Consider the following 191,869-nt stretch of genomic DNA (forward strand, 5'->3'; position numbering starts at 1 on the left):
TTCGAGTCCTTGGGTCTTTTTTATTTACTATTTCTTGAATGATTTAAGTAAAATGGCTGTTAGCCTACTGAGCCTTTTTGACTATTGTCGCTAAGCTTATTCCCTTATTTTATTCACGCACACTTAGCTTATAAAATGTCATTCTTTTTTTAGAGAGTCTATCCCCTAAAACATATGATAAAATTAAATAAATGAATATTATTTAAAAATAAAAAAATGAGGATTGTCATCATCTTTAGCAGAGGAGTTATTAAATTGAAAAGGGTTTCACTGATATTCATAGGCACACTTATGATAGGAGTTTTTGTAGGATGTTCTACAACACAAAAAGCAAGTAATAACAATGAACCTCAAGTTGTGGAGGAGACAAAAAAGGAAAGTTCAACAACTAATAAAGAGCAAATTACAGAAATGACACAACCAAATAAACCAACAACAGATATGGAATTCATCGATATATCTGGAACTTTTTATACTACGTCAGGTGATACCGCAAACGTAAAATTATTAAGCAGAAATAGGTGGGCAGTATCTTATTCAACTTTAGAAGGTGATGTTAATGCTACTTTTGAAACGAACTGGGAAAATTCCGGTCAGGAAAAACAATCAAAAACACCAATGAAAAAATCTGATGAATATTCTGGATTTCATGTGCTCGTAAGGTATGTAAATGCAGCAGATATTGAAATCATTATGGAAGATGATGACCCTACTCATAAAATGGTCTTTACTAGACAAAAACCAAATGAAAATGAAAACTATGAAGTGGTTCTACAGGGAGACCTCTCTCCCTTTGCTGGTCAATTTTCAAGTGACTATTTCAACAAGAAAATTGTAGACTCTGGATTTACTTTAGGTGGCTATGCCCCAGATGATTATTACAATAATAGAACTACTGTATTCCCTACACTATCTAAAAATGGCTATTGGAATGGAATTACTTCCCACGGAAATTATGAAATAAAAGCATCTGATATGCCGCAAAAAACAAATGGCTATTTTGAAGTACGGGTACACGGAACTAATCCAGTAACTAATTATGGAGAGCTAACCTTCTTCTTAGTTCCACCAAATGTAAATGGTCCTGATGGAACCTTGAGTAATGATAGACGAGTTTTCCAAGTACTTTTTGATGGCAAGTTACGTTTACTTGAGTATCAAAAAGAAGATTGGTGGAAAGAATATCAATCACAATAAAAATTTTAATTAGGGCTCCTAATTTCTCTCCTAGAGTGATTCTATTTTAAGATTTTTCAGGAGATAATTGATAAAATCGAATGTAAACAAAAAGCCAAGAATGCTATAGTAGCAGCATTCTTGGCTTTTTTTGTTTGGCCATTTATCCCACAGACCCTTCCATCTCATAACTGATCAAACGATTGAGTTCAACCGCATATTCCATTGGAAGTTCTTTAGTGAATGGCTCAACAAAGCCCATCACAATCATTTCCGTTGCTTCTGATTCAGTCAAGCCACGGCTCATCAGATAGTAAAGCTGCTCTTCAGAAATTTTTGAGACTTTCGCTTCGTGTTCCAAAGAAACTTGGCTGTTGTGGATTTCATTAAATGGAATCGTATCTGATTTTGATAGTTCATCCATGATAATCGTGTCACATTCAATATGGGAAATAGAACCTGCACTATCTTTAGCAAAGGTTACTTGTCCACGATAATTGACTTCGCCACCGTCTTTTGAAATTGATTTTGAGACGATAGAGCTTGAAGTGTTTGGTGCATTGTGAATCATTTTAGCACCGGTATCTTGGATTTGGTTTGCACCAGCAAAAGCGATTGATAGCATTGTGCCTCGAGCACCTTTTCCGTCTAAGTAAACACTTGGATATTTCATTGTTGTTTTCGCACCAAGGTTTCCATCAATCCATTCAACTGTTGCGCCTTCGTAAGCTTTTGCCCGTTTTGTTACTAAGTTATAGACATTGTCAGACCAGTTTTGGATAGTTGTATAGCGACAATAAGCATCTTTTCTGGTATAAATTTCAACAATCGCCGCATGTAAACTATTACTTGAATAAGTTGGTGCCGTACAGCCTTCCACATAGTGAACACTAGCGCCTTCATCAACAATAATTAATGTTCGTTCAAATTGTCCGGTATTTTCTGCATTGATTCGGAAGTAAGTTTGTAAAGGAACATCTACTCGAACACCTTTTGGTACATAAATGAATGTACCACCTGACCAAACAGCAGAGTTCAGTGCAGCCAATTTGTTGTCAGTTGGTGGAACTAATTTAGCAAAATACTCCTTGAATAATTCTGGATATTCTTTCAACGCCGAGTCTGTGTCAGTAAAAATAATCCCTAATTTTTCGAATTCCTCTTTCATGTTGTGGTAAACCACTTCTGATTCGTATTGAGCTGAGGCTCCCGCTAGATAAGCACGTTCGGCTTCAGGAATACCGATTTTTTCAAAGGTTTCTTTGATTTTTTCGGGCACATCTTCCCAATCACGAGCGGGTTTATCACTTGGTTTTTGATAATATTTGATGGCTTCAAAGTCAATATCAGACAAGTCAGGTCCCCAAGTTTGCATTGGCATTTTGTTAAACGTTTCTAATGACTTCAAACGAAAATCGAGCATCCATTCTGGTTCTTCTTTAATTCGTGACATTTCACGAATAACTTCTTCGGTTAAACCTTCTCCGGTACTGAAAACAGGTTGCACATCATCGTGAAACCCAAATTTATATTCTTCTAATTCTGGTACGCCCATATTCTCACTCCTCTTCTTTATGGTAATGGTGGGCTGTCGCCGTGCCATTTTCGGTCACTGCTTGACTTAACGCTTTCCAAGCAAGTGTGGCACACTTGATTCTGGCTGGAAACTTCGCAACACCACTTAACATGGCTGCATCACCTAATTTTTCTTCATCGGTGACTTCATTTCCTTGAACGAGTTGTAAAAATTCAACTGTTAAGTGTTGTGCTTCAGCAACGGTTTTACCAATTACGGCATCCGTCATCATGGAAGCACTGGCTGTACTGATTGAGCAGCCACTCCCATCAAATGCGATATTTTCAATCACGCCATTTTTCACATCTACTTGTAATTCGATCACATCACCACAAGTTGGATTGTTTAGTTCAATTTTATTCGTTGACTCGGTCAAACTTCCACGATGATGTGGATGGGAAGAATGATCTAGAATCACTTGACGATAAAGATTGTCTAATTTAGATAGTCCCATGTTGGAAAAACTCCTTTGTTGCGAGAATTGCTTCAACTAATCGATCGGCGTCTTGCTTAGTATTGTAGAAATAAAAACTTGCGCGAGCTGTTGCGGGTACCTGCAAATACTTCAATAATGGTTGCGCACAATGATGTCCTGCTCGCACTGCTACACCTTCCATGTCAAGAGCTGTTGCCACATCATGAGGATGCAAGTTTTCTAAATTGAACGCAATCACTCCGGTGCGTTTTTCTGGCTCTTGCGGTCCATAAATCGTCAATCCTTCAATTGCTTGAAGTTTAGGCAACACATAGGCTACAATTTCTTCTTCATAACGATGGATTTCTGCTAATCCAATCGTTTCCAAATAATCAATCGCATGTCCCAGTGCAATGGCGCCAGCAATGTTTGGTGTTCCGGCTTCAAATTTCCAAGGCAGTTCTTTCCATGTGCTATCGTAAAGTTCAACGAAGTCAATCATTTCGCCACCGAACTCAACGGGTTCCATTTGTTCGAGCCAAGTTCTTTTGCCATATAAAACACCAATTCCAGTTGGTCCACACATTTTATGACCACTAAAAGCATAAAAATCACAATCAAGTTCTTGAACATTGATTGGCATATGTGGTGCAGCTTGCGCCCCGTCAACCACGATTACGCCACCTTTTTCATGAACGATTTCTGCTAATTCTTTTACTGGATTTTTGACACCTAAAACATTGGAAACATGGGCGATTGCAAGAATCTTTGTTTTTGCTGTAATTTTTTCTTTGGCATCAACCATATCAAGTAATCCTTCTGGTGTTAACTCGATATACTTTAAGGTTGCGCCTTTTCGTTTAGCTAATTGTTGCCAAGGAATGATATTGGAGTGATGTTCCATATAAGAAAGAACGATTTCGTCTCCTTCATGAATGAACTCTCCAAAACTCCGTGCAACCCAATTTAAACTTGTCGTCGTCCCACGTGTGAAGAGAACCTCTGCTGTTTCATTTGCATGGATAAACCGACGAACTTTTTCTCGAGCAGCTTCGTATTCATGCGTGGCACGTTCTGCTAAAGTATGCACGCCACGATGTACATTCGCATTATCTTTCTCATAATAATTGGTTAGTGCATCTAACACTTGCTTCGGTTTTTGGGTCGTTGCAGCATTATCCAAATATACCAAGGCTTCATCATTTACTTCTTGAAATAAGATAGGAAAATCAGCGCGTAATTTTTCTGCATGAATCATGCATTCAACTTCCCTTCAATAACTTCAATCAATTCTTTTTGCACTTCTTCAACAGGAATAGCCGTTAATACCGAACCAAGGAATCCACGAATAACTAAGCGTTCAGCTTCTTCCTTATGCAAACCACGGCTCATCAAATAATACATTTCCTCTGGATCTACGCGACCAACACTAGCAGCATGGCCAGCAGTTACTTCATTTTCGTCAATCAAAAGAATTGGATTGGCATCACCACGTGCTTTATCTGAAAGCATCAAGACACGACTTTCTTGCTGTGCATCTGCACCTTTTGCGCCTTTTAAGATGTGCCCAATTCCGTTGAATGTTAACACACCTCGTTCACGAATCACGCCATGTTGTAAAATGTGACCAATCGTATGTGGTGCTTTATTCGTCACACGTGTATCAATTCCTTGCGTTTGTTTGCCGCCACTAATGGCAACGATTTTCACTTCAGAATGACCACCTTCGCCAACTAAATCAGAATCAAAGTCAGCAACAATATTCCCATCATTCATCACACCAATTGCCCAATCTACAGAAGCATCGCGTAAAATATGACCACGGCGATTCATATAAGCTGTCACATTTTCACCTAACTGATCAACTGCGGAAAACTTCACTTTTGCTCCAGCTTTCGCAATGACTTCTACCACGATATTTCCGGAAACTTTTGCTAGTTGCTCACCCGTTGTTTGGAAACGTTCAAGGTAAGAAAATTCACTGTGTTCATCCGCAACAATCAAGACATGTTTAAAGAAATGTTGATCAATTGCACCATCTTGAATAAATAAAGATTCAATTGGTTCTTCAATCACGATATTTTTTGGTACATAAAGGAATAACCCACTATTCATAAATGCTGCGTGCAAGGCAGTTAACTGATCTTCATCCATATTGACAGCTTTTGTCATATAGTATTCTTGTACTAATTCAGGATACTCTTGCATTGCAGTAAAGATGTCAGTGAAAATCACACCTTGTTCTGCTAATTCTGTCGATAATTGTTCAAAAACAGTCCAAGTTCCCTGTTGTACCAGCACTGGATTGTCTTTCATTGTATCAAATGCAGCAACATTCCCAGCGTCTGTCACAACATCTGCCAGTTCTTTGACCTCAAATAATGGCCAACGAGCAAATTTTACTCGTTCAATTTTTGGTAAAGCCAACTCATTCGCTTTTGCTAATGCTTGTTGACGAAGCTCTGTCATCCAAGCAGGCTCTCCTTTACTCAAAGAAAAGTCGTTGACCGCGTCAAGATGGTCGAGCCAGTTTTTCTCTTTCATTCCTGCTCCTCCTTACGCTTCTTCTTCTTTGTAGTCGATTCCTAATTCTTTACTAATTCCAGCATAGCCCTCTGCTTCCAAACGTTTTGCTAAATCAGCATTTCCAGTCATTACAACGCGACCTTCCATCATGATATGAACCACGTCAGGAGTAATATAGTTCAACAAACGTTGATAGTGAGTGATGATTAATGCTCCAAAGTTTTCACCGCGCATTTCATTTACACCTTTTGCTACTACTTTCAACGCATCAATGTCTAAACCTGAATCGATTTCATCTAAAATAGCGAATGTTGGTTCAAGCATCAGCAATTGTAAAATTTCATTACGTTTCTTTTCACCACCAGAAAAGCCTTCGTTCAGATAACGCTCAGCCATTTCTTCAGGCATGTTTAATAAATCCATTTTTGCATCTAATTTTTTCAAGAAAGTCATAACAGACATCTTGTCATCTTCATCACGTTTTGCATTGATAGCTGCACGCATAAATTCTGCATTAGTGATTCCTGGAATCTCACTTGGATATTGCATTGCTAAAAATAACCCTAGTCGTGCACGTTCATCCACTTCTAAGTCTAAAATATTTTTCCCATCGAATAAAACTTCGCCTTCGGTTACTTCATAGTTAGGGTTCCCCATGATAGCAGCAGATAAAGTTGATTTACCTGTTCCATTTGGTCCCATGATTGCGTGGATTTCGCCCGTTTTCATTACTAAATTAACGCCTTTAAGGATTTCTTTATCCTCGATAGATACATGTAAATTTTTTACTTCTAAGACAGACATGCCAAATTCCCTCCAAATTCTCTTTCGTTCTCACCCATTTTAGACTAATTGAGAATGAAGCGCAATGTTCTAACCAGCCGAAATTAGAATAACTTTCACTTATTCTAAAAAAAGTTTTATTTTTACATTGTAATTTGTATAAAAAGAAAGAGTCAGCGAACAAGTTCTTGTTTGCTGACTCTTTTATGAAATATCTATAGTTGTGTGTAGTGAAGTTTGTCGTGGACTTTATTCTGGTTTTCTTCAAAATAATCCCAAGTTTTCCAAAAATATGAGTAGCTATGTGGGTAAAGCTTATCGCTTGGCGCCTCAACCTTTATCCACGGTGCTCCCAAAACAACTCCTCCACATAGCTTACATTCACTCCAAAATATGAAAAGCTATTTTGCGTGCCTGCTCGCTATCTTTTCGGAGCTAAACGTTTTGCGCCACAACCTTTTTTCACAATTTTTTATTTTGCATCTGCTGAAACTGGCTTCACAGAACCGCCCCATTTTTCAGTAATCCATTTTTGAACATCATCACGGTGTAACACTTCGATCAAAGCTTTAATTTTCTTGCTATCTTTATCTTTTGAACGTGTCGCAATAATATTTACATAAGGTGAGTTGTCTTTTTCTAATAGCACGGCATCTTCTAATGGATTCAAACCTGCACCATAAGCAAAGTTCGCATTGATTGCAACTAAGTCACCTTCACCATTTTGGTAAGTTGACGCAAGTAAAGAAGGATCGATTGTATGGTTGAATTTTAAGTTTTTAGGGTTTTCTGCAATGTCATCAAATGTCGCTGTTTCAAGGTCCACACCGTCTTTGACCTTCACTAAATCAGCATCTTGTAAGATTGTGATGATCCGTCCCCAGTCAGATTCTGAGTTTGAAGTAATGATTGTCGCACCATCTTTTAATTCAGAGATATCCTTGATGGATTGAGAGTACAAGCCCATTGGTTCAATGTGGATCGCACCTGCATTCGCAAAGTCATATCCTTTTTCTTTGATTTCTTTGTTTAAATAAGGAATATGTTGGAAATAGTTTGCATCAATGTCGCCTTCTTCAAGCGCTTGGTTTGGTAACACATAGTCATCAAACTTAACGATTTCAAGGTTGATGCCTTCTTCTTTCAATAATGGTTGTACGTGCTCAAGAATTTCTGCATGTGGTGTTGGCGATGCACCAACTTTTAATGTTGTTTCATCCGAGCTATCTTTTGCACTGTCATCTCCGCTATTCCCGCAAGCTGCCAAACCTACTGTTAATAAAAGTGCTGCTGCTAATCCAAAAATTTTCTTTTTCATCCTAATATCCCCCTATTATTTATTCTTATCTTCTATCTGTTTTCTTCGTTAAGAAATCTCCAATTCCTTGAACAACGAATACAATAGCTAAAATAATCAATGTTGCAACAAATGTCACTGTCAAATTACCACGTTGGTAGCCCTCTTGCCAAGCCAAACCACCTAGTCCGCCAGCACCAATCGCCCCTGCCATTGCGGTGAAACCAATCATTGAGATCGTCGTTACCGTTAATCCTGAAATCAAAGCAGGCACACTTTCAGGAATCAACACTTTCCAAATGACTTCCCAATAACTTGCGCCCATTGCATCTGCGGCTTCAAGAACACCTGGACTTACTTCACGAAAAGCAATTTCAACTAATCGTGCATAAAATGGCGCTGCAGATAAGACCAATGCTGGAATTGCTGCTTGTGCGCCAAGCATCGTGCCAACGATTGCTTTTGTAAATGGAATAATCAATACCATCAAGATCATGAATGGTGTAGAACGGAAAATATTACTGATAATTGAAACAATGCCATATACGATACGCGCATAAGGTTTCTTTTTTCTACCAATCGAATAAAGGACTAAACCTAAAACCAATCCAATAACTGTAACTAAAACCATCGAAATCAATGTCATGTATAAAGTATCAACAATTGCTTGCTTCATTGTATCTGCATTGATTTGGCTAAAATCTAAATATGTTTCTGAAAAGCTTTTATCCATGGTGAATCACCTCTACTTCTACGCCTTGTTCGGTAAAGAATACTTCTGCTTGATCTAATTCTTTTTCTACACCTGTCATCAAAATCGTTAAGGAACCAAACGAACCTTCCTTTGCTTGTTTGATTTTGCCATAAACAACATTGATATCCACGTTGTAACGACGAACTGCCTGAGATATTACTGGTTCATTCGCATTATTTTCGTCAAACGTTAGCGTAACTAGGCGGCCATTTGGATTTTCCTTGATCAATTCAGCTAATAACTCAGTAGAGTCAGCTTCTGGTTCAATATCTTGTTGAACAAAACGTTTGGTTACTTCTTGTTTTGGATGACGGAAGACACTGAGAACCTCGCCTTCTTCAACTACTTTCCCAAGTTCCATTACAGCAACCTTGTTACAAATCTTACGAATAACATTCATTTCATGTGTAATCAAAACAATTGTTAAGTTTAGTTTTTTGTTGATTGCCAATAATAGGTCTAACACTTCTTCCGTTGTTTGTGGATCGAGTGCACTAGTAGCTTCATCACATAATAAAATTTCTGGATCATTCGCCAATGCACGCGCGATCCCAACTCTTTGCTTTTGACCACCAGATAATTGTGCAGGATACGCATCTCCTCTACCTTCCAACCCAACAAGTCCCAATAATTCTTCCGCTCGTTGTCGACGTTGCGCTTTTGGTATGCCTGCAAGTTCGAGCGGCAACTGGATATTTTCTAATACTGTACGTGACCATAACAGATTGAAATGTTGGAAAATCATTCCGATTTTTTTACGAAAAGTACGTAACTCTTTATTTTTTAATTTTGTGATATCTTGATTATTTACAATTACCTCGCCACTGCTAGGTAGCTCAAGTCCATTCAATAAGCGGACTAATGTACTTTTTCCGGCGCCCGAGTACCCAACGATCCCATAAATATCTCCCTTTTCGATACTTAAAGACACATCGTTGACAGCATGAATTGCTCCGTTTTTCCCACCAAAAGTCTTTTCGACATTGGTCAATTGGATTAGTGCCATATTTTTCCCATCTTTCTTCTCAAAATTTTCTTAGATAAACAAAAAAGCTTCCGCCCATTTGCTCCGTTAAGCAAAAGGACGAAAGCATAAACTTCCGTGTTACCACCTTGATTCGTTAATGCTTTGCAGCAATAACCTCTTTACAGTACTTGAATAATCAATCGCATACTGCCGTGCTATAACGGGCACTCCCGTAGTAAGTTCGCTTGTGCTCACTCACTCTGCTCTAAGACCATCTTCCATCTCATGTTCGTTACCCATTTTCAGCGAACAGGGCTCTCTTCAAACGTCTGTGAAATGTACTCTTCTTTTCAAAGCTTTCATGTAATTGCCTTTGATTATAGCAAGTAGAAATTCCAGTGTCAACAATTTTTAAAACGAACTAACTGAAATGAACTGTGATTACAAACGATCAAAGTCTTGAGAATCAACATCTTTAAAACTTAAGATCCAAGCATTCATCTCATCTTCATCATTTAAAATATTGATGTCAGCATCGATTTTTTCATTTACAGAAGAAATCGTTCCTGTAATTGGGCTGGCAATTTCACTAACCGCTTTTTCCGCTTCAACTTCAAGCAACGGTTCCCCTTTTTGATACGTCTTGCCAACTTTTGGTAAGTTGATAAAAGTCACTTGTCCCAATTCTTCTTGTGCCTCATTCGTTAATCCGATGCAGTATTCTTTTCCGTTAAATAAAACCCAAAGATTTTCAGTTTTCTTCAAATGTTTGCCTGCCATGTTAAACTAACGCTCCTTCATAAGTTTTTTCATTATAACCAACTGTTACTACTTGATCTTCTTTTACTAAGAGTGGACGTTTGATCAACATTCCATCAGTTGCAAGTAGCTTGCTTGCTTCTTCGATCGAAAAACCATCGATTTGTGATTTCAAACCTAATTCGCGATATTTCATCCCGCTCGTATTGAATAAACGACGCATCGGTAAATCAGTATTTGTGAGCCAAGTCTCAATCGTTTGAGCTGTGGGTGTTTCCTGAACCATATCTACTGCTTGATAAGCGATTTGATGTGTATCTAACCACGCTTTTGCTTTTTTACAAGTCGAACATTTTGGATACCAATAAAATGTGTACAACCTTTTACCTCCTAGATGTTTTGTCAGGTGTCTCATTTTGGAAACGCATAGATAGAATCAAACCAATCCCAATCATATTTCCTAAAATAGACGAACCACCTTGACTAATAAATGGTAGGGGAATCCCCGTTAATGGTAATAAACCAATATTTGCGCCAATGTTTTCAAAAACATGGAACAACAACATCATGATTAAGCCACTAGCGATATACGCATAAAATTCATTATTTGTATCAAAACAAACGCGAATCATTCGATAAATCAAAATAAAATATAAAAAGATTACGAACGCGCCGCCAATAAAGCCAAAGTTCTCACCAATCACCGTGAAAATCATATCTGATTCACGAACAGGCACATATACATCACTGGTATTGAATCCTTTACCTAGTAAGCCACCAGAACCAATAGCTAGTAACCCTTGAGCTGGTTGGTAACTCATCCCCGACGTATCATGGAAAGGATCTAGCCAAGAATCGATCCGCGCAAATTGGTAAGATTTAAAACCAACCTTGTATAATAAATCTCTTCCGCCTTCTGTTGTAACTAAGTAGATCAGTCCTGCCCCAACAACTAAAGCGATCACTACGACAGGTATAACAATTTTCCAAGAAATCCCCGACATCAAGAAAATCCCACCGAAGATAGCCAAGAAAACTAACATCGTTCCAAAATCATCTTGAGCCATGACTAAAGCTAAAACAGGTAATGTTACAAGCAGCATTTTAGCAATCAGCCATAAATCGTTTTGAGTCGTTCGTTCTTTCAACTGGCTATTATGCTTGGTCACAATCAACGCCATCATCAAAATATACGCAATTTTCATCAATTCCGCTGGTTGAAAAGTGAAAGAACCAAAACTAAACCAGTTTTTTGATCCAGTTACCAATGCGAGCTGTTTATCATAAAATTTGAGTAACAACCCCATAACAACTAACCCCAGACCATATAAATAGGGTGTTAACTTCCAAATCCACTTGGAATTCAGGTGCATAATAACAATAATTGCTACAGCTCCAACCATGTACCACACGGTCTGCATCACTACTCCCCGAAGAACAGATGGATTATTCGGATCATGACTAAGTGCTACGTATAAAGAAAGTAATCCAATTAAACATAAAAGGAACACTGGTAAAATGACACCATAGTCAATCCGATTATCGTTTGACGCTCTTTTTTTCTTTTCCATGTTTCATCCCTTTTCCTAAAAACCATACTGCTATTTATTATAGCGGTCTGATTCTATAATTGAAAGTCTCAGCAAATGAGATTTGGGAAAAAATTAACTTTCCATTTTTCCCCTGAAAAAATTACTAACCGAAAAAACTTTGTCTAACTATTTTCATACTGTTCATTATAGATCAAAATCGCTTTTGCAATGTCCAATAAGCGCTCCGAAACTAAATTTGTTCGCTGAACTAGATAAAACTTACGTTGATAATCTAATAACGTTGAAGGCACATTTTCTGGTACCGCACGTTTTGAAAGAATCGAGCGACCAATACCTTCTTTTAATAATGCAGCAATCACTTCATTACTCTTTACTAACATTCTTCTCCCATGAATATTTTTTTCTTCAAAATACCGTTGTGTATAATGGAACACTCCCGAAGTTGATTCTCTGACTAACCAGAGGTCACTCTCTGGATTCCCCGCCACAACTAATTCATCTGACATGAGTGAATTTCTTTGGACACCAGAAGTTTCGAGTGGTTTTTCGATAAAGCCAAAATCCGCTTCATGCTTTGCTACTTGATTCAAGGCATCATGTGAATTAGCAAATGCGATCACAAAGTTCACCTTGGGAAATTTTGGAATCAAATATTTCATCACTTTTGGCAATAAATAAACAGAAAAAGTATGTGAAGCAACAATTCGACAAATCTCTTCTTCATTTTGTTCGTCTAATAATTGTTGTCTTGTTTCATCCCACTCTTCTAATAAAACCAATGTACGCTCATAGAGAATATCTGCTTGTTTCGTTGGCATCATTTCTTTGCGCCCATTTCGTTGAAATAATGTCACTCCGAGATCTCTCTCTAATTGTTTGACCTGACTTGAAACAGCTGGTTGTGACAAAAATAAAAGTTCTGCTGTTCGAGAAAAGTTTCGAGTTTCGTACGCAACCCGAAATGTAGCTAATAATTTAAACATACGCTCACTCCTATAATTTTTCATTATAATAACTATAAAAACTATTTGATTTAAATATACAAGAAAATCACTATAATAGGAAATGTAAAAACTTCAACATTTTTTACAGTAAACGTTCTTCTCAAAAAGGAAACACTTGATAACAACTTTCTATTCAACACGTAAAGGAACATAAGGCATCTCTTTCTAACCCAGTTTTATAAAAGAGTACCATCCAACTCTTTACTTTATGTAGAATTCTTTTTTGAGAAGCCTTAGTTGATTTTTGATCAATAAACGATAAATACAATAAAAGGAGAGTATAAATGAAGAATTTTTTAAAAATCATTCCTGTCCCTATTTGTGGATTGATTCTTGGTTTAGCTTCTTTAGGTAACTTATTCAAAGAGTATCATTTGGTCCCTATAGGCAACTTACTAGGTATCATTAGCATGGCCTTGATGTTACTAATTTTAGGAAAGCTATTTCTATTATTTGATCACACAAAGCAAAGTTTACATGATCCAATCATCGGTTCTGTTTCACCAACATTCACGATGGCACTTCTAGTTTTGTGTACATACTTTGTTTCTTTTCAAAGTATTGCACCCATCGTCAAATTGATTTGGTTGGCTGCTGTGATTTTTCAAGTTGTACTGGTCTTATATTTCACCTATCGCCATGTAGTGAAAGCTGATCTTTCCATTGAAGTGATTTACCCAAGCTGGTTCATTATTTATGTCGGTTTTGGCGTAATCACTGTTACAGCTGGAAACTTTTTCCCTCTTGTTGGAAAAATATTCTTCTGGTTATCGCTTGCCTGCTATGTATTCTTATTACCAATCATCCTTCGAAGAGTCTTTTTCGTAAAGAATATGGCACAACCGACATTACCATTGATCACTATTGTTGCAGCACCAGGCTCTCTATGCTTGACTGGCTATTTGAAAAATTTTGAGCATCCAAATCTTTACTTGGTGCTTACATTATTCTTAGTATCACAGATTTTGTATTTCATTGTGCTTTCTATGTTGCCACGCTTATTGAAACTCCATTTCTATCCAAGCTACGCAGCTTTCACTTTCCCATTAGTAATTTCAGCAACAGCTTTGTTTTCTACCGTACATTATTTTGAACTACACGGCTTTTCCGTTGGTCTTTTAAATGTTTTAAAAGTGGTAGAATGTGCAATTGCAACAAGTATGGTCTTATATGTACTTGGCCATTATTTGCTTTTCTTACTAAAAGAACATAGAAAACAGAAACAATTCACTGTAAACGAATGGGTCTAATGTTTTTCATTTCTAGCTTTTTAACTTTTAACTTTTGTCTTTTTCAACTTTTGTTTTTCAATTGTTGATTAAGGCAGAAGTATTTTTGCGTTTTTGTCAGGAAATCCAATTAATGCTACGATAATCAAGGTGTTTTTTATCCGAGGATTATTTTATTTTATTTATGAAAGGAAACACAGACTCATGAAATCTCAGCTCTTTTATTTAAAAATGATGAAAAAATTAGGAGGACGCAAGATTCTTCCAGGATTGTTACTGGCGGTCTCAGTAGCCGCTGTTAGCAAGATTCTTGCTATATTCTTACCTCAACTTGGTGCAGCAACTTTAGCCATATTATTAGGTATTTTACTAGGTAATACTTTTTTCAAGCAACCTAGTCTTGCAATAGGAACAAGATTTGCTGAAAGCAAATTGCTAGAATGTTCTGTTTTCCTACTTGGTGCAACTGTTACTGCTCAAACAATTGCGCACATCGGAACGAAAGGTGTGTTGTTTGTCTTATTGCAAATGAGCGTTACAATCATTGGTGCTTACCTGATTGGAAGAAAGCTTCAGTTTAGTGAGACTTCCTCACTTATGATGGCTGGCGGGAACGCCGTCTGTGGATCATCTGCAATTGCTTCTATCGCACCAGTGATCTACGCGGATGAAGAAGAAAAAGGACAGATCATCACGCTGGTTAATCTTTTAGGAACTGTTATGATGTTAACACTTCCGTTTCTGGGTTTACATTTATTTGGTGACAACCTGATTGAAAAAAGTGCTCTTTTAGGTGGCACACTTCAATCTGTTGGACAAGTTGTTGCAGGTGCGAGTTTATTAGATGCTTCAGTAGTTCAATTTGCTATGCTATTTAAAATTTTACGTATCATGATGCTAGTCGTTGTTGTGTTTTTATTTGAAAAATTTATGCAGAAAAAGAATCCTGAAATCATAGCAGATCAAAAAAGAACAGGTACAAAACGAAAATTACCTTTGCCATGGTACGTCTTGGGCTTCGTCCTCTTTTGTATCGTCAATAGCTTATTCAAACTTCCGGCAATTATTGGTCAATCCGCACACTTTATCAGTAATTGGTTCGAAATCACTGCTTTAGCAGCAATTGGATTACGTTTGGATTTTGCAAAATTCATGAAAGAAGGTACAAGATTTCTTTCTTACGGATTAGCTGTTGGTATCCTTCAAACCATCATGGCCTTGTTCTTTATCTGGCTGATCCAACTTTAAGATAAACAACACCGTAAACAACTTAAAAAACTTGAAATCATCCAGTAATTTGTCAATGGATGGTCTCAAGCTTTTCTTTGTTTATAGGGTATTTCTACTGATTTTTGTGTTTTACTTTTACACCTTCAAGTTCCAGTAAATTTTTTTTGATTTGCAATGCTTCCTCTTTTTTCCCCATATACCCCGTTAACTGACCATTTTGTCCAATCACTCGGTGACAAGGGACAATAATTGGTAGCGGATTCACACGATTCGCTTGTCCAATTGCTCGGACAGCTTTAGGATTACCAATTGCTTGAGCGATTTCTTTGTAACTGCGGCTTTCCCCATAAGGAATATCAATTAATGCTTGCCAAACATCTTGCTGGAAGGCTGTACCTGTTTTAATCGATAATGGAACTGTAAACTCTTCTCGCTTCTCTGCAAAATACTCTGTGAATTGTTCTTTTGCTAAATGCAAGATTTCCTGATTAGCATTTTCACTCTCTTCAATCGGAGTAAAACTAACTTTTGTTACTCCTTTTTCATCCGCGTCAAACCAAAGATTTCCAACAATTGTGTTCATCTTCATTATTTTCTTTGTGCCTACTCAACAGATTTATGGTAGGCTTTCCTCCTTCGAATTCTATGTAAAATTCATGTTTTAAACTATTTCAAAAGTTTGTTTCATCATCTACTATCTCAAGAAAAATTGCAACTCGTATTAGTTTTCTTCCTAATTTTTAGCAATTTCTTTAAAGAAAAATTTTTTAAATTTTAAATGAAATGCTACACTAGACCTATCAATAATAAAAAGCTCTACTACTCAAATTATCAACTAACCAAGTACTAGTTGTTGAGCAACAGAAAGGAACAAACGAATGAAAGTCTCTATCGTCGTCCCCTGCTTTAATGAAGAAGCAGCAATTCCACTTTTTTTCCAAGAAGTTGAAAAATATCGTGGCACTTATACTTTTGAATACTTGTTTATTGATGACGGGTCCAAAGATCAGACCTTATCTGTCATCAAAGAATTAGCCGCTGCACATGATTCCGTGCGCTTCGTCTCATTTTCCAGAAATTTTGGAAAAGAAGCAGCATTATACGCCGGCTTGCAAGCTACAACGGGTGATTTAGTCACCGTCATGGATGTTGATTTACAAGATCCACCTGAATTGTTACCTGAAATGATTGAACGAATCTTGACCTCTGATGTTGACTGCATCGGAACAAGACGATCTACTCGGGAAGGCGAACCCGTGATCCGGAGCTTTTTTGCCAAAAAATTCTATCAATTGATCAACCGAATCAGCGACACGGAAATGGTGGATGGCGCCCGTGATTTTCGTTTGATGACGCGTCAAATGGTCAATGCTGTTTTAGAATTAACGGAATACAATCGCTTTTCTAAAGGTTTATTTAGCTGGGTTGGTTTTAAAACAGAATATCTTTCTTATGAAAATCGTGAACGTGTAGCTGGAGAAACTTCATGGTCTTTTTGGAAATTGTTAAGTTATTCGATTGATGGCATCATCAATTTTTCTGATGCCCCTCTAACATTAGCTGCATTAATTGGTGCACTTTCTTGTATTGGTTCCGGAATTGCGATCTTATTCATCATTGTTCGTGCTCTTTTATTCGGGGACCCCACATCCGGCTGGCCTTCGATGGTTTCTATCACCTTATTTATTGGTGGAATCCAGTTGTTGTGTCTTGGAATTATTGGAAAATATATTGGAAAAATTTTCCATGAAACCAAACGCCGCCCTATTTACATCGTTCGAGAAACTGAAAAGATGAAGCCTCATCAAATTGATTCTCACTAAAAGATACGTCAATCAATGCACATTTTTTTAACGAGACTAAGACTAAAATAAGTCCTAGTCTCTTTTGTATTTTATAAAAAGACATAGAAAAAACCATCTCACTGATACGAGATGGTTCAGAACTAAATTTTTTGTAATTGTTTGTAGTTAATGATAACTACGCCTTTGCTTTGGGTCATCAGGTTGGCATTTTCAGCAGTTTCATCAATCTCAACCACTGCAGAATTCTTAAGCTGCTTTGAAATCGTGCCAGTTTGTGGCTTTCCATGTACTGTAAAAGTGACGTGAGTGTCAATTGTAAATTTTTCACCCAATTCTGACGGGACGACATGTGTATCAAATTTTCCAAAAGTTGCCATTTCATAAAACCTGCCTTTCATTACAATTATAGCACATTTTATGAAAAAAATCATGAAATTGAGAAAATCTATGAATATCTCTTTACATTAATTAAATTTGGGTTTATAATTTCTTTGGCTTTCGCCAGCTTAGCTCAGTAGGTAGAGCAACGCACTCGTAACGCGTAGGTCACAGGTTCGATCCCTGCAGCTGGCATAAAAAGGTCGTGGCACAAAACGTTCAGCTCCGACAAAATAACGAGCAGATACTCAAAATAGCTTTCCATATTTTGAAGTGGCTGTAAGCTATTTCGAGGAGTTGTTTTGGGAACACCGTGAATAGAGGTCGTGAAAGAAGTGTCCAGCTCCAACAAATAAGAATACATTTTCGGAAATTGCTTCCCAAATTTTCGTGAAATTTAGGGTTATTAGAAGGAGTTACTTCTTGAGCACCGTGGATAAGGTTGTGGCGCAAAGCCGTTAACTTCAAGTAATAAAAAAATTTTCTAGAAATAAAAAGTAGCCGGCATAAAGCGCTTGGCTCCTAATCAAACAACTGTATGAGTCTTGGACATTCTCTTGTCCTAGGCTCCTTTTTGTAGCAAAAATCACTTATTTATTTCATATTCAATAATCCTTCATAGTAAAAGGAAGTTTACCCATGATGAAAAATTATCAGTTTGAATCAAAAATTTATTCTTCTGAAGTTGGTAAAGGTGGTGCCTATGCCATTTTCCCTTACGATGTCCGAGAAGAATTTAATCAAGGACGCGTAAAAGTCCATGCTACTTTTGATGGTGAAGAGTATCAGGGAAGTATTGTAAACATGGGCGTGAAAAATGAAGACGGCAGTATTTGCTATATTCTTGGCATCAAAAAAGAAATTCGCAAGAAAATCAAAAAAGAGATTGGCCAGTTGGTTACAGTAACAATCTCCCCACTTTTATAAAATAAATTCCTCATTTAAAACCTGTAATTAAAAACACCTAGCTTCTGATATCAGAAGCTAGGTGTTTTATTGATTAAACAACTATAAGCTGTTTAATTATTTTGTTCCAAACAATCGGTCACCCGCATCCCCTAAGCCAGGAACGATGTAACCTTGTTCATTTAATTTTTCATCAAGAGCGGCTGTGTAGATATCAATATCTGGGTGTGCTTCTTGTAAAGCTTTCACGCCCTCTGGTGCAGCAACAAGACAAACAAATTTAATGTTTGATGCGCCACGTGCTTTCAAAGCGTCAATAGCCATGATTGCTGAACCACCAGTTGCTAACATTGGATCAACTACAAATAATTGACGTACGTCGATATCTTCAGGTAATTTAACGAAATATTCGTGTGGTTCTAATGTTTCTTCATCACGATATAAACCAATATGGCCAACTTTAGCAGCAGGAATCAATTCTAAGATTCCATCAACCATTCCAATCCCTGCACGCAAGATTGGTACAATTGCTACTTTTTTACCTGACAATGTTTTTTGTGTTGATTCTGTAATTGGTGTTTCAATGACGATATCTTCTAGCGGCATATCACGTGATACTTCATACGCCATTAACATAGCGATTTCATCGACAACTTCACGAAAAACCTTTGTTCCGCAGTTTTTGTCTCGAATAATAGTCAGTTTGTGTTGAATTAATGGATGGTCGATCACTTGAAATTTGCCCATTTTTAGCTCTCCTTTGTTCTGTCGTTTCTTTTTTATTTTAAAACAAAATTCTCAGTTTAGCTAGTCCGAGTTGCCTTTTTCCTGAAGAAAATCATGGCGTAGTTCAATTTGTTTAAAACGAATCAGTTACATTTTTGAGGAAATCACTCCACTCTTATCAAAATCTTCGTTCTTCTTCATTTACTTGTTTTGCTCTATGCTAATCCACTGCTCAACTTTCACTTGGTCAGGAAACACATGAGAAACAGTGTTCAACAAAAAAAGAGGTAGGACAAAATTTTGTCCTACCTCTTTTTCCGAATGAACAGTATTCCAAGACAGCTTCTCACTATAATTTACAACAAGCTAAGAATATAAAAACTATTTATTTAGAATACAGCGGATATTTTTGAGTCAACTCACGAACACCTTGTTTCACTTCGTCTAATTGCGCATCGTCACCTTTAGATTGCAAAGCTTTCACAACAAGTTCAGCTACTTGAGCTGCATCTTCTTCTTTAAAGCCACGTGTAGTGATTGCGGGTGTCCCAATTCGGATACCACTTGTTTTGAAGGGACTCAACGTTTCAAATGGAATGGAGTTTTTATTTACTGTGATATTCACACTATCTAAAATCGCTTCTGCTTCTTTCCCATTAAGACCCATCTCGCGAACATCAATCAACATCAAATGGTTGTCAGTGGCACCAGAAATAACACGTGTACCTGTTGCTTGGTTGAACACTTTAACCATCGCTTTCGCATTAGCAACAACTTGCTCGCTATATTCTTTGAACTCTGGTGTTAAAGCTTCTTTAAAGGCAGCCGCTTTTCCGGCAATCACATGCTCCAAGGGACCGCCTTGGATTCCTGGGAAGACAGCACTATTGATTTTTTTCGCTAATTCTTCACTGTTTGTTAAAATCATTCCACCACGTGGACCACGAAGTGTTTTATGTGTCGTTGTTGTTGTAATATCCGCATACGGTACTGGGCTCGGATGAACACCAGCAGCTACTAAACCAGCAATATGCGCCATATCAACCATTAATTTTGCACCAACTTCATCAGCAATTTCTCTGAATTTCGCAAAATCAATTTCTCTTCCATAAGCACTAGCACCTGCAACAATTAATTTTGGATGGTGTTTTCGTGCTAAGATTCGTACAACATTGTAGTCAATGACTTCTGTTGTTGGATCAACGCCGTAAGCCACAAAATGATACGTTTTCCCACTGAAATTCACTGGTGATCCATGCGTTAAATGTCCACCTGCAGAAAGATCCATACCTAAAATCGTATCACCAGGTTCTACCAAGGCAAGGTATGCCGCAGTATTTGCTTGTGAACCAGAATGTGGTTGAACATTTGCAAATTTGGCACCAAATAATTCTTTGGCACGGTCAATTGCTAAGTTTTCCACGATATCGACAAATTCACAGCCACCATAGTAACGATGTCCAGGATATCCCTCAGCGTATTTGTTTGTTAAAATACTTCCTTGTGCTGCCATCACCGCTTCAGAAACAACATTCTCAGAAGCAATCAGCTCCAAATTATTTTCTTGTCGCTCTTCCTCACGTGCAATTGCATTCCATAGATCAGGGTCAAACGTTTTGTAGTCTACCACAAACAACAGCTCCTTTTAACTAGTATACTGCATTGTATCATACTAAAAATTCATCGTAAAAAGTATTAGACTATTTTTCAAAATAATTTTGAGCCGCCGCTTTTTTCAAACGATTCATGTAAGCGACACCTAGCCCTTCGTTAGGGAAAACTTGAACAAAAATCAAGTCCAATCCAAGCATTGGTTCATCTAAACCACGTAGACCTGCAAATAAACCTTTTGCCGCAGCTTCAACAGAATCATCATGAAACATGTACACAGCTGCTGTATTAAATCGTGATTCTTCTGCAACTTTTGGGCCAGCAATCACACCCACTCTGAGACCTTTAGTTTTTGCCCATTTGATAGCATCTGCCCAATCTTCCGTATGAACCATCAAAACTTTTGTGTCAGGTGAATAATGTTTATATTTCATTCCTGGTGATTTTGGTGTCTCAGATTCTTTCACCAGATGTTGATCCACAGAAACCTCTCCTACAACTTCTTCTAGCTGTTCCTTTGTCACCGCTCCTGGACGTAAAATCATTGGTGCTGTATTAGGGTTACTTAAATCAATCACGGTTGATTCTACACCAATTCGAGTTGCTCCATCCTCAATGATCCCAGTGATTTTCCCATGTAAATCGTGGTACACATGGTCGGCTGTCGTCGGACTTGGCTTACCTGACGTGTTTGCACTAGGACCAACTAGAGGTACACCCGCTTGGCGAATAACCTCAAGTGTTTTTTTGTTATCTGGCATCCGAAAAGCAGCTGTGGATAAGCCACCAGTTACGATACTTGGTAACTTGTCCTTTTTGATTTCAAAAATCATCGTCAAGGGTCCGGGCCAGAAATTTTCAACAATTTTAGCCGTTGCAGGATGAAAGTTATCCACATATTCTTTTACTTGGTCAAATGAAGCAACATGGATGATCAACGGATTATCTTGTGGTCGTCCTTTTACCGCAAATACCTTCGCAACTGAATCGGCTAAAAGTGCATTAGCACCTAATCCGTAGACCGTTTCTGTTGGAAAAGCTACCAGTGATCCTTCGCGTAATGCTTGGGCCGCTTCTTTCAGTTCTGATTCATTATATCGTTTTGTTTCCACAGTCTATCCACATCCTTTTTTTTGAAAATCCTTGATTTTTAACGATTTATCCTCAGGTTATCCCCATATTGTTGATAAGTTATTTGTCAATAGTGGATAAGTATGTTGATAAGTTTTAAAATCGCTTTTTTAACTGTTATATCAGTGTTCTTTTATTATAAAAAAACATTAAAAAATTTTTTCATCCACAGACCTGTTAATAAACTTGGATCATTCGTTCATTTCCAGATAAATCTTTTTTTACTCTGACTGTTTTATGTGGAAATGCCTCTTGAAAGATTTTTTGAACCGCCTTTCCTTGACGAAAACCGATCTCAAGAAAAATCTTTCCTTCTTTAGTCAAAGCAGCGGGTGCTTCTTTTGCTATTTTTCGATAAATTGCTAAACCATCATCCTCTGCAAACAACGCCATTTTCGGTTCAAACGTCCGAACACTTTCATCCATCAATTGCCATTCTTTGCGACTGATATACGGTGGGTTAGAAACAATCACATCGAAGCGTTGACCTAAGACTGGTTCCAACGTATCCCCTAGATAAAAATCGATTTCTATTTGTTCTTTTTCAGCATTTTCTTTTGCGACATCAAGTGCAGACACAGATAAATCTACTGCCGAAACTTGCCAATCTGGTCTTTCAGCTTTTAAGCTAATGGCAATTGCACCTGTACCCGTTCCAATGTCAATAACCGCTTGTTCAGAATTCGTTACTTCCCCTAAGCACCAGTCCACCAATTCTTCTGTTTCTGGTCGCGGAATAAGAGTTGCCTCCGTTACTTTTAGTCGATGACCATAAAAATCTGCATAGCCCAATAAATATTGGGGGGGGTGATTTTCTAGTAGTAATTTCATATCCGTTTGGATTAAGTGCTGATCCGCTTCTGAAATCGCCTCATTCATATGCAGTAACCAATCTAATTTTTGCCATTTTTTTCTTTCCAGAAATAAGAATTGGATACTATAACCTTCTTTGCCTTGTGCCTCTAAAAAAGAAGAAGCCCCTAACAAGGCTTCTCGATATGTCTTCTTATCCATTTTGCATAGCTTCCAGTTTAGAAGTTTGATCATACATAATCAAGGCGTCTACGATTTCATCTAATTTTCCAGCTAAAATTTGATCTAATTTTTGAATCGTTAACCCGATTCGGTGATCAGTTACTCGGTTTTGCGGGAAGTTATACGTACGGATACGCTCTGAACGATCACCTGTCCCAACCGCTGATTTTCTAGTTGCATCGTACTCGCTTTGTGCTTCTTGTTGGATTTTGTCATACACACGCGCACGTAGAATCTTCATTGCTTTTTCTCGGTTCTTCAACTGTGAACGTTCATCTTGCATTGCTACCACGATTCCTGTTGGTAAGTGAGTCAAACGAACAGCAGATGCCGTTTTATTGACGTGCTGTCCACCGGCACCAGATGCGTGATAAATATCTGTACGAATGTCTTTGTCTTCAATATCGATTTCAACTTCTTCTGCTTCTGGCATAACAACAACTGTAGCTGTTGATGTATGGATGCGCCCTTGTGATTCAGTTGATGGTACACGTTGTACACGATGTGCGCCACTTTCATATTTTAATTTTGAATACACATTTTCACCAGTAATCATCATGATCACTTCTTTGTATCCGCCAATACCAGTGATATTTGCTTCCATCACTTCAGTTTTCCAACCTTGTGCTTCTGCATATTTTTGGTACATATTGAATAAATCTCCTGCGAACAAGGCTGCTTCGTCTCCGCCAGCAGCGCCACGGATTTCCATAATAATATTCTTATCATCATTGGGATCTTTCGGTAAAAGTAAGATTTTGATGCGATCTTCTAAAACTTCTTTTTCTTTTTTTAGATCCGCTAACTCTTCTTTTGCCATTTCAGCCATTTCATCATCGAGCTTTTCACCTAAAAGTTCTTCCGTATCAGAAATTCCTTGGACAACTTCTTTATAACGACGATAAACTTCAACTGTTTCACGCGTATTTGCTTCTTCTTTTGATAATTCCATAAAGCGTTTTGTATCCGTAATCACTTCTGGGTCACTCAGTAACTCACCCAGTTCTTCATAACGGTCTTCAATTGATTGTAATTGATCGTACATGCTTATTCTCCTTCTTTGATAACTGGTGGATGAAAATAATGATGTCTACATACTGGATAGTATGCTTCATTTCCACCAATTTGGACTTGATCTCCTTCATAGACAGGCTGATCGTCGATATAATGTAAATTCATGATTGCTTTTTTGTGACAGAACCAACAGATTGTTTTCATTTCTTCAATCTTGTCTGCATAAAGCAATAAGTATTTTGATCCTTCAAATAACTCATTTCGAAAATCATTTTTCAAACCAAATGCCATAACTGGAATATTTAGTTCGTCAACAATTCTTGTGAACGCAATGACATGTTTTTTCTTCAAAAATTGCGCTTCATCAATCAAGACACAATAAGGTCTTTTTTCATCAATCATTTGGCTAATCAATTCAAATACATCTGTTTCTTCAAAAACCGGTATGGCTTCTCGTTTCAATCCAATTCGACTTGAAACTACACCAATCCCATCACGTGTATCAACACCACTGGTCATTAATACAATATTTTTCCCTTGTTCTTCGTAGTTATGTGCTACTTTTAGAATCTCAATTGTTTTACCGCTATTCATTGCGCCATATTTAAAAAAAAGTTGTGCCATTTATTCGTTCACCTTCCAGTTTGTTCCTAAGGTATTATACTTGATTTTCATCATTTTTTACAGTGACAATTTTTAACCAGGCTGAAATAAGTTTGAAAAGTCATTTTTAGTTGTCTCAAATCCCCCTCAGCAAAGAGGAGACTCGTCTTGTTTTTTTCTTTGAACCAACATAATAAACTTTGTTTCAACTGACATGAAAATTTATGGTACAATCAGTTTCTCATCAATGAGAGCAAAGGAGATTTTCTATGTCTGAAAATGTTTTTAACCAGATGGCGAATCATTACGACACACCTGACAGATTAGCGCTCGCAGAAATTATTCGTGCAGAAATTCGTCAAAATTTACCCAAAGAAACAAACCAAAAAGTTTTTATTGACTATGGTGGCGGTACTGGACTTGTTAGTTTACCCTTGGCAAACTTATTCAAGGAGACTTGGATCATGGACGCTTCTGAAGCAATGTTAACTGTTACTGATCAAAAAATAACTCATGGTCACTTACGTGATGTGTATACTCAGTTAGCCGACCTAACGAATGATTTACCTAACCAAAAAGCAGATTTTCTATTGGTATCTTTAGTACTTTTACATATTCCCGATACTAAATTGATTCTTAAAAAGCTGGCAGATCTATTAAATCCTGGTGGTCAGTTATTCATTATCGACTTTAATAAAAACGAGGCAGTCAATCATCCAAAAGTCCATAATGGATTTGAGCATGAAGAGTTGAAACAATCATTGGCAGAAGCTGGACTAACACCACTCAAACTAGAAACTTTCCATGAAGGAGAAAATCTTTTTATGAAGCAACCAGCTTCTTTATTTTTAGCCATTAGCCAGAAATAAAAAAACCAAGAAACAATCTTCAAAGATTGTTTCTTGGTTTTTTCGTTAGTTGCATTTTGTATTTAGTGCGTTTTGTATTTAGTGCGTTTCTTTTCTACAATCAGTCGTCTAAGTATTTCTCCATGAAATGAACAGCTACTTTTGAAAAAAATTTCTTATTGCCTGAAGCTAACCGCTTGGAGTCATAACCTTATACACAGTGTTCAAGAAGTAACTCCAATAAATAAGCCTAAATTTCACAACCTTATCCACGGTGTTCCTAAAGCAACTTCTCGAAATAACTTTCAACTATTCAAAAATATGAAATGCTATTTTTGTCAGTTGCTCTTTATTTTTTCGAAGCTGATCGCTTTACGCCGCAACCTTAACTAATCAACGAAATTTCTGTTAACGGCCAATAACGGAAAACTACTTTTCCCTGAACCAATTTCTCATCAACTAACCCAAAAATTCGGCTATCTTTTGAAATCAAACGATTATCGCCTAACACCAAATAATTTCCTTCTGGCACTGTGTACTCAAAATCACTAGTAAAAGTTGTCGAATTTTCCGCTTGAATTTGGAATGATTCATTATAGGAATACTCGTTTTGCAATTTGTCATTCGCAAACTTTTCTTTGTACTCATCCAAATAAGATTCATCATATTCTTTCCCATTGATTGTCAGTTGATCGTTGACCATCTTCACCGTGTCACCAGGCATCCCAATGATTCGTTTCACGATCATTCGCTCTTCTTCTTCTGGTTCTTTCGTGGTAATAATATCAAAACGCTCATATTTTGAAATTTTAGATGAAATCAATCGCTGCCCATCACTTAATGTTGGATCCATCGAATGACCATTGACAGTGACTGGTGTAAAGACAAAGACTCTAGCTAGCAAAATAGCTGCTAAAACGAGAATCAATACGCCCCAGTTTTTCAAAAAATTTTTCACACTATCCCTCCTTTTGTCTTCTGTATTCGTTTTTTATTCTCTTTATTCGTTTAAAAATAAAAGTTGATAACATAAGATTATGCTTACCTTTTATTCTACATTTTTTACAGAATAAAGAAAAGAAAAAGTGTCATTTTTAGTAACCTCTGTCTTTCAAATTTTGGCATAAAAAAGAAAAACTTGCCTCTTTTCCAAAAGAAACGATCTGTTTTCTTTTAGAAATGTTTACAAGCAAGTCTCACTTTTTTTATGAGTGTTTTCGACGCTGGCTTCGACTGTACACAATTGGTTCTTCAGTAACAGTTTGAGCTTGTTCTTTTTTCGCAATCAATTTTAGACGATAAGGCTCATGATACCGTAAGCCATCTTTCACAAAATCACCGCCAATAATAAAAAGTCCTACTGGATTGATTGTTTCTTGGCTAGCTTTTGTATAGATTTTACCAACCTCAACTAGTTCCGAATAGTTTTTCCCAATCTTCAACACATATTCATGTTCACTGACTTTTTTGACATAATAATATGGATATAACGTATTGCGATCAACTAAAAAACCATCCATTCGACCAAGATCATTGACTTTGATTTGTCCATTTTCAATCAAGTAACTCATATTTTCAGCCAATTGCAGCTGATAATCCTCATTGTAGTCAACAGTCACTTCTTCTGTGTCAACTGATTGAAGTGTATTTCCTGTTTGAATGCCGCTTTCTGTTTGGATATTGAAGGCTTCATCTGGCAAATACTTAACAAATACTTGCGTGACATCTGCTTTCGAATTTTTATCAAAAAAGTAATAAAAAACGTTTAAAACGATAAAATAAACTAAAACTAAAAAAACAATTCCATAAAGGAAAAATTGTAAATAGTTCTGATTTTGCCATAAACCAAAAATGATTCGCAATAAATACATCGTTGGAATCACACTTAAAATCGTGTATCCGCGATTCAAATATTTTGGACTAATATCCAAATAACCTAAAAATTTATGCACACCATTGATCAAATCTAATAGAAAGGTCATTGATTATCACCTACTTGCTGATTACTCATTTGTGTTCCTGCTTTTTGTGTTGTAGCAGCATCTTGCGAGTTCACTGTCTCTGCTTCTGGTGTTGCATCATTTTCAGTCGCCTCACTAGTCGTAGTGGAATCATCTTCAGTTCCAGATGAACTTGTGGTTGGTGCTTGATTATTCGTATCGTTATTCACTGATCCAGAATCCACTACACCAAAACTATCTTTTGAACTACTTGTAGGTGTTTCATAAGTTGTTGAATCTGTTGTTTCAACTCCTGCTTCTGTTGATTGAGTGTTTGGTAAAGAAGAACTGGTCGGTGTTGTTTCTTCTGTCGTTGGCGGCGTGGAGTTTGAGCTAGGAGCCCGATAACTTGAGCTATTGACTACGCCGGTTGCAGTTGCCACGATTGTTGAAATGGTCAACACTGCGATTGGTTTTAAAATCGGTGCTACTTTTCGCATCATATCTCTTCCTTTTCTACTATCATCTGATCTTTCTATGATACTTGATATTTATCATAATTCTTTTATTTTTTTCTTACGTTTTTATGAAGTTTTTATTGATTCGCTAAATATTCCTTTGCTTCACGATTCACTTTTTTCAAATCAATCCCTTGTTGTTTAGCAGAAAATACACAGCCGCAATAACATTGGCGATAGATATCGTATTCCTTACACATCTGAATCGAACGTTCATAGCCCTTATTTTTCTTAAAGTCACTTGGCAAATAATGAGTTCCATATATTTTTTGGACATCCATTCCAATTTGATTGATTAATGCCGCATTTTTTTTGGGCGAGATCGTTAGGGCACTCCCAAAATAATCATAGCCTAAGTCTTGTGCTTTTTGTGCCACTAGATCCAAGCGCATATTAAAGCAAGCTGTGCAACGTGCGCCACCTTCTTTTTCATTTTCTAACTGATTTTCCAAAACCATTTTGTTAAAGACGCTAGGACGATACTCATCAACGATTAATTTTACTTGATGACTCGTATTTCTATTAAATTCATCAACAAATCGTTGTTGCTCTGCTAGTCGACGTAAATACTCACTTTTAGGATGAATATTCGAGTTCGAGAAGAATAAAGTAACTTCTGCATGTTCTGACATAAATTCTAATGTGTGCGTGCTGCAAGGAGCACAACAAGTGTGGATTAAAATGGTTGGCTTTTTCTGTGCCTGTTCCCATTGTTTGATCATTTTTTTTAGAACAGAATCATAATTTATTTTTTGATTCTTCATTTTTTCAACTATTTCTGTGGCATCAACTACTTCCGTCACGCCAGTTCACCTCTTTTTAAAATGTTGCTTCATTATATGCTATTTTTTCATAAACAAAAAGACGAATCTCACACTTATTTTAGCGATTTTTTTGAGCTTTTGCATTTGCACCTGTTATACTGTTAGCAACCACTCAAAGAAGGAGGCTTGCTTTTTTTGAAAATTGAGCTTTTTTTGCGTAAAACGCAACGGCACACACAACGATTTATTACGAATCACTTTACTTCGATTCAAATCATTGTGTCTTATTATATTTTGATGACTATCCTTTCATTAGGATTGTTTTACTTACCTGTTTTCCGAGAAAAAGGTAGCCACGTGCCATTTGTCGATATGCTATTTATGGCAATCAGCACAGTTAGTGTGACTGGTCTTTCTACATTTGATATCAATTCGGTATTCAATGATTCTGGCATTATTTTGTTGGAGGTTCTGTTTCAAATCGGCGGGCTAGGAATCATGATGATTTCAACAGCTTTTATTATTTTATCCAAAAGGCGCATTACGTTGCGTCAACGACAACTGATTATGACAGATATGAACCAGCCACGACTCTCGGGAATTGTGCGCTTGATTCGGACAACTTTTTCTATTCTAATTTGGTTTCAAGTGATTTTTGGTACATTATTTTCAATTTATTTCTATTATCAAGGATACTTTGAGCGCTGGCGCGATGCTATCTTTTATGGTTTTTATCAAGCGATATCAGCCGTGACCAATTCTGGCTTTGACGTGACTGGTGACTCTATCAAGCCTTTTGCTCATGACTATCCATTTTTGATTGCTATCATGTTTTTGATTTTCATTGGCGGGATTGGTTTTCCAGTTTTAATGGAAGTTCGTGAATGGTTTTTGTATCGAAAACGAAAAGAGCGTTTGCCTTTTCGCTTCTCTTTATTTACCAAATTAGCCGTTTTGGCTTTTATCATTTTATTTGTTAGTGGTACATTGTTGATTTATTTATTGGAAAAAGATCACCTCTTCCATTCTTCCAGTCAAGGTGTCCAATGGATTAATTCCATGTTTTATTCAATGACTACACGGAATGCGGGACTTCAAATTCATGATTTAGGTAATTTTCAAATCACCACATTAATTGTTTTTTCGTTACTGATGTTTATCGGATGTAGTCCAAGCTCTGTCGGTGGCGGTATTCGAACAACAACCGTTGCAATCATTGGTCTTTATCTCTACTCTTTCTTGAAAAGCGAAGATAACATCAATATTTTTGGGCGAAGAATCGATGATGATGATGTTCGTAAATCCGTTGTGGTATTTATGTTGTCCCTTGGCATGTGCTTCTTCTGTATCCTGTTTCTATCAGCAACAGAAGAGCAATCTCTAATAGCGATTATCGTAGAGGTCACCTCTGCTTTTGGGACAACTGGTCTTTCATTAGGTATCACTCCTGATCTTTCTGTCATTGGGAAGATCACGATTGCCGGGCTGATGTTTATCGGACGAATTGGGATGCTTTACACATTGATGTTGTTCGTGCCAAAAGAAACACGAGATTTAGGCTATGAATATCCGTCAGAAAAAATTATTATTGGGTAATACATCTTATTGAAAAAGTCCCTCCTGATCTTATCAATCATGAGGAACTTTTTCTTTTTTCGATTAAATTTCTCTGTAAAATCCCCCATTTCTTAAGAAAAAGAAAAGCAATTTAACCTTTTTTTCAACATGTGGTATGATAAGTTGAATTTACTCGTCAACACGACGTTTTTTGGAGGTTACATAATGGGAATACGCAGTCAATTTGCGATTGCAGTTGGAAAATCATCACAATGGGCATTGAAAACATTTTTTAAAGGTGGTTCAAGCTTACCCGGTAAGCTTGCTCTTAAAATAGATCCGCATATTTTAGATAGTTTAGCCAAAGACTATGAAGTAGTTGTCGTAACTGGAACGAATGGTAAAACATTGACTACTGCTTTAACTGTTAATATTTTACGTCAACAATTTGATGAAGTTTTGACAAATCCAACTGGTGCAAATATGGTTCAAGGAATCGTTTCAACGTTTTTACAAGCCAAACCAAAAAAAGGACAGAAAAAATTTGCTGTTCTCGAAATTGACGAAGCCAGTTTGAGTAAAGTTACTGAATATATGAAACCTGAATTATTTTTATTCACAAATATTTTCCGAGATCAAATGGATCGATACGGAGAAATTTATACAACATACAAAATGATTGTTGACGGTGCTGCAAAAGCGCCAAATGCAACGATTATTTCAAATGGTGACTCACCAATTTTCAATTCGGTACAAACAGTCAATCCAAACAAATATTATGGTTTTGATCACGAAGAAGATCACGAACAAATGGCCCACTACAACACAGATGGAGTCTTATGTCCAAAATGTCATCATATCTTGCATTACAAAATGATCACTTATGCTAACTTAGGGAAATATTATTGTCCAAATTGCGATTTTAAACGTCCTGAGCTTGATTATCGTTTAACTGAAATGATTCGTATGGACAATGTTTCTGCTGATTTTGTCATTGATGAACATGAGTATGGTATCGAAGTTGGTGGAATGTATAACGTTTATAATGCCTTAGCTGCTACAGCTGTGGCTGAATATTATGGCGTAGCACCAGAAAAAATCAAACAAGGTCTAGGCTATGATGAAAAAGTTTTTGGACGTCAAGAAACGATAACAATCAATGACAAGAAATGTACATTGATCCTTGTTAAAAATCCAGTTGGAATCAATCAAGTAATTGATATGATCGGTCTTGCACCCTATCCATTTTCATTAGTTTCATTATTAAATGCGAATTATGCTGATGGAATTGATGTCAGTTGGATTTGGGATGGCAACTATGAGAACTTCGCAACAATGGCTATTCCAGCAGTTATCTCTGGTGGAGATCGTCACACAGACATGACTTTGCGTTTAAAAGTTGCGGGAATACCAGAAGAAAAATTAACGGAAACAAAAGAAATTCCAGAAGTAATTGAAAAAATCAAAACACTTCCAACCGAGCATGTTTATATTCTAGCTACTTATACCGCTGTTTTGCAGTTGCGTAAAGAATTAGCGAGTCAAGGATATATTAAAGGAGGCATGAATAATGGCTAATTATGAATTAACTATTGCGCACCTGTATGGTAACTTAATGAATACTTACGGGGATAACGGAAATTTATTGATGCTCAAATATGTTGCAGAAAAAATGGGTGTGACCTTCAATTCTGAAATTGTCAGCATCCATGAAACTTTTGATGAAAAAAAATATGATTTAGTCTTTTTCGGTGGCGGACAAGACTTTGAACAGCTAATCATTTCAAAAGATATTCAGGACAAAAAGGAATCTTTGACAAACTATATTGAAAATGATGGTGTTATGCTTGCGATTTGTGGTGGCTACCAATTACTTGGTCATTATTACATGGGCGCTAATGGGGAAAAAATCCAAGGAATTAGTGCTTTAGATCACTATACGCTTAGTCAAGACAATAATCGCTTTATCGGAGATATCGTTATTCACAACGAAGAATTCAACGAAACTTATTATGGTTTTGAAAATCACAACGGGCGAACTTTCTTAGGCGAAGGCGAGCGTCCTCTTGGAAAAGTTGTTCAAGGGGAAGGAAACAATGGCGAAGATCAGTCTGAAGGAGTTATTTACCGGAATGTTTATGGTTCTTACTTCCATGGTCCTATCTTGGCACGTAACGAACACTTGGCAGAACGTTTGATTCGTTTAGCTTTAGAAAAGCGTTATGGCAAAGAGTTGGATTTACCAACTGTAACGACACAAAATGTCGTACCTAGTATTTAATATAAGAAACGCAAACAAAAAGAATGAACCAAAACGAAATTCGCTTTGGCTCATTCTTTTTTGCATTTTTTCAATCAATTATTTCTTTTCACCTGGAACAGAAGCAATGATTGCTAACTCGCCTTGAACCGTCCATTCTTTGACGCCGTCAGGAATAATACAGCTAGTTCCTTTTTCCAATGAATAAGTTTTGCCGTCAACTACTAACTCGCCAGCGCCATCAATTACTGTCATCAACGTATAAGGTGCATGTTTTTTGAATGACATGATTCCTTTAACATCCCATTCATAAACGTTAAAGAATTCTGTTTCTAGGTACGTAACTACGGAAGAATTTCCTTCGCGGATTTCTTTTACGTGTAATTCTGGTGTTTTTGCTGGAACAGTTGTCACATCAATTGATTGTTGGATGTGTAATTCACGGGTATTTCCTTGGTCATCTTTGCGATCGTAATCATACACACGGTAAGTCGTATCTGAACTTTGTTGTGTTTCTAAAATCATGATTCCTTTACCAATTGCGTGGATCGTTCCACTTGGTACATAGAAGAAATCACCTTTTTTCACAGGAACACGTTTCAATAAATCATCCCAACGACCTTCTTCAATCATTTTTGCAAGTTCTTCACGTGTTTTTGCGTGATGACCATAAATGATTTCTGCACCTGGCTCTGCATCAATGATATACCAACATTCTGTTTTACCTAGTTCACCTTCATGTTCCATTCCATATGTATCATCTGGATGGACTTGAACAGATAATTCGTCTTCTGCATCTAAAATTTTAATTAACAAAGGGAAAACTGGTTCTGTGGGATGCCCAAACAACTCTTTATGATTTGCCCAAAGATCATCTAATTTTTGACCTTTAAATTCACCGTTCTCAACAATACTTACACCATGAGGATGCGCACTAATTGCCCAATCCTCTCCAATTTTGTCACTAGGAATGTCAAATCCAAATACAGAACGTAGGCGACTTCCTCCCCAAATTTTTTCTTGGAAAACTGGTTTTAAAAACATAGGTTCTTGCATAATTCAAACTCCTCTCAACTTTCATAGCTATTATAGCACTATTTCTGTAAGAACGCTTTCTCTTTCAGATAAGTTTCAACAATTTCATCACGACATTCAAGATATGTTTCGCGCGCATCATTTGGATGAATTCGGTTTGATAAAAAGATAAAGCTTTCTTGACTAATAATATCAATTAATAGGAATGTTCCTGTATATCCTGTGTGGAAGAGTATTGGATGTTGATCCTTTCGATCCAATTTTAAATCCCAACCTAGTGATCGTTGCCCATTTTTTTCAGGCGTATGATCTTGCAGTAAGGACTCAATCGTTTGTGTCGTCAAAAATTGTCCCCCATTGACTTTTCCCCTAGCCAAATACATTTGAACAAAAGAAATACTATCTTCTACATCCAGAAATAAGCCAGCATTCCCCGCATGCTCAGCTAAAACTCTTGCTTTTGGATCATGAGTGATTCCTCTCAAGACTTCTCCAGATGGTAGTTGTTCAGTAGGAACGATTTTTTTAGATGGAAAAGGTAAAAATAAACTATTCATCATTCCTAAAGGTTCAAGAACTTGTTCTTGAAATAATTCAACCGCTGGCTCTTGATAGATTTCTTCCAACATCAAACCAAGTAAAATCGTCCCTGCATCAGTATATTTGACCGTTTTACCTAACTCCGCTCCGGGCTGCAATGTTAAATATGCACCAATCAATTCTTCTTGGGTCAATGAATCTCGGTCAGGAATCCAAGTTTGAATATCTGAAGTGTGCGTCAATAGATGACGAATGGTGATCGTCTGGTTTTCAAACGCTGGTAAATAGTGATGCAATGGTTGATCTAGTTCAATTTTTCCGTCTTCCCACAATCGTAAAACAAGTGTTGTAGTAGCAATGACTTTTGTTAACGATGCTACATCGAAAAGTAAGTCTTCTGACATCGGTTGTGATTCAGGGACAATTTGAGCTTGCCCTGCTGCAAATGATTCGACTTCTCCTTGCTTGATAAAAGCAGCCACGACACCGGGATAAAAACCTTCCGCGAGTTTGGCCAAAACCATTTGTTTGGTTTCTGGATACATATTCTTTCCTCATTTCTACTTAAAAACTCTCTTAAACGATTTGCTTATGCGTACAGCACAAGCATATATTTTTCTGGAGAGTGAAGCAAGTTGTTTCAGCTAATTTGTTTTGATTAATTTGTTTCACAAAAAATAAGAGCAGCTATTCAGCTACTCTTATCTTTTATCAAAATGATCGAAGCCAACACTATCGTTAAGAAATCATGTTTTTGGCTAACTCCAATCAATTTAGCTATTTTTTAGGATTGCTGACAAACCACCATTCGATACCAATCGCATCATACACAGTGATAACTGATTTTTTCTTATCTAAGAAGAAATCAAGGTTTTCGGCTTGTAAATGTTCAATCAATATTTCCATGTTTTCTGGTGTCACAACAAATTTCAAGAAGTCTAGTCCTAACACTTCATCTGTTGGTAAGTCGATTGTTCCACCTGTCGCTTGGTTCAAGCCAACATGAAAATCGCCTTCGTTCAATACGTGTAGACCATTTTCTTCGTTATGTACTTTTAGTCCGAGTACATGACTCAAAAATTGACGTTCTTTCGCTAGGTCGCTAACATTCAAATGAATTTTTTCAAAATAGGCGCCTGATGTTAACTTCGTGAATTTTTCTTCAGATTTTCGCAGTAAAGCTTCTTGATCCATTTCGTCAGGTTCTGCTTTTTCAGCATCTTTTTCTTCGTAATAAATTTCAAGTTCGTTACCTTCTGGATCAACTAGTAAAATCCCCATACGTGCTTGATCTTCCATTGCATCTTTAATTGGATAATTTGTTTTACGAATACGGCATAAAATATCTGCCATTTCTTCTACACTTGGAATGATCAAAGAAAAGCGACTCAACTTTTTGATTTCACCCATATGATCATTGGCACGTGGGCTTTCTTCTAACAAAAGCATTTCGCTATCACTTTCTTGTGTACCAAAAATAGCCAACTCATTTTCTTCACGTTTTAAATCAAAACCAACCGTATCTTTATAAAAAGCAATCATTTTATCACGATCTTTGACTCGGATAGCCACACTTTTTAAATAGGTAGTAGCCCCCAATTTAAAATCCTTCATTTATTCTACTCCCCTTCTGCGTCAAATTATATTTTAACGATGGATGCCACTTCTTTCAAGCAATAACTAAGATTTTGTGAAATTTATTTAATCAAGGAGTAATGCCCATCTTCTTTTTCTTCAAGAAAGTCAAGAAATTGATGGCATCTACTAAATAGTATTCCATGAATACAGTTTTTTAATTGTTTTTCGTTACCAATCAGCCAGTTATTTCAAATATGAAAAGGGGATGTGACAATACTTATGCCACATCCCCTTTTTCAGAAGTAACGGTGTTCCCAAAGCAACTCCTCCATATAACTTGCACTCACTTCAAACATGGAAAGCTATTTTGAGTGCTCGCTCGTTATCTGTTCGGAGCTAAACGCTTTGTGCCACAACCTTATTTACGGTGTTCCCAAAGCAACTCCTCCACATAACTTGCACTCACTTCAAACATGGAAAGCTATTTTGAGTGCTCGCTCGTTATCTGTTCGGAGCTAAACGCTTTGTGCCACAACCTCATATTAAGCAACTTCTTCAGAAAATTGGCTATTATAAAGGTCTGCATAGAAACCATCTTTCACCATTAATTCTTCATGATTGCCTGTTTCTACAATTGATCCATGATTCATCACAATAATATTATCCGCATCGCGAATCGTTGACAAGCGATGCGCAACCACAAAACTTGTCCGATTTTCTAATAGACGGTTCATTGCTCGTTGAATCAAAATTTCTGTTCGAGTATCGACACTTGAAGTTGCTTCATCCAGGATCAAGACGTCGGGATTAGCTAGGAATGCACGAGCAATCGTAATCAATTGACGTTGACCTTGGGAGATGTTACTTGCATCTTCATTCAAAACTGTGTCATATCCTTCTGGCAATTTGCGAACAAAATCATCGACGTGAGCAGCTTTTGCAGCGGCAATTACTTGTTCTTTTGTCGCTTGTTCATTGCCATAATGGATGTTGTCATAAATTGTTCCTGTAAATAACCACGTATCTTGTAAGACCATCGAGAATTTAGCCCGTAATTCATCACGTGACAAGTCTCGAGTATCGACACCTTCATAGCGAATGCTTCCACCAGACACATCATAAAAGCGTTCCAACAGATTGATTAGTGTCGTTTTACCAGCACCAGTTGGCCCAACGATTGCGACCATTTCTCCCGGTTTGACATCTAAATTAAAATCAGTCATCAATAAATTATCCTCAGTATAACCAAACTGCACATTTTCAAAACGAACTTTGTATGGAGAGTCTACTTCTACAGGAAGTCCTGAAGTTTCATCTGTCATTTCGGCTTCGTCTAGGACTTCAAAAACACGTTCTGCAGAAGCCACGGTTGATTGGATCGTATTCATTAAGCTAGCGATTTGGGTAATTGGTTGTGAGAATTGGCTCGTATATTGCAAGAATGCTTGAACGTCCCCTAAAGAGATATTCCCATTTGCTACTTTGATCCCACCAAGGACAGCGACAAACACATAGCCTAAATTCTTAACGAAGTTCATCAATGGCATGATGATTGCCGAAATAAATTGTGCTTTCCAACCAGACGCATAAAGTTTTTCATTTTCAATTTCAAAAACTTCTTGATCTTTTCCAGTATGATTAAAAGTTTTAACAATCGTGTGCCCAGCATAAGTTTCTTCTACTTGGTTATTCAACAAGCCTAGGCTCTTTTGTTGATCTGAAAAGTATACTTGTGACTTAGGTGCGACGATCATCACAACGATCAAGCTTAGCGGAATCATAAGTAAAGCAACTAATGTCAACTGCCAACTAATCGATAGCATCATCACGATAACTCCAACTAGTGTCACTATACTTGTTACAAATTGTGTCAGATTTTGTTGAAGAGTACTTGCAATGTTGTCCATATCATTGATTGCCCGAGACATAATGTCACCATTCGTATGTGTATCATAATAAGAAATGGGTACTCGATTCATTTTAGCTTCTAAATCCTTACGTAAATCATAGACTGTTCGTTGTGAGACACGTGTCATAATAAACTGTTGTAAGAAACTAAAAACAGCAGCAATAACATACATGATAATAACGGTCGCAATAATTTGACCGATTTTGTCAAAATTAATTGGAAACTCAGTTACTTTTTGACCTTGTTGCATCTGTTCTGCACCAATCATGACGCCTTTAAAAATTTCGGTTGTTGCACGACCTAAAACTTTTGGCGTTTGGATTTGGAAAATGATTGCTGCGATTGCCAAAACAAATACTAAAACAATCGCAACTAGTCGTTTTGACATATAACTGAAGAGCCGATGAACTGTCCCCCAGAAATTTTTTGCTTTTTCTCCTTTTGCACCAATGTTGCGCCCAGGTCCATGACCGCCTCCGCCACGCATTGATCCATGAGAGGATTGTGTATTCTCTTTACTCATGCTAAGTCCTCCTCTCTTAATTGTGAACGAACGATTTCTGCATACGTTTCATTTGTTTCTAACAGTTCCTTGTGTGTTCCCTTGCCAACTAATTTGCCTTCATCTAAAACTAAAATCGTATCTGCATCCATGACCGTACTTACGCGTTGCGCCACTAAGACAGTGATACTGTCGGTCATGTTTTGTTTCAATGCTTGACGAAGTTTCGCATCTGTTTTGAAATCAAGCGCAGAAAATGAATCGTCAAAAACATAGACATCCGCTGGTTTGACTAATGCACGAGCAATCGCCAACCGTTGTCTTTGTCCACCAGAAAAATTCCCTCCGCCTTGTTCAACATGACTATCAAGTCCGTCTTCCAACTCAGAAACAAAGTCTTTTGCTTGAGCAATCTCTAATGCTTTCCAGATCATCTCATCCGTCGCATTCGGTGATCCGTATCGCATGTTTTCTCGAATTGTACCAGAAAATAAAATCGCCTTTTGTGGAACAAAACCAATCAGCTCACGCAAATTTTCTTGAGTCATTTCACGAATATCCGTTTGATTTAAACGAATCTCACCTGATTCAATCTCATAAAGTCGAGGAATTAAATTCACTAACGTTGTTTTACCAGATCCCGTTCCACCGATAATTGCAACGATTTCTCCCGATTTCGCACGAAAATCGATATCTTCTAGCGCCAATTTTTCCGCACCACGATAACGATAATCCACATGGTCAAAATCCAGTGTTGCAGACTTTCTAGCAAGGGTTACTTCTTTTGGACTTTTTGGATCCGTAATATCGATATCTTCATCTAATACTTCGTTGATCCGATCAGCAGAAGCTTGTGCACGAGGAACCATGATAAAAATCATTGATAGCATCATGAAACTAATTAGGATTTGCATCGCATAAGTCATAAAAGCAATTAAATTCCCAACTTCTAAATTCATTTCAGCTATGTAGTGTCCACCAAACCAAGTGATTGCTACGTTTGTTCCACTCATGATCAATGTCATCAATGGCATCATCAATGCGACAATCGAATTCACTCGAATCGCTGTATTTGTGTAATCTTTATTTGCTAAATCAAAACGGTTTTCTTCAAACTTTGTTTTGTCAAACGCCCGAATCACGCGGACACCAGTTAGCCCTTCACGGAAAACTAAGTTCAAACGGTCTGTTTTCTTTTGCATACTCTTGAACAATGGCACTGCAAAATACATAATACCGCCAACTAAAACTAGCATGATTGGGATAACTACCAAGAAGATTTTTGTTAACTCTTGATCCTTTTGGTAAGCAAGAAAACTTGCACCAATCAATGTAATAGGTGCATTGATCATCATTCGTAAAAACATCTGAACAACCATTTGGATTTGAGTCACGTCATTCGTTGTTCTTGTGATCAATGATGCTGTTCCAAATTTGTCAAAGCCATCGTTTGTTAAGCTTTCTGCTTTTTGATAAACATCTGAGCGTAACTTTTTACCTAATTTTTGTGACTCACGTGTCGCAAAAAAAGTATTCCCAATAGCAGCTAAAATACTAATCAATGAAAATCCGATCATGACAATTCCGGTTTGCCAAATATAATCAATATCTCCTTTGGCTACCCCTTTATCAATAATATTGGATGTCAATGTTGGTAAGTACAAGTCTGCTAAAACTTGAACAACCATAAAACCAACTGCAGCAATTGCAGAAGTAATGGAAATTCGTTTAATAATTTTCAGCATCTATTCCCCTTCTTTCTACTTATATGCTCCCTCTTTCAACCAAGAAAGCTTTAACTTAAATTCTTCAATTGCTTGTTCAACTGAGTAGTCCTGAATCACTGAAAGCGACTTATATGAATGTGCAATCGTTGAAAACACAATATTCATCAGTAGTGAAATCAATAGTTCTAATTCATGTGAATCTTTTACTTTTAACTTCGTTTGATCAATTACTTCAATCAATGCTTGTGTATCTTGCTTATGCCTTTTATGTGGCATTTTCTTTGCTTTTTCTTCTTCAGAAAGATGAGGAGTCACTTTACGTGAAGCACGATAATCCATGTGCATGAATAAATGTCGGTAAAATGCAGAATTTTCCCCCGCTAAAATTTCCCGAATCATCTTTTCAAAATAAAGCTCAAATCCTTCAAAAAGATCTCCGTGAACTTCTTTCATCAAGTTCCTCATGTCTCGTGAACTATCACGTCGTAGTGTTTCAAAATAATAGAAGTAAAGATCTTCTTTATTTTCAAAGTATTGGTAAAAACTACCTCGTGGTATCTCAGCTAACTTCACGATATTAGCAATTGACGCATCCTTCAACGGTACTCGTGAAAATTCCGCACTCGCAGCAGCAAGTAATCGTTGTTGCTTTTCTTTTGGTAAATGAAAAAATGTTTGTGTTGGCATAGTCCTCCTCCTTTCGTTTTTTCTCTCGAATGACACGTTGTCATATGACGCTATGTCATTATAACACCAATAGACTGTTTTGCAAGTTTTTTACATTACTTTTTTCATTTAGTTTCTCCGTATAATGAGATAAGTATTTTTAGCGTGTTTCTGTTCAGACTTTTCTTATTCTTGACAATATTTCGAATATGAAATGGAGGGCTAGCATGCCGATAATCGTATAGCTCTAAACAAATCTCTTGCTTTTTATAGTTTAGGACTATACTATAATCGTATCATTATAAAATGAGGTGATTTATTTGAATTCAAATATACAATTTAACGAACTAATAGAAGAATTTATTAAAGTCAATAATTTAATGACACAAATTCAAAAACGACCAATAAATATCACTGAGGATCTAAAGCTTAGCACTAGTATGATCCATCTGATTGAGATGATTGGGAACTACCCCGATTCGACGATTACAGATTTAGCTGAGCGTTTGGGTGTTACTAAGGGAGCTATCTCTCAACAAATTCCAACGCTAAGAAAAATGAATCTGATCACTGTGACTCAAACAAAAGTGAATAAAAAGAACAAACTGATCTCCCTCACAGATCAAGGTAAACAAGTCTACAACTCGCATAACTCTTTGCATAAAGAATTATATGATTCGATTCAAGAGGCAATGGCTACCTTCTCTGCAGAACAATTAATAACAATCATGGAAATCCTAAAAAAAGTTTCCTTTAATATCAAGGAATACCAAGCAAAATTATCTGGGAAGGATTGATCAAAATGAAAAAAATGATTATTGAAATCAATGGACAAGTTTTACCTAAGGAAAAAATTGATGAGTGGGAATTGGTTCGTTTGAAAAAAGAATATAAGTTTTTAACGAAGAATGGATTTAAATTTAATGACCAATTTCTAGTGGATGTTCAAAATAAGGACGTTGATAAAGCAAGAATAGAGTTAGCAAAGTTAAAAGCTTCTTATGATCCTGAAACCTTTAGAACTTTATTGAAAAGAAAATATACTTTAGGCAATTTGGCCTCGAAAGTAGCCGTTCCTCTTTCTAGAAGAAGAAAATATAGTATGACTGAATTTGTGATTCCAAATTCCGACAAGTCACCGGAAGAAGTGATGACGGCAATCGAAACTATCATGTTAGAAAATACTTCCGAGCATTTATATCTAAACTTAGCTACGAATCCCGATCATTTTGTCTTGATCAGTACTGCTGAAAATATCCAAGAAGTAGTGGAAATTACGGGTGGTTCGCCCTTCCCTAACCGTTTCTTTGCCCACTATGGTGATGAAACAGGTCTGACTTCAAAACTGGGAGACGGGTTCACAATCCAGGCTGCCGGTGCTGCTAAGTTAGAAGACGGTACTATTATTGGCGGTGTACGTCATCAGATCAAACGTGAAGGAAATGGATTACGTTTTAGAGCATTAGTCGAGTTTCCCTCCATATTGCCAAATTATATGATCCAAAAGCATCAGTATCATTTAGCCTGTGAATTTAGACAATGGCTTTCCTACGTTATCTAATTTGACCACGTCAAATATATTTACAAGTTTATTCTTAAAATTAGATGGAAGTGTTTATTATTAAAAAGGAACAAACAACTTTATTAATTATCGTCGTATTTTTTTGGTTTGCACAATATGTATATATTCCATTTCAAACACCCTTTCTTGCGTCTATGAATGTTGCCACAAGTTTTATCGGTATTATCGTAGGAGCTTACGGTATCTCACAAATGGTCTTGCGTATTCCAGTAGGTGTGATTGCCGATTTAAGACCCAATCATAAACGATTGATTGAAATCGGAACTCTTTTAGCGGGTGTAGCTTCACTATTTCGATTTTTCCTACCCAATGCAATTGGATTTCTGATTGGAAATGTGTTGTCCGGTTTTGCCAGTGCCACTTGGATTTCTTTCATGGTGTACTTCATGAGTCTACATGATGGTTTCAATCAAGGTTCAGCCACTGCCAAAATCATTATGGCCAATAACATGGGGATTTTATTAGGGTTTCTTACTAGTAGTTTATTCTATAATCACCTTGGTATGCGTTACATTTGTCTGTTAAGTATTATTGCCGGCTTGATTGGCTTCGCTATTTCTACAAGATTAGAAAACAGTCAGCCTGTTTCTGAACAACATACAGTTGGAGAATTATTAAGAGTTGGTTTAAATGGCAAGTTGCTTTTGTTTGCTTGTCTAGCTTTGATTCAACAAGGAATCCAAATGGCTGCAACAATGTCTTTCACTAATCAAGTAATTGCAAGTATGGGTGCCAGCGGTCTTGAAGTTGGTCTCTCATCTATTATTTATATGTTGTCCGCCGTTACTTTTTCCAAACTGGCTTCCATGTCTAATTTCAATCAAAAAAAGACTGCAGCGACAGTGATTCTATCTTTCGCTTTATTAGCAGCCTACTGTTTTTTCATTCCTTTAGCGCCAAGTATTTTATTGATTTTCTTATTACAGGTTATTCCAGGAGTCGGAACAGGCATCTTATTTTCTTTACTAACATCAGAAGCTATGGCTAGCATACCTGACTCAAAAAAATCGAGCGCAATGGGAATTTTCCAAGCGATTTATGCAATTGGCATGACTTTGTTACCCATTTTAGTAGGCATTTTAAGTAACAGCTACAATATGAAGATTTCATTTTGGGTGATGTCCTTACTTGCCATTACGGGAGTAATCGTATCAATAGTTTATTATTTAATGTCGACTAACAAAAAATAGAAGGAGGTGGTGTATCTTGAGGAAAAGTTCTAATTTCAACAAATTACCAAATGGTCGAGCGTCAACCTCCATTACCAAAGGGTGCTTAGTAATTGAAGGTGGCGCTTTTCGAGGAATCTATGCTCAGGGAGTAGCCGACTTCTTAATGGAGCAAGAACTAAACTTTGAATGTACGGTTGGTTGTTCTGCTGGCGCTTTAACTGGCATGAACTATGTATCTGGGCAAATAGGTCGATCAATCAATATTAATCTAACCTATCGACATGACAGTCGCTACGTTGGCTTTAAAGCAATGGTGCACAACAAAGGTTTAATTGGATTTGATTTTGTACTAAATAGAGTCAATCAATTTTACCCATTTGATAAGCAACGCTTTTTATCAAAAGATCGTCGATTTATCGCAACAACTACTGACATCAAAACAGGAAGACCCTGCTATTTTGATAAAGATACGAGTCTTGACTATGCCTTAACTATCAAGGCTTCGGCTAGTATGCCGTTTATTTCAAAACCAGTTATTATTGGGGACTCACTCTATTTAGATGGTGGGATTGTCGATTCGATTCCTTACAGATGGGCAATAGACCAAGGATACAAGAAAATAATCGTTATTCGAACTCGTGAAACATCATATAGAAAGAACGTTAAGAAAAATAATAAGCTATTAAGTCACTCAAACCTTCTAAAACAATATCCTGCACTTAAACAAGCAATGAAAAACAGACCTGCTATGTACAATAAACAATGTGATGACCTCACCCAACTTGTGGAAGATAGGAAAGTATTTTGTATAAGCCCTTCCGTACCAGTGAATGTTGGGCGTTTAGAAGGAAATATAGCCAAGCTAGAAAACCTGTATTGGTTGGGCTATCAAGACGCTCAGCATTTCTTTCCAGATTTAAATGACTACTTATATAAAAGCTAAAGATACAATAAAAATAATTCTGTCCTATACGTTTCGTTGCTTCAACTTATACAAAAAAAAGAAACAGCACATTCGTTAAACGAATGCACTGTTTCTTTTAAAAATAAGTGAGTAAGGGTTTCCCACCTTTTCTGTCTTAGTTAGTTCATTGTTCTCATAGAAAAAGAAAACCCGTTTGCCAGCCAGACGAACTTAGAATATGAGAAGTCACTTCGGCTATCTTTCTTGTAAAAACAATGAACTAACAGCAACTCTAATGAAAGAGTGATGATTTGCTACAAGTATGTAAGAAAAAAATCAACTCTCCCACTTGTGGGGTTATTTGAGATATGCATCCCAAATCAACATGGTGGAATAACTAAATTATAGCCAAGCAAATCAGACATTTCCAATATACTTTTACCGATGTCGAGGTAAAACAGTATAAACAAGTTATTCTTTACTCTAGATTCAAGTATGATTTAGTTTGAAAGAAAAAACACTAAAATAAATATTCTTTGTTTTTAAACCTTGATAGCCTTTTCTTTTTCGAGTAAACTAGCCTTGTTAGTCTTGAACATAACAAGTATGTTTACAAAAAAGGAGATTGAATCATTATGTCATCAGTATTAATTGTCAAAGGCCATCCTTTAACTGCTGAAGAATCACGCTCAGTTAAAGCTCTTTCTACATTTTTAACTAGCTATAAAGAAAATCATCCAGAAGATGAAATCACTATTCTTGATCTTTATCGTGATGATATTCCTGAAATTGATGAAGAATTGTTATCCGGTTGGGAAGTTCTTCGTACTGGAGCAGACTTCTCAGAATTAACTGAGAATCAACAACATAAAATTGCGCGCTTTAATGAGTTAACTGAACAATTTTTAGCTGCTGATAAAATCGTCATTGCTAACGCACTTTGGAACCTAAATATCCCAACACGTTTAAAAGCTTGGTTTGACACAGTCAATGTGGCTGGTAAAACATTCAAATACACAGAAAATGGTCCTCAAGGATTAGTTCAAGGGAAGAAAGCTTTACACATCCAATCAAATGGTGGTATTTATCAAGGGCAAGATTTTGCTTCACAATATGTTAAAGGAATCTTGAACTTTATTGGAATCGACGAAATCAATCAATTATTTATTGAAGGAATCGACTACACACCTGATCGTGCAGAAGAATTAATGCAAGAAGCATTAGACAAAGCTGCTCAATTAGGAAAAGAATTCTAAACCACGCATTTCCCTTTTCATCAAAAGAAAAAACAGCGGACAGTGATCTAGCCTTAGATCCTTGTCTGCTGTTTTTAGTTGTGTGTCTTTTTGATTTTTTAGATAACTGTCTACTCTTTCTTCGGTGCTTCAATTGGATCATCTTCATACAATGAAGAAATCGTTGTGTACCATTCAAAAATATGTGTAATGATTACTTTGGCCGCCGCATAAACGGGTATTCCTAGGATTACTCCTACAATTCCAAACAGTTTTCCAGAAGTTAACAAGACTAATAAAATCGTTACGGGATGAATTGCTAATTGATTACCTAAAACTAACGGTGAAATCAATCGTCCTTCAATCGTTTGCTCAGCAATAAAAACGATAATTACTTTTACCAACATCAACGGTCCTGCTACAATCCCAAGAAAGATCGCAGGAATCATAGCTAAAAATGAGCCCAAATATGGAATTAGATTTAAAAATCCTGCAACAATACCTAACGTCACTGAATACTCCAATCCAATAATCGAAAAACCAATAATAAACATGATTGCAACAGCAAAAGCTACTGTCAATTGTCCTCTAATATAAGAAGATACTTGATCATTCATTTCACCTAATACTTTCAAAGTTGGTTTTCTCATGCGTGTTGGTAAAAATTTAACAAAATAAGGTGCTAATTGTCGTCCATCTTTTAATAAATAAAACAAAATAAATGGCATCGTCATAATTGCAACAATAACTGTTGCTACCGCACCTACGATACTTCCAACACTTTGAACGGTCGTTTTTGAAAGGTTCTTAATCAAATCGCCAGCAGAATTAATAATTTTATCCCCTGCAGTCTCAAGTTGTTCACGAAATTGATTGAACAAAGGATCACGTAAGATTTCTGTTAATTTATCATCTATCGTGTCGACATATTGTGGAAAATTACTAGCAAAGCTAACAGATTGCTCTTGGATTTTTGGTACAATCACTACGATTCCCCAAACAATCAATGCCACTACAACGACAAACAAGCCAATAATACTGTAAATTCTAGGAACTTTTTTCTTTTCCAAATAGTCCACTACAGGATTCATCAAATAATATAAAATTCCTGCTAAAATAATTGGTAAACCGACGATGGCTAAAAACTGCCACACAGGTTCAAACAAGTATGACACTTTCGTAAAAAGAAAAACGATTACTAATAAAAGTAGAACAACTAATAATGCCGTTACTACTTGGTTATTTAAAAACCATTTCCAGAACCAGGAAATCGGTTTTCCTTTTTTATTTTTTTCCTCCATATGCCCCTCCTACTGATAATAAATTTGTGTTCCCAAATGAATTTCTGGAAGTTGATAGGGATTCAAATACACACCATTAACAATCGTATTATCTGGTTGATGCTCATCAAACACTAGCGTTACGTGACCAACTGTTTCTAAATTTTGATTAGCGGTCGTTCCGACATGTTCAATCGTATATTCTTGTTCATCAAATCGAATTGTTTTTCCAGATTCTAACTTAAAGGGTTCTTTATTTAAAAATTCTTGGATAATCGAGTAGTTTCGTAAAGTAGTTGTTGCTGTGTTGTTAAATAAAATCAGCATTGGTTCTTCTTCATTAATTGCTTCTGGTCCAATTTCTACTACATTGGCTTGAATCATCTTGATCTCTCCTTTGATTACTATCATAATGAACAGTGTTTTTCTTCCTATAGCGTATTGCTACGCTCAAAAATATTATAGCATATTCTCTTTCATTATCCGCCAAGAACAGTTGTATGCTAAAATAAAAAAGAAAACAATTTCATTTTTTTAGGAGGGAATCAAATGATTGAAAAAATCATTTTGGGTACTTATACACGCCGAGTAAGTGAAGGAATTTATACAATCGATCTTGATACTGAAAAAAAAGAATTATTTGGACTATCTTTAGTGGCTAAAGAAGCAAGTCCTACCTATTTAGCAAAGAGTAATGCAAAGAATCTATACACTGTCACAACAGTTGATGGATTAGGTGGCGCAGGCGCATACGATTCAAATTATCACTTTTTGAATGCGGTAACAGAAGAAGGAGCACCTCTTTGTTATGTAGCTGTAGATGAAACACGCCAACTAGTGTATGGCGCAAATTATCATAAAGGTGAAGTAAATGTTTATCGTATTTTAGATAATGGTGGTATTGAAGCTGTCGAATCGCTTTATCATCAAGAAGAAACTGGACCACACAAAAATCAAGACCATGCACATGTCCATTACACTGATCTAGCACCTGACCAACGCCTGGTTGTTTGTGACCTTGGAACTGATCGAGTGTACACTTATGATGTTGCAGAAAGTGGCAAGTTAACCTTAGCTGCGACTTTCGTTGCTGAGCCTGGAACAGGCCCTCGTCATTTAGTTTTCCACCCGACTCAACCAGTTGCCTATTTATTTGGTGAATTAGACAGTACTGTAAGCGTCCTTGCTTATCAAGAAGATGGTTCTTTTACAGAACTACAAAAAATTTCAACTTTGCCAAAAGATTTTTCAGATGAAAATGGTGGGGCTGCTATCCGAATTTCAAATGATGGCCGTTTCTTATATGCTTCTAATCGCGGGCATAACTCAATCACAGTCTATGAGATTTCTGATAATGGTGAACAGCTTTCTACTATTCAAAATGTTTCAACAGAAGGCGATTTCCCGCGTGACTTCGCCTTGGATCCAACAAATGAGTTTTTAGTTTGTGCCAATCAAAATAGTGACAACTTAACTTTATTTACACGTGATGGTCAAACTGGTCAGTTGACATTACTACAAAAAGATATTTATGCACCTGAATGTGTGTGCGTTTATTTCGACCAAAACTAACCTATTCTTCAAAGGAGGAAATTTTTATGATTCAAAAATCACCCGAAGAGTATCTATTAGACAGCCTTTCTGAACTTTATAATAAGTGTCTTCCCTTGTACGAATTGATTACTAGCCCACGTTATGAAAAAAATCGTGTAATTGTTGTTACCAACGAGCTGTACAGTCTTGCTCAAACAGCAAGATTATATACTCAGCTACATCCAGAATTACAAATCAAAGAAGTCAGCAAATTCTTTGATGCTTTTCATCAGTTTTATGCTGAGCTCAAGCAAGTCTTCTTCAATGAAGATTCTAATACTGCTTTACTTTATAGCAAATTGACTATTATGAAACAAAACTTTGAACATCTGACTGCTATTTTTCACAGCTTATAGATGGATTCAAAGAGAACTATAGATGAAGAAAGAAGCGAGGAACATGAACCAACAGGATGTGTTAGATCGTTTGCGTGAAGACTTGAATATTCCTTTTTTTCAGGGGAAAATTGAAGATAAAGAGTATACTGAGGCAGACTATCAACAATTAAAAAAAGATCTAGAAGATTATTTTGATAACTATGTCAGAAATGTTGAAAACTGAAAAAGGTTGTGGCACAAAGCGGTCAGCTCTGAACAGATAACGAACACGCACTCAAAATAGCTTTCCATATTTTGAAGTGGATGCAAGTTATATGGAGGAGTTGCTTTGGGAACACCGTGAAAAAGGTTGTGGCACAAAGCGATCAGCTCTGAACAGATAACGAACACGCACTCAAAATAGCTTTCCATATTTTGAAGTGGATGCAAGTTATATGGAGGAGTTGCTTTGGGAACACCGTGAAAAAGGTTGTGGCACAAAGCGATTAGCTCTGAACAGATAACGAACACGCACTCAAAATAGCTTTCCATATTTTGAAGTGGATGCAAGTTATATGGAGGAGTTGCTTTGGGAACACCGTGAAAAAGGTTGTGGCACAAAGCGATCAGCTCTGAACAGATAACAAACGGATAAAACATATGACAAACACTCTTCCCCTATTTAATACTATCTCCTTAAGAAGATGCGACAAAATTCTTGTCACATCTTCTTTTTTTCGAATAATTGGCATTTTAGCATGGCTCCTTCGGAATTGAACAAATCTTTGTGCATAAAAAAACCACCGAGTTGGTTAGGCTCGGTGGAAAAGGCTACTTACTCAATGAGAGTAAATAAAGGTTGTTGTTGGTTATGCTTTTATCATATAGCAGTGAGTAACGCTTATCATAAAAAAAACGTTATATTTAGATTAAATAACTCTAGTTTTATGTTTATTTTATTTTTTCATCAAAAGATTAGTCATTTTTTGGATTGCTAATGAAATATCATCTGTTGCTTGGTCTTGTTTTTTTTCTGAAGCTTCAAATAAATCCGTATCAATTCCTTTTTCAATATCAATACTTTGAATCATTTCTTCACAACCAGCCACATAAGAAAGATAGGCACGTTCAAATTTTTTGTGGATTCCCATCACTTTTGCTGGGGGACGTAAAGCACTTACTTTTTTCAACATTGCTCGGTATTGCTTTGTTCCAGCTTCAAACAATTGAACAACTTCTGTTAGTTGTTCTGAATTTAATTCTGCTACTTTCTTTTCATCAATTGCTTGACGAATCATTTCGTATTTGGGATGCATTTGCTCACCAATTTCTTCTGTTTGTTTCACAATATTGTCGACTGATTGAACATAATAACCAATATTTGGTAACATGTAATTCCCTACTTTCTCCGTTTATCTACCCTTTATTGTACCTGTTTTTACTATTTTCTGACAAGTTTATTTCTCGACTTGTTCCCTTTCACTTCAACCACTATTTTTCAAAAAAACCATCCTGTAAACTATATTGCTTACCAGAAACAATATCATACTGAATCATTTGATAATCCTCATATAATTTTTGTTGTTGCTCATTTAATTGTGCTTCTTTACGCCATTGTCCATTCTGATAATACAAGCCTCGTTCAAAAGCAGGTAAAACTTTCTCCACGTCTAATAATAATTGATAAAAACCAGTTGTTGCTTGATTTGTTTGTTCCAATAAGTTAGCGGCAAAATAAAATGGACTACTAATAGCATCATGAGTAGCTTGACTCGTTAATTTTCCTGCACTATCAAACATTAAAAATTGCGTTTCATGTAAAGTTTGTTCATCATTTGCTCCCTGAATTGTTTCCGAGTAAATACCAGGAAGGTGATCTCCCCAAAAAACAACTAAGGTTCTTCGCGAAACATCTTGTAGAGAATTGACAAATTCTTTCAGTGCCTCACTACTATAAGCAACATCTTGCAAATAATTAGTTAAATTATCCGTATCACTTCCATCACTCGTCTGAGCATCGTAAGTAGTATCCGGATACTTTCCACCATAAGGCATATGTGTTTGCATTGTCACCAAATGAACAAATTGTGGTGAATCTTGCTGTTTTAAAATAGATAAGACTTCTTGATACGCTGCTTTATCTGAAATGTAAGGATTGTTTTGGAGCTTTTCTGTGTATTTCATCTCTTTTTCACTGATGAACGAATCAAATCCCAAAACATCATACACATCTTCACGCTTATACATTGATGTGTTATAAGGATGAATTGCTGTCGTTTGATAATTTTGCGCTGCTAAATTGGAAACCAATGATGGAAATTTTGTCATTTTAGGAACTAACATCGTGTACGGAGTTGTTAATTGTGCATTAAACAGTTCCATTGAAAAACCAGTTAACGCTTCAAATTCAATATTGGCAGTCCCGCCCCCGTAATTTTGGGATAACATTTTGCCACTATAGGTTTGATTCGCGATGTCATAATAATCTTGCAGTGGATTTCCTGAAACTTCGATTCCGTTTAAGTGACTAGGATCAGAAAAGCTTTCGCTCATTACATAAACGATGTTCGGTTGTTCTTCATCAACTGTTTGATTTTTCTTATCAGCTATCTTCTGATAATTTTTAGTTATTTCTGCTACTTTTTCTTTGGAGTAGCCCTTTGGTTCATCCATTGCTTCAACTTGTAGATTATAAAGAAAACCGCCAATAAAACCTGTGTTATAGTAATTCATTTTCTGGCTATAAGGAATCCATAAAGCGGTTTTATTGTATGCTTTTCGCAAGAGATTATTTGGGTTATTAAAACTACCGATATACAACAATAAAATAATAGACAGCACAAAAATAGTTCCCCGTACAAGCTGAAAACGACGTCCTTTTTTGAAACTCCGGTATAACGCCCAAGCAAATAAAATGATTGCTAATCCAGCAATCCCCATTAAGACAAAAAATGTCGTTGAGCCTGCCATTTCTCTCAACAAACCGAGTTCAGTAATCATTTTGATATCATCAGGATAAATAGGCTCTTGTCGATAACTCATCTTTAAATAGTCAGCTATCCCTAAAATCCCGATAATCGTTGTATACAAAATAGAACCAACCAAAACTGAACCGGCAACGCTACTGAGAAAGGCTAGAAAAACGAATAAAACCAGACAAGCTAAAATAAACTTTTCTGTATGCCAAGAAAACGCAAATTTCAATGCTAAATCATAAGACAGATCATTTTGGCACCATTGTAAAAATAAATTACTCAAGGCAACTAAAATAATCACACCAATCGTAGTCAAACTAATTCGAATGATACTTTTTTGTTTGAGTGAAAGATTACTTATTCTTTTCTTCAATTAATTGCTCCTTCATCGTCTACTTTACGAGCTTAAACGATTTTTTTAAATTTGACTCACTCTCTTATTTTAGTAGCATCAAATTTGAAAGTAAAGCAGTCACTGGCTAATTAAGAAAATAAAAATAACTTGATTATACTTGTGGATGAGCTAATAAACGCACGCGTTTGACATCTGCGATTGTTTCCAACTGACGTTTAGCTTCTAATAAATTTTGGACATCTGTACTCTCAATATCTATAAGTGTATAGACATACTCTTCTTTTTGATTACGCGTCATATTACCAATCGGCAAGACATTTTCCTCTAAAATCTTAAAAACTTCAGATAAGATACCTTGTCTTTTTTGATAGAAAATTGTAAAGCGGTACGGCGCACGAAAACTCATCCGCACAGTTGGAAAATTAACAGATGAACGAACTGTTCCAAATAGCAAATAGTTTCGTAATGCCCGAATAGCTTCGCGACTGCTATCCGCTAGAGCTTCTTGTGTGGACCCACCCATATGCGGAAGCATCATGATTTTTTCATTTCCTAAAAATTCTTGTGCTGGAAAATCTGTTATGTATTTTGCCAATTTTCCATCCTCAATAACTTGTAAAAGTGCTGTATTATCCACAATTTCGCTTCGTCCAACATTAATCAAAACAGCTTCTTCTTTCATTAAAGATAACTGTTCCTCCCCCAATAAACCGTTTGTTTCCGGTGTCGAAGGCAACATAATCACGACGAAATCAGATAAACGTAAAATATCGGGCAAGGGTAATTGTTCCACGTAGTCTAACTCATGGTCTCTTCTAGCATAGCCCAAGACTTCCATGCCTAATTCATAACAGATTCGAGCAACTTCTCTTCCAATTGAACCCAATCCCAGTAAGCCAATCACTTTGCCTTGCAATTCTTGACCAACAAACGGTTTTCGATTTGCTTCTGCTTGTTCTAATAAATCTTCTCCCTCTAATCCTTGAACCATCTCGCTTGCCTTGGTAATCGGGCGAACAGACAAAAACAAACAGCTTAGAACTAATTCTTTAACTGCATTCGCATTCACACCAGGAGTATTCATCACAATCGTGCCATTTTCAGTGGCTTTTTGTACCTGGATCGTGTTGACACCCACACCGGCTCTTGAAATCGCTAGCAATTCTGGACTTATCCAGTCTTCTTCAACGACCGAGCTTCTTACAAGCAAGCCATGCGCGTTTTGTTTATTCGTACGTTCAAAAAATGGTCCTTCTAATTGTTTCAACTGTTCCTCTGCAATCTCATCAACGAACGAAATTCGGTACATAAAATCGCCTCCTTTTTATCAGTATCTCTGATTACCGAAATTTAGACAAGAATTAACTTCTATTAGTCACCCGTTGTTATTCCATTCGTTTTCTAAGCAAAACAGTTTGTTTTCTTCATAAAAAATACAATCAAATTTCTTTCAAAAGAATCTGATTCAACAATGCTTCTGATACACCATTTTCATCATTAGTCAAGGTTTGGATATCTGCCTCTTTAATCACTTCTTCCGGTGCATTGCCCATTGCCACACCCATTCCAGATAGTTTGATCATAGGAAGATCATTAAAGTTATCCCCAATTGCCATCGTGTTTTCTAAAGGAATTTGATAATAATCTGCCACAGTCGTTAACGCTTTTTCCTTCGATACTTGATAGTGAGTAACTTCAAGATAATTTTCCTTTGATAAATAAAATGAACTAGTTTCCAGATTTAATGATTCGCAAACTTCTTTTAGCTGCTCAACTTCTGGAGTTGATCCTATCAATAATAGCTTATGCACTGGCAGTCTTTGTTCTAAAAGCAATTGGTTAAGATTAGCTACAATTGGTTCCAGTTTCGTGATGGCAGCTTCTTGTTCTATCCAATCATCAACCGACTCTACGTACCAATCGCTTCCTGAATACAAACTGATTGAGATATTTTTGAATTCTTTCGTTAAAAGTTCAATAAGTTGAAGCGTTTCTTCTACATTTAATTCTTGACTAAAAATTTGTTGAAACGGATCGTCTTCTACCTCTCGAACAATCAGGGCACCATTGTAACAAGCCATTGGGTATTCAGTGACTTCCAATTTTTTAGCAATGGCATGCATTCCCTTAGGAGATCTGGCAGATGCCAAGACAAAAGGAATCTTTTTAGCTTTGAGCTGTTTCAAACGAACAGCTAATTTGTCATCAATTTTGTGTTGACTAGTTAAAATCGTTCCGTCGATATCACTCATTACTAGTTTGATTTTTTGTGTCATTTTCCTTCACCTACTAAATGATTATTTTTTCAATTTTATAATTGGTTTTCTTTGCTAATACTTGCTAATAATTGAAAACTTCTTCGAAACATATTACTCACATCTTTTTGGTTTTTCCTTTATTATACTGGTTTCCGCTATTCTTTGTATTTCTTTATCGGGCCTTGCAAAGCATAACTTGCTCGGAACAAAAAAAGAAGTCCGAGAATTTTTCAATTCTCAGACTTCTTCACAGCCTTTACTTCCAAAAGTCATCGAAAACTGTGATTGGCAGATGACGTTTATGTTTGGTTTTATTCCACCAAGCTTCAAGGGTTTCTTGCGCATGTTCAGGAATTTCTTTTCCTTCTAAATAATCATCGATTTGATCATAAGTGATACCTAAAGCAACTTCATCCGCAATCAATGGTTTACCATCTTCCAAGTCAGCTGTTGGGATTTTAGTGTACAGTTCGGCTGGAGCACCTAGTTCTTTTAATAAGGCTTTTCCTTGTCGTTTATTCAAACGAAAAAGTGGTAAGATATCCGCCCCACCATCACCAAACTTTGTAAAGAATCCTGTAATATTTTCTGCGGCATGGTCTGTCCCTAAGACGGCACCAAATTTCGCACCAGCAACGCCATATTGGGTAATCATTCGTTGACGTGCTTTGATATTTCCTTTGTTAAAGTCACTGATTTCAATGCCTGCTTCAACTAATGAAGAAACTTGTGCATCTACAGCTGGTTTGATATCAACACTCAAACTCACATCAGGCTGGATAAAATCCAATGCAGCTTTTGCATCTTCTTCATCCGCTTGTTCGCCGTAAGGTAAGCGTACAGCAACAAATTGATAGCTGTCATCTTGTGTTTCTTCACGCATTTCAGACATTGCTAATTGTGCCAGACGGCCAGCTAAAGTTGAATCTTGTCCGCCACTGATTCCTAAAACAAATGTTTTGATAAATGGGTATTTTTTTAAGTAGTCTTTCAAAAAATCTACACTTCGACGAATTTCTACTTGCGCATCAATGACAGGTTTCACGCCTAATTCTTTGATGATTTCTTGTTGTAAACTCATGTTTGTTCCCCCTCAGCGATTTTACTCATGCTTCATTGTGTAGGTCAGCAACACTTTTTTTCATTCGTTCCATAATAGACATCTTATGATTCCAGCATTCTGTTGATAGATCAACTGGATATTTTTGTGGGTTCAAATCACGTTTATACTCTTCCCATAGAGAATCCAGATTTTCACGTGCATACTCTTTGATTTCATTTAAACTTGGCAATGCATAGACCAACTTACCTTCAATGAAAATATCTTGTAACATCGGACGCGCAGAAAAATCACGTACCGTTTTATTGATGAATGTGTGAACAGGATGGAACATGAAGATTTCTTCTTCCTTACGAGGATCTTCATTCCACAATGTGACATAGTCACCTTCAGATTTTCCATCAAAGTTCCGTGTGATACGCCAAACTTGCTTTTTCCCTGGCGTTGTTACTTTTTCTGCGTTGCTAGATAATTTGATGGTATCAATCATTTGTCCCTCTTCGTTTTCAATCGATACTAATTTGAACACCGCTCCTAATGCCGGTTGATCATACGCCGTAATCAACTTAGTTCCTACACCCCAAACGTCGATTTTGGCTTTTTGCATTTTTAAATTTAGAATTGTTGCTTCATCTAAATCGTTAGAAGCATAGATTTTTGCATCAGTAAATCCTGCCGCGTCTAGTTGTTCACGCACACGTTTTGAAATATATGCCATATCACCACTGTCGATTCGAACACCTTGGAAATTGATTTTATCGCCCATTTCTCTCGCTACTCGAATCGCACTTGGCACACCAGACTTCAATGTATTGTACGTATCTACTAAAAAGACACAGTCTTTATGTGTTTTTGCGTAAGCTATGAAGGCATCATAATCGTTTCCATAGGATTGAACCAATGAATGAGCATGTGTTCCACTTGCAGGAATACCAAAAATTTTTCCAGCACGCACATTACTTGTCGCATCGGCACCACCAATGAAGGCCGCACGTGTTCCCCAAACTGCCGCATCAAGTTCTTGCGCACGTCTTGTCCCAAACTCCAATAGTGGATCATCACCAATAACGGATTTGATTCGGGCTGCTTTCGTAGCAATCAATGTTTGGAAATTGACCATATTCAGTAGCGCTGTTTCGACCAATTGACAATGTGCCAGTGGTCCTTCTACTTGGATAAGTGGTTCATTGTTGAAGACGATTTCGCCTTCAAGCATTGATCGAACAGTTGCTTTAAATTTAAATTCTTTTAAATAAATAAGGAAGTCTTCTGGGTAGTCACCCACTTCTCGTAAATAATCAATATCTGATTCGCTGAAAGTTAAGTTTTCTAAATACTGAACCAAACGTTCCAGACCAGCAAAGACAGCATAACCATGGTTAAAAGGCATTTCTCGAAAGTAACATTCAAAAACGGCATGTAAATCTGCACGACCTAATTCCCAGTATGTCTGCATCATATTGATTTGGTACAAATCAGTGTGTAGCGTCAAACTGTCATCTGGGTAAATTTTATTCATCTGTTTAATACTCCTCTTGGCAATTTTTCATTTCCTAACCATTATATCAAAAAAACGAAATAGGAAAAGAAAACTTGATTTTTTTCCGAAAATATCAACTTCACATTCTTCAATTATTTTCATTTTTCTTCTATGAATGGATTGACAGGTGTACGAACGTATGTTCTAATTAGTTTATTAAAGAGTGTAACTCGTTATAATTATTTCGTTTGTATAATCTGTTTGGACAATACAATGAAGGAGGCTGTTATGCGTACAATCACACAACACTTTGAAACAGTTATTATCACTGCTTATATCGCAAAGCAAAAGATTATCGTTGAGCGTTTGGACCATAGTTATGCAGAAGGATTTGTTCAACCAACCATCACACCTGATGGCTTCTATCTTGATGAGCATTTTATCCAGTGGGAACAGATTTCAACGATTTGCTTAGCTGAACAATATTTTCATTTTTGGAAAGAAATTGTTCAAAAATAAAAAACTTCTCAGTAAAAAGCTGAGAAGTTTTTTATTAAGTATTGGCTACGTTTTGTTCAATGATCACAATATCTTTATTCGGACGTTTGAATTGGAGACCAGCGCGTTCCAATTCTTGTTTGACTCCGACGTGAACAGATACCTCTTCACGTGCTACTTTCAAGATTCGACGAATAGCATAGTCGATTTCTTGTTTTGTGATCTTCTTTTTCGTATTAATCATCACCAACTGAATCTTGTCATATGTATCTACATATAAAATTTGTGTACGATCTAGTGAGTAGAATTTGTAATAGTTGATTGCTTGATTGTCAAAAAAGAAATTTACTATTTTTGGGTAAAATGTCTTGATATTTAGATTGCTATTGATTGGTGTTTCAACTAATTTCATCTCATCCCTCTTTTTCTTTTTATTTATAGAACATGTTCAAAAATAAATTGACCGACGCCACCTTCACTGCAACTTGGCGCAATCACATGACTATTTTCTTTTACATTGATTGCAGCATTTTCCACAGCAACAGGCACATCAACGACAGCTAACATAGCTAAATCGTTTTCTCCGTCCCCAATACCATAACTGGTCGCTAACGGATAATCCGATAAGTAATTGGTGATAGCACTTCCTTTTGTACTATTAGGATGCACAATTTCTAAGGTCTTTATAAATGAATGGAATACCAGTAACTCTGTTTCTTGTAAAGAAGATCGAATCACCTCATGACGCTCGTCATCGGCTTCCATCAATTCGATTTTGACCACGATTATTTCAGGTCTTTCAGAAAGATATTTTGCAATATCTTCCGTATGTACGCAATCGTTTTCAAAATATTGTTCCTTATAATCCATGATTCGTTTACCTTGTTCTCCAAGTTTTTCTAGTGATTCTCGCAACGCACTTAGCTGTTTCGTGTATTCTTTTGTGGGGCGTATCACCACACCACGATCTGTATGGATAAAGTATAAAATTTCTTGTTCTTCTAAAATGTCAATCACTTCTTTTGTTTCTTGGTGCGTTAGTGTGCTGGTGTAACGCTCAGGCTCACCTACTTTTTTAATGCCTGCACCATTTCCAAAAATAACATCACAATCAATTAACAATTCATCATTCATTTGCTTGACTAAGTCATATCCACGTCCTGTGACAAAAACGAAATGATCTCCTTTTGCTTGCAGTGCTTGAATGGCTTCGCGATTAATCGATGGGATTTCTTTACCTAACTCTTGAAACGTGCCATCAATATCTGAAAAAACAATGTTCATTGATTTCTCCTTTTCTTTTTCTTATAAAATAGTATAACATAATTTTTAATAGGATTTTGAAATTTTTCCTTGACCTTCTCGTTACGTGAGGGAGTATTCTAGCAATTGTCAGGAGGGAAAAAATGGAATATACAATTAAAAAAATAGCAGAGTTATCTGGTGTTAGCCCCCGAACATTACGCTTCTATGATGAAATTGGATTGCTCAAACCAGCTAAGATTAACTCCTCTGGTTATCGCATCTATGGTGCAAAAGAAATTGATCGACTCCAACAGATTTTATTTTATCGCTCACTTGAGTTCAAACTTGGACAAATTCAGGAATTACTAAACCAACCAGACTTTGATCAACAGCAAGCATTACGTAACCATCAACAACTGCTATTAAAGAAACGTGCACAAATCGACGCCCTTTTGGCAACTGTTCAAAAAACACTTACTAGTTACGAAGGAGGAATAACCATGTCAGACCAAGAAAAATTCGAAGGATTCAAACAACAAAAAATCAGCGAAAATGAAGAACAATTTGGGCATGAGATTCGAGAAAAATATGGCGAAAAAACAGTCGAGAAAGCCAATCATAAATGGGCAAATATGACTGAGAAACAATTCCAAGCAATGCAGGCAATTGAGGAACAGCTTTTCGCAGATTTAACAACTTATCTTACACAGCCGGAACTGGATCAACCACTAGCGAAAGCTATTTTTGACGCGCACAAAGAATGGTTAACATTTAGTTGGTCTACTTATACACCACAAGCTCACCAAGGCTTAGGACAAATGTATGTGGCAGATGAGCGCTTTACCGCTTATTATGATGAGCACAGCGGGAATGGTGCAACCAAAGCATTGAATGAAATCATTCAATATTATACTAATAAATAATGATTAATTTCTGACTCTTTATCTGTTCTGGGAAAAGGCGAATGGATTATTTCATTCCAATCTATTTTGATTTATCCGAAGAAAAAGACCGGGATAGCATGCTCAAGTGTCCACAAAAAGTTCCATTTGAAAATCGAACTTTTTATAGCATCACGTAAAGCTATTCCAGTCTTTTTTATTATGGTCTAACCTGACCTCTTAAAATCACTAATCATTTTTGCTATTTGTTTGTTCCAATTACCTTTATCTTTGAATAAATTCATATGGAATCTTGATTTGTTCAGGTCTCTTTTTCAAAAATAAGTAAAATGCCATTTCCCCACACTTTTTCAAGTGATGATCAATGGTGGAAAAGCTCAATAGCTCACTCACATACAGATTATCTCTGCCAACTAATTTAGGCGCTCGACCTTTAGGAAATGCTTTGAAAATGCCAGCTGCAACCATATCTGCATTCGTAAAAATGCCGTCTACTGGATGATCATTAAAGAAGGCACCTGCCTTGATTCCATCTTCCAACCCAATACAATCCCAGAAAACCATTTCTTCTTCAAAATTTGGATAGAGTTTCCGACATAATTGTAAAGTGATTTTAGAATTGAAACTGATTCGGCTACTCCTTCCTAAAGTAACACCCAATTTTTTGACACCAACTTTTTGTAAATATCCCAACGCTTCTATAATCGACTGCTCCCGATCAATAAATACGCAACTTGACTTTTCATCTTTGATTTCTTCACAAAAAATAATAGGACCATATTTTTGATATGCTTTCAGTGTTTCTAATGAATTAGCACGTGATGTTATGACTAGTCCATCAAATCTTTTTGCTGCAAATTCTTCGAGATACGCGTTTTCACGACTTATTTGATAATTTGTTGGTAATAAAGTGACTTTATAATTGGAATCAAAGGCTGCCTCAGTGATTCCGCTAATCAGCTGATCAAAGTAGGGATGATTAGTATAAGGTAAAATGACCCCTAAATTTTTCGTTTCTCCATAACTTAATGTTCGTGCATTTGCATTAGGAATATAATCTAGTTCCTTCATGACTGCTAAAATTTCTGCTCGTTTTCTTTCATCCACATAAGGGTGTTCATTAATAACTCGAGAAATAGTCGAAACGGAATAGCCTGTCAAACGTGCAATATCTCGAATAGTTGCCACGATGTCGATCCACCTGCCTTAAACGAAAAGTTTTTCTTGTAAATAGTCTATCACAGCTGGTCCACATTCATAAAATTGATACAACTTTTCTTGATAATAAAAACTAATCCGTTGTCCACCCCAAAATGTGTCTTTGGTTAAATACGTCAACTGGTTGATATCGATTTCTTCTGTCACTGGTTTGTTCAGGCCTTGAAAACTTTTTAAAACTAATTTATTTTCATTACAATCTACCAACGCGTAAAAACAAGTGCTTGATGTTCCCAAAACTTTCACATAAGTATGCATAGGTAAGCCCTCCTTCTTGATAGTTCGAGTATAATTTATGAAACGCGTCCCAGAGCAAGTAAAATGTTTTGACAACACAAAAGCAGACAGCTGACGAGGCAATTCGTCAACTGTCTGCTTTTCTATTTAAACTATTGTTCTTTACCTGTAGCTATCTTATTCAAAAAAAAGAGAGCTGTAACAATACAGCTCTCTTTTTTAGATAGATTAGATTACTACATCATACCGCCCATCATTGATGGATCCATCGCTGGAGCAGCAGGAGCAGCCGGCTCTGGTTTATCCGCAACAACTGCTTCAGTTGTTAATAATAATGCTGAAACGGAAGCAGCATTTTGCAATGCAGAACGTGTTACTTTCGTTGGGTCAACGATACCGGCTTCCACCATGTTTACCCATTCGCCTGTTGCAGCATTGAATCCAGTACCAAGTTCAACATTTTTCAATTTGTCAACAATCACTGAGCCTTCATAGCCAGCATTTTCAGCAATTTGACGAATTGGTTCTTCTAATGCACGAACAACGATCTTAATTCCTGTTGCTACGTCACCTTGAGCTTCTACCGCAGAAACTTTACCAATGACATTCACTAATGCAGTACCACCACCAGATACCATACCTTCTTCTACGGCAGCACGAGTAGCATTTAGCGCATCTTCAATACGTAATTTCAATTCTTTTAACTCTGTTTCAGTCGCCGCACCAACTTTGACAACTGCGACACCACCAGCTAATTTAGCTAAACGTTCTTGTAATTTTTCACGATCGAAATCAGAAGTTGTTTCAACAATTTGGTTTTTGATCAATTGAACGCGTGCGTCAATTGCTGTTTTATCGCCAGAACCTTCAACAATTGTTGTATTGTCTTTATCAACAACGACTTTTGAAGCATTTCCTAAGTTATCAACCGTTGCATCTTTCAATTCTAGACCTAAGTCATCAGTGATTACTGTACCACCTGTCAAAATAGCAATATCTTCAAGCATTGCTTTACGACGGTCGCCAAATCCTGGGGCTTTGACAGCAACTACATTAAATGTTCCACGAATTTTGTTCAAGACTAATGTTGGTAATGCTTCGCCATCTACATCATCTGCAATGATCAATAACGGACGAGATTGTTGTAAAATTTGTTCTAATAAAGGTAAGATATCTTGAATATTTGAGATTTTTTTATCTGTAATCAAGATATATGGATTATCTAAAACAGCTTCCATTTTGTCATTATCAGTGACCATGTATTGTGATAAGTACCCACGGTCAAATTGCATTCCTTCAACAACATCTAATTCTGTTTCGATTCCTTTTGATTCTTCAATTGTGATTACACCGTCGTTACCGACTTTTTCCATTGCATCTGCAATCAAATGACCCACTTGTTCTGAACCAGAAGAAACAGCAGCGACTTGTGCGATTGCTTCTTTTGAATCAACAACTGTTGAAATATTGTGTAATTCTTCTACTGCTGCTTTTGTAGCTAATTCGATTCCTCGGCGAATGCCTAAAGGATTAGCACCAGCTGTTACGTTTTTCAAACCTTCTCTAACGATTGCTTGTGTTAAAACAGTAGCAGTAGTTGTACCGTCGCCTGCAATATCATTCGTTTTTGAAGCAACTTCAGAAACTAATTTTGCACCCATGTTTTCAAAATGATCTTCTAACTCGATTTCTTTTGCAATTGTTACCCCATCGTTAGTAATCAATGGAGAACCATAAGATTTTTCTAAAACAACATTACGGCCTTTTGGTCCTAAAGTAACTTTTACTGTATCAGCTAATTTATCTACTCCACGAAGCATTGCTGCGCGTGCGTCTTCTGCGAATTTCAATTCTTTTGCCATGATGGTTTCACCTCAATAATAAATTTTGTTTATCTAACTTTACTCAACGATCGCCATAATATCTTTGCCAGAAACGATCAAATATTCTTTACCTTCAAATTTCACTTCTGTTCCGGCATACTTTTCAAACATTACTTGATCGCCTTCTTTAACAGCGGCAGGAACTTGTTCACCGTTTTCTAATAAACGGCCTTCACCAACCGCAACGATTCTACCAGTTTGTGGTTTTTCTTTGGCAGAGGAAGCTAAGACGATTCCTCCAACAGTTTTTTCTTCTTCTTTTGCGACTTCGATGATGACACGGTCACCTAATGGTTTTAACACGATAAATCCCTCCGATAACACGATTTTTAGTTCCATTAGCACTCTTACCTCACGAGTGCTAACCTACATTTTTAATAATACTCATTCTGCTCCTTTTTTGCAAGCTTTTTAAATCAAAGAAATCTGATTTTTTATTTTCATTGGCGAACAACTTTCGTATGGTATAATTACCAATAAATCTTGACTACTAACACAGGTAAGCCATCTTTTATGAGAGTCTTGCAAGGAGGAATTTTATGTCATTAAAAAAATATAGTCTACTAAGCATTTTTTGCTACGGTTTAGTCTTTGTTTCCCCTGTACTTTTGAGCATCACTGGTATTGTTACTACTTCGACTGGTTTGATTTCAGCGACAACTATCACGTATTTACTAGGGGCTGTGATTCTACTATTTCTGTATTTTAAGCAAAAGGAGCCTTTAACAATAGAAGCAGATGTACCCAAAGCAAGCGTTCCTGAAATCATTTTGCTTGGATTAGGTGGTATTTTGATAGCAATCTTTTTACAAGGTGCAGCTGTCGGAATAGAAACTTTTTTATTTGGCCAAAGCGCTCCATCTGAAAATACGCAAAATATCATCCAAATGATTTTAAAAGCACCTGCCTTTATTCTAGCAACGACGATTGGCGGCCCAATCATGGAGGAACTTGTTTTTCGTCGTAGCATTCTAGGTCTTGTTAGTCATTACTCTAATTTTTGGGTAGGCGCTGTAATCAGTTCTCTACTTTTTGCCGTTGCACATGCAGATGGACATCTGTTAGTTTACTTCTTTTTGGGTTTCTTCTTTAGTTTATTGTATAAATCAACTGGTCGAATTTGGACTTCGATGATTACACACGTTGGTATGAATACATTAGTTATCGTTGTACAGTTGTTGATCCAAAAATAATTTTCGCCTTCAATTAAAAACTGCGACAAAATCATTCAAGATTTTGTCGCAGTTTTTTTAGCTTAATGTTTCACCGTTCGTAGCAATAACTTCCTTATACCAATCAAACGATTTTTTCTTGCTTCTTGCCAATGTTCCATTTCCTTCGTTATCCTTATCAACATAGATAAAGCCATAACGTTTTTTCATTTCTCCTGTACCAGCAGAAACCAAGTCAATGAATCCCCATGGCGTGTAGCCCATTAAATCAATGCCGTCATATTCAACAGCATCTTTCATTGAAGCAATATGTTCTCGTAAATACTCAATACGATAATCATCTTCAACTTGTCCACTTTCCCCAATCTCATCAATCGCACCAAATCCATTTTCCACAATAAATAATGGTTTTTCGTAACGATCATTGAACCAGTTCATTGCGTAACGTAAGCCCATGGGATCAATTTGCCAGCCCCAGTCAGATGCTTTCACATAAGGATTTTCTACTAAATCTGCTGCTTCATCATAATCAAAAGTTGGTGCTTTCCCATGATCTTTGATTGCAAACGACATGTAGTAACTAAAACCAATATAGTCGACACATCCTGATTTTAAAATGCGGGCATCTTCTGCTGTTCGATCTAAGTCAAATCCTTTTCGTTCGAAATATGTGTCCATATAACTTGGGTAACGACCTTTGCAATGCACATCAGTAAACCAATATCGTCTTTGCATTGCAACTGTTGCCGCCATCATATCATTGGGACTACAAGAATAACTGTAGATTGGAACCATGGCAATCATACAACCAATTTCAAAGTCTGGATTGATTCGATGACCAATTTCTACCGCTTGCGCACTTGCTACTAATTCATAATGTGCAGCCTGATACATGATTGCTTCGCGGTCTTCGCCTTCTTCATAATGAATACCAGAATTAGTAAATGGTGCGAAATCTTCATGGAAATTTGCTTGATTGTTGATTTCATTAAAGGTCATCCAGTATTTCACTTTCTCTTGATATCGAGTGAAACAAGTTTCCGCAAATCGAGTAAAAAACTCAATCATTTTTCGATTTCGCCAGCCCCCATATTCTTTCACCAAATGATACGGCATTTCAAAATGGGAAAGTGTGATAACTGGTTCAATCCCATATTTTAAACATTCATCGAATAGGTCATCATAAAATTGTAACCCAGCTTCATTTGGTTCTAATTCATCACCCTTAGGAAAAATTCTACTCCAGGCAATGGATGTCCGAAAACAATTCAAACCTAATTCAGCAAACAAACGAACATCTTCCTTATAATGGTGATAAAAATCAATTGCCTCATGATTAGGATAATATTTACCTTCAATCACACCATCTGTGATTTCTCTTGCCACACCATTTTTTCCAGCAGTCATGACATCCGCAACACTAACGCCTTTGCCGCCTTCTTGCCAACCACCTTCTAATTGATGGGCTGCTACTGCGCCGCCCCATAAAAAATCTTTTCTCAACACGCTCATACGATCGACTCATTTCTCGTTAATTTGTAAAATCGTTTATAAAACTTGTGACTCTTCTAATTGATCTGCTTCTTCAAAAGAAAGATCATTTTCTTGTGCATAATTCATTGCATCGATTTTCTTCACAAATGGTAGATAGATAAAGAAACCAACTGCTAAAACAAATGTTTGTAACAATGCTGCTTGCCAACCACCTACTAAAAAGCCTGAGATAATCGGTGGTGTTGTCCATGGTACTTGTACGGCTGTAAATAATGGAACTAGTCCTGTATACAAAGCAAAGTAAGTGATCACACCAGAAACAACTGGTGTTGCAATAAATGGAATCGCCATAATCGGGTTCATTACAATCGGTGTTGCAAAAATGATTGGTTCGTTAATGTTAAAGATAGCTGGTGCTAAAGATAAACGACCAAGTTGTTTGAACTGTGCTGATTTTGCAAAGAAAACCATAAACATCACGACACCAATTGTCATCCCAGCACCTGTAACTGTCATGAATTGATCTAAGAATTGTTGTGTAACGATATGTCCACCATTCGCAACAGTCAATGCCTTACCAGACTCAAGAATCTCTGTGTTTGCTAATGAATTTGCTTGTAAGATTGGACCCATGATCCCACCAACAATCGTTGAACCGTGTACCCCGAAGAACCATAAGAATGGAACTAAGAAACCAAGCATCAATGCACCGCCAAGTGAATCAGTTACACCTTGCATTGGGCTTTGGATTACTTCGTAAATCCATTGAATCATTGTTGTGCTGAACACTGCATCAAAGAAAATATATACAAGCATTGCAAAAGTGATCAATACAGCTGCTGGAATCAATGCTGTAAATGAGTTAGCCACGTTATCGGGCACTTGCTCTGGCAATTTGATTCGAATATCTCTTTTTAGGAACCATGTATAACCCCATCCAACAAACAACCCCACCAAGATTGCACTGATCATTCCTTGACCACCAGTCCAAGCTTTATCAATTACGTTACCAATTACAACACCAGATTCTGCATCTGTCACATCTGAACGCATTGTTAATAAAAAGATAACTAATGCAATCATTCCTGCTGGTAATCCTTCAAATCCTTCATCTTTAACGTAAGAATAAGCAATCCCAACTACCGCAAAAATTGCCATAATCGCAAATGAAGCACCATACGCTTGGTTAAAATAAACAGCCAGGCCAGAATTATTGACCCACTCTGAAACTGCTGTAACCGGGAAGTTCGCTAGTAATAGAAAAACCGAACCAACAATGGTGAAGGGCATTGTATATAACATCCCATTACGCAAAGCAGTAATAGGTTTCGTATTAACAAATTTTAAAACCGGAGGTAAAACTTTCTCATTAATCCATTCATTCATAATACTTCTCTCCTTATCCAAGTAAATTAAAAAAATCATCCAATAAAAAATAAGTGCATTTCATCCAATAAATCCTTTTCTATACTCCTTTCTTTTGTTTTTGTATCCGTTTACATATATAACTATAACTAACCTTTACAAAGAAAAAAAGAGCTTAGCCTTTTGCAGGAACATGTTCCAACAAAAAAAACAGGCTAATGTGCTCTTTCCATTTCTTGACTCGCTTTTTGCGCTAACATTTCCAATAAGGTCACCACCGGAACTTGTGTCGTAAGATTCAGCGACTCCTCTTTTCCTCTTGTTTCCGGCATATAATAAGACAAATTATAGTCTGCCAAACGAGCAATCGTTGACGTTTCATCATTGGTAATACTCAGAACTTTTGCACCATAACGCTTAAAAGCTTCTGTTTTTTCGATCATTTCAGACGTCTCACCTGACACGGACAAAATAATCGCTAGTGTACTTTCTAAACCACGAGAAGGAACTGGGGCGAATGGATCAGTGATACTATATGCATTCAATCCTAAATTGATAAAGTAGCGGCTGCCATATAATCCCAGAACACCACTTGTACCAATTCCAGAAAAAGCAACATGACGAGCTGCTACAATCATTTGGACTGCTTGTTCCAAAACGATTCGATAGCTTTCATTGTTGACCTTTTTCAAAAAAGAATCCACTTGAACCGTTGCATCATAAAATTGTTCAAACATTTGCTGCTTCGCTTGTGTCTGATAATTTTTGATTGCAAATTTCAACTCAGAAAAACCTTGTAAACCTAACTTATTACAACAACGTAAAATCGTCGAGGTCGACACATGACACGCATCTGACAATTGACGAATCGTCATTTTTGAAACTTCCTCTAAATTAGCAATCAAATAATTATAAACAATCATTTCTAGTTCATTTAACTGCTTAATTTTTTCTGATTCAAACACTGGTTTTCCTCCTCCCATTATCTGTTAATTATAACAGAGCAATAATTATAAAAGAAAGTCTGGTGCTGAATTATTCCAGAAAAAACCAATTCTTTGACCCTACTCACATAACTTCATACAATAAAGGAAATGATAGGAGGTTTTTTGATGAAAATAGCAATTATTGGTGCAACTGGTCACGCAGGTTCATTGATTTTAAAGGAGGCTCTCGCTCGTCATCTCGACGTTACAGCCATTGTCAGAAATGCAAAAAAACTAACAGTAGCTGTTCCATTTATTGAAAAAGATTTATATGATTTGACGACTGAAGACCTTGCTTCTTTTGACGTTGTCATTGATGCATTCAATGCACCCGCGGGCAAGGAAGAAATGCATCAAACGTCCCTTGCACATTTAGCAAAAATTTTAGCGAATACTTCAACTCGTTTACTTGTCGTTGGCGGTGCTTCTTCTCTATTTATTGACCCAGAAAAAACAACTCGGATGATCGACCAAGTACCAGAAGACGCCCCTTTTTATCCAACAGCTTTCCATATGTCGCAAGCACTTGTTCATTTAAAAGACACGAACGGGCTTCGTTGGACCTACATCAGTCCGGCTGCGTTCTTCAATCCAACTGGCGAACGAACTGGAAACTATCAATTAAATGATGACTTTCTTCATAAAAATGCCCAAGGAGAAAGTGTTATCAGTATGGCGGACTATGCCATTGCTTTAATTGATGAGGTTCTAGCAGATGAGCATGAGAACGAACATATTAGTGTTGTGAGTCAATAAAGCCAAGCAAATAAAAAATCCCAACAGTATGATCAAACTGTTGGGATTTTTTATGATATTCTTGGAACAACTTTTTAGATTGAAAACAATTCCGTTGCTTGATCTGGATCCGTATCATACACATCAAAATCAGAGCCCACACCGAAATCTTTTTCTTTTAATATGTTTTCCATCGTCAAATGCGCTAACTCTTTCAAGTTATTTTCCTTACTCAAGTGACCTAAATAAATACGTTTGGTTCGATTACCAATCACATCAGTCATCACTAATGCACCATCTTCATTTGATAAATGACCACGATCTCCTAAAATTCGTTGTTTTAAATTCCACGGATAAGAACCCATCCGCAACATTTCCAAATCATGATTACTTTCCATCAGATACCCATCCGCGTTTTCAATAATTCCACGCATATAATCACTACAGTATCCAGTGTCCGTTAGCATCACGAAAGAACGATTTTCTTTGTAGATACGATAAAACTGTGGCGCAGCCGCATCATGTGAAACACCAAAACTTTCAATATCTACATCTCCAAAAGTTTGGACTTTTCCCATTTCAAATAAATGTTTTTGCTCGACGGGTACATTACCGATCAACGGCGACATTGCTTCCCACGTTTTTTCATTGGCATACACATCTAAATGGTATTTCCGTGCCAGCACACCCACACCATGAATGTGATCTCGATGTTCATGCGTCACAAGAATACCATCTAAGTCTTCAGGTTTACGATCAATTTGAGCCATCAAGGAAGTAATTTTTTTCCCGCTAAGACCTGCATCCACCAATAGTCGTTTCTTCTCACTTTCCAAATAAAGTGAGTTTCCTGAACTCCCACTCGCAAGGATACTGATTTTAAAAGCTGGTTTTTCTTGGACCATTTATTTATTACTTCCCTTCTTCACACTGTAAACTTTTTTCATTATACCTACTTTTTTAATTATCTTCCACTTTTGGAACCACATTATTTGTCACAATGGTGTTGCTGAATGCATTGACAGATTCAATTTGAACACTTTTATCACTGGTTTCAATAGCCACATACCAAATTGGAACGTACACATTTTTTTCTCGAACCTTTACGATACAAGAATAAGCAAGTTGCCGCCACAAAATTTTTGAAGAACTAGGAATTTTATTATTCACATAAAGTGTTTGGATTGCTTCTTCTTCTGAATACAGATCCATTTTTTCACGCAGCTGTTCAATATTTGTTAAATGCGTTTGTGTATATTTCGTCAATTGGTAGACGCCATCATCCTTTTCCACCATAAAATTGATTTCAGCTGTATCATCATGAAATGGAATTCCTTCATACGACTGACTCGCCTGAATCTCTAGTGAATTTCCTTCTAATGTCGAGAAATTCGTCATAAATTCATACTCATCGCCATAAAGCACATTATTTTGACTATTTAAAAATTCCGTAATCGAATGTTTAGTCTGTTTGTTATCGATTTTGTACTTTTCTGATTCTTCAGTGGTAAACGTCTTCGTTAAAGTAGACAGCCCGTCAAACGTGATGCCACTACGAAGCAACCCCGTAGGATTCTTTTTTCGGTGTTGTGCTAAGACCGTGCCTAAATCACTTTGTTCGGCACTCAAATAATATCCTTGTTTGCTCTCAGAAGAAATATTCCCTGAATAAGAAATATCATCACTAGCTAGACGATTTTGTATTGATTCCGTTTGATCTGATCGTATCACATTGTTTTCTTGGTTCATTGCCTCATGATAACTGCTGAATAAAAAAATATTGAGACCTAAGAAAGCTAGGAAAAAAATCCATTCAATTTTTTTAAAGTCCACTTAGTTCGCCCCCATTTCAGCTAGTTTGTTAGACAATTCACTGGCAGAGTACCAATTTCCTTGATATTTCACATACCATTCTGGTAGCAAATCTACGACTCGGTTCGTTTCTTTGATGTTTTGCCACGTATAACCAATGATGACCGATTCAAGTTCTTCTTTTTCCGCACCATGGGTAACCAATTGTTGAATCACTTCAGCTGTGCTAGCCAATTCTACCGATTCATCTGAAGGGATAGGTACTTGGATCGCATTTAAACTAGTCTGAATGTTCACTTGCGCTTTCCCACTGGTTTCATCATTAATCGTTATCCCAACTTTTCCTTTACTATCCGTACCAAATACTGGGAAACCTTCAACAAAAATCCGATAATCGATTTGGTTATCTGTGCGATCAAAATAATGAAGATTTCCTAAGCTACTACCAATTTTACTGATGTACGGAAAACTTTTTGAATAAATATTTCCATTATCATTTGTATCAGACAACTCTCCACGAAAATCGACAACTTGACTGGCAGAATGAATTGTCATTGTTTCATTCCCACCATAAAAAATCAATTCGCTACTTTCATCATTGTTTTTTACTTCATCAGGCGATTGGAAGAAAGCATTCCGAAAAAGTGTATAAGGTTGTTGTGATAAAATGTAACTGTATTTTTTCAACTTGATGGATGATTCTGTATCATATTGATGAGCAATCACAGATGCTTTTTTAGACATTTTAGTCCATTTATTTTCATCGAAAGATAACTCTTTTTCAATATCCTCCCAATTTAGAGAAATATTGGCTTCATAGATCGTCTGATGAACAAAGTCCAAGAAACGGATTTTTTTATTTTTTTCATCAAACTGGATACAAGTAAATGAAATCATCTCCGCATCATTGGATAGATTACTTACATCTAAGTTCAATCCAAATGCTTGGATGTATTCTTGTAACAAAAAAGGTGCTAGATAAGTTAACTCAAGACCTTCCGAAAGTTCCTTTTTCTGATCGAATTCAGTTTTATCTCCTGTAGTCACTTCTGAAAGTTTACCAAAACGAGCTTTACCGATGACTGTTTGTAAACGCGAAACTAAGTTTTCACTATTGGTTTCTCGGATATTCTCTCCTTGGACCCACGTCACATGGAGTGGTAAAAAAATTTCTGAAGATTTTCGATTTGACTGTGATTCAGTCATCACTTGCGTACTTGTTTCATCAACATTCACTGTTTCTTTTCCAGCAGGACTTAGCCAGATGACATAGGAGAAATATAAACTCAGTGCAACCATCAAAACTAGTCCAATCCGGATGATTTTTCCTGAAATTTTCATTCCCACCAGTCCTCCTCGTATGGTTCATAGGGTAACGAAATATAGAAAGTCGAACCTTGTCCTTCTTTACTTTCTGCCCAAATGGCTCCTCGATGTGCTTTAACCACTTCACGTGAAATCGCTAAACCAAGACCTGTTCCACCTTGTGCACGTGCTCGAGCTTTGTCTACACGATAAAAGCGTTCAAATACTCGGTTCAAATCTTTTTTAGGGATACCTAATCCCTGATCAGTTACGCTCAAAATGACATTGTTATGTGTTTCTAATAAACGACAAGTGATCGTTCCCCCATCAGGAGAATATTTAATGGCATTATTCATAATGTTATCGATCACTTGGATAATTTTATCGGTATCCACTTCGACCCAGAGATCTCGTTGAGTAAATTCACGGCGAATCGCATATTTCTTTTCTTGATTGCCAACCATCATGTCGAAACGATCGAGTACGAAATTGATTAGCTCATTAAAATTGACATATTCTAATTGTAGCTGTGTGTTCCCCGTATCCATTCGAGAAAGATTCAATAAGTCATTGATCATCCGAATCATACGGTCTGTTTCATCTAAAGTTACCTTCAAGAAATTTGGAGCAATCTCTTCGTCTTGCCAAGCACCTTCGCTCAGCGCTTCAATATAGCTACGCATACTTGTTAATGGTGTACGCAGCTCATGTGATACGTTAGAAACAAATTCGCGACGTTCACGTTCTGTCTTTTCTTGCTCCGTGACATCATGCAATACAGCAACCAAACCACTAATAAAGCCTGATTCACGACGAATCATCGAAAAGTCAACGCGTAAAATCATCTGGTCACTTTCGGTAGAACCTGTTGAGCGGTCAAGAACCATCTCATCTGGATTTTCTAATAATTTACGTAATGTATACTCTTCTTCGATATCAAGTAACGTCAAAATAGACTGGCCAATCGCCTCTTCATTTTTAATATCTAACAATGATAAAGCCATATCGTTAATCGTGATAACTTTTCCTCGACGATCGGTTGCAATGACCCCATCCGTCATATGTGAAAGGACACTATCCAACCGGTTTCGTTCGGCTTCCATCGTGTCTTGCGCTTCTTCGATTCGTTCAGCCAACTGGTTAAATGTGTCTGCCAATTGTCCCAATTCATCTTGTCCGTGGACTTTGACTTTTCGACTATAGTCACCTCGCGCAATTCGGATAGCCTGTTCACGCATTTCGCCAATTGGTTGTGTAATTGAACGAGCAACTAAAACCGACACGATCATCGAGATGAATGCCGCAATTAGCGAAGCCGTGAAAAAGATAATCGCTGTGTTACTAATTTCTGAGTACTTTTGCTCAATATCACTTTTGACGTAAAGAGCCCCGATGACGGCATCGCCGGTCGGGGACAGAATAGGCTGAACATTAATATTTACCCGTTTGTCATCTGAATCAAGTGCGACATAACGTTTAGTAGTAAAATCATCAACGGCTACATAATCATTTTTCTTACCGATAGAACTTTGTTCACTTACATCTGTTGTCCCCCGAATAATCCCTTTTTCATCCACCACACGAATTTCGATAATATCGCTGGAAGCACTATTTTCGATAAAACGTTTGATATTCGCATTGACCTCATCTGGATCTGCCGTATCTTTTCGACTAAGCTCAGGGCTAATCGTTGAAGCTAATGAGACAACTGTCTGATTCATATCTTTGATAAATGTGTTGATCGTGGAGCGCTCCAAACCACGTATAAAATACGCACCAATAATTTCAATCGAAATCAATAAAATCAAAATGAATGTAATCGCGATTTTAAAATTGACTGATCGAAAAAAGCGGACCTTTTTCTTCATTGATTACTCCTGTTCTGGGTTACGCAAGTAGTAACCGACACCACGACGTGTAACTAGATAGTTCGGGTGACTTGGATTGTCTTCAATTTTTTCACGTAAACGACGTACCGTCACATCAACTGTTCGTACATCACCAAAATAATCATAACCCCAAACAGTCTGTAATAAATGCTCCCGTGTCATTACTTGTCCAATATGTTTCGCCAAGTAGAAAAGCAATTCAAACTCACGATGTGTCAATTCAATTGTTTCGCCACGTTTCGTTACCATATAAGCATCTGGGTGAATGGTTAAATCACCGATGGTCAATTCAGATGGTGTTACTTCTTCCACTTCTTTTGCAGCTGCAGCGCCACGACGTAAATTGGCTTTGACACGAGCGACCAATTCTCGATTCGAAAACGGTTTTGTCACGTAGTCATCCGCACCAAGTTCTAATCCTAAAACTTTATCAATTTCAGAATCTTTTGCAGTTACCATGATGATTGGCATGTCATAAGTTTTACGAACTTCTCGTGCTACTTCTAGTCCATCCATTTTAGGTAACATCAAATCTAATAAAATCAAATCAGGAACTACCTCTTCGACTTTTTCTAAGGCTTCTTCGCCATCGTACGCAGTGTAAACATCGTAACCTTCTTTTGTTAAATTAAACTTAACGATATCCGAAATCGGCTTTTCGTCATCGACAACTAAAATTTTCTTCATAAAGAGCCACCTCTTTTTTATTATTGTCATACCTTTTCATTATACCGTATTTCAAGATTTGTTTCATCCTTGCGTTTTGAAATGAAATGGAAACTTAAAAAGGTTGTGGTGCAAAGCGATCAGCTTCGACTAGATAGCGAGCAGTCATTCAATATAGCTTTCCATATTTTGATATGAATACAAGCTATATTGAGGAGTTACTTTGGGAACATCTTGTAAAAAGTTGGGAAAAAATTATCTAGTTCATAAATATAAGGGACACTTCCACAGAATAATTTTTACTTTTGCAATGATTATCCATTATTCCAACTAAATTCTTTTTTACTACTATAGAAAAAGAATGACACACGATTTATTACAAACAAAAAAGCCAGAACATTTCTGTCCTGACTTCTCCCTGTTTAAAAAGCTTAAGCTTCTACGCTATCGTTTTCAGTATTTAATAGATATTTTGCAACAAGTGCTGCAAGGATTCCACCTACGATTGGTGCTACGATAAATACCCAAACTTGTTCCAACGCTTGACCACCAACTAACACAGCTGGTGCTAAACTACGTGCTGGGTTAGCTGACATTCCTGTTAATGGAATACCAACGAAGTGAATCAACGTTAATGACAATCCAATCACTAAACCAGCTAAGCTACTGTTTCCTTTTGTTTGGCTTGTAACAGTCATGATAACTAATACAAAGATAAAAGTTAAAATAATTTCAACTGATAATGCACCTACTGTACCCATTTCAAAAACATTTTGTCCCAAGTTTTCAACACTTTTACCTGCTGAGTCAAGCAATCCAGATAATGTTAACGAAGCTGCAAATGCCCCAACAACTTGACCAATGATATAATAAACTAATTCAGTAACTGAAATTCTTTTATTCATCCACATTGCAATCGAAACGGCTGGATTCAAATGAGCGCCAGATACAGTACCAATGCTGTAAGCTGCTGCAACGATTGTTAAACCAAATGCTAACGCGATGCCAGCAATCCCAACAATCCCTTCTGCTCCTCCACCTAATACGGCTGCGCCAGTCCCAACAAAGACTAGAATATAAGTGCCAATAAATTCTGCAATACCTTTTTTCATAAAAAAATACATCCCCTTTCCTTGCAATTATATCATTTTCTTGAAATTTTCCAAGGAATTACATTTTCGAGACATATTTTTTCAATCAGGCTTCCAAAATTTGAACACCTACGCCTAACAAACCTGGTCCAGTATGCACCACTAAAGCTGGCGAGATTTGCCCAAAGTACAGTTGTTGTACTTGTGGAAACTCTTGTCGTAATCTTTCTTCCATGGCGTGTGCTTCCTCTTCTGCAGCTCCATGTGCCACAGCCAAATTGAAAACTTGTGCATTCCCTACTCGCTCTTTAATTAAAGCTACGGTTTTATCCAAACTTTTTTTTCGGCCTCTGGCTTTAGCGACAGTGTAATAAATTCCCTCTTCATTACAAGAAATAATAGGATTTAATTTCAAAGCTGTTCCTAAAATGGACGCAACTAAACCAATTCGACCACCTTTTTGTAAATATTCTAGCGTTGCCACATTGAAGAAAACCTTTGTTTGTTTCACTAAAGTTTCCAATTGGTTGATCACTGTTTGCCAGTCCAGTCCGTCTTCAAGCCATTTTGCTGCCTGGATCGCTGAGAAGCCTGCACCAATTCCAATATTTTTCGTATCAAGGATATATGTCTCTAACGAGGTCTGTTGTTCAGCAATCAATCGCACAACATTATAGGTTCCAGATAAACCGCTAGAGATTGTAATCGCTAGCACTTTTTCGTATCCATCTGCTTTGATTTGATCAAAAATAGCAGTAATCGTTTCACCATCAGGCAATGAAGTTCCTGGAATTTCTGTTGGTAATTTGTCATAAATTTCTTCTGGGGTAATGTCTACCTTATCAATATATTCACGATTTGAATAAATAATTTTCAAAGGAATCATATACATATGATATTGTTCCATCAGTTCTGCCGGAACATCTGTACCTGAATCAACTAAAATCGCAATCTTTTCTTTATTCATTTGGTTTCTCCCCTTTTAGATAATCTGTTTCTAACATAATTGTTTGTTCTGCAAGTAATTTTAAGGCAAAAGATAAAGTCGCCGTTTTAACAGCTATCATTTCGACCGCCATCGTTTGATTCAAAATGAGTGGTGCTTGCTCTTTTCCTTGTGCTTGTTGACTAATTAAATGAATAGCGGCTTCCTGTTCTTCGCAAAATAAATTATAAGCTTCCCGAATGCCGATCACTTTTCCTTGAAACAAGATTCCGTCTTTGATTTCTGGAATCGTCAAGACTTGTTTTAAAGTTGTAATCGCGATTAAAAAAGCAACATGTTGCTTTTTGTAACGTTTTTTGACGGGTGCTGGAATCAATCCTTGCTTAACATAATTATTGACCATCGAAGACGTCAACAATGGATGCTTTTCCCCTTGGATAATCGGTGATAGATAACGATCAATCAGAGTGATTACCTGATCCATATATAACTCTAAATCGGGTAGTTCTTCCCACCGTGGTAAACGAAATGTTTCGATATCTGTTCCCCACGCAACTAATTGTTCACGCATTTTTTCCATTAGTTCGTCTCCTTTTCTAATTTCATCAACATCATATCAGAGTTATCAAAAACATTCAATCTAGTTTTCAAAACTAGATAATTTCTTAATTTTCATTACACCAAAATGGAAATATAATGAACAATAGCCTCAAACAACAAAAATGATTGACCTAGAATCCTTTTCAGAATTTTGGGTCAATCATTTTTTATTCCTATAGAAAAATTCTATCCATACCTCTTTGGTAGCTGCACAATAAGCGTACCCCATTTGCATTTGTGTTAAGTAAATCTTTTTTGTGCTCTATCACTTCCTCTAAACACGTTTATAAATTAAAAAACATGTTCACACCTAAAGGAAACCCCTTACAATTTTACATCCAATATTTATACTAAGAAGTGAAGAAACAGTGGCCACCTCGTTCTTCTAATCAAAGATAGACTTTAACGCTTCACTCAGTAATTGTTCAAATTGATTTAATGCTGTCCCAAAGAAAAGATTCGGTTGATATTCTGATAAAACTTGTGGTGTATATGTCTCTGTGCTAATTGTTAAGGTGGATAATTGTCCGATTCGAGAATTTTTTTCTCCAACAAAGGAAATTAAATCGATCCGATGTTTTTTCGCCATTTCGGCAAGTTCCGTTAAACGAAAAGTATCCCCAGAATTTGAAATAATGATAATCAGAACATCTTTTTCAACATTTTCGCGAAGAAATTCCAAATGACTATTAGCAGTCGCACAAAATCCATAAAGATTAAACATTTCAGAAAAGTGATTAGCGATATTTTGAGAAAATCCTGATCCTAGGATCATAATTCTTTTTTCGCGATAGGTGGTCAGCAAGTTGATGAACATATCTCTATCGGCACTTGAGAAAGTACGAGAGAAATTGTTGAGAGACTGCTTGTTTCCATAAGCAAAAACTAGTTCACTATAGCCAGAATAGCCAATCTTTTTTGCCATATTGACAATCGTCGCTGTTGAGACATAGGATTCTTTTGCTACATCACGAATACCTAATTTTTTTAGTGTTTCACGGTTTTTATCCATAAATCGTAAAACAGCAGCTTCTGAATCATTCAACTGATATTTTTCAATAAGCGTTTCCGTATCCATCAGATTCACCTCAAATTCAATTCTTTCGTTAGGAGTATTATATTATGACAGAAAAACAGTTTATTCAAGACCCTTGGGCAAAAATGACCACTAGAAATGGTTTACCTGGAGATGAAGTTATTTCAGCTTTACAAAAATCGATTCGTAGAGGAAAAGAAAAAGAAGCCTGCGAATTTGCCTATGAAATGTACATCACTTCACCACAATTTGAAGAGAAACTATGGCGTCGATTACTAGCTATCAGTGTGGAGGACATTGGAATGGGAAATCCAATGGCTGCAATGATGATCAATCATTTGAACATCATGCGTAAAGAATTCCAATACAACGAATCAGACCGTGCAATGTTTTTCTTCCATGCCATTCGTTACTTGTGTGAATCAGAAAAAGATCGTTCATCTGATTTACTTAAAAATATTGTGATAAAAAGTTTCGCTATGGGCTATGTACCTGAGATTCCAGACATTGCCCTCGACAAGCATACAACTCGTGGCCAAGAAATGGGACGTGGTTCAGAACATTTTTTACACGAAGCTAGTAAAGTGGTTCCCCAAGCAAAAGTAACGAATGATTACAAAGAACAATATGAAAAAATCATAGAAAAATATGATCCAACGCAAGTGGTTCCAAGTACCTTTGCTTTTAATCCTTGGCAAGTATAAGGGGGAAATTTCATGGAAAATTCGACAATCATTACAAAACTCAACGAGATGCTTAGCCCTATCGCTGCAAAAATCGGAAATCAGCGTCACCTTAAAGCTATTTCTAGTGGTATGATGTTTGGTTTGCCCTTCATTGTTATTGGTTCTTTTTTTCTGATTTTCGCTAACCCACCTATCAACTTAGATCAATATACTCCTGAAACAGCTAATTTTTTCCTGAAATTTATGGCAAGCTGGAAGGATTTTGCAGTTGCAAATTACGATCTGATTACTGCACCCTATAATTTAACTATGGGACTTATTGGACTCATTAGTGTTTTTGGGATCGCTTTCTCTCTTGCTAGTGAATACAAAATCAATCCATCTATGAATGGCATGGTTGCATCAGTTATTTTTCTAATGGTATGTACACCTGTAACAGAAGGAATGATCAATTTAAATTATTTAGGGACAAATGGTTTGTTCGTAGCTATTATAATTGGTCTTCTGGTGGTCGAAATCAATCGCTTATTTGAAGTAAAAGATATTAAATTAAAACTGCCAGATACCGTACCACCTATGGTAGCAACCTTCATCAACACTTTGGTTCCACTATTGACGAATATCATTCTTTTTTATGGAATGAACTTACTCTTTTTGAGTACAACTAAAAAGATTTTTCCAGAAACAATCATGAGCGTGCTAACACCTGCCACTGATATTGCAGGAAGCCTTGGCGGGTTCCTGTTAATCGTTACTTTAGGAAATATCTTATGGTTATTTGGCATTAATGGCTCATCCATCATTTTCCCAATCGTATTTACCTTAGGCATGGCGCAAACTGGACTGAACGCTGAGCAAATGTCTAATGGAGAAGCGATGACCCATCTAATGAATTTGCAAATGTTTCGTATTTCTGTTTTAGGTGGTGCTGGTGGAACTCTTGGCTTAGTCATTTTAATGATGCGTAGCAAAGTGTCAGAATATCGTACAATTGGAAAGCTATCGCTTATTCCAGGTATTTGTTCAATCAATGAACCAATCATTTTCGGCCTGCCAATCGTTTTTAATCCAATTCTGGCAATTCCGTTTTTAGTTACGCCAATCGTTTCATTATTACTAACCTATTTTGCTCAAAAACTAGGATTGATTGGCCTTGGATTTATCGTAGATCCTTCCTTCACACCATTTTTTGCACAGACGTATCTTTCAAGTATGGATTGGCGAAATATTGTCTTTTGTTTACTACTAATCCTGATCAGCGCTGTCATCTATTACCCATTTTTCAAAGTAATGGAAAATAATAAGACAAAACTGGTGAATGAAGAACAATAATCTGCTTTGCTTAGCAACAAAAAATTCCTTTATAACAGTTGAAATAAAAAATCCATTATGAATTTTACGAGCTATCCTTCCATCCGTTTATCTGTAAGAGGATAGCTCGTATCACAAGTTGAATATAAATCATGAAACGAAAATTCACCTTCTATGAGATTGCTGATGTTGCAGACAAAACGACTTAAGTTATTACCTTTTTTGAGGGTTAGCATACATCAAGTGTAAACAATGCGGTTCTCAAACAAAAAAACAAGCACGCCAGCCAAAGCATGCTTGTTTTTATTATCGTTAAGAATCAAGAGGCCCGCCGAAAAATCGGCGGGAAAGGAGTAAAAATGAAAAAGTGTTAGGGTTCGTTCTTTTATTAAGAACTTTGTTTTGTTAGTATGTTTATATAATAGCCAGAATTTATGAATAAACTATGAAAAAAATTCTCTAACCTTGTAAAATTTTCTTTGATTTTTTTCTACGTCTTCTTGCATTTTAAAACTCTTAGTGCTAATATTATTAAGTACTTTTGGTACGGGCCGTTAGCTCAGTTGGTAGAGCAGCTGACTCTTAATCAGCGGGTCGCGGGTTCGAGCCCCTCACGGCCCATTGGGTGCCAAACCCACGAGAATGGTAGTTTGTCGGCGTCTTCGGACGTTTGGAAGACAGACTACGCATTCTCTTTTTTTATTTTCGGACATAAAATTCAAATATGCTACTTATTTTTTCGGCTTTAATAATACGGATACGCAAAAAACGAGTTCATTAAAGCTTCTATTACTCATTCTCTATTCTCCTTCCTCTTTTTTAACTGCTACTCTTTCCGAATAAATATTATAGTAGAAACACCTCTCTTAGCGAAGTATTTCCAGCTAATTAATGTTAATTATCTAACCCAATAACACTTACCATCGTTTGAATCGCTACTTTTTTCAAACTTTCTTTGTTCCTTTTCTTCTTCAACAGACAGCGTAACGTTTGCTTTCCATTAATAACTCATTTAAGCTTTGAAGTATGAAATACAGACTGTCACTTGGCCAGTTGTTCGTTGTCATGTAAGCATTCAAAAAACAAAGTAAGTAGAGTAAATCAACTAGCTTCTACGCTGCAGAAAAAACTTTAGGAGGAACAACTATGGACATTTATTTAACATTTACCGATCAAGCAAAAGAAGTAATCCATTTTTACGAAGAAATCTTCTCTGTCACTTGTACCGACCTGACAACTTTTGAAGATATGCCTAGTTCACCTGATTTTTCTATTCCAGAAGAACAAAAAGAGCTTGTTTTAAATGCTAGTCTGATGATTTATGGTACACGCGTCATGTTTTCCGACACGCCAGAAGGTATGTCCGCTCCTGTTGTTATGGGGAATAATGTTTCTTTAGTCATTCAGACGACCACTCCAGCAGAAACCAAACAGCTTTTCCAACAATTAAGTGAGGGCGGAGAAGTTACTATGCCTTTAGAACCCACCTTCTGGGCAAAGCTTTACGGAACATTTACTGACCGCTACGGAATCAATTGGATGGTCAATCTTCCCTTAGAGGAGGACTAGCTGCCCCAGTCTTTCGCTAGATAACTTTCTTTTTGGTTTTTCCTGATTTGCTCGTATAAAATAAAAGGAGTGTAGCCATTCTGGCCACACTCCTTTTTTGGCAACTTCTGTTAAGCTTTCCAGCTAGCTACTTTGTCTGGGTTATTTTCAATCCAAGTTTTTGCAGCTTCTTGTGGATCTTTTCCATTGTTGATTTCTAGCATAACTTCTTCCATATCTTCTTTCGTCCAATTGAATTGGTCCAGTACTTTATATGCTTCAGCTTGGTCTTCCTTCAATCCTTTACGAACCATTGTATGGATCTGTTCTTCACTACCCATACCATTTTTAGGATCTTCTAAATATTTCAACTCATATTTTGCGAACATCCAATGAGGCGACCAACCAGTGATCACAATTGGTTCTTGCTTCTTAATTGCTTGTCCTAAAGCGACTGTCATTGCACCTGATGAAGAGGTTTCTACCGTCCAGCCTGCTAAATTATCATATGTGTTGATTGTATTTTCTGCGGCGTTGACTACACCAGCACCGGGCTCGATCCCAATGATTTTTTTATTTGCTTGATTTGTTAAATCAGCAATTGAGTCCACATCCATATATTCTGGAACAACTAACCCAACTTTTGCTCCTTTTAAATTTGCTCCTAAATCAACAACTTGATCTTTGTATTGAGCATATTGAGAGCCATGTGTTTTTGGTAACCAAGCAGAAACCATGCCATCTGATTCTCCCTTGGCAATTGATTCCCACATGATTGAATTATCAAGTGGTGTCATCGTTACATCATAACCCATTTGGCGTAGGACTTCACCTACTACATTCGTTGAGGCCACTTCTGTATCCCATTCGACATAAGATAAGTTAATTTTCTTCGTTTCTTTACTTGAAAAGACGCTACCAACACCTAGTGCACCTAGCAAGATAACTGCTGTTGCAATGATGATTGCTCCACGACGTTTTTTACTTTTAGCGCCTACTGAATCACTTGCTTTTTTGGTACGTGGTTGATTCAAATGTTGTGTGAAACGGTCAATGATAATTGCTAAAATAACTAATGCAACACCATTAACAAATCCATTCCCAACTTGTGCACGTTGTAATGCAGACAACACGCCACGTCCTAATCCAGGCGCGCCAATCATTGAAGCAATCACAACCATAGATAATGAAAGCATCGTTGTTTGGTTGATACCAGCCATAATAGTATTTTTGGCTAAAGGTAGTTCTAATTTAAATAATTTTTGCCAGCCTGTACTCCCAAATGAATCAGAGGCTTCCACTAACTCTTTTGGCACTTGACGAATACCTAAATTCGTAAAACGAACAGTTGGCGGTAAAGCAAAAATAACGGAAGCGAAAACACCGGGTACCATTCCAATTCCGAAAAAGGCAACTGCTGGAATTAAATAAACAAAACCAGGCATTGTTTGCATAAAGTCAAGAATCGGTTTGATTACACTCTGTGCTTTATCACTTTTTGCCATTAAGATTCCTAACGGCACACCAATAATAATTGAAATCACACTTGATAATAAAACAAGAGTCACTGTGTTCATCAAATCCGTCCATAACCCTTGATTATAGATAAACCATAAACCAATCAGTGTAAATAAAGTCAAACCTAGACGTTTTTTAGAAATAAAGAAAGCTACTATTGTTAATAGTAAAATAAAAATTGGTGCTGGAATAATCAATAAAAGATTGGTTATCCCAGTCATGATTGCTTGTCCGATTGTTTGTAGGAAAGAAAACAAGCCCGAGAATGTCGTTGTGAACCATTCCGTCATTGTTTCTACCCAATCAGCAACAGGAATTTGATAGTTTAATAAATTATTCATGTTCACTCACCTCACTTGTTTCTGCTAACGCTTCAATCACACTTCCACGAATGACGACTCCTCGTAGCTTGCCATTATCAACAACTGCTAGTGGCGTTGGTGAATCATAAATAATATTAAAGATGTCATTAACCAACATATCCTTATCAATGGTCGTTACATTCTCATCCAAGAAATCAGTCAATGGCCGTTTTTGACGACGAGCTTCCAAGGCATTTTCAGCTGTAATGATTCCTTTTAAATGACGCTTTTTATCAACAGCCATCAGCATGCTTACTTCTTCACTGCGCATGCGTGTCAATGCGACATTTGGTCCATCCACTTCAATATTTGTTGTTAAAGCTGGTACCATGATATTTTGTGCAGTCAAGACTTTTGAACGATCGACTTCTTCCACGAATTCACGGACATATTCGTTCGCAGGATTTGTTAAAATTTCTTCTCCTGTTCCAATCTGCATAATTTCTCCGTCTTTCATTAGTGCAATTCGATCACCAATGCGTAACGCTTCATTTAGATCATGAGTGATAAAAATAATTGTTTTTTGAACAGAAGCTTGTAATTCAAGCAGCTCATCTTGCATCTCACGACGGATCAATGGATCCAATGCAGAGAAAGCTTCATCCATCAACAAAATTTCTGGATCATTTGCTAGCGCTCGTGCTAGACCTACACGTTGTTGCATCCCACCAGATAATTGATTAGGATATTGATCTTTAAATGAAAGCAAGCCAGAATTTTCTAACGCTTGCTCCGCTTTTTTCTGGCGTTCTTCTTTGGGTACACCACGAACTTCTAATCCATACTCCGTGTTTTCTAAAATCGTTCGTTGTGGAAACAATCCAAAGTTTTGAAAAACCATGTTGATTTTATGACGACGAACTTCGCGTAATTCTTCTTTATTTAATTGGGATACATCTTCCCCATCAATATAAATATTTCCAGCAGTTGGCTCAATCAGACGATTCAATAATCGAATCAATGTAGATTTTCCGCTTCCTGAAAGTCCCATGATGACGAAAATTTCGCCTTCTTTCACATCAAAATTCACATCGTATACGCCAACTGTTGCACCAGTTTTCTTTAAAATTTCTGTTTTTGGTTGATGCTGTTGCATCATTTCTAATGCGGTTTGTGTCTTTTTACCAAAAATCTTTGTTAATTTTTTTACTTCAACTTTTGCCAAACCAATTCTCCTTTTTTTCGCAAGTTTCAAATTTTTTTCATGAAAAAAGTGACCACACAATATTAACATCATGTAGTCACTTTGTCAAAAAAAGAAAAAAGAGCGCACAATCGCTTGTCCGCTCTGCATTTTGCTTATTTTTATTCTTCTGGATAGAAAAAATTCATCATTCGCTGTAACGTATATTCGTTTCCAATAAAGTGAACTGTATCACCTTCACTAAATTTTGCATATGGGCCTGGGGAAACGAGTAGTTCTTCTTCATGCGAGATCGCAATAACTGTCGCACCAGTGACTTGCCAAATATTTAATTCACTGATGGATTGATCCAAGTGTTCCGCATTTTTGCTTAATTGCAATTCAAACGGTAATAGTGGATTCATTTTATGGATACGTTTTGTTTGGTTAACTAATTGATCCAGAAGTTGCGAAAAGTGATCCAACTCTTCTTTTTGTTTTTCGACACTAGCCATAATATCTGCTTTGGTTTCCTGAATAGATTGTACATCTTGATATTGTAATAAAAATTCTTTTGCTTTTTCTTTGGAAGCAACAAATGCACCACTACCATGACGAACTTCCATGATCCCCAAGTCAACTAAAACATTGATGGCTTTACGTGCCGTTTCTGGTGAGGCATTATAAGTGCTTGCTAAGGTGGAGCGGGCATGGATTTTTTCGCCAACTTTGTAACGATTTTCCACTATTCGCTCCGCTAAGTCCACCGCAATTTGTTGGTAACGTGGACGAACAACTTTTTTCTTTTCCGCCATAGCTTCTTTCCTCTTCCCTTTCGAATCTTGTCAAACTCATCTTACTATGCTCGGTTAAAATAAGCAAAAGAAGCTGAAGTAAAACGAATGTCTTACCTCAGCTTTTTTTCAGTTCTTACTTAATTTTATTATTTTTCAGTGCTTGATGCTTTTTTCACTGGACAAGTAGTATGACAATCATCACAATTCTTACCTTTTGTCACGCGAGAATAAACAATATAGCCTGCACTACCAAAAATCAATATACTTAATAAAAATGTTGCCATCTTATCTTTCTCCTTCTAATGAAAGTGACACAACAGATTCTTTTTGTGCCATCGGTTTTTTTATGATGCCATACACGAGAGCAATCAATACGAAGCCAGCTAAATAAGTCATGATTGATAAAGTTCCACCTTCAAAGACCACATGCCCAATTTGATAGATGATAAAACTTACTAAGTAAGCTAAGCCACACTGATAACCAATCGCAATCCAGGTCCACTTTTTCGAACCCATTTCGCGATGAATTGCGCCAATTGCAGCAAAACATGGTGCACACAACAAATTAAATGCAAGAAAAGAATAAGCTGCGACTGGCGTATACGTACCACGAAGAACTTGCCAGATTTCTTGCCCGTTTTCGGAAACTTCTCTATTTCCGAAAAGAATACCAAATGTTCCAATCACATTTTCTTTTGCCACTAACCCAGTAATCGTTGCAACGGCCCCTTGCCAATTTCCCCAGCCGAGTGGATGGAAAACAGGTGCGATGATTCTTCCCAGTCCAGCTAAAATACTGTGCGTTTCCGCTACTGACTGACCACGGAAATTATAAGAAGATAAAAACCAAACAGCGATACTTGAAACAAAAATAATCGTTCCTGCTTTTTTCACAAATGATTTACAGCGATCATACGTTTGTCGCAAAATTGTTTGAAGTTGCGGAAAATGGTACATGGGTAATTCCATAATAAATGGGGCTGTTTCGCCAGCAAATAAGCGTGTCTTTTTCAAAGCAATCCCAGATAAAATAATAGCACTCATTCCTAAAAAGTAGGCAGACGGTGCCACCCACGAAGAATGTGGAAAGAAAGCGCCGGCGATCAATGCAATGATTGGTAATTTCGCGGAACAAGGCATGAAAGTCGTAATCATAATTGTTAAACGACGATCTTGTTCATTCTCAATCGTCCGACTCGCCATCACGCCCGGTACACCACAGCCCGTTGCAATCAACATCGGGATGAACGATTTTCCTGACAAACCAAACTTGCGGAACAAACGATCCATCACAAAAGCAATGCGTGCCATGTACCCGCAGTCCTCAAGAAAACTTAAACAGAGAAACAGAACCATCAGTTGTGGTAAAAAGCCTAACACTGCACCAACACCAGCAATGATACCGTTCAAGATGAGTTGTTGCATCCAGTCTGCGACTTGAGCAGCCTGCAACCAGCTTCCAACTGTTTCCGGTACCCATGAGCCAAAGAATGTATCATTGATCCAGTCCGTGCCCATCGTTCCAATTGTTTGAATGGCTAAATAATAGATAAACCACATCACTAGCGCAAAGATTGGTAACGCCAACCAGCGATTCGTTACGATTCGATCAATTTTGTCGCTTAACGAATATTGGAAGGAATCAACCGTTACCACACTCAAAGCTATTAGTTGTGTAATAAATTCATATCTTTCATTGACAAGGATCGTTTCACTTTCTTCTGCAAAAATTTTTTCTGTTAACTGAATCAGCTCTTCAATTTCTTTTGTTTGTTGCGTTGTTAACCCTAATTCAGAACTAGCTAATGCTTCTCGTTCAAAGTACTTTAAAGCATACCAACGTTGATTTTTCATTGTGAAATCAAAATGCAAGACATCTTCAATTTCGTTTAATGCTGCTTCTAATCGTGGATCGTACTCGCATGGTTCTGGTATGGTAAAGGTTTCTTGATTGGTTAACAACTTGGAAACACGTTCAAGCCCTTGGTTTTTGACAACACTCATCGGAATAACTGGCACACCTAAACCATAAGACAATTTATCCAGATTAATTGTTTTCCCTTCCTTCTTGACCACATCCATCATGTTTAAACAAACCACCACTGGCATGCCTAAATCAAGTAACTGCGTAGTTAGATAGAGATTTCTTTCCAGATTAGTCGCATCTACGATATTCAACACAACATCTGGTCGTTCATGAATCAAATACTCTCTGGCAACCATTTCTTCAGGTGTGTATGGCGAAAGAGAATAAATGCCGGGTAAATCTTGAATATGGATGGCTGGATGTTTTTTTAGGTTACCTGATTTTTTTTCGACCGTAACCCCTGGCCAATTCCCAACATATTGATTGGCTCCCGTCAGCGCATTGAATAGACTTGTCTTCCCACTGTTAGGATTACCAACTAACGCAACTTCAATACTCATTCACTTCGCTCCTTTTGAACAAGAATCAATTCCGCTTCTTTTTTTCGCAATGTTAATTCATAGCCGCGTAAAGTAATCTCAATTGGATCGCCCAATGGTGCTAACTTTCGAATCGCTACTCGAACATTTTTCGTCACACCCATATCCATTAAACGTCGTTTCACCGCACCTTGCCCATGGATAGCTACCACTGTCGCACTTTCACCAACAGTTAGTTGATCGAGCGATGTCCAAGTTTCAGCTAATGTTTCTGGCTTCTTCACAATGATTTGTGCTAATACTTCTCGATTGACTGCAATTCGATTGTTCTTTAATAGTAGAATTGCATTTTCCCCTGACAAATTCACAACAACAATTTTGGTTCCTGGAATGATTCCTAAATTTTGTAAATGATTTTTGACAGACTCTTTTGTCTGGATTTTGACAATTTGGTAAACTAAATTCTGTTTTGCTTGTGCTAAAGTTTCCATCCTAAATCCTTTCTTGTGAAAAAAATCATGTGGGGAAATGATTTCATTCTTTTTGTTTCTATTTATTTTTATCTAATATACTAACGATTGATAATCATTCTCAACAAGAATAACTCCATCAATTGAGAAAGTCAATTATCATTGTGAAAGATTACACTTTTGTTATAAATTATTTTAATTTGATGAGAAAAAAATCTTTTTAAGCGGTTATCCACAGCTTTTTTTTGCTTGATTATGAGTTTTCCCTTACTGATGCTTGCTTTCAACTGTTTTTCAAAAAACACAAAACTTAGTATTCCACAGTTTCCACAACACAATATATAGTGTTTCTTGATTGACTTTTTTACTAAGAGTTTTATACTATTGATTATAGATAACGACGGAGTATGTTATGAGGAGGCAGAAATAATGAACGTAAAAATTTTTTCTAAAAACAACTGTATGCAATGTAAAATGGTCAAGCGCTTTTTAGCTGATAATGAAATTGATTTTGAAGAAGTAAATATCGACGAAAAACCAGAAGCAATCAATTGGTTGAAAGAACAAGGATTCCAAAGCGTCCCTGTGACAACTTCTGAAATTGAAACAGTTATTGGCTTCCGTCCAGATCAATTACGCAAATTAGCTAGCTAATTTGTCTATCAACTAAAAATAGGTAACACACTTGGATTTGACGGCTCGACCAAAAGCCCCGAATCCTTTTTTAAAGCACGATTCTCCAAAACTAAACAAAAAGAAAAGAAGGTTGGCGTACTTATGAGTCTTAAAAATTTAAAAGATGTCAGTTACTTTAAGTTAAACAACGAGATTAACCGACCAGTTAACGGTCAAATTCCTTTGAACAAAGATAAAGAAGCTCTTGCAGCTTTTTTTGAGGAAAATGTGCAACCAAATACAATGACATTTCCAACAATCAAAGAAAAAATCGATTATCTGATTGAAAATCAATATATCGAAGCAGAATTTATCCAATTATATTCTGATAAATTTATTGAAAAGTTGTATCAATTTTTGGCAGACCAACACTTTACCTTTAAGTCATTTATGGCAGCTTATAAATTTTATTCTCAATATGCGTTAAAAACGAATGATGGCTCTGCCTACCTTGAATCTTATGAAGATCGTGTAGCTTTCAATGCCTTGTACTTTGCAAACGGTGACGAAGCGCTTGCGTTAGCTTTAGCCGATGAAATGATCCATCAACGTTACCAACCTGCGACTCCTTCATTCTTGAATGCTGGGCGTAAACGCCGTGGCGAATTAGTTTCTTGTTTCTTAACACAAGTGACTGATGATATGAATTCGATTGGGCGATCAATCAACTCTGCCCTACAATTATCTCGTATTGGTGGCGGTGTGGGGATTACTCTTTCCAACTTACGTGAAGCAGGTGCTCCTATCAAAGGATATGAAGGCGCAGCTAGTGGTGTCGTTCCTGTCATGAAATTATTCGAAGACAGCTTTAGTTATTCAAATCAATTAGGTCAACGTCAAGGCGCTGGCGTGGTTTATTTGAACGTTTTTCACCCAGATATCGTTGCCTTTTTATCTGCAAAAAAAGAAAATGCTGATGAAAAAATACGTGTCAAAACACTTTCTCTTGGTGTCGTTGTTCCTGATAAGTTCTATGAATTGACTCGTAAAAACGAAGAAATGTATTTATTTAGTCCTTATAGTGTAGAAAAAGAATACGGCGTTCCATTTTCTTACGTAGATATCACGGAAGAATATGATAATTTAGTAGCAAACCCTAATATTCGTAAACAAAAAATCAAAGCACGTGATTTAGAAAATGAAATTTCAAAATTACAACAAGAATCTGGTTATCCTTATATCATCAATATTGATACAGCGAACCGTGAAAATCCAATCGACGGCAAAATCATCATGAGTAATCTATGTTCTGAAATCTTACAAGTTCAAACACCATCTGTCATCAATGGCAAGCAAGAGTATGAAGTGTTAGGAACAGATATTTCATGTAATTTAGGTTCAACGAATATCGTTAACTTGATGGATAGTCCCGACTTTGGAAAATCGATTCGAACAATGACTCGTGCCCTAACATACATTACAGATGCTTCTGATATTGATGTTGTGCCACCAATCCAAAATGGAAATAAACTAAATCACACAATTGGATTAGGTGCAATGGGCTTACACACTTACTTTGCAAAAGAACAAATGGAATATGGTTCTGAAGATTCGTTAGACTTTACCAATATCTATTTCATGTTGTTGAATTACTGGACATTAGTCGAAAGTAATCAAATTGCTCGTGAACGTAAGGAAGTTTTCCATAACTTTGAAAAATCAGACTATGCGAATGGTACTTACTTTGACAAATATATCACTGGCGAGTTCCAACCAAAATCTGAAAAAGTAAAAGCATTATTTAAAGGTATCTTCGTCCCAACTGCACAAGATTGGGAAGAGTTAAAACAAGCGATTATGAAAGATGGTCTATATCATCAAAATCGTCTGGCGGTAGCACCAAACGGTTCAATTTCTTACATTAATGATACAAGTGCAAGTATCCATCCGATTACGCGAATGATTGAAGAACGTCAAGAAAAGAAAATCGGTAAAATTTACTATCCTGCACCTTATCTTTCAAATGAAACGATTCCTTACTATACTTCTGCTTACGACATGGATATGCGTAAAGTTATTGACATTTATGCGACGGCACAAAAGCACGTCGATCAAGGAATGAGCTTAACTTTATTTATGCGTTCAGAAATTCCAGAAGGCTTATATGAATGGAAAACAAGTAGCAAACAATCCACACGTGATTTAAATATTTTACGTCACTATGCCTTCCATAAAGGCGTGAAATCAATTTATTATGTACGTACCTTTACCGATGATGCAGAAGAAATCGGTAGCAATCAATGTGAAAGTTGTGTCATTTAACAAGAGCACGAATTTAGAAACGACAATCAATAAAGGAGTAAACCCATGTCAGAAACTTATTATGAAGCAATTAACTGGAATGAAATCGAAGATATTATTGACAAGTCTACCTGGGAAAAGCTAACGGAACAGTTTTGGTTAGATACCCGTATCCCACTTTCAAACGACTTAGACGACTGGCGGACACTTTCTGAACTAGAAAAAGAAACCGTTGGTCATGTATTCGGTGGTTTGACGTTGCTTGATACAGTCCAATCAGAAAGCGGGATGGATCAGCTACGAAATGATGTCCGTACGCCACATGAAGAAGCTGTTTTAAATAATATTCAGTTTATGGAATCTGTTCACGCGAAAAGCTACTCTTCTATTTTCAGTACATTAAATACAAAAAAAGAAATTGAAGAAATTTTTGAGTGGACTAATACGAACGTCTATTTACAACGCAAAGCGGAACGCATCAATGAGATTTATAAAAACGGTACACCTTTAGAGAAAAAAGTGGCGAGTGTTTTCTTAGAAACATTCCTCTTCTACTCTGGTTTTTATACACCTCTTTATTATTTAGGAAATAACAAATTAGCAAACGTTGCTGAAATCATCAAATTGATTATCCGCGATGAATCTGTTCATGGAACATATATTGGTTATAAATTCCAACTTGGCTACAACGAGTTACCTGAAGCAGAACAAGAACAATTAAAAGACTGGATGTACAATTTGCTTTACGAATTGTATGAAAATGAAGAACGTTATACAGAAGAATTATATGATGAAATGGGTTGGACAGAGGAAGTAAAAACTTTCTTACGCTACAATGCAAATAAAGCATTGATGAATCTCGGAATGGACCCACTTTTCCCAGATACTGCAAATGATGTCAATCCAATCGTCATGAATGGGATCTCAACTGGTACAAGTAACCACGATTTCTTCTCTCAAGTCGGAAATGGTTATTTACTAGGTCATGTGGAAGCAATGAAAGATGATGATTACTTAATTGGATTAGAATAAAAGATTCGACATTCTTTAATCGAATCTTTGGGTACTTTTCTTTCGATAAAAAGAAAGTAATACACCAACTATTCGCTCTGGAAAACAAAAAATCATCTGAAAATGATTTACCTCTTTTGAAGATCATTCGACTTATTTTGCAAGTTTCTTTTGAGCTATTGTTGATTCATAAAAAAAATGTCTGGGACATAATCAAAATGATTATATCCCAGACATTTTTTACGTTTCTAGTTATCAAGAAAGACTAACCAGGCGTAACTTAGTAATATTTTTATACGTGGAAAGTTCCTCGATCACATCCGTGTAAGTCATTCCCTTAGGTAAATCAATCGTGTAAATATTCGTGTAAATACGATAATCTTCAACAAATTTAACATCAAAATTCACATCTTCAATTTTAATTTTTCTTGCTTCAAAATAATCAGATAAAAAATCTTTGGTTTCTTGTCGATGAATAAATTGGATCTCTAATTTTTTTGTTGTCGGAACGTGAATAATCCGCTTAACCATTGTCAAGGCAATCATCACGCCAATGAAACTAATGATGGCAATTGAATAAAAGCCCATCCCGATCGCAATTCCAAGGCCAGCTCCTGCCCAAAGAGAAGCCGCTGTCGTCAAACCAGTCACTGAGCGCTTTGTTACAATGATTGTTCCAGCACCTAAAAAACCGATCCCACTAACAACTTGAGCAATCAATCTTGCTTCATCTGAACGAATCACGCCTGAAAGATCTGGATGTTGCATCGCATCTTGCACTGCTCCTCCAGCAATTTCCACTTGGATCAAAGCAATGATACATGCACCCATACAAACTAAAATATGTGTGCGCATTCCTGCTGGACGATTTTTATATTGTCTTTCAAAACCAATTGCCCCCCCAAACAACATCGCCAACCCTAAACGCAGCGTAATCTCTGGAATCGTTAATACCATATCTGCCATCTCACCATCTCCTCTCATTCAATATAGCACATTTTTTATGGGTAAGAAAAAAGAAGACAACCAAATACTCATTGATTTGGTCGTCTTCTTTTCAATCCTGTCTCTTTTATGATTAGCCCAAGATTCCAAGTGCACTTAACGCAATCGATAAAATCAAGATAATCCAGATGACACGTGTGGAATTTAATTTCTTGTGGCCTAGCATCCAGTAAGTCAACAAAACTAATAAAACTGGTACTAATGAAGGTAAAATAGCATCCAATGTATCTTGAATCACTAGTTCTACGCCATCTTTTTTATAAACAAACGGTACAGTTGCTTTCACAACGGAAGGAATCAATGCGCCAATAACCGTAACCCCTAAGACAGTTGCAGCATTCGTAAAAGCAGATAACTTATCTTTTAAGGTCGTAACTAATTTTACCCCTTGTTTATAGCCCAATGGTAATAACGCAGCCCGGCCAAATAACAAAGCAATATTGGCAATAACCCAAATGACGCAGCCAACAATTGAACCACTTTGAGCCAATGTACCTGCAATTGATCCAAAAATCGTTCCCCAAATTACATGGAATAGTGAATCCCCTACCCCTGCAAGTGAGCCCATCAACGCTGTCTTTAGTGCAACGATCGTATCTTTTGCTCGATAGCCATCTTCTTCTTCGATTGCGACATCGATCCCCATAATCAAATTCCCAAAAATCGCATTTGTATTAAAAAATTGGTTATGTGTTCGTAACATATCTTGCAGTTCCAATGGGTCTTCCCCATAAAACTTTTTCAAGACAGGCAACATGCCGTATAAATAACCTGAACTCATCATTCGTTCATAGTTCCAGTTCAATTGACTTCCTAAAATATAACGCCAACTAATTGCGTTTAATTCTTTTTTTGTTAGTTTTTGATTATTCATCACCATCAAATCCTCCCTCGAAAGTTCCAGTGTTTGCTACTGTTTGAACATGTGCTGCTTTTTCGCTATCACGTTTGAAGACAATCATTGCTGCAATGACACCCACAATTGAAATTCCTAACATTGGGACTTGCAAATAAGCAGCTAAAAAGAAACCTAAAAGCAAATAGGGAATATATTGTTTTGTAGGAAGGTAATGTAGCAAGATCCCAATACCAACTACTGGTAACACACCGCCAGCTGTTTTTAGACCATCCATCAACCAAGCTGGTGTATTTTCAGTAATTGTTGAGACAGCGGCGTCACCTACAAGTAACATCAACAGGATTGGAAGCGCACGTGATAATCCCCATAAGAAAGAACCAGACAATACAAGTCGAGGGATTCGGCTAATTTTCATCTCATCAATTGCACGATCAATACGGTGTAACAAGAAAACATTACAGAAACGAGCTACTACATCAAGTTGCAGCATCAGTAAAGAAACTGGAACAGCTAACCCAATTCCATACTCTGCCCCTTTTCCTGAAATCACCGCAAAGGCAGTTCCTAGCACGGCTCCTGTAAAGTAATCAGGAACCGAAGCGCCACCAAATGCTGCGATACCTAAACGCATCAATTGGAGCGTCCCGCCGACCATTAATCCGGTTTTTAAATCCCCCATGATCATTCCGGAAATCATTCCGGCAATCGCTGGCTGCGTTAATGTATTTGAAATAAGTGAATCATTAATGGCAATAAAAGCATAAACAGTAATAAGAATAATTTGATATATTTCTAAATGCATGGCTGTCTTCCTCCTAATATTAGCTTCTTAATTTTTCCATAAAATCGATAATTGGATCATTTGGTACTAATTGTGCAGTTATTTTCACTTTTTTTGCAGCAATCGCTTCGAAAACTGTTTCTTCTTCTTTCAATACTTTGATACTCTTCGTCACATCTCTTGCGCCTTCTTTATAACTCATGTTTCCGACATTGACCGTTTCCAGTTGGCCACCAGCTTCTAAGTATCTCAATACATCAGTTGGATTTTTAAAGACCAAGAATATTCTTTGCTTCCCGTACTTACCTGATTGGATATTTTTAGCTGCAGTAGCGACGCCTAAAACTGATAGTCGCATCGATGTAGGCGCTGCCATTCTTAATGAAGATTTTTGTAAAGAATCTTTAGCCGCTTCATCATTGATCACAATAATTCGTTGCGTATTCAAGCTGGGTGACCAAATACCTGCCACTTGTCCATGAATCAAGCGTTCATCGATGCGGACATTAACGATATTGGCTTTGCCTTCATATTGTTTGTATTTTTCTAACTCTGCATTGGAAACCATCGGATCCTTTTCGACTTTGGCTTCCATCATTTTCTTTTTAACGTTTGCAATCCCACTTATCGATAGTTGAATCAACTCACTAACACTTGCTTGGCTGTTCAACGTAGCTTCAATGACTAATGGTAAAGACATTCCCGCAATAATTTCTACCTCATCATTTTCAAGATAGTTAGTCGATGCAACATTACACGGTGTTCCACCCAATAAATCGGCAATAATCAAAGTCTCTCCGTTAAGGGCTTTCATTTTTTCTTTTAATTCATGTTCAAATTGTAAATTATCCCCATCTGGTTTCAAAGAAGCTGTGTGAACATGTGCCTGTTTGCCGACAATCATCTCTAAACTTGCTTTGACTCCTTCTGCCATATTTCCATGGCTAATCAATAGGATATTTCTCATCTGTCTTCCTCCCCCAAAATTGAATATTCAACTTAATATATTATGTTTCGTATACCCATACTATAGCACACCACTTTCTTCACGTAAACCTAACATCTTAACATATTATATTTTTTCCGATAAAAATCACATTTCACGAATTAATTCAAAGATAATCAATTGCTAAACTAAAGTTAACATGTTATGCTACTAGTTAGTATTTAGCGCAGAGAATGGAGGGTATAATCAAATGATTCCCAAATATGAACAAATTAAGCAAGATTTATTAGTGGAAATAAAAAAACATAAATTTATTCCTGGAGATAAATTTTATTCAGAAGCTGACATCAAACAAAAATATTCTGTCAGCTCGATCACGGCTGTCAAAGCATTGAACGAGTTAACGACTGCCGGCTATCTGTACCGTATTCAAGGAAAAGGAACGTTTGTTTCCAAATCAAAAGTCTCCCAAAGTGTGAAATTCTCTGATATTGAACTTCATTCTTTAGATAAAGAAAAAGTCAAAGTTTTAGCCATTGAAGAAGAGAATCACCCTACTATTTTAAAGGAACTTGGCTTACCTGCCAATGCTTCCTACTATAAAATCAAACGCGTTCGTTTCTTTGAAGACGTGCCTTTTCTTTTACATATTACTCATTTACCTAAAAAGTTAGTAAAAGAACCACTGGCAAAAGATCTCTCAACCTACGCAAGTATTTATGAGCGGGTACGCAAAGACTTTGACATTGATTTATTTTCCCTGTCTTCTGTTGAAACAGATGAAATTATTTTTTCTGATGACTCTGAGTTATTGAATTTATTACAGTTAAGTTTTAGAGAGCCTGTCGTCAAGCAAGTCAAACATTCTTACTTAGCGGATCAAAGTGTCGCAGAATATATCGTCAGCTACAAACATTGGAAATATTTCAAAACAAAAATCGAAGTGGAAGCTGAGTAAGCTACCACTTTTTTTGTGCTTCCACCCTTTTTTAAATGGATAAGAAGAAATGGAACATTCGCTTTTTATAGTTAAGTACGGTATACTAATCTAAGTTAATATGTTAACAAGTTAAAAGGAGGCTCTCATGAAACTTCAAGATAAACAAAAGGAATTGATTCAACTCGGTAGTAACGTACAAGAAGACTGGTTGGCACAGCAATTAGATTGGTGCTGTCAACAAATCGAAACAAATATGCAACGTTATGGGTTAGATTTTCCTTCTGCCTGTGCAACAGATGGAAGCTATCGAATCAAACCAAATGATGATTGGACAAATGGTTTTTGGACTGGAATGCTTTGGCTCGCTTACGAATGGACTGGAAAAAAACTATTTTTAGTTCGAGCGATGGAAAATATCCATAGCTTTCAAGAGCGATTAGACAAGCATTTTGTGTTAGATCATCATGACATCGGCTTTTTATATAGTTTATCTGCTGGGGCAGGCTATACTGTTACCGATAGTTTGTTGTGTCAGCAACAAATTTTACAAGCTGCAGATATTTTACTGGCGCGGTTCCAGCAAAAAGGACAATTTATTCAAGCTTGGGGAAAATTTGGGGAGCCCAAAGAGTATCGACTAATCATTGACTCACTAATCAATTTGCCATTACTCTTTCGTGCAACAGAAATTTCTGGCGATGCACGCTATCAAGAAATTGCCCAAAAGCACTATCATACTTTACTAAAAACGGTCATTCGAGAAAACGCGACAACCTTTCATACTTATTATTTTGATCCATTGACTGGCGAACCTAGCCACGGAGCAACCCATCAAGGGAACAGTGATGAGTCAATTTGGGCGCGCGGACAAAGCTGGGCAATTTTAGGTATCCCATTAAATGAAAGCTATTTACAAAATAATCAACCAAATGGGACACAGGAAGTTATACCTCTGACAAATACTGGCTTCCCACCAAACTATAAGGCAATCGTTGATGTCTTTTTAACGAACTTACCTCAAGATCTCGTTCCTTACTGGGACTTTGATTTTAATGACCAAGTTCCTTCAGACAAAGACAGTTCTGCTCTAGCAATCACTGCATGTGGTCTACTGGAAGCAGAAAAAAGTAATGCCTATCCGGCTGCAAAGAAGTTAGCGCAAGGAATGGTTTATCGATTAGGTGAAAAATATTCAGCCAAATCCGAAACGAAAAACGAAGGTCTTTTATTACACGGTGTCTATGCTCATGCAGAAGGAAAAGGCATTGATGAACCAAACCTTTGGGGTGATTATTTTTATTTTGAAGCACTAATGCGTTTAGCAAGACCTGAGTGGAAAAAATATTGGTGAGGAGAAAAAACGATGCAGACATTTGAAATCAAAGAAGATTTTTTACTTGATGGAGAACCCATCAAAATAATCAGCGGAGCAATTCACTACTTTCGTCTAGCACCTGCTCAATGGGAAGATAGCCTGTATAATTTAAAAGCTTTAGGCGCCAACACGGTTGAAACCTACATTCCTTGGAACTTCCATGAGCCTCAAGAAGGAACTTTTGAGTTCGAGGGAATAAAAGATGTTGTAGCTTTTGTTAAGTTAGCGCAAGAATTAGGTTTGATGGTTATTTTACGTCCTTCTGTTTACATTTGTGCTGAATGGGAATTCGGTGGTTTACCAGCCTGGCTTCTGAAAGAACCTAGTATACGATTACGCTCAACTGATCCTCGATTTATGGAAAAAGTCAAAAATTATTATACTGTTTTGCTACCAAAATTAGCACCACTTCAAGTTTCTCAAGGTGGTCCTGTTATCATGATGCAAATCGAAAATGAGTATGGTTCATATGGTATGGAAAAAGAATACCTTCGCCAAACAAAACAATTAATTGAATCTTTTGCTATTACTGTCCCGCTATTTACCTCAGATGGTTCTTGGCCTGAAGTTTTAGATGCTGGAACATTGATTGAAGATGGTGTATTTGTTACTGGAAATTTTGGTAGTCGTTCAAAAGAAAATGCAAACGTTTTAAAAAAATTCATGGAACAACATGGAAAAAATTGGCCTATCATGTGTATGGAATACTGGGATGGTTGGTTTAATCGCTGGAACGAACCAATTATCAAACGTGATCCACAAGATTTGGCAGATGAAGTTAAAGAAATGCTGGAAATTGGCTCTCTCAATCTGTACATGTTCCATGGTGGTACAAATTTTGGCTTCTATAATGGCTGTTCAGCTCGAGGAATGACAGACTTACCACAAGTCACCAGCTATGATTATGATGCATTGTTAACGGAATCCGGTGAACCAACTGAAAAATACTATCTCGTGCAACAAGCAATCAAAGAAGTCTGTCCTGATGTTTGGCAAGCAGAACCAAGAACGAAAAAAATGCGTGCTCTTGGAAATTATCCAGTAACAGAAAGTGTTTCTTTTTTCAAAACAAAAGATCAAATGATGACGGGGATTGCTTCTCCTTATCCACTAACCATGGAAAATGTCAGTACAGGTTATGGCTATATCCTCTATTCTGCTCAGTGGAAAAATTATCAGCACGAAAATAAATTACGACTTGTCGAAACTAGTGATCGCGCACATATCTATAGTGACGGTAAGCATCAGGCTACACAATATCAAGAAACACTTGGTGAAGAAATTATGATTACTGGTCAAAAAGAAAACGAAGTAATCCAAATTGATGTATTAGTAGAAAATTTAGGTCGAGTGAATTACGGAGCTAAATTAAATGGACCCGCACAGTCAAAGGGCATTCGCGGGGGCATCATGCAAGATATCCATTTTCATCAGGGATACATTCACTATCCATTGACGTTGGAAAAGGAACAACTCGAAAAAATTGATTACCAAGCTGGCAAAGTACCAGAGCAACCTTCTTTTTATCAATTCAAGTTTGATTTAGCAGACACAGCAGACACATTTATTGATTGCTCTCGTTATGGCAAAGGCGTTGTGATTGTCAACGGAATCAATCTGGGGCGCTACTGGAATCAAGGGCCACTTCTAACTCTATATTGTCCAAAAAGCTTCTTGAAACAAGGAGAAAATGAACTTGTGATTTTTGAGACGGAAGGAGTAGAAATCGAAGAACTCTGTTTTGTTGATACGCCGAGGGAAAAAGTTATTGATCGACCAAACCTGTAAAGGTTGTGGCTCCAAGCGACCAGCTTCAAGTAATAAGGAGACTTTTCTAAAGATTGATTCCCCTATTTCTATAAAAAAGTATGGTCAAAGTGAGTGTACTTTGACCATACCTCAACAAAAATTATCGCTCAAAGCATCATCTTCAACAACTAACTTCAACGACTAACACATACTTACTTGAATAAAACGGCTGGAGCGTTTGCCTCAGCCGTTTTTGATATGTCCTTTTAATTATTCGTCGCGACTATTTCGTCCAAAGACTTCGATTTGTGTTAGGGCTGGAAATGGTGAATCATCATTTGCTTTTTTCAAATTTTTTAGTGTTAGTTTGCTTGTTTTTTTCATTGGGAAAGTAATTTCTTGGAATGACAAAGTATTTGTCGTCGGTACGACCAGCGTTTCGCCATCTGAAAAAAGTAACGTGATTTCTGTCCAAAAACTATCATGTGGATAATCTCCGCGAAAGAGCACTTGTACCCGATCTGTTTCAATCATTCGTCCAAAATCGATAACTAACTCTGCATCTGCTTGTTGATTGATTCCCCAAGAAGCAAATGGATAGGAACCATGAGAAAGGTTGCCATATTTACCATCAATCGCATTTTTAGCAAAAAAGACAGCATCATTTCGTGTTTCTACATTTGCAAAAGCATGCGGATAAACACCTGTATCATTTTTTTGATCGTGTGTGTTGATGGACAAGTTTTGATAGTTAGTGATTTCAAATTCATAAGCTTTACGAATCATCAACTGATGACGAGTTGATTGAAATCCAGTTTCTACACTTGATTGCATCAGAGATTCCTCCAAAGGAAAATGATATTCCCATTTTTCTTCGGGCAAATAGATTAAATTTGGTGCTAATGTTTCATCTAACTGAACGACAAAATAACTTTCATTCGCTTCTGTAGTTATAACAACTTTATCCCCAAACTGGTAACGATAATCTTTAATTGCCAAAACAGCCATTTCTTCTCCCGCCACTTCAAATGGTCCTACCTCTTTGTTATGATCGATTTTTCCAATAATTGGTTGATTGTATTGATTTTTCAAACTAATTTTCAGCATGTTTTTCTCCCTTTTCTGTTATGCCACCAACTAAACAAATCAAGCGATGTGTTCCGGGTTGCAAATGATTTTTTAAATACGGTAAGCTAGTCCGCGGGAAAAACAAAGAAGTATTTGCTTCCAGCTGTGTTGCATTTGCTTCTTCATAGCCTTCAACCGCTATGATTTGCGAACATAACTCTTCAGAATTGATTTTCGCGGATAATGGTTCAATTACGCCTCCAATGTTTTTCTCTTTTAACGGCAAACTAAATCCCCCTTCTCTGATTTCGATTGGAATCGTCGTTTTGATTTCATGAAATCGTACGTGCCATTCACCAAAAGGATAAATCTCTGTCTGAATTTCTACTTCTTCCAAAGGTCGCCAGAGATAACTTACGCAATCGTTATCGACATGATAAGAAATGACTTCTCCTTTCACTCGGTAAAATTGACCATCTCTGGAAACTGCCAAAACATTATCAAACGCACCTGCTTCATACTCGACGCCAGTTTTTGGGACACTAAACCCAAACTTGGTCGAATAGACAAATTTACTGTATTTCGCTTCTGCGTGTGCTTGGTTATGCACTAGATTTCCAAATGGATAACCCAATACATGCTGTCCATTTTTTGCCTGAACGATGAACATATTCCCCGTAGTCACGAACTGGTTTTCTTTTTTTACAATTGGTTCTGGCTCTGCTTGCCAAAATGGATGCGTTCGTTCCGTAGCTAATAATAAGAAAAATTTAAATGCCCAATAAGGTGATCCTGGGGCATTATATCCTTCTGCCATGACAAGATTCTCATAGTGATAACCAATTGACAAGCGACCATCAAAAGTAAAGATATCGTGTGCCAGCCACGTCTGCAGATGATTAGATAACAGTGTTTTCATTTGTCCCCAAGGAATTGCTTCAACCTCTGCAAAAATCAGTGCCGAAAAAAATGCACCTTGCGCAAATCGATAAGTTAGACTTCGTCCGTAAGGTAGTGCCTCGCCATCTGAGTCAAAAAAGTAAATAAACTCTTGCGCAAACCTTTTAGCACGAGCAACAAATTTATCTGCCCACTCTGGTAGTTCTTCTTTCATGAATTTCGCAAAAATCAACCCATAATAATGAAATGCAAAGGGTACATAATAATCCTTTTGTGTTGGTTTTCCATCCACATACCAACCATTTTCAATCGCCATTGTATCAATCAAAGTCAATTCTTCAATCAATTTTTTCTGATTCAACTTTTCTCCACAATGGGCTAGTGCCAAACGAATCAATACTTTGAAAAAAGTCCAATTATTTTTCGGGATTTTTTTATCCAACGCTTGGGCTAACCAAGCAACAAGATTTCGTTGATCCTTGGTAGACATTTCCATCCAAAAATAATCTTTGTTTAATAATAAATTTAGCGAAAGTGCAGCCATTTCAACGATATATTGATCGTAATCTTCAACTACTCCCCAGTAGAATGGACTATCTGGGTCGGTCCCATTTGAAACCTTTTGGATATAAGCATCTCTTAACTCATCCTCTTGCTTCATCGTCCAATATGGGCCTAATCCCCAAAGCACTCGAATAAGCGCTTCCATATCTGCGCGTTTTTGATCGTATACCGCTCCGCTACTCCCCAAATGTAAACCGGATAATTCCGAATGAATCATCTCATCCCGTAAAGGTTGAATCATGTCTTCCAATGCGTACTGAAAATCTTCGCGCGTAAAAAAATGAGTTCTTTCTCCCTGATACACTAAATCTCCCCCCTTACCTCTTTCAGTCAAGGATAACAAGGTACTATTGCTTTTTCAACTCAACATTTTTTTCAAAATGAATGTTAGATGAGAAGAATTTTTTTTAGCCACTAACTTAACCTATTAACTTTGCACTAGGTGTTTTTCATTCCAAAGATTCAGCCAGCTTTCCTTTTTTACTTAACCTAAAACAAATGAAAAAATTTTTATCAAATAATTTTGCTCGTTAATAAATAAAAACGCCCATCACGAATGCCTCATTGAATGAAATTTACACAAGAAAATAGGAGGTATGACAAAAGTTTTGTCATACCTCCTATTTCTGAATAAACAGCGTTTCCCAAGCAACTTCTTCTTATAGCTTGCTTGCAGCTTCTTCGTCGATGATTACAACAACATTATCATGGTTTTGCAATGCACTTGCTGGCATTTCAGTTGTCACAGGTCCATCAACCATTCCTTTGATTGCGTCTGCTTTGTTTTCGCCATAAGCCATCAAAACGATTTTCTTGCCTTTAAGAATTGAACCAATTCCCATTGAAACAGCTTTAGTTGGTACATCTTCCACTTTATCAAAGAAGCGTTTATTCGCATTGATTGTTGATTCAGTTAAGTCAACGACAGAAGTTGTTCCGTCAAGTGGCGCACCAGGTTCGTTGAAACCAATATGTCCATTTTGACCAATTCCTAAGATTTGGATATCAATTGGATTTTCATCAATTGTTTTGTCATATTCTTTACATGCAGCAACTAAATCTTCCGCTTTACCATTTGGTACATAAGTTGCTTTGAATGGTTTTTTATCAAATAATTGAACGTTCATAAAATGACGGTAACTTTGTTCATCTGATCCGCCTAGTCCAACATACTCATCTAAGTTAACAGAAGTCATGTCACTAAAATCAATGTCGCTTGAAGTCATTTCTTTATATAAAGTAATTGGCGTACTACCTGTTGCCAAACCTAAAACCTTTGCCCCATTTGCCATGCCATCTTTGATTATTTCAAAAGCTTTTTTGCCGCCTTCTTCAGCGTTTTTCACACGAATGATTTCCATAGTGATTACTCCTTTGTGTTTTGGTATAGCCCAATTATAGCACCCTTTTTTTCAGATTACAATAATTAGTATAGACCAAATTTGAATTTTTTTCATTTTCTTGACATTTTTCATTCATTTGTGTTAGTTTGCATAAGACGAGGTAATTAAATTGATTTTTGCTGCATTTTAACCAGGATACTTGACGACTGCGGACAGAACTGTCTGCAGTTTTTTTACTATTAAGAAGGAGAAATTATGAGTATATTAACGCTAACAAATATCACCCAACAATTCGGTGATAAAATTCTTTATGAAGACATTCAACTACAATTAAACGCTGGCGAGCATTTAGGACTGATTGGTCAAAACGGCGCGGGAAAAAGTACCTTGATCAAAATTATCACAGGGGAAATTCTGCCAGATAACGGTCACGTCCAATGGCAAAAGAATATTCATCGTGGCTATTTAGATCAGTACGTCGAAGTCGATGAACAATTGACAATCCAAGAATTTCTGAAAACTGCTTATGCTGATGAATTTGAAAAAGAACAAAAAATCGGCGAACTTTATATCCAATATGGTGAGACATTTGATGACTCACTACTTGAAAAAGCAGGAAAATTACAAACCGAACTCGATCAAGGTATCTTTTATCAAATTGATACACTTGTCGCTGAGATGAGTAGCGGACTTGGCTTGGATGTGTTAGGTATCAATACATTATTAAAAGAACTGAGTGGTGGCCAACGTTCAAAAGTGATCTTAGCTAAATTACTTTTAGAAAATCCAGATGTTTTAATCTTAGATGAACCAACAAACCATTTAGACGATCAACACATCCAATGGCTGACACAGTTTCTACAAAGCTTTCAAGGTGCATATATCGTGATTTCCCATGATCAAGAATTTTTAGATCAAATCACCACACACATTGCAGATATCGAATTCGGTCAATTAACAAAATATACAGGTCATCTAAAACAAGCTTTGAAACAAAAAGAACAAAACCGCGAAAGTTATTTACGTCAATATCATGCACAACAAAAACAAATCGAGAAAACTGAAGCCTATATTCGTAAATACAAAGCTGGCTCTCGCTCAACAATGGCAAAGAGTCGTCAAAAACAATTAGACAAAGTCGATCGATTGAAGCCACCAACCAATACAGCAACTGCCGTATTTGATTTTCCTTTCACACCAATCGTCACAACATTAGCACTAGAGACAACCGATTTAGTCATTGGGTACGAACGACCTCTACTAGCACCTATTAACTTGACGATTCGTTTTGGCGAAACTGTTGCGATTCGTGGCTTTAATGGGATTGGAAAATCAACATTACTTAAAACCTTAATTGGTGAAATCAAACAATTAGATGGACAGTTTCATTTTCCGGAAAACACCAAAATCAATTATTTTTCACAAGATTTAACTTGGGAAAATCCATTAGAAACACCTTTACAATATTTAAGTGGGCACTTTCCCAAAGCAACAATCAAAGAATTACGTCGTCAATTAGCCAAAGCTGGCTTAGTTAACCAGCTGGCAAGCGAACCTTTAGCTACGCTAAGTGGTGGTGAGCAAACAAAAGTAAAACTTGCACAGATGACTATGAACAGCGGAAATCTACTGATTTTAGATGAACCCACGAACCATATTGATCACGAAACGAAAGCAAGTTTACAAAAAGGAATCCAACAATTTACAGGAACTGTCTTAGTTGTTTCTCATGAACAAGAATTTTATCAAGAACTGGTTGATCGAGTGATTGAAATCGAAACAAATTAGATAATTTACAGCAACAATCACTTAGCAAATCAAAAGGTGAAGCAAAACGAAATGACGTTTTGCTTCACCTTTTTGATTTTTATTATTGCTAACTTTTTATTTTTTGCGGAATAAAACCAATTGACAAACATAGGCACAAGCTTGAAAAGCTAAGCCTGCAAGCGTGACACCCATCCAGCCAAAATGTTCCCACATTGTTGTGCCTACTAACGATCCTATTGCTCCTCCAATAAAATACATGAACATAAAAATCGTATTATTGCGGTTACTTGCTTCTTCACCCAGCCCTTGGACACGCGCTTGGTTAGACACTTGACCAAATTGATTCCCCACATCTAATAAAATAATTGAAAATAATAAAAGTGCTAAATGATCGCCGCCGATGAGAAGTAAAACGAAACTCAGTGTTTGCATCCACAACCCCATCGAAATAATCTTTCTTTCCGAATAAGAATCTGCTAAACGCCCCACGATTGGTGCCGCCACAGCTCCTGACAAACCAAAAATCGCTAAGATCCCAGCTTCAAATGTGCCCCAATGATAAACAGGACTGCTAATATAAAAAATCAACGTTGACCAAAAAATAGAAAACGTTCCAAACATAAAAAAACCATTGAATGCCGATTCACGTAATAAACGTTGTGATACAAATAAATGCGGTAAGCTCTTCAAGGAATCAACATAAGAAACGGATGCTTTTCGACTTTCTTGTGTTCTCGGTAATTTTACATAAAGCAACACCGTTAATGATCCCACAGCGACTAGTGCAAATAAATAGACCATTCGCCAAGAAAATACACTGGCAATAATACCTGATATTGTTCTCGATAATAAGATCCCAACCAATAAGCCACTTAATAATTGTCCCATTATTTTCCCACGTGCTGCTGAACCTGCTAAAACAGCCCCATATGGAATAATGATTTGTGGCACGATAGACAGCAATCCAATTAAGAAAGATGCACATGCAAATAACGTAAACGACGGCGCAAAAAAGGCAGCCAACAATGAAATAGCAGATAATGCAGCCATCCGAATAATCAATTTAGGCCGATTTACAACATCCCCTAATGGTACTAAGAATAATAAACCCAAAGCATAGCCAAGTTGTGTTAGCATGGTTAAAATGCCAATTGCACTCGTACTTACTGAAAAACTTGTTGCTACTTTGGTTCCAATTGGTTGAATATAATACATGTTGGCAACCACTACACCACAAGTAGTTGCTAGTAAAGTCGTCAATGCTCCTGTTAGTTGAATTTGTTTTTTTTGTTCCATTCTTTCCCCTCACTTCCAACTAATAGTGTAGCTCTTTCATAAAAGAAATGAAATCATCTAGGAACAGTTTATTCACTTTTCTTTTCCTCATCTAAACGATGTTTTTCACGATCCTTATAAATAATCACAACTAACCCAATCAGTAGAAGTACACTTGCAACAATTCCTACTGCTGTTTTGCTATAGCCATGGAACAACGCTTCACCCCCGCAAGCATATAAGATTGATGAAGGTAATACGCCTAAAATCACTGACATCGCCACTTGTTTTAAAGATAAATTTAGCGTATATGCTGTAAAACTGACCAAGGAAGAAGGAATTACTGGTACCATATAGCCAATCATCACGCCTATTTTAGGGTGCCTCATTCGAGTAATTGCCTTCACCCAACGGTTTTCCTTGGTTGAACGATCCAAAAAAGATACATGATGCAGTAAAAAAATAGCAAATAAATTTCCTAGTGCATTCCCACTAATATTGATGAAACTTCCAACAACTGGACCATAACTAACCCCCACCAAAACACCGACAATTGATGTTGGAATCCCCGGCACTACACACATCACTGTTGTTAATAAAATCAATAATGTTGCAGTGAGCACCCCATGGGAGCGTACTGTTTTTTGTAGTAACGCCTGACTTGCCTTTGGATTTAACAAGATAGCAAGATCCTTTGCATATTGCAAATAGACATGATAACCAATCAATGAGATCAATCCGATACCACATAGAATCAAAATGAGTTGAATCATTCTCTTTTTCATTGATACCCCTTTTCTCAACTATTCCCTTTTATTTCTTATTTTAGCATAGGTTTCGTTTTCTTTGCTTCCTCCTTCATTCAGCATATCTTAGTTCCGATCTTTTTATTTCTTCTATGTATTCTTTTTTTAATCCGAAGTAAAATCTATTTATCCCTTCCCATTCAAAGTTCAATCCCTGATTTTTCATAGACTATCAGAAAAATATTGATTAAAATACTGTTTTCAAATCAATCATTTTTGAAAAATCAGACAATTGCACAGAAAGATCGTCATAACCTAAAGATTTTACCCAAAAAATAATTGATGATGAATCAAATTCTATGTGATCAATTATTTTTTTATATGTACCAGTGAAAAAGTGCCAAAAAATTCTACCGCTAACATAAGATATATCAGATGAAGCATCATGCAACTGTAGTAAAATTTCAGGAATAAAAGAATACTGCCCTCTTTCAAAAAGTAAGATTAAATAATTTACCAAAAAAGATATTTTACAATGCTGATATTTGGGGTAGCCATAATACTTATCATATGCGTTCATAATAATCACGTATTGATTTTTAATATAACTTGTTGAAAAAAGATTTAGACAATTAGTAAACATAGATAATTCAAAATATCCCCAGGTTTCGACTTTATCTAGATATTTTTTTACAACTACTATTTCAGCGTCCAAATTAGTTTTCTTGTCATAGATTCTATTTTGAATATTTATGGCCTCTACAAAAAGTAGTAAATAAAAGATGTCTCCATCTTGTTCATATTTCTTCTTCAAGTTACGAATAAAATCCGATGAAGATGAGTTAGCCACTTCCTTTAAAAAGTATTGATAAATATCTTCTTTTTCATTTTTATTTTCTTGATTAACTATCAAAAAAAAATCTTCAGGTCTAATATTTAAGCGATTTAAATAATGAAAAAGTGCTTCTAACGTTACTCTCGTTTCTCCAGACTCAAATCTTGCTACAGAAACTCTTGTTTGGAGTCCTTCGGCTAGTTGACTCTGAGTGATATTACGCTCATTTCTTAGATTTTTAATGATTTTTCCGTATAGCATACAAACACCTTACTTTCTGTATAGTTTACGTTACATTTTTTTTAATCCTCTAAATGACATTTACAATAAAGACATGATTTCAAAACTAAGGGGGGAAAAATTGTGTGCAATATTCTTAATACGTACGGTCTTTGGTACCCAACACAACCAACAAATAATTATTAATCTGTTAGGAGCAAAAAAGATGAAAAAAAGAAAATTTCTAACTTTTACACTTACGTCTCTATTATTTATAGGTAGTTTCACACCCGCTTGTACTAACGTAGTACAAGCAATGGAACTATCTCAAGAAATTAATCAAACAGAAAAATTAGAAAGTTTAAATTCAACCATCAACAATATAAAAACATCAACTAATAATCTGAATTTTAATGAACAAAGAATACTTGATACATATACAGAAGAACTTTCTAACGAATATATCGAGACTCTAAAATCAGGATCCTCCAAGCAAAATAATACTGAATTCACGTTAAATCAACGTGGCGTTGGTTCTCTGATGGCCCACTTACTCCTGCGCTACACCAAAACATATATTTTAAAAACACTTCCCAAATTGCTTTATAAAAAAGTTGCAGGCGTTATCGGAGGCAGCGTATCAGAGGCAACTTTTGTAAATATTTGGAGTAATATTATTGGAATTGCTACTTTATCAAACATTGGAAGTTTGGTTTCCAGTGGATTGAATAGTATTGGTATTACTGGATGGTTGTCAGATGCAATAGGGAACGCTGTTCAAATTGCAATTGATGTTTTTTTATAGAAAAGATACAATAAACACATGAAATATCAAACTATAGTTTTATTAATCATAAGTTTTATTTTATTTTGGATACTTTTTGGTCTCTTTAATATCTATCAGCAGCTTGGTGTATGGGGGTTACTCATATTTATAGTTTTAGTTATTGCTTTAAGTATCCTCGCCAAAATAAAGCAAAGGCTGTAGAAAAGAAAAAATATCAAATTATAAGTCTCTATCTCTTACTGAAATAATATTCAGTGAGAGTTTTTTTATCTCACACTAGACTCATGTTTTTACATCAGCAAGTATAATAAAAAAGCACCGAAATCCCATCATATCAAGGATTCCGATGCTCTATAATCAGCAAAAATTATTTAACTGTTACTGATGCGCCAACTTCTTCAAGTTTAGCTTTTAATTCTTCAGCTTCGTCTTTAGACACGCCTTCTTTAACTGGTGCAGGAGCGCCATCAACTACAGCTTTAGCTTCTTTCAAGCCTAAGCCAGTTGCTTCACGAACTGCTTTGATAACTTTAACTTTTTGGTCTCCAGCTGCAGTTAATTCTACAGTGAATTCAGTTTGTTCTTCAGCTGCAGCACCTGCTACAGCACCAGCTGCAGCTACAGGAGCAGCAGCAGATACGCCAAATTCTTCTTCAATAGCTTTAACTAGGTCGTTAAGTTCTAGGATAGTTGCTTCTTTTAACTCAGCAACGATGTTTTCAATGTTCAATGCCATGATAATTTCCTCCATTAAATGTTGTTTGTTTTATTTATGCTATGCGGCTATTAAGCTGCATCTCCATCTTCTTTGTCTGCGACTGCTTTGACAGCGTAAGCCACGTTGCGGACTGGCGCTTGTAGTACAGATAGCAACATAGAAAGAAGTCCTTCGCGGTTTGGCAATTTTGCCAAGGCTGTAATTTCTTCCAATGAAGATACTTTACCTTCGATGATACCGCCTTTGATTTCTAATGCTTTTGCGTCTTTAGCAAATTCATCCATGATTTTTGCTGGTGCAACTACATCTTCGTTACTAAATGCAACGGCTGTAGGGCCAGTAAATACTTCGTCCAAGCCTTCTAATCCAGCTTGTTTTGCAGCACGTGAAAGGATAGAGTTTTTGATAACTTTCATTTCTACGTTTGCATCACGAAGTTGTTTACGCAAGCGAGTTACTTCATCAACAGTTAGTCCACGGTAGTCAACGACTACTACAGATGCTGCTGCTGTAAATTTTTCACTTACTTTATCAACGATCTCTGCTTTTTTTGCGATTGCTGCTTCACTCATTTTGAGTTTCACCTCCTGAATTTTGATGGAAGAGTCTTTAGTTACCTCATTATGCTGTTCAAAAGGACTCCTTTTTACTTTGCTTAATCAGTATTGTTCATCAGCTAATTTCTTAGTGTTTCACAATAAAAAAACCCTATGCCACCGTAGACATAGAGGGACTATTGAAATTATTCAATAAACGTCCTCGGTAGGAAATTAAGGCAAAGCCACCTACTGTCTTCGGTACAAGTTAATTATTAACCTCAACTAGCTTAGCACGCTAAACTAGTTGAGTCAAGAATTATTTTTCAGTTGGATCAATCAACTATCTAATTTAATTCAAATTAGAAAGAAGCTTGGTCAACGTGGATACCAGGTCCAAATGTTGTTGTTACAGTAACATTCTTCATGTATTGACCTTTAGCTGCTGATGGTTTAGCTTTCACTAATACATCATGGATTGTTTGGAAGTTTTCGATAAGTTTTGCGTCATCGAATGAAACTTTACCGATTGGAACATGTACGTTACCAGCTTTGTCAACGCGGTAAGTTACTTTACCAGCTTTTACTTCGTTAACAGCTTTTGTTACGTCCATTGTAACTGTTCCAGTTTTAGGGTTAGGCATTAAGCCTTTAGGTCCTAATACACGACCTAATTTACCAACAGTTGCCATCATGTCAGGTGTTGCAACAACTACGTCAAAGTCAAACCATCCACCTTGGATTTTTTGAACCATGTCGTCGTCACCAACGAAATCTGCACCAGCTGCTTCAGCTTCTTTTGCTTTTTCGCCTTTAGCAAATACTAAAACAGATTGTGTTTTACCAGTTCCGTTTGGTAATACAACAGCACCACGAATTTGTTGGTCTGCTTTTTTAGGGTCAACATTCAAACGGTAAGCAACTTCAACAGTTGCGTCGAATTTTGCAATGTTAGTTTCTTTTGCCAAAGCTACTGCTTCTGCAACAGGATAAACTTTACTTGAATCAACTTTTTTTAATGCATCTTGCATTTTTTTGCTCTTTTTAGCCATTTTGTTTCCTCCTTGATTGTGGTTATAACGGTTGTACCTCCCACGTGTTCTATATCTTTCAATACAGAGCCAACTGAGAAGCTACTTTCTTGGGGGCGTTAGAATAAATTATTCTACAACGATACCCATGCTTCGTGCAGTTCCTTCAACCATGCGCATTGCTGATTCAACGTTAGCAGCGTTTAGGTCTTCCATTTTCAACTCAGCGATTTCTCTTACTTGATCGCTAGAAATTGTAGCAACTTTATTTTTGTTTGGTTCGCCTGAACCTTTTTCGATTTTAGCTGTTTTTTTCAATAAAACTGCAGCTGGTGGTGTTTTTGTAACAAAAGTAAATGAACGGTCTTCATATACTGAAATTACAACTGGGATAATCAAGCCTGCTTGATCAGCTGTACGAGCGTTGAATTCTTTAGTGAATCCCATAATGTTGATACCCGCTTGACCTAGTGCAGGACCTACTGGTGGTGCTGGAGTTGCTTTACCTGCAGGAATTTGCAATTTAACGATTTTTTCTACTTTCTTTGCCACGAGACATACCTCCTTAAGTCCGTGATGTGGTTAATTGGAGATACATATTTCTCCTCCCACGTTTTCATCTATCAATTTTTAAAAAGTTAGATAAAAATGCGCATTTCAATGCACACTGATACATTATAGCAAATCCAATCATATTTTCAAGAATTTTTTTGATTATTTTTAGGGTTATGAGAAAAAAGTGCTAAAAATTTTCTTATAAAAGGAAAGATTTTTCTCTTTCTTTCACCCTTTTGTGCTAAACTTACGCCAGAATAAATAAATGTACGAAAAATGAAGTTTATAGAAACTTTTTTCCTTAAGAATTTGACGAGGTGAAAAAATGAAAGAGTTAAAGTATAGAAGTGTCTTTGATATTATCGGACCAGTAATGATTGGTCCAAGCAGTTCTCATACTGCAGGTGCAGCTAGAATCGGAAAAGTGATCCGCAGTATTTTTGGCGAACAACCAGATTCTGTTGATATTTATCTTTATGAGTCCTTTGCAAAAACGTATCGTGGTCACGGTACCGATATTGCTTTAGTTGGTGGTTTATTAGGAATGGAACCTGATGATGAACGTTTAGCTGATTCATTAAAATTAGCATATGAAGCTGGGATGGAGGTCTTGTTCGTACCTAAAAGTGAAAAAGCAGAGCATCCGAACTCAGTTAAAATGCTTTTAACAAAAGGAAAACGAAAATTGTCAGTCACAGGTATCTCGATCGGAGGCGGAAATATTCAGATTTCCGAACTCAATGGTTTCAAAATTTCTTTAAGTATGGGAACTCCAACGCTGATTGTTGTCCATCAAGATGTTCCAGGAATGATTGCTAAAGTGACTAATATTCTTTCCGAAACAAACACAAATATCGGGACGATGACCGTGACAAGAGAATCAAAAGGTGAAAATGCCATTATGATTATCGAAGTGGATGATCCACAAGTCGAAGAAACTGTCCGAAAACTACAACAGCTACCACATATTGATAGCGTGAATTACTTTGATTAAAGGAGTCTGCAAAGCCTATGTTTTTATCAATTGAAGAATTAGTCGAACAAGCAAAAGACTACTCATCTGTCGCAGAGCTAATGATTGCCACTGAGATGGAAATGAGTGGCCGTTCGCGCGAACAAATCATTCAAATCATGGAAAAAAATCTAGCAGTCATGGAGCAATCAATCACTGAGGGAAAAGCTGGGGTCACCTCTGTCACAGGAATTACTGGCGGAGATGCGAAACGTTTAGATGCTTACTTGGAACAAGGTGATTTTTTGAGTGGTGACACGATTTTAACAGCTGTAAGAAATGCTATTGCAGTGAATGAAGTTAACGCCAAAATGGGGCTTATCTGTGCGACACCTACTGCTGGAAGTGCGGGCGTTGTCCCAGGTGTGCTAATGGCCGTTCGTGAACGTCTTTCTTTGACACACGAGCAACAACTAGACTTTTTATTCACAGCGGGAGCTTTTGGATTAGTCATTGCAAACAACGCTTCAATCAGCGGTGCTGAAGGTGGTTGTCAAGCGGAAGTCGGTTCTGCTAGTGCAATGGCAGCTGCAGCTTTAGTTTGTGCTAAAAATGGCACACCGCATCAAGCTGCTCAAGCAATTGCTATCACGTTAAAAAATATGATGGGGCTAATCTGTGATCCTGTTGCTGGCCTAGTAGAAGTTCCCTGTGTGAAACGAAACGCTCTAGGTTCCTCACAAGCTTTTATTTCCGCAGACATGGCACTTGCAGGAATCGAAAGTGTCATTCCACCAGACGAAGTAGTTGCGGCTATGTATCAAGTTGGGCGCCAAATGCCATCGATTTTCAAGGAAACGGCTGAAGGCGGTTTGGCTGCTACGCCAACTGCGCAACGATTAACCAATGAGTTGTTAACTAAACAAACTTAAAAAGGTCGGGCAGATAATTTTGCCTCGGCCAAACTGAAGACAATAATCCTTTCATGGTTGTTGTCTTCAGTTTTTTTATTTCAAATAAAAAACGCAATTTATTTTCTTTACCTATGTATTTATTAACCGATAAATTCATGCACTCTATCACGGACAACCTACTACTATGTTGAAATACATTGTTGCTTCACAAAAAGTTCTTAGCTTAATGATTGACCTTTTACTATAAACGAATGAATCATTTCTATTTATTATCTGCTCTATCTATTTATACCCTACAAAATAAAGGAATACTATAAGCATTGTTGAAATATCAAGCGAAACGATCACAATTATCAGTGCGGTCGCTCGTTTAAATTGTTTTGGAGTAATCTTATTCTTCCACGTAAAAATCATAGAGAGAGCAATTGGCGCGGAGTAAGGAATAAATAGCGCAATTACTAAAAGAATAATCAAAGCAAGGTTCCATAATTTCAAATCTTGCATTTCAAATAATCTATTTTTTCTCACTCGTTTACTCAGATATTCTGAGTCCATCACTTCATTTTCAGAATAAAAATAATCAATTGGCAAATCAAACAATTGAGATAATAGAATAATATTATCCGTAGTAGGAATCGCTCGTTGATTTTCCCAATTAGAAATTGTTTGTCTAGAAACTAAGATTTTTTCTGCTAATTCTTCTTGTGTTAGTTCTTTTTTCAATCTTTCTGCTTTTATTTTTTGGTACATAGCCATCAAACAAACCCCTTTCTTATCTAACTTTACGAATGTAAAGCCTTATGTAAAACACCTTTGATAGTTAATTACATCATTACGTAGTAAGTTATTTTTGTAAAGAAAAATTTTGGAAAGAAGTGTTGAGAATGTTGGCAAAAAATTTAAAAGTTGTTACAGGTTTATTATCAGTTATTACAATTTCTGGAGCTCTTGCCCCAACAGTTACTGTCTTAGCTGAAGAAAACAATCAGATTAAACTGACTAATGAACAAACAAGCACACAGGAAACATACGTCCTTAATGAAAATAATCAAAACTATAACCAAGCTGTGAAATACTTAAAAGAAAATGCTAGTAGCTTTTCCGTAAAATACTTTGAAGCATATTTTTACGGAAAAACTGTCACTTCTAAAAATCGTGATGAATTACTGAATGGTTATCTCGAGTTTTTAAGTACCAAGCCTCATTCTAGAGTTGGTATTGAAGTTATTTTAGGGATTATCGCCTCGGCTATTGCAATTATTCAAGGAATGTACAATGTTGGTAGATACGCTGCTAAGCAATGTGTATCTCGTGGTATTCTTTCTAAAAAAGAATATAAACCTAATGGTGGCTGGATAATGGCTGGAATTACAGCGTCATTTGGCTTTCCAGCAGCACTAGGTTTTGACGATTACATGTACAATCGTTAATTTGTCTTACGAAAGGAATAGAAATGAACATATTTAGGGATATTTTTAATTTTTTTATTGATCACTATGATTTCATCGCAATCTTATTACTCTCAGGAGCTGTAATATCTTTATCTATTAAATCGGCTAAACAGCAAGATGAAATTGACCAAATTAAGCAACAACTTCACACTTACGAAGTACAAGATCTTATATCAAGAAAAAAATAATTGGCCGAATTCACTAAAATGATTGTTCTTACAAAAAAGCCTGATGATAAAGTGTCTGTGACAAACGTGGGCGACTTTAAAAAACAAGAAAAACTTTCCAAAAATCTCTTCTCAAATGTTTGTGACACTTCGACTTATTTACGAAAGAGTTACTTCTTAAACACCACAGATAAGGTTGTAGCACAAAGCCACTTGCTCCGAAAAAAGAGTAAACAGGTACACAAAGTAGCTTTTCATCTTTTGGCGGGCTGCGAGCTATTTCGAGGAGTTACTTTGGGAACGCCGTTTATTCAGAAAAAGAGCAGTGACAAAACTTTTGTCACTGCTCTTTCTTCATTTTATTAGTACATTTAAATATAGATAGAAAGTTTTTGACTACAACTCCCTCACCTAATCTAACAATGTCGTATTTTTTACTTCTTCAATTGTTTTTGTTCCAGCTAATTGCATAGTAATGGATAGTTCTTTATTGAAATGTTCAAAGACGGAAGTTACACCTTCTGCACCACCTAAGTTCAATCCATAAATCACTGGACGACCAATTGCTACTAGATCCGCACCACTTGCCAATGCTTTGAAAACATGTTCGCCACGACGTACACCTGAATCAAAAACAATTGGCACACGTTTGTTGACTGTCGCAGCAATCATTGGTAATACTTCAAATGAGGCAGGACCACCATCTAATTGACGTCCACCGTGATTTGAGACCCAGATACCATCTGCACCAGCAGCAATTGCAACTTCAGCATCTTCTGGTGATTGAATGCCTTTTATTAAAACAGGAAGATGCGTAAATTCTTTGATTTTTTTGATGTCATCTGGAACTAGCCCTTGTTTAGCAGCAGCATAAATTTCAGCGATTCCTTTTCCTTCACCATTTCCGCTAGCACTTTGTTCACTATAAGCAGCTAAGTTAGGCATTGGTAAAGGGAATTGGAATTGATTGATGACATCTTCTTCACGATAGCCACCTAATGTCGAATCCGCTGTAAGAATAATTGCTTTGGCACCGGCTTCCATCGCTTGTGTCAAAATAAATTCATTGAAACCATCATCTTTACTCATATATAATTGGAAAAATTGTGGTGCATCTGGCGCTGCTGCAGCGGCATCTTTAATTGTTGTATTCGCATACGTGCTGATTGAGAAAATTGAGCCAGCAGCTGCTACACCTTTTGCAGTATCCGCCTCCCCTTTTTCATGAGCCAATCCTTGTGCAGCTGATGGTGCTTGAATAATTGGTGTATCTAACTCAATGCCGAAAATAGAAGTGTGTAAATCAGCTTGATCAATCCCGCGCAAGATGCGTGGCATAATTTTTTTGGTATTGAATGCAGAAGTGTTTTCTTTCATTGTCCATTCGTCTTCTGAACCACCGCGAATATAACCAAAAGCACCTACTTCCATACGTTCTTTCACGCGACCTTCTAGTGAGGCAATATTCACGATTTCGATTGGATGTTCTTCATTACTTGTATGATAAGTCATTTTGACTCCTTCTTTCTTTTCAACTTTACAAAAGTAAGTATATTACTCTTACAAAAAGTAAGCAAATATTTATACTCAAAAAAAAAGAGCGCTAGCTTAAAATAGCTACCGCCCAATTGATTTCAACTAAAAATTTTTATTTTACTGCACTTTTCTCAACTTTATTCGTTCTCTTCCCAAAGAAATTTCTGAACGAGTTGATCTACTTCTTGATTTTCATGAAGCATACTATGAGAAGCATTATCTCCTTCGACAACGTGTTCCTCCACTTGATTGCCGTGCTGGGTTAGCAAAGCAAATACAGCTAAAGCACTATTGAGCGGCACCGTTCCATCGCTTAAATCCGTTTGGCTCAATTGCCCCGCAATTAACATTACCTTGGTCTGCGTAGGAACATGGTCGATCATTTGCTGATAGTCTTGGTAACGACTGGAAGTCACCGCCGGCCCATTGACTAATTCATCTGACAATGTTTGTGCGCTATCATCAACAAAGTCATTAAATGGCGCGCCAATTGCTACAAATTTTTCGACTTGAGGTGATGAACTTTCTTGACCATAAGTTGCCAAGTAGCGCAATGCACTGACTCCTCCCATCGAATGGCCAACAAAGTTCACTTTTTCCACACCATAAGCTGTTTGTAAATAGGCCAAACAGTTTTTGATCCACTCCGTCTGATTCCATTCATTGTTGACATTGTCAGTAAACAAAACTTGAACCATTGGATTTTCTGCCTGCTGATTTAACTCGCCCGTTGCTTGAACCATTCCATCTGGGCTCACTGTCAGCTGAAGGGATTGCTTGGCTAGTTGATTTTTTTCTAGCCGTTGCAACATGCCCTTAAAAGAATTGACTGTCCCACTATAACCATGAAAAAAAAGTGTTGGGGTCGTTGACTTCTTTGGAGCATCGTTTGTTTGTGACGTTTTTACTGTTTGCGTAGATGCGCTAGAACTTGCTTTACTAGTTGTTTTTTGACAACCAGATAGGATGACCAGACCTAACAAAAGAAAGCTGGTGATCAAAGCAAGATGGATTTTATTTGAACGAAATGTTTTCAATAACCTGTTTCCTCCTTTAATAAATGATCGTCTTGTTTACTAAAAAAACCTGAAGCGTCAATCACTGGGATCAACATTTCAGGTTTTCTGTTTAATTAGTCAATTTTATCTACTTGATCGAAGTCAAGCTCAGTGCTTGTTTCGCGACCAAACATATCGATATTTACTTTTAGTTTTTCTTTTTCTTCATCGACTTCAGTTACGTGTCCTTCAAGCCCAGCAAACGCACCTTCAATAATTTTCACTGTTTCACCAACGCCAACTTCCAAATCATTTTGGCGTACACTCATACCGATTGAACGCAAAATATGATTTGCTTCTTCTGGTAACAAAGGAGCAGGCTTACTACCAGCGCCGTGAGATCCTACAAAACCAGTTACACCTGGAGTATTACGAACAACATACCAAGAGCCATCAGACATAATCATTTCAACTAGGACGTACCCAGGAAATGTTTTATGAACCGTTTCTTTTTCTTTGCCATTTTTTACTTCAGTCTCTGTTTCTTCTGGGACAACGACACGGAAAATATAATCAGCCATTTTCATGCTTTGCGCACGAGATTCAATGTTTGCCTTTACCTTATTTTCATAACCAGAATACGTGTGCAGCACGTACCAATTTTTTTCAAAAGATTCCATTTACGGCTCCTCATTTCGTTGTAAAATAAAAAAACCTCAGTCACCCGAAGTTTTTCTTCCACCCAATTGTAGCATAAATCAAGCTCGTTTACTAGCATCTTATTTAAGAACTAGTGCAAATAAGCTTTGGATTGCTGTGTCCATAATGAAAAACATCAAAGCAAAAATAATTGATGTTTCAATGACAACTAAAGTGTCACGACGCAATTGTCTTTTTGTTGGCCAAGTCACTTGTTTCATTTCAGCCAATACACTTTTAATAAATTTCACCGTTGTGTCCTCGTTTCATTCTTATTTTGTTTCTTTATGTAATGTGTATTGATTACAATATTTACAAAATTTATTGATTTCCAAACGCGCGCCACTTTTTCCTTCACTAACCGATTTGGTGTAGTTTCGAGAGCCACAAACGGAACAAGCTAATGCAGCTTTTTTCTTTGCCATCCGTGTCTACCTCCTAACTGAAAATCAAATTTATACATACTAACAGTAGCATGGAAATAAGTTCTTGTCAATTTGTGTTAAGTACTAGCTATTGTTTTATAAATACTTATGATATGATTAGTAAGAAATGAAGTAAAAATGAGATATGGGGGTATTATTATGCTACTTAAAACGCTTGTATATAAGAAAAAAGATCTAACAACTGTAACAGAAACAAACACATTAGAAGAAGCACTTGAAATCTTAGAAACATCTGGTTATCGTTGTGTGCCAATCTTAGATGAATCTGGAAAGATCTTCCGCGGGAACATCTACAAAATGCACATCTATCGTCATAAAGCAAATGGCGGAGATATGACTTTACCAGTCACTCACCTGTTAAAAAATGCGACAAAATTTATTTACGTGAATACTTCATTCTTTAAAGTGTTCTTCACGATTAAAGAGTTACCTTATATTGCTGTTCTTGATGATGAAAATCATTTCTATGGCATCTTGACTCACAGTACATTGCTAAACATGTTGTCACAATCTTGGAGCGTTGAGCAAGGAAGCTACGTTCTAACTATTGCTTCTACGGGTAAGCAAGGTGACTTAGCAGCCATTTCTAAAATCATTTCTAAATACAGCAGCATTGCTAGCTGTATCACATTGGATATCGGCAAAGACGAATTTATTCGTCGCACATTGATTACTTTACCAGCTGATACTGACCAAAAACTTTGTGATACGATTGTTGAACATTTGGAACGCAAAAACTATAAAGTAGTTGAAATCGAAAACTTAAGAGATGCATAAGTACGTACGCAATAAAAAAGTTATGCTAAATCGGTATAAACAGACTAAAGACAAACCTTGCTTTCTCCGCAAGGCTTGTCTTTTTATTATGGATTATTTTCAAAACAAAATATATTTTCTTTTATATTTTGAAATAAATACAATAGGACATTTACACAGCTACCTGCTCTATTGATATTTTTTTCATCTATCCTACAAACTTAGCGACTCCTAATAAAAAAGACAAACCTCATATTTACATAAGGGTTGTCTTTAAACTGAAAAAACTAGTCCTAAGCTTTTTTCGGCTGTTTCAAAAATTTTATTTGTACTATTGTAGACATAATCAAAGTGGCTAAAATGATGGGAAATAGTTGATGCATAAGGATACTTCCAAAAGCGCTAAGTAAGATAATTAAAAATGCATACAGCAATGTCTTCCAAAAACTCCAATTATTGGTTTCAATTTTATTACCCAAAAAATAATGCGTCCCAAAAATTGAAACAAAACAAATGAGCACAAGTTCCATTATTATTCCTCCTGTTCAAAGCACGGTAATTTCTTATTTCCTTGAAAATGATTTACTTGATTTTTTTATTGATTCTCTTGCGCCAATTGAATTTTTTCAAACGCTTTAAAAAATGGATAGTAAATTGACAAAGAAACGGCAAAACAAACAAATACCATAACACACGCAACCCAATTCCAATTGGATGTGATCAATGCCCCTAAAGGTGCTGGTATTGAAAATGGTGGTTTAACCATCATTTTAGGCATCCATCCTAATGCTGTAACGATATAAACCAAAATGGTATTTACTACAGGAACGATTATAAACGGAATTGCTAGTAAAGGATTCATAACAATTGGCGTCCCAAAAATCATCGGTTCGTTGATGTTAAAAATACCAGGCAAGATAGAAAGTTTTCCTAATTGTTTTAAGTATTTTGACTTGGAGAACATAAACAATACAACTAAGGCCAAAGTAGACCCCGTTCCCCCCATTTGCGCGTACCATTGATAGAATTGTTCAGTAAATATATTAGGTAATTCAAATGCATTCATCCCATTTTGAAATAATTCAGCATTTTCAAGAATTGCTTGATCCCAAAAAGGACGAATAATCGGTCCCAGTACAGCATGACCATGAATACCTAGCGACCAGAAAATACAAATAACAAATTGCGTAAGTACGCCACCAATAAGATTATTTCCTGTAAGAAATACTTTCAATGGTGATATCGCCAAAGTTAGCAGTCCATTCAAGTCAAAACCCAAAAAATGACGTGGAATCCAAAACACTAAAACAACAAGAAGTGTTGGTAACAATGCTGCAAAAGACTCTCCTACAACTGGTGGAACACCGTCTGGCATTTTAATTTCTAACTTTTTGACTTTTGTAAAATGAAAAATCTCAACAGAAATCAAAGCTGCAACGATCGCTCCAAATAAGCCCTGTGATCCTAATGAAGCAATTGGTAAATATCGACCTGCTGCGACAGCATTTCCAGCAGTATCAATTCCTTCAGCAAGATTCGTAGGCATCACCATCAAAATCGTTGCTAACATGGCTAAAAATCCACTAGTTGTCTTATCTAGTTTATAACTGCTTCCTAAAAAAGAACCTATAGTAAATGCAGCATATAATGACATCAATCCAACAGTAAATCGAAACGGTACATCTAAAGAAGATAGATACGGTGCAATAAAATCTGTATAACCATCAATCGGTAGATTCAGTAAAATTGTAAAAAATGACCCAACAATCGTTAGAGGCAAAATAGAAATAAGTCCATTTCTAACCGCTTGTAAGTGACGTTGATTACCTATTGCATTAGCAATAGGCAATAGTTTCATTGCTAGTGAATCTAGTACTTTCATCTTTAAATCACCTCTATTTTTTCTTGAACTTCAAATCCATTCTCCGCAACAACTTGCTTGAACCAAAGACCTGATTTTTTTACAGTTTTTTCGCCCGTTTCAAGATCTAATCGATAAAAACCATAGCGATTCTTATACGCATTTATCCAAGACCAACAATCTACGGATGTCCACATATGATAACCTAAGCAATTGCTCCCCTCTTTCATTGCGCGATGCAGCCAAACCAGATGTTCTTGTAAAAATTCTATTCGGTAGTCATCTTGTACCATCCCATCTTGAATGAAGTTTTCTTCATCTTGAATGCCTATTCCATTTTCCGAAACAAACCAATCAATGTTCTCATATTCATGTTGAATTTTTTGCGCAATATCATACAAACCTTTAGGATAAATTTCAATTCCTCTAGATGTATTCATTCTTCGGCCTGGCATCTCATAATTGTCGTAAAACCATTCAGGTGAAAAGACACCATTAGGGTTAGGCAAAGATTCACGTGCTTTCACACGACGTGGACGATAATAATTAATGCCCAACAAGTCAATCTTAGTTTGTTGAATCAATTCAATATCCTCAGATCGAATATCCTCAGGAAGCTGTCCATATTCTTTTAAAACTGTAATCAGTTTTTCTGGGTACTTACCTTTTAGGACTGCATCATTTAAACTACGTGTATAAAATAAATCTGCCATTTCAGCAGCATATAAATCAGCAGGATTTTCGCTTCTAGGATAAACTGGAATTACATCCATGATAATACCTATTTTCCCAAAATAATTTTCTTGTCGAAATACCTTAACTGCCTCACAATGCGCTAAAATAATATTGTGTAACACTTGAGCTGCACGCTTAAAATCAACGACATACGGGTAATGTCGGTCATGTAAATACCCAGCTTCGGCAGGTATCATAGGCTCATTGAAAGTAAACCAATACCCTACTTTATCTCCAAATAGTTTAAAACAAGTTGATGCATACTCTTTATAGGCATCAATTACTTTCCGGTTTTCAAATCCTCCTAATTCTTGTAAATCCATCGGCATATCAAAATGATAAAGGTTAACAAAAGGTTTGATCCCTTTTTTATTTAATTCATCAAAAACATCTTGATAAAATGCAACTGCTGCTTGATTTATCTCCCCTATCCCCTTTGGAAAAAGTCGTGACCAAGAAATTGACGTACGAAACGAATTAAAATTGATATCTGCCATATTTTGGATGTCTTGTTTATAATCTGTATAAAATTTTGACGTATCTTTAGTAGTCACGCCCTCAAAAAAACGATAATTAAATACTTTTGAAGAATAATCCCAGATATTTTCACCTTTACCATCATTTTTTACAGTCCCTTCAGACTGAGTTGCACTCGTTGCAGCACCCCAAAAAAAATCTTTTGAAAATGTATATTTCATATGCTCCTCCTTATTGTGTATCCGTTATCATTTGCAAACGAAGTATAGCATAATAAATTTTGTTTATTCATGCTATACTGGATTATGTTTATAAAAACACTGTTTGTCATTTGTTTCTCAAATGTAACAAACTTTTTTCAGGAGGATAGATATGCTTTTTTTAGATTACAAACCCGATCTTTCTATATTAGACCAGACTATTTATGATGTTATTCTTGCAAATATAGATGCTATCCCAAAAATGAAATTAAAAGACTTAGCGACCTTAACACACACTTCAACTACTTCTGTTACACGATTCTGCAAAAAATTTGAATGCCAGACTTTCTCCGAATTCAAAGTCAAACTAAAATTATATAAGAGCTCAATGGATAAAGTGAGTTTTTCAAATAATGATGAAACTCAATACATAGACTTTATTCAACGAATAAATAAAGATTTTCTTTCTGAAAAATTAAACCAAGCTGTTAATCTTTTAGCAACTAAAAAAATGGTCATCTTTATTGGCTCTGGCACTTCCGAAACAATAGCTGAATATGGCGCTCTTTATTTTTCAAATTTGTCTCAGGCTGCAGTGAAAATAGAAGATCCTTCTAATTATCCAATTGATTGGTTTCCAGATGAGATTTTGAATCAATCCTGCATTATTGCACTCTCTATTTCTGGAGAAACACAAGAGATTATTCATTATTTAACTCGCTTAAAAAACAGGCCTGTGCCCATTATTTCGATTACAAATACTGAGGATTCAGCTGTTGCTAAATTATCAGATATTGTCCTGCCTTATTTTATTCAGCGCGAAACCATTTACAAAGCCAGTGCTGACAAAGATAAGACAATTGAAATTACTTCACAACTACCTGCAATTTTATTGATTGAAAAATTAGCCAAACGATTACGGATAAAAAAAGGCTTGTAAATCATAACGACCCTTCAAAAGGGTGGTTTGTTCTGAGGCTATAGACCTCTACTACTAGCCAGTGTCTCAAGACGCTGGCTTTCACTATGTTCAAGCCACATTGGTTTTATCATTTTTGCTCCCTCTTAATTTTTAACCTTTAAAAGGGGCACTATATTCTCAAACACTCTGTTTATCTAGAGCTATATCATGCTTTTCTTGTTCTTGAATATATTTCTTTATCGTCGCTTCGTTAAGCCCAACCGTGCTTACATAATATCCCGCTACCCAAAAATGACGGTTTCCAAACTTATAGCTCACATTCGCATGTTTGTCGAATATCATCATGGCGCTTTTCCCTTTTAGATATCCCATGAAACTCAAAACACTTATTTTAGGCGGAATACTTAGCAATAGATGTACATGATCTGGCATCATACGGCCTGAACAACTACATTTTAACGCGATTGAAGAGATTTTTTAGTAGAACTTTTTTTCTTCCACCCGCATAGCAGGTGTTTTTTTCGCTCACTTAGCAAGCTCAACTGGGTCTAAAGGCATAACAAAAAACAGCTGCGAATTTTATATTTCAATTCGCAGCTGTTTTTATGGCTATCTGTTCAATGATGTATAAGGTTGGCACCTGTGAAACTGTTATTGATTTATCCCTATGCTCATCAAAAGTATAATGAGAAATAGTTATATCAGATAAATCAGATAGTGAAGAATCCTTGCTATTAGTAACAGAAATAATAGGTACTTTTTTTTCGATGAACCTATTTAACTCATTATTTATTTTTTGATCGTTTCCATCATTCGACAAAACAAATACACCTATTTTTTCTAACATATGGCTAAACAAATGATCAAAATTATTCAGTGGTAAATTTTGCTTTACCGCTATTTTTGACGTATTCGAAAAATAAAATACTCCGTAGTCTGCTATTGCTTCTAATCCCTTTTCACTAATAAATAAAATTAATTCCTTATTTTTAATAAGTTGAGCTGCTTTAGTTACTTGTTGTTGAAACTGGACGCTTTTTGTATGTTGTGCGAAATTAAAAAATGTTTCTTCTGATCTAACTGCGATGTGCGAATTTTTCACTAATTCTCCTTGATAAAGTTGTAGTCTTATTTTAAATTCTGTAAAACCTTCACATTCAAATTTTCTACAAAATCTTACTATTGTCGTTGTGCTGACTTGAACCACTTCAGCCAGTTCTCGTATATTCATATGTACTACTTCTTCAATATGCGTAGCAACGAATTTATAAATATGGATATCCTTAGTGCTTAATGAGGGGGAACTTTCCAAAAATAGCATAACCTTTCACCAGCTTTCTACTTCATAAACAATATGATTTATTATAGCATAACTGCAAACGCTCGCTTTTCGTTTTTAGGTACATTCTCAAAATACAAAAAGAACTACCCTTCACTCTAAAAAGAGAACTGGCTAGTTCTTTTTAAATTCATTAACTGACTTACCACCAATTTTTGTGGTGCTGTCTAAGCTGTTGCTCGCACAACTGCTCTGTTTATTGATTATTTATTAGTCAACTGACAGAAGCGAAACTCGAAATAATTTTTTAGTTGATTATTTTGCGCTCGTATTAAAAAATCTATACTCTTTTATCGAATCCAATTGCTCGATTCAAATAATACATAATTGGTGCAGAGATTGCCATTGTCACGAATTCACTCAATGCCAATGTTCCGTAAGTGATCCAAAAAGGTTTTCCACCTGTCGGCACTAGCATATACGCAATCAAAATCATACTCACTGTGAAAAATAAAGTATTCAATGCCAAACGAACTTTGACATTTTTTACTTTATGGTGCAATAAAGCTGTAATGCCTAATGCAAGCAATGTTTGTCCTCCGCCGAACAAGACATCTAAAATACCAAATCCAAAAAATGCATTATACACAACTACACCACCTAAGACGCCCCATAATAATTTTCGATTAAAGACGACTAAGTGATTCAAGCTTTCTGAAATTCGGATTTGAACTGGTCCTGATGAAAGTGGTGTAACAAAAGTTAATGCCAAATATAAGGCCATCACAATTCCATTAATCATTACTACTCTTAAACGCTGATTACTTTTTGTTTTCATTTCCTTTTCCTCTTTTCTCCTAGTTTTGTTAACGCGGGATGGTCGACGAACCGCAAAAGGTATTATAGCAGATGTCTTTTACTTTTCAACCATGCTTTTACTTTTTTTGCAACAGTCACAAGTGTAAACGTTTGCAAAAAGGTGCGTTTTATGGTATAAAATAAGTGTAAGAGGACATAGGAATTCCCCGTCACGCAAACGAAGTAGGTTTTGCACGCAGAGAATTGTTATGAACTTAAATAAACGACAGAAAGGTGTGGGAATTTGAGCTACCTCTTACTATTACCAGGGTCTAGCAAGCAGCGGAAGAACTAAGTGGACATTTCGAACCTTAGAATTCTTCTCCTTACACAGTTAAGGATTAAGCACTTGCTAGACTTTTTTTATTTTTTTCGTATAAGTTCTTTTTTATTTCGGATTTCCTCTGCTATAATAACTAGGAATCTGCAAAAAAAGATCTTTTTTTGCGTTAGCCACAGGAGGCACACATGAATTTTCATTATCATCTTTTAATCAATCGAGCTGCTGGAAGTGGCAATGGTCAGAAAGTCGCCGATAAAATGTTTCCCATCTTTGATCAGCATCAAACCAACTATTCTGTCTACTATTCAGAATATCCTGGACATGATGCGGAATTAGCAGAGCAACTTGCCAAAGACACGCTGTTACCATGGACTACTGAAAATCAAGAAACAGTGACTACTTTCCCGCTCCTAGTCATCGTCGGTGGGGACGGAACGCTACACCAAGTGTTAAATACGTTTTACCAATTAGATTTGGAGTTACCCGTCGCTTATGTTCCAGCTGGTTCTGGAAATGATTTTGCCCGCGGAATTGGCTTATCTCGCAATACAGAACAAGCGGTCACTAATTTATTGGATACAGCTGAGCCACAAGAAATCAATCTATTGACTTATCAAGAACTGGTAACTGACACCAAAGGAATTTTAGTCAACAATCTGGGCATTGGTCTTGATGCAGCAATCGTTCATGCAACAAACCATTCCGCTACCAAAGAGCGCTTAAATAAATATAATTTAGGCTCACTTTCTTATATTTTATCAATTTTACGAGTCTTTTTTACACAAAAAGGATTTCCAATTTTGGTAGATGTTGGCGGGAAAACAATAAATTTTGAAAAAGCTTTTCTTTGTACAACAACCAACCATCCTTATTTTGGAGGTGGCGTTGCTATTGCTCCAACTGCTGAGGCCTTTAAACCCACGATTGATTTCGTTGTGGTCGAGAGAATTAATTTATTCAAAATTATTTGGATTGTGATTTTATTACTACAAAAGAAACAATTAAAATCAAAAAATTTCCACCATTTTACTACAAGTAAACTACGTATCGTCTCTACAACTCCACAATTTGGCCAAGCAGATGGTGAAGACATTGCACCTCAATCATTTGATTTACAGTTTGGAACGAAGACCCAGTCATTCTGGTGCCAAACGAAAAAATAAGAGAATTGTTTCCAGAACAATTCCTCAAGATATGCTAAAAAAGAATTAGCGGGTAAAATCAACGATGGTTGATTTTACCCGCTAATTTTAGTATTTTTCATTGCAAACGAATCTTTTCCATCCCAATCATTGGATCGATTGATTGATTTTCAATCGCTTCACTTGTTAAAATATAATTTTTAGGTTGTTCGTTTGATTCTACTTCTTTTTCCGTTTCCATCGTTTGCGTTTCAAACAAAGGAACTTCTTGGACGACAAATTCATTTTTTGCTTCTTTTTTATTGGAAACAACCGGCTCTTCTTTTTTGGCTGTCTTCATTACTTTTTCTGATACTTCACTCGTATAGGAACCATCTTCAAAGGGGTCATTTCCTGCTAATGAGTCTTCATAAGCAGTCAACTTCGTTCGTGTCACAAGCGTCATACTGTCATTTTCTTCAATTCTTCGTTTCAGGGTCGTCATACGACTAGCCGTTTCATTTTTGACACAAGTCAAGTAAGCTTGCTCTTCTCCAAGTAAAATCAACAAGTCTTTACTTCGAGTAACTGCCGTATACAGTAAATTACGTTGCAACATTCGTTGATACTGATGCACCATCGGCAAGATAACCATCTTAAATTCGCTACCTTGCGATTTATGGATCGAGCAACAATATGACAAGGTGATTTTATTCCACTCATTTCGCTTATACGTCACCTCGTTTGCATCGAATTGAATGACTAATTCATCCACTTTATCATCAGAATCCTTCGCTAAAATAATTCCCGTGATCACACCCATATCACCGTTGAAAACATTCAGTTCTGGCGTATTGACTAACTGTAATACTTTGTCCCCAATTCGATAAACTGTTTCATTCCAGCGGACTTCTTTTTTATTCGGTCCACCTGGATTAAAGATTTCTTGCATCATCTTATTCAAGGCATCAATTCCAGCTGCACCTCGATACATCGGCGCTAGTAACTGAATATCTTGCGCAGTAAACCCTTTATTTTTAGCTTTTTCTACGATTTGCGAAATCAAAGGCTCGATTTGGTACGCATCACTTCTAAAAAAAGAGCGATCTTTTTGATTCTTCGTAAAATCACTAGGCAAGCGCCCTTCCTTAATTTCATGCGCTAATGGAATAATACTGGATCCGTCCCCTTGTCGATAAATCTCATTGAGTTCCATTTTTGGAATCTGTTCGATGTTTAGTAGATCATGTAATACTTGACCAGGACCAACGGATGGTAGCTGATCTTTATCTCCAACTAAAATAACCTGCATATTTGTTGGAATTGCTTTAAATAAAGTATTCGCTAACCACGTATCCACCATCGACATTTCATCGACAATCAATAAACCACCTTCTAGCTCTTTCGTACTGACAGAAGGTGTTTTTTCACGCCCATTTAATCCAAGTAAGCGATGAATCGTGCTAGCTGGCAAGCCTGTTGTCTCATTCATTCGCTTAGCCGCTCGTCCCGTTGGCGCTGCTAGTAAAACTGGAAAGAGTTCTTGCGTATATTTATTGGGATCTAGTTCAATCCCATTCAATTCAGCGAATAAATGAACGATCCCGTTGATGACCGTTGTTTTTCCCGTCCCAGGTCCTCCTGTCAAAATAAATAAAGGTGAACGTATCGCTTCAGCAATCGCTTTTTCTTGTGAATCACCATATTGGATTCCAAAAATTTTTTCGATACGGCGAATGTTCTTAGTGATCTCTTTTTCTGGATAATGAATTTCTTTTTTACGACTTAACAATCGCTGAATCGAGTTGCCAATCCCCCACTCTGAAAAATACAAACTATTTTCATATAAATTTGTTTCTTCCTGTTGGATTTTCCCTTCTTCAACCAGCTGGATAATGACTGTGGCAACTTGGTCCGGCTCAATCTCAACCGGACGACTGGTTTCTAAAATCCGGATTGTTTGCGCCAAAAGTGTGTCGGCAGGAACATACGTATCACCTGTTTGGACACTGTGTTGAAAAATTTGATGCAAGATAGCCGCACGAATTCGTCTTGGCGAATCCGAAGCAATCCCAATTTGTTCCGCCAGATTATCCGCTCGTTTAAATCCAATTCCTTCAATATCTTCGACTAACTGATAAGGGTTTTCTTGAATAATATCTAACGCTTCATTTTTATACGCTTGGTAGATACTGAAAGCCAATTGACTACCGAAACCATAACGATTCAACCCCATGATGACTTGATCCATTCCATGATTCAAACGAATCGTTTCAGCAATCATGTCACGCTTTGGTTTCGTTAAACCAGAGATTTGTCGTAAAAGCGAAGGATCTTCGATGATTTTTTCAATAGCATCTTCTCCCAACATCTCAACGATTTTTTCAGCTGTTTTTTTACCAATCCCCGGAAATTTTTCGCTTGAAAGATACGAGACGATCCCATTAGCCGTTGTTGGTTTTTCTTGCTCGTAACGTTCAACCTTCAACTGGCGGCCATATTTAGGGTGATCCACTAGTTCGCCATAGAAACGATACGTCTCATTTTCTTGGATCTCACCGAAACTCCCCGTAACAACGATTTCTTTTTCTCGATAGTCTGCACTCGTTTCATTTACGTGGACTAAGAGAACTTTATAAAAATTACTTGGGTTTTGAAAAAAAATCGCGGCAACTGTCCCAACGAAATATGGCATTTCTTCTGGCTGCATCGAAGCCGCCTCCTTCTCCTATAGTAACGGTTCTGGTTTATTCTCCAAGCCTAAAAAATCTACTTCATTCCAAACTTTTAGCTGATAAGGCAATAAGTTATTTGGCTCTTCGGTTTCTAGTATAGTCAAACTACTATTAAATAAGCCACCCATTTCACGTAATTGGCTCAACTCTTTTCCTGTCATCCACTGAATCGCAGCCGTCAACGACGCTCCATGTCCCACAAACAAAATGGGTCCATCATGTTGTGCCACTGCATCTGCTACAATGGTTTCGATTCGCGTAATCGCAGCTGCAATCGGTTCACCATTAAACGGCGTTGGATCATATTTATCTAAATGATTACGTAAATTAGGTAGATTTTTGGGGAATTTTTCATACATCTCTTCGATTTTTTGACCTTCTAGCAAGCCTAGCCCCAACTCGCGAAGTTTATCCGTAAAAATAATTTCAACTGGGTGTGTCAACATTTGGTTGATTCCTTCAGCTGTATCACGTGCTCTCTTCGCCGTGCTTGCATAGATTACTTCAAAAGGAACGTTCTTCACTTTTCCCCCTAGTGCTTTGATTTCTTCATAACTTTGTGGGAGTAAAGGGGAATCTCCATTACTTCCTTGGAAGCGACGTTCTTGATTCCATTCCGTTTTGCCATGTCGGGTAAAATATAACTCCATTCTTCCTCACACCTCACTCATTTGTCTAGCATTCTTTTTACACTTCTTTATCAAAGATTAATCTAGTTTATCATGTTCATAGTGGTGTGTTAACTCTAACGCAGGAAATCCCTGTTGGCGCAATGCTTCATAAACGATCATAGCTGCCGTATTTGACAAATTCAGTGAACGTACATGTTCATCGTTCATTGGAATACGTAAACATTTTTCTTCATTATTACGCATAAATTCTTCAGGTAATCCGGTAGTTTCTTTACCGAATAAAAAGAAATGATCTTCACCATCTGCAAAATTTTCATCACTATAGATTTTATTGGCAAATTTTGAAATCAAATGTAGTTTTTGATCCCCCAAAAATTCTAAAAATGCTTCGAGATTTGGGTAATACTTGATATTTACATCGTTCCAGTAGTCCAATCCAGCACGTTTTAAGTGTTTATCATCTGTCGAAAATCCTAAAGGTTCGATCAAATGTAAGGGTGTATTCGTTGCGGCACATGTTCGTGCAATATTTCCAGTATTTGCTGGAATCAAAGGTTCAAATAAAACGATATGATTCATCTGTTGCTCATCCTCTCATGGTAATGTTTCTTTTTTATTTAGTAAGTACGATTGAATTTTGGCATAAAAAAAAACGTATCAACTCGGTGTTAGTCACTGCGAGTCGTTACGTTAGTGAAGCTCTTCTCACTATCTTTTATCAGAACAGGAACCTGATAAAAACCAATGAAAAAACAACTTGTTGCTACTATATCACCATTAAATTATTTTTGCAACCACTTGTTAATAAAAACTCAATGTAAACGGTTTTTCTTAGTCCCTTTTAATAATTCGACATCGATTGTAATTTTTTCCAGCGGATGCTTGTACAAATTCTCTTTTATTTCAGGCGCAACTTGCCATTCCAAAGGTGACATTGCCAAGAGATCTTGTTGATTTTTTTCTGGGATTTCAAATTCATACGTAACACGCTGACGTTCAATCAAGTTTAGTGATTCAGCAAACTTTGTGACAACTCGCTCATTTGAATAATTTTGTTTTTCTGGTTGATCCGGATAAAAAGCTTGTCGTAATTCTTTCAAATAGTTTTCTTGAGGTACAATTTTTAAAACCGCGCCATCATCTGTTAACACGCGTTGAAATTCTTGATAGTGTGACGGTGAAAAAATATTTAAAATGGTTGAAAATTGTTGTGATGCAAAGGGTAAGTTTGTCAAATCTGCTACACACCAAAATGCTTGGACTTCTTGTTCCGTTGCAGCATACACACCTTCTTTAGAAATATCAAAACCAACTGCTGTCTTTATTTTTTGCAACTCATTGATTTCATTTAAGAAACTACCTTCTCCACAACCAACATCTAAAACAGTCGCCTCTGTTGGTAGATATTTTGCAACCAATTCGATTACCGGTTGGTACATTCCTGAACGAATCATTCGTCGTCTAGGAGCAAACATTTCTTGGTCATAGTCCGTTTTGACTGCATGTGATAAAAAATAAAGTGTTCCCTTTTTGGATAAATCAAATCGATGACTGTTTTCACAAACTAAACCTTGTTCTGTTGCGACAATCGCTTCGTGGCAAACTGGACAACAAAACAACTGCTGATGTTTCAGTAAAAACTGGCGTCCACGGTCAATTTTTTTTAGCATATATTCCCCTCATTTCATTTTTATCTTACCTGTTGGTGAAAACTTTAGCAACCGGAAAAAATGTGTTACAATGCCCAAGAAGAAAAGCAAAGGAGTGCAGTTTATGATTAGAGAATTTTGTGCCGAAAATTACACCTCGATCCCTTTAGCGATTGCCCGTGGCGCGAACCGGATTGAATTATGCGACAACCTTGCTGTGGGGGGAACCACACCAAGCACTGGCGTAATCGAAGAAGCTTTAAGCTACGCTGGCGAAAAAGAAATCCCCGTGATGACGATCATTCGTCCGCGTGGAGGCGACTTTGTTTACAACGATATTGAATTAAAGATCATGCATACTGATTTGATTGAAGCAAAGAAACTAGGAACAGATGGTGTTGTTATTGGCTGTCTGACTCCTTCTGGTTGGCTGGATGAAGAAGCTTTAGAGTTGTTGATTGAAACAGCAGAAGGATTACAGATCACTTTCCACATGGCATTTGACAGCATCCCTAAAGAACGTCAATTTGAAGCAATCGATTGGCTAGTTGAACATGGCGTTGAACGAATTTTAACTCATGGTGGTGCAGCCGGTACAGCAATTGAGGATAACTTTGCACACTTGAAAGAATTAATTACGTATGCAGATAATCGTTTGATTATTTTACCCGGCGGCGGTGTATCTGATAAAAATGCAGAACAAGTTGCAAAAGAATTAAGTGTCACTGAAGTACATGGGACAAAAATTGTTTCACTAGATTAATCATAAAAAGGAGTGTGACCTGATGAGGTCACACTCCTTTTTATGATATAAATGATTGCTCGCTAATTTATTGGAACTAAACGCTCGGAGCACAACCTCATCCGCGGTGTTCTCAAAGCAGCTTTGAGCCACAACCTTACATAAAATACCCCATAAATAAAGAAGCAATATTAAAATAAATCAGCACACTTGTCAAATCACTTAAAGTGGTAATAAATGGTCCACTCGCAACTGCCGGATCAAATCCCAAACGATCCATCAACATTGGAATTAAGCTGCCTGCTAGGTTAGCAACTGTAATTGCAAACAACATCGCCATTCCAATAACAAACCCTAAAATAAAGTTATTCTTCCAAAAACCAACGATCAAGAAAATAGTCAGACCTGTCACTGCTCCAGTAACTAAACCTGTGAAAACTTCTGCTAGAATCAATCGTGTAAAACTATTTTCCTTTTCATCTGAGATAGCTAGTCGTCGCACAGCAACCGCCAATGATTGCGTCCCTGCATTCCCAGCTGTCCCCGTAATTAGTGAAATAAACACCGCCAAAATACTTGCTTCACTCACGAGGTCTTCGTAATGACTAATCAATGATGCTGTTGACATTCCCAAAAACAAGAGTGTAATCAACCACGGTAGTCGCCTGGATGCAGCCTTGATCGGATTTTCATTGACTTCTTCTACATTGACCCCAGCCAAACCAGAGTAGTCACTTGCTGCTTCATCATCAATAACATCAATAATATCATCAACCGTTACGATCCCTAACAAGTGATCATCGTAGTCGGTAACTGGCAATGCTAGAAAGTCATAGTCCCGGAATGTTTGCGCCACATCTTCTTGGTCATCACCCACATGCACTGAGATGATTCGCTCACTCATCAAGTCAGCAATCATCGTATCGTCATCATTGACAATCAAATCACGCAAAGAAATAACACCAACTAGTTTTCCTTCTTGATTGACCACATAAATGTAATAAATCGTTTCCGCTACATCCGCCTCATTTTTCAACACATACATCGCTGAACGAACAGTTTGATTGGCAACAATCGAAACAAATTCCGTTGTCATGATGGCACCGGCTGTCTCATCCTCATAGTGTAACAATTCTTTGATTTCACTAGCATCTTCAGTGGACATCAAGCTTAAATATTTAGCTGTTTGTTTTTTATCTAATGTGTTTAACAAATCGACTGCGTTATCGGTATACATTTCTGCTAACATATCCGCAGCATAGCTTGGTCGCATTTCCGCCAAATATTCCTTCATATGTTCATTATCTTCTTCAATCACATCGAACATATCAGCTAATTCTTTCGGCGAAAGATACGTATAGATCAATTGACGATCATCTTCAGGGAGTGACTGGTAGAACTGCCCCTGCTCATAAATGTGCATCTCCAAGAAATCATTTCTAAATTCTTGAATATTATTTTTCTTCAAATCCTGAGCCAACTGGGCAAATCTTTCCTCTAATTCTTGATTTTCGTCCAAACCAATCTCACCTCACCTTAATCTTTAAAACGTTTGATCACTGCAGACATATCTTCTGCTAATGGTTGCTTAAATTCTAATAATTCTTGAGTAAAAGGATGATAAAAGCGTAAATCATAACAATGGAGCGCCTGTCTTTGGATGCCCAAATCCATGCGTCCCTCATACATATCATCGCCTAACAAAGGACAACCTATTGCAGCAAAATGGACTCTAATTTGATGCGTACGTCCTGTATGAAGTTGGATATCAACCAATGCTGCATCAGAAAAAACTTGGTCAAGCCAATACTCTGTTTCCGCTGATCGACCTTCTGGAGAAATCGTTCGTTTCAGTAACGAAGTATAATCCCTCGCAATCGGCAATTCAATGCTTCCATGTTGTTGCAGTTCATTGATTTTCCCGCTAATTAACGCTTGATATTTTTTCGTAAATTTCTTTTCTCGAAGTTGCGTATCCAACTTTGCGTGGGCAAAACCGTGTTTGGCAAACAGCATCAATCCAGATGTATCTCGATCCAATCTGGTTACTACGTGTATCACTTGGTTTTCATACCCTTGTTTTTTGTAATACGCTTTGACTCGATTCGCCATCGTACCATTGGGATGGTATTGTGCCGGAATCGAAGAAATACCTGCTGGTTTATTAACGACTAAAACATGTTCATCTTCAAAAACAATATCGATTGGCGTCTCATCTAAAAGAACTGTTTCATGCTCTCCTTCAGCAGGAATCACAATGGTTACCTTATCATTGTCTGTCAGAGAAAACAAGACATTTTCGACTTGCTCGTTGACTTTGATTTCGCCACCTTGAAATTTTATTTTTGCTAATAAACCTTTGGAAATCCCCTGTTCCTTCAAGAAATATTTCACTTGTTGCGGGTGTTCCTTTTGATATATCCATGTAAACTGCATACTATCCCTCACCAATAAAGGCATCCTTCACGCGATGCCAAAAATGCATATGTCGATAAGAAGCAAAATGGATGCGTTCTTTCGCAATTCGGTAATAAATTGAATGAATATGTCCCTTTGCCACGTCCAATTGATCGACTGTCACCAAATAATCTTCTGTATTTTCTAATTTGATTTCAACCCACTCATCTTGCCCAATTACAATGGGTGAACCTAATGTTCGAAAGACACGATTATTTAAAGAGGCTATTTCTGTTAATTGAAAAGCATTGATACTTGGATGAATAACTGCCCCACCAATGCTTTTATTGTACGCAGTGGAACCAGTCGGCGTTGAAACTGCCAAACCATCACCTCGAAAGCTTTCAAACAATTCATCTTTGATATACACATCCGCAACCATTGTCCGGTTTGCTCGTTTGATTGTCGATTCATTCAATGCAAAAAAATGTTTGTCCGGTTGATTATTGGTGTAACTGATCCGCACATCTAGTAAAGGGTAACTAACACTTTGTTCGCGTGTCGTCAGTAAACTATCAACTAACTCTTCTAGTTCGTAATCGCGCCAGTCTGTATAAAAACCAAGATGTCCAGTATGCACACCTAAAAAGCGAACTTCATTTAACCGATGATTAAACCGATGAAAAGCCGAAAGTAATGTTCCGTCCCCTCCAACTGAAATCACCAATTCCGGATTTTTTTCATTGATTTTGATACCCGCTTTCGTTAAAAGAGCAACCAACCGTTCGGTAACTTCTAATGTTTTTGCTTCATTATTATGAACAATGGCTACTTTCATTCGTTGCCTCCTTGCTTCTCATCTTCTTTATCTAACAACGTTCGATAATAAACATCATCTGATTTTCCTCGACCATGAGAAAACAAGCGCTGGGCCTCTTGGATTTCTTCGCGAATATTAGACATTTCTTCATCTAATTGATATGCGGCTTCTGCAGCGCGTTGTAATCGCTCGCTCATTTCTTCTGGAAAAACACCTTGATATTTATAATTTAGCGAATGTTCGATTGTCGCCCAAAAGTTCATTGCTAATGTTCGAATTTGGATTTCAGCCAAGATTTTCTTTTCGCCGTTAATCAACTGAACAGGATATTCGATTACTAAATGATAGGAACGATACCCGCTTGCTTTTTTGTTTGTAATATAGTCTCTTTCTTGAATTACCTTCATGTCTTTACGGTTACGAATCACCTCTACAACTTGGTGGATATCTTCGACAAACTGACACATAATACGTAATCCAGCAATATCAGACATTTCTTCTTCTAGCCGTCCCATTGGAATATGTCGTAACTGAGATTTTGTTACAATGCTATCGACTGGTTTCACACGACCAGTTACAAATTCAATCGGCACATGTTGATTTTGTTCACGGAATTGTTTACGAATCCCGCGTAATTTAACTTTCAATTCTGATACAGTTTGTTCATATGGTGCTAAAAATGTTTCCCAATCTCGTTCCATAACTCATACCTCTACTTTGCACTGACATTCATTGCCTATTTTACCATACAACCAATAGTTTCCGTAATCGTTCACCCTTTCATTGACCAGAAAAGAAAATTTAGGCAAAATAAAGAAAAAGGAGCGAATAACATGGCAGAAAATTTAGAAATTGAATTCAAAACAATGCTTTCCCAAACAGAATATCAACAATTGATCGCTCATTATCAATTGACAGCGAACGATTTTAAAACTCAAACAAATAGTTATTTTGATACACCTGATTTCCAATTAAAAGCCAAAAATTGTGGACTACGCATTAGAAGGTATGAAGCGTCGGCAGAATACACACTAAAAACTCCAGCTGTATCAGGGTTATTAGAAACAACTGATACACTAACCCGAGCTTGTGCTGATGCCATCCTCCAATCAAATGTGCTACCAATCACAGGTCACGTCTTTGAAAAATTAATTGAGCTTGGAATCCACTCCTCTCAACTAATCAAAACTGGAGAGCTAACGACTAAACGTGCAGAATTTCACATAAAGGAAGGTTTCTTAGCGATTGACCAAAGCTGGGCAGAGAATTTACATGACTATGAATTAGAACTCGAAGTACAAGACACAACTACAACAAGTGCTGATTTTTTACAGTTTTTGGATTCGTTCAACCTTCCTTATCGTCCTGCAAAAAATAAAATCTCTCGAATGATCGAAGCAAAAAATTAGATTTCTTTCATTTTCACAAGGCACATGAGTTCATTTTTTGCGCCTTTTCTGTTAAGTTATAGTCTGTGGATGAAAGAATTCACTAATTATATAGAATCTATTTTTGGGGGAGATTCATATGATCGAAATTTATCTTTTCGTGAACCCTTTGGGGAAATACTGTTTTAATATGGAACGGCAGCTGTTACAGTTCATTGAAGAAGAATATGGGACGACAAATCTAAAAAACAAAAAAGTTCAATTTCGTTTTTTACCTTTAGTTAACTTGCAGACAATTGGGGATGTCATGCAAACACGAGGCATTGATCGTCAAAATTTAGAAGAACGTAACAATTTATTTTCAACAATCTACTCTGCCTCACTTGATTGTAAAGCTGCACAGTTTCAAGGAAAGAAAAAAGGGCGTCAATTTTTGATTAAATTGCAAGAAGCTGTAGGCTGTAATGATATTCCTTATTCACAAGCTTTATCTGAGGAACTTTTTGCGTCTATCGGTGGAGATTTAGCAATGTTCAAAGAAGACCGTCAATCTGAATTTGTAAAGGAAGCTTTTTTCTCTGACCAGAAAATCGCTCGAGAGATGGGAATTACTAAACACCCTTCCGCTGTTGTTTATAATTACGCATATGATTGTGATTTTGGCGTTTTAGTCGAAGGCACAAACAGTGTTCACCGTATCCAAGAACTTTGTAAAGTAACTGATGAATCCTATCAAATTTTTACTGGTCAACAATTACATACAACTGATTCAAAGTTTACAACTGGCGCAAGCCACTTATCTTTACTTTCAAATTAATTTTTATTCAAAACAAACATGATCTATTTAGCCTCCAAGACAGCCTGAACATTCTGTCTTGGAGGTTTTTCTTTCATAAAAAAAGAGCCTCGACAAAAGTCGAGACTCTTTTTTAGCTTGGTAACAAGAAGACAAATTATCTTCTGTATCCCCACACGAAAGCTTCCTTTTTCTCTTGATTTTTATAACTCACCAATCAACGCTTCTAACTCGTCCAAGCGTTTTTCAAACATGGCCATTGCATCTTCAATGTAAGCTGCTTGTGTCATATCGACACCCGCTTTTTTCATTACTTCCACAGGATAATCACTGTTACCTGCTTTCAAGTAAGCTAAGTAATTATCTAACGCATTTGGTTCTTTCGTCCAAATTTTCTTCGCCAATGCAGACGCTGCAGAAAATCCTGTTGCATATTGGAAAACATAGTAATTGTAGTAGAAATGTGGAATACGTGACCATTCATATTTGATTTCTGGATCTTCTTCCACTGCTGGTCCGTAATATTTTGTATTTAATTTGCCATAGCTTTCACTTAAGTATTCACTTGTTAATGGTACACCTTTTGCATCTTCAACATACATAAAATGTTCAAACTCAGCAAATTGTGTTTGACGGAAAATTGTTCCCTTAAATCCGTCCAAATAATGATTTAACACATATGCACGCACACGAGGATCTGTTTCTGTTTCCAACAAATACTCAGTCAAAATATTTTCATTCGTTGTCGAAGCAATTTCCGCCAAGAAAATTGAATAATCCCCATAAACATACGGTTGGTTTGAACGAGTAAAGAAACTATGCACGCTATGGCCCATTTCGTGCACTAAGGTAAATAATTGATCTAATGTATCATGCCAATTCAACAAAATATATGGCTTCGTATCATAACTTCCTGAAGAATATGCCCCGCTACGTTTCCCTTTGTTTTCAACAACATCGATCCAACGATCAGCAAACGCTTCTTCAACAACTGCCATGTACTCTTCACCCATTGGTTGTAAAGCTTCCAAGGCTTTTGCTCTTGCATCTTCATAAGAAAACTTGATTGGTGCTTCACCTAATACCGGAGTATACAAATCATACATGTGTAGTTCTTCCACATTTAATAAACGTTTACGTAATTCCATATAACGATGTAACAATGGTAAATGCTTATTCACTACCTCAACCAATGTATCATACACACTTTCAGGAACGTGATTGTTGCTTAAAGAAGCTTCACGAGCAGAACCATAATGACGTGCTTTCGCTTTAAAATTATACCCTTTGATATGCGCACTTAACGTCGAAGCAAAAGTATTTCTAAATTGTTCATATACTTCATATAGTCCCTTAAATGCCGCTTCACGTACAGAACGATGTGTACTTTCTAACAATTGACCATAAACCCCATGAGAAAGTTGGATTTTTTCACCATTTTCGCCTGTGATTGTTGGAAAAACTAAATCAGCATTGTTCAACACTGAAAATGTACCACTTGATGCGCCAAAAATCTCGCCAGCTCCAGCTAAAAGTGCTTCCTGATCTGCTGATAAGACATGTGCGCGATTATCAACCATTTGTTGAACGAAGTGGCGATAAATTCCTAATTTTGGTTCTTCTTCAAAGTAACTCCAAATCGTTTCATCCGACAATTGTAGAACTTCTGGTTCTAACCATGAAACAGATTCCCCTACTTTTGCCATTAAACTGCCAGCACGAGAATGCAAAGCTTGATATGTCGTATTTGCAGTGTCTTGGTCATTCTTCAAATGAGCGTAAACATACAATACTTCAATTTTACGATAAACATCTAAAACAAACTCAAGCGCATTCAAAAATGCGGTTGCACCGTTAGCCAGCGTTCCTTTATATGTTTCTGCCTGCATTAGTTCCTCAGATAGTTCTTGATATTTTTCGTCAAATTCTTGATCATTTGCAAAAATTTTCGTCAAATCCCAAGTTAATTTTTCGGATAGTTCTTCGCGATTCGGTAATTGGGTTGTTTCACTCATGAAATCGACTCCTTTTTCTTAATCTTTCTTCATCTTATCACAAATTTTCTCAGACAAAAGCTTCTTGCTTAAATTAGTCTAAATATTCTAACAAAAGTTTTTTAACTTTTTAGTTATCCTCTTTCTTTTTCCATAAATCACAACACTCTTTAAAAAATCGCCAATACGTTTGTTCTTTCGATATCAATGGAAATAACCACTCTGACAAAATTTTTTCAAGTTCTTCCCGCCAGCAAAGATAATGAAGCACTCGATTTTCGTTCACTGTTTCATCAAAAAGCACTCGATACACAATCACATTTGTACCAAAGAAAAAGAAAAAGTCACTTTGCTGGTAAATCCATGATGAAAGATAAAGAAGATGCTTTCCTCTCATATAACAAAACTCTTGAACTTGTAACAGAGAATCTTTTTTCCAGCGTAATTGGCGATTGAGTTCCTGATGAATGCTTTTTTTAGCTCGATCAGCAATCACTTGTGTTCCACTACTCCATTTCTTTGTCAAAATCTCAGTTAAAGAACAGGTATAAAACGACCATTCCATCACTTGACAACTGATTTCCCGAGTAATCGACAGTGTTAATCCATAATAGAGATACAACTTTCCTGCCTGTCTATCCACCGCCCAAAAATGAACATTCCGTTGCTCATCATAGCGGCAACTTCCTTTCACCAATTGTGATAATTTTTGTCCCGACAATAACTTTTTGTTAATCAAGCCACTACCAAGAATCCACCAAACGGTGAACTGTTTACGCTGATAATTCATTGTACGTTCAATAAAACGTGAATATGTTAATGGCGAGCATTGGATCTCAAACGCAAAATTTTCACTAAGCAAATCGGGTCTTTGGGCTAATTCGGGTAAATAAGGTTCTATTTCTACCTTTTCATTGAATTTTTTTAGCCATTGATAAAAGACTCCTTTCAAGAATATATGCTCCTCTGATTCTGCTTCGCTAAACATTTGGCATAAATTACTTTTTTTATGCGCAAAATGCGGTCGAACTTGCTTCCCTTGTTTTAAAATCACCGGCAAAAGACAGGCTGGACAAAAATAATTTTCTTGTTTCTCAGCATCATTAGCGATTACTCTTTTTCCCCATCGATTGTTTGCACACAACATCGTATTCACCCTTTTTTGTTTGTCAAAAGAAGCTACGCGATTTCCAATGAATTTTTTGCAAAAAAAAGTCCTTGTTGATAGGCAATCAACAAGGACTTTTCAATGCCACTATTTAGTTGAAATAAAATCTAGTACGTTCAATCGCATTTCGTTCCATTAAACATGTTCCATGCTCGCTTAATGCGTCTGCAGTTCGATCACTTTTCTTAGAAAATTCAAGAATTCTCGCAATTTGATTTTCTACATCCACTTGGTTAAGATTTTCAAGCCAAAAATGTACTGATAAATAGTATTTTCCTTCAAACAAATATAGATCCGTCCAAGCAGACTCCAACTGTACATCTTGAGCTAACTGAATCATTTGTTCAAAGTCATCAAAAACAAAAATCGCACGACTCTCATCTGTTTTTACAGAGTCATCTTCCGCATCTTTGGTCTCACCATAATCATCGATGACTTGTTGGCGCAAAAACTCACTAACATCATTTGAATCAATCGGACCATCGTGCGCTTGGATCATTTCTTCATCAGGCAAATTCTTACTAATAAATAATTCTAGTCCATCACCTTTTGGCAAAACTTGGAAAGTCACAGCTTCGCTTCCACGAAATTCTTCTTCGATGTCGACTTCTTCTAAAATACTATAAAAGAAATTCTCAATCTCCTTATGATTACCCAATAAATCTAAAAAAGAGACGCCTCGTTCTTCTAAATCTTCATGGCCAATCAACACGCGGATGGTATTTTCATTTATATGTTCCATTTCCATTTCGCAACACCTCACTTTGCCACAACGGTTAATATAGCTTCATTGTAGCGAAAACCAATTAAATGTAAAGGAAAACCTCACTTTACCAATAGAAAGTTAAAAAATTTTTCTTTATTGAAGCAGCTACTAAAACAATCAACTGGTGCTATTTTTTTATAATTGTGTAATGAATTCTTATCTAACCAAAAATAAATGATCATTATCCTTGAACTAAAAATAGCAGCTAATTTTTTTATTATAACAAAAAACTTGGAAGACTATCTACAGACAGTCTTCCAAGTTCGATACTCTTTTATAAACCAGCCATCAACTGGGCTTGACGTAACTCTAATTGACGAACATCACGCGGTAAGAAACGACGAATTTCATCTTCATTAAAACCAACTTGCAAACGTTTGTCGTCAATCATGATTGGACGACGAAGCAATCCAGGATTTTTTTGAACTAAGTCTAGTAACTCTGGCAATGGCAGTTCATCTAAATCCATATTCAACTTTTGAAATACTTTTGATCGCGTTGAAATAATTTCTTCTGTACCATCTTCTGTCATTTGTAAAATAGCTTTTAATTCAGCGCTATTCAACGGTTCAGAAAAAATATTACGCTCAACAAACGGGATTTGATGCTCTTGCAGCCACGCACGAGCCTTTCTACAGGATGTACAACTTGGGGAAGTATATAGTGTTAACAACGTGCACCACTCCTTTTCGTGAAAATCATCACATTTTTGTAACAGAAGACTCATTTCATCTTCCATCTGTTTCTATTATACCTAATCGTAAATTAAATAGCTACCTTTTTTTTTATATTTTTTTTTAAAAATGAATGTTATCTAAGGTTTATTTACAGTAAAAGCAAGGTTTTTCATTTTAATACACATTTTAAAATGAGAAAACTCCAATCATTTTCCAATTTTTCTGCAAAATTAAACAGCCAAAAAAACTGTACTATTTTAAAATCGTTAGAGCAGAAAGAAATCGGATACATTCATACGGATATGTTTTTTATTCCCACAAAATCAATTGTGTCCTCTTACAGTGCTCAAAAAATGTTTAACATAACGCCTATTTCAACTGTACTAAATAACACCACCATTAACATAAAAAACAATCAATTAAAATAATTCTAAATTAAAAAGAAAAATAGTGTTATTTAAAGTTTTCTACGAAATTTTGATGCTGTATCAAAATTTGATTTCTAAAAATTTTCTTTAGATTTAAAAGCAAAAGCACACAACCAGATAATCTCAAAAAAGCCTAATTAAGTGATTTAATTGTTCTTTTCTTTTTTGTCTCATTTTTGGTGAAAAAAACTGAAATTTAAAAACGTTGTTACAACAACGACTAGAAAATACAGTAATAAAAACCTTTATTATCAACGTTTATCGAGTTTTTTTTCTGATACAATGATGAAGGATTTGTGAAAAAACAAATGAAAATCGAAAGGCGTGTAAGATTTGATTAAAGCTGTTGTATTTGATGTTGACGATACAATGTATGACCAACAACAACCATTTAAAAATGCGGTGAATAAAGTGGTTCCACTGGTTTCAGATGAAGATATGCATCCATTATATATTCGTTTCCGTCATCATAGTGATGAAAACTTCCCGAAAGTGATGACTGGGGAATGGACATTAGAATATATGCGGGCGCATCGGATTAGCCAGTCGCTAAAAGATTTAGATTATCCACATATTACTGAAGAAGATGGTTTATTTTTCCAACAAGTATATGAAGATGAATTAAACAATATTTGTCTACATGATGAGGTTCGCAAAACACTCGACTTTCTAAAAGAAAAACACGTACCTATGGGAATTATTACGAATGGCCCAACAGATCACCAATCAAAAAAATTAAATCAGCTACAACTAGCTAATTGGATTCCAACTAAAAATATGATCGTTTCCCAAGCAACTGGGTTTCAAAAACCCGAAAAAGAAATTTTCCAATTAGCAGCAGAAACCTTTTCAATGGACCCTGCAGAAACTCTCTATGTTGGTGACAACTATGACAATGATGTTCTTGGCGCACATCGTGCAGATTGGCATTCACTTTGGTTTAATCACCGTGGAAGAACAATTGATACAACACCTGTTTCAGATATCGAAATTAGTTCATTCGATCAATTACTTGAAACAATGGAGTCTGTATTTGCCTAGCAAAATCAAAAAAGCTTCCAGACAAAATAATTGTCTGGAAGCTTTTTTCTATTCAGCGATTATATTGGGTAACCTTTTTCAAAAGCATTAACCGATTTTTCAAGCTATTCTTCCAATTCGCCCACACTTAAGATCATGCGAATATCGTCTTCTGTTAGCTTCGTTAATTGTTCTTCATTTCCTTGAATCACTTTTTGGAACAACTCTCGTTTTTCTTTTTGTAAAGAGTTCATTCGTTCTTCAATCGTTCCTTCGGCAATCATTCGCCAAACTTCTACCACATTTTTTTGCCCAATTCGGTGCGCACGTCCGGCAGCTTGTTCTTCAATTGCGGGATTCCACCATAAATCATACAAGATAACCGTGTCTGCCCCCGTTAGATTTAAGCCCGTTCCACCAGCTTTCAATGAAATCAAAAAGACATCTCGTTCTCCTTCATTAAAGGCATCCACCATTGTCAAGCGATCTTGTGGTTTTGTACTTCCACGTAAGTAGAAGGTTGTCATTCCCAGCTCAGCCAGCTCTTCTTCCAGAATACTCAGCATCCCAGTAAATTGCGAGAAAAGTAACACACGGCGGTTGTTTTCTTTTGCAGCAACTAACATGTCCTTCACTTGTTCTAATTTTCCTGAACCACCTTGATAATCCTCAATAAATAAGCGTGGGTCACAACAAATTTGACGTAAGCGTGTCAAACCAGCTAGAATTCCAATCCGATTTTTCTTAAATGCTTCTGCATCCATTGAGGCTACTTCCTCCCGCATTTGGCGCAAATAAGCAAGATAAACTGTCTTTTGTTCTTCCGTTAAAGCCGAATATAAATTCATTTCTGTTTTTTCTGGTAAATCTTGAAGAACCGTTTGCTTATCTCTTCTCAGAACAAACGGACGGATCATCTGTGCAATCTCTTCTGTCGAAAGTTCCCTGAATTTTGTTCGATTTGGAAAGAAACCAGGCATGATTGTCGCAAATAATGACCAGAGTTCTTCTAAATTATTTTCAATTGGCGTTCCACTCAGTGCAAATCGTTGTGGAACTTGTAGTTCTCTCAAGGCTTGCGCCGTTTTTGTACTGCTATTTTTTACCATTTGTGCCTCATCTAAAACCAAATATTGAATTGGCATCTCTTGATAATCAACAACGTCTTGTCGCAAACTAGCATAAGAGGTTACACGAATATCAACATCATTTTTAAGAAGTGTTTCCCGTTCTTTTTTATTTCCATTGACCACTTGAACGCTTAATGAAGGGGCAAATTTTTTGATTTCTGCTTGCCAGTTATAAATCAGACTTGCAGGCGCAACAATCAGTGCAGACAATTCCTTTTTTTCTTCTTTTTCTGACAGTAAAAAAGCGATTGTTTGTAGCGTCTTCCCTAATCCCATCTCATCCGCCAAAATTCCACCAAATTGATAATGACCGAGCATCTTCAACCACTGGAATCCTTGCTTTTGATAATCGCGTAGTTCGGCATGCAGTCCCTCAGGTAGCGTTACTTCATAGTTTTCTGGTTGGATCAGATCCTGTACCATTTTTTTGAAAGAGTCGCTAAAGGTTGCTCGACTTCCTGATAATTGGCTTTGAACAATCAAACCTTGGTTTTTAGGCACATGAATCGTTCCTGACTCCGAGCGAATCGATTCTCTCAACTGACGTAAAACTTCACTTGTTTGTTGAAATTCTTCTGAGTCAAAGGATAATACTTGACCATTTTCCAACGTATAAAACGCATCATTGCGCAACAAGCTTTGTAGTACATGATCGATTTCTTTTTCTTGGATGCCTGTCACATCAAACCGTATATCTAACCATGAGCCTGTTTCAGTCACTTCAATTTGTGGTTGGTGCTTTTGCGCATCTAAATACAGCTCACGTAATTTTTTACCAATACGCACTTCGCCAAATTGACGAAAAACAGCTAATTCTGTTCTGAAAAAAGCGTACAATTCTTCTCCGGTAGGCAACACACGCTCATAGCCAGTTTCGTTTTCTTGATAATGATACATCTTGAATAAGTCAATCACTCGTTGTTCTTGTGCTTGATCTCGTAAAACTTCACGAGAAGAGCCTGATTGTACCTCGTGCTTCTCATCAGTTGAATAAATGACATCTTCATAAATAAAATCAATTCGTGCTTGAATTTTCCCTTTAGACTTTCTGAAAAAAAACACAAATTCAACAGGGATGTCTACAACTTCTGACTCTACATCCTCTGTTACTTCAACCTCTGCAATCTGAGACAACAAAGGTAGCAACTCTTTGAAAAGTGAAGAAAGTTGTTGCTTTTCAAATTTGACTTGCGGTGTTTCAAAACGCTTCATTAGTTGTTCCCAAGTAAGATAGATCGTTTGCTGCTGTTTCGTCAAGGAATAGAAAGTTCCTTGTATCATCCCCCATTGATAGTGGGTAAAAAATAAATCAAATGTCTTTTCAGCACGTAATAGATACGCCTCTTCTTCTTTGACTACTTTAAAATGCAGTGGCTTTTCTTGTTCTGAAAATTCAATTCCTTGATAGGTTTGTTGATCAACCATCACTTGCAAACGAGTGGTTTGATTCATCTGCTCCAACAAATATTTTGCTTGCTCTACTGGCAACATCAAATATCGTTTGTCTAATTTTCCTTTGACTTGCAGCCCGCTGACACCGAGTAGTTGTTGTGTTTGCGCAGTTCCAGCGAATAAGCTCAAAATCGTTTGATCTTCTCCTTGAAACGCGCGTTTGTTCAATTCAAATTGATATTGTTTATTTACAGTGTAAGATTCATTTTCTGTATAAGCTTGCAAAAAGTCATAAATATTTTTGACAATATAGGTTTTCTTAGGTGCTTTTAAATAGCCGATTCTTAAAGAAACTGCTAGTAACGCTAATTCTGGATGGTATTGATTGGTTTCAATTGTTTCAACTTGATACTCAACAATTAGCGGCTGGATGGCATGCGTTGTTTGTTTCGTTTGTAAACGCGCAAACCCTTTGCTTAAAATCTCACCTTCACTAACTGTTCGAACTGGTTCAAGCATCGGCTGATCTTTACTCATTACTCGAGAAACATTTTTGGAACGAAGGTATAATTCAACAGCTACCGTATGTTTACAATAATGATGCTCTTCCCAATAAGGACATTGGCAATAATCAACTTCCTTTGCTGTACCATCTAAATCAATCATGTACAATTCGCTACCTAATACTTCAGCATGCCATACGTTATTTTCTTGATCAGGAACAACCGATAACACTCGACCTTCTTGCAAGTATTTGCGTCCGCGTTCAATCACTTTTTCCGGAATACTCCATTTCATCGTTATCAATCTCCCTTTATCCAAGATGATAGCGAACGGTACTTTGTCCACTACCTTTTGCATCGATTCTTATTTGCTGTAACACTCGTTCTTTTAACTCTCTTACGTGACTGATGATTCCTATCATCCTTCCTTCACTTTCAATTGTTTCTAAAGCTTCCATTGCCATTTCTAGGGCTTCTTCATCTAGTGAACCAAATCCTTCATCGATAAATAGTGCTTCAACAGTAATGCCACCTGACTGTGCCTGAATAACTTCTGCTAATGCTAACGCTAATGAGAGGGCAGCAATGAAACTTTCTCCCCCAGACAAGGTATGTGCACTTCGTGTCATACCTGCTTCGTCATCATACACATTGATTTCCAATCCAGTTTTTCCACGATAGCTCCCAACTGAATCTGCTAACTCAAACTGATATCGATTTTTCGTCAGACGTTGTAAATGATTGTTAGCGACTTGGAGTACTTCTTGTAAATACACTTGAAGTACATATCTTTCTAAACTGATTTTTTTCACGTTTTCACCGTTGATTGTTTGTGAAAGCTGTTGTAGTTGTGCCAACTCATCCAGTTGCTCTTGGCTTGTTTGATAAAGTGCTAAAAATTCCATCACAATGGCTTGATTGTTTTCTTGTTGTTCTTGAATTTTATAGAGTGCTGTTTGTTGTTCTTCAATCACTTGTTTTCCTTGTGCAATCTGTTCAGCTAAATGCGCATCTTCTGGCATTTCAGCTGACAAATCCACGGATTCTAGTTGGGCCAGTTTCGCCTTAGTAATCAATTGTTCTTCTTGATATGTTGCAACACTTGTTTTGTACTCCTCGTATTCAACTTGTTGCTGCGCAAAAGCTACTCCTGCATCTGCTGAGTCAAAATACGCTTGTTCAGCTAACAACCCTTGAATTTTTGCTTGTGTTTTCATTTGTTTGGCAACTAATTTTTCTAATTGTTCCGTTAGTTGGCTGAGTTGTGCTTGCGTTAACGCAATGGATTGATTGATTTTTTCTCCAGCTGCTTTTTCTTGAGCTAATTGTTTACTTTGCTCTTCTATTTGTTGAGCCAGCTGTTGCACGACTTCTTCCAGTGTATTAATGTCAACTGTCGCTAATTGCTGCTTTAATGTTTCCATTTGACCACTGCGATGCTGACGATTCGCCAATAATTCTGCCTGAATCTCTTGTTGTTCTTCGATCGCTTGGCGATTTTTTTCAAGTTTTGCTTGCAAGGATACTTGCTCCGTCTTTGCTTTTGCTAATAGTTGCTCTTCTTGAATTATTTTTTGCTCAATCTCACTAAACAAACCTGAAACTTTTTCATTGGTAACTGTTATCTTTGATGAATCCTCAATCAAAGAAAAATCTTGGAATGATTCACTCAATGTTTGTTCACAGTTTGCTTCTTTTACCAGTGAGTTAGCTAATTCTTTTTCTTCTTTTTCCAATTGTTGTTCAATTTTAGCTAAGTATGCTTCTTTTTGGCCAAGAAGTAGGTTTAACGATTCTGCATGTTTTTCCGCATCTGCTAATTCTTTTTCCAGTTGCTGCACAGCTTGTTTTTCAGGTGCTTCATGACTGATATTTTCTAGTGGGTGTTCGACAGAACCACAGACTGGACAAGGTTCCCCTGGTAAAAGTAATAATTGTAACTGAACGATCTGTTGCTTTGCCCACTGACTTTTAAGTTGGGCGATTTTCGCTTGATGTTTTGTTCGTTCCTTTTTAATTTCTGTGACTTCACTACTTAACTGAACCAATTGTTGCTGACTCTGTGTTTTTTGTTGGTCAAGTTTTTGTGTTTCTTGTTGTGCAAGTTCCCACTCTCTTTTTTGTTGCTGTAAGTTTGCGAATGACAGTTGTTGTTTTGCTAGTTCTTCTTGTGTTGTTAGGAGCTGTGTTATTTCTTGTTGGCGTTTATTCAATACGTTTTGTTGTTCTTGTAGGTCTGCCAACTTTTGCGTACCACCAGCCAATTTCGCATTGATCACTTGAAGTGACTTGCCTTGTTCCGTGTATTCCTTGACACGAGGAAGCAGTGCTTTCTTTTCTTGATAGTCATCATTTAGCAGTTCAACTGCTTCTTGCAAAGTTTTCCGTTCCTTGGCTTTTTCTTTCCACTGCGTGAATTCTTCTTGTAGCTTGTTCAATAAAAGGCGCTGCTTTGATTCCTCTTCAAGGAGTAATTGTCGTTCATTTTCGTACTCTTTGTTATGTGATACTGGGTCAATCAAGCGTTGTCCAAATTCATAATAACGAATCCATTGTTTTTTTTCCGTTATTTCGTCTTGCATTTCAAGCAAGTTTTCTAGTTTTTCGAGTAACGTTTGCTTTTCTGCTCTTTGTCTTTGTACAGATTGGATTTGATAATACTCTTTTTCCAGCTTTTCTTGCGCATCTTGCTCTTTTCTCAACTGTTGTTGAACAAGTTCGATTTTCTCTGCTAACACTTGTTGTTCTTTTGTCCAACACTGCATCACTTCTTCAAAGCTCAGCTCAGAAAAATCTCGTTCTTCTAAAGAAACAAAGCGTTTTTGTAAAAGCAATAATTCTTGTTCTAAGTAATCAAGTGTTTTCTGTTGTTTCTTGGCTTTTTCTTTTAAGATTTCATTGAACTGTTGGAAAATCTGCGTACCAAATAAATTACGGAGTACTACTTCCTTTTCACTACTAGATGAAATCAAAAAATTACGGAATTCCCCTTGTGGCAGTAATACAATTTGTGAAAATTGCTTAGCATCTAAGTGTAAGAGTTCTTTAATCAACTCATCGACTTCCCCACGTTTCGTTAATTGACGTGCTTCCTTTCCTGATTCGTCAAAAATCGTCAAGGAAACTTTCGCTGCTTGCTTACGATTCCCGTCACCTTTTAGCTTAGCCAATATCTGCTCAGGTTTACGCGTGACTTCATAAGTGAGTTTTTGATGTTCAAACGAAAAAGTGACACTGGTTTCTTCTGCCGGTGTCGCAAATAACGAACGCATCTCTTTTCCCGAGCGTAGTCTCCCTGAGGTTTCTCCAAACAAAGCATAGGTCATTCCATCAAAGATTGTCGTCTTGCCTGCACCTGTTTTCCCGCTAATCAAAAATAGGGGCGCTTCAGTCAAAAGTGAAAAATCAATGGTTTTATCAATAAAGGGACCAAAGTTTTTTAATCGTAATTTTTGTGGTTTCATCATTGATCATTCCATTTCCATGAGTTCTTGTAGAGTTTCTGTAAGCCACTTTTCTTGATGATTGGTCAGTGGTTCATTTGTTATTTCTTTAAAGAAAGTCATCGCCATTGATTTTGGATCCTTCATTTCTACTGTTTGTTTTTTTGTTATTGTTTCCAGCCGACCATTCACTCGTTCCACACCTAAGATTCTTGGATAGATTTTCCGCAATTGATTCATCATATTAGGAATGATCGTTCGATCCATCAAGTAGATTTGCGTGTAATTTTCTCGATTAATGGTTTGATAAAATGTTGGACTTAAGAGTTCTTTAAAATTGGCTTGTAGTTCTTGGATATCATGAAGTGGTGTCAGCTCGTGAAACGTCAATTGTAGCTTATCATCTAAATCAACAATCCAGACACCCTTTTTTTGATTGATTTCTGATAAAGAAAACTTCAACGGCGAACCGCTATAGCGTGCATTTGCTTGGTGCAAAGCCGCTTGATTATGCAAATGGCCTAATGCCACATAGTCGAAATCGCTCAACAAGTCGCCAGACACTGCATCTAACCCACCAACTTCAATTTTTGTTTCTGAGTCAGATTTTGAGCTTCCCGTTACAAAAAAGTGACTTACTAATACGTGTTTTTTATTTGGTTCAAATAGCGTCTGCATTTTTTCGACGACTAAAGCCATTGCTTGTTGAATTGTACGAATTTCTTCGTCTTCAAAATATAAACGAGCGGCAATTGGTTCAAAGTAAGGTAACAAAAAGAATTGTGTATCACCAAACGTAATTGGTTGAAACGCTTCAGCAAACTGAGTGCGTAAGAAAAAATTAGATTGGTTAAACCAAGGTGTCCCTGTCGACAATCGAATACTACTGTCGTGATTGCCAGAAATTGCGAAAATCGGAAATTTTTCTTCTAAATTCCAATCGATCATCAATTGATTAAACAATTCTACTGCTTCCGTCGCTGGTACGCTTCGATCATATAAATCACCTGCAATGATGATTGCATCCACTTGTTCTTCTTTTGCTACATTCAAAATATCTGAAATAACTTGCTCCTGTTCCTCAAGTAAATCATAGCCTTGTAATTTTTTACCAATATGCCAATCGGCCGTGTGCAAGAAACGCATATACTCACCTCAAAAAAATGTCCTTCTAATGATTATAACACTTCCCAGAAGGTCGTAACAGAAATGTTTCACATCTCCTATATCTATAAAAAAACAGAGACCAAACAAAAAGCTACGAAAAAATCAAAATTGATTTTCTCGTAGCTCCCTATTTATTTTATTTCATATTTAAAATCAGGATTTACTTCTTTGTCTAATTGATCAAACGCACCTTGTGTTCGACGCTCCACTTCTTCCAAACCTTCCTTATCCATTTTCTTAATGTCAGATAAGTCAATTGGTTCTCCAAAACGAACCGTTACACGTTTTCGCTTAAACAGATCCCCAAGTGTTAATGGTCCTTGATACACAGCCGGAACAATTTTCACTTTTGCCATTTTAGCAATCAGTGCCATTCCACCTTTTAACTCTGTCGCATGGCGTGTGCCACTTGGAAACATGATGAGTCCTAGGTCTGTTGATTTCAAAATTTTTACAGGCGTTTTGATTGCACTTGGCCCCGGCTTATCACGTTTGACAGGAAAAGCATTCGCATGTGTCAAAATAAATCGTAAAATTGAATTTTTGAACAACTCTTCTTTTGCCATAAAGCTAAATTTCTTTGGTGCTGCTCCAACTGCTAGATACAATGGGTCCCACCAAGTACGATGGGGCGCAACTAATATGTAATTCTCATCTTTAGGCAATAATTCTTTATTTTCATAGTGGGCATTGCCGTTGACTATTGCTAAGACAACTCGAACAACCCCGCGCATAAATCGATAAAACATAGACTCTTCCTTTCTCTTTGCTGAACATAGATAGTATGCCTAAAAAAATCTTCCTTGGCAAGCAAACTTGGTTCTTTTTGACAAACATAGTATAATACAAACGATTATTTTATTCACTTTGGAGGGAAACCCATGCTTCACGAAGACGAACGAATTGACCAATTATACGCAGAAGATATTAAAATTATCCAAAGTGCGCAAGTTTTTTCTTTTTCACTTGATGCTGTTTTACTCGCAAATTTTGCGCGTGCGCCGAAAAGAGGACAAATCGTTGACCTATGTGCTGGAAATGGTGCGGTCGGCTTGTTTTTAAGTAAAAAAACCAATGCACATATTGATTCGATCGAGCTACAGCCTCGCTTAGCCGATATGGCGAAACGAAGCGTTGTGCTTAACCATTTAGAAGACCAAATCACTGTTCACACGACTGATTTAAAAAATAGTTTAGCAGTTGTTCGTCATAATTCTTGTGATCTCGTTGTCTGTAATCCGCCCTATTTCAAAGGACTACCCACGAACAAAAAAAATCCCAATGAACACTTAGCCATTGCTAGGCATGAGATTTATACAACGCTCAACGATGTTATTCAGATCTCTAGCAAACTATTAAAAACAAATGGCCGTTTTGCAATGGTACATCGTCCTGAACGTTTTTTGGAAATTTTGGATGTCATGCGTAAACATCAGATCATTCCAAAACGTATCCGCTTTGTCTATCCAAAAGCTGGAAAAGATGCGAATATTTTATTAGTCGAAGGCATAAAAGAAGGAAAATTAGATGGTTTCAAGGTTTCTTCACCACTTATCACTTATGATGAAGATGGCCAATATACACCAGAATTACGTGGTATGCTTTATGGAGACTAGGCATTACTTTTACGTACTTGCTTGTAAAGACAATACTTTTTATGGTGGATATACAACCAATCTTGAAAGAAGACTTGCCGAACACAACAACGGCACAGGAGCTAAGTACACTCGCTTACACAAGCGTCGGCCGCTACAAATGATTCACGCAGAATGTTTTGAAACTAGAAGCGAAGCAACCAAAGCAGAAGCAGCCTTTAAAAAATTAACTCGAAAGCAAAAAGAACTTTATTTAACTACGCATCATTCGGTTATTCTTCCCAAAGATCTAATATACAAAACTTAACTTTATTCCTTTTAGGACAAAAAAAGAATTGAGATGAATCCTCATCTCAATTCTTTTTCTTATTGTTCTGTATCTAACTCTTCTGATGTGTTTGACGTCGAGGAAGAAGCTACGCCGTTACTTAAGGTTTCACTATCTTGGCTCGTTGCCTCATCAGTTCCTTCTGAATCTTTTGTTGACTCACTCTCTGTACTTTTGCCACCTAATAATGCTTGGCTGACAAAGTGTGCGTAATGGATCATTCCTTCAGGGTTTGGATGAACTTGATCATCGTAGAACCATTCATTATGGTCTTTGCTATAGTCGTACCAATCAATTAGAGTCATGTTATCATACTTTTTCGCCATTTGAGCTAGCATATCATTTACATCATTTTGCCAGCGTTTAGTTGGTACTCGAACATTTACCCAGTAAACTTTGCGATCACCTATCGTATCCATCACATTATCAAATTGTGTTTCTGAAAATGCACCGTTAGTTCCTAGTCCAACCAACACGGTATCTTTCAAGAGTTCTTGTTTTTTCAGTTCTTCAAGATAAGGTTCACTCGTATAAAGTTGACGCCCGACATCGCCATCCACAACTACTTTTGGATAAATTTCTTTTAAGTCCGTGGCTGCATCAAGCATGACTGAATCCCCAAAAGCTGTAAGTTCTAGTTTTTGTGCTTTCTTTCCTTGTGCTTTGGTCAAATCGTATTTATCCAAAACACTCTGATCTAATGCTCCAGAAGCTTTACCATTTTCTTCTTTACTTTTTTCTGCTAATTTTTTATTCGCTGCAATTTTTTCTTGTAATTGTTTTTGATCCGCCGTCACAGCATTCTTCGGTGCAATCGTAAAACCAACTAACGCGATCATAAGAACTAATAATCCAGGAATCAGCCATGGCTTTTCAAGACTGAAAATTGGTTTTTGGAACCAACCCTTAACAACTGAAACTGTTTTTCCATAATCAAAACGTGCCAACGGTCGTTCGATGTAGCGATAAGATAATTCACTAATCAACAGAATCAAAGTTATTTCAATTAATGTGTGCATGAAGACATGGTCCCCAATATTAGAAACCTTTGCCTCATAAAAAATCATTACAGGGAATTGATAGAGATAAATGCCGTAACTTCTTTTCCCAATCCAAGTAAAGACTGGATTAGTTAGCCATTTATTCCAACTTGCACCAGGATGAGCTGTCACAGCAACTAATACAACACACAACAAGCTAACCAACAACATCCCACCATAATAAACAAAATCCATATGGTCATTGAAGAAAAAGAAAGCCGCAACCAATAAGACAAACGAAATCAACCCTGCAATATTCAATGTCTTCTTCGCTTGCTTAGGAATCTCTTTTTTCAAACGTGTGCTTGGCCAAACAAAAGCTAACGCACAACCAAGCCAAATTGAAAATAGTCGTGTATCTGTCCCATAATAAACACGAGTTGGATCTGCGCCAGGCGAATACAAAATCATCATCAAAATAGCTGAAATTCCTGACATCCCCAGTACAGTGTAAAAGATCCATTTTTTCTTTCGGACTAAAGTCATCAGTAAGACAAACATAATTGGCCAAAATAGATAATTTTGTCCTTCAACTGCCAAAGACCAGATATGTGTGAATGGTGACTCATTGGCAAACCGATCAAAATAAGACAATCCATTATTGATCTGCCACCAATTGTTCACATAGAATAAACTGCTGATAACAGTCCCTCGCAAGTTATTTAACAAACCTCGCTGAAACAAAGTAATATACGCTGAAGCAGTAACTAATAAAAAGACTAAGCCGGGGTAAAGCCGCTTCATCCTTCGAACATAAAACTGCCAAATATTTATTTTTCCATTTTGTTCCCATTCTTGTCGCAATAAATCGGTAATCAAATAACCAGATACCACAAAAAATATCGGTACGCCCAAATAACCACCTGTCATTGTTCTTGGTAACAAATGATAGAGAATAACGCCCATTACGGCTAAAGAACGAATACCATCAAAGCCTGTGATATAGCGACTTTTTTTCAATCTTTTTTGTTTTTCCATTCAATCTTCCAACTTTTCATAAACTTTTTTCATTTGTAATATACGTTCATTATAAGAAAATAGCAAGACTTATTTAAACTTCTTACCATCTTTTCTATCATCCCACAAATTTTGGCAAAAGAACAATGATTTCATCGACTTTAAGAAATTTTCAAAAGAAATAACGCATTACCTCCTTTTTGCTTCAAACTAAGATTTGATGAAACAATTTATTTCTTGAGGTCACGAATAAATGGGTAAAAAAATAGGATAAAGCGAACAATCGCTTTATCCTATCCGATTCTTTTTTATTTTCTGCTCAAACGCCATCTTCATAAAAGCGTCCTAGAATTTGAACATTCTCTGCAATGCTTACGAAAGCGTCTGGATCAGAGGCTTTCATCGCCTCTCTCAATAGCGGAAGTTCATAACGAGTCACAATCGTCATCAAAACTGTTTGCTTATCATGTTTGTATGCACCTTCTGCTTCATTGATGATCGTGATTCCTCGACGCATACATTTTTGGATTTCATTCACGACTTTTTCAGGGTGTTTTGTGACAATCATAACCTGCATTTTCTTCTGTTTCGTGTAAAAGACATCTGTCACTTTTCCGCTAACAAAAATCGACAATGTACTATAAAACATATATTGCCAGCCAAACAGGATTCCTGCAACAAAAACAATCAACGCATTGAAATAAATCGAAATAGACCCAATTGATTTACCTGTTTTCTTTCGTATCGTAATGCTGACGATATCTAGTCCGCCTGAAGATAACCCATTTCTAAGTACTAAACCAATCCCAGCCCCCATCACTGCTCCACCAAATAATGCACAGATGATTGGATCAGTTGACAACACCGTTTCGGGAACGATGTGAATGAATAGCGAGGTCAACGTGACCGTAATAAACGTGAAAATTGTAAATTTCTTACCGATTTTAAACCAAGCTAAGAAAAACAACGGAACATTCAATAGGTAAAGAGTTGTTGATACAGGTACTTCAAAACCAATCAGTGATTTGGATAAGGTGGTTAAAATTTGTGCCAGACCAGTAATACCACTTGAATAAATATGACCTGGTTGATAAAAAAGATTTAACGCAATTGACGCAATTAACGCATAAACAATGGATACCGAAAGTTTGGTCGTATAATCGTGATAGGCCCAATTTTCGAACGTTTTTTTCATGAAAAAGCCTCGCTTTACATAATTATGGCTCTATTATAAGGTTTTTTCGTATAAAAAAAAAGAGGAGATGGCAAAAGCTTAAGACTTTTACCATCTCCTCAGAAACATTTGTTTTTCAACCAATTTTATTCTTCAATCTCTGTGACATCAATACTCAATTCTGCCAACTGGAATGGGGAAACTAAACTTGGTGCTTCACTCATGACATCAGCAGCTTTTCCGTTTTTAGGGAAAGCAATCACTTCACGGATATTTTCTTCGCCAGCAAGAAGCATCGCAAAACGATCTAAGCCTAAAGCAATTCCGCCATGCGGAGGGAAGCCATAGTCCAATGCAGTTAATAAGAAGCCAAATTGCTCTTCCATTTGTTCTTTCGTGAATCCAAGTGTTTCAAGAACTTTTTCTTGTAACTCACGTGTATGGATACGAATTGAACCTCCACCAAGTTCATAACCGTTTAAAACGATATCGTAAGCTTCCGCATAGACTTTCGCTGGATCTGTACCCAACAACTCAACATCTTTGGCTTTTGGCATCGTAAATGGATGATGTGCAGAAACATAGCGACCTTCTTCTTCTGAATATTCAAATTGTGGCCAATCAGTTACCCATAAGAAATTGAATTTTTCTTCATCGATCAATCCTAGCTCTTTTGCCAAACGCGTACGAAGAGCACCTAATGATGCTGCGACAACTTCTGCTTTGTCTGCACAAAATAACAATAAATCACCAACTTGGGCATCTGTTGCTTGAATGATTTCTTCGCCAGCCTCACTCATGAATTTTGCGATTGGTCCTTTCAAGCCTTCTTCTTCCACTTTTAGCCATGCAAGTCCTTTTGCTCCAAATTGACCAACATATTGACCTAAATGATCTAAATCTTTTCGAGAATAATTGCCAGCAGCACCTTTTACATTCAAAGCTTTAACTACTCCACCGTTTTCTAAAGCCATTTGGAATACTTTAAACTCGATTGATTTCACCGTTTCACTTAAGTCAATCAGTTCCATTTCAAAACGCGTATCAGGTTTATCACTGCCGTAGCGACTCACTGCATCATCATAAGTCATTCTTGGGAATGGCAATGTTACATCTACTCCACGAACATCTTTCATAACTTTCGCAATCAAACCTTCTGTATAGGTTTGGATTTCTTCAGAAGTTAAAAAAGTTGTTTCAATATCAACTTGGGTAAATTCCGGTTGGCGGTCGCCACGTAGGTCTTCATCTCTGAAACAACGTACGATCTGATAATAACGATCAAATCCTGCATTCATCAATAATTGTTTAAATAATTGCGGTGATTGAGGCAGCGCATAGAAATGACCTGCATGGACACGAGAAGGAACTAAATAATCACGTGCGCCTTCGGGTGTTGATTTACCTAAATAAGGCGTTTCAATGTCTAGGAAATCATTATCATCCAAATAATGACGAATGGCTTTAGTTGTTTCGTGACGCATTTTAATATTCTTGGTCATTTTTGGACGGCGTAAATCTAAATAGCGATATTTCAAACGAACTTCATCGCTGACTGTTTGGTCATCTTCAATTGAAAACGGAGGTGTTTTCGCTTGGTTTAAAATCGTCATTTCATTGGCAATCATTTCGACTTCACCCGTTGCCATTTTTGTATTGACTGCATTCTCAGCACGACGTTTGATCACACCAGTAACTTCAATCACATATTCACTTCGGCATTTATCTGCTACTTCCCAAGCTTCTTTTGAAATTTCTGGATTGAAGACTACTTGCACAATTCCTTCACGGTCACGTAAGTCAATGAAAATCAATCCGCCTAAATCACGACGTTTTTGTACCCATCCTTTAAGTGTAATTGTTTGATCTAATTGTTCTTGGGAAACAAACCCACAATAAATTGTCCTTTTTGCCATCGATCTCTCTCCTTCTTACTCAAATAATGTCGTTGTCATTTCATCGTACACTTCATCAAAACGTTGATAGATTTCTTGTAATGAAAAGCTTTTTTCTTTACGATCTGCCATTGACTTCACATTAATTGTTTGGTTCTTTAGTTCGTCTTCTCCAAGTACTAGCACTAATTTGGCATTTGCTTTGTCAGCTGTCTTGAACTGGGCTTTTGCTTTACGATTCATGACATCACGATCTGCAGAAAAGCCAAAGTTACGAATCGCTTGGACGACTTTTAATGCTTCAAGATTTGTGGCTTCACCAATCCCAACCACGTAAGCATCTAATTCATTTAAGGCTGGAATAACTACTTCTTCTGCTTCCATGGTTAACAAGATACGTTCGATGCCCATTGCAAAACCAAATGCTGGTGTTTCTGGTCCACCAAGCTCTTCTACCAATCGATCATAGCGACCACCCGCACAAATCGTTGCTTGAGCACCCATTTTTGGCGCATCACTCATAATTTCAAAGATAGTATGTGTATAGTAATCCAGGCCACGAACCATATTGCTATCAATTTCATAAGGGATTTCTAGTGCATCTAACATAGCTGTCACAGTTTCAAAATGGGTTTTAGCTGATTCACTTAAATAATCCAAAATCGAAGGTGCGTCTGCAACAAATTTTTGGTCTCGTTTATCTTTACTATCAAGAACACGCAAAGGATTTTGATGTAAACGTCGTTTTGAGTCTTCACTTAATTCATTTTCAACTGGTTCTAAATAATCAATCAACGCTTGGCGATAAGCCTGTCGTGTTTCTTGATCGCCTAGAGAATTGATGACCAAACGAATTTGTGTGATGCCTAGCTGTTTGAAAAAGTCTAGCGCCATTGCCATACTTTCAACGTCTGTTGCTGGATTATCGGAACCAAATGCTTCCACACCAATTTGATGGAATTGACGCAAACGTCCTTTTTGAGGACGTTCATAACGGAACATCGGCCCCATGTAAAAAGTTTTATAAGGTTTAGCAAACTCTGGTCCAAATAATTTATGTTCTACAAATGAACGAACAATTGGAGCCGTTCCTTCTGGACGTAAAGTTACATGACGATCGCCTTTGTCGTAAAAATCATACATTTCTTTTGAAACGATATCGGTCGTATCTCCTACACTACGTGAGATAACTTCATAATGTTCAAAAATCGGCGTGCGAATTTCATTGTATTGATAATCTCTAAATAATAAGCGTGCTGTTTCTTCAATAAATTGCCATTTTTCTGATTCACCTGGCAAAATATCATTCGTTCCTTTTGGTCGTTGGAAGTTCATACATCTCTCTCCTTTTTATGTAACTAAGTGAAAATAAAAAAATTCACCCCTGTTCACAATGAACAAGGGTGAATGAAAGTCATACACGGTACCACCTAATTTTGAAAGATTGCTCTTTCCTCTCACGAATAACGCTCGTACACGGGACGGCTTTGCACGCGTCCATCTCCAGAGTGTCTTTTCGGTAACCAACTCTTGAATCATTTTCAGCCTCGATGATTCTCTCTATCTAAAAAGTATAGGTAACTTACTCGCTCTTTCAGTGATTTTTTATATTACCTACAACTTACTAAAAACACTTCACAAAGTCAAGAATATTTGCCCTAAAAGTTAAACAAGCCTCTTCCATTTTTCAAAAGACAATTTATTTTCGCATTTCTTCTGTTTGTTTTAAACTGAAACAAAGGAGGAATTCAACATGGCAGAAGTAAGAATCGGACATTCTCAAGTATATGCAGAACAACTTGGGTTAGGAACAAATGCTGTTGGCGGACACAATTTATTTCCTCATTTAGAGGATGAAGTGGGTAAACAAATCATTCGAACAGCACTCGATAATGGCATCAATCTTCTTGATACGGCTTACGCCTATGGTTTTGGGCGCTCAGAAGAACTGATTGGTGAAGTCTTAAAAGAAAAAGAATATGATCGTTCACGTATCATCATCGCAACTAAAGCAGCTCATGACCCAAACAATTCTGGAAAATTTAATAATACACCTGAATTTTTGAATCAAGCTGTTGAAGATGCACTAAAAAGACTACAAGCAGATTATATTGATATTTTTTATATTCATTTTCCAGACGAAAAAACACCAAAAAACGAAGCAATTGCTGCTTTGCATCAATTAAAAGAAGCTGGAAAAATTCGAGCAATCGGTGTTTCAAACTTTTCTTTAGCACAATTAAAAGAAGCTAACCAAGAGGGATACGTAGATATCGTTGAAGATCATTACAGTTTGATTCAACGAGAGGCGGAGAGAGAACTTTTCCCTTATATCAAACAACATAAAATTAGTTTTGTCCCTTATTTTCCACTAGCTTCAGGTTTATTGACTGGGAAATACCAGCTTGGACAACCACTTTCATTTTCTAAAGGAGATCTCCGATTAAAGCAGCCAAATTTTCAAGGTGAACGTTTTGAAAAAATTATTCACACTGTTGAGCAACTTCGCCCACTTGCAGCGAACTATCAAACAAACATTGCTCAATTGGTCTTAGCATGGTATATGAAAAATCCAGCTGTCTCTGTCGTAATTCCCGGTGCAAAAAAACCTGAACAAGTCTCAAGTAATGCTCAAGCTTTAGACATCCATTTAACAAATGCAGATTATCAACAAATTGATCAGCTATTTGCAGAATTTTAATCAAAAATAGAAGTTCTTTTTCAATTAAGCCGTAGATTTTAGTAGATAAAATCTACGGCTTTCTACGTCATCTTTAAGCTAAAAAAGCTTTACTATATGAAAACGCTGCCAATGGCTAGGCGGTGAACTAACGGTGGATCGTAGTTATTGCATTTTTCTATAGTCAATTCAATACTGGAAAAAGATACTACTTATTTTTCGTCATACTTCCCGTCTTTGCTAAATAAAAAATAAACTAATATTCCAAAACCTACTAGTGCAACAATACTTCCGACAATGGGAACCCAGTTAGCATACTCACTTGCTAACATAAGTATCGCTCCTCCAACAAATAAAAAACCACCCGCTAATAAGTTTTCATTAAGCCCCTCCTATTTGTATATTTATACATCAGTATAACATAGAAATATACAAAACTTTATCACCTTGCATCACACAGCTTTTGGCAAAAATACCACACGAGTAAGTTAAACGATAGGAAACATAAATTGACATAGACTCGATTTCTATGACGAAGAACTGTGTTGTCTTCATTGAATTTAATGTTCCCAGATTGATTGCAAACTTTACAAATCTCTTCTGTTTTTTAGTCGTCGTTCCAACAAATGACAGAAAAGCACATTCACCAATAACTTTATCAATGCACTATGCAAAATTACTTTCAAATTTAAAGTACAAATAAAAAATAAAAGCCAACATTAGCATCTACCTGCCATGTCGACTTTTATCTTAACTATTTTAGTGATTAAGAGAGACCTTACTCCTATTTTTATTTATTTTGGGAGTCAATTACAATGGTTACGGGACCGTCATTTACTAAAGAAACATCCATATCTTCACCAAATTTACCAGTTGAAACTGGAATCCCACGTTGTTTCAAACCAGTATTAAATGCTTCGTATAATGGGATAGCTGTTTCCGGACGTGCAGCAGCAATAAAACTTGGCCGATTGCCTTTTTTAGTATCTGCAAACAGCGTAAATTGTGAAATACTTAAAATCTGACCACCAATATCTTCAATACTTGTGTTCATCTTGCCTTGTTCATCCTCAAAAATACGCATTTGCGCGATTTTTTTGACCAAATAATCCACATCATTTTGGGTATCTGTTTCATGGATACCTAATAAAATTAATAACCCTTGATTGATCTTGCCGATTTCTTGGCCATTGATCGTAACTGCCGCCCGGCTCACTCGTTGAATGACTGCTCGCATCAAATCTTCCCTCTCTTCACATTTATCCGTTCATCCGACGTACACTATAGACATCTGGAACAGACTTGATTTTATCTACAATACTTTTTAGGTGTGTTAAGTTCTGGATTCCTACCGTTAAATGGATTGTTGCCATCTTATCTTTATTCGTACGTGCTTCCACACTATTAAGATTTTTTGTCATAGAATTAACTGTTTGCAAAACATCATTTAATAGTCCTGAACGATTGTAGCCATAGATTTCTAGGTCAGCATCATATTCTTTTTTAGAATTTGAAGTATCTTCCCATTCTACTTCAATTAATCGTTCTGCAACATTCGGTTTATCTGATTGAACATTTGGACAATCACGACGATGAATGGAAATCCCTCGCCCTTTGGTAATATAGCCAACGATATCGTCTCCCGGAACTGGATTACAACAACGACTAATACGAATAAGCAAGTTTTCAACACCTTGAATCACCACGCCACCTTCATGACGAACCTTCATTTTTTCTGGTTCTTTTTTCGGTTGGTTCATCAATTCGTCGGCTTCTTGTTTTTGTTGCTCGATTTTTTGTTCACGACGTTCTTTTTCAGTCAATCGATTTGCCATTGTTAATGGACTAATTTCCCCATAACCCACGGCTGCATAAATATCATCTTCATTATTGTAATTAAATCGATCTAAGACTTCTTGCAATTTTTCTTTGGTCAAAATATCTTTTGGCAAGAAACCAAGATCAGAAATACATTTGGTCACTGATTCATGACCTTTGGTAATATTTTCTTCACGATCTTGTGCCTTGAAGAAACGTTTGATTTTATTCTTTGCTTTGCTCGTTGCAACAATTTTTAACCAATCACGGCTCGGACCAAACGAATTAGGTGAAGTTAAGATTTCAATGATATCACCATTTTTCAATTTATAATCCAATTGAACCATTTTGCCATTCACTTTTGCACCAGTTGTCTTGTTCCCAATATCAGTATGGATGCTATAAGCAAAATCCAATGGTCCAGATCCTTTAGGAAGCTCGGTTACATCTCCTTTTGGTGTAAAAACATAGACTTTATCACTGAAGATATCCCCCTTGACGCCTTCCATAAAGTCAGATGCATCATAACTTTCGTCTTGCAATTCGATGATTTCATGGAACCAACTTAATTGCTTCGTCATTCCGTCAGGTTCTACTTTATCATTTTTTCCTTCTTTGTAAGCCCAGTGTGCCGCAACCCCAAATTCTGCAATTTCATGCATTTCTTGCGTACGAATTTGAATTTCAACAGGGTTGCCCGCTGGACCAATCACTGTCGTATGCAAAGATTGATACATGTTCGCTTTTGGCATAGCAATGTAATCTTTGAATCGTCCAGGCATTGGTTTCCACTTCGTATGGATCGCACCTAAGACCGCATAACAATCTTTGATTGAATCAACAATTACTCGGATAGCCAGTAAATCATAGATTTCGCTAAATTGTTTCTTCTGGTCTTTCATTTTTCGATAGATCGAATAAATATGCTTTGGGCGACCATAAATTTCTGCATAGATCCCTAGTTCTTCTGTCGCTACTCGAATATCTTCTACAGTTGCATTCACATACTGCTCGCGTTCTTCACGTTTTGTTCGCATCAAATGAACGATTCGATAGTATTGTTTTGGATTAAGGTAGCGTAAAGCAGTATCTTCTAATTCCCATTTGATTCGACTAATCCCTAAACGATGTGCTAACGGCGCATAGATTTCTAATGTTTCTTGTGCAATTCGACGTTGCTTATCTTCCCGTAAATGTTTTAGTGTACGCATGTTATGAAGACGGTCGGCCAATTTCACCATGATTACGCGTAAATCTTGTGCCATTGCTAGCAACATTTTACGATGATTTTCTGCTAATTGTTCTTCATGAGATTTATATTTTATTTTCCCTAATTTAGTAACGCCATCAACCAACATGGCTACATCGTCACCAAATTCTTCTCGTAAATCATCCAATGTCACTTCTGTATCTTCAACTACATCATGTAAAAATCCTGTTGCTACAGTGTGTGGATCCATTTTCAATTCAGCTAAGATCCCAGCAACTTGGATCGGATGAATAATATAAGGCTCTCCAGATTTCCTAAATTGTCCATCATGCGCTGCTGTTGCATAATCACATGCTTTTTGTACAAATGCAACATGGTCCGGTCCCATATATTTGCTAACAAGCGCAATAACGCCAGGACCTGTTAAAATTTCTTCTTTTGACATACAAACCGATCCCCCTTTCGTTTCGATAGCAAAACAGGAGAGGCATCTGAAATCACAATTTCTAAATTTCAGCTAACTGGTATAAAGAATTCGTTTTTCCACGAAAGGTATTAAAAAATAACTCCGAAAAAACAACGCATCATCACACAAAAACCTAAAAATGATTTCTGGTGCCTTTTGTCAATTTCATCGGAGCTAGTTAATTTGACCCAACCTCTTTTTATTTTTTATCGGACTCTTAAACGGTTATTGTTACCATTATACAAATTGTCGTTTCTTTTTTCAATTCTATCATGTGCAAATTTATTAAGAAAAGTTCAGATGACTCATTGCGATTCTTGTCACCCCATTCGCAACTAATTTTTTCTTTTCCTGAGGTGTAATTTTATGAACATTTACCGTTAATGCCAGTTTAGCCCTCGTATCTGATCTGAAAATTTCTGCTAGACGCAAAGCCTCTTGATATGGCAAATCTTCACCTAACGATAGACGCGTCCACCCTAATGGTTTCATGGCACGCTCAAATTCAACTAACGTCAGTTCCTTCACTTGGCGTGTGTCCAAATAAAAGCTTAGTTTCCCATTGCTTAAAGCTAGAGAGAACAACGACTCACGTAATTCTTTCACTCGAACTGGGTGTTCAAAAATATCTGCTACGTTCACACAAACTTCAAGAAACCTTGCTCCTGCTTGATAAGCATGTGCGGCTTCAAAAACCTTTTTTTCCACCGTGCTTGCTCCCAATGGGAAGTCAATGACACTCCCTATTTGGATCGTTGAATCTGCTAAAAGATACTTTACTCGTGCAATTTGAGTAGGCAAAACAACAAATTCCGTTGCGCCTCCTGCAACTAAACGGTACACCCTCTCTTTTAACAAGTCATCACTCATTTGATGATCCAATAATCGTACACGAATGGACTCCCTATTTTCCATCCTGTTCACCTAATAATTCCCATTGATAGCTCGCGGCACTCAGTAAATATAATGGCGCTGTTTCTGTTCGCAAAATTCTGGGTCCTAAACCACAAAGGATTGCACCTTCTGCAGATAGTTTTGCTACTTCATCCGGCGTCAATCCGCCTTCTGGTCCAAAAATTGCCAAAATACGTTGTCCTGCACCCGATTTTTGTAAGGCTTGTGCTAAGTTTGCTAATTCGCCTTGCTTAGCTGACTCTTCGTAGGCAACTAACACATAATCATAGGTAGAAATTTTTTGATAAAACGCATTGGCTGTACTCAACAATTCTACTTGTGGTACTACTTGGCGATGTGATTGTTCTGCAGCTTCTTGAGCAATTTTTGCTAAACGTTGTTGCCGCTTATTCCGCTTCTTTTCATCCCATTTAACAACCGATGTCTTTGCCGGAAAGCCAAGAAATGCGTGTGCCCCAAGTTCCGTTCCTTTTTGCACAATCCAGTCTAGTTTTTCACCTTTTGGATACCCACTTGCAATAGTGATCATACTTGGCAACTCTTTTTGCCCTTGTTCTTTCATTACCTCTTTTAATTCAACCTCATTTTCTGTGATAGCAATAATTTCAGCAATGATAGCCACTTGGTCACTGAAAGCTAAGTAAACGCGATCTTCTCGCGTCATACGCATAACGCGAGTTATATGATGATACGGTTCGCCGACTAATACAAAATGATCTTTTTGCTGATACGGTTCCTCCAAAAAATAACGTTGCATTTAGTCCACCTCAGGTTTTTTCAAAATAATTGCATACCAATCTTTTTGTTGGAAAATTTGATCGACTACAAATCCTTGTGCCTCCATGGCATCAATTACCATTTGTTTTTTATCTTCAATAATTCCAGAGACAACCAACGTTCCTGTTTGCTTTAATAAACGCCATGCATCAGGGATCATCAATAAAATAATATCAGCTAAAATATTGGCAACAATTACATCACTCTCAATTTCTATCCCATTCAATAAATCATTAGCTGAAACATGGACATCTTTAGCGATTTCATTCATATCCATATTTTCTTTTGCTGAACGGACAGCTACGTCATCAAGATCGTACGCATAAACATCTTTTGCACCTAAATATTTAGCAGCAATACTTAACACGCCTGAACCTGTACCAACATCTAGTACCGTTTCACCACCACGTAAAACAGATTCTAATGCTTCCAAAGTTAGCAATGTTGTTGGATGTGTTCCTGTTCCAAAAGCCATACCTGGATCTAAAGTAATAATTTTTTCCATTGGATCTTGTGTCGTATAATTTTCCCAGCTTGGAGCAACCGTCAACATTCTCGTAATGCGAACAGGATGATAGTATTTTTTCCAAGCCGTTGCCCAGTTACTCTCCTCCACTTCACTAACCGTTACAATATTTTTTCCAATGGCCAAGCCAAACTCAGGTAATTGTGTCACACGGTCTTTGATAAAAGGTAAGATTTCTGGTAAGAAAATTGTTTCTGGAAAGTATGCCATAACCAACGCGCCTTCAGTTAATGAAGTGAAATCAGCTTTATCTAAGATTTCACCATATTGGTCTGATTTAAAATTCTCAACGTCAAGTGCATCTTCGATAGCCACACCACTGGCTCCTGCTTCCATTAAAATATTGGCAACCGCTTCAACTGCTTCACTTGCTGTTTCTACTTTGACTTCGTTCCATTTCATCGTTATCGACTCCTTAATAACTTGGATAAGGTAAATAAGTTGTTGTATTTTGTTCTTGCTGTTTCTTTTCAACTAACTGTGCTAGCTGTTGGTTGTCCCAATGTAATTCAAAAATCACATCTTCATCGTCTGCATCTAAAAAGTCCAACAGATCGCTTTGTCCCTGGTCCAATACATCCTTTAAGTAATCAATAATTGCATCTACAACCGCTTTTTCCAATCCTTTTTTACCTTCATAAGGAATAACTGCTAAGTAGTCCTCTTCGTCAAATGAAGATTTTTGTGGATTAAAAAGTAAAATGCCATCCTCAAACTCAATGATTTCTTCTTCAGAAATAACACCTTTTGCATCATCGATTTCTAAAAGTGCTTTGTTTTCCGCAAATAAGCGCACAACTATTTCAATCGTATGGTTCTTTGTATCCCAATCTAATGCGACATCATAAGTATCAATGTTTTTTTCAATGGACTCATCCAAATAACTCAATAAATTATTTTTTTTCATCTTCGTTCCTCCATCCCCAATCGTCTTGATCGATCAGGCGTTTTTTTTGTAAAGAAATATATGGATTTCCTGAAACAATGTAGCGCAACGGCATCTCCGTCCACTCTCCCTTATTTGGAATACCAATTCTTGGCAAAGCAATAATTTCTTTTGGTTCCTTACGTTTTTCAAAGTCTAGTCGTAGGGTACTTTCGCTGTCCATAATTGATTGACCATAAAGTTCTGGGCCAATTGCTAATGCTTTTACTAGCTTACCTGGGCCGTTGCTGATTTCTGGACCCACTTTTCCTCCACGATTCTGGCTCATTTGTTCAATACTAGTGGCTGGTTGAACAGCTCGAATCATTACACCTTGAGGGACACCTTCTGGTTGAGTAATAATGTTTAGTATACGATGTGTATGCATCGTATAGAGATAGATTGTTCCAGCCTTTTGATACATCGCACGCACCCTCGGCGTATCTCGCATTCCGTAACTGTGCGCAGCTTGGTCTTCTGGTCCAAGATAAGCTTCAGCGTCAACGATGTAACCAGCCAATTTCCCCATCGGCGTTATATGTTCTAAATACATTCCTAATAAATTTTTCGCAATTTCTGGCGTTGTTTTATTTTCAAAAAAAGTTTCGATTTTCTTTTTCTCTGTCATTTTTTTCACCTACTTTATCATACACAATATTTTCGTTACATGCTATGAAAACAAAACGTTTCTTCTATGTTCTTTCCTCCAGTTTTTTACAAACTATGCTATAATAAACGAACGAAAAAATGAAAGGGAGGTCACTTCATGCAACAGCCTTTAGCTTATCGAATGCGTCCTCGCACAATCGATGAAGTCGTTGGACAACAGCAACTAGTCGGTGAAGGAAAAATCATTCGCCGAATGGTTGACGCGCGAATGTTGTCATCAATGATTCTATATGGACCACCTGGAACCGGAAAAACGAGTATTGCTAGTGCCATTGCTGGTTCTACAAACTATGCCTTTCGTACATTGAATGCTGCAACTGATTCAAAAAAAGATTTACAAGTTGTAGCTGAAGAAGCCAAAATGAGCGGGACAGTCATTTTGTTACTTGATGAAGTTCATCGACTAGATAAAACAAAACAAGATTTTCTTTTGCCTCATCTTGAAAGTGGACGCATCATTTTAATCGGCGCCACGACCGAAAATCCTTATATCACCATTAATCCAGCGATTCGTAGTCGAACACAAATTTTTGAAGTCAAACCTTTAGATGAAACAGATATTCAATCAGCAATTCAAACAGCTTTACTTGATAAAGAACGTGGACTTGGAGAATTACCGATTCAACTTGATGAAGATGCCTTGCTTCATTTATCACGAGCAACAAATGGAGACTTGCGGAGTGCGTTAAACGGCCTTGAACTAGCAGCCCGATCAACTAAACCGATGGAAGATGGGCTTATCCACCTCACCTTAGCAATCATTGAAGAATGTGTACAAAGAAAAGCATTAACTCATGATAAAAATGGAGATGCTCATTACGATGTCATCTCGGCTTTTCAAAAATCGATTCGCGGCAGCGATGTGGACGCAGCCCTTCATTATCTAGCGCGTTTAGTGGAAGCTAGTGATCTTGCAAGTATCTGTCGACGTCTAATGGTCATTGGCTACGAGGACATCGGTCTAGGAAATCCCGCAGCAGCAGCTCGCACTGTTAACGCTGTTCTTGCAGCAGAACGTCTAGGATTACCCGAAGCACGGATTCCTTTGGCAGATGTCGTAGTTGATCTTTGTCTATCCCCTAAATCCAATTCGGCTTACACTGCACTAGATGCTGCCATTGCAGATATTCGAGCCGGAAAAGCTGGAGAAGTACCGGACCATTTGCGAGATAGTCACTATCAGGGTGCGAAAGAATTGAAACGTGGACTTGATTATCAATATCCCCACAATTTTGAACACGCTTGGGTCAATCAACAATATCTACCAGATAAATTAAAAAATGAAACCTACTATCTACCAAAAGAAACTGGAAAATATGAACAAGCCTTAAAGCAACAATATGAGCGAATCCAAAATTGGAAAAAGCATTCTCCCCAAAAATAAAACGGTTACTTTTTGAGAAGCACTCCCGTTGCTCTTTTTAAATACCTATGCTACTATAGAGGTGGGAAATCTGTGATGTTCGAATTGTCCTCTTTGTGTGTTGACCGAACATTTTTATTGATATCTTGGGACCTGTCTTGTGTCACTGCTGGTAACATGCCTTATCATTTGGTAGTTCGAAGCTTCGACCGTGGGACCCACCTGCTAGAATTTGCGGGATCAATACTACAGGACAAACAACGGCATTAACGGAGATTACCCTTTGTTTAAGAATGAAGCAATTTGCTTTTAGCAAATTGCTTTTTCTATTTTTATTCTGATTTTTTGGAGGAACGCTTCATGATTCGTGTGTTGATATCTATTGCAACCATACTACTGGTCTTTGTTAGCTATTATTTATTCAAGAAACAATCTATTTTCTTCGTTTTAATTGAACCTTCTGAAAAGAACCAAGCCTTTTTACAGTTTTCAGGTGTTGTCTATGCCTTTCTTGGTGCATTAGGTTTACTCGTCATCTTTTTTAATCAAAGAATGCTTGCTTTTTTATTCCTAATAGTTGTTATTCTAGCTTCAACTATTTTCAGTATCTCATTTGCTAAAAAAATATCGGCCACTAAGCAGTAAAATAATTTTCTTTTTTCGCAAAGTGCTTTACAATAAGGATAGTAAAAGAACTGATCTTTGAAGGGAGCGAACACTTATGTTACAACAATATAAAAAAATCATGGTTGCCGTCGACGGCTCTGCCGAAGCGGAATTAGCTTTTAAAAAAGCGGTCAACGTTGCTAAACGTAATAACGGAGAACTTTTACTAGCACATGTTATTGATACTCGTGCATTTCAAACAGTTTCTTCATTTGATGGAATGTTAGCTGAACAAGCAACAGAAATGGCTAAACAAACACTAGCTGACTACGAAAAGAGCGCGAAAGAAGCTGGTCTAGAAAAAGTTTCAACTGTTGTAGAATATGGTTCACCAAAACCAATCATTGCCAAAGAAATTCCTGATGACAATGATATTGATTTGATTTTATTAGGTGCAACTGGGCTAAACGCTGTAGAACGTTTATTCATCGGTTCAGTTTCTGAATACGTGATTCGTAATGCAAATTGCGATGTCCTTGTCGTACGTACAGACTTAGAAAACCAACTACCAACAGGTGACAACGAAGAATAATTTAACTAAAAATCCCCGCCAATCGTACACAATGATTGGCGGGGGTTTTTTAATTTTTAAAACATCTATTACAAGAGGACTTGCACAAAACAAGCCTATTTTTGGTATAAGAACTGTTATCACAAGCAAATTACTTTATGCTAGGATGAGTATAATCGCTATTATCGATAATCAAATCAGCAGTTTCTTTTACATGATTTTGATCAAGATGTCGTTGATAAACCGGAATGTAACGTGTACGATATTTATCCATCATCCATTCACCGACTTTAGGCACATCCCTTTCTCTTCCTCTTCGCATAACTTCTTCCAGTGACACCTCCAAAAAGATTTTATAATCAATAAACGGAAGTAACTTCTTTCTAAATAAAAGCGCGCCTTCTAAAAGCACAATTGTATGCTCACCAATATTAATCAGCAGATCATCAACATATGTAGCAGATCCCCAATCAAGCCCTTTGATTGTCTTCCTAAGAACACCTTCTTGCTTCAAAGGAATCAAAAGTTCATTCAAAAGTTTTTGGCTGTTGAAAGCATGATAAAAGGCATCCACTTCACTATCTTTTTCTCCAGACCCTTTGATCAAAGGGAGCGGTTTATGAAAGCTATCATAATGAATGACTTGCACATCATACCCGTTCTTTTTAAGATAAATGGCTAATTGTGTTGTAAAGTTCGTTTTTCCTGAAGCATAACTGCCATCGATTCCTATGACATTTGGTTTCTTTAACTTTTGGATTTCTTTTTCAATCACATCATAAATTGGATACGATAGATTCACTCTCTTGCTCCTTCACTGCTTTAGTAATTTTTAACTATATAAAAAACATTGATGGATAACAAATAACAACTGACTTGTAGATAGTTGATTCCATGCTTATTAGCTTCCATTTTTTGGATAAACATTTTGTATTTCAGAATTATGCAAAAAGACTGCCAAACTTAAGTTAAGTTTGGCAGTCTTTTAAAACTTTATTATCCGCGTAAACGTTCCACGTCACGAGCAATCATTAGTTCTTCGTCCGTTGGAATAACTAATATTTTTACTTTAGATTCTGGTGTTGAAATTTCCACTTCTTCGCCACGAATGCTATTCAACTCAGGATCTACTTCACACCCAAACCAAGTCATTCCTTTAATGATCTCACTGCGTACGTGCGCATCATTTTCACCAATTCCAGCGGTAAACACAATTGCATCAACGCCATTCATAGTAGTTACATAACCACCAATGTATTTACGAATACGATCAACAAAAATATCATAAGCTAAACGAATATGCTCTTTTTCATAATTTTTCTCAAGATCACGCATATCGCTTGATAAGCCTGTTAAGCCTAATAAACCAGATTCTTTGTTTAAAACTGTAATCATTTCATCAATTGTCAGATCCAATTTACCCATTAAGTATGGTAAAACAGCCGGATCTAAATCACCTGAACGAGTCCCCATCGTTACTCCTGCTAACGGTGTGAATCCCATTGATGTATCTACTGATTTTCCTCCATCAACAGCGGTGATTGAAACACCATTACCCAAATGACAAGTAATGATCTTTAAGTCTTCAATTGGTTTATTTAATAAACTAGCTGCACGTTCTGAAACATATCGATGACTTGTACCATGAAAACCATATTTTCTTACTTTAAAGTCCTCGTAGTAAGAAGTTGGTAGACTATACAAGTAGTTATGTTTTGGCATAGTTGCATGGAAAGATGTGTCAAATACTGCAACACTGATGATATCAGGCAAGATTTTTTTGAATGCCTTGATTCCCATCAAGTTTGCTGGATTGTGTAATGGGGCAAACTCTGCCAATTCTGCAATTCGTTCCATTACTTCGTCAGTCACGACAACAGAGTCACTATACGTTTCTCCACCGTGAACAACACGATGTCCAACACCTGTGATTTCGTCATAAGAACTCAAGATTGTTAATTCAATCAATTGATCCAATAACATTCTAACAGCTATGTCGTGGTCAGCGATATCCAAAATTTGTTCGAACTTTTGATTGTCACCGTATTTAATTGTAAAAATAGAGTCGCTTAAGCCGATACGCTCAACGATTCCTTTGGCGATAACTGTTTCTTCAGGCATTTGATATAATTGCCATTTTAAACTTGAACTTCCAGCATTGATTGCAATTGTTTTAGACATAGTACTCTCCTTCTATTTTGAATGATTACAGAGCAGATGATTTCCAATCTTCAAATTCTTTAAAGAATTCTGTCACCTTCTCTGGTTCTTTAAGTGAAGCAAGTTTAGCAAGTAATACTTCTTTGACTTGTTTTGCTTGTGGACCTTTTTTCTGTAAAATTAAAATACTTTTTTGTGATTCTTTTTTGCGGAACAATTCATCTGGTAACTGAACCATTCCTTGAAGATAGCCTTCTTCTTTAAACCATTTTTTGAGCATTTCACTTTGGTCAGTTTCTAGGAAGTTACTTGGAATCAAGAACAACCCAAAGCCACCTGGTTTTACATACTTCATTGATTGTTCTAACAATAAATGATGTGCATAACTATGACCTTCATCTGCACTTGTCAAAAATTCACTGGCTTTTTGATCATTCGGATAGTAACCAATAGGTAAATCACTGATAGCAAAATCCACAGGATCAACCAGTAAATCTTGTAACCCATCTTGATGAAAGTACTGAACGTTTGCTTGTGTCAATTCACTTGTCGATGCAGCCACAGACAACAATGTATCATCAATATCTACACCAAATCCTTCAACTTGATAGTTAGCAATCTTCAAATTTAAAAGAACTGTTAGTAGTAAATTACCCATTCCAGCCGAAATATCTAAAATTTTAACTAGTTCTTTTTTATTTGTGAACAACTGTTCAATCAAGAAAACAAATAAATATCCAATACTATCTGGCGTCAGCTGATGATTGGCTTGCAACCGTTCTGTCTGACCACCTTTTAATAAAAGTAATTGTGATAGACGACGCCATTCCTCTGGTTCAAAAGACAACTTTTTCAACTCTTTATAAAGCGTCTCAATTTGTTGGACAACTTCCGGCGTTGGCACGCCATCGACTACCCGAACTTGATAATCGTCATTTAAATTTTCAGCATTCTCGACATAAGCCTCTAAAAAGGAAGTTCCCAATGCATTTTGAAGCAACTGAATTGCTTCAAGGTTTTGATTAAACCCTTGCTCCATTTTTTCTGGTAACATGGTGCACCTCATTTCTAGATATATTATAACAATTTTTTCACCTGTTTAATTCTATCGGACAATCACAAAAATTTCAATCGTTTTCACTGTTTTTTTGTTTGTGAAACGACAAACATTCTCCAGTTAAAACAGTGATATAACAGAAAAGAGGACGTTTTCATGGTTATGTCTTCATTCTGTACTACTAACTGTTTCATTCTGTATCGTTTCTGTAAAATAAAAGTCAAATACATCAACTGTAATTTGAAATTTCATCTTCTGATTTTCAATCGCATATTCAACTACTCCTGTATTAAAGGTATACTTTCCGCTCTGTGTTATGTTTTTCCCTTGCGCAAATTCTGATAGGCAAAGCTCCTTCATAGTTTGTGCTACATAAAAGAACTTTGTCCGCTGATTAAAATCAACCGTTAATTGATAGGTATCAACCACTGTTGCTAATAAAAAGCTACACAACAAAAATAATAATAAAGTAGAGAATAAAATATTCCCCTTAAATCCTGTTTTCATTTGTTGGTCACGGCTTTGCCCATTTGCCATACCCACGTTCTCCATTTTCAAATGTAACTTCAAGTATGACTTCATTGTCCCTCTCCTCAAAACTAAACTCGTCAACATTCATCAGCATTGGTTGATGACCACCAGCAGTTTGTCTTTTTCGAACAATTGATTGATACTGCTCAATAATATACGTTTTATTTTCTATAACATAGCGAAATTGTTTTCTTTGTATATCAAACAATGTGCTACCTGCGACTTCATTTTCAAATTGTGTCAAAAAAATCAACCATTCTTTCTGATCCTTCCTTTGTAAATGCTGATCTAACTGATCTGCACGTCGAATAATCAAAGTAACTGTTAGTATCACCCCACTAAAAACAAGAAAGGATATCAAGCACTCAATCAGAGTAAAGCTTGGATACTTCTGATTTTTTTTCAATTTCCAATACGACCTTCCCTTCAACTTCAATCCCGACTTTTTGAATAGCACGTTGCTCTGTTTGGAGAATAACTTTACTTTTTATTGGTTGATCCCGAGCAACTTGTTTCAATCCTTCATGTAGTCGGTATTTTCGTGCTTCTTCATAAATGATACGTGCCAGCTGGACTTCTTGATTGCTCTTTTTTCCTTGCTCTAATAAAAATGTCTGATGTGCGCTGACGCCATAGACGATTATTAAGACCAACCCCAGTGCTGTCATTGTTTCCAATAATATGTAACCAGGTTTATTCGATTTTTTTGGTATAATGACCACTTCCCAACTGGAATTGATAAGTAATTGTTTGTTTTTTCTTTGGCCAGTAAAACTGATACGTTTTTAGTGAACTGTCATTTCCCGTTCGACCAGTAAAAATCACTGTTCCATAACGTTGTATTTTTAAATTTTCTGGAATTTTTAGATACGCCCAATCAAACGGAGTGTATTTAGGCACACCAAAGTAAATTTTTTGCTGATCATCAGTTAAATGTATTCGAGTCGCTTGCTGACTGACAATTGCAATCTTCTGCGTTGCATAAATTCGTTTTTCAAATTGACTGAAAAATTGATGTATTGCTATGTCTTTTTGTAAATGTTCAAACGAAAAAATAGGAACTGTCACGAAGAACAACGTAATTAAAAAAACGAATAAAGTTTCTACTAAAGTAAACCCTGCATATTTATTTTTTATTATATACATCTGCGTGTTCTTGTTTGATGTAGCCTTCTGCAAGTAGCTCATCAATAGTTGGGACTTTCCCATTATTTTGTAAAGCATACAATTCTTTTTGCGTATCAACTAACTGGATCACTGCTGCTTGACTTTCTTCATCTACATGATTTTTATATTTTGAAAGATTTGGTACAAATAATAAAATCAACACACTGATAATCAATAAAACAATCAGCATTTCAATCAAAGTAAAAGCTTGTGCTTTTCTCAAGGATTTTCCCTTAATTTGTTCATTCTTACTAATATTTTCTATCATCATGAAATAACCTCCTCAAGATTTCCATAAATGGGTAACAAAACCGCTGCATAAATCGTTAATATTAAACAAGCAATCACTAAAAAAAGCACTGGCTGAATCCAATTTAACCATCGATTTAACCGTTCAAAAAAAAGTTGGCGTGTGTAATTACTATAAAATAATAATTCTTTTCCTAAATTCCCCTTTAACTCTCCTTGCTGAACGATTGTACTGAATTCTTTAGTTAAAAAAGAGTATTTTTCAAATTGGATTGCTAATGAACTTCCTTTCTCTAATTCCTTCGCCATTTGTAAAGCTAATTGTTGCATCAGACTACCCGTTTTTGTTTCTTTTAGACAAAAAACTACCTGTTTCAGCTCAAGTCCTTCGCTAAAAAGTTTACCTAATTCTAACGAAAAATAAGTAGACTGATACAATGCATAAACTGGTCCTAAAATTTTCAATCGACTAATCCACTGACTCCGCCGTAATGAATTTCCCTTCCGATCAAAAAAACGAATAGCTCCATATAAGACACTTAGTAACAATAAGATGCCTAACACATACCAGTGAAATGTTTGAATCAACTGAATTCCCCAATGATTTTGTGGAACCATTTCTGAGATTAATAATTGTGGCAAAACAATTTGGCGCATACTAAACAAAATGCCAATCAAAAATAGCGAAAGCAACAAGGGATAGCTTAGCAATTTTTGCAACTCTTTATGAAATGCACCCATTCGTTGAAACTGGTCAGCTATGTTTTCCAATGTAGCGATTAAGTTCCCGTGTGCTTCAGCCAATTCAACCTGTACAAGATATGTTTTGTTAAACCCACAATAAGCTAGTATTTTTGTAAATGAGCCACCAGCAATCACTATTTTTTGGACTTCTTCTAGTAGTTCAATTGGAAATAACTTCAACCTGATTACTAACTGCAATGCTTCTTGTAAACTGAAGCCATTGCTCAGTAAATCAGCAATCATTTGAATAAACTGTTGCTGTTGTTTTTTATTCAATTTCTTCAAATGAATATGACCTCCAATCGTTTCTTTCAGCTTGAAGATAACTCGTTCGCCAGCATTTTTCCTGAACTACTTGAAATGCAGCTTCTCTATCACTTTTTTTGGCTGATTCTTCCCGCATTTTTTCAAAAAACTGATAACTCCATAACACAGCAGAAGCTTGTTCTTTATCTGGTATTATTTCTTGATAAACAATCCCTTTTAAACAGTCTATTAATGCTCCGTGGTGACCAATCAATTCTTCTATTCTTGGCAGAATACCTGCTAACTCTCTGGCATGAATCGTGGCAAATACCCGATGGCCAGTCAAGGCCGCACGTAAAGTCATTTGAGCCGTTAACGCATCTCTTATTTCTCCAACAATCAATAAGTCTGGCCGATGACGTAAAGAGAGCTTTAACAGTTCTTCATAATTTTGGTGGATTTTCTCGTTAACTTGTAGTTGTAAAAACGTTGATTCTTCCAATTCCACAGGATCTTCCACAGTAATGATTTGTTCTGAACTTTTCTGAGCCAAACGATACATTAAAGAGGTTTTTCCTGATCCAACTGGACCGCTAAAGAGATATAACCCCCGTTCCCCAGTATGCTGATGTAATACTCTTAAATCTCCTGGAGAAAAACAGCGGAATTGCTGATCACCAAGTGGGTAAAGTAGCCGTATCACCAAAGTTTCTCGCTGTTGATAGTCCCCCACAGATGAGAGTCTTAGCCGAATCTCTTCTTCGACACTTGAATTTCCACATCTATAAGTCAACGCGCCAGATTGTACTTTTCTTTTTTCACCAATATCCATTTGTCCTAAGTATTTGAATCTGGAAATCAATTGTTGTCCTGTCTCTTTTGAAAAATCCCGTTTTAATGTTCGGTTTTTACCTTTACGTTCAAGAAGCTGATAACCTTCTTTTTTTGGTAAAATATAGACATCTTCTATTCTTCTTTTGTAAGCATCTGCAATGATCTCATATGAAATTTTTTTAATATCCATTATCCTCCCCTCCAACAAAAACATACGCGTTTATCATTTTTTTATCGTAGATTTTGATAATTTCATAAAAAATGTTAGCTAAATCCGAATTTGTGTTATACTATTAAAAATTTATCTTAGGAGGCGCCACTTTGGAATCATTGCTAAAAAAACATCTTTTAGTTGCGAGCAAACAACAACCAGCAGATTTAGTTATCAAGAATGCCAAAATCGTCAATGTCTTCACCAGAAAAATCATGTCAAATACTCTTGCTATCTGTGATGGAAAAATCATCGGGATCGGCGAATATGAAGGAAAACAAACATACGATGCAAATAATCAGTACTTAGTGCCAGGGTTTATTGATGGACATGTTCATATCGAAAGCTCCCTGCTTTGTCCACAAGAATTTGCTAAAATTTCTGTATTACATGGTGTAACAACAGTTGTAACAGATCCTCACGAGATTGGAAATGTTGCTGGTAGTACGGGTTTGAAGTTCATGCTGGAAGATGCTCAAAATGCACCGATGAATATTTTTTTCATGCTTCCTTCTTGTGTGCCTGTTACACCTTTTGAAACAAATGGCGCTATCCTAGATGCCAAAACATTGGCTCCTTTTTTAGAAATGCCCGAAGTTCTTGGTCTTGCTGAAGTAATGAATTATCAAGCAGTCGCAAATGCGGAAACAGAAATTTTGGATAAACTTCAATTAACGATTGATTATCACAAAAAAATTGATGGACACGCTGCTGGAATTACTGGTGATGGGTTAAATGTCTATCCTGTTGCTGGAATTCGTACCGACCACGAAGCCACAACTGCAAAAGAAGCGAGAGAAAGACTTGATTTGGGTATGTATTTGATGATTCGTGAAGGAACTGTTGCAAAAGATTTAGCCGCTCTTTTTCCAGCCATTACTCCGGAAAATTCTCGGCGTTGCTTCTTTGTCACAGATGATAAATTAATTGATGACTTAGTGAGTGAAGGTTCGATTGATTATATCGTCCGAAAGGTGATCGAATTAGGCATGGATCCATTGCAAGCAATCCAAATGGCCTCCCTAAACGCAGCGGAATGTTTCGGTCTATCCACGATTGGAGCAATTGCACCAGGTTATCAAGCTGACTTTTTCTTAACAGATAATCTTGAAACCTTACCAATTCGAGAAGTATTTCATAATGGGGAACAACTCGTAGCTAACGGAAAACTTATCGATACAACAAATGAACAACCAAAAAATTCTCTGATGGCAGACTTACCGGACATGACAGTTGCATCTTTAACAAATGACTCTTTAAAGCTGTCTTTAAATTCAAATAAAGCGCATATCATCGATATTATCCCTAACAGCTTAATTACTAATGACTTATTCTCAGAAGTCACCGTTCAATCTGGGTTCTTTGTTCCTTCTATTGAAAAAGATTACCTGAAAATTGCTGTTATTGAACGACATAAGGGAACTGGAAATATTGGTCTTGGCATCGTCAAAGGGTTCGAACTAAAAGAAGGTGCCTTAGCAACTACGATTTCGCATGATTCTCATAATATTGTTGTCGTCGGAACAAACGATAAAGATATGCTTTTTGCTATAGAACAGTTAATCAAAAAAGGTGGTGGCATGATTGCTGTCAATCATCAGCAGGAATTGGCTAGTCTTCCCCTTAAGATTGGTGGATTAATGTCTCAAAAACCTTTCTTAGAGGTGAATCAAGAATTAACTAGTTTAACAACTGCCGCTCGTCAAATTGGTGCTAGTCAGCTATTTGATCCCTTTTTAACCTTGTCCTTTTTGACTTTATCTGTTATTCCTGAACTAAAAATCACAGATATGGGACTTTTTTCATTTTCAAAATTCCAACTTATCCCACCGTGCTAAGCAAAAGGAGGCTATGACAGAATTGACCAACTTTAAATAATAAGATTATAAAAGAAGTACTACTTGGAAAATGTTTATAACGTTTATTCAGAAAAAGGAGGTGTAACAAGTATTTTGTCACACCTCCTTTTGATTATTTTGTTTTATCTTTAAATTGTGCTTCTACTCGATAGATACGTTGACCACGAGAAGAAAACTTTTCTTCATACTCAGTCATAATATTTCCTTCGAATGTACTCTCATGTAAATCAAGCCAAACTTGTTTGATTATCATGCCATATTGCGAAAAGCTTGCCAAAGAATACTCAAACAATCCTTGATTATCTGTTTTGAAATGAATCTCACCTGTTGGTCGCAAGATTTGTTCATCCACTGCTAAAAAAGTTTTAAACGTCAAGCGACGTTTCTCATGACGTTTTTTTGGCCATGGATCAGAAAAGTTCAAATAAATCTGATCGACTTCACTATCCGCAAAATACTCTGTCAACGCTGAGCCATCAACGTGAAGTAATTTCAAATTAGGTAGCGGTTCTTCAATTAATTTATCTAGCGCCAGAGAAATAACACTGACTTGCATTTCTACACCAATGTAATTGATTTCTGGATGTGCCTTTGCCATTCCATTGATGAATTGACCTTTCCCCATTCCAATTTCGATATGAATTGGATGATCATTGCCAAAGAGCTCAGCCCATTGCCCTTTCCATTCGGTTGGATCACTAATAACAAACTCTGGATGTGCAGCTAACAATTCTGTTGCCCCAGGACGATTTCTAACACGCATAATTCATAATTCCTTTCTCAAATAAAAAAGGTTGGCCAAATCTCCAAAGAGTTTGGGCTCAACCTCAGCCACTAAAAATTCGTTTTAATTGTAAAATTTCTTCATTCATTCGTCGGTCATCCCCTCGAAGGCAATAACGAGTGATTTCTTGTAATAAATTCATCACTGCATACCAGTGAAGCTTCTCAAGAACTTCGTCAGTTGGGCGAATACCATAACTAATCAACCATTGATTCCAATTTGAAAGCGGAACATAATTCCCTAAAATCGTTCCAATATCAACTGCTGGATCAGCAAACATGATTGAATCCCAATCAACTAAATATAAATAATTTTTACAGACTAACCAATTGCGATGATTCACATCTCCATGAACAACAGCAAACTCTTTTTTATCTGTATGAGGTACTTGCTGAATCAAAAATTGATGGACAAGTTGGATAAACTGATTTTTTTTTAATATTTCTGGGAGTTCTTGGTTATATTTTTTCAACATCGTCTCAGGCGTGACCACACGACCACCTATTCGATTCAACATTGTTTTTAATGAATCAGAATGATGCAAATGGTATAGAACATCAATAACATCATTTCTTTGCCCAATTTCTGCGGTAGTCAATAAGCGACCATCTAGCCACTCTTGAGCAGTTAGTGTGTCTCCATTCCCTGTTCTTTTTGTCCAAACAAGTTTAGGAGTAATTCCTTCTCGAGATAACGCAGCAAGCATGGGGGTTGTATTACGTTTGATGAAGACTTTATCTTCATCGCGCATGCCTATGTATGTTTTTCCTGTATCCCCTTTGATGGGCCGTAACCGCCACTCTTGGTCTAACTGAAACTCCATCATGCTTTCTCCCATCCTCATAAACTCTTTCATTTGCAGTAATTATTATTCTAGTCGCCCCGACACATAACGTCAAGCACATATACGTTCTTTTTCAGCATTTTTTCATTCAAAAAACCAACTTTTCTAAAAAAGAAAAAAAGAGAAAGATCAATGATGTGATCTTTCTCACTTTATCTTGGACAATTATTAGTCTGACAGCTTCTTCAGACGTGTGGGAACGTACATTTTTACGAAAAGAAAAACAAAGGCCAAATAAACCAGAATAGGAATCCAGCGCTCTACTCCAGACAAAACAAAAGCTGCAATCATTCCAAAAATAAGAGCTGCTAAAACTAATATGCTCAACAACAATTGCTGGATAGCTGTTTTTTTCTGTGTTTCTTTTACGGGATACAGTTGCACTAATACCATATAGCGAAACTGGCTATACAGCGGCAACAACTGGAAACCAATCAAGTATAAGAACAATGAACCAATAATCAAACTAAATGTTAAATCTGTTACACCTGCAATCAGCAAACCACCAATCAACAGTAGTCTCAGATACAGACCGCTAAAATCAGACCCACGAACAAATCGTCTAGTATATAAATAAAGATATGTTTGACTTTGGTTCCTTTGGATTTTCTTCAATAGCGGGTCTAAGTAACGTCGGCGTTTTACTTTTGCTGAAATTTCTGGTACATCCGTAAACAAATTGATAAACTGATAAATTTGATGGAGACGATTTTCTTCCACTTGGATCATTTTTTCCCAGTCAATCTGTACCTCATTTTTTCGCCATAAATACCAATAATAAATACCAGCTTGTAGTAATGCACCCGCTAAACCTAACCAAATAGATATATAAAACGTAAGTAGTAAAATGACAAAAGCTGAAACATACCATCCAATTTTAAACCAACGTAAAGCTTGATTAGAAAATCGAAAAAGTTCCGCTCGTTTTACTTGTAGATGACCCGTTTTCAGGCTGATAAGTAAGCACAAATAGATTAAATACATTGAAAATGGCTGTCCGGTACTCACTACCACTAATGGCATCGCAAATCCACTCGCCAAAAATAAAACAAGTAATGGAAATAAACAAGAATAGCGGAAAGCTTCACTTAAATACACTCGCATTTCTTTTTCTTGTGGCAATAAAAAAACAATATCTGCTGCCTCCGCAAAAGTTGCAATTTTCCCTACCGCTAAGCTAAGTAACCAAAAAACTGAAACAGTCAGTCCACCAAACGCAAAAGAAGGAGTTAAGCTCTTCAGCCAACTAGAATAATAAAAACCAATTCCTCCCACCAAAAAAAGACAAACTAACACAAAATGATCATTGAAAACATAGCGCATGTACTTTAGCATTTTTTTTTGGTGTCTAGCTAAACGTTTTCGAAAAAAATCATTCATGTCCCTGCTCCTTCGTTAATGCGACATAAATCTCATCCAGAGATGAATCTGGAAGGTTAAATGATTCCCGTAACTCTTGTAGCGTGCCTTGTGCTCGAACCTCCCCATTATGTAAAACCACAAAGCGATCACAGTATTTCTCAGCAGTCGCCAAAATATGAGTTGACATCAAAATTGCAGAACCACTTTTTTTCATTTCAACCAATAATTCTAACAACGCATTGATTGCTAAAGGATCAAGTCCTAAAAAGGGTTCGTCAATGATATATAGCGAGGGTTCAATCAAAAAAGCACATAAAATCATGACCTTTTGTTTCATTCCTTTTGAAAAGTTAGCAGGAAACCAGTCTAAACGTTTTTCCAAGCGAAACGTCTCCAACAATTTTTCTGCTCGCTTCATCGCTACTTCTAGCGGGATACCATAAGCCATAGCTGTCACTTCAATATGTTCTCGTAAAGTCAGCTCTTCATATAATGAAGGTGTTTCTGGAATATAACCAATTTGTTTTCGATACTTTTCAATATCGCTTTTCAATGTTAAACCATCAATTTCGATTTTCCCTTTAGTTGCTTCTAGCAACCCAATGATGTGTTTAATCGTTGTACTTTTACCTGCACCATTTAATCCAATCAAGCCAACCATTTCGCCTGAATGTACTTCAAAACTTATATCTTTTAACACAGGAAGATGTCCATATCCTCCCGTCACGTGTTCAATCGTTAAACTCATTTCTTTTCCTCCAATGATCTTGTTTACTCGCTTTTTTATTATACCATGAAGAAAATGTTGGCAATTTGTTTTTTTCCTTACAACCATCGGAACTTATGGTAAAGTTAACTTAGCCAAAATATTCTTAGCAGAAAGGATGTCTCGAATGGAAAACTGTATTTTTTGCAAAATTATCAACCAAGAAATTCCTAGCTATAAAATTTATGAGGATGATAAAGTGTATGCGTTTTTGGATTTATCACAAGCAACTAAAGGTCATACCTTAGTTGTACCAAAACGACACGTTTCTGATATTTTTGATTACGACCAAGAATTAGCTGGTGCCGTCTTTTCGCGCGTGCCAAAAATTGCTCGCGGTCTAGAAAAAGCATTTCCTGATATGAAAGGTTTAAATATTTTGAATAATAATCGTGAGTTAGCGTACCAATCTGTCTTTCACTCACATATTCATCTGGTGCCGCGTTACGCAAAAACAGATGATTTTTCAATCCACTTCGGTAATCATCAAGCAGATTACTCAGCAAGTGAACTGACAGCCATCCAAGAAATTATTGAAGCGCAGGTGAATAACATTGATTAAACAATTTCTTAAAGGTCTCGTGTTTGGTTCAGCTGTAGGCGCTGTAGGTGGACTTCTTTTTGCTCCAAGAAGCGGTAACGATACTCGAAAAAAATTGATTGACGAATTAGATGAAGCTGCTGATTTAACAGTAGATCTAAATAATAGTCTCAACCACTTTAAAGAAGCTTTAGCCGAAACCAAAGAAACTGCAGCTACACTCATTCCGGAGTTCCAAGACTCTATTCAAAAAGACGTACAGGAGTTTAAATTTCAAGCAGAACCAAGAATTACTCAGATTCAAGAACAAGTAGAAAAAATTTCTGCCAGCTTACCTGAACTTCCCGAAGAAAATCTTCATTAATTGAGTTAAAACACAACGATTATGCATTTTAACCCGTTTTTTTGTTATACTCTCGTAATGAATGTGATTAAAACATGAATTTTCTTTGAAACTATTCATTAGAAGCTTTTTTTTAGGAATTAGAATATGGTATAGTTGTAGATGTGAACAACTAAATATAAAAAAACAGGAGTGCAAAACTAAAATGAAAAGAAAAAAAATAATTTTAGCAGCGACTAGTGCTTTAGCTGTCTTAACGCTAGCTGCTTGTTCTAATGGTACAAACAAAGATATCGCTACAATGAAGGGTGGAACTATCACTGTTTCCGACTTCTATGACGAAGCAAAATTAGAATCATCTAACCAAACTTTGGTTCAAAGAATGATTATTTACAAAGTATTTAATAACAAATATGGCGATAAAGTAACAGATAAAAAAGTGGATGCTGAATACAAAAAACAAGCAGAGTCATTAGGTGATGGGTTTGAATCTCAATTGAAAGCTGCGGGTTATACAGAAGATTCTTACAAAGACTATATTCGTAATAACTTAGCACTTGAAGCTGGTTTAAAAGCACATGTTGATATTACAAATGATGACTTAAAAGCTGCTTGGGCTTCTTTCCATCCAGAAGTAGAAGCACAAATCATCAAACTTTCAAGTGAAGACGATGCGAAAAGCGTGAAAGAAAAAGCTGATAAAGGCGATGATTTCACTAAATTAGCAAAAGATAACTCAACTGATACAACAACTAAAGATGACGGTGGAAAAATCAAATTTGATTCTGAAACAACAACTGTCCCTAACGAAGTAAAAGAAGCCGCTTTTAAATTGAAAAATGGCGAAATTTCTGACGTGATTTCCGCAACTAATGCTTCAACTTATGCAACTGATTATTACGTTGTGAAAATGGTTAAGACTTCTTCTAAAGGCGACGACATGGATAAATACAAAGATGAATTAAAAGAAATCGCCACTCAAACTAAATTGAACGATAGCGCATTTACAACAAAAGTTATCGGTGAAGTCTTAAAAGATGCTAATGTGAAAATCAAAGATGATGCTTTTGAAAGTGTCTTGAGTGCATTCACAACCTCTTCTTCAGGTTCAGAAGCAACATCTGATTCTGAAAAATCAACTAACTCTTCAGCTACAGAAAAATCAACTGAAGCAACTGATAGTTCAGAAACAGCAACTACAGACTCTTCAAAATAAATTTTATAACTAAAAAAGAAGTAAGGCAGACTCATGAAAATGAATCGCTTTACTTCTTTTTTTATATTATTAAAAAAAACTAGTCAGATATCTTTTGGTACATAAAAGCTGCGGTTATCCATACCAAAAATTCGATCTGTATATTTTCCAGGTTCTGTTTGACGAATAGAAGTCAACATCATTTGCATTGATGCATCGATGTTATCGATTTGATGTAAAACCTCAGCTTCCATAATTCTTGGTCGCACGGGTGATCCGTATTCCAATAGCCCATGATGTGCTAGAACCATATGTCTTAACACTAAAACATCTTCATCTTCTTCACTGATTTTCAATGCAATGCAGGCTTTAGTAATTTCTTCATCTACAAGGACCAAATGACCCACTAGATTGCCAGCTAGAGTGTACTCAGTTGACATTGGCCCAGATAATTCAATAACTTTACCCAAATCATGTAAAATAATTCCCGCATATAATAATGCGTGGTTGATTTCTGGATATTCATTGGCAATTGCTTTTCCTAAGTGAAGCATCGTTAATGTATGATAAGCTAATCCACTAGCAAATGCATGATGATTTCTTTTTGCCGCTGGATACTCGAAAAATTGTTTTTGATATTTATTTAATAGATAGCGTACAATACGATTCCAATGTGCATTCGTAATTTCAAACAATAATTGATTGATTTCCTCTTCCATTTCTTCTTTTTTTATTGGTGCTCGCTCCATATAAAGACTTGGTTCACTAGGTTCATCAATTTTTGTCAAACGCATGTGGATAATTTTCACTTGAGGATTTCCTTGGTATACTTCTCTTTTACCGCTTAAAAAAACAACAGTTCCTGCAGTAAATTTGCTGATTTCTTCCTCGGAAGCGTCCCAATATTTCCCATCAATTGTTCCCGAAGTGTCTTGAAAAGTAAATGCAATAAATTTTTTACCATTTTTTGCCATTCTTACATCAGCATTTTTTATCAAGACAAATAATTCAAACTGTTCATCAATGATTAATTCACGAATTTTTTTCATTCTATACTCCTTCTAGCCTTTTCACAGATTGTTGTAACTCTTGATAATAGCTTAACATTTCTTTGTCAGAAGAAAAACAAATTATCTGATACTTTTTACCAAACTCTGCTAAAAGTTTTGCTAAGTAATACTTCCTGTGTGAATCATAATGTAGCCAACCATCGTCAATAATTACTGGACAAAGTGCTCGATTTGCTTCCAAAGAAAGATAAGCAAATCTCATTGCCATGATTAATTGATCTTTGGTACCTGTAGATAGCTCATAAATAGGAAATTCTGTCTTTCCATCTGTGAGAGTCAATAGATCCTCTTTTAATAAAATCCTTTGATATTTGTGATCAGTTAGTAACCCCAAATAATAAGTAGCTTCTTTTAATAACTGCGGTAATTGTCGCTCACTCATTTCAGTCGATAAATCACCTAAAAAAGTACCAGCAATTTCATATGCTCCCCACTCTACCATCAAATGTTCTAATTCTGCTTTCTGGCGGCTTTCTTCTTGATATAGTTCATCAAGTGTACCATCTTTTTGTAATTCTTCAACTTGAATGTTTAAACGTTGTTGTTGTTCACTTGCAGCTTTTTCTTCCAGCTGTAGTTGTCGTTGTAATTGGTCTAAATGAAGGCTTTCTTGTTCTAAAAATGCGCGTGTCATTTTTTCAGGAAATAATGGTGTTAGTATTTTACTTAGCTCAGCAAGTCTTTCTTGTTTTTGGATTGTCTCATGTGCTTTTTGCAAAAAGAGTGGCACTTCAGATGGATAAGTAAGATGTGCCTCATTAAGTTGTTGCGCATACTCTTGTAACCATGTCTTTTGCTTCTTCTTCAATTGATTAATTTCTTGCGTGAGTAATGTATTTTGCTGGTAGCTACGAGCAAATTTCATTTGTTCCATTTCTTGAACAAATTGTGCTAGTAAGTCCATTTTTTCTGAAATAAGCTTGCCTTGAATAGGTAGCCATTCTTGAACAATATCAAATTTTCGTTCTAGGAATAGTAACCTCTCTTGGATTTCTCTTTCTCTTTTTTGTTTTCGTTCATAAATAGCACAAAGCCGTTGATAGTCGCTAACTTCTTGACCGTATTCTTTCATTAGCTCAACTGTGTTCAGTTGATTTAGACACCATTGAGTAACCAAATACTGTACTTGTTGATTAAGCTGTTGCTTCATTTGTTGATTTTGTTTCCTATTTTCTTCTATTTCTGCGATTTGTGCAGAGGCAACATCTAATTGTCCTAGTTTTTCTTGCCACATTCCTTTGACTTCTAAAGAATTATCTTTGCTATTATTTTCTTTATGGAAGAAATAACTTCCTATAATCCCAGCTCCACTAAGCAAGAAAATAATTTTCCAAGGAAGAGGGAAAAATAATCCTAAGGCTATAGCTGTCCCACCTGCAATTATATAAGGAATACTATTTCGTTTTTCCTTCTTCGCCTGCTGATTCTGTAAAAGAAAGGGATAGCGTGCTTCTAACTGACTGATCTCTGCATCAATCAATTCCTGCTGTTCTTTTGCAACTTGTAATCGAATTGTCAGTTGTTGGTCTTCTTCCAGAAATTGTTGGTTTTGTGAAAATAACGTCTTCCACTCGAGGCTTTGTTGAAATTCTACTGGTTGATTTTGTCTTTGCCAACCCCAGCGCTGTTCTAAAATCTTTAACTCTGCTTCTGTTTCGCGTGTTTCTACTTGAAGCCTGTGCCATTCGTTAACTAGCTGCTCAACTTGAGCCTGTTCCTTTAAAAGATCTTTTACTTCTGTTTCTTGTTCTAAGAAAAAATAGTATTGCGCGGATTGAAGATCCATTCCGCTATGTTTTTCTAAAGTTGCTTCTAACTCTTCCAAACGTTCACTCATTTGTTGATATCTGTTAGAAAACTCTTGCAGATCTGTCATTAGTTGTTCATTGGGTAATTCATTAAGTGTATTTTCTTGTAATTCTTGCCATTCCTCGTAAAGTGAAAAATTGATTTTTTGCTGGTTTAAATGTAATAATTTTTCATTATTCTTTGATATTTCCTGTCTTAATTTATCTTGCTCTTTTTTTGCGGCCTGTTCTTGCATTACAAGCTGACTAAAAAAATCTTCTTGTGCTTGTTTTTGATAAATTTTTCCTTGCAAACTTTTCCAATTATTTAACTTCTGGTTGATAAGTAATTTTTGTCCTTTTTTCTTATATAAATTTTGGGCCTGGTTATAATACTCTTGTCTTTTTTGAAAAACTTGTGAACTTCCGGTAATTCCTAATGATATCAACATATCATGTAATTCTTTTTCTCTAAGATGATCCAGTTCTGATAACTGCTCTTGCTGAAAAGTAAACACCTGTTGAAACAATTCTCTAGTTAATGGTGAAATCAACTGAGCTAATAATGTTTTACTTCCTATTTGTTCACCAAAAACAACTTTTGCCTTCCCACGATTCTGTTGCTTATAACGTTCGACCATGAATTCACCATGAGTTGGATGTTCTAACCATATACGACCACCATAAGCCGCTCCATCTTTTGGTGTATAATCTTTCTTTTTTCTCCCTTTTGATGGAAAACCAAAGAGAATTGCTTGTATAAACTGATAAATCGTTGATTTACCTGCTTCATTCTCGCCATAAATCAATTGATTCCCTGAAGAAAAATCAAAATTCTTTTGGCGCCATTTTCCAAAAGCATTGATTTCAATCCGTAAAATTTTCATTCATTATCCTCCTCGAATTGAAAATCCTGATTGATTAATTCTTGTGCGGCTACTAATGTTTCACTTTGATAATCAGGTAACTCATTCAATAATTTTGTTGCTTCTGGATGACTGTACAGTTCACTCAAAATTTGTTTGAAATCTTGAGACATTTGATAGCTTTCAAATAATTGGTGCTTCAAATTTTTTGAGACAGTTAGGATCGTCTGTTTCTGAGTAGTATTCTTCATAAGAGAGATACGCCAGATAAAAAAATTTGATGTATATTTGCTTAATTCTCCAATTAAATATTCTAATACTTCACCAGAATTAATTCGCTCTACAATATCCATTCCTAAATGTTCATAATTAGTAATCTCTAGCTCCATTAGATGAAATTTATGATTAGGGACTTCCAACTGTCGTTGAACCATTGAGAAAATCTCGTTAGTTGTATGAACGTGTTCAAAAGAAATTTTTTGACGATGCCAATATACCTCTGCTACCTCTATCGGAATAGCTTGATACTCACTTTTTTTCAACTCTACTAATGAAACAGAAATTGAGGTCTGTTCCTTTTTCGTGTGTCCTTGAGGTGCGCCAGGATACACTACTCTCCCATTTGTACTAACAATAGTTGGAACATGGATATGACCTAACGCCCAATAATCATAATTTTTTTCTTGCATTTGACTAGAGCTAAATGGCGCATACTTACCATGATCTCTTGTGCCCAATTCCCCGTGATACATTCCAATATGATAATCTACATTTCCTCGAGAGGGAAACTCTAATACTTTTTCTTGTTGTATCCATGGATGACAATAACTAAAAGCACTGATAGCAACTTTTTCTCCAGAATTCAGTTTAAATTCTTTTGTTTTGACTTCTTCGTCTACAAACAAATGAACATTTTCAGGAAAATCAAACCAATATCTTTCTTTCTGGTAGTAATCATGATTTCCAAAAATCATATACACAGAAATATTTATTTTATTTAAACGTTCCATTTGTTCAAAAAAGTGCTTTTGTGTTTTAAGTGAAGGTTTATTTTGATGAAAAGTATCTCCAGCAAATAGAACAAAGTCAACTTCATGGAACACTGCTTGATCTACAATATTTTTTAGAACAATCTGATTTGCCTGTAGTAGTTTTTCTTGCACACGTTTATCGAATGGAATCGATCCTTCAAAAGATCTATCTATATGTAAATCAGCCGCATGGATAAATTTCACTATCAAATTCCCTCCTTTTTTTCTTTTATCATAACATTTTTACATGTTTTTTTCATCAAAATACGAAAGTTTGTTCGTATTATAGTGTGTTATTTCGTGAGAATGCAAAAAAACAGATGAGCTTAATCACTCATCTGTTTTTTACCGTTGCGTGGCGACGTCCTACTCTCACAAGGGGCAACCCCTCACTACAATCGGCGCTAAGAAGCTTAACTTCTGTGTTCGGCATGGTTACAGG

182 protein-coding genes, 2 tRNA genes, 1 rRNA gene, 1 other RNA gene, 1 pseudogene and 3 other annotated features are annotated in these 191,869 nt (G+C 36.7%); of the genes and pseudogenes, 55 read left to right on the forward strand and 132 right to left on the reverse strand.

Annotation, left to right across the window (positions count from 1 at the left end):
- The first annotated feature begins 255 nt into the window (after positions 1-255).
- Positions 256-1,197, forward strand: coding sequence for a hypothetical protein (locus JZO71_RS00005; protein ID WP_206897549.1), 942 nt, complete (start codon positions 256-258; stop codon positions 1,195-1,197).
- A gap of 142 nt (positions 1,198-1,339) precedes the next feature.
- Here the strand turns inward: JZO71_RS00005 and sufB are convergent, their stop codons facing one another.
- The 12 genes from sufB to JZO71_RS00065 form a co-directional block, all read right to left on the reverse strand.
- Complete coding sequence (sufB, locus tag JZO71_RS00010; protein WP_206897550.1) at positions 1,340-2,731, reverse strand: Fe-S cluster assembly protein SufB; 1,392 nt, start codon at positions 2,729-2,731, stop codon at positions 1,340-1,342.
- Positions 2,732-2,735: 4 nt separating this feature from the next.
- On the reverse strand, positions 2,736-3,206 hold the full coding sequence (gene sufU, locus JZO71_RS00015) for a Fe-S cluster assembly sulfur transfer protein SufU (protein WP_206897551.1): 471 nt from the start codon (positions 3,204-3,206) through the stop codon (positions 2,736-2,738).
- Positions 3,193-4,425 carry a cysteine desulfurase gene (locus tag JZO71_RS00020; RefSeq protein ID WP_206897552.1) on the reverse strand — a complete coding sequence of 411 codons (1,233 nt, stop codon included), beginning with the start codon at positions 4,423-4,425 and terminating at the stop codon, positions 3,193-3,195. Before JZO71_RS00020 ends, sufU begins: the two co-directional genes overlap by 14 nt.
- Positions 4,422-5,711: a Fe-S cluster assembly protein SufD gene (sufD, locus tag JZO71_RS00025; protein ID WP_206897553.1), complete on the reverse strand. Its 1,290-nt coding sequence runs from the start codon at positions 5,709-5,711 to the stop codon at positions 4,422-4,424. The genes JZO71_RS00020 and sufD overlap by 4 nt, the downstream gene beginning before the upstream one ends.
- A gap of 12 nt (positions 5,712-5,723) precedes the next feature.
- A complete protein-coding gene (gene sufC / locus JZO71_RS00030) occupies positions 5,724-6,497 on the reverse strand; it encodes a Fe-S cluster assembly ATPase SufC (RefSeq protein ID WP_206897554.1) in 774 nt (257 codons plus the stop codon).
- A 451-nt stretch (positions 6,498-6,948) separates the two neighbouring features.
- Positions 6,949-7,794: a MetQ/NlpA family ABC transporter substrate-binding protein gene (locus tag JZO71_RS00035; protein ID WP_206897555.1), complete on the reverse strand. Its 846-nt coding sequence runs from the start codon at positions 7,792-7,794 to the stop codon at positions 6,949-6,951.
- A 25-nt stretch (positions 7,795-7,819) separates the two neighbouring features.
- Complete coding sequence (locus JZO71_RS00040) at positions 7,820-8,506, reverse strand: methionine ABC transporter permease (RefSeq protein ID WP_206897556.1); 687 nt, start codon at positions 8,504-8,506, stop codon at positions 7,820-7,822.
- Positions 8,499-9,533 (reverse strand): methionine ABC transporter ATP-binding protein, encoded by a 1,035-nt coding sequence (locus JZO71_RS00045; RefSeq protein ID WP_206897557.1) that lies wholly within the window; start codon positions 9,531-9,533, stop codon positions 8,499-8,501. The genes JZO71_RS00040 and JZO71_RS00045 overlap by 8 nt, the downstream gene beginning before the upstream one ends.
- A 71-nt stretch (positions 9,534-9,604) precedes the next feature.
- Positions 9,605-9,857 (reverse strand) — a binding site (T-box leader).
- 78 nt (positions 9,858-9,935) lie between these two features.
- A complete protein-coding gene (locus JZO71_RS00050) occupies positions 9,936-10,274 on the reverse strand; it encodes a glycine cleavage system H family protein (RefSeq protein ID WP_206897558.1) in 339 nt (112 codons plus the stop codon).
- 1 nt (position 10,275) lies between these two features.
- On the reverse strand, positions 10,276-10,632 hold the full coding sequence (locus tag JZO71_RS00055) for an arsenate reductase family protein (protein WP_206897559.1): 357 nt from the start codon (positions 10,630-10,632) through the stop codon (positions 10,276-10,278).
- 4 nt (positions 10,633-10,636) lie between these two features.
- Entirely contained in the window at positions 10,637-11,824 is a 1,188-nt protein-coding gene (locus JZO71_RS00060; RefSeq protein WP_206897560.1) for an FtsW/RodA/SpoVE family cell cycle protein, read from the reverse strand.
- 143 nt (positions 11,825-11,967) lie between these two features.
- A complete protein-coding gene (locus tag JZO71_RS00065; RefSeq protein WP_206897561.1) occupies positions 11,968-12,789 on the reverse strand; it encodes a LysR family transcriptional regulator in 822 nt (273 codons plus the stop codon).
- A gap of 305 nt (positions 12,790-13,094) precedes the next feature.
- On the opposite strand from JZO71_RS00065, the gene JZO71_RS00070 reads away from it, so the two are divergent.
- Both JZO71_RS00070 and JZO71_RS00075 read left to right on the forward strand, forming a co-directional pair.
- Complete coding sequence (locus JZO71_RS00070) at positions 13,095-14,060, forward strand: TDT family transporter (RefSeq protein ID WP_206897562.1); 966 nt, start codon at positions 13,095-13,097, stop codon at positions 14,058-14,060.
- Positions 14,061-14,243: 183 nt separating this feature from the next.
- Complete coding sequence (locus JZO71_RS00075) at positions 14,244-15,287, forward strand: YeiH family protein (RefSeq protein ID WP_206897563.1); 1,044 nt, start codon at positions 14,244-14,246, stop codon at positions 15,285-15,287.
- A 94-nt stretch (positions 15,288-15,381) separates the two neighbouring features.
- Here JZO71_RS00075 and JZO71_RS00080 read toward each other — a convergent pair whose 3' ends face one another.
- Complete coding sequence (locus tag JZO71_RS00080; protein ID WP_206897564.1) at positions 15,382-15,858, reverse strand: methylated-DNA--[protein]-cysteine S-methyltransferase; 477 nt, start codon at positions 15,856-15,858, stop codon at positions 15,382-15,384.
- 289 nt (positions 15,859-16,147) lie between these two features.
- Here JZO71_RS00080 and JZO71_RS00085 point away from each other — a divergent pair, with 289 nt between their 5' ends.
- The gene (locus tag JZO71_RS00085) at positions 16,148-17,092 is read left to right on the forward strand and encodes a glycosyltransferase family 2 protein (RefSeq protein WP_206897565.1); all 945 of its coding nucleotides are present in this window, start codon (positions 16,148-16,150) and stop codon (positions 17,090-17,092) included.
- A 122-nt stretch (positions 17,093-17,214) separates the two neighbouring features.
- Here JZO71_RS00085 and JZO71_RS00090 read toward each other — a convergent pair whose 3' ends face one another.
- Positions 17,215-17,451 carry a hypothetical protein gene (locus JZO71_RS00090; RefSeq protein WP_067482796.1) on the reverse strand — a complete coding sequence of 79 codons (237 nt, stop codon included), beginning with the start codon at positions 17,449-17,451 and terminating at the stop codon, positions 17,215-17,217.
- Positions 17,452-17,574: 123 nt separating this feature from the next.
- Between JZO71_RS00090 and JZO71_RS00095 the strand changes: the two genes are divergently transcribed.
- Positions 17,575-17,647, forward strand: a tRNA-Thr gene (locus JZO71_RS00095).
- Positions 17,648-18,094: 447 nt separating this feature from the next.
- Positions 18,095-18,379 carry a DUF1905 domain-containing protein gene (locus JZO71_RS00100; RefSeq protein ID WP_206897710.1) on the forward strand — a complete coding sequence of 95 codons (285 nt, stop codon included), beginning with the start codon at positions 18,095-18,097 and terminating at the stop codon, positions 18,377-18,379.
- Positions 18,380-18,475: 96 nt separating this feature from the next.
- On the opposite strand, the gene upp is transcribed toward JZO71_RS00100, so the two are convergent.
- From upp to JZO71_RS00130, 6 genes are all read right to left on the reverse strand, one after another.
- Positions 18,476-19,105, reverse strand: a complete 630-nt coding sequence (gene upp / locus JZO71_RS00105) for a uracil phosphoribosyltransferase (RefSeq protein ID WP_067482804.1) — start codon at positions 19,103-19,105, stop codon at positions 18,476-18,478.
- Between the two features lie 364 nt (positions 19,106-19,469).
- Positions 19,470-20,714 (reverse strand): serine hydroxymethyltransferase, encoded by a 1,245-nt coding sequence (gene glyA, locus JZO71_RS00110; protein ID WP_206897566.1) that lies wholly within the window; start codon positions 20,712-20,714, stop codon positions 19,470-19,472.
- Positions 20,715-20,784: 70 nt separating this feature from the next.
- The gene (locus tag JZO71_RS00115) at positions 20,785-21,807 is read right to left on the reverse strand and encodes an L-threonylcarbamoyladenylate synthase (RefSeq protein ID WP_206897567.1); all 1,023 of its coding nucleotides are present in this window, start codon (positions 21,805-21,807) and stop codon (positions 20,785-20,787) included.
- Between the two features lie 196 nt (positions 21,808-22,003).
- Positions 22,004-22,840, reverse strand: a complete 837-nt coding sequence (gene prmC / locus JZO71_RS00120) for a peptide chain release factor N(5)-glutamine methyltransferase (protein WP_206897568.1) — start codon at positions 22,838-22,840, stop codon at positions 22,004-22,006.
- Complete coding sequence (prfA, locus tag JZO71_RS00125) at positions 22,833-23,906, reverse strand: peptide chain release factor 1 (protein ID WP_206897569.1); 1,074 nt, start codon at positions 23,904-23,906, stop codon at positions 22,833-22,835. The genes prmC and prfA overlap by 8 nt, the downstream gene beginning before the upstream one ends.
- A 2-nt stretch (positions 23,907-23,908) precedes the next feature.
- Positions 23,909-24,499: a thymidine kinase gene (locus tag JZO71_RS00130; RefSeq protein WP_206897570.1), complete on the reverse strand. Its 591-nt coding sequence runs from the start codon at positions 24,497-24,499 to the stop codon at positions 23,909-23,911.
- Between the two features lie 248 nt (positions 24,500-24,747).
- On the opposite strand from JZO71_RS00130, the gene JZO71_RS00135 reads away from it, so the two are divergent.
- Positions 24,748-25,347 carry a class I SAM-dependent methyltransferase gene (locus JZO71_RS00135; protein WP_206897571.1) on the forward strand — a complete coding sequence of 200 codons (600 nt, stop codon included), beginning with the start codon at positions 24,748-24,750 and terminating at the stop codon, positions 25,345-25,347.
- 364 nt (positions 25,348-25,711) lie between these two features.
- On the opposite strand, the gene lepB is transcribed toward JZO71_RS00135, so the two are convergent.
- From lepB to JZO71_RS00155, 4 genes are all read right to left on the reverse strand, one after another.
- Positions 25,712-26,284, reverse strand: coding sequence for a signal peptidase I (gene lepB, locus JZO71_RS00140; protein ID WP_206897572.1), 573 nt, complete (start codon positions 26,282-26,284; stop codon positions 25,712-25,714).
- Between the two features lie 247 nt (positions 26,285-26,531).
- Positions 26,532-27,308: a DUF6681 family protein gene (locus tag JZO71_RS00145; RefSeq protein ID WP_206897573.1), complete on the reverse strand. Its 777-nt coding sequence runs from the start codon at positions 27,306-27,308 to the stop codon at positions 26,532-26,534.
- A complete protein-coding gene (locus tag JZO71_RS00150) occupies positions 27,305-27,766 on the reverse strand; it encodes an A-agglutinin attachment subunit precursor (RefSeq protein ID WP_206897574.1) in 462 nt (153 codons plus the stop codon). Before JZO71_RS00150 ends, JZO71_RS00145 begins: the two co-directional genes overlap by 4 nt.
- A 95-nt stretch (positions 27,767-27,861) precedes the next feature.
- On the reverse strand, positions 27,862-28,548 hold the full coding sequence (locus JZO71_RS00155) for an epoxyqueuosine reductase QueH (RefSeq protein WP_206897711.1): 687 nt from the start codon (positions 28,546-28,548) through the stop codon (positions 27,862-27,864).
- 195 nt (positions 28,549-28,743) lie between these two features.
- On the opposite strand from JZO71_RS00155, the gene JZO71_RS00160 reads away from it, so the two are divergent.
- From JZO71_RS00160 to JZO71_RS00170, 3 genes are all read left to right on the forward strand, one after another.
- Complete coding sequence (locus tag JZO71_RS00160) at positions 28,744-30,144, forward strand: TrkH family potassium uptake protein (RefSeq protein ID WP_206897575.1); 1,401 nt, start codon at positions 28,744-28,746, stop codon at positions 30,142-30,144.
- 186 nt (positions 30,145-30,330) lie between these two features.
- Positions 30,331-31,683 (forward strand): Mur ligase family protein, encoded by a 1,353-nt coding sequence (locus JZO71_RS00165; protein ID WP_206897576.1) that lies wholly within the window; start codon positions 30,331-30,333, stop codon positions 31,681-31,683.
- Positions 31,676-32,386: a type 1 glutamine amidotransferase gene (locus JZO71_RS00170; protein ID WP_206897577.1), complete on the forward strand. Its 711-nt coding sequence runs from the start codon at positions 31,676-31,678 to the stop codon at positions 32,384-32,386. Before JZO71_RS00165 ends, JZO71_RS00170 begins: the two co-directional genes overlap by 8 nt.
- A 78-nt stretch (positions 32,387-32,464) precedes the next feature.
- Here JZO71_RS00170 and manA read toward each other — a convergent pair whose 3' ends face one another.
- The 6 genes from manA to JZO71_RS00200 form a co-directional block, all read right to left on the reverse strand.
- Positions 32,465-33,421, reverse strand: coding sequence for a mannose-6-phosphate isomerase, class I (gene manA, locus JZO71_RS00175; RefSeq protein WP_206897578.1), 957 nt, complete (start codon positions 33,419-33,421; stop codon positions 32,465-32,467).
- A gap of 38 nt (positions 33,422-33,459) precedes the next feature.
- Complete coding sequence (locus JZO71_RS00180; RefSeq protein ID WP_206897579.1) at positions 33,460-34,485, reverse strand: serine hydrolase domain-containing protein; 1,026 nt, start codon at positions 34,483-34,485, stop codon at positions 33,460-33,462.
- Between the two features lie 232 nt (positions 34,486-34,717).
- Entirely contained in the window at positions 34,718-35,554 is an 837-nt protein-coding gene (locus JZO71_RS00185; RefSeq protein WP_206897580.1) for a VOC family protein, read from the reverse strand.
- Between the two features lie 506 nt (positions 35,555-36,060).
- Positions 36,061-37,950 carry an ABC transporter ATP-binding protein gene (locus JZO71_RS00190; protein WP_206897581.1) on the reverse strand — a complete coding sequence of 630 codons (1,890 nt, stop codon included), beginning with the start codon at positions 37,948-37,950 and terminating at the stop codon, positions 36,061-36,063.
- Complete coding sequence (locus JZO71_RS00195; RefSeq protein WP_206897582.1) at positions 37,947-39,674, reverse strand: ABC transporter ATP-binding protein; 1,728 nt, start codon at positions 39,672-39,674, stop codon at positions 37,947-37,949. Before JZO71_RS00195 ends, JZO71_RS00190 begins: the two co-directional genes overlap by 4 nt.
- 15 nt (positions 39,675-39,689) lie before the next feature.
- Positions 39,690-40,343: a TetR/AcrR family transcriptional regulator gene (locus JZO71_RS00200; RefSeq protein ID WP_206897583.1), complete on the reverse strand. Its 654-nt coding sequence runs from the start codon at positions 40,341-40,343 to the stop codon at positions 39,690-39,692.
- A gap of 299 nt (positions 40,344-40,642) precedes the next feature.
- Between JZO71_RS00200 and JZO71_RS00205 the strand changes: the two genes are divergently transcribed.
- The 5 genes from JZO71_RS00205 to JZO71_RS00225 all read left to right on the forward strand — a co-directional run bounded on the left by JZO71_RS00205 (position 40,643) and on the right by JZO71_RS00225 (position 45,236).
- Positions 40,643-41,119: a MarR family winged helix-turn-helix transcriptional regulator gene (locus JZO71_RS00205; RefSeq protein WP_242590323.1), complete on the forward strand. Its 477-nt coding sequence runs from the start codon at positions 40,643-40,645 to the stop codon at positions 41,117-41,119.
- Positions 41,120-41,124: 5 nt separating this feature from the next.
- Positions 41,125-41,883, forward strand: a complete 759-nt coding sequence (locus JZO71_RS00210; RefSeq protein ID WP_206897584.1) for a hypothetical protein — start codon at positions 41,125-41,127, stop codon at positions 41,881-41,883.
- 50 nt (positions 41,884-41,933) lie between these two features.
- The gene (locus tag JZO71_RS00215; protein ID WP_206897585.1) at positions 41,934-43,094 is read left to right on the forward strand and encodes an MFS transporter; all 1,161 of its coding nucleotides are present in this window, start codon (positions 41,934-41,936) and stop codon (positions 43,092-43,094) included.
- A 16-nt stretch (positions 43,095-43,110) separates the two neighbouring features.
- Positions 43,111-44,019: a patatin-like phospholipase family protein gene (locus tag JZO71_RS00220; RefSeq protein ID WP_242590325.1), complete on the forward strand. Its 909-nt coding sequence runs from the start codon at positions 43,111-43,113 to the stop codon at positions 44,017-44,019.
- Positions 44,020-44,615: 596 nt separating this feature from the next.
- Complete coding sequence (locus JZO71_RS00225) at positions 44,616-45,236, forward strand: FMN-dependent NADH-azoreductase (protein ID WP_206897586.1); 621 nt, start codon at positions 44,616-44,618, stop codon at positions 45,234-45,236.
- A gap of 110 nt (positions 45,237-45,346) precedes the next feature.
- On the opposite strand, the gene JZO71_RS00230 is transcribed toward JZO71_RS00225, so the two are convergent.
- Positions 45,347-46,516, reverse strand: a complete 1,170-nt coding sequence (locus JZO71_RS00230; RefSeq protein ID WP_206897587.1) for an AI-2E family transporter — start codon at positions 46,514-46,516, stop codon at positions 45,347-45,349.
- Between the two features lie 9 nt (positions 46,517-46,525).
- Positions 46,526-46,879 (reverse strand): PTS glucitol/sorbitol transporter subunit IIA, encoded by a 354-nt coding sequence (locus JZO71_RS00235; protein WP_206897588.1) that lies wholly within the window; start codon positions 46,877-46,879, stop codon positions 46,526-46,528.
- A 165-nt stretch (positions 46,880-47,044) separates the two neighbouring features.
- Between JZO71_RS00235 and JZO71_RS00240 the strand changes: the two genes are divergently transcribed.
- From JZO71_RS00240 to JZO71_RS00250, 3 genes are read left to right on the forward strand one after another with little or no spacing between them, the layout of a single operon-like run.
- Positions 47,045-48,067, forward strand: a complete 1,023-nt coding sequence (locus JZO71_RS00240) for a lactonase family protein (RefSeq protein WP_206897589.1) — start codon at positions 47,045-47,047, stop codon at positions 48,065-48,067.
- 26 nt (positions 48,068-48,093) lie between these two features.
- Positions 48,094-48,444: a hypothetical protein gene (locus tag JZO71_RS00245; protein ID WP_206897590.1), complete on the forward strand. Its 351-nt coding sequence runs from the start codon at positions 48,094-48,096 to the stop codon at positions 48,442-48,444.
- A gap of 22 nt (positions 48,445-48,466) precedes the next feature.
- A complete protein-coding gene (locus JZO71_RS00250) occupies positions 48,467-48,649 on the forward strand; it encodes a hypothetical protein (protein ID WP_206897723.1) in 183 nt (60 codons plus the stop codon).
- A gap of 712 nt (positions 48,650-49,361) precedes the next feature.
- On the opposite strand, the gene JZO71_RS00255 is transcribed toward JZO71_RS00250, so the two are convergent.
- The 6 genes from JZO71_RS00255 to JZO71_RS00280 form a co-directional block, all read right to left on the reverse strand.
- Complete coding sequence (locus JZO71_RS00255; protein ID WP_206897591.1) at positions 49,362-49,796, reverse strand: hypothetical protein; 435 nt, start codon at positions 49,794-49,796, stop codon at positions 49,362-49,364.
- Positions 49,797-49,896: 100 nt separating this feature from the next.
- On the reverse strand, positions 49,897-51,753 hold the full coding sequence (locus JZO71_RS00260) for an LTA synthase family protein (RefSeq protein ID WP_206897592.1): 1,857 nt from the start codon (positions 51,751-51,753) through the stop codon (positions 49,897-49,899).
- A 133-nt stretch (positions 51,754-51,886) separates the two neighbouring features.
- Positions 51,887-53,044, reverse strand: a complete 1,158-nt coding sequence (locus JZO71_RS00265; protein ID WP_206897593.1) for an NAD(P)-dependent oxidoreductase — start codon at positions 53,042-53,044, stop codon at positions 51,887-51,889.
- Between the two features lie 130 nt (positions 53,045-53,174).
- Positions 53,175-54,011, reverse strand: a complete 837-nt coding sequence (locus JZO71_RS00270) for an HAD family hydrolase (protein ID WP_206897594.1) — start codon at positions 54,009-54,011, stop codon at positions 53,175-53,177.
- Positions 54,012-54,249: 238 nt separating this feature from the next.
- Entirely contained in the window at positions 54,250-55,074 is an 825-nt protein-coding gene (gene nadE, locus JZO71_RS00275) for an NAD(+) synthase (protein ID WP_206897595.1), read from the reverse strand.
- 25 nt (positions 55,075-55,099) lie between these two features.
- Positions 55,100-56,572, reverse strand: a complete 1,473-nt coding sequence (locus JZO71_RS00280; protein ID WP_206897596.1) for a nicotinate phosphoribosyltransferase — start codon at positions 56,570-56,572, stop codon at positions 55,100-55,102.
- A gap of 249 nt (positions 56,573-56,821) precedes the next feature.
- Between JZO71_RS00280 and JZO71_RS00285 the strand changes: the two genes are divergently transcribed.
- Entirely contained in the window at positions 56,822-57,052 is a 231-nt protein-coding gene (locus JZO71_RS00285; RefSeq protein WP_206897597.1) for a hypothetical protein, read from the forward strand.
- A 34-nt stretch (positions 57,053-57,086) separates the two neighbouring features.
- Here JZO71_RS00285 and JZO71_RS00290 read toward each other — a convergent pair whose 3' ends face one another.
- Together JZO71_RS00290 and JZO71_RS00295 are read right to left on the reverse strand one after the other, a co-directional pair.
- Entirely contained in the window at positions 57,087-57,443 is a 357-nt protein-coding gene (locus JZO71_RS00290) for a DUF1827 family protein (protein WP_206897598.1), read from the reverse strand.
- Positions 57,444-57,466: 23 nt separating this feature from the next.
- Positions 57,467-58,315: an HAD-IIB family hydrolase gene (locus JZO71_RS00295; protein ID WP_206897599.1), complete on the reverse strand. Its 849-nt coding sequence runs from the start codon at positions 58,313-58,315 to the stop codon at positions 57,467-57,469.
- Between the two features lie 122 nt (positions 58,316-58,437).
- On the opposite strand from JZO71_RS00295, the gene JZO71_RS00300 reads away from it, so the two are divergent.
- The gene (locus JZO71_RS00300) at positions 58,438-59,199 is read left to right on the forward strand and encodes a MerR family transcriptional regulator (RefSeq protein WP_206897600.1); all 762 of its coding nucleotides are present in this window, start codon (positions 58,438-58,440) and stop codon (positions 59,197-59,199) included.
- Between the two features lie 243 nt (positions 59,200-59,442).
- On the opposite strand, the gene JZO71_RS00305 is transcribed toward JZO71_RS00300, so the two are convergent.
- From JZO71_RS00305 to groES, 4 genes are all read right to left on the reverse strand, one after another.
- A complete protein-coding gene (locus JZO71_RS00305; protein ID WP_206897601.1) occupies positions 59,443-60,366 on the reverse strand; it encodes a LacI family DNA-binding transcriptional regulator in 924 nt (307 codons plus the stop codon).
- A gap of 18 nt (positions 60,367-60,384) precedes the next feature.
- Positions 60,385-60,654, reverse strand: a complete 270-nt coding sequence (locus JZO71_RS00310) for a hypothetical protein (RefSeq protein WP_206897602.1) — start codon at positions 60,652-60,654, stop codon at positions 60,385-60,387.
- Positions 60,655-60,869: 215 nt separating this feature from the next.
- Entirely contained in the window at positions 60,870-62,495 is a 1,626-nt protein-coding gene (groL, locus tag JZO71_RS00315) for a chaperonin GroEL (protein ID WP_206897603.1), read from the reverse strand.
- Between the two features lie 39 nt (positions 62,496-62,534).
- On the reverse strand, positions 62,535-62,819 hold the full coding sequence (gene groES, locus JZO71_RS00320; RefSeq protein ID WP_067482883.1) for a co-chaperone GroES: 285 nt from the start codon (positions 62,817-62,819) through the stop codon (positions 62,535-62,537).
- A gap of 236 nt (positions 62,820-63,055) precedes the next feature.
- On the opposite strand from groES, the gene JZO71_RS00325 reads away from it, so the two are divergent.
- Positions 63,056-63,709, forward strand: a complete 654-nt coding sequence (locus JZO71_RS00325) for a CPBP family intramembrane glutamic endopeptidase (RefSeq protein WP_206897604.1) — start codon at positions 63,056-63,058, stop codon at positions 63,707-63,709.
- Between the two features lie 57 nt (positions 63,710-63,766).
- Here JZO71_RS00325 and JZO71_RS00330 read toward each other — a convergent pair whose 3' ends face one another.
- The 3 genes from JZO71_RS00330 to JZO71_RS00340 form a co-directional block, all read right to left on the reverse strand.
- A complete protein-coding gene (locus tag JZO71_RS00330) occupies positions 63,767-65,200 on the reverse strand; it encodes a 6-phospho-beta-glucosidase (protein WP_206897605.1) in 1,434 nt (477 codons plus the stop codon).
- A gap of 36 nt (positions 65,201-65,236) precedes the next feature.
- Positions 65,237-66,568 (reverse strand): PTS sugar transporter subunit IIC, encoded by a 1,332-nt coding sequence (locus tag JZO71_RS00335; protein ID WP_206897606.1) that lies wholly within the window; start codon positions 66,566-66,568, stop codon positions 65,237-65,239.
- A gap of 194 nt (positions 66,569-66,762) precedes the next feature.
- A complete protein-coding gene (locus tag JZO71_RS00340) occupies positions 66,763-67,512 on the reverse strand; it encodes an SIS domain-containing protein (RefSeq protein WP_206897607.1) in 750 nt (249 codons plus the stop codon).
- Positions 67,513-67,659: 147 nt separating this feature from the next.
- Between JZO71_RS00340 and JZO71_RS00345 the strand changes: the two genes are divergently transcribed.
- Positions 67,660-68,289, forward strand: coding sequence for an NAD(P)-dependent oxidoreductase (locus tag JZO71_RS00345; protein ID WP_206897608.1), 630 nt, complete (start codon positions 67,660-67,662; stop codon positions 68,287-68,289).
- 74 nt (positions 68,290-68,363) lie between these two features.
- Here the strand turns inward: JZO71_RS00345 and JZO71_RS00350 are convergent, their stop codons facing one another.
- From JZO71_RS00350 to JZO71_RS00390, 9 genes are all read right to left on the reverse strand, one after another.
- Complete coding sequence (locus JZO71_RS00350) at positions 68,364-69,173, reverse strand: MBL fold metallo-hydrolase (protein ID WP_206897609.1); 810 nt, start codon at positions 69,171-69,173, stop codon at positions 68,364-68,366.
- Between the two features lie 55 nt (positions 69,174-69,228).
- Complete coding sequence (locus JZO71_RS00355; protein WP_206897610.1) at positions 69,229-70,101, reverse strand: two-component system regulatory protein YycI; 873 nt, start codon at positions 70,099-70,101, stop codon at positions 69,229-69,231.
- A complete protein-coding gene (locus JZO71_RS00360) occupies positions 70,102-71,421 on the reverse strand; it encodes a YycH family regulatory protein (protein ID WP_206897611.1) in 1,320 nt (439 codons plus the stop codon).
- Complete coding sequence (gene walK, locus JZO71_RS00365) at positions 71,418-73,253, reverse strand: cell wall metabolism sensor histidine kinase WalK (protein WP_206897612.1); 1,836 nt, start codon at positions 73,251-73,253, stop codon at positions 71,418-71,420. Before walK ends, JZO71_RS00360 begins: the two co-directional genes overlap by 4 nt.
- Positions 73,254-73,256: 3 nt before the next feature.
- Positions 73,257-73,961: a response regulator YycF gene (gene yycF, locus JZO71_RS00370; protein ID WP_067482900.1), complete on the reverse strand. Its 705-nt coding sequence runs from the start codon at positions 73,959-73,961 to the stop codon at positions 73,257-73,259.
- Positions 73,962-74,371: 410 nt separating this feature from the next.
- Positions 74,372-75,052: an MIP/aquaporin family protein gene (locus tag JZO71_RS00375; protein ID WP_206897613.1), complete on the reverse strand. Its 681-nt coding sequence runs from the start codon at positions 75,050-75,052 to the stop codon at positions 74,372-74,374.
- Between the two features lie 85 nt (positions 75,053-75,137).
- Positions 75,138-75,998 carry a DegV family protein gene (locus JZO71_RS00380; protein WP_206897614.1) on the reverse strand — a complete coding sequence of 287 codons (861 nt, stop codon included), beginning with the start codon at positions 75,996-75,998 and terminating at the stop codon, positions 75,138-75,140.
- Entirely contained in the window at positions 75,991-76,557 is a 567-nt protein-coding gene (locus JZO71_RS00385; protein ID WP_206897615.1) for a DUF1836 domain-containing protein, read from the reverse strand. The genes JZO71_RS00380 and JZO71_RS00385 overlap by 8 nt, the downstream gene beginning before the upstream one ends.
- Before the next feature lie 405 nt (positions 76,558-76,962).
- Positions 76,963-77,655, reverse strand: coding sequence for a MurR/RpiR family transcriptional regulator (locus JZO71_RS00390; protein WP_206897616.1), 693 nt, complete (start codon positions 77,653-77,655; stop codon positions 76,963-76,965).
- Between the two features lie 44 nt (positions 77,656-77,699).
- On the opposite strand from JZO71_RS00390, the gene JZO71_RS00395 reads away from it, so the two are divergent.
- From JZO71_RS00395 to JZO71_RS00410, 4 genes are all read left to right on the forward strand, one after another.
- Complete coding sequence (locus JZO71_RS00395) at positions 77,700-78,317, forward strand: AAA family ATPase (protein WP_206897617.1); 618 nt, start codon at positions 77,700-77,702, stop codon at positions 78,315-78,317.
- Positions 78,318-78,329: 12 nt separating this feature from the next.
- Complete coding sequence (locus JZO71_RS00400) at positions 78,330-79,631, forward strand: PTS sugar transporter subunit IIC (RefSeq protein WP_206897618.1); 1,302 nt, start codon at positions 78,330-78,332, stop codon at positions 79,629-79,631.
- A 527-nt stretch (positions 79,632-80,158) separates the two neighbouring features.
- Positions 80,159-80,231, forward strand: a tRNA-Lys gene (locus JZO71_RS00405).
- Positions 80,232-80,756: 525 nt separating this feature from the next.
- Positions 80,757-81,179: a VOC family protein gene (locus JZO71_RS00410; protein ID WP_206897619.1), complete on the forward strand. Its 423-nt coding sequence runs from the start codon at positions 80,757-80,759 to the stop codon at positions 81,177-81,179.
- 110 nt (positions 81,180-81,289) lie between these two features.
- Here the strand turns inward: JZO71_RS00410 and JZO71_RS00415 are convergent, their stop codons facing one another.
- The 6 genes from JZO71_RS00415 to JZO71_RS00440 form a co-directional block, all read right to left on the reverse strand.
- The gene (locus JZO71_RS00415) at positions 81,290-83,017 is read right to left on the reverse strand and encodes an ABC transporter permease/substrate binding protein (protein ID WP_206897620.1); all 1,728 of its coding nucleotides are present in this window, start codon (positions 83,015-83,017) and stop codon (positions 81,290-81,292) included.
- Complete coding sequence (locus JZO71_RS00420) at positions 83,010-84,203, reverse strand: quaternary amine ABC transporter ATP-binding protein (protein ID WP_206897621.1); 1,194 nt, start codon at positions 84,201-84,203, stop codon at positions 83,010-83,012. Before JZO71_RS00420 ends, JZO71_RS00415 begins: the two co-directional genes overlap by 8 nt.
- 140 nt (positions 84,204-84,343) lie before the next feature.
- Positions 84,344-84,976: a GntR family transcriptional regulator gene (locus JZO71_RS00425; protein ID WP_206897622.1), complete on the reverse strand. Its 633-nt coding sequence runs from the start codon at positions 84,974-84,976 to the stop codon at positions 84,344-84,346.
- Positions 84,977-85,104: 128 nt separating this feature from the next.
- The gene (locus tag JZO71_RS00430) at positions 85,105-85,242 is read right to left on the reverse strand and encodes a FeoB-associated Cys-rich membrane protein (RefSeq protein WP_206897623.1); all 138 of its coding nucleotides are present in this window, start codon (positions 85,240-85,242) and stop codon (positions 85,105-85,107) included.
- 1 nt (position 85,243) lies between these two features.
- Positions 85,244-87,385 carry a ferrous iron transport protein B gene (feoB, locus tag JZO71_RS00435; RefSeq protein ID WP_206897624.1) on the reverse strand — a complete coding sequence of 714 codons (2,142 nt, stop codon included), beginning with the start codon at positions 87,383-87,385 and terminating at the stop codon, positions 85,244-85,246.
- Positions 87,382-87,855 carry a FeoA family protein gene (locus JZO71_RS00440; protein ID WP_206897625.1) on the reverse strand — a complete coding sequence of 158 codons (474 nt, stop codon included), beginning with the start codon at positions 87,853-87,855 and terminating at the stop codon, positions 87,382-87,384. Before JZO71_RS00440 ends, feoB begins: the two co-directional genes overlap by 4 nt.
- Positions 87,856-88,263: 408 nt before the next feature.
- Here JZO71_RS00440 and nrdH point away from each other — a divergent pair, with 408 nt between their 5' ends.
- The 3 genes from nrdH (at position 88,264) to nrdF (ending at position 91,782) form a co-directional block, all read left to right on the forward strand.
- Positions 88,264-88,488 (forward strand): glutaredoxin-like protein NrdH, encoded by a 225-nt coding sequence (gene nrdH, locus JZO71_RS00445; protein WP_206897626.1) that lies wholly within the window; start codon positions 88,264-88,266, stop codon positions 88,486-88,488.
- A gap of 123 nt (positions 88,489-88,611) precedes the next feature.
- Positions 88,612-90,771: a class 1b ribonucleoside-diphosphate reductase subunit alpha gene (gene nrdE / locus JZO71_RS00450; RefSeq protein ID WP_206897627.1), complete on the forward strand. Its 2,160-nt coding sequence runs from the start codon at positions 88,612-88,614 to the stop codon at positions 90,769-90,771.
- Between the two features lie 45 nt (positions 90,772-90,816).
- Positions 90,817-91,782, forward strand: a complete 966-nt coding sequence (gene nrdF / locus JZO71_RS00455) for a class 1b ribonucleoside-diphosphate reductase subunit beta (protein ID WP_206897628.1) — start codon at positions 90,817-90,819, stop codon at positions 91,780-91,782.
- 234 nt (positions 91,783-92,016) lie between these two features.
- Here nrdF and JZO71_RS00460 read toward each other — a convergent pair whose 3' ends face one another.
- From JZO71_RS00460 to JZO71_RS00475, 4 genes are all read right to left on the reverse strand, one after another.
- Complete coding sequence (locus JZO71_RS00460; protein WP_067482927.1) at positions 92,017-92,727, reverse strand: MgtC/SapB family protein; 711 nt, start codon at positions 92,725-92,727, stop codon at positions 92,017-92,019.
- A gap of 112 nt (positions 92,728-92,839) precedes the next feature.
- The gene (locus JZO71_RS00465) at positions 92,840-93,646 is read right to left on the reverse strand and encodes a PTS system mannose/fructose/sorbose family transporter subunit IID (RefSeq protein ID WP_206897629.1); all 807 of its coding nucleotides are present in this window, start codon (positions 93,644-93,646) and stop codon (positions 92,840-92,842) included.
- Positions 93,633-94,427, reverse strand: a complete 795-nt coding sequence (locus JZO71_RS00470) for a PTS mannose/fructose/sorbose/N-acetylgalactosamine transporter subunit IIC (RefSeq protein WP_206897630.1) — start codon at positions 94,425-94,427, stop codon at positions 93,633-93,635. Before JZO71_RS00470 ends, JZO71_RS00465 begins: the two co-directional genes overlap by 14 nt.
- Before the next feature lie 19 nt (positions 94,428-94,446).
- Positions 94,447-95,373, reverse strand: coding sequence for a PTS sugar transporter subunit IIAB (locus JZO71_RS00475; protein ID WP_206897631.1), 927 nt, complete (start codon positions 95,371-95,373; stop codon positions 94,447-94,449).
- Positions 95,374-95,602: 229 nt separating this feature from the next.
- On the opposite strand from JZO71_RS00475, the gene JZO71_RS00480 reads away from it, so the two are divergent.
- The 3 genes from JZO71_RS00480 (at position 95,603) to JZO71_RS00490 (ending at position 99,455) form a co-directional block, all read left to right on the forward strand.
- Positions 95,603-96,310, forward strand: a complete 708-nt coding sequence (locus JZO71_RS00480) for a GntR family transcriptional regulator (RefSeq protein WP_206897632.1) — start codon at positions 95,603-95,605, stop codon at positions 96,308-96,310.
- Positions 96,311-96,437: 127 nt separating this feature from the next.
- The gene (locus tag JZO71_RS00485) at positions 96,438-97,643 is read left to right on the forward strand and encodes a glycoside hydrolase family 88 protein (protein WP_206897633.1); all 1,206 of its coding nucleotides are present in this window, start codon (positions 96,438-96,440) and stop codon (positions 97,641-97,643) included.
- Between the two features lie 12 nt (positions 97,644-97,655).
- Positions 97,656-99,455, forward strand: a complete 1,800-nt coding sequence (locus JZO71_RS00490) for a glycoside hydrolase family 35 protein (RefSeq protein ID WP_206897634.1) — start codon at positions 97,656-97,658, stop codon at positions 99,453-99,455.
- Between the two features lie 231 nt (positions 99,456-99,686).
- On the opposite strand, the gene JZO71_RS00495 is transcribed toward JZO71_RS00490, so the two are convergent.
- The 3 genes from JZO71_RS00495 to nagB all read right to left on the reverse strand — a co-directional run bounded on the left by JZO71_RS00495 (position 99,687) and on the right by nagB (position 103,309).
- Positions 99,687-100,523 carry a hypothetical protein gene (locus tag JZO71_RS00495; RefSeq protein WP_206897635.1) on the reverse strand — a complete coding sequence of 279 codons (837 nt, stop codon included), beginning with the start codon at positions 100,521-100,523 and terminating at the stop codon, positions 99,687-99,689.
- Positions 100,510-102,252: a DUF2264 domain-containing protein gene (locus JZO71_RS00500; protein ID WP_206897636.1), complete on the reverse strand. Its 1,743-nt coding sequence runs from the start codon at positions 102,250-102,252 to the stop codon at positions 100,510-100,512. Before JZO71_RS00500 ends, JZO71_RS00495 begins: the two co-directional genes overlap by 14 nt.
- Positions 102,253-102,607: 355 nt before the next feature.
- Positions 102,608-103,309, reverse strand: a complete 702-nt coding sequence (gene nagB, locus JZO71_RS00505) for a glucosamine-6-phosphate deaminase (protein ID WP_206897637.1) — start codon at positions 103,307-103,309, stop codon at positions 102,608-102,610.
- Positions 103,310-103,546: 237 nt separating this feature from the next.
- On the opposite strand from nagB, the gene JZO71_RS00510 reads away from it, so the two are divergent.
- Entirely contained in the window at positions 103,547-105,079 is a 1,533-nt protein-coding gene (locus tag JZO71_RS00510; protein ID WP_206897638.1) for an ABC-F family ATP-binding cassette domain-containing protein, read from the forward strand.
- Positions 105,080-105,175: 96 nt separating this feature from the next.
- On the opposite strand, the gene JZO71_RS00515 is transcribed toward JZO71_RS00510, so the two are convergent.
- The 3 genes from JZO71_RS00515 to JZO71_RS00525 all read right to left on the reverse strand — a co-directional run bounded on the left by JZO71_RS00515 (position 105,176) and on the right by JZO71_RS00525 (position 108,178).
- Positions 105,176-106,357, reverse strand: a complete 1,182-nt coding sequence (locus JZO71_RS00515) for an MFS transporter (RefSeq protein ID WP_206897639.1) — start codon at positions 106,355-106,357, stop codon at positions 105,176-105,178.
- 68 nt (positions 106,358-106,425) lie between these two features.
- Positions 106,426-107,121 carry a TVP38/TMEM64 family protein gene (locus JZO71_RS00520; protein WP_206897640.1) on the reverse strand — a complete coding sequence of 232 codons (696 nt, stop codon included), beginning with the start codon at positions 107,119-107,121 and terminating at the stop codon, positions 106,426-106,428.
- A gap of 208 nt (positions 107,122-107,329) precedes the next feature.
- Positions 107,330-108,178 (reverse strand): helix-turn-helix domain-containing protein, encoded by an 849-nt coding sequence (locus JZO71_RS00525; RefSeq protein WP_206897641.1) that lies wholly within the window; start codon positions 108,176-108,178, stop codon positions 107,330-107,332.
- 184 nt (positions 108,179-108,362) lie between these two features.
- Between JZO71_RS00525 and JZO71_RS00530 the strand changes: the two genes are divergently transcribed.
- Positions 108,363-108,941 carry a hypothetical protein gene (locus JZO71_RS00530; protein ID WP_206897642.1) on the forward strand — a complete coding sequence of 193 codons (579 nt, stop codon included), beginning with the start codon at positions 108,363-108,365 and terminating at the stop codon, positions 108,939-108,941.
- A gap of 349 nt (positions 108,942-109,290) precedes the next feature.
- Here JZO71_RS00530 and rplL read toward each other — a convergent pair whose 3' ends face one another.
- The 4 genes from rplL to rplK form a co-directional block, all read right to left on the reverse strand.
- A complete protein-coding gene (gene rplL / locus JZO71_RS00535) occupies positions 109,291-109,659 on the reverse strand; it encodes a 50S ribosomal protein L7/L12 (protein ID WP_067482950.1) in 369 nt (122 codons plus the stop codon).
- Positions 109,660-109,709: 50 nt separating this feature from the next.
- Entirely contained in the window at positions 109,710-110,213 is a 504-nt protein-coding gene (gene rplJ / locus JZO71_RS00540; RefSeq protein ID WP_206897643.1) for a 50S ribosomal protein L10, read from the reverse strand.
- Positions 110,214-110,331: 118 nt separating this feature from the next.
- Positions 110,332-110,457: a sequence feature (ribosomal protein L10 leader region), on the reverse strand.
- Positions 110,458-110,539: 82 nt separating this feature from the next.
- The gene (rplA, locus tag JZO71_RS00545; protein WP_067482954.1) at positions 110,540-111,229 is read right to left on the reverse strand and encodes a 50S ribosomal protein L1; all 690 of its coding nucleotides are present in this window, start codon (positions 111,227-111,229) and stop codon (positions 110,540-110,542) included.
- 108 nt (positions 111,230-111,337) lie between these two features.
- A complete protein-coding gene (gene rplK, locus JZO71_RS00550; protein ID WP_206897644.1) occupies positions 111,338-111,760 on the reverse strand; it encodes a 50S ribosomal protein L11 in 423 nt (140 codons plus the stop codon).
- 328 nt (positions 111,761-112,088) lie between these two features.
- On the opposite strand from rplK, the gene sdaAB reads away from it, so the two are divergent.
- Both sdaAB and sdaAA read left to right on the forward strand, forming a co-directional pair.
- Positions 112,089-112,757, forward strand: coding sequence for an L-serine ammonia-lyase, iron-sulfur-dependent subunit beta (sdaAB, locus tag JZO71_RS00555; RefSeq protein WP_206897645.1), 669 nt, complete (start codon positions 112,089-112,091; stop codon positions 112,755-112,757).
- A gap of 17 nt (positions 112,758-112,774) precedes the next feature.
- Complete coding sequence (gene sdaAA, locus JZO71_RS00560) at positions 112,775-113,647, forward strand: L-serine ammonia-lyase, iron-sulfur-dependent, subunit alpha (RefSeq protein ID WP_206897646.1); 873 nt, start codon at positions 112,775-112,777, stop codon at positions 113,645-113,647.
- A 264-nt stretch (positions 113,648-113,911) separates the two neighbouring features.
- On the opposite strand, the gene JZO71_RS00565 is transcribed toward sdaAA, so the two are convergent.
- Entirely contained in the window at positions 113,912-114,385 is a 474-nt protein-coding gene (locus tag JZO71_RS00565) for a helix-turn-helix transcriptional regulator (protein ID WP_206897647.1), read from the reverse strand.
- A 128-nt stretch (positions 114,386-114,513) separates the two neighbouring features.
- Between JZO71_RS00565 and JZO71_RS00570 the strand changes: the two genes are divergently transcribed.
- Positions 114,514-115,059 carry a hypothetical protein gene (locus JZO71_RS00570; protein ID WP_206897648.1) on the forward strand — a complete coding sequence of 182 codons (546 nt, stop codon included), beginning with the start codon at positions 114,514-114,516 and terminating at the stop codon, positions 115,057-115,059.
- Between the two features lie 599 nt (positions 115,060-115,658).
- Here the strand turns inward: JZO71_RS00570 and JZO71_RS00575 are convergent.
- From JZO71_RS00575 to rpmG, 5 genes are all read right to left on the reverse strand, one after another.
- Positions 115,659-116,759: a lactate oxidase gene (locus JZO71_RS00575; protein ID WP_206897649.1), complete on the reverse strand. Its 1,101-nt coding sequence runs from the start codon at positions 116,757-116,759 to the stop codon at positions 115,659-115,661.
- Between the two features lie 161 nt (positions 116,760-116,920).
- Positions 116,921-117,820, reverse strand: a complete 900-nt coding sequence (locus JZO71_RS00580) for an alpha/beta fold hydrolase (RefSeq protein WP_206897650.1) — start codon at positions 117,818-117,820, stop codon at positions 116,921-116,923.
- 95 nt (positions 117,821-117,915) lie between these two features.
- Entirely contained in the window at positions 117,916-118,461 is a 546-nt protein-coding gene (gene nusG, locus JZO71_RS00585) for a transcription termination/antitermination protein NusG (protein WP_067482980.1), read from the reverse strand.
- Between the two features lie 99 nt (positions 118,462-118,560).
- A complete protein-coding gene (gene secE, locus JZO71_RS00590) occupies positions 118,561-118,731 on the reverse strand; it encodes a preprotein translocase subunit SecE (RefSeq protein ID WP_067482982.1) in 171 nt (56 codons plus the stop codon).
- 21 nt (positions 118,732-118,752) lie between these two features.
- Positions 118,753-118,905 (reverse strand): 50S ribosomal protein L33, encoded by a 153-nt coding sequence (gene rpmG / locus JZO71_RS00595; RefSeq protein ID WP_067482984.1) that lies wholly within the window; start codon positions 118,903-118,905, stop codon positions 118,753-118,755.
- Positions 118,906-119,064: 159 nt separating this feature from the next.
- On the opposite strand from rpmG, the gene cbpA reads away from it, so the two are divergent.
- Positions 119,065-119,703 (forward strand): cyclic di-AMP binding protein CbpA, encoded by a 639-nt coding sequence (gene cbpA, locus JZO71_RS00600; protein ID WP_206897651.1) that lies wholly within the window; start codon positions 119,065-119,067, stop codon positions 119,701-119,703.
- A 574-nt stretch (positions 119,704-120,277) separates the two neighbouring features.
- On the opposite strand, the gene JZO71_RS00605 is transcribed toward cbpA, so the two are convergent.
- Both JZO71_RS00605 and JZO71_RS00610 read right to left on the reverse strand, forming a co-directional pair.
- Positions 120,278-121,564, reverse strand: a complete 1,287-nt coding sequence (locus JZO71_RS00605; protein WP_206897652.1) for a PTS sugar transporter subunit IIC — start codon at positions 121,562-121,564, stop codon at positions 120,278-120,280.
- A gap of 2 nt (positions 121,565-121,566) precedes the next feature.
- Complete coding sequence (locus tag JZO71_RS00610; protein WP_206897653.1) at positions 121,567-122,976, reverse strand: glycoside hydrolase family 1 protein; 1,410 nt, start codon at positions 122,974-122,976, stop codon at positions 121,567-121,569.
- 151 nt (positions 122,977-123,127) lie between these two features.
- Here JZO71_RS00610 and JZO71_RS00615 point away from each other — a divergent pair, with 151 nt between their 5' ends.
- Positions 123,128-123,895, forward strand: a complete 768-nt coding sequence (locus tag JZO71_RS00615; protein WP_206897654.1) for a MurR/RpiR family transcriptional regulator — start codon at positions 123,128-123,130, stop codon at positions 123,893-123,895.
- A gap of 159 nt (positions 123,896-124,054) precedes the next feature.
- Here the strand turns inward: JZO71_RS00615 and tnpA are convergent.
- The 3 genes and pseudogenes from tnpA to JZO71_RS00630 form a co-directional block, all read right to left on the reverse strand.
- Positions 124,055-124,312, reverse strand: a pseudogene (gene tnpA, locus JZO71_RS00620) (IS200/IS605 family transposase); the annotation flags it as partial.
- 151 nt (positions 124,313-124,463) lie between these two features.
- The gene (locus JZO71_RS00625) at positions 124,464-125,198 is read right to left on the reverse strand and encodes a MurR/RpiR family transcriptional regulator (RefSeq protein ID WP_206897655.1); all 735 of its coding nucleotides are present in this window, start codon (positions 125,196-125,198) and stop codon (positions 124,464-124,466) included.
- A 298-nt stretch (positions 125,199-125,496) separates the two neighbouring features.
- Positions 125,497-125,994 carry a QueT transporter family protein gene (locus JZO71_RS00630; RefSeq protein WP_206897656.1) on the reverse strand — a complete coding sequence of 166 codons (498 nt, stop codon included), beginning with the start codon at positions 125,992-125,994 and terminating at the stop codon, positions 125,497-125,499.
- Between the two features lie 488 nt (positions 125,995-126,482).
- Between JZO71_RS00630 and JZO71_RS00635 the strand changes: the two genes are divergently transcribed.
- Positions 126,483-127,460, forward strand: a complete 978-nt coding sequence (locus JZO71_RS00635; RefSeq protein WP_206897657.1) for a diacylglycerol/lipid kinase family protein — start codon at positions 126,483-126,485, stop codon at positions 127,458-127,460.
- 97 nt (positions 127,461-127,557) lie between these two features.
- On the opposite strand, the gene recD2 is transcribed toward JZO71_RS00635, so the two are convergent.
- From recD2 to JZO71_RS00655, 4 genes are all read right to left on the reverse strand, one after another.
- Positions 127,558-130,128 carry an SF1B family DNA helicase RecD2 gene (recD2, locus tag JZO71_RS00640; RefSeq protein ID WP_206897658.1) on the reverse strand — a complete coding sequence of 857 codons (2,571 nt, stop codon included), beginning with the start codon at positions 130,126-130,128 and terminating at the stop codon, positions 127,558-127,560.
- Between the two features lie 18 nt (positions 130,129-130,146).
- Positions 130,147-130,803: a histidine phosphatase family protein gene (locus JZO71_RS00645; RefSeq protein ID WP_206897659.1), complete on the reverse strand. Its 657-nt coding sequence runs from the start codon at positions 130,801-130,803 to the stop codon at positions 130,147-130,149.
- Between the two features lie 57 nt (positions 130,804-130,860).
- Positions 130,861-131,364 carry a tRNA (uridine(34)/cytosine(34)/5-carboxymethylaminomethyluridine(34)-2'-O)-methyltransferase TrmL gene (trmL, locus tag JZO71_RS00650; protein ID WP_206897660.1) on the reverse strand — a complete coding sequence of 168 codons (504 nt, stop codon included), beginning with the start codon at positions 131,362-131,364 and terminating at the stop codon, positions 130,861-130,863.
- 233 nt (positions 131,365-131,597) lie between these two features.
- Positions 131,598-132,455, reverse strand: a complete 858-nt coding sequence (locus JZO71_RS00655) for a methyltransferase domain-containing protein (RefSeq protein WP_206897661.1) — start codon at positions 132,453-132,455, stop codon at positions 131,598-131,600.
- Between the two features lie 103 nt (positions 132,456-132,558).
- Between JZO71_RS00655 and JZO71_RS00660 the strand changes: the two genes are divergently transcribed.
- Positions 132,559-133,197 (forward strand): copper homeostasis protein CutC, encoded by a 639-nt coding sequence (locus JZO71_RS00660; protein WP_206897662.1) that lies wholly within the window; start codon positions 132,559-132,561, stop codon positions 133,195-133,197.
- Between the two features lie 136 nt (positions 133,198-133,333).
- On the opposite strand, the gene mgtE is transcribed toward JZO71_RS00660, so the two are convergent.
- From mgtE to yjbM, 4 genes are read right to left on the reverse strand one after another with little or no spacing between them, the layout of a single operon-like run.
- A complete protein-coding gene (mgtE, locus tag JZO71_RS00665) occupies positions 133,334-134,695 on the reverse strand; it encodes a magnesium transporter (RefSeq protein WP_206897663.1) in 1,362 nt (453 codons plus the stop codon).
- A 17-nt stretch (positions 134,696-134,712) separates the two neighbouring features.
- Positions 134,713-135,612: an RluA family pseudouridine synthase gene (locus JZO71_RS00670; protein ID WP_206897664.1), complete on the reverse strand. Its 900-nt coding sequence runs from the start codon at positions 135,610-135,612 to the stop codon at positions 134,713-134,715.
- Between the two features lies 1 nt (position 135,613).
- Positions 135,614-136,411 (reverse strand): NAD kinase, encoded by a 798-nt coding sequence (locus JZO71_RS00675; RefSeq protein WP_206897665.1) that lies wholly within the window; start codon positions 136,409-136,411, stop codon positions 135,614-135,616.
- Positions 136,408-137,094 (reverse strand): GTP diphosphokinase, encoded by a 687-nt coding sequence (gene yjbM / locus JZO71_RS00680; RefSeq protein WP_206897666.1) that lies wholly within the window; start codon positions 137,092-137,094, stop codon positions 136,408-136,410. The genes JZO71_RS00675 and yjbM overlap by 4 nt, the downstream gene beginning before the upstream one ends.
- Before the next feature lie 132 nt (positions 137,095-137,226).
- Between yjbM and JZO71_RS00685 the strand changes: the two genes are divergently transcribed.
- Positions 137,227-137,802: a CYTH domain-containing protein gene (locus tag JZO71_RS00685; protein ID WP_206897667.1), complete on the forward strand. Its 576-nt coding sequence runs from the start codon at positions 137,227-137,229 to the stop codon at positions 137,800-137,802.
- 118 nt (positions 137,803-137,920) lie between these two features.
- Positions 137,921-138,598 carry a ClpXP adapter SpxH family protein gene (locus JZO71_RS00690; protein ID WP_206897668.1) on the forward strand — a complete coding sequence of 226 codons (678 nt, stop codon included), beginning with the start codon at positions 137,921-137,923 and terminating at the stop codon, positions 138,596-138,598.
- Between the two features lie 182 nt (positions 138,599-138,780).
- Here JZO71_RS00690 and pepF read toward each other — a convergent pair whose 3' ends face one another.
- The 4 genes from pepF to spxA all read right to left on the reverse strand — a co-directional run bounded on the left by pepF (position 138,781) and on the right by spxA (position 143,178).
- Positions 138,781-140,592, reverse strand: coding sequence for an oligoendopeptidase F (pepF, locus tag JZO71_RS00695; RefSeq protein ID WP_206897669.1), 1,812 nt, complete (start codon positions 140,590-140,592; stop codon positions 138,781-138,783).
- A gap of 109 nt (positions 140,593-140,701) precedes the next feature.
- Positions 140,702-141,718 (reverse strand): competence protein CoiA, encoded by a 1,017-nt coding sequence (locus JZO71_RS00700; RefSeq protein WP_206897670.1) that lies wholly within the window; start codon positions 141,716-141,718, stop codon positions 140,702-140,704.
- Positions 141,719-141,830: 112 nt separating this feature from the next.
- On the reverse strand, positions 141,831-142,487 hold the full coding sequence (locus JZO71_RS00705; RefSeq protein WP_206897671.1) for an adaptor protein MecA: 657 nt from the start codon (positions 142,485-142,487) through the stop codon (positions 141,831-141,833).
- 292 nt (positions 142,488-142,779) lie between these two features.
- The gene (gene spxA, locus JZO71_RS00710) at positions 142,780-143,178 is read right to left on the reverse strand and encodes a transcriptional regulator SpxA (RefSeq protein ID WP_067483021.1); all 399 of its coding nucleotides are present in this window, start codon (positions 143,176-143,178) and stop codon (positions 142,780-142,782) included.
- Between the two features lie 765 nt (positions 143,179-143,943).
- Between spxA and JZO71_RS00715 the strand changes: the two genes are divergently transcribed.
- The gene (locus JZO71_RS00715) at positions 143,944-144,651 is read left to right on the forward strand and encodes an HAD family hydrolase (RefSeq protein WP_206897672.1); all 708 of its coding nucleotides are present in this window, start codon (positions 143,944-143,946) and stop codon (positions 144,649-144,651) included.
- A gap of 104 nt (positions 144,652-144,755) precedes the next feature.
- On the opposite strand, the gene JZO71_RS00720 is transcribed toward JZO71_RS00715, so the two are convergent.
- The 4 genes from JZO71_RS00720 to JZO71_RS00735 all read right to left on the reverse strand — a co-directional run bounded on the left by JZO71_RS00720 (position 144,756) and on the right by JZO71_RS00735 (position 153,014).
- A complete protein-coding gene (locus tag JZO71_RS00720; RefSeq protein ID WP_206897673.1) occupies positions 144,756-147,950 on the reverse strand; it encodes a DEAD/DEAH box helicase in 3,195 nt (1,064 codons plus the stop codon).
- A 16-nt stretch (positions 147,951-147,966) separates the two neighbouring features.
- Entirely contained in the window at positions 147,967-151,119 is a 3,153-nt protein-coding gene (locus tag JZO71_RS00725) for an AAA family ATPase (RefSeq protein WP_206897674.1), read from the reverse strand.
- A 6-nt stretch (positions 151,120-151,125) separates the two neighbouring features.
- Entirely contained in the window at positions 151,126-152,244 is a 1,119-nt protein-coding gene (locus JZO71_RS00730; protein ID WP_206897675.1) for an exonuclease SbcCD subunit D, read from the reverse strand.
- A gap of 152 nt (positions 152,245-152,396) precedes the next feature.
- Positions 152,397-153,014: a lysophospholipid acyltransferase family protein gene (locus JZO71_RS00735; protein ID WP_067483031.1), complete on the reverse strand. Its 618-nt coding sequence runs from the start codon at positions 153,012-153,014 to the stop codon at positions 152,397-152,399.
- 132 nt (positions 153,015-153,146) lie between these two features.
- Here JZO71_RS00735 and JZO71_RS00740 point away from each other — a divergent pair, with 132 nt between their 5' ends.
- Complete coding sequence (locus JZO71_RS00740) at positions 153,147-153,881, forward strand: tRNA1(Val) (adenine(37)-N6)-methyltransferase (protein ID WP_206897676.1); 735 nt, start codon at positions 153,147-153,149, stop codon at positions 153,879-153,881.
- Complete coding sequence (locus JZO71_RS00745; RefSeq protein WP_206897677.1) at positions 153,871-154,167, forward strand: GIY-YIG nuclease family protein; 297 nt, start codon at positions 153,871-153,873, stop codon at positions 154,165-154,167. The genes JZO71_RS00740 and JZO71_RS00745 overlap by 11 nt, the downstream gene beginning before the upstream one ends.
- Positions 154,168-154,226: 59 nt before the next feature.
- On the opposite strand, the gene JZO71_RS00750 is transcribed toward JZO71_RS00745, so the two are convergent.
- The 4 genes from JZO71_RS00750 to hisS form a co-directional block, all read right to left on the reverse strand.
- A complete protein-coding gene (locus JZO71_RS00750; protein WP_206897678.1) occupies positions 154,227-156,206 on the reverse strand; it encodes an acyltransferase family protein in 1,980 nt (659 codons plus the stop codon).
- A gap of 298 nt (positions 156,207-156,504) precedes the next feature.
- Complete coding sequence (locus tag JZO71_RS00755) at positions 156,505-157,380, reverse strand: YitT family protein (RefSeq protein WP_206897679.1); 876 nt, start codon at positions 157,378-157,380, stop codon at positions 156,505-156,507.
- A 125-nt stretch (positions 157,381-157,505) separates the two neighbouring features.
- On the reverse strand, positions 157,506-159,275 hold the full coding sequence (gene aspS, locus JZO71_RS00760; protein ID WP_206897680.1) for an aspartate--tRNA ligase: 1,770 nt from the start codon (positions 159,273-159,275) through the stop codon (positions 157,506-157,508).
- A gap of 15 nt (positions 159,276-159,290) precedes the next feature.
- Positions 159,291-160,589: a histidine--tRNA ligase gene (gene hisS / locus JZO71_RS00765; protein ID WP_206897681.1), complete on the reverse strand. Its 1,299-nt coding sequence runs from the start codon at positions 160,587-160,589 to the stop codon at positions 159,291-159,293.
- 61 nt (positions 160,590-160,650) lie between these two features.
- Positions 160,651-160,861, reverse strand: a binding site (T-box leader).
- A 146-nt stretch (positions 160,862-161,007) separates the two neighbouring features.
- Here hisS and JZO71_RS00770 point away from each other — a divergent pair.
- A complete protein-coding gene (locus tag JZO71_RS00770; RefSeq protein WP_206897682.1) occupies positions 161,008-161,955 on the forward strand; it encodes an aldo/keto reductase in 948 nt (315 codons plus the stop codon).
- Positions 161,956-162,724: 769 nt separating this feature from the next.
- Here the strand turns inward: JZO71_RS00770 and dtd are convergent.
- From dtd to JZO71_RS00805, 7 genes are all read right to left on the reverse strand, one after another.
- Positions 162,725-163,171, reverse strand: coding sequence for a D-aminoacyl-tRNA deacylase (gene dtd, locus JZO71_RS00775; protein WP_206897683.1), 447 nt, complete (start codon positions 163,169-163,171; stop codon positions 162,725-162,727).
- A gap of 22 nt (positions 163,172-163,193) precedes the next feature.
- Entirely contained in the window at positions 163,194-165,407 is a 2,214-nt protein-coding gene (locus JZO71_RS00780) for a RelA/SpoT family protein (RefSeq protein WP_206897684.1), read from the reverse strand.
- 306 nt (positions 165,408-165,713) lie between these two features.
- Complete coding sequence (locus JZO71_RS00785; protein ID WP_206897685.1) at positions 165,714-166,343, reverse strand: hypothetical protein; 630 nt, start codon at positions 166,341-166,343, stop codon at positions 165,714-165,716.
- Positions 166,333-167,100 carry a 16S rRNA (uracil(1498)-N(3))-methyltransferase gene (locus JZO71_RS00790; protein ID WP_206897686.1) on the reverse strand — a complete coding sequence of 256 codons (768 nt, stop codon included), beginning with the start codon at positions 167,098-167,100 and terminating at the stop codon, positions 166,333-166,335. The genes JZO71_RS00785 and JZO71_RS00790 overlap by 11 nt, the downstream gene beginning before the upstream one ends.
- Positions 167,101-168,048 carry a 50S ribosomal protein L11 methyltransferase gene (gene prmA / locus JZO71_RS00795; protein ID WP_206897687.1) on the reverse strand — a complete coding sequence of 316 codons (948 nt, stop codon included), beginning with the start codon at positions 168,046-168,048 and terminating at the stop codon, positions 167,101-167,103.
- Between the two features lie 13 nt (positions 168,049-168,061).
- Positions 168,062-168,553 (reverse strand): DUF3013 family protein, encoded by a 492-nt coding sequence (locus JZO71_RS00800; RefSeq protein ID WP_206897688.1) that lies wholly within the window; start codon positions 168,551-168,553, stop codon positions 168,062-168,064.
- Complete coding sequence (locus tag JZO71_RS00805; RefSeq protein WP_206897689.1) at positions 168,540-169,199, reverse strand: DNA-3-methyladenine glycosylase; 660 nt, start codon at positions 169,197-169,199, stop codon at positions 168,540-168,542. Before JZO71_RS00805 ends, JZO71_RS00800 begins: the two co-directional genes overlap by 14 nt.
- 138 nt (positions 169,200-169,337) lie before the next feature.
- On the opposite strand from JZO71_RS00805, the gene JZO71_RS00810 reads away from it, so the two are divergent.
- The 4 genes from JZO71_RS00810 to JZO71_RS00825 all read left to right on the forward strand — a co-directional run bounded on the left by JZO71_RS00810 (position 169,338) and on the right by JZO71_RS00825 (position 171,801).
- Positions 169,338-170,624, forward strand: a complete 1,287-nt coding sequence (locus JZO71_RS00810) for a replication-associated recombination protein A (RefSeq protein ID WP_206897690.1) — start codon at positions 169,338-169,340, stop codon at positions 170,622-170,624.
- Between the two features lie 64 nt (positions 170,625-170,688).
- Positions 170,689-170,883, forward strand: a non-coding RNA gene (ssrS, locus tag JZO71_RS00815) — 6S RNA.
- A gap of 80 nt (positions 170,884-170,963) precedes the next feature.
- Positions 170,964-171,248, forward strand: a complete 285-nt coding sequence (locus tag JZO71_RS00820; protein ID WP_206897691.1) for a hypothetical protein — start codon at positions 170,964-170,966, stop codon at positions 171,246-171,248.
- A gap of 76 nt (positions 171,249-171,324) precedes the next feature.
- A complete protein-coding gene (locus JZO71_RS00825) occupies positions 171,325-171,801 on the forward strand; it encodes a universal stress protein (RefSeq protein WP_206897692.1) in 477 nt (158 codons plus the stop codon).
- 130 nt (positions 171,802-171,931) lie between these two features.
- On the opposite strand, the gene JZO71_RS00830 is transcribed toward JZO71_RS00825, so the two are convergent.
- The 10 genes from JZO71_RS00830 to comGA all read right to left on the reverse strand — a co-directional run bounded on the left by JZO71_RS00830 (position 171,932) and on the right by comGA (position 178,958).
- Positions 171,932-172,582 (reverse strand): nucleoside/nucleotide kinase family protein, encoded by a 651-nt coding sequence (locus tag JZO71_RS00830; RefSeq protein ID WP_206897693.1) that lies wholly within the window; start codon positions 172,580-172,582, stop codon positions 171,932-171,934.
- 194 nt (positions 172,583-172,776) lie between these two features.
- Positions 172,777-173,961: an acetate/propionate family kinase gene (locus JZO71_RS00835; RefSeq protein ID WP_206897694.1), complete on the reverse strand. Its 1,185-nt coding sequence runs from the start codon at positions 173,959-173,961 to the stop codon at positions 172,777-172,779.
- Positions 173,962-173,986: 25 nt separating this feature from the next.
- Complete coding sequence (locus JZO71_RS00840; protein WP_206897695.1) at positions 173,987-174,994, reverse strand: class I SAM-dependent methyltransferase; 1,008 nt, start codon at positions 174,992-174,994, stop codon at positions 173,987-173,989.
- A gap of 171 nt (positions 174,995-175,165) precedes the next feature.
- Positions 175,166-175,534, reverse strand: coding sequence for a competence type IV pilus minor pilin ComGG (gene comGG / locus JZO71_RS00845; RefSeq protein WP_206897696.1), 369 nt, complete (start codon positions 175,532-175,534; stop codon positions 175,166-175,168).
- Positions 175,512-175,862 carry a competence type IV pilus minor pilin ComGF gene (gene comGF, locus JZO71_RS00850; protein ID WP_347401320.1) on the reverse strand — a complete coding sequence of 117 codons (351 nt, stop codon included), beginning with the start codon at positions 175,860-175,862 and terminating at the stop codon, positions 175,512-175,514. Before comGF ends, comGG begins: the two co-directional genes overlap by 23 nt.
- A gap of 31 nt (positions 175,863-175,893) precedes the next feature.
- Positions 175,894-176,205 carry a hypothetical protein gene (locus JZO71_RS00855; protein ID WP_206897697.1) on the reverse strand — a complete coding sequence of 104 codons (312 nt, stop codon included), beginning with the start codon at positions 176,203-176,205 and terminating at the stop codon, positions 175,894-175,896.
- A 16-nt stretch (positions 176,206-176,221) separates the two neighbouring features.
- A complete protein-coding gene (gene comGD, locus JZO71_RS00860; protein WP_206897698.1) occupies positions 176,222-176,674 on the reverse strand; it encodes a competence type IV pilus minor pilin ComGD in 453 nt (150 codons plus the stop codon).
- Positions 176,655-176,963 carry a competence type IV pilus major pilin ComGC gene (gene comGC / locus JZO71_RS00865; protein ID WP_206897716.1) on the reverse strand — a complete coding sequence of 103 codons (309 nt, stop codon included), beginning with the start codon at positions 176,961-176,963 and terminating at the stop codon, positions 176,655-176,657. Before comGC ends, comGD begins: the two co-directional genes overlap by 20 nt.
- The gene (gene comGB, locus JZO71_RS00870) at positions 176,963-178,012 is read right to left on the reverse strand and encodes a competence type IV pilus assembly protein ComGB (RefSeq protein ID WP_206897717.1); all 1,050 of its coding nucleotides are present in this window, start codon (positions 178,010-178,012) and stop codon (positions 176,963-176,965) included. Before comGB ends, comGC begins: the two co-directional genes overlap by 1 nt.
- Positions 177,957-178,958, reverse strand: coding sequence for a competence type IV pilus ATPase ComGA (comGA, locus tag JZO71_RS00875; protein WP_206897699.1), 1,002 nt, complete (start codon positions 178,956-178,958; stop codon positions 177,957-177,959). Before comGA ends, comGB begins: the two co-directional genes overlap by 56 nt.
- Before the next feature lie 131 nt (positions 178,959-179,089).
- Between comGA and ade the strand changes: the two genes are divergently transcribed.
- Positions 179,090-180,817, forward strand: a complete 1,728-nt coding sequence (gene ade / locus JZO71_RS00880; protein ID WP_206897700.1) for an adenine deaminase — start codon at positions 179,090-179,092, stop codon at positions 180,815-180,817.
- 133 nt (positions 180,818-180,950) lie between these two features.
- Here ade and trmB read toward each other — a convergent pair whose 3' ends face one another.
- The 4 genes from trmB to JZO71_RS00900 form a co-directional block, all read right to left on the reverse strand.
- Entirely contained in the window at positions 180,951-181,601 is a 651-nt protein-coding gene (trmB, locus tag JZO71_RS00885) for a tRNA (guanosine(46)-N7)-methyltransferase TrmB (RefSeq protein WP_206897701.1), read from the reverse strand.
- Between the two features lie 64 nt (positions 181,602-181,665).
- Positions 181,666-182,448 carry a phosphotransferase family protein gene (locus JZO71_RS00890; protein ID WP_206897720.1) on the reverse strand — a complete coding sequence of 261 codons (783 nt, stop codon included), beginning with the start codon at positions 182,446-182,448 and terminating at the stop codon, positions 181,666-181,668.
- A gap of 186 nt (positions 182,449-182,634) precedes the next feature.
- Complete coding sequence (locus JZO71_RS00895; RefSeq protein ID WP_206897702.1) at positions 182,635-183,846, reverse strand: ABC transporter permease; 1,212 nt, start codon at positions 183,844-183,846, stop codon at positions 182,635-182,637.
- A complete protein-coding gene (locus tag JZO71_RS00900; RefSeq protein ID WP_206897703.1) occupies positions 183,839-184,576 on the reverse strand; it encodes an ABC transporter ATP-binding protein in 738 nt (245 codons plus the stop codon). The genes JZO71_RS00895 and JZO71_RS00900 overlap by 8 nt, the downstream gene beginning before the upstream one ends.
- Positions 184,577-184,721: 145 nt before the next feature.
- Between JZO71_RS00900 and JZO71_RS00905 the strand changes: the two genes are divergently transcribed.
- From JZO71_RS00905 to JZO71_RS00915, 3 genes are all read left to right on the forward strand, one after another.
- A complete protein-coding gene (locus tag JZO71_RS00905) occupies positions 184,722-185,156 on the forward strand; it encodes an HIT family protein (RefSeq protein WP_206897704.1) in 435 nt (144 codons plus the stop codon).
- Positions 185,149-185,499 (forward strand): YtxH domain-containing protein, encoded by a 351-nt coding sequence (locus tag JZO71_RS00910; RefSeq protein WP_206897705.1) that lies wholly within the window; start codon positions 185,149-185,151, stop codon positions 185,497-185,499. Before JZO71_RS00905 ends, JZO71_RS00910 begins: the two co-directional genes overlap by 8 nt.
- A gap of 184 nt (positions 185,500-185,683) precedes the next feature.
- Entirely contained in the window at positions 185,684-186,694 is a 1,011-nt protein-coding gene (locus JZO71_RS00915) for a peptidylprolyl isomerase (protein ID WP_206897706.1), read from the forward strand.
- An 83-nt stretch (positions 186,695-186,777) separates the two neighbouring features.
- On the opposite strand, the gene JZO71_RS00920 is transcribed toward JZO71_RS00915, so the two are convergent.
- The 4 genes from JZO71_RS00920 to rrf form a co-directional block, all read right to left on the reverse strand.
- Positions 186,778-187,722 (reverse strand): 3'-5' exoribonuclease YhaM family protein, encoded by a 945-nt coding sequence (locus JZO71_RS00920; RefSeq protein ID WP_206897707.1) that lies wholly within the window; start codon positions 187,720-187,722, stop codon positions 186,778-186,780.
- A 1-nt stretch (position 187,723) separates the two neighbouring features.
- Positions 187,724-190,417 (reverse strand): ATP-binding protein, encoded by a 2,694-nt coding sequence (locus tag JZO71_RS00925; RefSeq protein ID WP_206897708.1) that lies wholly within the window; start codon positions 190,415-190,417, stop codon positions 187,724-187,726.
- Positions 190,414-191,634 (reverse strand): metallophosphoesterase, encoded by a 1,221-nt coding sequence (locus JZO71_RS00930; RefSeq protein WP_206897721.1) that lies wholly within the window; start codon positions 191,632-191,634, stop codon positions 190,414-190,416. The genes JZO71_RS00925 and JZO71_RS00930 overlap by 4 nt, the downstream gene beginning before the upstream one ends.
- Before the next feature lie 146 nt (positions 191,635-191,780).
- Positions 191,781-191,869 (reverse strand): 5S ribosomal RNA (rrf, locus tag JZO71_RS00935); the annotation flags it as partial.

This window comes from Candidatus Enterococcus courvalinii (assembly GCF_017315945.1).
Lineage (GTDB): Bacteria > Bacillota > Bacilli > Lactobacillales > Enterococcaceae > Enterococcus_B > Enterococcus_B courvalinii.

Excerpts from the sequence above, each read along its gene's own strand:
- sufB (WP_206897550.1), bottom strand. The coding sequence starts at position 2,731 with ATGGGCGTACCAGAATTAGAAGAATATAAATTTGGGTTTCACGATGAT.
- sufU (WP_206897551.1), bottom strand. The coding sequence starts at position 3,206 with ATGGGACTATCTAAATTAGACAATCTTTATCGTCAAGTGATTCTAGAT.
- JZO71_RS00020 (WP_206897552.1), bottom strand. The coding sequence starts at position 4,425 with ATGATTCATGCAGAAAAATTACGCGCTGATTTTCCTATCTTATTTCAA.
- sufD (WP_206897553.1), bottom strand. The coding sequence starts at position 5,711 with ATGAAAGAGAAAAACTGGCTCGACCATCTTGACGCGGTCAACGACTTT.
- sufC (WP_206897554.1), bottom strand. The coding sequence starts at position 6,497 with ATGTCTGTCTTAGAAGTAAAAAATTTACATGTATCTATCGAGGATAAA.
- JZO71_RS00035 (WP_206897555.1), bottom strand. The coding sequence starts at position 7,794 with ATGAAAAAGAAAATTTTTGGATTAGCAGCAGCACTTTTATTAACAGTA.
- JZO71_RS00040 (WP_206897556.1), bottom strand. The coding sequence starts at position 8,506 with ATGGATAAAAGCTTTTCAGAAACATATTTAGATTTTAGCCAAATCAAT.
- JZO71_RS00045 (WP_206897557.1), bottom strand. The coding sequence starts at position 9,533 with ATGGCACTAATCCAATTGACCAATGTCGAAAAGACTTTTGGTGGGAAA.
- JZO71_RS00050 (WP_206897558.1), bottom strand. The coding sequence starts at position 10,274 with ATGGCAGGCAAACATTTGAAGAAAACTGAAAATCTTTGGGTTTTATTT.
- JZO71_RS00060 (WP_206897560.1), bottom strand. The coding sequence starts at position 11,824 with ATGGAAAAGAAAAAAAGAGCGTCAAACGATAATCGGATTGACTATGGT.
- JZO71_RS00065 (WP_206897561.1), bottom strand. The coding sequence starts at position 12,789 with ATGTTTAAATTATTAGCTACATTTCGGGTTGCGTACGAAACTCGAAAC.
- JZO71_RS00070 (WP_206897562.1), top strand. The coding sequence starts at position 13,095 with ATGAAGAATTTTTTAAAAATCATTCCTGTCCCTATTTGTGGATTGATT.
- JZO71_RS00075 (WP_206897563.1), top strand. The coding sequence starts at position 14,244 with ATGAAATCTCAGCTCTTTTATTTAAAAATGATGAAAAAATTAGGAGGA.
- JZO71_RS00080 (WP_206897564.1), bottom strand. The coding sequence starts at position 15,858 with ATGAAGATGAACACAATTGTTGGAAATCTTTGGTTTGACGCGGATGAA.
- JZO71_RS00085 (WP_206897565.1), top strand. The coding sequence starts at position 16,148 with ATGAAAGTCTCTATCGTCGTCCCCTGCTTTAATGAAGAAGCAGCAATT.
- JZO71_RS00090 (WP_067482796.1), bottom strand. The coding sequence starts at position 17,451 with ATGGCAACTTTTGGAAAATTTGATACACATGTCGTCCCGTCAGAATTG.
- JZO71_RS00100 (WP_206897710.1), top strand. The coding sequence starts at position 18,095 with ATGAAAAATTATCAGTTTGAATCAAAAATTTATTCTTCTGAAGTTGGT.
- upp (WP_067482804.1), bottom strand. The coding sequence starts at position 19,105 with ATGGGCAAATTTCAAGTGATCGACCATCCATTAATTCAACACAAACTG.
- prmC (WP_206897568.1), bottom strand. The coding sequence starts at position 22,840 with ATGGATAAGAAGACATATCGAGAAGCCTTGTTAGGGGCTTCTTCTTTT.
- prfA (WP_206897569.1), bottom strand. The coding sequence starts at position 23,906 with ATGTACGATCAATTACAATCAATTGAAGACCGTTATGAAGAACTGGGT.
- JZO71_RS00130 (WP_206897570.1), bottom strand. The coding sequence starts at position 24,499 with ATGGCACAACTTTTTTTTAAATATGGCGCAATGAATAGCGGTAAAACA.
- JZO71_RS00135 (WP_206897571.1), top strand. The coding sequence starts at position 24,748 with ATGTCTGAAAATGTTTTTAACCAGATGGCGAATCATTACGACACACCT.
- JZO71_RS00145 (WP_206897573.1), bottom strand. The coding sequence starts at position 27,308 with ATGACCTTTCTATTAGATTTGATCAATGGTGTGCATAAATTTTTAGGT.
- JZO71_RS00150 (WP_206897574.1), bottom strand. The coding sequence starts at position 27,766 with ATGCGAAAAGTAGCACCGATTTTAAAACCAATCGCAGTGTTGACCATT.
- JZO71_RS00155 (WP_206897711.1), bottom strand. The coding sequence starts at position 28,548 with ATGAAGAATCAAAAAATAAATTATGATTCTGTTCTAAAAAAAATGATC.
- JZO71_RS00165 (WP_206897576.1), top strand. The coding sequence starts at position 30,331 with ATGGGAATACGCAGTCAATTTGCGATTGCAGTTGGAAAATCATCACAA.
- JZO71_RS00170 (WP_206897577.1), top strand. The coding sequence starts at position 31,676 with ATGGCTAATTATGAATTAACTATTGCGCACCTGTATGGTAACTTAATG.
- manA (WP_206897578.1), bottom strand. The coding sequence starts at position 33,421 with ATGCAAGAACCTATGTTTTTAAAACCAGTTTTCCAAGAAAAAATTTGG.
- JZO71_RS00180 (WP_206897579.1), bottom strand. The coding sequence starts at position 34,485 with ATGTATCCAGAAACCAAACAAATGGTTTTGGCCAAACTCGCGGAAGGT.
- JZO71_RS00185 (WP_206897580.1), bottom strand. The coding sequence starts at position 35,554 with ATGAAGGATTTTAAATTGGGGGCTACTACCTATTTAAAAAGTGTGGCT.
- JZO71_RS00190 (WP_206897581.1), bottom strand. The coding sequence starts at position 37,950 with ATGAGTAAAGAGAATACACAATCCTCTCATGGATCAATGCGTGGCGGA.
- JZO71_RS00195 (WP_206897582.1), bottom strand. The coding sequence starts at position 39,674 with ATGCTGAAAATTATTAAACGAATTTCCATTACTTCTGCAATTGCTGCA.
- JZO71_RS00200 (WP_206897583.1), bottom strand. The coding sequence starts at position 40,343 with ATGCCAACACAAACATTTTTTCATTTACCAAAAGAAAAGCAACAACGA.
- JZO71_RS00210 (WP_206897584.1), top strand. The coding sequence starts at position 41,125 with ATGAAAAAAATGATTATTGAAATCAATGGACAAGTTTTACCTAAGGAA.
- JZO71_RS00225 (WP_206897586.1), top strand. The coding sequence starts at position 44,616 with ATGTCATCAGTATTAATTGTCAAAGGCCATCCTTTAACTGCTGAAGAA.
- JZO71_RS00230 (WP_206897587.1), bottom strand. The coding sequence starts at position 46,516 with ATGGAGGAAAAAAATAAAAAAGGAAAACCGATTTCCTGGTTCTGGAAA.
- JZO71_RS00235 (WP_206897588.1), bottom strand. The coding sequence starts at position 46,879 with ATGATTCAAGCCAATGTAGTAGAAATTGGACCAGAAGCAATTAATGAA.
- JZO71_RS00240 (WP_206897589.1), top strand. The coding sequence starts at position 47,045 with ATGATTGAAAAAATCATTTTGGGTACTTATACACGCCGAGTAAGTGAA.
- JZO71_RS00245 (WP_206897590.1), top strand. The coding sequence starts at position 48,094 with ATGATTCAAAAATCACCCGAAGAGTATCTATTAGACAGCCTTTCTGAA.
- JZO71_RS00250 (WP_206897723.1), top strand. The coding sequence starts at position 48,467 with ATGAAGAAAGAAGCGAGGAACATGAACCAACAGGATGTGTTAGATCGT.
- JZO71_RS00255 (WP_206897591.1), bottom strand. The coding sequence starts at position 49,796 with ATGTTACCAAATATTGGTTATTATGTTCAATCAGTCGACAATATTGTG.
- JZO71_RS00265 (WP_206897593.1), bottom strand. The coding sequence starts at position 53,044 with ATGTACCGAATTTCGTTCGTTGATGAGATTGCAGAGGAACAGTTGAAA.
- JZO71_RS00270 (WP_206897594.1), bottom strand. The coding sequence starts at position 54,011 with ATGACACAAAAAATCAAACTAGTAATGAGTGATATCGACGGAACGATT.
- nadE (WP_206897595.1), bottom strand. The coding sequence starts at position 55,074 with ATGAGTTTACAACAAGAAATCATCAAAGAATTAGGCGTGAAACCTGTC.
- JZO71_RS00280 (WP_206897596.1), bottom strand. The coding sequence starts at position 56,572 with ATGAATAAAATTTACCCAGATGACAGTTTGACGCTACACACTGATTTG.
- JZO71_RS00285 (WP_206897597.1), top strand. The coding sequence starts at position 56,822 with ATGCGTACAATCACACAACACTTTGAAACAGTTATTATCACTGCTTAT.
- JZO71_RS00290 (WP_206897598.1), bottom strand. The coding sequence starts at position 57,443 with ATGAAATTAGTTGAAACACCAATCAATAGCAATCTAAATATCAAGACA.
- JZO71_RS00295 (WP_206897599.1), bottom strand. The coding sequence starts at position 58,315 with ATGAACATTGTTTTTTCAGATATTGATGGCACGTTTCAAGAGTTAGGT.
- JZO71_RS00300 (WP_206897600.1), top strand. The coding sequence starts at position 58,438 with ATGGAATATACAATTAAAAAAATAGCAGAGTTATCTGGTGTTAGCCCC.
- JZO71_RS00310 (WP_206897602.1), bottom strand. The coding sequence starts at position 60,654 with ATGCATACTTATGTGAAAGTTTTGGGAACATCAAGCACTTGTTTTTAC.
- groL (WP_206897603.1), bottom strand. The coding sequence starts at position 62,495 with ATGGCAAAAGAATTGAAATTCGCAGAAGACGCACGCGCAGCAATGCTT.
- JZO71_RS00325 (WP_206897604.1), top strand. The coding sequence starts at position 63,056 with ATGTCATTAAAAAAATATAGTCTACTAAGCATTTTTTGCTACGGTTTA.
- JZO71_RS00330 (WP_206897605.1), bottom strand. The coding sequence starts at position 65,200 with ATGAGCGTGTTGAGAAAAGATTTTTTATGGGGCGGCGCAGTAGCAGCC.
- JZO71_RS00335 (WP_206897606.1), bottom strand. The coding sequence starts at position 66,568 with ATGAATGAATGGATTAATGAGAAAGTTTTACCTCCGGTTTTAAAATTT.
- JZO71_RS00345 (WP_206897608.1), top strand. The coding sequence starts at position 67,660 with ATGAAAATAGCAATTATTGGTGCAACTGGTCACGCAGGTTCATTGATT.
- JZO71_RS00350 (WP_206897609.1), bottom strand. The coding sequence starts at position 69,173 with ATGGTCCAAGAAAAACCAGCTTTTAAAATCAGTATCCTTGCGAGTGGG.
- JZO71_RS00360 (WP_206897611.1), bottom strand. The coding sequence starts at position 71,421 with ATGAAAATTTCAGGAAAAATCATCCGGATTGGACTAGTTTTGATGGTT.
- walK (WP_206897612.1), bottom strand. The coding sequence starts at position 73,253 with ATGAAGAAAAAGGTCCGCTTTTTTCGATCAGTCAATTTTAAAATCGCG.
- yycF (WP_067482900.1), bottom strand. The coding sequence starts at position 73,961 with ATGAAGAAAATTTTAGTTGTCGATGACGAAAAGCCGATTTCGGATATC.
- JZO71_RS00375 (WP_206897613.1), bottom strand. The coding sequence starts at position 75,052 with ATGAAAAAAGGTATTGCAGAATTTATTGGCACTTATATTCTAGTCTTT.
- JZO71_RS00380 (WP_206897614.1), bottom strand. The coding sequence starts at position 75,998 with ATGAATAAAGAAAAGATTGCGATTTTAGTTGATTCAGGTACAGATGTT.
- JZO71_RS00385 (WP_206897615.1), bottom strand. The coding sequence starts at position 76,557 with ATGGAAAAAATGCGTGAACAATTAGTTGCGTGGGGAACAGATATCGAA.
- JZO71_RS00390 (WP_206897616.1), bottom strand. The coding sequence starts at position 77,655 with ATGGATACGGAAACGCTTATTGAAAAATATCAGTTGAATGATTCAGAA.
- JZO71_RS00395 (WP_206897617.1), top strand. The coding sequence starts at position 77,700 with ATGACAGAAAAACAGTTTATTCAAGACCCTTGGGCAAAAATGACCACT.
- JZO71_RS00400 (WP_206897618.1), top strand. The coding sequence starts at position 78,330 with ATGGAAAATTCGACAATCATTACAAAACTCAACGAGATGCTTAGCCCT.
- JZO71_RS00410 (WP_206897619.1), top strand. The coding sequence starts at position 80,757 with ATGGACATTTATTTAACATTTACCGATCAAGCAAAAGAAGTAATCCAT.
- JZO71_RS00415 (WP_206897620.1), bottom strand. The coding sequence starts at position 83,017 with ATGAATAATTTATTAAACTATCAAATTCCTGTTGCTGATTGGGTAGAA.
- JZO71_RS00425 (WP_206897622.1), bottom strand. The coding sequence starts at position 84,976 with ATGGCGGAAAAGAAAAAAGTTGTTCGTCCACGTTACCAACAAATTGCG.
- JZO71_RS00430 (WP_206897623.1), bottom strand. The coding sequence starts at position 85,242 with ATGGCAACATTTTTATTAAGTATATTGATTTTTGGTAGTGCAGGCTAT.
- feoB (WP_206897624.1), bottom strand. The coding sequence starts at position 87,385 with ATGAGTATTGAAGTTGCGTTAGTTGGTAATCCTAACAGTGGGAAGACA.
- JZO71_RS00440 (WP_206897625.1), bottom strand. The coding sequence starts at position 87,855 with ATGGAAACTTTAGCACAAGCAAAACAGAATTTAGTTTACCAAATTGTC.
- nrdH (WP_206897626.1), top strand. The coding sequence starts at position 88,264 with ATGAACGTAAAAATTTTTTCTAAAAACAACTGTATGCAATGTAAAATG.
- nrdE (WP_206897627.1), top strand. The coding sequence starts at position 88,612 with ATGAGTCTTAAAAATTTAAAAGATGTCAGTTACTTTAAGTTAAACAAC.
- nrdF (WP_206897628.1), top strand. The coding sequence starts at position 90,817 with ATGTCAGAAACTTATTATGAAGCAATTAACTGGAATGAAATCGAAGAT.
- JZO71_RS00460 (WP_067482927.1), bottom strand. The coding sequence starts at position 92,727 with ATGGCAGATATGGTATTAACGATTCCAGAGATTACGCTGCGTTTAGGG.
- JZO71_RS00465 (WP_206897629.1), bottom strand. The coding sequence starts at position 93,646 with ATGGTGATGAATAATCAAAAACTAACAAAAAAAGAATTAAACGCAATT.
- JZO71_RS00470 (WP_206897630.1), bottom strand. The coding sequence starts at position 94,427 with ATGCATTTAGAAATATATCAAATTATTCTTATTACTGTTTATGCTTTT.
- JZO71_RS00475 (WP_206897631.1), bottom strand. The coding sequence starts at position 95,373 with ATGAGAAATATCCTATTGATTAGCCATGGAAATATGGCAGAAGGAGTC.
- JZO71_RS00480 (WP_206897632.1), top strand. The coding sequence starts at position 95,603 with ATGATTCCCAAATATGAACAAATTAAGCAAGATTTATTAGTGGAAATA.
- JZO71_RS00485 (WP_206897633.1), top strand. The coding sequence starts at position 96,438 with ATGAAACTTCAAGATAAACAAAAGGAATTGATTCAACTCGGTAGTAAC.
- JZO71_RS00490 (WP_206897634.1), top strand. The coding sequence starts at position 97,656 with ATGCAGACATTTGAAATCAAAGAAGATTTTTTACTTGATGGAGAACCC.
- JZO71_RS00495 (WP_206897635.1), bottom strand. The coding sequence starts at position 100,523 with ATGCTGAAAATTAGTTTGAAAAATCAATACAATCAACCAATTATTGGA.
- nagB (WP_206897637.1), bottom strand. The coding sequence starts at position 103,309 with ATGGAAATCATTCGTGTGAAAAACGCTGAAGAAGGCGGCAAAAAAGCT.
- JZO71_RS00510 (WP_206897638.1), top strand. The coding sequence starts at position 103,547 with ATGAGTATATTAACGCTAACAAATATCACCCAACAATTCGGTGATAAA.
- JZO71_RS00515 (WP_206897639.1), bottom strand. The coding sequence starts at position 106,357 with ATGGAACAAAAAAAACAAATTCAACTAACAGGAGCATTGACGACTTTA.
- JZO71_RS00520 (WP_206897640.1), bottom strand. The coding sequence starts at position 107,121 with ATGAAAAAGAGAATGATTCAACTCATTTTGATTCTATGTGGTATCGGA.
- JZO71_RS00525 (WP_206897641.1), bottom strand. The coding sequence starts at position 108,178 with ATGCTATACGGAAAAATCATTAAAAATCTAAGAAATGAGCGTAATATC.
- JZO71_RS00530 (WP_206897642.1), top strand. The coding sequence starts at position 108,363 with ATGAAAAAAAGAAAATTTCTAACTTTTACACTTACGTCTCTATTATTT.
- rplL (WP_067482950.1), bottom strand. The coding sequence starts at position 109,659 with ATGGCATTGAACATTGAAAACATCGTTGCTGAGTTAAAAGAAGCAACT.
- rplJ (WP_206897643.1), bottom strand. The coding sequence starts at position 110,213 with ATGAGTGAAGCAGCAATCGCAAAAAAAGCAGAGATCGTTGATAAAGTA.
- rplA (WP_067482954.1), bottom strand. The coding sequence starts at position 111,229 with ATGGCTAAAAAGAGCAAAAAAATGCAAGATGCATTAAAAAAAGTTGAT.
- sdaAB (WP_206897645.1), top strand. The coding sequence starts at position 112,089 with ATGAAAGAGTTAAAGTATAGAAGTGTCTTTGATATTATCGGACCAGTA.
- sdaAA (WP_206897646.1), top strand. The coding sequence starts at position 112,775 with ATGTTTTTATCAATTGAAGAATTAGTCGAACAAGCAAAAGACTACTCA.
- JZO71_RS00565 (WP_206897647.1), bottom strand. The coding sequence starts at position 114,385 with ATGGCTATGTACCAAAAAATAAAAGCAGAAAGATTGAAAAAAGAACTA.
- JZO71_RS00570 (WP_206897648.1), top strand. The coding sequence starts at position 114,514 with ATGTTGGCAAAAAATTTAAAAGTTGTTACAGGTTTATTATCAGTTATT.
- JZO71_RS00575 (WP_206897649.1), bottom strand. The coding sequence starts at position 116,759 with ATGACTTATCATACAAGTAATGAAGAACATCCAATCGAAATCGTGAAT.
- nusG (WP_067482980.1), bottom strand. The coding sequence starts at position 118,461 with ATGGAATCTTTTGAAAAAAATTGGTACGTGCTGCACACGTATTCTGGT.
- rpmG (WP_067482984.1), bottom strand. The coding sequence starts at position 118,905 with ATGGCAAAGAAAAAAGCTGCATTAGCTTGTTCCGTTTGTGGCTCTCGA.
- cbpA (WP_206897651.1), top strand. The coding sequence starts at position 119,065 with ATGCTACTTAAAACGCTTGTATATAAGAAAAAAGATCTAACAACTGTA.
- JZO71_RS00605 (WP_206897652.1), bottom strand. The coding sequence starts at position 121,564 with ATGAAAGTACTAGATTCACTAGCAATGAAACTATTGCCTATTGCTAAT.
- JZO71_RS00610 (WP_206897653.1), bottom strand. The coding sequence starts at position 122,976 with ATGAAATATACATTTTCAAAAGATTTTTTTTGGGGTGCTGCAACGAGT.
- JZO71_RS00615 (WP_206897654.1), top strand. The coding sequence starts at position 123,128 with ATGCTTTTTTTAGATTACAAACCCGATCTTTCTATATTAGACCAGACT.
- JZO71_RS00625 (WP_206897655.1), bottom strand. The coding sequence starts at position 125,198 with ATGCTATTTTTGGAAAGTTCCCCCTCATTAAGCACTAAGGATATCCAT.
- JZO71_RS00630 (WP_206897656.1), bottom strand. The coding sequence starts at position 125,994 with ATGAAAACAAAAAGTAATCAGCGTTTAAGAGTAGTAATGATTAATGGA.
- JZO71_RS00635 (WP_206897657.1), top strand. The coding sequence starts at position 126,483 with ATGAATTTTCATTATCATCTTTTAATCAATCGAGCTGCTGGAAGTGGC.
- recD2 (WP_206897658.1), bottom strand. The coding sequence starts at position 130,128 with ATGCAGCCAGAAGAAATGCCATATTTCGTTGGGACAGTTGCCGCGATT.
- JZO71_RS00645 (WP_206897659.1), bottom strand. The coding sequence starts at position 130,803 with ATGGAGTTATATTTTACCCGACATGGCAAAACGGAATGGAATCAAGAA.
- trmL (WP_206897660.1), bottom strand. The coding sequence starts at position 131,364 with ATGAATCATATCGTTTTATTTGAACCTTTGATTCCAGCAAATACTGGA.
- JZO71_RS00655 (WP_206897661.1), bottom strand. The coding sequence starts at position 132,455 with ATGCTAAAAAAAATTGACCGTGGACGCCAGTTTTTACTGAAACATCAG.
- JZO71_RS00660 (WP_206897662.1), top strand. The coding sequence starts at position 132,559 with ATGATTAGAGAATTTTGTGCCGAAAATTACACCTCGATCCCTTTAGCG.
- JZO71_RS00670 (WP_206897664.1), bottom strand. The coding sequence starts at position 135,612 with ATGCAGTTTACATGGATATATCAAAAGGAACACCCGCAACAAGTGAAA.
- JZO71_RS00675 (WP_206897665.1), bottom strand. The coding sequence starts at position 136,411 with ATGAAAGTAGCCATTGTTCATAATAATGAAGCAAAAACATTAGAAGTT.
- yjbM (WP_206897666.1), bottom strand. The coding sequence starts at position 137,094 with ATGGAACGAGATTGGGAAACATTTTTAGCACCATATGAACAAACTGTA.
- JZO71_RS00685 (WP_206897667.1), top strand. The coding sequence starts at position 137,227 with ATGGCAGAAAATTTAGAAATTGAATTCAAAACAATGCTTTCCCAAACA.
- JZO71_RS00690 (WP_206897668.1), top strand. The coding sequence starts at position 137,921 with ATGATCGAAATTTATCTTTTCGTGAACCCTTTGGGGAAATACTGTTTT.
- pepF (WP_206897669.1), bottom strand. The coding sequence starts at position 140,592 with ATGAGTGAAACAACCCAATTACCGAATCGCGAAGAACTATCCGAAAAA.
- JZO71_RS00700 (WP_206897670.1), bottom strand. The coding sequence starts at position 141,718 with ATGTTGTGTGCAAACAATCGATGGGGAAAAAGAGTAATCGCTAATGAT.
- JZO71_RS00705 (WP_206897671.1), bottom strand. The coding sequence starts at position 142,487 with ATGGAAATGGAACATATAAATGAAAATACCATCCGCGTGTTGATTGGC.
- JZO71_RS00720 (WP_206897673.1), bottom strand. The coding sequence starts at position 147,950 with ATGAAATGGAGTATTCCGGAAAAAGTGATTGAACGCGGACGCAAATAC.
- JZO71_RS00725 (WP_206897674.1), bottom strand. The coding sequence starts at position 151,119 with ATGAAACCACAAAAATTACGATTAAAAAACTTTGGTCCCTTTATTGAT.
- JZO71_RS00730 (WP_206897675.1), bottom strand. The coding sequence starts at position 152,244 with ATGCGTTTCTTGCACACGGCCGATTGGCATATTGGTAAAAAATTACAA.
- JZO71_RS00735 (WP_067483031.1), bottom strand. The coding sequence starts at position 153,014 with ATGTTTTATCGATTTATGCGCGGGGTTGTTCGAGTTGTCTTAGCAATA.
- JZO71_RS00740 (WP_206897676.1), top strand. The coding sequence starts at position 153,147 with ATGCTTCACGAAGACGAACGAATTGACCAATTATACGCAGAAGATATT.
- JZO71_RS00745 (WP_206897677.1), top strand. The coding sequence starts at position 153,871 with ATGGAGACTAGGCATTACTTTTACGTACTTGCTTGTAAAGACAATACT.
- JZO71_RS00750 (WP_206897678.1), bottom strand. The coding sequence starts at position 156,206 with ATGGAAAAACAAAAAAGATTGAAAAAAAGTCGCTATATCACAGGCTTT.
- JZO71_RS00755 (WP_206897679.1), bottom strand. The coding sequence starts at position 157,380 with ATGAAAAAAACGTTCGAAAATTGGGCCTATCACGATTATACGACCAAA.
- aspS (WP_206897680.1), bottom strand. The coding sequence starts at position 159,275 with ATGGCAAAAAGGACAATTTATTGTGGGTTTGTTTCCCAAGAACAATTA.
- hisS (WP_206897681.1), bottom strand. The coding sequence starts at position 160,589 with ATGAACTTCCAACGACCAAAAGGAACGAATGATATTTTGCCAGGTGAA.
- JZO71_RS00770 (WP_206897682.1), top strand. The coding sequence starts at position 161,008 with ATGGCAGAAGTAAGAATCGGACATTCTCAAGTATATGCAGAACAACTT.
- dtd (WP_206897683.1), bottom strand. The coding sequence starts at position 163,171 with ATGCGAGCAGTCATTCAACGAGTGAGCCGGGCGGCAGTTACGATCAAT.
- JZO71_RS00780 (WP_206897684.1), bottom strand. The coding sequence starts at position 165,407 with ATGTCAAAAGAAGAAATTTTAACAGGTCCTGGCGTTATTGCGCTTGTT.
- JZO71_RS00785 (WP_206897685.1), bottom strand. The coding sequence starts at position 166,343 with ATGGAAAATAGGGAGTCCATTCGTGTACGATTATTGGATCATCAAATG.
- JZO71_RS00790 (WP_206897686.1), bottom strand. The coding sequence starts at position 167,100 with ATGCAACGTTATTTTTTGGAGGAACCGTATCAGCAAAAAGATCATTTT.
- prmA (WP_206897687.1), bottom strand. The coding sequence starts at position 168,048 with ATGAAATGGAACGAAGTCAAAGTAGAAACAGCAAGTGAAGCAGTTGAA.
- JZO71_RS00800 (WP_206897688.1), bottom strand. The coding sequence starts at position 168,553 with ATGAAAAAAAATAATTTATTGAGTTATTTGGATGAGTCCATTGAAAAA.
- JZO71_RS00805 (WP_206897689.1), bottom strand. The coding sequence starts at position 169,199 with ATGACAGAGAAAAAGAAAATCGAAACTTTTTTTGAAAATAAAACAACG.
- JZO71_RS00810 (WP_206897690.1), top strand. The coding sequence starts at position 169,338 with ATGCAACAGCCTTTAGCTTATCGAATGCGTCCTCGCACAATCGATGAA.
- JZO71_RS00820 (WP_206897691.1), top strand. The coding sequence starts at position 170,964 with ATGATTCGTGTGTTGATATCTATTGCAACCATACTACTGGTCTTTGTT.
- JZO71_RS00825 (WP_206897692.1), top strand. The coding sequence starts at position 171,325 with ATGTTACAACAATATAAAAAAATCATGGTTGCCGTCGACGGCTCTGCC.
- JZO71_RS00835 (WP_206897694.1), bottom strand. The coding sequence starts at position 173,961 with ATGTCTAAAACAATTGCAATCAATGCTGGAAGTTCAAGTTTAAAATGG.
- JZO71_RS00840 (WP_206897695.1), bottom strand. The coding sequence starts at position 174,994 with ATGTTACCAGAAAAAATGGAGCAAGGGTTTAATCAAAACCTTGAAGCA.
- comGG (WP_206897696.1), bottom strand. The coding sequence starts at position 175,534 with ATGGCAAATGGGCAAAGCCGTGACCAACAAATGAAAACAGGATTTAAG.
- comGD (WP_206897698.1), bottom strand. The coding sequence starts at position 176,674 with ATGTATATAATAAAAAATAAATATGCAGGGTTTACTTTAGTAGAAACT.
- comGC (WP_206897716.1), bottom strand. The coding sequence starts at position 176,963 with ATGATAGAAAATATTAGTAAGAATGAACAAATTAAGGGAAAATCCTTG.
- comGA (WP_206897699.1), bottom strand. The coding sequence starts at position 178,958 with ATGGATATTAAAAAAATTTCATATGAGATCATTGCAGATGCTTACAAA.
- trmB (WP_206897701.1), bottom strand. The coding sequence starts at position 181,601 with ATGCGTGTTAGAAATCGTCCTGGGGCAACAGAATTGTTAGCTGCACAT.
- JZO71_RS00890 (WP_206897720.1), bottom strand. The coding sequence starts at position 182,448 with ATGATGGAGTTTCAGTTAGACCAAGAGTGGCGGTTACGGCCCATCAAA.
- JZO71_RS00895 (WP_206897702.1), bottom strand. The coding sequence starts at position 183,846 with ATGAATGATTTTTTTCGAAAACGTTTAGCTAGACACCAAAAAAAAATG.
- JZO71_RS00900 (WP_206897703.1), bottom strand. The coding sequence starts at position 184,576 with ATGAGTTTAACGATTGAACACGTGACGGGAGGATATGGACATCTTCCT.
- JZO71_RS00905 (WP_206897704.1), top strand. The coding sequence starts at position 184,722 with ATGGAAAACTGTATTTTTTGCAAAATTATCAACCAAGAAATTCCTAGC.
- JZO71_RS00915 (WP_206897706.1), top strand. The coding sequence starts at position 185,684 with ATGAAAAGAAAAAAAATAATTTTAGCAGCGACTAGTGCTTTAGCTGTC.
- JZO71_RS00920 (WP_206897707.1), bottom strand. The coding sequence starts at position 187,722 with ATGAAAAAAATTCGTGAATTAATCATTGATGAACAGTTTGAATTATTT.
- JZO71_RS00925 (WP_206897708.1), bottom strand. The coding sequence starts at position 190,417 with ATGAAAATTTTACGGATTGAAATCAATGCTTTTGGAAAATGGCGCCAA.